The 230,686-nt window shown below is 33.3% G+C and carries 214 protein-coding genes, 2 tRNA genes and 1 rRNA gene (2 of these 217 cut by a window edge); 131 read left to right on the top strand and 86 right to left on the bottom strand.

Annotated elements, in window-relative coordinates:
• The 4 genes from kbl to LNP81_RS03815 all read left to right on the top strand — a co-directional run.
• Nucleotides 1–101: the final stretch of a glycine C-acetyltransferase gene (gene kbl / locus LNP81_RS03830; protein ID WP_230033579.1), read on the top strand. The gene continues 1,093 nt to the left of window position 1, outside the view; only the last 101 of its 1,194 coding nucleotides appear in the window; its start codon lies beyond the left edge, outside the window; its stop codon occupies nt 99–101.
• Between the two features lie 113 nt (nt 102–214).
• Nucleotides 215–1,678, top strand: a complete 1,464-nt coding sequence (locus LNP81_RS03825; RefSeq protein WP_230033578.1) for an OmpA family protein — start codon at nt 215–217, stop codon at nt 1,676–1,678.
• 63 nt (nt 1,679–1,741) lie between these two features.
• Nucleotides 1,742–4,507, top strand: a complete 2,766-nt coding sequence (locus LNP81_RS03820; protein WP_230033577.1) for a PD-(D/E)XK nuclease family protein — start codon at nt 1,742–1,744, stop codon at nt 4,505–4,507.
• Nucleotides 4,508–4,800: 293 nt separating this feature from the next.
• The gene (locus LNP81_RS03815; protein ID WP_230033576.1) at nt 4,801–5,475 is read left to right on the top strand and encodes an ATP-binding cassette domain-containing protein; all 675 of its coding nucleotides are present in this window, start codon (nt 4,801–4,803) and stop codon (nt 5,473–5,475) included.
• Between the two features lie 7 nt (nt 5,476–5,482).
• On the opposite strand, the gene LNP81_RS03810 is transcribed toward LNP81_RS03815, so the two are convergent.
• Nucleotides 5,483–5,632 (bottom strand): hypothetical protein, encoded by a 150-nt coding sequence (locus LNP81_RS03810; RefSeq protein ID WP_173970473.1) that lies wholly within the window; start codon nt 5,630–5,632, stop codon nt 5,483–5,485.
• 281 nt (nt 5,633–5,913) lie between these two features.
• Between LNP81_RS03810 and LNP81_RS03805 the strand changes: the two genes are divergently transcribed.
• Nucleotides 5,914–6,234 (top strand): roadblock/LC7 domain-containing protein, encoded by a 321-nt coding sequence (locus tag LNP81_RS03805; RefSeq protein ID WP_230033575.1) that lies wholly within the window; start codon nt 5,914–5,916, stop codon nt 6,232–6,234.
• A gap of 18 nt (nt 6,235–6,252) precedes the next feature.
• Complete coding sequence (locus LNP81_RS03800) at nt 6,253–6,627, top strand: hypothetical protein (protein ID WP_230033574.1); 375 nt, start codon at nt 6,253–6,255, stop codon at nt 6,625–6,627.
• A 76-nt stretch (nt 6,628–6,703) separates the two neighbouring features.
• Here LNP81_RS03800 and LNP81_RS03795 read toward each other — a convergent pair whose 3' ends face one another.
• Together LNP81_RS03795 and LNP81_RS03790 are read right to left on the bottom strand one after the other, a co-directional pair.
• Complete coding sequence (locus tag LNP81_RS03795) at nt 6,704–7,480, bottom strand: alpha/beta fold hydrolase (protein WP_230033573.1); 777 nt, start codon at nt 7,478–7,480, stop codon at nt 6,704–6,706.
• A gap of 188 nt (nt 7,481–7,668) precedes the next feature.
• The gene (locus tag LNP81_RS03790; protein ID WP_230033572.1) at nt 7,669–8,961 is read right to left on the bottom strand and encodes an aminopeptidase P family protein; all 1,293 of its coding nucleotides are present in this window, start codon (nt 8,959–8,961) and stop codon (nt 7,669–7,671) included.
• Nucleotides 8,962–9,367: 406 nt separating this feature from the next.
• On the opposite strand from LNP81_RS03790, the gene LNP81_RS03785 reads away from it, so the two are divergent.
• The 6 genes from LNP81_RS03785 (at nt 9,368) to LNP81_RS03760 (ending at nt 12,360) form a co-directional block, all read left to right on the top strand.
• Complete coding sequence (locus LNP81_RS03785; protein WP_230033571.1) at nt 9,368–9,844, top strand: hypothetical protein; 477 nt, start codon at nt 9,368–9,370, stop codon at nt 9,842–9,844.
• Between the two features lie 69 nt (nt 9,845–9,913).
• Nucleotides 9,914–10,387, top strand: a complete 474-nt coding sequence (locus LNP81_RS03780) for a bactofilin family protein (RefSeq protein WP_230033570.1) — start codon at nt 9,914–9,916, stop codon at nt 10,385–10,387.
• A gap of 41 nt (nt 10,388–10,428) precedes the next feature.
• The gene (locus LNP81_RS03775; RefSeq protein ID WP_230033568.1) at nt 10,429–11,262 is read left to right on the top strand and encodes a hypothetical protein; all 834 of its coding nucleotides are present in this window, start codon (nt 10,429–10,431) and stop codon (nt 11,260–11,262) included.
• A 4-nt stretch (nt 11,263–11,266) separates the two neighbouring features.
• Complete coding sequence (locus tag LNP81_RS03770) at nt 11,267–11,686, top strand: hypothetical protein (RefSeq protein ID WP_230033559.1); 420 nt, start codon at nt 11,267–11,269, stop codon at nt 11,684–11,686.
• Nucleotides 11,676–11,894: a hypothetical protein gene (locus LNP81_RS03765; protein WP_230033557.1), complete on the top strand. Its 219-nt coding sequence runs from the start codon at nt 11,676–11,678 to the stop codon at nt 11,892–11,894. The genes LNP81_RS03770 and LNP81_RS03765 overlap by 11 nt, the downstream gene beginning before the upstream one ends.
• 28 nt (nt 11,895–11,922) lie before the next feature.
• Nucleotides 11,923–12,360: a GNAT family N-acetyltransferase gene (locus LNP81_RS03760; protein WP_230033555.1), complete on the top strand. Its 438-nt coding sequence runs from the start codon at nt 11,923–11,925 to the stop codon at nt 12,358–12,360.
• Between the two features lie 79 nt (nt 12,361–12,439).
• On the opposite strand, the gene LNP81_RS03755 is transcribed toward LNP81_RS03760, so the two are convergent.
• Complete coding sequence (locus LNP81_RS03755; RefSeq protein ID WP_230033553.1) at nt 12,440–12,637, bottom strand: bacteriocin-like protein; 198 nt, start codon at nt 12,635–12,637, stop codon at nt 12,440–12,442.
• Between the two features lie 277 nt (nt 12,638–12,914).
• On the opposite strand from LNP81_RS03755, the gene LNP81_RS03750 reads away from it, so the two are divergent.
• The 4 genes from LNP81_RS03750 (at nt 12,915) to LNP81_RS03735 (ending at nt 15,019) form a co-directional block, all read left to right on the top strand.
• On the top strand, nt 12,915–13,655 hold the full coding sequence (locus LNP81_RS03750; RefSeq protein WP_230033551.1) for a LytTR family DNA-binding domain-containing protein: 741 nt from the start codon (nt 12,915–12,917) through the stop codon (nt 13,653–13,655).
• 101 nt (nt 13,656–13,756) lie between these two features.
• Nucleotides 13,757–14,338 (top strand): hypothetical protein, encoded by a 582-nt coding sequence (locus LNP81_RS03745; protein WP_230033549.1) that lies wholly within the window; start codon nt 13,757–13,759, stop codon nt 14,336–14,338.
• Nucleotides 14,339–14,390: 52 nt separating this feature from the next.
• Nucleotides 14,391–14,762, top strand: a complete 372-nt coding sequence (locus tag LNP81_RS03740) for a hypothetical protein (RefSeq protein WP_230033547.1) — start codon at nt 14,391–14,393, stop codon at nt 14,760–14,762.
• Nucleotides 14,763–14,839: 77 nt separating this feature from the next.
• Nucleotides 14,840–15,019 (top strand): hypothetical protein, encoded by a 180-nt coding sequence (locus tag LNP81_RS03735; RefSeq protein WP_230033545.1) that lies wholly within the window; start codon nt 14,840–14,842, stop codon nt 15,017–15,019.
• Between the two features lie 221 nt (nt 15,020–15,240).
• Here the strand turns inward: LNP81_RS03735 and LNP81_RS03730 are convergent, their stop codons facing one another.
• Nucleotides 15,241–16,602 carry a hydroxymethylglutaryl-CoA synthase family protein gene (locus LNP81_RS03730; RefSeq protein WP_230033542.1) on the bottom strand — a complete coding sequence of 454 codons (1,362 nt, stop codon included), beginning with the start codon at nt 16,600–16,602 and terminating at the stop codon, nt 15,241–15,243.
• Between the two features lie 357 nt (nt 16,603–16,959).
• Between LNP81_RS03730 and LNP81_RS03725 the strand changes: the two genes are divergently transcribed.
• The 4 genes from LNP81_RS03725 to LNP81_RS03710 all read left to right on the top strand — a co-directional run bounded on the left by LNP81_RS03725 (nt 16,960) and on the right by LNP81_RS03710 (nt 21,224).
• Nucleotides 16,960–17,631: a succinate dehydrogenase cytochrome b subunit gene (locus LNP81_RS03725; RefSeq protein ID WP_230033540.1), complete on the top strand. Its 672-nt coding sequence runs from the start codon at nt 16,960–16,962 to the stop codon at nt 17,629–17,631.
• Nucleotides 17,632–17,642: 11 nt separating this feature from the next.
• Nucleotides 17,643–19,643 (top strand): fumarate reductase/succinate dehydrogenase flavoprotein subunit, encoded by a 2,001-nt coding sequence (locus tag LNP81_RS03720; protein ID WP_230033538.1) that lies wholly within the window; start codon nt 17,643–17,645, stop codon nt 19,641–19,643.
• 45 nt (nt 19,644–19,688) lie between these two features.
• Complete coding sequence (locus LNP81_RS03715) at nt 19,689–20,435, top strand: succinate dehydrogenase/fumarate reductase iron-sulfur subunit (protein WP_230033536.1); 747 nt, start codon at nt 19,689–19,691, stop codon at nt 20,433–20,435.
• 168 nt (nt 20,436–20,603) lie between these two features.
• Entirely contained in the window at nt 20,604–21,224 is a 621-nt protein-coding gene (locus tag LNP81_RS03710) for a DUF6037 family protein (RefSeq protein WP_230033534.1), read from the top strand.
• A gap of 93 nt (nt 21,225–21,317) precedes the next feature.
• On the opposite strand, the gene LNP81_RS03705 is transcribed toward LNP81_RS03710, so the two are convergent.
• Entirely contained in the window at nt 21,318–23,621 is a 2,304-nt protein-coding gene (locus LNP81_RS03705) for a family 20 glycosylhydrolase (protein WP_230033533.1), read from the bottom strand.
• A 190-nt stretch (nt 23,622–23,811) separates the two neighbouring features.
• Between LNP81_RS03705 and LNP81_RS03700 the strand changes: the two genes are divergently transcribed.
• Nucleotides 23,812–24,591 (top strand): DeoR/GlpR family DNA-binding transcription regulator, encoded by a 780-nt coding sequence (locus LNP81_RS03700; protein ID WP_230033532.1) that lies wholly within the window; start codon nt 23,812–23,814, stop codon nt 24,589–24,591.
• A gap of 214 nt (nt 24,592–24,805) precedes the next feature.
• On the opposite strand, the gene LNP81_RS03695 is transcribed toward LNP81_RS03700, so the two are convergent.
• The 8 genes from LNP81_RS03695 to LNP81_RS03660 form a co-directional block, all read right to left on the bottom strand.
• Entirely contained in the window at nt 24,806–25,876 is a 1,071-nt protein-coding gene (locus LNP81_RS03695; protein ID WP_230033531.1) for a dipeptidase, read from the bottom strand.
• A 125-nt stretch (nt 25,877–26,001) separates the two neighbouring features.
• The gene (locus tag LNP81_RS03690; protein ID WP_230033530.1) at nt 26,002–27,117 is read right to left on the bottom strand and encodes a D-TA family PLP-dependent enzyme; all 1,116 of its coding nucleotides are present in this window, start codon (nt 27,115–27,117) and stop codon (nt 26,002–26,004) included.
• 3 nt (nt 27,118–27,120) lie between these two features.
• Nucleotides 27,121–27,768 (bottom strand): bifunctional 4-hydroxy-2-oxoglutarate aldolase/2-dehydro-3-deoxy-phosphogluconate aldolase, encoded by a 648-nt coding sequence (locus tag LNP81_RS03685; RefSeq protein WP_230033529.1) that lies wholly within the window; start codon nt 27,766–27,768, stop codon nt 27,121–27,123.
• Nucleotides 27,769–27,777: 9 nt separating this feature from the next.
• The gene (locus LNP81_RS03680) at nt 27,778–28,809 is read right to left on the bottom strand and encodes a sugar kinase (RefSeq protein WP_230033528.1); all 1,032 of its coding nucleotides are present in this window, start codon (nt 28,807–28,809) and stop codon (nt 27,778–27,780) included.
• A 304-nt stretch (nt 28,810–29,113) separates the two neighbouring features.
• Nucleotides 29,114–29,581, bottom strand: a complete 468-nt coding sequence (locus LNP81_RS03675; RefSeq protein WP_041518541.1) for a RidA family protein — start codon at nt 29,579–29,581, stop codon at nt 29,114–29,116.
• Nucleotides 29,582–29,585: 4 nt separating this feature from the next.
• Nucleotides 29,586–30,905, bottom strand: a complete 1,320-nt coding sequence (locus LNP81_RS03670) for a GntP family permease (protein ID WP_230033527.1) — start codon at nt 30,903–30,905, stop codon at nt 29,586–29,588.
• A 135-nt stretch (nt 30,906–31,040) separates the two neighbouring features.
• Nucleotides 31,041–32,570 carry a SusD/RagB family nutrient-binding outer membrane lipoprotein gene (locus LNP81_RS03665; protein ID WP_230033526.1) on the bottom strand — a complete coding sequence of 510 codons (1,530 nt, stop codon included), beginning with the start codon at nt 32,568–32,570 and terminating at the stop codon, nt 31,041–31,043.
• A 34-nt stretch (nt 32,571–32,604) separates the two neighbouring features.
• Nucleotides 32,605–35,760: a SusC/RagA family TonB-linked outer membrane protein gene (locus LNP81_RS03660; RefSeq protein WP_230033524.1), complete on the bottom strand. Its 3,156-nt coding sequence runs from the start codon at nt 35,758–35,760 to the stop codon at nt 32,605–32,607.
• 233 nt (nt 35,761–35,993) lie between these two features.
• Between LNP81_RS03660 and LNP81_RS03655 the strand changes: the two genes are divergently transcribed.
• Nucleotides 35,994–36,761, top strand: a complete 768-nt coding sequence (locus tag LNP81_RS03655; protein WP_230033515.1) for an amidohydrolase — start codon at nt 35,994–35,996, stop codon at nt 36,759–36,761.
• Here the strand turns inward: LNP81_RS03655 and LNP81_RS03650 are convergent.
• A complete protein-coding gene (locus LNP81_RS03650; RefSeq protein ID WP_230033514.1) occupies nt 36,758–38,446 on the bottom strand; it encodes an Ig-like domain-containing domain in 1,689 nt (562 codons plus the stop codon). The genes LNP81_RS03655 and LNP81_RS03650 overlap by 4 nt on opposite strands.
• Nucleotides 38,447–38,619: 173 nt before the next feature.
• On the opposite strand from LNP81_RS03650, the gene LNP81_RS03645 reads away from it, so the two are divergent.
• From LNP81_RS03645 to LNP81_RS03595, 11 genes are all read left to right on the top strand, one after another.
• The gene (locus LNP81_RS03645) at nt 38,620–39,624 is read left to right on the top strand and encodes a hypothetical protein (protein WP_230033513.1); all 1,005 of its coding nucleotides are present in this window, start codon (nt 38,620–38,622) and stop codon (nt 39,622–39,624) included.
• Complete coding sequence (locus LNP81_RS03640) at nt 39,584–41,956, top strand: hypothetical protein (protein ID WP_230033512.1); 2,373 nt, start codon at nt 39,584–39,586, stop codon at nt 41,954–41,956. Before LNP81_RS03645 ends, LNP81_RS03640 begins: the two co-directional genes overlap by 41 nt.
• A gap of 11 nt (nt 41,957–41,967) precedes the next feature.
• A complete protein-coding gene (gene mce / locus LNP81_RS03635; protein WP_230033511.1) occupies nt 41,968–42,372 on the top strand; it encodes a methylmalonyl-CoA epimerase in 405 nt (134 codons plus the stop codon).
• A gap of 145 nt (nt 42,373–42,517) precedes the next feature.
• Nucleotides 42,518–42,591, top strand: a tRNA-Ile gene (locus LNP81_RS03630).
• A gap of 130 nt (nt 42,592–42,721) precedes the next feature.
• Nucleotides 42,722–43,543 (top strand): hypothetical protein, encoded by an 822-nt coding sequence (locus LNP81_RS03625; protein ID WP_230033509.1) that lies wholly within the window; start codon nt 42,722–42,724, stop codon nt 43,541–43,543.
• Nucleotides 43,544–43,721: 178 nt separating this feature from the next.
• Nucleotides 43,722–44,057 (top strand): helix-turn-helix domain-containing protein, encoded by a 336-nt coding sequence (locus tag LNP81_RS03620; protein ID WP_230033507.1) that lies wholly within the window; start codon nt 43,722–43,724, stop codon nt 44,055–44,057.
• A 92-nt stretch (nt 44,058–44,149) separates the two neighbouring features.
• Nucleotides 44,150–45,382 (top strand): primase-helicase family protein, encoded by a 1,233-nt coding sequence (locus LNP81_RS03615; protein ID WP_230033505.1) that lies wholly within the window; start codon nt 44,150–44,152, stop codon nt 45,380–45,382.
• A gap of 270 nt (nt 45,383–45,652) precedes the next feature.
• A complete protein-coding gene (locus tag LNP81_RS03610) occupies nt 45,653–46,585 on the top strand; it encodes a toprim domain-containing protein (RefSeq protein ID WP_230033504.1) in 933 nt (310 codons plus the stop codon).
• Nucleotides 46,586–46,708: 123 nt separating this feature from the next.
• Nucleotides 46,709–47,086: a plasmid mobilization protein gene (locus LNP81_RS03605; protein WP_230033503.1), complete on the top strand. Its 378-nt coding sequence runs from the start codon at nt 46,709–46,711 to the stop codon at nt 47,084–47,086.
• The gene (locus tag LNP81_RS03600; RefSeq protein WP_230033502.1) at nt 47,083–48,102 is read left to right on the top strand and encodes a relaxase/mobilization nuclease domain-containing protein; all 1,020 of its coding nucleotides are present in this window, start codon (nt 47,083–47,085) and stop codon (nt 48,100–48,102) included. The genes LNP81_RS03605 and LNP81_RS03600 overlap by 4 nt, the downstream gene beginning before the upstream one ends.
• 18 nt (nt 48,103–48,120) lie before the next feature.
• Complete coding sequence (locus tag LNP81_RS03595; protein ID WP_230033501.1) at nt 48,121–48,678, top strand: hypothetical protein; 558 nt, start codon at nt 48,121–48,123, stop codon at nt 48,676–48,678.
• A gap of 246 nt (nt 48,679–48,924) precedes the next feature.
• Here LNP81_RS03595 and LNP81_RS03590 read toward each other — a convergent pair whose 3' ends face one another.
• The gene (locus tag LNP81_RS03590; RefSeq protein ID WP_230033500.1) at nt 48,925–49,353 is read right to left on the bottom strand and encodes a response regulator; all 429 of its coding nucleotides are present in this window, start codon (nt 49,351–49,353) and stop codon (nt 48,925–48,927) included.
• 407 nt (nt 49,354–49,760) lie between these two features.
• Between LNP81_RS03590 and LNP81_RS03585 the strand changes: the two genes are divergently transcribed.
• From LNP81_RS03585 to LNP81_RS03575, 3 genes are all read left to right on the top strand, one after another.
• Nucleotides 49,761–49,964 carry a hypothetical protein gene (locus LNP81_RS03585; protein ID WP_230033499.1) on the top strand — a complete coding sequence of 68 codons (204 nt, stop codon included), beginning with the start codon at nt 49,761–49,763 and terminating at the stop codon, nt 49,962–49,964.
• Nucleotides 49,965–50,021: 57 nt separating this feature from the next.
• Nucleotides 50,022–51,815, top strand: a complete 1,794-nt coding sequence (locus LNP81_RS03580; protein WP_230033498.1) for a T9SS type A sorting domain-containing protein — start codon at nt 50,022–50,024, stop codon at nt 51,813–51,815.
• A 79-nt stretch (nt 51,816–51,894) separates the two neighbouring features.
• Entirely contained in the window at nt 51,895–53,379 is a 1,485-nt protein-coding gene (locus LNP81_RS03575; RefSeq protein ID WP_230033497.1) for a hypothetical protein, read from the top strand.
• A gap of 787 nt (nt 53,380–54,166) precedes the next feature.
• On the opposite strand, the gene LNP81_RS03570 is transcribed toward LNP81_RS03575, so the two are convergent.
• Nucleotides 54,167–55,378, bottom strand: coding sequence for a site-specific integrase (locus LNP81_RS03570; RefSeq protein ID WP_230033495.1), 1,212 nt, complete (start codon nt 55,376–55,378; stop codon nt 54,167–54,169).
• Between the two features lie 508 nt (nt 55,379–55,886).
• On the opposite strand from LNP81_RS03570, the gene LNP81_RS03565 reads away from it, so the two are divergent.
• Nucleotides 55,887–56,120 carry a hypothetical protein gene (locus tag LNP81_RS03565; RefSeq protein ID WP_230033493.1) on the top strand — a complete coding sequence of 78 codons (234 nt, stop codon included), beginning with the start codon at nt 55,887–55,889 and terminating at the stop codon, nt 56,118–56,120.
• 36 nt (nt 56,121–56,156) lie between these two features.
• Here the strand turns inward: LNP81_RS03565 and LNP81_RS03560 are convergent, their stop codons facing one another.
• Entirely contained in the window at nt 56,157–56,747 is a 591-nt protein-coding gene (locus tag LNP81_RS03560; protein ID WP_230033491.1) for a riboflavin synthase, read from the bottom strand.
• A 57-nt stretch (nt 56,748–56,804) separates the two neighbouring features.
• On the opposite strand from LNP81_RS03560, the gene pdxA reads away from it, so the two are divergent.
• The 12 genes from pdxA (at nt 56,805) to LNP81_RS03500 (ending at nt 65,391) form a co-directional block, all read left to right on the top strand.
• The gene (gene pdxA / locus LNP81_RS03555; protein WP_230033490.1) at nt 56,805–57,854 is read left to right on the top strand and encodes a 4-hydroxythreonine-4-phosphate dehydrogenase PdxA; all 1,050 of its coding nucleotides are present in this window, start codon (nt 56,805–56,807) and stop codon (nt 57,852–57,854) included.
• Nucleotides 57,855–57,960: 106 nt separating this feature from the next.
• Nucleotides 57,961–58,503: a YceD family protein gene (locus LNP81_RS03550; RefSeq protein ID WP_230033489.1), complete on the top strand. Its 543-nt coding sequence runs from the start codon at nt 57,961–57,963 to the stop codon at nt 58,501–58,503.
• Nucleotides 58,504–58,512: 9 nt separating this feature from the next.
• The gene (gene rpmF / locus LNP81_RS03545; RefSeq protein ID WP_007137315.1) at nt 58,513–58,707 is read left to right on the top strand and encodes a 50S ribosomal protein L32; all 195 of its coding nucleotides are present in this window, start codon (nt 58,513–58,515) and stop codon (nt 58,705–58,707) included.
• Nucleotides 58,708–58,881: 174 nt separating this feature from the next.
• Nucleotides 58,882–59,880: a beta-ketoacyl-ACP synthase III gene (locus tag LNP81_RS03540; RefSeq protein WP_230033487.1), complete on the top strand. Its 999-nt coding sequence runs from the start codon at nt 58,882–58,884 to the stop codon at nt 59,878–59,880.
• 23 nt (nt 59,881–59,903) lie between these two features.
• On the top strand, nt 59,904–60,389 hold the full coding sequence (gene accB, locus LNP81_RS03535) for an acetyl-CoA carboxylase biotin carboxyl carrier protein (RefSeq protein ID WP_055093857.1): 486 nt from the start codon (nt 59,904–59,906) through the stop codon (nt 60,387–60,389).
• Between the two features lie 110 nt (nt 60,390–60,499).
• Nucleotides 60,500–61,849 carry an acetyl-CoA carboxylase biotin carboxylase subunit gene (gene accC, locus LNP81_RS03530; protein WP_065448666.1) on the top strand — a complete coding sequence of 450 codons (1,350 nt, stop codon included), beginning with the start codon at nt 60,500–60,502 and terminating at the stop codon, nt 61,847–61,849.
• A gap of 437 nt (nt 61,850–62,286) precedes the next feature.
• Entirely contained in the window at nt 62,287–62,583 is a 297-nt protein-coding gene (locus LNP81_RS03525) for a hypothetical protein (protein WP_078006853.1), read from the top strand.
• An 80-nt stretch (nt 62,584–62,663) separates the two neighbouring features.
• Nucleotides 62,664–62,960, top strand: coding sequence for a hypothetical protein (locus LNP81_RS03520; RefSeq protein WP_230033486.1), 297 nt, complete (start codon nt 62,664–62,666; stop codon nt 62,958–62,960).
• Between the two features lie 28 nt (nt 62,961–62,988).
• A complete protein-coding gene (locus tag LNP81_RS03515) occupies nt 62,989–63,279 on the top strand; it encodes a hypothetical protein (protein WP_065448663.1) in 291 nt (96 codons plus the stop codon).
• Nucleotides 63,280–63,305: 26 nt separating this feature from the next.
• Nucleotides 63,306–63,599 (top strand): PepSY-like domain-containing protein, encoded by a 294-nt coding sequence (locus LNP81_RS03510; protein WP_065448662.1) that lies wholly within the window; start codon nt 63,306–63,308, stop codon nt 63,597–63,599.
• Between the two features lie 16 nt (nt 63,600–63,615).
• Nucleotides 63,616–63,912, top strand: coding sequence for a PepSY-like domain-containing protein (locus LNP81_RS03505; RefSeq protein WP_230033485.1), 297 nt, complete (start codon nt 63,616–63,618; stop codon nt 63,910–63,912).
• Between the two features lie 129 nt (nt 63,913–64,041).
• Complete coding sequence (locus LNP81_RS03500) at nt 64,042–65,391, top strand: sigma-54-dependent transcriptional regulator (protein WP_230033484.1); 1,350 nt, start codon at nt 64,042–64,044, stop codon at nt 65,389–65,391.
• Here the strand turns inward: LNP81_RS03500 and LNP81_RS03495 are convergent.
• The gene (locus tag LNP81_RS03495) at nt 65,388–67,829 is read right to left on the bottom strand and encodes an ATP-binding protein (RefSeq protein WP_230033483.1); all 2,442 of its coding nucleotides are present in this window, start codon (nt 67,827–67,829) and stop codon (nt 65,388–65,390) included. The two genes, LNP81_RS03500 and LNP81_RS03495, sit on opposite strands and share 4 nt — an antisense overlap.
• 178 nt (nt 67,830–68,007) lie before the next feature.
• Nucleotides 68,008–69,909 (bottom strand): S9 family peptidase, encoded by a 1,902-nt coding sequence (locus LNP81_RS03490; RefSeq protein ID WP_230033482.1) that lies wholly within the window; start codon nt 69,907–69,909, stop codon nt 68,008–68,010.
• A gap of 362 nt (nt 69,910–70,271) precedes the next feature.
• On the opposite strand from LNP81_RS03490, the gene LNP81_RS03485 reads away from it, so the two are divergent.
• The 5 genes from LNP81_RS03485 to LNP81_RS03465 all read left to right on the top strand — a co-directional run bounded on the left by LNP81_RS03485 (nt 70,272) and on the right by LNP81_RS03465 (nt 75,374).
• Entirely contained in the window at nt 70,272–71,384 is a 1,113-nt protein-coding gene (locus LNP81_RS03485; RefSeq protein ID WP_230033481.1) for an NAD(P)/FAD-dependent oxidoreductase, read from the top strand.
• A complete protein-coding gene (gene mtgA / locus LNP81_RS03480; RefSeq protein ID WP_230033479.1) occupies nt 71,384–72,175 on the top strand; it encodes a monofunctional biosynthetic peptidoglycan transglycosylase in 792 nt (263 codons plus the stop codon). The genes LNP81_RS03485 and mtgA overlap by 1 nt, the downstream gene beginning before the upstream one ends.
• Nucleotides 72,165–73,121 (top strand): lipid A deacylase LpxR family protein, encoded by a 957-nt coding sequence (locus LNP81_RS03475; protein WP_230033477.1) that lies wholly within the window; start codon nt 72,165–72,167, stop codon nt 73,119–73,121. The genes mtgA and LNP81_RS03475 overlap by 11 nt, the downstream gene beginning before the upstream one ends.
• Before the next feature lie 45 nt (nt 73,122–73,166).
• The gene (locus LNP81_RS03470; protein WP_230033475.1) at nt 73,167–74,087 is read left to right on the top strand and encodes a hypothetical protein; all 921 of its coding nucleotides are present in this window, start codon (nt 73,167–73,169) and stop codon (nt 74,085–74,087) included.
• An 81-nt stretch (nt 74,088–74,168) separates the two neighbouring features.
• Complete coding sequence (locus LNP81_RS03465; protein ID WP_230033473.1) at nt 74,169–75,374, top strand: hypothetical protein; 1,206 nt, start codon at nt 74,169–74,171, stop codon at nt 75,372–75,374.
• An 824-nt stretch (nt 75,375–76,198) separates the two neighbouring features.
• Here LNP81_RS03465 and tnpA read toward each other — a convergent pair.
• The 6 genes from tnpA to LNP81_RS03435 all read right to left on the bottom strand — a co-directional run bounded on the left by tnpA (nt 76,199) and on the right by LNP81_RS03435 (nt 80,070).
• Nucleotides 76,199–76,651, bottom strand: a complete 453-nt coding sequence (gene tnpA / locus LNP81_RS03460) for an IS200/IS605 family transposase (RefSeq protein WP_230033471.1) — start codon at nt 76,649–76,651, stop codon at nt 76,199–76,201.
• A 376-nt stretch (nt 76,652–77,027) separates the two neighbouring features.
• On the bottom strand, nt 77,028–77,399 hold the full coding sequence (locus tag LNP81_RS03455; RefSeq protein ID WP_230033469.1) for a VOC family protein: 372 nt from the start codon (nt 77,397–77,399) through the stop codon (nt 77,028–77,030).
• Nucleotides 77,400–77,596: 197 nt separating this feature from the next.
• Nucleotides 77,597–78,622: an oxidoreductase gene (locus LNP81_RS03450; protein WP_230033467.1), complete on the bottom strand. Its 1,026-nt coding sequence runs from the start codon at nt 78,620–78,622 to the stop codon at nt 77,597–77,599.
• 24 nt (nt 78,623–78,646) lie between these two features.
• Nucleotides 78,647–79,000, bottom strand: a complete 354-nt coding sequence (locus LNP81_RS03445; protein WP_230033465.1) for a hypothetical protein — start codon at nt 78,998–79,000, stop codon at nt 78,647–78,649.
• A gap of 22 nt (nt 79,001–79,022) precedes the next feature.
• Nucleotides 79,023–79,619, bottom strand: a complete 597-nt coding sequence (locus LNP81_RS03440; RefSeq protein ID WP_230033463.1) for a hypothetical protein — start codon at nt 79,617–79,619, stop codon at nt 79,023–79,025.
• Nucleotides 79,606–80,070, bottom strand: a complete 465-nt coding sequence (locus LNP81_RS03435) for a hypothetical protein (protein WP_230033461.1) — start codon at nt 80,068–80,070, stop codon at nt 79,606–79,608. The genes LNP81_RS03440 and LNP81_RS03435 overlap by 14 nt, the downstream gene beginning before the upstream one ends.
• A 411-nt stretch (nt 80,071–80,481) precedes the next feature.
• Between LNP81_RS03435 and LNP81_RS03430 the strand changes: the two genes are divergently transcribed.
• Entirely contained in the window at nt 80,482–80,658 is a 177-nt protein-coding gene (locus tag LNP81_RS03430; RefSeq protein ID WP_230033459.1) for a hypothetical protein, read from the top strand.
• Nucleotides 80,659–80,735: 77 nt separating this feature from the next.
• On the opposite strand, the gene LNP81_RS03425 is transcribed toward LNP81_RS03430, so the two are convergent.
• The 6 genes from LNP81_RS03425 to LNP81_RS03405 form a co-directional block, all read right to left on the bottom strand.
• The gene (locus tag LNP81_RS03425; protein ID WP_230033457.1) at nt 80,736–81,140 is read right to left on the bottom strand and encodes a hypothetical protein; all 405 of its coding nucleotides are present in this window, start codon (nt 81,138–81,140) and stop codon (nt 80,736–80,738) included.
• Between the two features lie 118 nt (nt 81,141–81,258).
• Nucleotides 81,259–82,629 (bottom strand): hypothetical protein, encoded by a 1,371-nt coding sequence (locus LNP81_RS03420; protein ID WP_230033455.1) that lies wholly within the window; start codon nt 82,627–82,629, stop codon nt 81,259–81,261.
• 474 nt (nt 82,630–83,103) lie between these two features.
• The gene (locus tag LNP81_RS27505; protein WP_428979515.1) at nt 83,104–83,205 is read right to left on the bottom strand and encodes a GIY-YIG nuclease family protein; all 102 of its coding nucleotides are present in this window, start codon (nt 83,203–83,205) and stop codon (nt 83,104–83,106) included.
• 115 nt (nt 83,206–83,320) lie between these two features.
• Complete coding sequence (locus LNP81_RS03415; protein ID WP_230033453.1) at nt 83,321–83,569, bottom strand: GIY-YIG nuclease family protein; 249 nt, start codon at nt 83,567–83,569, stop codon at nt 83,321–83,323.
• The gene (locus LNP81_RS03410; RefSeq protein ID WP_230033451.1) at nt 83,476–83,868 is read right to left on the bottom strand and encodes a GIY-YIG nuclease family protein; all 393 of its coding nucleotides are present in this window, start codon (nt 83,866–83,868) and stop codon (nt 83,476–83,478) included. Before LNP81_RS03410 ends, LNP81_RS03415 begins: the two co-directional genes overlap by 94 nt.
• A 65-nt stretch (nt 83,869–83,933) precedes the next feature.
• Nucleotides 83,934–84,007, bottom strand: a tRNA-Ala gene (locus LNP81_RS03405).
• Nucleotides 84,008–84,198: 191 nt separating this feature from the next.
• Between LNP81_RS03405 and LNP81_RS03400 the strand changes: the two genes are divergently transcribed.
• The 4 genes from LNP81_RS03400 (at nt 84,199) to LNP81_RS03385 (ending at nt 86,571) form a co-directional block, all read left to right on the top strand.
• A complete protein-coding gene (locus LNP81_RS03400) occupies nt 84,199–84,963 on the top strand; it encodes an enoyl-CoA hydratase/isomerase family protein (RefSeq protein ID WP_230033448.1) in 765 nt (254 codons plus the stop codon).
• Between the two features lie 130 nt (nt 84,964–85,093).
• The gene (locus tag LNP81_RS03395; protein WP_230033447.1) at nt 85,094–85,270 is read left to right on the top strand and encodes a hypothetical protein; all 177 of its coding nucleotides are present in this window, start codon (nt 85,094–85,096) and stop codon (nt 85,268–85,270) included.
• Between the two features lie 31 nt (nt 85,271–85,301).
• Nucleotides 85,302–85,754, top strand: coding sequence for a 6-pyruvoyl trahydropterin synthase family protein (locus LNP81_RS03390; RefSeq protein WP_230033446.1), 453 nt, complete (start codon nt 85,302–85,304; stop codon nt 85,752–85,754).
• A 73-nt stretch (nt 85,755–85,827) separates the two neighbouring features.
• Entirely contained in the window at nt 85,828–86,571 is a 744-nt protein-coding gene (locus LNP81_RS03385) for a UDP-2,3-diacylglucosamine diphosphatase (RefSeq protein ID WP_230033444.1), read from the top strand.
• Between the two features lie 7 nt (nt 86,572–86,578).
• On the opposite strand, the gene LNP81_RS03380 is transcribed toward LNP81_RS03385, so the two are convergent.
• The 9 genes from LNP81_RS03380 to LNP81_RS03340 form a co-directional block, all read right to left on the bottom strand.
• Nucleotides 86,579–87,781, bottom strand: a complete 1,203-nt coding sequence (locus LNP81_RS03380) for a cytochrome c3 family protein (protein ID WP_230033442.1) — start codon at nt 87,779–87,781, stop codon at nt 86,579–86,581.
• A gap of 83 nt (nt 87,782–87,864) precedes the next feature.
• The gene (locus LNP81_RS03375) at nt 87,865–88,221 is read right to left on the bottom strand and encodes a hypothetical protein (RefSeq protein ID WP_230033440.1); all 357 of its coding nucleotides are present in this window, start codon (nt 88,219–88,221) and stop codon (nt 87,865–87,867) included.
• A 248-nt stretch (nt 88,222–88,469) separates the two neighbouring features.
• Nucleotides 88,470–89,750 carry an MFS transporter gene (locus LNP81_RS03370; protein WP_230033438.1) on the bottom strand — a complete coding sequence of 427 codons (1,281 nt, stop codon included), beginning with the start codon at nt 89,748–89,750 and terminating at the stop codon, nt 88,470–88,472.
• Nucleotides 89,740–91,440, bottom strand: a complete 1,701-nt coding sequence (gene recJ, locus LNP81_RS03365; protein ID WP_230033436.1) for a single-stranded-DNA-specific exonuclease RecJ — start codon at nt 91,438–91,440, stop codon at nt 89,740–89,742. The genes LNP81_RS03370 and recJ overlap by 11 nt, the downstream gene beginning before the upstream one ends.
• 16 nt (nt 91,441–91,456) lie before the next feature.
• The gene (locus tag LNP81_RS03360) at nt 91,457–91,951 is read right to left on the bottom strand and encodes a hypothetical protein (protein WP_230033434.1); all 495 of its coding nucleotides are present in this window, start codon (nt 91,949–91,951) and stop codon (nt 91,457–91,459) included.
• A gap of 8 nt (nt 91,952–91,959) precedes the next feature.
• Entirely contained in the window at nt 91,960–92,304 is a 345-nt protein-coding gene (locus LNP81_RS03355; protein WP_230033432.1) for a HopJ type III effector protein, read from the bottom strand.
• A gap of 12 nt (nt 92,305–92,316) precedes the next feature.
• Entirely contained in the window at nt 92,317–92,748 is a 432-nt protein-coding gene (locus tag LNP81_RS03350; protein ID WP_230033430.1) for a hypothetical protein, read from the bottom strand.
• A gap of 7 nt (nt 92,749–92,755) precedes the next feature.
• On the bottom strand, nt 92,756–93,484 hold the full coding sequence (gene rsmI / locus LNP81_RS03345) for a 16S rRNA (cytidine(1402)-2'-O)-methyltransferase (protein ID WP_230033428.1): 729 nt from the start codon (nt 93,482–93,484) through the stop codon (nt 92,756–92,758).
• 124 nt (nt 93,485–93,608) lie between these two features.
• Nucleotides 93,609–94,667, bottom strand: a complete 1,059-nt coding sequence (locus tag LNP81_RS03340; RefSeq protein WP_230033426.1) for a hypothetical protein — start codon at nt 94,665–94,667, stop codon at nt 93,609–93,611.
• A gap of 237 nt (nt 94,668–94,904) precedes the next feature.
• Between LNP81_RS03340 and LNP81_RS03335 the strand changes: the two genes are divergently transcribed.
• Both LNP81_RS03335 and LNP81_RS03330 read left to right on the top strand, forming a co-directional pair.
• A complete protein-coding gene (locus LNP81_RS03335; protein ID WP_230033424.1) occupies nt 94,905–95,495 on the top strand; it encodes a thymidine kinase in 591 nt (196 codons plus the stop codon).
• A 25-nt stretch (nt 95,496–95,520) separates the two neighbouring features.
• A complete protein-coding gene (locus tag LNP81_RS03330; protein ID WP_230033422.1) occupies nt 95,521–95,949 on the top strand; it encodes a hypothetical protein in 429 nt (142 codons plus the stop codon).
• A 940-nt stretch (nt 95,950–96,889) separates the two neighbouring features.
• Here LNP81_RS03330 and rpoN read toward each other — a convergent pair.
• The 3 genes from rpoN to LNP81_RS03315 form a co-directional block, all read right to left on the bottom strand.
• Entirely contained in the window at nt 96,890–98,350 is a 1,461-nt protein-coding gene (gene rpoN / locus LNP81_RS03325) for an RNA polymerase factor sigma-54 (protein WP_194617715.1), read from the bottom strand.
• 138 nt (nt 98,351–98,488) lie between these two features.
• On the bottom strand, nt 98,489–99,937 hold the full coding sequence (gene asnS / locus LNP81_RS03320) for an asparagine--tRNA ligase (RefSeq protein WP_121317513.1): 1,449 nt from the start codon (nt 99,935–99,937) through the stop codon (nt 98,489–98,491).
• 380 nt (nt 99,938–100,317) lie between these two features.
• Nucleotides 100,318–102,684, bottom strand: a complete 2,367-nt coding sequence (locus tag LNP81_RS03315; protein WP_230033420.1) for an efflux RND transporter permease subunit — start codon at nt 102,682–102,684, stop codon at nt 100,318–100,320.
• A gap of 179 nt (nt 102,685–102,863) precedes the next feature.
• Here LNP81_RS03315 and LNP81_RS03310 point away from each other — a divergent pair, with 179 nt between their 5' ends.
• From LNP81_RS03310 to LNP81_RS03290, 5 genes are all read left to right on the top strand, one after another.
• Nucleotides 102,864–103,193 (top strand): DMT family transporter, encoded by a 330-nt coding sequence (locus LNP81_RS03310; RefSeq protein ID WP_230033418.1) that lies wholly within the window; start codon nt 102,864–102,866, stop codon nt 103,191–103,193.
• Nucleotides 103,194–103,304: 111 nt separating this feature from the next.
• Nucleotides 103,305–103,751: a hypothetical protein gene (locus LNP81_RS03305; protein WP_230033416.1), complete on the top strand. Its 447-nt coding sequence runs from the start codon at nt 103,305–103,307 to the stop codon at nt 103,749–103,751.
• Nucleotides 103,752–103,753: 2 nt separating this feature from the next.
• A complete protein-coding gene (locus LNP81_RS03300; protein WP_078006883.1) occupies nt 103,754–104,515 on the top strand; it encodes a sensor histidine kinase in 762 nt (253 codons plus the stop codon).
• Entirely contained in the window at nt 104,478–105,197 is a 720-nt protein-coding gene (locus LNP81_RS03295) for a LytR/AlgR family response regulator transcription factor (protein ID WP_230033415.1), read from the top strand. The genes LNP81_RS03300 and LNP81_RS03295 overlap by 38 nt, the downstream gene beginning before the upstream one ends.
• Nucleotides 105,198–105,513: 316 nt before the next feature.
• Nucleotides 105,514–107,784, top strand: a complete 2,271-nt coding sequence (locus LNP81_RS03290; RefSeq protein WP_230033414.1) for a cation:proton antiporter — start codon at nt 105,514–105,516, stop codon at nt 107,782–107,784.
• Nucleotides 107,785–108,157: 373 nt separating this feature from the next.
• On the opposite strand, the gene LNP81_RS03285 is transcribed toward LNP81_RS03290, so the two are convergent.
• The 3 genes from LNP81_RS03285 to pyrH all read right to left on the bottom strand — a co-directional run bounded on the left by LNP81_RS03285 (nt 108,158) and on the right by pyrH (nt 112,116).
• Nucleotides 108,158–110,650: a DUF5686 family protein gene (locus LNP81_RS03285; protein WP_230033413.1), complete on the bottom strand. Its 2,493-nt coding sequence runs from the start codon at nt 110,648–110,650 to the stop codon at nt 108,158–108,160.
• A gap of 117 nt (nt 110,651–110,767) precedes the next feature.
• The gene (frr, locus tag LNP81_RS03280; protein ID WP_230033412.1) at nt 110,768–111,331 is read right to left on the bottom strand and encodes a ribosome recycling factor; all 564 of its coding nucleotides are present in this window, start codon (nt 111,329–111,331) and stop codon (nt 110,768–110,770) included.
• Between the two features lie 77 nt (nt 111,332–111,408).
• Nucleotides 111,409–112,116, bottom strand: coding sequence for a UMP kinase (gene pyrH, locus LNP81_RS03275; RefSeq protein WP_055094499.1), 708 nt, complete (start codon nt 112,114–112,116; stop codon nt 111,409–111,411).
• Between the two features lie 189 nt (nt 112,117–112,305).
• Here pyrH and LNP81_RS03270 point away from each other — a divergent pair, with 189 nt between their 5' ends.
• Nucleotides 112,306–112,923: a thioredoxin family protein gene (locus LNP81_RS03270; RefSeq protein WP_230033411.1), complete on the top strand. Its 618-nt coding sequence runs from the start codon at nt 112,306–112,308 to the stop codon at nt 112,921–112,923.
• Between the two features lie 367 nt (nt 112,924–113,290).
• Here the strand turns inward: LNP81_RS03270 and truB are convergent, their stop codons facing one another.
• From truB to LNP81_RS03240, 6 genes are all read right to left on the bottom strand, one after another.
• Complete coding sequence (gene truB, locus LNP81_RS03265; RefSeq protein ID WP_230033410.1) at nt 113,291–113,986, bottom strand: tRNA pseudouridine(55) synthase TruB; 696 nt, start codon at nt 113,984–113,986, stop codon at nt 113,291–113,293.
• The gene (locus LNP81_RS03260; RefSeq protein ID WP_230033409.1) at nt 113,986–114,783 is read right to left on the bottom strand and encodes an undecaprenyl-diphosphate phosphatase; all 798 of its coding nucleotides are present in this window, start codon (nt 114,781–114,783) and stop codon (nt 113,986–113,988) included. The genes truB and LNP81_RS03260 overlap by 1 nt, the downstream gene beginning before the upstream one ends.
• A gap of 102 nt (nt 114,784–114,885) precedes the next feature.
• Nucleotides 114,886–115,143 (bottom strand): DUF3098 domain-containing protein, encoded by a 258-nt coding sequence (locus tag LNP81_RS03255; protein ID WP_230033407.1) that lies wholly within the window; start codon nt 115,141–115,143, stop codon nt 114,886–114,888.
• 119 nt (nt 115,144–115,262) lie between these two features.
• A complete protein-coding gene (locus LNP81_RS03250; RefSeq protein WP_194617729.1) occupies nt 115,263–116,138 on the bottom strand; it encodes a cell division protein FtsX in 876 nt (291 codons plus the stop codon).
• Between the two features lie 468 nt (nt 116,139–116,606).
• Nucleotides 116,607–119,162: a TonB-dependent receptor gene (locus LNP81_RS03245; RefSeq protein ID WP_230033405.1), complete on the bottom strand. Its 2,556-nt coding sequence runs from the start codon at nt 119,160–119,162 to the stop codon at nt 116,607–116,609.
• Nucleotides 119,163–119,262: 100 nt separating this feature from the next.
• Nucleotides 119,263–119,610, bottom strand: a complete 348-nt coding sequence (locus tag LNP81_RS03240) for a winged helix-turn-helix domain-containing protein (RefSeq protein ID WP_230033403.1) — start codon at nt 119,608–119,610, stop codon at nt 119,263–119,265.
• Between the two features lie 274 nt (nt 119,611–119,884).
• On the opposite strand from LNP81_RS03240, the gene LNP81_RS03235 reads away from it, so the two are divergent.
• Nucleotides 119,885–122,923 carry a leucine--tRNA ligase gene (locus tag LNP81_RS03235; RefSeq protein WP_230033401.1) on the top strand — a complete coding sequence of 1,013 codons (3,039 nt, stop codon included), beginning with the start codon at nt 119,885–119,887 and terminating at the stop codon, nt 122,921–122,923.
• 212 nt (nt 122,924–123,135) lie between these two features.
• On the opposite strand, the gene LNP81_RS03230 is transcribed toward LNP81_RS03235, so the two are convergent.
• Entirely contained in the window at nt 123,136–123,312 is a 177-nt protein-coding gene (locus tag LNP81_RS03230; protein WP_230033399.1) for a hypothetical protein, read from the bottom strand.
• Between the two features lie 76 nt (nt 123,313–123,388).
• On the opposite strand from LNP81_RS03230, the gene LNP81_RS03225 reads away from it, so the two are divergent.
• The 3 genes from LNP81_RS03225 to LNP81_RS03215 are packed head-to-tail and all read left to right on the top strand — an operon-like array spanning nt 123,389 to nt 125,294.
• The gene (locus LNP81_RS03225) at nt 123,389–124,237 is read left to right on the top strand and encodes an alpha/beta fold hydrolase (protein WP_230033397.1); all 849 of its coding nucleotides are present in this window, start codon (nt 123,389–123,391) and stop codon (nt 124,235–124,237) included.
• A gap of 3 nt (nt 124,238–124,240) precedes the next feature.
• Nucleotides 124,241–124,714, top strand: coding sequence for an RNA polymerase sigma factor (locus LNP81_RS03220; protein ID WP_230033395.1), 474 nt, complete (start codon nt 124,241–124,243; stop codon nt 124,712–124,714).
• Nucleotides 124,701–125,294, top strand: a complete 594-nt coding sequence (locus LNP81_RS03215) for a hypothetical protein (protein ID WP_230033393.1) — start codon at nt 124,701–124,703, stop codon at nt 125,292–125,294. The genes LNP81_RS03220 and LNP81_RS03215 overlap by 14 nt, the downstream gene beginning before the upstream one ends.
• A 67-nt stretch (nt 125,295–125,361) precedes the next feature.
• On the opposite strand, the gene LNP81_RS03210 is transcribed toward LNP81_RS03215, so the two are convergent.
• Nucleotides 125,362–125,760: an MmpS family transport accessory protein gene (locus tag LNP81_RS03210; RefSeq protein WP_230033391.1), complete on the bottom strand. Its 399-nt coding sequence runs from the start codon at nt 125,758–125,760 to the stop codon at nt 125,362–125,364.
• Between the two features lie 165 nt (nt 125,761–125,925).
• Here LNP81_RS03210 and LNP81_RS03205 point away from each other — a divergent pair, with 165 nt between their 5' ends.
• The 3 genes from LNP81_RS03205 to LNP81_RS03195 all read left to right on the top strand — a co-directional run bounded on the left by LNP81_RS03205 (nt 125,926) and on the right by LNP81_RS03195 (nt 129,356).
• A complete protein-coding gene (locus LNP81_RS03205; protein ID WP_230033389.1) occupies nt 125,926–127,938 on the top strand; it encodes a tetratricopeptide repeat-containing sensor histidine kinase in 2,013 nt (670 codons plus the stop codon).
• Nucleotides 127,931–128,566: a response regulator gene (locus LNP81_RS03200; RefSeq protein WP_230033387.1), complete on the top strand. Its 636-nt coding sequence runs from the start codon at nt 127,931–127,933 to the stop codon at nt 128,564–128,566. Before LNP81_RS03205 ends, LNP81_RS03200 begins: the two co-directional genes overlap by 8 nt.
• 103 nt (nt 128,567–128,669) lie before the next feature.
• A complete protein-coding gene (locus LNP81_RS03195) occupies nt 128,670–129,356 on the top strand; it encodes a zinc metallopeptidase (protein ID WP_230033385.1) in 687 nt (228 codons plus the stop codon).
• A gap of 506 nt (nt 129,357–129,862) precedes the next feature.
• Here the strand turns inward: LNP81_RS03195 and LNP81_RS03190 are convergent.
• The 3 genes from LNP81_RS03190 to LNP81_RS03180 form a co-directional block, all read right to left on the bottom strand.
• Nucleotides 129,863–130,333, bottom strand: coding sequence for an Lrp/AsnC family transcriptional regulator (locus LNP81_RS03190; RefSeq protein ID WP_007811264.1), 471 nt, complete (start codon nt 130,331–130,333; stop codon nt 129,863–129,865).
• A 606-nt stretch (nt 130,334–130,939) separates the two neighbouring features.
• A complete protein-coding gene (locus LNP81_RS03185; protein WP_230033383.1) occupies nt 130,940–131,689 on the bottom strand; it encodes a uroporphyrinogen-III synthase in 750 nt (249 codons plus the stop codon).
• Between the two features lie 14 nt (nt 131,690–131,703).
• A complete protein-coding gene (locus LNP81_RS03180; RefSeq protein ID WP_230033380.1) occupies nt 131,704–132,396 on the bottom strand; it encodes a DUF4271 domain-containing protein in 693 nt (230 codons plus the stop codon).
• 105 nt (nt 132,397–132,501) lie between these two features.
• Between LNP81_RS03180 and LNP81_RS03175 the strand changes: the two genes are divergently transcribed.
• Genes LNP81_RS03175 through LNP81_RS03165 form a run of 3 tightly spaced genes read left to right on the top strand, consistent with a single transcriptional unit; the run spans nt 132,502 to nt 135,082 of the window.
• On the top strand, nt 132,502–133,227 hold the full coding sequence (locus LNP81_RS03175) for a polyprenol monophosphomannose synthase (RefSeq protein ID WP_230033378.1): 726 nt from the start codon (nt 132,502–132,504) through the stop codon (nt 133,225–133,227).
• A 13-nt stretch (nt 133,228–133,240) separates the two neighbouring features.
• Nucleotides 133,241–134,581 carry a dihydroorotase gene (locus tag LNP81_RS03170; RefSeq protein ID WP_230033376.1) on the top strand — a complete coding sequence of 447 codons (1,341 nt, stop codon included), beginning with the start codon at nt 133,241–133,243 and terminating at the stop codon, nt 134,579–134,581.
• 9 nt (nt 134,582–134,590) lie between these two features.
• Nucleotides 134,591–135,082, top strand: coding sequence for a DUF4296 domain-containing protein (locus LNP81_RS03165; RefSeq protein ID WP_230033374.1), 492 nt, complete (start codon nt 134,591–134,593; stop codon nt 135,080–135,082).
• Here the strand turns inward: LNP81_RS03165 and LNP81_RS03160 are convergent.
• Nucleotides 135,077–136,078, bottom strand: a complete 1,002-nt coding sequence (locus LNP81_RS03160; protein ID WP_230033372.1) for an NAD-dependent epimerase/dehydratase family protein — start codon at nt 136,076–136,078, stop codon at nt 135,077–135,079. The genes LNP81_RS03165 and LNP81_RS03160 overlap by 6 nt on opposite strands.
• Nucleotides 136,079–136,535: 457 nt before the next feature.
• On the opposite strand from LNP81_RS03160, the gene tyrS reads away from it, so the two are divergent.
• Genes tyrS through LNP81_RS27435 form a run of 4 tightly spaced genes read left to right on the top strand, consistent with a single transcriptional unit; the run spans nt 136,536 to nt 138,290 of the window.
• Entirely contained in the window at nt 136,536–137,831 is a 1,296-nt protein-coding gene (gene tyrS, locus LNP81_RS03155) for a tyrosine--tRNA ligase (RefSeq protein WP_230033370.1), read from the top strand.
• Between the two features lie 19 nt (nt 137,832–137,850).
• Nucleotides 137,851–138,015, top strand: coding sequence for a hypothetical protein (locus LNP81_RS03150; protein ID WP_230033368.1), 165 nt, complete (start codon nt 137,851–137,853; stop codon nt 138,013–138,015).
• Nucleotides 138,016–138,039: 24 nt separating this feature from the next.
• On the top strand, nt 138,040–138,171 hold the full coding sequence (locus LNP81_RS27325; RefSeq protein ID WP_255700730.1) for a type II toxin-antitoxin system RelE family toxin: 132 nt from the start codon (nt 138,040–138,042) through the stop codon (nt 138,169–138,171).
• Between the two features lie 20 nt (nt 138,172–138,191).
• On the top strand, nt 138,192–138,290 hold the full coding sequence (locus LNP81_RS27435; RefSeq protein ID WP_346432753.1) for a type II toxin-antitoxin system RelE family toxin: 99 nt from the start codon (nt 138,192–138,194) through the stop codon (nt 138,288–138,290).
• On the opposite strand, the gene LNP81_RS03145 is transcribed toward LNP81_RS27435, so the two are convergent.
• The 4 genes from LNP81_RS03145 to LNP81_RS03130 all read right to left on the bottom strand — a co-directional run bounded on the left by LNP81_RS03145 (nt 138,291) and on the right by LNP81_RS03130 (nt 144,018).
• The gene (locus tag LNP81_RS03145; protein ID WP_230033366.1) at nt 138,291–139,271 is read right to left on the bottom strand and encodes a LuxE/PaaK family acyltransferase; all 981 of its coding nucleotides are present in this window, start codon (nt 139,269–139,271) and stop codon (nt 138,291–138,293) included.
• A 131-nt stretch (nt 139,272–139,402) separates the two neighbouring features.
• Nucleotides 139,403–139,741, bottom strand: a complete 339-nt coding sequence (locus LNP81_RS03140) for a T9SS type A sorting domain-containing protein (RefSeq protein WP_230033365.1) — start codon at nt 139,739–139,741, stop codon at nt 139,403–139,405.
• Nucleotides 139,742–139,852: 111 nt separating this feature from the next.
• Complete coding sequence (locus tag LNP81_RS03135) at nt 139,853–141,070, bottom strand: hypothetical protein (protein WP_230033363.1); 1,218 nt, start codon at nt 141,068–141,070, stop codon at nt 139,853–139,855.
• 134 nt (nt 141,071–141,204) lie between these two features.
• On the bottom strand, nt 141,205–144,018 hold the full coding sequence (locus LNP81_RS03130; protein WP_230033361.1) for a TonB-dependent receptor: 2,814 nt from the start codon (nt 144,016–144,018) through the stop codon (nt 141,205–141,207).
• Between the two features lie 233 nt (nt 144,019–144,251).
• Between LNP81_RS03130 and LNP81_RS03125 the strand changes: the two genes are divergently transcribed.
• The 3 genes from LNP81_RS03125 (at nt 144,252) to LNP81_RS03115 (ending at nt 147,759) form a co-directional block, all read left to right on the top strand.
• The gene (locus LNP81_RS03125; RefSeq protein ID WP_041518469.1) at nt 144,252–144,935 is read left to right on the top strand and encodes a response regulator transcription factor; all 684 of its coding nucleotides are present in this window, start codon (nt 144,252–144,254) and stop codon (nt 144,933–144,935) included.
• Between the two features lie 278 nt (nt 144,936–145,213).
• Entirely contained in the window at nt 145,214–146,293 is a 1,080-nt protein-coding gene (locus LNP81_RS03120) for a sensor histidine kinase (protein ID WP_230033359.1), read from the top strand.
• Between the two features lie 170 nt (nt 146,294–146,463).
• Entirely contained in the window at nt 146,464–147,759 is a 1,296-nt protein-coding gene (locus LNP81_RS03115; protein WP_230033350.1) for a porin, read from the top strand.
• A 1-nt stretch (nt 147,760) separates the two neighbouring features.
• Here the strand turns inward: LNP81_RS03115 and LNP81_RS03110 are convergent, their stop codons facing one another.
• The 4 genes from LNP81_RS03110 to LNP81_RS03095 all read right to left on the bottom strand — a co-directional run bounded on the left by LNP81_RS03110 (nt 147,761) and on the right by LNP81_RS03095 (nt 153,629).
• On the bottom strand, nt 147,761–148,831 hold the full coding sequence (locus LNP81_RS03110) for a glycosyltransferase (protein ID WP_230033348.1): 1,071 nt from the start codon (nt 148,829–148,831) through the stop codon (nt 147,761–147,763).
• Nucleotides 148,832–149,061: 230 nt separating this feature from the next.
• Nucleotides 149,062–149,595: a hypothetical protein gene (locus tag LNP81_RS03105; protein WP_230033346.1), complete on the bottom strand. Its 534-nt coding sequence runs from the start codon at nt 149,593–149,595 to the stop codon at nt 149,062–149,064.
• Nucleotides 149,596–149,658: 63 nt separating this feature from the next.
• Entirely contained in the window at nt 149,659–153,090 is a 3,432-nt protein-coding gene (locus tag LNP81_RS03100) for a hypothetical protein (protein ID WP_230033344.1), read from the bottom strand.
• Between the two features lie 308 nt (nt 153,091–153,398).
• On the bottom strand, nt 153,399–153,629 hold the full coding sequence (locus LNP81_RS03095; RefSeq protein ID WP_230033342.1) for a DUF5808 domain-containing protein: 231 nt from the start codon (nt 153,627–153,629) through the stop codon (nt 153,399–153,401).
• A gap of 372 nt (nt 153,630–154,001) precedes the next feature.
• Between LNP81_RS03095 and LNP81_RS03090 the strand changes: the two genes are divergently transcribed.
• From LNP81_RS03090 to LNP81_RS03080, 3 genes are all read left to right on the top strand, one after another.
• Nucleotides 154,002–154,343, top strand: a complete 342-nt coding sequence (locus LNP81_RS03090; protein ID WP_255700729.1) for a helix-turn-helix domain-containing protein — start codon at nt 154,002–154,004, stop codon at nt 154,341–154,343.
• A 38-nt stretch (nt 154,344–154,381) separates the two neighbouring features.
• Nucleotides 154,382–155,443 (top strand): helix-turn-helix domain-containing protein, encoded by a 1,062-nt coding sequence (locus LNP81_RS03085; protein ID WP_230033338.1) that lies wholly within the window; start codon nt 154,382–154,384, stop codon nt 155,441–155,443.
• 113 nt (nt 155,444–155,556) lie between these two features.
• Complete coding sequence (locus LNP81_RS03080; RefSeq protein ID WP_230033336.1) at nt 155,557–157,734, top strand: TonB-dependent receptor domain-containing protein; 2,178 nt, start codon at nt 155,557–155,559, stop codon at nt 157,732–157,734.
• Between the two features lie 413 nt (nt 157,735–158,147).
• Here the strand turns inward: LNP81_RS03080 and LNP81_RS03075 are convergent, their stop codons facing one another.
• On the bottom strand, nt 158,148–159,410 hold the full coding sequence (locus LNP81_RS03075; protein ID WP_230033334.1) for an aspartate kinase: 1,263 nt from the start codon (nt 159,408–159,410) through the stop codon (nt 158,148–158,150).
• A 70-nt stretch (nt 159,411–159,480) separates the two neighbouring features.
• Nucleotides 159,481–159,969 (bottom strand): GNAT family N-acetyltransferase, encoded by a 489-nt coding sequence (locus LNP81_RS03070; RefSeq protein WP_230033332.1) that lies wholly within the window; start codon nt 159,967–159,969, stop codon nt 159,481–159,483.
• Between the two features lie 263 nt (nt 159,970–160,232).
• On the opposite strand from LNP81_RS03070, the gene fbp reads away from it, so the two are divergent.
• Entirely contained in the window at nt 160,233–161,240 is a 1,008-nt protein-coding gene (gene fbp / locus LNP81_RS03065) for a class 1 fructose-bisphosphatase (protein ID WP_230033330.1), read from the top strand.
• 156 nt (nt 161,241–161,396) lie between these two features.
• Here fbp and LNP81_RS03060 read toward each other — a convergent pair whose 3' ends face one another.
• Complete coding sequence (locus tag LNP81_RS03060) at nt 161,397–161,828, bottom strand: tellurite resistance TerB family protein (RefSeq protein ID WP_065448584.1); 432 nt, start codon at nt 161,826–161,828, stop codon at nt 161,397–161,399.
• 169 nt (nt 161,829–161,997) lie between these two features.
• Between LNP81_RS03060 and LNP81_RS03055 the strand changes: the two genes are divergently transcribed.
• The 5 genes from LNP81_RS03055 (at nt 161,998) to LNP81_RS03035 (ending at nt 165,378) form a co-directional block, all read left to right on the top strand.
• Nucleotides 161,998–162,591 carry a HupE/UreJ family protein gene (locus LNP81_RS03055; RefSeq protein WP_230033328.1) on the top strand — a complete coding sequence of 198 codons (594 nt, stop codon included), beginning with the start codon at nt 161,998–162,000 and terminating at the stop codon, nt 162,589–162,591.
• Nucleotides 162,592–162,596: 5 nt separating this feature from the next.
• Nucleotides 162,597–163,028: a deoxycytidylate deaminase gene (locus LNP81_RS03050; RefSeq protein ID WP_065448582.1), complete on the top strand. Its 432-nt coding sequence runs from the start codon at nt 162,597–162,599 to the stop codon at nt 163,026–163,028.
• Entirely contained in the window at nt 163,028–164,605 is a 1,578-nt protein-coding gene (locus LNP81_RS03045; RefSeq protein ID WP_230033326.1) for a S41 family peptidase, read from the top strand. Before LNP81_RS03050 ends, LNP81_RS03045 begins: the two co-directional genes overlap by 1 nt.
• Before the next feature lie 19 nt (nt 164,606–164,624).
• Nucleotides 164,625–164,990 (top strand): nuclear transport factor 2 family protein, encoded by a 366-nt coding sequence (locus tag LNP81_RS03040; protein ID WP_230033323.1) that lies wholly within the window; start codon nt 164,625–164,627, stop codon nt 164,988–164,990.
• A 76-nt stretch (nt 164,991–165,066) separates the two neighbouring features.
• A complete protein-coding gene (locus tag LNP81_RS03035) occupies nt 165,067–165,378 on the top strand; it encodes a hypothetical protein (RefSeq protein WP_230033321.1) in 312 nt (103 codons plus the stop codon).
• Between the two features lie 101 nt (nt 165,379–165,479).
• On the opposite strand, the gene LNP81_RS03030 is transcribed toward LNP81_RS03035, so the two are convergent.
• The 3 genes from LNP81_RS03030 to LNP81_RS03020 form a co-directional block, all read right to left on the bottom strand.
• Nucleotides 165,480–166,085 carry an FAD-dependent oxidoreductase gene (locus tag LNP81_RS03030; RefSeq protein WP_230033319.1) on the bottom strand — a complete coding sequence of 202 codons (606 nt, stop codon included), beginning with the start codon at nt 166,083–166,085 and terminating at the stop codon, nt 165,480–165,482.
• A 3-nt stretch (nt 166,086–166,088) separates the two neighbouring features.
• Nucleotides 166,089–166,289: a hypothetical protein gene (locus tag LNP81_RS03025; RefSeq protein WP_017496183.1), complete on the bottom strand. Its 201-nt coding sequence runs from the start codon at nt 166,287–166,289 to the stop codon at nt 166,089–166,091.
• Nucleotides 166,290–166,396: 107 nt separating this feature from the next.
• On the bottom strand, nt 166,397–166,975 hold the full coding sequence (locus tag LNP81_RS03020) for a MarC family protein (RefSeq protein ID WP_230033317.1): 579 nt from the start codon (nt 166,973–166,975) through the stop codon (nt 166,397–166,399).
• 296 nt (nt 166,976–167,271) lie between these two features.
• Between LNP81_RS03020 and LNP81_RS03015 the strand changes: the two genes are divergently transcribed.
• From LNP81_RS03015 to LNP81_RS02905, 23 genes are all read left to right on the top strand, one after another.
• Nucleotides 167,272–167,841, top strand: coding sequence for a DUF3109 family protein (locus LNP81_RS03015; protein ID WP_230033315.1), 570 nt, complete (start codon nt 167,272–167,274; stop codon nt 167,839–167,841).
• 335 nt (nt 167,842–168,176) lie between these two features.
• On the top strand, nt 168,177–169,154 hold the full coding sequence (locus tag LNP81_RS03010; protein WP_083692655.1) for a ribonucleotide-diphosphate reductase subunit beta: 978 nt from the start codon (nt 168,177–168,179) through the stop codon (nt 169,152–169,154).
• A 255-nt stretch (nt 169,155–169,409) separates the two neighbouring features.
• Complete coding sequence (locus LNP81_RS03005) at nt 169,410–171,806, top strand: ribonucleoside-diphosphate reductase subunit alpha (protein WP_230033313.1); 2,397 nt, start codon at nt 169,410–169,412, stop codon at nt 171,804–171,806.
• A gap of 131 nt (nt 171,807–171,937) precedes the next feature.
• Nucleotides 171,938–172,780 (top strand): DNA damage-inducible protein D, encoded by an 843-nt coding sequence (dinD, locus tag LNP81_RS03000; protein WP_230033312.1) that lies wholly within the window; start codon nt 171,938–171,940, stop codon nt 172,778–172,780.
• A 205-nt stretch (nt 172,781–172,985) separates the two neighbouring features.
• Nucleotides 172,986–173,366 (top strand): hypothetical protein, encoded by a 381-nt coding sequence (locus LNP81_RS02995; RefSeq protein ID WP_230033311.1) that lies wholly within the window; start codon nt 172,986–172,988, stop codon nt 173,364–173,366.
• Between the two features lies 1 nt (nt 173,367).
• A complete protein-coding gene (locus tag LNP81_RS02990) occupies nt 173,368–173,637 on the top strand; it encodes a hypothetical protein (RefSeq protein WP_110837684.1) in 270 nt (89 codons plus the stop codon).
• Between the two features lie 244 nt (nt 173,638–173,881).
• Nucleotides 173,882–175,279 (top strand): DUF1800 domain-containing protein, encoded by a 1,398-nt coding sequence (locus LNP81_RS02985; protein WP_230033310.1) that lies wholly within the window; start codon nt 173,882–173,884, stop codon nt 175,277–175,279.
• A 12-nt stretch (nt 175,280–175,291) separates the two neighbouring features.
• On the top strand, nt 175,292–176,461 hold the full coding sequence (locus LNP81_RS02980) for a DUF1501 domain-containing protein (RefSeq protein ID WP_230033309.1): 1,170 nt from the start codon (nt 175,292–175,294) through the stop codon (nt 176,459–176,461).
• Nucleotides 176,462–177,031: 570 nt separating this feature from the next.
• Entirely contained in the window at nt 177,032–177,871 is an 840-nt protein-coding gene (locus tag LNP81_RS02975; protein ID WP_230033308.1) for a prephenate dehydratase, read from the top strand.
• Between the two features lie 182 nt (nt 177,872–178,053).
• Nucleotides 178,054–179,199, top strand: a complete 1,146-nt coding sequence (locus LNP81_RS02970) for a pyridoxal phosphate-dependent aminotransferase (RefSeq protein WP_230033307.1) — start codon at nt 178,054–178,056, stop codon at nt 179,197–179,199.
• A gap of 255 nt (nt 179,200–179,454) precedes the next feature.
• Nucleotides 179,455–180,312, top strand: a complete 858-nt coding sequence (locus LNP81_RS02965; RefSeq protein WP_230033305.1) for a prephenate dehydrogenase — start codon at nt 179,455–179,457, stop codon at nt 180,310–180,312.
• A gap of 13 nt (nt 180,313–180,325) precedes the next feature.
• Nucleotides 180,326–181,408 (top strand): bifunctional 3-deoxy-7-phosphoheptulonate synthase/chorismate mutase type II, encoded by a 1,083-nt coding sequence (locus LNP81_RS02960; RefSeq protein ID WP_072964369.1) that lies wholly within the window; start codon nt 180,326–180,328, stop codon nt 181,406–181,408.
• A 232-nt stretch (nt 181,409–181,640) separates the two neighbouring features.
• Nucleotides 181,641–185,252 (top strand): DUF2135 domain-containing protein, encoded by a 3,612-nt coding sequence (locus tag LNP81_RS02955; RefSeq protein WP_230033303.1) that lies wholly within the window; start codon nt 181,641–181,643, stop codon nt 185,250–185,252.
• 157 nt (nt 185,253–185,409) lie between these two features.
• Complete coding sequence (gene rsgA, locus LNP81_RS02950; protein ID WP_230033301.1) at nt 185,410–186,387, top strand: ribosome small subunit-dependent GTPase A; 978 nt, start codon at nt 185,410–185,412, stop codon at nt 186,385–186,387.
• Between the two features lie 154 nt (nt 186,388–186,541).
• A complete protein-coding gene (dtd, locus tag LNP81_RS02945) occupies nt 186,542–186,994 on the top strand; it encodes a D-aminoacyl-tRNA deacylase (protein ID WP_230033299.1) in 453 nt (150 codons plus the stop codon).
• 64 nt (nt 186,995–187,058) lie between these two features.
• The gene (locus tag LNP81_RS02940) at nt 187,059–188,966 is read left to right on the top strand and encodes a DUF3858 domain-containing protein (protein WP_230033297.1); all 1,908 of its coding nucleotides are present in this window, start codon (nt 187,059–187,061) and stop codon (nt 188,964–188,966) included.
• 5 nt (nt 188,967–188,971) lie between these two features.
• Entirely contained in the window at nt 188,972–190,993 is a 2,022-nt protein-coding gene (locus tag LNP81_RS02935; RefSeq protein WP_230033295.1) for a DUF3858 domain-containing protein, read from the top strand.
• A 1-nt stretch (nt 190,994) separates the two neighbouring features.
• The gene (locus LNP81_RS02930) at nt 190,995–192,986 is read left to right on the top strand and encodes a DUF3858 domain-containing protein (RefSeq protein ID WP_230033293.1); all 1,992 of its coding nucleotides are present in this window, start codon (nt 190,995–190,997) and stop codon (nt 192,984–192,986) included.
• A 2-nt stretch (nt 192,987–192,988) separates the two neighbouring features.
• A complete protein-coding gene (locus LNP81_RS02925) occupies nt 192,989–193,315 on the top strand; it encodes a nucleotide pyrophosphohydrolase (protein WP_012022600.1) in 327 nt (108 codons plus the stop codon).
• A 134-nt stretch (nt 193,316–193,449) separates the two neighbouring features.
• Nucleotides 193,450–194,673, top strand: coding sequence for a 3-phosphoshikimate 1-carboxyvinyltransferase (locus LNP81_RS02920; protein WP_230033291.1), 1,224 nt, complete (start codon nt 193,450–193,452; stop codon nt 194,671–194,673).
• 356 nt (nt 194,674–195,029) lie between these two features.
• Nucleotides 195,030–196,079, top strand: coding sequence for a tRNA preQ1(34) S-adenosylmethionine ribosyltransferase-isomerase QueA (gene queA / locus LNP81_RS02915; protein ID WP_065448560.1), 1,050 nt, complete (start codon nt 195,030–195,032; stop codon nt 196,077–196,079).
• Between the two features lie 303 nt (nt 196,080–196,382).
• On the top strand, nt 196,383–197,657 hold the full coding sequence (gene kynU / locus LNP81_RS02910) for a kynureninase (protein ID WP_230033289.1): 1,275 nt from the start codon (nt 196,383–196,385) through the stop codon (nt 197,655–197,657).
• Between the two features lie 420 nt (nt 197,658–198,077).
• Nucleotides 198,078–198,518, top strand: coding sequence for a YMGG-like glycine zipper-containing protein (locus LNP81_RS02905; protein ID WP_230033287.1), 441 nt, complete (start codon nt 198,078–198,080; stop codon nt 198,516–198,518).
• Between the two features lie 57 nt (nt 198,519–198,575).
• Here LNP81_RS02905 and LNP81_RS02900 read toward each other — a convergent pair whose 3' ends face one another.
• Entirely contained in the window at nt 198,576–200,387 is a 1,812-nt protein-coding gene (locus LNP81_RS02900; RefSeq protein ID WP_230033285.1) for a hypothetical protein, read from the bottom strand.
• 129 nt (nt 200,388–200,516) lie between these two features.
• The gene (locus LNP81_RS02895; RefSeq protein ID WP_230033283.1) at nt 200,517–201,491 is read right to left on the bottom strand and encodes an IS110 family RNA-guided transposase; all 975 of its coding nucleotides are present in this window, start codon (nt 201,489–201,491) and stop codon (nt 200,517–200,519) included.
• Between the two features lie 336 nt (nt 201,492–201,827).
• Here LNP81_RS02895 and LNP81_RS02890 point away from each other — a divergent pair, with 336 nt between their 5' ends.
• Nucleotides 201,828–202,142, top strand: coding sequence for a GIY-YIG nuclease family protein (locus LNP81_RS02890; protein WP_230040848.1), 315 nt, complete (start codon nt 201,828–201,830; stop codon nt 202,140–202,142).
• Between the two features lie 84 nt (nt 202,143–202,226).
• Here LNP81_RS02890 and LNP81_RS02885 read toward each other — a convergent pair whose 3' ends face one another.
• A complete protein-coding gene (locus tag LNP81_RS02885; RefSeq protein WP_230033281.1) occupies nt 202,227–203,783 on the bottom strand; it encodes a hypothetical protein in 1,557 nt (518 codons plus the stop codon).
• 115 nt (nt 203,784–203,898) lie between these two features.
• Here LNP81_RS02885 and LNP81_RS02880 point away from each other — a divergent pair, with 115 nt between their 5' ends.
• Both LNP81_RS02880 and LNP81_RS02875 read left to right on the top strand, forming a co-directional pair.
• Nucleotides 203,899–206,289 (top strand): penicillin acylase family protein, encoded by a 2,391-nt coding sequence (locus tag LNP81_RS02880; RefSeq protein WP_230033280.1) that lies wholly within the window; start codon nt 203,899–203,901, stop codon nt 206,287–206,289.
• 215 nt (nt 206,290–206,504) lie between these two features.
• The gene (locus tag LNP81_RS02875; protein WP_230033279.1) at nt 206,505–208,013 is read left to right on the top strand and encodes an RDD family protein; all 1,509 of its coding nucleotides are present in this window, start codon (nt 206,505–206,507) and stop codon (nt 208,011–208,013) included.
• Nucleotides 208,014–208,364: 351 nt separating this feature from the next.
• On the opposite strand, the gene LNP81_RS02870 is transcribed toward LNP81_RS02875, so the two are convergent.
• The 7 genes from LNP81_RS02870 to LNP81_RS02840 all read right to left on the bottom strand — a co-directional run bounded on the left by LNP81_RS02870 (nt 208,365) and on the right by LNP81_RS02840 (nt 214,717).
• Nucleotides 208,365–208,805: a hypothetical protein gene (locus LNP81_RS02870; RefSeq protein WP_230033278.1), complete on the bottom strand. Its 441-nt coding sequence runs from the start codon at nt 208,803–208,805 to the stop codon at nt 208,365–208,367.
• 227 nt (nt 208,806–209,032) lie between these two features.
• Nucleotides 209,033–210,484 carry a serine hydrolase gene (locus LNP81_RS02865; RefSeq protein WP_230033277.1) on the bottom strand — a complete coding sequence of 484 codons (1,452 nt, stop codon included), beginning with the start codon at nt 210,482–210,484 and terminating at the stop codon, nt 209,033–209,035.
• Nucleotides 210,485–210,662: 178 nt separating this feature from the next.
• Complete coding sequence (locus tag LNP81_RS02860; protein WP_230033276.1) at nt 210,663–211,163, bottom strand: nuclear transport factor 2 family protein; 501 nt, start codon at nt 211,161–211,163, stop codon at nt 210,663–210,665.
• Between the two features lies 1 nt (nt 211,164).
• Nucleotides 211,165–212,673, bottom strand: coding sequence for a serine hydrolase domain-containing protein (locus tag LNP81_RS02855; RefSeq protein WP_230033275.1), 1,509 nt, complete (start codon nt 212,671–212,673; stop codon nt 211,165–211,167).
• 100 nt (nt 212,674–212,773) lie between these two features.
• The gene (locus LNP81_RS02850) at nt 212,774–213,580 is read right to left on the bottom strand and encodes a helix-turn-helix domain-containing protein (RefSeq protein WP_230033274.1); all 807 of its coding nucleotides are present in this window, start codon (nt 213,578–213,580) and stop codon (nt 212,774–212,776) included.
• Between the two features lie 38 nt (nt 213,581–213,618).
• Nucleotides 213,619–214,065 (bottom strand): hypothetical protein, encoded by a 447-nt coding sequence (locus LNP81_RS02845; protein WP_230033272.1) that lies wholly within the window; start codon nt 214,063–214,065, stop codon nt 213,619–213,621.
• A 58-nt stretch (nt 214,066–214,123) separates the two neighbouring features.
• Nucleotides 214,124–214,717 carry a GNAT family N-acetyltransferase gene (locus tag LNP81_RS02840; RefSeq protein WP_230033270.1) on the bottom strand — a complete coding sequence of 198 codons (594 nt, stop codon included), beginning with the start codon at nt 214,715–214,717 and terminating at the stop codon, nt 214,124–214,126.
• 478 nt (nt 214,718–215,195) lie between these two features.
• Here LNP81_RS02840 and LNP81_RS02835 point away from each other — a divergent pair, with 478 nt between their 5' ends.
• Nucleotides 215,196–216,536 carry an FAD-dependent oxidoreductase gene (locus LNP81_RS02835; protein WP_230033268.1) on the top strand — a complete coding sequence of 447 codons (1,341 nt, stop codon included), beginning with the start codon at nt 215,196–215,198 and terminating at the stop codon, nt 216,534–216,536.
• Nucleotides 216,537–216,648: 112 nt separating this feature from the next.
• On the opposite strand, the gene LNP81_RS02830 is transcribed toward LNP81_RS02835, so the two are convergent.
• Nucleotides 216,649–218,166, bottom strand: coding sequence for a helicase HerA-like domain-containing protein (locus tag LNP81_RS02830; RefSeq protein ID WP_230033266.1), 1,518 nt, complete (start codon nt 218,164–218,166; stop codon nt 216,649–216,651).
• A gap of 379 nt (nt 218,167–218,545) precedes the next feature.
• On the opposite strand from LNP81_RS02830, the gene LNP81_RS02825 reads away from it, so the two are divergent.
• From LNP81_RS02825 to LNP81_RS02790, 8 genes are all read left to right on the top strand, one after another.
• Nucleotides 218,546–219,370: a MotA/TolQ/ExbB proton channel family protein gene (locus LNP81_RS02825; RefSeq protein ID WP_065448545.1), complete on the top strand. Its 825-nt coding sequence runs from the start codon at nt 218,546–218,548 to the stop codon at nt 219,368–219,370.
• Nucleotides 219,371–219,426: 56 nt separating this feature from the next.
• Complete coding sequence (locus LNP81_RS02820) at nt 219,427–220,053, top strand: ExbD/TolR family protein (protein ID WP_230033264.1); 627 nt, start codon at nt 219,427–219,429, stop codon at nt 220,051–220,053.
• Nucleotides 220,054–220,072: 19 nt separating this feature from the next.
• Nucleotides 220,073–220,633, top strand: coding sequence for an ExbD/TolR family protein (locus LNP81_RS02815; RefSeq protein WP_194617800.1), 561 nt, complete (start codon nt 220,073–220,075; stop codon nt 220,631–220,633).
• A 36-nt stretch (nt 220,634–220,669) separates the two neighbouring features.
• Complete coding sequence (locus LNP81_RS02810) at nt 220,670–221,470, top strand: energy transducer TonB (protein ID WP_230033262.1); 801 nt, start codon at nt 220,670–220,672, stop codon at nt 221,468–221,470.
• Nucleotides 221,470–221,700, top strand: a complete 231-nt coding sequence (locus LNP81_RS02805; protein WP_194617802.1) for a hypothetical protein — start codon at nt 221,470–221,472, stop codon at nt 221,698–221,700. Before LNP81_RS02810 ends, LNP81_RS02805 begins: the two co-directional genes overlap by 1 nt.
• Before the next feature lie 2 nt (nt 221,701–221,702).
• Nucleotides 221,703–222,626 carry a PstS family phosphate ABC transporter substrate-binding protein gene (locus tag LNP81_RS02800; protein WP_230033260.1) on the top strand — a complete coding sequence of 308 codons (924 nt, stop codon included), beginning with the start codon at nt 221,703–221,705 and terminating at the stop codon, nt 222,624–222,626.
• Nucleotides 222,627–222,643: 17 nt separating this feature from the next.
• Entirely contained in the window at nt 222,644–224,311 is a 1,668-nt protein-coding gene (locus tag LNP81_RS02795) for a tetratricopeptide repeat protein (protein WP_230033258.1), read from the top strand.
• 100 nt (nt 224,312–224,411) lie between these two features.
• Nucleotides 224,412–225,044: a 7-carboxy-7-deazaguanine synthase QueE gene (locus LNP81_RS02790; RefSeq protein WP_230033255.1), complete on the top strand. Its 633-nt coding sequence runs from the start codon at nt 224,412–224,414 to the stop codon at nt 225,042–225,044.
• 85 nt (nt 225,045–225,129) lie between these two features.
• Here LNP81_RS02790 and LNP81_RS02785 read toward each other — a convergent pair whose 3' ends face one another.
• Together LNP81_RS02785 and LNP81_RS02780 are read right to left on the bottom strand one after the other, a co-directional pair.
• Entirely contained in the window at nt 225,130–225,675 is a 546-nt protein-coding gene (locus LNP81_RS02785) for a YfiT family bacillithiol transferase (protein ID WP_230033253.1), read from the bottom strand.
• A 17-nt stretch (nt 225,676–225,692) separates the two neighbouring features.
• On the bottom strand, nt 225,693–226,400 hold the full coding sequence (locus LNP81_RS02780; protein WP_230033252.1) for a class I SAM-dependent methyltransferase: 708 nt from the start codon (nt 226,398–226,400) through the stop codon (nt 225,693–225,695).
• A gap of 74 nt (nt 226,401–226,474) precedes the next feature.
• Here LNP81_RS02780 and LNP81_RS02775 point away from each other — a divergent pair, with 74 nt between their 5' ends.
• The 3 genes from LNP81_RS02775 to LNP81_RS02765 form a co-directional block, all read left to right on the top strand.
• Nucleotides 226,475–226,969 (top strand): YkgJ family cysteine cluster protein, encoded by a 495-nt coding sequence (locus LNP81_RS02775; RefSeq protein ID WP_056248936.1) that lies wholly within the window; start codon nt 226,475–226,477, stop codon nt 226,967–226,969.
• 115 nt (nt 226,970–227,084) lie between these two features.
• Complete coding sequence (locus tag LNP81_RS02770; RefSeq protein ID WP_230033251.1) at nt 227,085–228,320, top strand: ABC transporter permease; 1,236 nt, start codon at nt 227,085–227,087, stop codon at nt 228,318–228,320.
• Between the two features lie 1,041 nt (nt 228,321–229,361).
• A 16S ribosomal RNA gene (locus LNP81_RS02765) occupies nt 229,362–230,686 on the top strand; it runs 189 nt beyond the window's last position.

Below are 230,686 nucleotides of genomic sequence, written 5' to 3'. Positions count from 1 at the left end.
CCAGAATTAGGGTTCAATTATCTGCTGCTCATACCAAAGACCACTTAGATAGAGCTATAGCAGCCTTTATAGTTGTCGGAAAAATGTTAAAAGTTATATAATTTCCACATACGGAAATTTTTGTAGGTTTTTTTTAACATTTCATTTTGTATTTAAAAAATTTGGTGTTACTTTTGCTTGTAATTAACTAAATTGTAATTAAAAAAAATTAAGTATGAAACATCTTAACAAACTTTTAGTTGCTGTGATGATGGTGATGGGTTTAAGTTCTCACGCACAAGACAGTAACAATCCATGGGCTATCTCTTTTGGAGTTAATGCCGTTGACACTAGAACCAGTTCTGGATCTGGAAGTGGTTTCTTTCAACAACACTTTTCTCAGCCATTCGCTGTAAAAGACAACTGGAATATTCTTCCTTCTTTATCTTACATAGGTGTGTCTAGATATGTAGGTAGTGGTTTCTCTGTTGGTTTACAAGGATCTGTAAACAAAATTGATAAATTTGTTGTTTTTAATAATCCAAGCTTGATTAGTGATTCAAGAGGAAATGCTGTAGTAAATCCTGGCGATTTAATGTATTACGGAATTGATGCTACTATTAAGTATAGCTTCCAGGAATTAATTAAATCAAAAGTAATTGATCCTTCGTTATCTGTTGGTGGAGGTTATACTTTCTTTGGTGATAGTAGCTACGGAACAGTTAATCCAGGTGCTGGAATAACTTTCTGGTTTACAGATGCTATTGGTCTTGAGCTTGCTACAAGATACAAATGGGCAGTTAGTGGAGATAGAGTTGATGCTTCTGGAACTCCAGATGCTCCATCTCACTTTCAACACACTGCTGGTTTAGTTTTCAAATTCGGAGGTAAAGATACTGACGGAGACGGAATCTACGATAAAGATGATGCTTGTCCAGATGTTGCTGGTTTAAAACAATTCAACGGATGTCCTGATACTGACGGAGACGGAATCGTTGACGCTAGTGATGCTTGTCCAACTGAATTTGGTTTAGCTGCATTAAACGGATGTCCTGATAGAGACGGAGACGGAATCGCTGATAAAGATGATGCTTGTCCAGATGTTGCTGGTCCAAAACAATTCAACGGATGTCCTGATACTGACGGAGATGGTGTTCCAGACAAAGATGACAAATGTCCTACAGTTGCTGGTCCTAAAGAAAATGGTGGTTGTCCTTTCTTAGACGCTGACAAAGATGGTGTAGCTGATAAAGATGATGATTGTCCTACAGTTTACGGTCCTGCTTCTAACAGAGGTTGTCCTGAAGTAACTAACGAAGCTTTAGAAGATCTTAAAGTTCAAGCAAGAGCTATCTACTTTAACTCAGGAAAAGCTACTTTCAAAACTGGTGACAAAGAAACTCCAGCTAGATTAGATGCTATTAAAGAAATCCTTAAAAACTATCCAAACGCGAAATTCTCTATTGAAGGTCACACAGATAGCGATGGTTCTGACAAATTGAACCAAAAACTTTCTGAAGAAAGAGCTACTGCTGTTATGAACGCTTTGATCGAAAGAGGAGTAAACGTTGATAACTTAGTTTCTAAAGGTTTTGGAGAGTCTCAACCAGTTGCAAGTAACAAAACTGCTGCAGGTAAAGCACAAAACAGAAGAACAGAAATTAGACACATTGGTTCTAAATACCAAGGTAAAATCTAATTTACTTTCTAAATAAATACTAAAAGCCATTCTTAATTGAATGGCTTTTTTTATTTTTATCAAATGATAAATACTTCTTTTCTCGGAAAAATTGCAACCGTTATAATTCAGGATTATTCGGAGAGGCTTACTGAAACTACTATTGTTTTGCCAAACAAAAGAGCGAAAGTTTTTTTGATTGAAGCTTTAAAAAATGAAACTAAAAAGACTATTCTTTCTCCTGAGATCATTAGTATTGAAGACTTTGTGCAAGAAGTTGCTTCGATAAGATCTATAGATTCTATTGAGCTTTTGTTTGAGTTTTATGAAGTTTATCTTTCAGTAACAGAAAAGCAAAACCAGCAATCTTTTGAGCTGTTTGCCAATTGGGCTAAAACACTTTTGCAGGATTTTAATGAAATCGATCGCTACTTATTAGATCCTTCGCATGTTTTGTCTTATCTGAAAGATATAGAAGACATCAAAAAATGGGGAATAGAAGTCGAAAATAAAACTAAACTTTTAGAAAACTATATTGATTTCTGGAAACTTCTGCCTTTATATTATGATTCCCTTTATAATCATTTATTAAATAAATCAATAGGGTATCAGGGATTAATTTACAGAGAGGCTGTAAATAATCTTAATCACTTTTCGAATACCGTTTTAAACAGGACTTTTATTTTTGCCGGTTTTAATGCTTTAAATGCTGCCGAAGAAAAAATTGTGCAGCATCTTTTGGCACTTGATCAGGCTAAAATTTATTGGGATGTAGATCAGACTTTCTTAAATGATCCTTATCATGATGCGGGGCTTTTTGTTCGTCGTTTTAAAGAAAACTGGAAACATTATAAAAGCAATATTTTTGAGTGGATTGTAGATGATTTTTCGCAATCTAAAAATATTCAGGTAATAGGAACTCCTAAAACCATTGGTCAGGCCAAATTAGCCGGAAGTATAATTGAGAATATAATTCGTGAAAATCCTGCAACATCTCTTGATAAAGTTGCCATTGTACTTGGTGAGGAGAATTTATTAATGCCTGTTTTGTATTCATTACCCTCCTCTGTTGGGAGTTTGAATATTACAATGGGATATTCAGGAAAAAATAACCCTTCTCAGATACTGATTGCAAAATTATTTAAAATGCATACTAATGCGCTTTCGCGAAAAGGAGAAAGTTATGTTTTTTATTATAAGGATGTACTTGATATTTTAACGCACCCATTAGTCGAGCCTTATGCAAATGCAGGTAACTTAGTAAGGATTATTAAAGAAAACAATTATACTTTTATTACTCATAACCGAATTATTGAACTTAATTCTTATCCGTCCCAATTGTTTCAGTTGCTGTTTCAAAAATGGGAAAGCGGATCGATTGCGGTTCTTGAAAATGTATCGGCACTTTTACTTTTGATAAAAGAAAATTTTAACAATGATAATGAAGAGGAGAAAATTGCAAAAGCTTTTGTCTTTTCTGTTTTTAAAGTCATCAATAAACTGATTAATTACTACACACAACACAGCCATATTGATAATATTGACACTTTGCATGCGATTTATAAGCAAATTATAGATGTTGCTGAAGTTTCGTTTGAAGGAGAGCCTTTGCATGGACTGCAGATTATGGGGGTTCTTGAAAGCCGTGTTCTTGATTTTGATACCGTAATTGTAACTTCTATGAACGAAGGAAAGTTTCCTGCCGGAAAATCACAGAATTCATTTATTCCTTATGATGTAAAAAGAGAACTGGGTTTGCCAACTTTTAAAGAAAAAGATGCTATTTATACCTATCACTTTTATCATTTATTGCAAAGGGCTAAAAATATTTATCTGATTTATAATACCGAAAACGACGGATTGGATGCAGGAGAACGAAGTCGTTTTATCACGCAGCTTGAGGTCGAGAAGCAATCGAAACACAATCTGACGTTTGATATTTATAATCCTTTTTTGCCAACATCAGCTTATCAGCCAATGGTAGTTGAAAAATCTGATGCTGTGATGGAACGTTTGAAGGAAATTGCAACTGCTGGTTTTTCACCTTCGGCGCTGACAAGTTATATTCGAAATCCGATTGAGTTTTATTTTCAAAAAATACTTCGTATTCGTGAAGTAGAAGAGGTAGAAGAGAATATCGCATTAAACACATTAGGAACTATAATTCATGAAACTTTAAAAGCATTGTATGATCCTTTTGTGGGTAGATTCATTTCTGAAGCTGATATTTTAAATTGCTTCAAATTATTGGATGATGAAGTTCTTCGACAATTTAAGGTGGTTTATAAAGAAGGGGAAATTAAAAAAGGTCGTAATCTTTTGGCTTTTGAAGTTGCAAAAAGAAACGTTTCTAATTTCTTAAAAATGGAATTAGAATCAATCAAAAATGGAGATGCTGTTAAAATAATTGCTCTGGAAAAAACTTATGAACGTGAACTGAAACATCCAAATTTGCCATTTCCGGTTTTAATTAAAGGAAATGTCGATAGAATTGAATTGCGTAACGGGAAAATCAGAATTATCGATTATAAGACCGGTAAAGTCGAAAAAACGAGTGTTGTACTCAAATCGTGGAGTGGATTGACACAAGAGCTTAAAAATGATAAAATTATTCAGGTTTTGGCTTATGCTTTTATGTTTGAGAATGAAGCTGCGGGTTTGCCAATTGAAGTTGGAATTATTTCTTTTAAAAATTTAAAATCAGGTTTTCTTCCTTTTGGATTTAAAGAAGAAAAGGAATTGGATATGGTGGTTTCAAGAGAGATTTTGAATAGTTATCTGGAAGAAATTGTCTTATTGCTCACTGAAATATTTAATGTCAATATTCCTTTTGAGGAAAAAATAAATTAAGCCATCAGAAAGTTAGACAACATTTTCGAATTTTTTAAAACCACTTTAGTTATTAACTTAAGTGTTTGTGCTATTGCAGTTTTATTGGGTGGTTTTGATTATTTTTTTATTATGTTTCTGAGTTTCGGTTTTTTGATGAGTATTGGTTTCAAAGAATTATATAGAAAAAATGATTATGTGTTTTATTCGAATAACGGAATTTCAAAAATCTGGCTTTTGATTCTTAGTTATCTGATGACTTTTGCTGCTACAATTTTAATTGGTCTGATAATTTTTTTATTAAAGAAAATATTTTGAAAAAGCATATTTTAGAAGTTGACGGAATTCAAAAGAAATATAACGAAAGAGTAATTCTTTCAGATGTTTACTTAAAATGTGAAACGTCTCAAATCATTGGTTTATTAGGACGAAATGGTTCTGGAAAATCGACTTTGCTAAAAATCATTTTCGGAATAGTAAGAGCTTCAAATAAATGTATTCGCATTGATTCTGTTTCAAAAAACAATGAAAATAATGTGTCAAATGAAGTTAGTTATTTGTCGCAAGAGCAATTTATTCCGAATCACTTATCGGTAAAAAAGGCTATTGCATTATCGATCGATAAACAAAAAATAAAGTTTTTCTATGAAGATGAATTTATTCAGTCGATTTTAAATAAAAGAATAAGTCATTTATCTGGTGGAGAACTACGCTATCTGGAAATTAAAATTGTATTATTTAATCCTTCGAAGTTTGTTTTGCTGGATGAGCCTTACAACGGATTGTCGCCAATAATGATTGATAAGGTCAATGAGTTAATAAAAGTAAATTCTCAAAATAGGGGAATTGTGATTACAGATCACAATTATAAAAATGTAATCAAAATTTCGACTCAGGTAATTTTGATCAAAGAAGGTAAAACGCATTATATCAGGAATAATGCAGAACTTGTAACGAAAGGTTATTTGGTAGATTTGGAGCTTTTGTAGGGGGCTTTTAGCTAAAAATCTTTTTAAAAAATCCTTTTTTTGCGCGTTCTTGTAAGTCAGGATTATTTATACTTCCGTTCTCAAAACGAAATCTTCTAAATTTCATCAGTTTTACATTTAAGTCAAAACGTAATTCGTCAACAGTCTTTGTTTCCATAATTTTTTTTGCAAATCTATGAAAAACTTGTTGCAAAAGGAATTTCTGGTAAATGTTAAAATAATATTTAAGATATCTCAAACAGATCGAGATATTTTTAGTCAAATCTTCTTTTTTTATTAACGTTTTTTAGAAAGTTTATTTAAAAAATAAAGAAACACTATCGTATAAATAAAAGTGTTTCAAATGGTTACGTGTGTCTTTTTTTTAACAAGTGTTTATCGGACAATTCTATTTATTCAAATATCTTTGATCCTCTTAAAAAATGAAACGATAAGAATATGATTGATTTAAATACACTAGTAGAAGAAACTGGAGCTGAATCGGGATTAACTTTTAACATAGATGGCATTTTGCTGGAATCGGTTAATTTAGAGTACGACGGAAATGTAGCAGCAATGATCGGAATGATATTAAAGATGTGTTTAGAGATGTCTGAAGATGTTAATAACGGAGATCTAAAACAGGTTATGATTAAAAATAAAGAAGGTATTGTGGTGGCCAATAAAGACGAACAAGATAACTGTGTTGCGCTGCTTTCTAAAGATATAAGCAAAATGGGACTTTTGTTACGCAAAATGGATACCGTTTTCAATAATTAATTTAAATACAATTAAAACATGTCAGATTTTTTACAGAATTTCCAAAACGATTTAAAAGAGAATATCAACGGATTTATTGCAGTTTCAGTAACTGAAGTTGAAACAGGAATGTCTTACTCTTCACTTTCTTTAAATCCAAATTTTGACCCGGAATTAGCATCTGCTTATAATTTAGAAGTAGTAAAAGCAAAATTAAGTGCTATTAAAGCTTTGGGATTAGATCAAAAAATCAATGATATCTTAATAACACTTACAGATCAGATACATATTATAGATGTTTCTGAAGATGGTAAGTATTTTATTTATTTAGCGGTTGACTCAACAAAAGCGAATCTTGGATTAACAAGAGCAACTTTGTCTAAATTCAAAAAAGACATTATATCAAAATTATAAGTTTGCCCCAATAATGAGAAAAAGGCTGTTCATATTTTTTGAACAGCCTTTTTTGGTCTTATAAAGTGGATTATAATTATTCGAAAAAATCCAATAAAGTATCTTTTAGTTCTTCTTTGTTTTCGATCTGGCTCATGTGCCCGTCTTCAAAAGAAACTAGTTTTGCGTTTGTATTTTCGATTTGAGTAATATTTTCTTCGTAGTTTAAAACCGGATCTTTTTTTCCTAAAATCAATAAAACCGGAAATAAGTTTTTTTGCAAAAGCGATTCTCTGTCCTTTCGTATTTTCATTCCTTCTAGCGAGGCTACAATTCCTTGTAAAGGGGTTTTTAAAGCTTCAACTTTTGCTTTTTCTATTTCGTCAGCCAGTCGTGTTCGGTTGTTTTCACTGAACAAGTTACCAATCGCAAGACTTACAAAGTTTACATAGTTTTGTTTTACTGCTTTTATGGCGCGATTTCGATTTATTTTTTTCTCGTGACTGTCTGCTTTTGATGTAGAATTGAGCAGAACCAATTTATTGATATTCTTTGGGAATAATTCGGCGAAAGCCAAACCAACATAACCTCCCATAGAGTGTCCCACAATTGTGGCTTTTTCGATCTTCAAATGTTTTAAAATTTCGTGTACAACATTTGCATTCTCCTCCATAGAATGAACATATCCCAACGAATCAGACTCGCCATGACCTAATAAGTCGATAGCGATAACCTGATATTTTTCAGCGAAAAGAGCAACATAATCATCCCACATTTTTTTATTTTCTAAAAAGCCGTGAAGTAAAACAATTGCAGTTCCCTGACCTGAATCAGTATAAGAAATCCTGGTATTTTTATATAAAAGAGTTTTCAAAATAGTGTTTTTATTATAATTGCAAAGATAAGAAAAGCTAAAACCATATAAGTACTATAAGTTCATTTGAGTTAAAATTACTACGTATTGGTTCAATTTTAGATGAACTTATATCAGTTATATGGTAAAAAAAACGGCTAACATTTCTGCCAGCCGTCTTTATTCTATTTTCTATAATCTATATTCTCTTAAGAATTCATCAAACTTTCGATTTCATCAACTTCGATAGGAATATTGCGCATTAAGTTAAAAGGTTCTCCTTTTTCCTGAACGACAACATTATCCTCTAAACGAATTCCGAATTTTTCGTTCGGAATATAAATTCCTGGTTCAACCGTGAAAACCATATTAGCTTTCATTGGTTCGTGCAGCAATCCGTAATCGTGCGTGTCAAGTCCCATGTGGTGAGAAGTTCCGTGCATGAAATATTTTTTGTAAGCTGGCCATTCCGGGTTTTCGTTCTGAACATCGGCTTTGTCTAATAAACCTAAACCAAGTAATTCAGATGTCATGATTTTACCCACTTCAATATGGTATTGTTTCCAAAGCGTTCCTGGAGTCAACATTTTTGTAGCCTCATTTTTTACTTTCAAAACAGCATTATAAACCGCTTTCTGACGATCTGAGAATTTTCCCGAAACCGGAATTGTTCTTGTCATATCGCTGGAATAATTCGCATATTCAGCCGCAACATCCAATAAAATCAAATCTCCGGCTTTACATTGCTGATTGTTTTCGATATAATGCAAAACGTTTGCATTATTTCCCGAAGCAATAATTGGTGTATAAGCAAAACCTTTAGAACGGTTACGAACGAATTCGTGAATCAATTCGGCCTCGATTTCATATTCTGTAACATTTGGTTTTACAAACGACAATAATCTACGGAAACCTTTCTCAGTAATATCACAAGCTTGCTGAATCAAATCGATTTCTTCGCTTTCTTTTACAGAACGAATACGTTGCAAAATTGGGTTGCTTTTCGCTACATTATGTGCAGGATAACGCTCTTTCCACCATTTTATAAAACGAGCTTCGCGAGTTTCAGTCTCAACGCTTGCACGATAATGTTCGTTGGTATTAATATACATTGTATCAGCATACGTCATCATTTCGTTCAAAACTTTATGAAAATCCTGCAGCCAATAAACCGTTCTGATTCCTGAAACCTGAAATGCACGTTCTTTGCTTAACTTTTCACCTTCCCAAACTGCGATATGATCATTGGTTTCTTTCAAAAAAAGAATCTCTTTTTGGTTCTCATAAGGTGCATCTGGAAACAAAAGCAAAATACTTTCTTCCTGATCAACACCGCTTAGGTAAAAAATATCCCTGTGTTGCGCAAATGGCAAAGTACTATCAGCACTAACCGGGTAAATGTCATTTGAATTAAAAACGGCAACACTGTTAGGTTTCATTTCTGCCGTGAATTTTTTGCGATTTTTTACAAAAAGAGCGCTGTTTATTTGATGATATTTCATAATAATGTGAGTTTTGAACTTCGAATTTCAAAATTAGTGATTTTTACAGAAGTGGCATAAGATTGATTTATTAAAGTTTTCTTATTTGTTTTGGTTTGCCACGAAGGCGCTAAGGCACAAAGTTTTTGTCATTGCGAGGAACGAAGCAACCTCACTAACAATTGACACAAAGGTTTAGAAAACTCAGCACAGAATCTTAATAATGGCGTGTCCCTCCGGGTCGGGCTTTCGGCTATATCTTTTACTCCGCTCCGCTTCATAAAAGGATACCGCCTCTATCCCTCACGCGAAATCATTAGTAATCTAATTATTTATTTAGAACATCGGTTTTTTTAAATTGTGGTATTTTGTATATTGGCTTGAAAACAATACCATTTTATTAATTAGACCTCTTACTCAAATTCTTATGAAAACACTTCAAATTGATAGTCAAAAATTTGATTTTGTATATTCCGAAAGTGCAAAATGTTACATGTCAACTCAGTATGTTAATGATATAGATGTTAGTTTTGAAATTTATGAAGATGAATATAATCAAAGTCAAATCAACTGGGATCTTTTTGTTGATTTTGTTAAGAATCTAAAAAATAAAAACAGTTTGCCAGAACTATTAACAAAATCCCAAAAAGTGTTGCTTGCGTTGGCTGAAGCATTTGGCAGTAGTATAGATCAGGATGAAAAAATAGAAGATTATCATATGGTTTTCTCTGGTTTGCAATTTAAAGGTTCAATAGCGAATCATTTTAGTGATGGCTATTATAGTTTTTCTCTTTGGTTTAATATCGAAAAGAAAATTAATGGTTACAGCGTCGATCCGTACGGAGGATTTATTACTGACATTGAAGGAAGTTTTATTGTTGGAGCAAAAAGAATACAATGTTAGTAGGTCGTATTTACAATCGTTTCCGTAAACAAATTCTTGTTCCAACCCGTAAATCAATAAAACAACAAAATGCGCAATTCAAGTTTTAAACTAATAACAATAAAAGAAATCAAATCGCAATTTCCGTTTCTAATCGATCACGAAGGCTTCGATTATTTTGAAGAATGGAGCGACGAAGATTTCTTTTTGGTTGCAAACGAAGATGTAACTTTTGAAGGTAACTTCTATCTGGATCTTTATGAAGAAAGGGAGAAAAAATGGCTTGCCAAGATCTTAAATCTTCCATTAAAAGAAATTGAAAAAATAAGAATTGAAGGAATTTTAATAAACGGAAATTTCTCGACAACCGGAACAATTATAAATGCCGAAGGCGATTACGGGCCTTATGTTTTTATTAATGGAAATGTAATTTGTCAAAGTTTATTATTAGGCGGTTCGTATGTTGAAATAACCGGTAATGTAAAAGCTCAGGAAGTTGTAATGACGTCGTATAATCACGGAAATTTTAAATGTTCAGGCATTATTGAAGCCCCGTTTTTATAGTCGAAGATCATTATACCACATTTGCAGATCGAAAAAACGATTTGTTTTATTACAACGATAAAACAGATGATTTTGATTCGAAAAATAGTTGCGAATATGATGATGAAAGGGAAGAAGAGATTATCTCGATAGAATTACGCAAACATCTTGAAAATCCTTTGATCGAAACTTTCGAAGAGTTAAAACACGAATTAGAAAACGGAGAATTGGTTTTAAAACAAAATAACCCGCCTGCGAAAACTTATGAATATTGGCAAAATCGGGTTTTGGCAAATTATCGTGATTTAAAGTTAGTTCCGTCTCAATACAAAACTCAGAAATTGTGTGAACTTGCATTAAATATTACATTTCATGCATTACCATATGTAGATCAGGAATTTGTTACACGTGAACTTTGCGAAAAATTAGTAATTAAAGATGGTTTTGCAATTCAGAAAATACCGGATGAATTTATTACAAAAGAGCTTTGTTTAAAAGCGGCAGAAAGCGGAACATTAATTTCGCTTATTCCGAATGAATTTTATTCTGAAGAATTGATTTTAACTACATTTAGAAACGGGAAACATGAGCCGAATATTAATGATGTTCCGTCTGAATTTATTACAGAAACCTTACTTGAAGAATATGCAAAATTGGGTAAAGGGTTATGGCTTGATAAAGTCTGCAAAGAAAATGGGAAAGATAAATTATCGGTTCTGAAACGTGTCGTTGATTCCGGAATAGAAAATCTTGACGCTATTTTTGGAAATCATTTTAGTAAAGAAATTGTCGATTATGCTTTTTCTCTTTATAAAAATCAAGCGAATTGGAACAATTACGTTCAGAAATACAAGGTTAAATTTGAACGTCTTGGGTTGAATGAATATTTATTCTGATAAAATGAACGAACTTATAATTGAAAATAAAGGAATCACAACCGATCATTATTTTATACCGCCTTTTGAATTAAGAGAAGGAGAGTTGGTTATTATTTATTTAGAAGGAGGAACTCATTTTGATGATTTGAAAGAGCAATTGGTGACTATTTTTGCAGGAAAAGCAAATCATGAGAATGTAAAAGTAATAAAGCCGTTGACTTTTGCAGCACCAATCGAAGAATCAGCACTAAAAAGAATATTTAATCCGATGAGTGTGGGCGGGTATTTAAAAAGAAATGCAAATCTAAAAAATTCAGTATCGAGAATTTTCGAAGTCGATAATTTTACTAAAAAAGACAAAGTAAAAAAACTTGATACCAGTGAGAGAAAACGACTTTCGTTATGTGCGGTTTTTTCAAAAAACAAAATATGTGTCTTTTGATCTTAGGGGAGAGGCAGCGGCATATTTTAATAAAACATATCAATTTGCTAAAGACGAAATTAAAAAGGATAATGCGGCTATTTTAATTGATTGGTCTAATGAATTAAAAAATGATTGCTCAAGATTTGTAACTATTGAATGGTTAGCAGATTCCGAAGAGTTAAAAAAGGTCTTTAGCAATGGCGGAAAGCTTTCGCCAATGTATTAACAAATGTTATTTGGTAATTTATTAAATCATGGAGTTAAATATTCAAATCAGAAAAATCCAAAAACAAGACCTAGACTTTATCTATAAAGCAATTTGTGAACTCGAAAATGAAGAATTAGATTTGGTAGTATTCAAAGAAATTTTTTATGAAAATATTTTAAATCCAAAGAATTTGTATTTAATAGCTGAAAACGAAAGTGAAGGTGTCGGTTTTATTAGCTTTCACACTCAAAATCTTTTACATCATTGCGGATTAGTGGGCGAGATTCAGGAATTTTTTATTCATAAAGATCATCGTGGAAAAGGAATTGGGCGACAATTGATCGAAAAGATAATGCATTATGCAGATCAGAATAATTTGAAAAGCATTGAAGTCACAACAAATAAAAGGCGAGTAGAAAATGTCTTGATTTATGAGAATCTTGGTTTTGGCTTAACGCATAATAAATTTACGATTTATAAATAATCTTTCCAGTAGAGATTCGACATAAAAAAACTGCTGTTTTTTAGGCAGCAGTTTTAATAAATTATTGATTATGTTTTTGTTATAATGCATATTCCATACAGATGCTATCTGTTGCTGTTTTGAATAAATACCAACCACATATATTTCTTCCAAAATAAGAAACTTCGTTACCAGCACATATTGGATATGGTACGCATTTTACAGCTCCACCGTTGATTGATTTCAATTCTTCTTTTGATAATTTTTGCAATTTTGATAATTTTTGTAAATTTTTCATAGTTAATTTGTTTTTTGGATTTTCCTACTCTATAAGTTTTTCGGATACGACTAGGATAAAAATACAAATAAATACTTACAAAAAGACTTGATGCCTTAATTTGTTTTTTAAATATTGTATAAAATTCTTCTTTTTAAAATTTGATTTGTGGTAATTTACTTCTTTTGTGTTTTGATGCAAATATTGATCTTGAAAAGAAGTAGAAAACTGATGAATCTACTTGAAACAAGTTGAATTAAAGTCTAATATTGTATAGTAATAATCGCTTTAAGAAAAAATGAAACAACTCAATATATCCATAAAACACAATCTGATAATAGGTTTACTTATCGCTTTATGGCTTTTTGTTTTTGCTTTCATTATAAAACCTTTCGATGACGGAACTATCAATTTTAAAGCGTGGTTTTTAATAAGTTTTGGTTTTAGTTTTATGGCATTTTTGTGTTATGGTATTCTTGCTGTGCTTCAAAAAAATGTTTTCGAAAAAATATCAAAATGGAATCTCGGTTTAGAAACCGGATTTCTTATTGTCTTCTATATTATCTATTTAATTGGAATTTATGCGTATTACAAAAGTCCAATTTTAAATGGCGGTTATAGTTTTGCCGAATTTTTCTCTAGAATTTTTATTAAAGTTGCCTTGATTTTAACTCCGGTAATTATTTTGGCAAGAAGATATTTGATTAAGCTGATTCCGCAAAAAGAAGATTTTATAATTATTAGAGGAGAAAATAAACTAGATGTTTTAAAAATCAAAAAAGAAGATTTGGTTTGTGTTTCGAATGCTCAAAATTATGTCGAGATATTTTATCTTGAAAATGGAAAACTGCATTCTAAGATAATCAGGTCTTCGCTCAAAAAAGTTCAGGAGGATTTTTCTTTTTTAGTTCAAATTCATCGTTCTCATTTAATAAATCCTGTGCATTTTAAGTCCTGGAGAAATCAAAATACAATAATTCTAACCCAAATAGAACTTCCTGTTTCCAAAAATTATAAAGAAACTTTATTGGCATTATAATTCTGTACCTAAAACCGATAGTTTTGTACCAAACTCAATAAAACATACTGTTAAGAAAGATCTCGATAGTAGTTTTGTCTCATCAATTTAAAAAATTAATTATGACAACAAAACAGCTTTGCCTTCTTGGATTATTATTTTTCCTGATCAGTTATTTATTCTTTTCAAAAGTTTTACCGGACTTTCAAATACCAATCGATTTTGCGCATTGGTTTAATTTAATTGGTGCTTGTTTTTTATTATCTTTTAATGACGTGTTTCCTAAAAATAAATTAAATGCTGTTGCTTCGATTGTCACGGCTTTAGGTGTTATTGCACATATCGGACTTTGTACAATCGATTTTATAATGTTCAGTTTTGGCAATAATGATCTTGCAAGAGAAGCATTAAGTATTCAAATTAGTAATACGCCTTCTATTTTATACCCATTTATTATTGTTGGGCCGTCATTGCTTTTTATTGGGCTATCATTACATGCTATAAATTTTATCAAAACAAATACAATTAGTGTTTTAATGGTTCTTTTTGGTTCGATAACGATAGGTTTTTCGTTTTTTATTTTAAAAAATGGAGTTTATATGTTGCTGAGTTGTGTGGTTTTCACTTCAGGATTGGGATTGTTGCTTTGTCGAAAGGAAATCGAAATAAAAACCAATAAACAAAAACAGTTTCCGAAATTGTAGGTTTTATTTTAATTTGTACTTTCGTTTAGCTGATAAAATCAAACAGAATAAATTGAAAAAACATCTAAAATATATAATCTCACTCTTTCTCGCTTTTGTCGTGATTGCGAGTGATGGTAATTTAGTTTCTCAATCAAAATCTGCCGATTATTATCAATCTTCTTATGTAATTCTAAAGACAGAATTAGATTTTAAAAATGCTCGTTTATATACATTCAGTCAATTTGTTTCCAGAATAAAAGTCTCATTTTTAATTCCTGTAAAATTTCTTGAATTTGCAGTGGTTTTTAGTCTTAAAATTCAGGTTTTTCAAAAAACACGGGCACTTCTTCATCAAAGAATAAATTCATTTATAAAACAATCTGTTTTTGTAAACGAAATAGTAATTTCAAATAATTACCGTAAAAGTTTATACAACATTTAGAAAATTTCTTTTCTAAATAGTATGCGTTTTAGCGCATACGATGATAAAATAATGTCTAATCATTTATCATTTACAAAATGTATAAACATAAAAATAAAACACGTTTAGAGCGATCTAAGCGACCACTTCATTGGATAAAAAGAAAATTGATTGTGATAATAACGGCTTTTATGCTCGGAATGTCAAACGGAATGAATGTACATGATGAAGCTATTAAAGGAAATCAGAATTATACAGAGCAGCATAAGAAGAATTGAATCTTTTTCTGTGAAAAGATCTTTTAAACATACAGTATGTCCTCCTGAGCGAAGTCGAAGGATACGTACGAAATTAACACAAAGAGATTTACATTGTCGAGCTACTTGCGTGTCCTTCGACTTCGCTCAGGATGACAAGATTGTGCTAATAAAAAAACCGAAGCAATTCTGCTTCGGTTTTTATTGGAATTTGGTCCCGATAGCTATCGGGAGGAATTTAATTACTCGATCCATTTATAATATCTCGCCCCAATCAAATTAGGTATTTCTTTTTCGATTCGATCTAAAACCCATTCATTTTTAGGAGTTCTTACGCTTTGTTTTTGTTCTTTTTTATGAAGACTTTCGTAAGTTTCAAAACCAATTTCTACGCTTTCTTCCAGATTCTCAAAAAGTTTTACTTTGGCTAAAGCCGATTGCCATTCGGGCTGAATTGTTCCTTCAAAAACTTTTGATTTCGATCCGCTTCCGTAAGCCAGGAATCCAAATTTAGTTCCCGTAACTTCTTGCTTTGTGTCATAATAATGAGCCAAAGTCGATAATAATCCCATGAAAATAGATCCTGTATATAGATTTCCTATTAAAGAAGAAGCCAATTCTGCAGGTTGCAATTTCTCGGTTACAAACTTTCTGTACTCATCAGATTTTCCAACTTCTTTAATTTTAGTTTGATAATCTGCTGGTTCTATATTTTTTGCAATAATTTTATCAGCGTGATCTAAAGCATAAATTTCAGACAACATTCTGCGTCCCTGAAAAGAATACGGAAGATGCATGATAATGCTGTTCCAGGTAGTGTATAAAGTTTCGGTAGTGTTTTTTAATTTCTTGAACGAGAAGTACGCATTTCGTGTACGATCCATATAACATTGATTCGAATATTGTCCATCAAAAACCGGTTGGTCTTTGTGAATTTCAATTTCGGCTTCTAAATTATCAAACCACGGATCGTTATTTTCGTTTTGAGTAATTGCTTCTTTTGAGATAGTTCTGTAAGGTTTGAAAAAATCAAAAACACCTTTTGTAGATGTTGCCCAATTGTCATCAAAAGCAATAATTCTTGGGTTCGAAGTTACAAGCATTGCCAAAGCTCCGGCACCTTGTGTATATTCACCTGTAGAATTTAAATCGTATTTAGCAAAATCAGTCGTAACCACAATTGCTTTTTTAGTCGGATTTAATTTTACAAAATCAATGCAGTTTTGCAAAGCGTCAACACCGCCAATACAAGCAAAGGTAAAATCGACAACGTCGCATTCTGCAAGGGAATCTTCTCCAAATTTTTGTTCCATTAAGCTTATTAAGAACGAGCTTATTGGTTTAGAACTGTCGATTCCGCTTTCGGTTCCAACATAAATCCGGCTAACTTCGTTTAGGTTTATTTCGTTCTCGAGAATAAGTTTTGTCAGAGCGTTTGCTCCAAAAACCACCGCGTCCTGATGAACGTCCGGTAAAGTCATTTTTATTAATCCAAGACCTTTTTCTAATTTTTCGGGTTCAATATTTCTGGCAACAGCCAAAGTTTTTATGGGTAAATGTATGTTGGCTACATCAAAAGAGATAGCGTCAATTCCTGTTTTCATTATATTTTTTTTGAAGCCGATAAAGGTAAAATTATGTTGTGGAATGACAATTTTTTAACCTTATAAAATTTCGGTAAGGAGTAACTTTTGAAGAAAACAAATTAAAAGTTTACTTAAAATAATAATATGACAAACTTTAGAAACAAGTTTGCTCGTTCTACCGCAGGAAATCTCGGTAAAAGGTGCTTAAAGAAAATCTTATAATAAAATAATTTGGGATAGAGCGTTTTTTATACGTAAAAGTACGTATTACGTAATGTATTTTAAAATCATTATAAATAACAGCGAAATGGTTGTAGTTCTTTGTTAATTGAGTTATTTTTGTGTAATTTTTTAAAACAAACTACTTAAACAATTATGGCACAATCTGCACTATTGAATGCTTCCATCTTAAAGAAAGTGGCTATGGCCCTTTCGGGAATATTCTTAATCACGTTTTTAGCGCTGCATGTTTCCTTAAATTTTATTTCTATTATTAGTGAAAATGTTTTTAACGAAGCATCTCACTTTATGGGATACAATCCGCTGATTCAATATGTAATGCAACCAGTTTTGGCAATCGGAGTAATCTTCCATTTCGTTATGGGATTCGTATTGACGGCTCAAAATACTGCTGCAAGACCAATTGCATATGCAAAATACAACGGAGCCGCAAATGCTTCATGGAGTTCTAGAAATATGATTATTTCTGGATTGGTTATTTTGGCTTTCTTAGGATTGCATTTTTATGATTTCTGGTTTCCGGAGGTTAACTACAAATATATTGCAGGTGCTGCGCCAGATGCTACAAGGTATTATGGAGAGTTAGTTCATAAATTTAATGATCCAATTCGCACTGGAATATATTGTGTTTCATTTGTGTTATTAGGTTTTCACCTTTGGCACGGATTCGGTTCTTCTCTTCAATCAGTAGGAATGAACAATAAGTATTCAAGATTTTTAAGTAAAATCGGTTATGGCTTTGCGGTTATTGTACCAGCACTTTTTGTCATCATCGCATTATTTCATCATTTCAATCAACATAATTAATATCAATTATAATGGCATTAGATTCAAAAATTCCACATGGCCCAATATCGGACAAATGGACAGATTATAAAGATCATATTAATTTAGTAAACCCTGCAAACAAACGTAATTTAGATATTATAATCGTTGGTACAGGTTTGGCTGGAGGTTCAGCTGCGGCTACTTTGGCTGAGCAGGGATATAACGTAAAAGCATTTTGTTTTCAGGATTCACCTCGTCGTGCGCACTCTATTGCTGCACAAGGAGGTATCAATGCTGCAAAAAATTATAAAGGTGATGGTGACTCAGTTTACAGATTATTTTATGATACTGTAAAAGGGGGTGACTACCGTGCACGTGAGGCAAACGTTCACCGTTTGGCTGAAGTTTCTGCTAATATTATTGACCAGTGTGTGGCTCAAGGAGTACCATTGGCTCGTGAATATGGTGGATTATTAGATAACCGTTCTTTTGGAGGAACTTTGGTTTCTCGTACATTTTACGCACAAGGACAAACTGGACAACAATTATTGTTAGGAGCATATTCTGCAATGAACCGTCAGATTGGTCGTGGAAAAATAAAAATGTACAACCGTCACGAAATGCTTGACATTGTAATCGTGAACGGAAAAGCGAGAGGTATTATCGCTCGTAACTTAATTACCGGAGAAATAGAAAGACATTCTGCTCACGCAGTAGTAGTTGGTTCTGGAGGATACGGAAACGTATTTTTCTTGTCAACAAACGCTATGGGAAGTAACGCAACAGCAGCTTGGAAAATTCATAAAAAAGGAGCGTTTTTCGCAAATCCTTGTTACACGCAAATTCACCCAACATGTATTCCTGTTTCAGGAGATCACCAGTCAAAATTGACTTTGATGTCTGAGTCGTTACGTAATGATGGTCGTATTTGGGTTCCTGCAAAACAAGAAGATGCAAAAGCGATTCGTGAAGGAAAGAAAAAAGCAACTGATTTATCTGAAACTGAGAGAGATTATTTCTTAGAAAGAAGATATCCTGCTTTTGGTAACTTAGTACCTCGTGACGTTGCATCTCGTGCTGCAAAAGAAAGATGTGATGCTGGTTTTGGTGTTAACAAAACCGGAGAAGCTGTTTACCTTGATTTCGCAGCAGCGATCAAACGTTACGGAACTGAAGAAGCTTTCGTAAAAGGTTTAGATGCTAATGATGCTGCTTTGGTAACTAAATTAGGAGCTGAAATCGTCAAAAGTAAATACGGAAACTTATTCCAGATGTATTACAAAATCGTTGACGAAGATCCTTATACAACGCCAATGATGATTTACCCAGCGGTTCACTACACAATGGGTGGAACCTGGGTTGATTATAACTTAATGACTACAATTCCGGGATGTTTCTCAATAGGAGAGTCTAACTTCTCTGATCACGGAGCAAACAGACTTGGAGCTTCTGCTTTGATGCAAGGTTTAGCTGATGGATATTTCGTATTGCCTTATACTATTGGAGATTATTTGGCTCCGGATATTAAAATGGGAGAAATTTCTACAGATTTACCAGAATTCGTAGCAGCAGAAAAAGAAGTAAAAGATCAAATCGACAGATTTATCAATAATAAAGGAACTCATTCTGTAGATTATTTCCACAAGAAATTAGGAAAAATCATGTGGGATAAAGTAGGTATGGCTCGTAATGCTAAAGGTTTAACTGAAGCTATCGAAGAAATTGCTGCTTTACGTGAAGAGTTTTATAAAGATGTAAAAGTTCCTGGAAGCGCTAACGAATTTAATCAGGAATTAGAGAAAGCGACACGTGTTGCCGATTTCTTAGAGTTAGGAGAATTATTCGCGAAAGATGCACTGCACCGTAATGAATCTTGTGGAGGTCACTTCCGTGAAGAATACCAAACAGAAGAAGGAGAAGCACTTCGTGATGACGAAAACTTTGCATATGTTGCAGCTTGGGAATACAAAGGAAAACCAAGTGATGCAGTATTACACAAAGAACCTCTGGTTTACGAAAACATTAAATTAGTTCAAAGAAGCTACAAATAGTATTTAAGAAAGTTCAGACTTCTTGATACTTAAAACTTATACAAAATGAAACTTACATTAAAAATATGGCGTCAGAAAAACGCCCAAGATAAAGGGGGAATTGTTGATTACCCAATCGACGGAATCGAACCAGATATGTCTTTCCTTGAAATGCTTGATGTTCTTAACGAACAATTGATCAATAAAGGAGAAGAGCCAGTAGCATTTGATCACGATTGTCGTGAAGGAATCTGCGGAATGTGTTCATTATTCATCAACGGAGAAGCACACGGACCAGACAGAGGAGTAACTACTTGTCAGTTGCACATGCGTATGTTTAAAGATGGTGATACGATTTTTATCGAGCCATTTAGAGCAAAAGCTTTCCCTGTAATTAAAGATTTAGTTGTTGACAGAAGTTCTTTTGACAGAATTCAACATGCAGGAGGATTTATCTCGGTAAATACTTCAGGAAATACAATCGATGCCAATACAATTCCGATTAACAAACATGATGCAGATAAATCATTTGATGCAGCTGCTTGTATTGGTTGTGGAGCTTGTGTTGCAACTTGTAAAAACTCATCAGCAATGTTATTCGTTTCTGCAAAAGTATCTCAATATGCATTATTACCTCAAGGTAAAGTAGAAGCAGTTGATCGTGTATTAAACATGGTACACCAAATGGATTTAGAAGGTTTTGGTAACTGTACCAACACTGGAGCTTGTGAAGTAGAATGTCCTAAAGGAATTTCTCTTGAAAATATCGCACGTATGAACCGTGAATATTTATCTGCAAGTTTAAAAGGATAATATAAAAACACTTTTAGTTTTTAAATAATAAAAAAACGCATTCATTAGGTTGAATGCGTTTTTTTTATGGCTTATTCTAATATGTTTATGACTTATAAAAAGTTGTTTTGCCTTTTTTTTTGGTTTAGATTTATTCATAATTTTTATATAATAACTAATTGTAATTTTATGGCATTATTCGATAATTTAAGTTTGCTTAAAGAAGATTTGGAAAAGAATGGTTGGATACTTGAGGCTTTTAATTTTAATTATAAAGGAAATAATTATGTTGTTCTTGCAAAACTATATTTAAAAGGAGAAGAAAAACCTAAATATGCTCTTTTAAAAACAGAATTTATTAGAGCAGACGATTTCAATAAAAGCTTGACACTTTCGGTAAATTCAAAAGGATTTATAGACATAGATGTCAAATTGTTAAGGTTGTTTTTCAACATTGAATATTCTAGAAATTTGGGTGAAATAATAAAACAATTTGCTGAATATTTTTCCAGTTTTATACCAAATCAAATCAATTTCAACAAGTCAAAATTGCAGAAGCAATGTGTGATATTTTCTTTATCAAAAAGTGATAATCAAGATCCTAATAAAATATATTGTTTTACAGTTAAAAGAAACCCTGGTAATCAATATAGAACTTCTTTTAACGATAATAAAACCAGAATACTAAGACCAAATTTATATTTAAAATTTAAAGAAGAACCGACAATAAGTTTTTGTTACTCATTAGAAAAAAGTGATGAAAAAAATGACGAAGAAATAATTGAAAAATTTGCTAATAGAAATGATTAAAACAGGAATTAAAAACTGTTAAAAATTACCTGCTACAAAGTCTCACGCTATCATTCCCGTTCTAATTTATTTTTGCTGTTTTATTGTTATATCTTATTCATAATACAATTGCGAAGCACGAATTTCTTGTTTTTCCTTTCCTTCCTGCTGAATAAAACAGCTTAAAGTAGTTCCTCCAATCTGGTCAAAATAACTAATGTTGATTTTGTGAAATCCTTTTTCAAGTTTTACCGCTCCGTAAGCTTCGTTGAGCCAATGAATACCGTCATTATTAACTACTAATTCATTATCGATAAAAAGCTTCGATCCGTCATCTGAAAGCGTCGAAATCGTATAATTTCCCGTTTCCGGAATATAGATGTATCCGTCAAATTTTAAGCCGATATAACGCTCTGTTTTTGTTTTCCATTTTTCACTGCTTATTGCACCTTCAAAAATCCCTGAATTGATAGGTTTTATCAATTCTAAATCTTGTGTTTGCTGAAATAATGTTCCGGTATAATAATTGAATTTTAAACCTTTCTTGGTTAATTTTATGGCTAAAGCCGATTTTAAATCCGGGTTTCGAACCAATATTTTATTTATAGAACTTCTTCTTCCGCTTGGGCTGATCTGGACCGTTTTGATGATTCTGAATTCTCCTTTTGGAATATTTATCGTTACAGTTTTGGTGTAAAGTTCTGCAGTTTCGTCTGGATTGTATCCATCAATAGTATAGAATATTTGTCCGCTTTTGATAGTTGGTTTTAAATCCAAAACATATTTATCCGCGATTAATGCCGTTTCGTTTGTGCCAAAAGGTGTTGGAACTTTATACAATCGTTTCTGTGCTTCCAGTTTTTCTAAATGATACGGAATTTGATTCAGAATAAAATGATTTAAATTTTTGTTTTGAGGTTCTGTCCAGGCAATTTCGGCTAAAGCAAATACACGAGGATAAATCATATAATTCAGTTTGGCGGGACTTGTTAAGTATTCTGACCAAAGATTAGATTGCACGCCTATAATATATTTTTGTTCCTCAACGGTTAAACTATCAACCGGAGTTGGATTGTAGTTGTACATTTTTTCTACAGTCGTTAATCTTCCAATTGTTAAAGGTTCATTCGGTGAATAGCCCTGGTTGTAATCCAGATACAAAACCTGCTCCGGATTCATGATCACATTATGTTTCTGTTTTGCGGCTGCAATTCCGCCAGATTCACCTCGCCATGACATTACAGCGGCGTTTGGCGCGAGTCCGCCTTCGAGCATTTCATCCCAGCCTAAAATTTGTCTTCCATTTGCATTCAGGAATTTTTCTATTCGGGTTGTCAGGTAACTTTGTAGTTCATGTTCGTTTTTTAGACCTAAATCTTTAATTCTCTTTTGACAATTCGGACATTCTTTCCATCTTGTTTTTGGGCATTCGTCTCCACCAATATGAATGTATTTACTTGGGAACAAAGCCATAACTTCTGTCAAAACATCTTCAAGAAAAGTAAACGTTTCTTCTTTACCGGCGCAGAAAATATCATCAAAAACGCCCCAATATTCTACCACTTTATAAGGGCGATCTGGAAAACAAGACAAATTTGGGTAAGCTGTAACAGCTGCAGTTGCATGACCAGGCATTTCGATTTCAGGAATGATATTTACATAATGATCTTCAGCAAATTTTACGACATCTTTGATTTCTTCCTGAGTATAAAAACCTCCGTACGGATTTCCGTCAAAAAAATAAGGTGATCTTTCAAATTTATTTCCCACTAAAGTTTGGGCTCTTTTCGAACCTACTTCTGTCAGTTTTGGATATTTTTTAATCTCAATTCTCCATCCCTGATCATCTGTTAAGTGCCAATGGAAGTTATTTAACTTATAACTGGCCATTTGTGCTATAAAATCTTTTATAACATCGACAGAGAAAAAATGACGGCAAACATCCAGGTGAAGCCCCCGATAGCTGTATCTGGGCTCATCTTCGATAGTAACACAAGGCAATTTTATTTCCTGATTTTTTGGTTTATTGGGCAAAAGCTGCAGCAAACTCTGAACAGCATAAAATAATCCTTCTTCACTTCCGGTAACGGTAATTTTTTTTGGAGTAATAACAATTTTATACGCTTCCTTTTTTAAAGATGTTGATGGATTTTTAGCAACAAACAAAACTTCAATGTTGCTTTTTTTGTTTGAAGTATTCGAATTTATAGCCGACTCGAAAATTTGAGCGGTTTTAAGTTCTCTGGCACTGAATTTATTTTTTTCGAAAGTAAATTTTATCTGTCCGTTTAGGTGAATACTATCTCTGGTTGCCTTGTATGAATTTGGGGCGGGAATAATAGTATTGTTTACGAAAGAAGTTTGGGCATTTCCGAAACAAAAACAAAATAGTAAAAGGAGTAATAAACTTTTATGCATGGTTGTTTTTTTTGGTTTGTTAAACAAATTTAGGATTTGTAAATTAGTTTGCATTTTTTTTGCAAAATGATTTTATGCTTAAATGTCTTTAAAATAGACGAATTAACTTTTTTATTACATTGTGTTATAATTTGTTTCGCAATAATATTGCATTTTATGTTTACATTTGCTTCAATAAAATTGAATTTGCATGAGTAATGATAATGAAGTGGTTAATTACACTAAGGAAGAACGTAAAAATCTTATTTTAAAAGAAATAAATTTGCATACTCGTGTAAGTTTTGAAACACTTTCAGCAAAATTATTTGTTTCAGAAGATACGGTTAGACGTGATATTAATGAACTTGAATCAGAATCTTTATTGATTAAGGTAAAAGGTGGTGCGATGACAAAAGCCTATCACCATTCTTCGGCTAATAATCAAACTTATGCAGGCGAATCAAAACAAATTATTGCGCAAAAAACTTTAGGCTTACTTCATGACGGAATGGTTTTATTAATTGGCGGCGGAACAACCATTCGTGAATTTATCCGATTGATTCCTGATGATTTGAATCTGACCATTTTTACTGTTACCGTTTTATCTGCTGTTGAACTTCTGGATAAACCCAATGTTAAAATTATCATGATTGGCGGCAGCATTTCGTCTTACAGCCAAATGTGTGTGAGCGGGGATGTCTACAATCAATTGGCGAATATTAAAGTCGATTTATTAATATTAGGAACCAATGCTCTTGATATCGAAGGTGGTTTCTCAGATTCTGATTGGGAAACCGTTCAGGTGAAAAAAGCAATGATTCAGGCTTCTGAAAAAACAGCTATTCTAACTATTTCTGAAAAACTCGATACAGTTCTAAAAATGAAAATTGCCAACTTATCTGAGGTTGATTACGTTGTCACGGAAGTTGATCCCGGCGACGAAAAATTACAATCGTATAAGAAGGCAGTTCCCAGTTTAGTTTTTATTTAATATGACTCTGGGACGAATACTAAGCCAAAATAATATAAAAAGGTTGCCACTAATTTCTCGAATTACCGCGAATTATTTTTATTGTACAGATTAAAAAATTTGTGTAAATCTGTGAAATTTGCGGTTAGTTTTTGAGCAGTGTCAAAATAGAAATTCGAGAAAATTCGAGAAATTAGTGGCAAAAACATAAGTTTGGTATTTTTTGTCATACTATTTAATCCCAGTTTTTCATTAAAAAGTTAATCCAGTTCTGGTGAAAGATTTTATCTAAATCTTCATCAGAATAACCGTTGTTTTTAAAAATCAAAACCAATTTTTGCAAATCAGCAATCGTATCTAAATCATGCGGACCTTGTTCTATGCCAAAAGCACCGTCTAAATCAGAACCTATACCAATATGATTTGCATTTCCTGCCAACTGGCAAATGTGATCCATGTGTTTAAAAACAGTTTCCAGATTGCAATTGGTACCTTGTGGAGTCGAAACGCCTCTTTCCCAATTTGGGACTAACATCCAAGCATCTAAAGCTCCGCCAATAACCGCTCCTCTCGAAATTAAAGCCTGAATCATTTCGTCGCTATACTGGCGATTATGATCAACCAAACTTCTGCAATTGTTATGACTTGCCCAAACAGGCCCGTTATAATGATCTAAAGCTTGCCAAAAAGCATCATCGCATAAATGGGTCGCATCCAGAATAATATTCAAGCGTTCCATTTCTTTTAATAAATCAAGACCGTTTTGATTCATTTTTCCTGTTGCGTCTGTTCCGTTTGCGTAACGTCCCGGACCATAATGCGCAGGACCAATCGCGCGTAATCCGTAATGGTGCGCTTTTTCTAAATACGAAACATCAATAATAGAATCAGCACCTTCTAAACTTAAAATATAACCGATAGGTTTTTTGTCGTTTGGCGTTCCGTCATTCCATAAATCAATTTGTTTCTGGAGCGATTTTTTATCCGTAATTGAAGTTATTTCGCCCGCTTCTTCCATCGCTTTGTACCACGCCAATTGTCCTTGAGTTTGCGCCCAGGCTTGTTCAGGAGAATTCCAACCCGGAATAATACTGCCCGGTTTTACAAATCTTGCAATTTGAGTGGCGACTACAATTCCGATATTGCCGCGTCGCAAATCAGGAAAAGATACCGTTGCACGTTCGCGATCCGGTTTGTCTGTCATTCCTTTTTCGAGATGGCGCAAAGTAGGTACATCATTTCTTAAATCTCGATTCCATTCCATCGCATTCATGCTCAGGTCTAAATGGGCGTCTATTATAAACATAGTATTTTTTTTAAGGCACAGAGGTGCAAAGGCTCAGGTTCTCTACAAGTGTAATTATGAGGTCGATTCTCTTTCTTCTTCGCTCTATTTTCTATTCTTTTTTCTTTATTCTCCTTTTTTTGCTGCTAGATATTAATTTTTCTGCTTCGTGCAACAACTTGCCATTGATCGCAAATTTCATGCGCTGCATTGACCACCTGAACCGAATCGTAAAGGGCGCAAGTTGGGCAAACATGATACGGTTGGGCATAAATCGTATCGCCAATAGTATACTCGTTTTTCCCTTGGTTTTCTATAATTAAATGCTCTTCTGAATGTGCGATCGGAATTAGATTTTCGTCATTTAAAATAACTAATCTTTTGTCAATCGGGTTCTCAGAAGCTACGGCTTTGTATCCGATATCAATACAAAAAGTAGAAGTGGTTGGTTTTGAAATTATGGTTCCCACAATAACCAAAGCCGGTTCAAAATTTTGTTCCGGTAAATGAATCTGGTAATTTGAATCCCAAAAAACAAAAGTTCCCGGGCTGCATTCTACATTTTTTTGAGTCGCATAAAACGGAAATGTATTCGATCCTCCGGCAACAATTGTTAGTTCGTAACCCAGTTTTTTCTCAATGTTTTCAACTTCTTCATTAATACTAAAAAATAAGTTGGAAGCTGCAGTTGTTCGTTCTTCGACATCACCTTTCAAATGACCGTCATAAATGTGAATGCCTGCAAAATGAATGTTTTTTAATGGAGTAATTTCATCGATTAAAGCGCTCCAGTTTTTATGAATCGAAATTCCGGTTCTGTTCATTCCCGTATTTAAATCCAAATAAACCGTAAGTTTTAAATTGCTTTTCTCTGCAATTTCATTTAAGGCTTTCGCCGAATCAAGATTGTCAACTATAGTCGAAAAAGCAGTATTTGTATATTTTTGTATTAAAGATACCCATCTTTCTTTTTTAACGCCAACAGGCTGATAGGCGAGAAGCACGTCTGGAATTTCGTGTATGGCAGCCAATTCAGCTTCGGCAATGGTAGCGCATTTAATTTTGTTGATGTTGTAGGTTTTAAATAAATCCAGAATCTCACCAATTTTATGCGTCTTGATGTGTGGTCTCAATTTTTGAGTATCACCATTTACTGATTCAATCAAACGCTCGATATTTGCCTGAATACGATCTTCGTAAACGGCTAAAAAAGGCGTATCAATGCGGATTTCGGAATTAATTTTCCACCAATTGTTTTGCATAACTTACTTTCTTGTTTTTTCTACCACTTCAATTAAATTTTGAAAAGCTTGCAGGGATTCTTCATAACTTAAATTCAAAAGCATTTCTTTCGAAAATAAATTAGAACCAATTCCAACGCAAACCACTCCTGATTTGAACCAGGATTTTAAATTGCTTTCTTCTAAAGTTACACCTCCTGTTGGCATAATTTTCAAATTCGGGAATGGCGCTCTTATGGCTTTTACATATCCCGGACCACCAATTTTATCGGCAGGAAAAAGTTTCACAATTTCGGCACCTAATTTATTAGCATGCAATATTTCATTTAACGTCGCAGCTCCGGGAATCCAGTAAATATTATTTTTAAAACAGTAATTTCCAATTTCCAGATCAGTATGTGGGCAAACAATGCAATCTGCTCCAAGAAGATGAAACGTTTCGGCATCATCTACGCTTAAAATAGATCCAACAGCTATTTTTAAATCTAAATTATTCGCTTTTTTAAAGGCGATCATTTGAGTAAAAACCTCTTTAGCGTTATCTGCACGAGCAGCAAACTCGATAATTTTTATGCCAGCATCAGCCGCCGATTGCAATACAATCTGTGCGGTTTCAATATTAATTTGTGTGACTAATGGTAGTACGCCTTGTGCTTTTAAAATGCTGTACATATTCTTTATTTATCTATTAATTCTATTACTTGAGCCGTTTTTAATAAAATGACTTATTTCGTCGAGATTTGTTATAGCAAAATCTCCGTGAATACTTTGTTTGATTACGCCACAAGCCGTTGCCCATTCGATACATTCTTGTCCCGATAATTTGTTGGATAATCCGTATAATAATCCTGCGTTGAAAGCATCTCCGGAACCAATTTGATCTGTTACAACATGTATTTTGTGTTCTTGTGTTTGGTAGAAATTACCTTCATGAAGCAATAATCCTTTGTATAAATGTGCCGGTCCGTCTGATTTTCTAAAACTCATTGATAGTGTTTTTAGAAAAGGCATTTTTACTTTTAATAATTCGAACGTTTTCTGAAATCGATTTTCATCAGATTCGTTTTGATCTGTTTTTATTCCGAAATAAATTTCAATCGCATCAAGATCAGCAACTGTGATTGTGCTGAATTGAAGCAAATCGGGCATAATTTCAGAAGGATGTTTTCCGTATTGCCATAATTTTGATCGAAAATTAAAATCAGAAGAAATCGGAATTCCTTTTTTATGCGCTGCAAGAATTCCTTCTTTACAAGCTAAACCTGCTTCTTCAGAAACTCCCGGACTAATTCCTGACCAGTGAAAGTGCGTAACATCGGCGAAAGCCAAATCCCAATTTATCTGATCTTTTTTGATAGTTGCAAAAGACGAATTGCTTCGATCATAAATAACTTGTGATTGTCTGATTTGATTTCCAGCTTCGACAAAATACAATCCCAAACGTTCTCCGCCATAAACACATTTTGAAGTATTTACTTTGTATTTCTGAAGTTCGTTTACTGCCAATTGTGCCAAATCGTTTTTTGGTAATCGGGTAATATAATCGGTTTGAATGCCGAGTTGAGAAAGTAAAACACAAACATTTGCTTCGGCACCACCAACGTGTATTTTTATTTCATTGGCCTGCGTAAATCGGTTTCCATCAGCAACATTCATCCGAAGTAATAATTCTCCGAAAGTTGCAATTCTAGTTTGTGGGGTAATTGTATTCATGTTTATTGTTTTTTGCTGCAGATTTATAGATTTATAAACGTAACGCTTAATTTTTTAACACATAGAAACATAGTTTTTGTAGCCGCATAGTAGGCATTTCACTTGCATTAATACACATAGCTATGTGTGAAAGCGAGCTTTTTAAAATGTTCTCTAAATAGGTTACAATAAAATCTATGTTTCTATGTGTTTAAATTTTTTTGCTACAGATTAGTTCCAACCGCAAATTCCACAAATTTCCACAAATTAATTTTTACGTACTGATTTGTGGAAATTTGAGTAATTTGTGGTTAAAAAAATCTTTTTAATATAATTCGAAAACAGCTTCAACTTCAACAGGAATGTTGTCCGGTAAAGATCCCATTCCTACGGCGCTTCTTACGCCAATTCCGTTTTCTTGTCCCCAAACTTCGGCGAATAATTCACTACAGCCGTTGATTACATACGGATGTCTTAGGAAATCGCCATTGCAATTGACCATTCCAAGAACTTTTATAACACGTTTTACTTTGTTCAGGCTTCCAAAATTGGTTACAATTGTAGAAAGCATTGTTAAGCCGACTTGTCTTGCTGCTAATTTTCCTTCTTCGATATCCATGTCATCGCCAATTCGGCCAATAATTAAGGATTTGTCGTCATTAACAGGCCCATGACCTGAAAGGTATAAATATTTACCATCAACTAAATAGGGTTTGTAAATACCAAGCGGCTGAGGCGCCGGCGGAAGAGACAAACCAAGAGTTTCAAATTTTTCTTGTGGTAATAAATTCATGATATTAATGTATTATAGAGTTTAAAATAAAAACGAAAATGATTCCTAAAACAGATACTAGAGATTCCATGACGGTCCATGATTTGAACGTGTCTTTTAGGCTGATATTAAAATATTCTTTGAACATCCAAAAGCTTGGATCGTTGACGTGGGAGCACATTAAGCTTCCGGCTCCTACGGATAACACCAATAAGTTAGGGTCGAGTCCGGTGGTTTGTAGTAAAGGTAATAAAACGCTGGCAGTCATTAATCCGGCTGCTGTAGCAGAACCCACACAAACGCGTATGATTGCCGCCATCATCCAGGCCAATAAATACGGATGAATGTTTATTTGTGTTAAAGTAGCTACGATAGTTTCGTTTACGCCGCTTACGATCATTACTTCTTTTAAACCTCCGGCTCCACCAACAATTAGAACAATCAAAGCGACATCTTTTATCGCAACGGCATAATCATCCATTACGGATGTGATGCTTCTGTTCATTCTGATTCCTAACGTGTAGGTACAAATCAATAAAGAAATCAGCATAATCATACTTGGTTCTCCAACTGTTTTGCAGATATTCACCAGAGTTTCATTTTTAGAAATCATGGGTAATATGGATGTCAGCGTTAATGCGAAAACCGGAAATAGGGCGGAGAATAAACTCAGCGAGAAACTAGGTTTTTTTCCTTCGTTGACAACTTCTTCGACATTTAGAATTTCATGATCTGATTCGGTTTTGATGTTCTTTAATAAATTCGAAAACAATAATCCCGCAATAAAAATGGTTGGAATCGCAATGATGATTCCGTAGACTAAAACGAGTCCGATATCAGCATTTAAAATACTGCTCAAAGCCATAGGAGACGGATGTGGTGGCAAAAAACCGTGTGCTACTGAAAGCGAGGCCAGCATTGGGATTCCCAGATATACTTTTGAAAGCTTGAATTGATGGGCTACTGAGAAGATTAATGGAACTAACAAAACAAATCCAACACTATAAAATAGCGGTATCCCAACAATAAATCCGGTAATCATTAAGCCAAGGCGAACGTATTTTTTGCCTGTCCATCCCATAACTGTTTTGGCAATGACATTGGCGGCACCTGATGAAACGGTAAGTTTACCAATACAGGTCCCGAAAACAATAATCAAAGTAATAGATCCTAACATTTCGCCCAAACCCTTTTGAACTGTTTGAGACAAAGTTTCTATTGGCAAACCTAGAAACAGGCCTGCTAATAAAGCTGTTATGATAAAGGCAATAAAAGGATTGATTTTAAGCCACGCTATCTGAATGATTAAAAATGCAATGCATGCCGTAAGAATTAAAATGCTCATTTATTTTTTTAATTAAAAATTGAGAATTAAAAATTAAAAATATTTCAAACTGTATTTAAACATAGCTATGTGCCTTTATAAAAGTGAAACGCCTTTTTTTAGCGCAAACAAAAGCTATGTTTCTATGTGTTTAAATTATTTATCCCACCAGATTTTTGTTGTAAACGTGTCTTCGCCCTGGCGTTTAACTGCTTCTGCTAAGTTAGCGGAATTCACTGAATATTCGCTGGTGGAGTATTTCAAACGTCTTGGAATTGTGCCGTTTGTAACATTACCCGGAAAGTTTACAGGAACTAAAACAGGATATCCCGTTCTTCTCCAGTTCGCATACACTTCCTGCTCATCTACAAATAAAGCTATGTAAATTTGAGTATGAATTTGGTTCATTTTTGCTTCAAATGATCCTGCCGCATTATATGGATTTAGCGTTAAATAAGCGGTTGCATCTGTGATCGCATAACTTATACCGTAAATTCCCATATTTAAGAAAGATGCTTTAACCCCTTTTTCGTATAAATCTTTATCAGTTTCATTAGTGTACCATCCTCTTGCGGCAGCTTCTGCTAAATAAAGATTCGTTTCGGCATTGCTTAAAAGTACAAGCGGAGCATCATATTTAAGAATAGTACTTTGATTAGGTTCAGAATAAGTGGCTTGTTCAGCAGGTGTTGGCGCAATTTTAGTTCCGTTAGGGAAACCTTTTTGAGCGGCAAGAGTGGTGTTTTGAATAGTTCCCTGCCAAACTCCAGCATAAACACTAATTCTTGGGTCGGCAGTATTTTTTAATAGATCGATAAAGGTTTGGGCCAATTTTCCGCCTTCAACATTTTTTTGACCGTAAGATCCTGCTGTAAAATCTTGTCTTCTGGCATCGAAACCAACCGGATTTCTGTTGAAATCATTTGGTCCGTCTGTGTATTTCATGATCGCATTGTCAGCAGTATTTAAAATTACTCCTCCGGCAATCGCTTTGGTTACCCAGGTTTTTGATAGGGCAGGATCAACTTTGCTTAATCTCAATCCTAAACGAAGCATTAGAGAATAAGAGAATTTTTTCCATTTTGCAACATCTCCATCATAAATAAAATCGGCTTTGCCATAACTTGGTTTAGCGGGATCTAATGCTATCGCAGCTTCATCTAATTCTTTTAGTAAATCTTTATAAATGAATTCCTGAGTATCATATTTTGGAAGGAAAACTTGAGTACTAATTGCTTTTGCAGCATCTGAGTACGGAATATCGCCATACAAATCTGTAGCACGGTGATACAAATACGCCTTCCAGATTCTGGCAATATTTAATCGGTTGCTGTCATTTGGATTTGCTTTTAAAGCATTAATTACAATTTCAGTTTCATTTAGCGCATTTGGATACAATTGATTGTAATAAGCCGAAAAGTAAACTTCATTACTTAAATATTTATCTCCCACACCAGATGCTTCTTTGTAAGTCGCATAGTGTTGGATCATTCCGCCACATTCTAGAATATTAGTAAAAAAATAATTGTTGTTTAAACCGTCAAGTTGTGCTTTACTAAAAACAAAATTCGGGTTTGGTTTATCAACAGAATTCGGGTTGGTATTGATTTCTTCAAAATCATCAGTACAGGATGCCATACTTCCTAAAAGTATTCCTGCGATATATAATATGGTTAACTTTTTCATGTCTTTTAATTTAAAAATTAGCAATAAAGTGAGTTTAAAATTTTACATTTAAACTTAAACCGAAACTTCTGGTTTTTGGCACTCCAAATTGTTCTACACCCTGAGCATTTCCTGCACTAAATACAGATTCCGGATCTACGTTTGGTGTTTTCTTGTAAAGGATGAATAAGTTTCTGGCAATAAATGAAACAGAAGCTCCCTGAAGTTTTGATAATCCTTTTATCTTTTGAATTGGTAAATCATACCCCAAGATTATTTGTCTTAGTTTTACAAAACTTGCATCGTAAACAAATGTTGATGAAATGTTTCTTAAACCGTCGTAATACGTTCTTAGGTTTTCAGGAGCAATAACCATATCAACAGGATTTCCGTTGGTATCAACACCTTTTATTGGTAAGCCATTTTCGCGGCCTTCAAGCGTTAGTTTTGTCAATCCCATACGAGTTCCGTACAAGTCAGTTCCGGAATATAAGCTTCCTCCAAATTTACCATCAATCAAAAAGCTGAAAGAGATATTTTTGTATTTGAATTCATTGCTAATTCCCGCTGCCCAAGGATGAACTCCCTGACCTAATTCTTCAAGCGGACCTTGTGCAATAGTGGCAGAACCCCCGCTTACATTATAAACAGTATTTCCGTTGGCATCTACACGAGGTTTGTATCCTTTTATAATGCTGTAAGGGCGGCCAACATCACTTGTTATGGTTACATATCCGTTTACAGATGTTGCCATCGTGATTGAGTTCAGTTGATCTGTAAGTGCTTCAACTGTATTTTGGTTGTATGATCCGTTGAAACTTGCATCCCAGGAGAAATTTTCAGAATTGATGATTTTTCCACTCAATAAAACTTCAACCCCTTTATTTCTCATTTTTCCAAGATTTAATAAAGCGGTGCTAGATCCTGATGCATTTGATATTGTAGTTTCGACAATGTCATTTGTTGTGGCGCGGTTGTAGTAAGCAAAATCAAGATTTAAGCGATTGTTGAAAAATCCTAAATCCGTTCCAATTTCAAATGTAGTAGAGGTTAATGGGCTTAAAGTTGCATTAGGAACTCTAGAACTTGTTGGCCCTTGCAATTGCTGACCATTGTGTCCGCCCTGAATCATCGAATACGATTGGTTTAATGCGTAAGGATCCGGTGTTGCACCACCAACCTGAGCCCATGAAGTTCTTAGTTTTGCAAATGAAATAAAATCCGGCATTTTTATAATGTCTGAAACTATTATACTTGTTCCAACAGACGGATAAAATACAGTATTGTTTTCTTTTGAAAGTGTAGAAAACCAATCCTGGCGACCTGTAATGTTCAAAAACACGATGTTTTTATAATCAAAATCTGCAGCACCATAAACCGAATTTGTTTTGGTTTTTCCGTAAGGATAGCTATAAGTTAACGTCGATAAATTACTTAAAGCATAAAAATCATCCAGTACAAAACCTGAACCTTCAACTCTGGTTTCGTCTCTTAGGTTGGTACGGGAGTTAACCCCAACTAAAGCATTTAAAGAGAAATTATTATAGATGTTTTTCTTAGTATAATTCAAAATGGCTTCTGAATTCAGGTTTGATATTTTCATTCTTGAGCCCTGAGCGTAACCAATAGGATTGTTTAAAGTTGTTTTTGGGATGTATCCAAAGAATTCATAATCCGTAAAATCCTGACCAATTCGACCTTGAAGGAATAATTCTGGTGTAAAGTTCAATTTTACATTCAACATCCCGATAAAGCGATTTTTGGTATCGTTGTTTTTAATTTTATTTACTACAAAATAAGGATTTGTAGCGACTGCAACAGGATTCCATGCTTCTTCTACGCCATTTGCATCATATCCCGGAGCAAGATTTCTAATGTCAACTGTATTAGCAATCATATACGTTCCCCAGTTTGGATTTGCTTCAGCATCAGAAACGGTAACTCTGTTATTTGATTTCTCTAAATTGTATTGCGCTACAACATCAAACTTCAACCAATTTGTCAGGTTTACGTTACTCGCGATGTTAATGCTTTTTCGATTAAAATCAGAATTTGGTACCACACCCTGATTGTCCATATTTGAAAAAGAAAGACGTCCTGTAGCTTTTTCGTTTCCTCCTGATAAAGCCAGAGAGTTAATGAATGTAGTTCCTGTTTCGTAAAAGTTTTTGATGTTATTTTTTTGCGCTACATAAGGTCTTGCAACTCCGTCAAACTGAATAACATTCGTTCCGTCCATTTTAGCTCCCCAAGACCAGCGCCCGTCTGCAATAGCTTCAGCTTGGGTTGTTGGTTTTTTTCCACCCGCTCCTGAACCGTATTCATATTGCCAATCAGGTATGATTGATGGCGTTTCGAAAGTAAATGAAGTATTATAATCTACTCCAATTCCTTTTTGAGCAGATCCTCTTTTGGTCTGAATTAAAATAACACCATTTGCAGCGTTTGCGCCGTATAATGCAGCGGCCGTTCCACCTTTTAGAACTGTAATAGTTTTAATATCATCAGCATTGATAACAGATGTTCCGTCACCTCGGTCAACATTTATTCTGGTAGATCCAGGCCCGTTTCCAATTCCTGGTAAGTTCAATTGAGTATTGTCAATAGGTAAATCGTTGACCACATACATCGGTTGGTTATTTCCGTTTAATGATCCGTTACCTCTTATTACAACCCTGCTCGAACCGTTAGGGCCAGTTGCGGTGCTGCTCACGTTTACGCCGGCAATTTTCCCGACTAATGCATTTGCGATATTGGTTTCTTTCGCTTTTGTAAATTCGGTTCCTTTTAATTCCGTAACTGCATATGCAACAGATTTGCTGCTTTTTTTAACTCCTAATGCCGTAACCAAAACCTGATCTAAAACATTTTCGGCTGGTTTTAAGCTTATAACTAAATCTTGTTTATTGTCTAATTTATATTCTAAAGAGGCATAACCCATGTAAGTAACGATGATGTGAGTTTCGTTTTCCGGAACATTTAGTTTGAATTTTCCGGTTTCGTCAGTTATGGTTGCTATTTTATTATTGCCTTTTGCATAAATCGTTGCTCCGGCAATTGGCATTCCGTCATCCTGACCAACTACCTGGCCTGAAATTTCTGTCTGATTGCTTTTTTGTTCAAAAAGGTGCTTTTTAATTGCAGCCTCTTTTGCATTTGCTGAGAAGATCATCCCCCCAATAAACACTAATGAAATTAGCTTTGTTTTCATAATTCTTTGGTTTTCATGTTTTTTTTGGTTTTTATTGGCGATCAAATATAAAAATTTATTTTTCACATTTGCATATTTTTTGCATAAAGCGCATATTTTTTGCAATATTTTTTCGTGAAGCATTTTTAATATCCAAAAGATGTGTGATTTTGCGAGGCCTTTTGAGAAAATTTTGCAGATAATGCTTTTTTTGCAGAAATTAATTTTAATCTTAAAATTCGTATTTTTGAAATATGAAAATAGCACTTATACAATCAGATCTTTATTGGGAAGATGCTTCTAAAAACAGAAAAAGCTTTGAATCGAAAATAAATCAGATCGATTCTGATGTTAATTTAGTAGTTCTTCCTGAGATGTTTTCAACAGGATTTACAATGAATGCTCCCGAAGTTGCTGAAATTATGCAGGGTGAAACCGTATTATGGCTTCAATCTTTGGCAAAACAAAAAAACTTCGCCATTACGGGAAGTTTGATTATTGTTGAAAATGAAAAGTATTATAACAGAATGCTGTTTGTTTTTCCGTCAGGAGAAATTCAGTATTATGACAAGCGACATTTGTTTTCGCTTGCCGGAGAAGATAAATTTTACACGAGCGGAAAAGAGAAAGTAATTGTAGAATATCTGGACTGGAAAATTTGTTTACAGGTTTGTTACGACTTAAGGTTTCCGGTTTTTGCCCGAAATGTCGAAAACTATGACTTGCTTTTATATGTTGCCAATTGGCCAAAAGTACGTACCAACGCCTGGGATACTTTGCTAAAAGCACGAGCAATCGAAAATCTAAGTTATGTAGTGGGCGTAAACAGGGTAGGGCTGGATGCCAACAATTACGAACACGTAGGGCATTCGCAAGTTGTTGATTTTCTAGGGAATTTTATTTTAGAACCTCAAGAAACCGAAGCTGTTTTTATTGTTGAATTAGATAAAAGTGGAATGCTGGAAACTCGTAAAAAACTCGATTTCTTAAGTGATAGAGATTTTTTCGAAATTAAAATCTAGAATGCCGTTCTCTTTTTAGCGTCTTCTTTTTTCTTTTTCTCGATTTTCTTCTTTTCTACTTCAGGACTAAAAGGAACGCTTAAATCAATTGGCTGATCAACATCCCAATTGGTTCGTACGTCAACTTCTGTTTGGTAGTAAAAGACTTCCTCTGCATAGGTTTTATCTAAAAAGTTTCCTGAGTCATACCTTTTATTCTTATTGTCGTCGTAGATAATTCGAATGGTGAATTTATCAGGAACCATTAAATTAAATTCAATTTTGGTTTTGCCTTCAGAGTAATCACTTGCATACACAACATCTCCTTTCGCGTTGGTTGCCTCAACTATAATGGGGAAACGTTTTACGTTTTGTAAATTCAAAACAAGATTTCCGTAGTCAGAGTGTTCTTTTGTACTTAATTTATAAGCCAGAGTATCATTAGTTTTTTCGAAGAAATCAGTTAATGCACCTGGAAAAAAGGTGACATTGTATTTTTCGACTGGTTCTTTTTTAAAGTCAACATATAATTTTTGTTCAAATTCATCGTATTCTGTTGTAAAGTCTACAGCAACAGAATCTTTATTGACTAATCTAATCTTTGATTTGTCGAATTTAACCAATGGCGTTGCAGATTCTAAGGTAAAACGATCCCTGAAATTAATAACTCCATTTTGCAATGCTGTAATATTCAAAGTATCTTTCTTTTGATCTTTGACTTTAAAAGAGAACTTTTTATTGTACTTATCTCTACTTACTTCCAATGATAATGAATCGGCTTTTATGGGCTTGTACCAAACTTGCAGGGAATCTTTTTTAGGAAAAGCAGTCACGATCGTTTCTAAAACTTCATTATTGTGTTTTAGTACAATTGTGGGTTTAGAAACTTTAAAATTTTGTTTCCCTTCATAAGGCAGATAAAGTCTGTTTCCGGATGCCTGAATAGGTTTGAAGGTTTTTAGCGGAAGCACTTCCTTGAATAATTCTAATTCAAATATAGTATCATTTGGTACCGTGATATAATGTTTTAGAAATCCAATTTTATCATCTTTAGGATTGTATCTGTTGTTTCCGCCCTTGTCTTTTAATGCTACTAATAGATATTTTCCTGCCTTTAAATTTTCTAATTTAAAAGTTCTCAAACTGTCTAAAGTGTTGGTAATGTATCTCGGGCTTTGTTTGTAAATTACAGAATCTTTAAAAGTATCATTTACTTCATAAAGCATTACAGATACAAAATTGTCTACGTTTTTTTCGTAAGCATCTTTAATTTGTCCACTAATAGAAAGTGAGTCGATATAGGGTCCTGTCGAAAAAATATATTTAAATTGATTGATGGCATTTCCTTCGTTATTATCTGCAATACTTTGCCCAAAGTTAAAGCTATAAGTTGTGTTAGGTTGTAAAGTGTCTTTTATCTTTATCGTAATAACTTTACTTGCATTGGTTGGTAAAATCAACGGCTCATGTTTCATAGGAGGTGAAATAATAAGCTGTTTGTTGAGGTTTTTAAGCTTCACATATTCATCAAATCCTAAAATGATTTCGTTGCCTTCAAAATTAGTAGTCATGTTTTTTGGAGAACTATATTTTAAAACCGGAGCAAGCGTATCTTTTAATCCGCCGGTAATGCTGCCTCTTTTGGCGCAACTCAACATTAAAAATACCAGTAAAAAGGAAATATATCTGAAGTTGTTTTTCAACATAATGTTTTCTGAATTTGATTGCACAAAATAACGATTATATTTGCTTTAATTGAAATTTTTTATCCATTTATTAGGATTTGTAGCTTTCGTACCGGGCTAATTTTTTTTGAATTTGAAATTACCGCCACGATATAATTTCTTACTTTTGATTTCAAATATAATTTTTCCCCGTTTTGACAAAAAGATTTTTCGTTGGTTTAGTATTCCTTTTACTGATTTCTTGTGGTAAAAATGAAAAGCCAGTCGTCGCTTTTTATTATTGGAAAACCATTTTTAAATTATCCGAAACTGAGAAGGAAGTCCTGCGGGATAATGAGGTTAGTAAACTTTACATTCGTTATTTCGACATAGGTTTGTATCCTGAAACCAAAGAACCAATCCCAATAAGTCCAATCCGATTTCAGGAAAACATCAATACTTTTACTGTTGTTCCGGTAGTTTTTATTCAAAACAAAGTCATGTCATTACCTAATCTTGATATTGATGATCTGGCTCAGAAGACCGTTCACTTGGTCGAAGAAATGAATGCTAAGAATAAAATTTCTTGTCAGGAAATTCAAATCGATTGCGATTGGACATTGAAAAGTAAAGACAATTATCTTAAATTTATAGAACAATTTAAAAAACTTTCGAAGAAAAAACTTTCGGCAACAATTCGTTTGCATCAGGTCAAATATTTTAAAAAGACAAAAATTCCAAATGTCGATTCCGGAGTTTTGATGTATTATAATATGGGTACAATTGCACCAGATGCTGAAAATTCTATTTATAGCAAAAAAATCGCCGGGAAATATTTGAAGAGTTTAAAAAAATATCCGCTGCATCTTGATTTTGCTTTGCCAATTTATTCGTGGGCGGTTCATATCAGGAATCAAAAAGTGATCGGATTACGTTCTAAAATCAATGCAAACGAACTTAAAAAAGATGCTAATTTTGAGAAAGTTGATGCTCTTTTTTTTAAAGTAAAAAAATCAAATTATAAAAACGGAATTTTTTATGAAGAAAATGATTTGCTTAAAATAGAGGCAATTTCTTCAGAAGATTTAAAAGAAATGGCAGAAGAATTAGATGATAATGTAGTTCAGCGCCCAAGAGAAATTATATTTTACGATTTAGACGAATTCAATATTAAAAATTATGAAAAGAATATTTTTAAGCAAGTTATTTCTTATTTCTAGTGCTGTTTTACTTTCTGTTTACGGAATAATTCATGCGTGTGGAGGCGGTGATGACTGGGATTTTTTTGGTTATAATTCAAACTTTACGCCTGAAACATTTACTGATAAATCATATTCGCCACTTTTTTTATCAGGGGCTATTTTTTACGGAATTGGTTTTGATACTGAGCATAACTCGCGTTTCAATGAAAATATAAAATCAGATTGGAGTGCGTTTTTAAAAGGAAAAGTTGATACTACAACCGTAAATTATTTTTTAATTGGCGAAGAAACGACAAGATATTCTTCTGAGAAAAAAACGGCTCAGAACAAGACGGATGTTACACAACTTCATGTTTTCTTTAAAAATAAAAAAGAAAATCCAACTTCATTAAAATGGGGTAAAAAGATGGATTTAAAAGATGCAAAAGTGAAGAGTTTTGTCGAGTTTTTGTATTTGGCACAAAAGATAGAAACCGTTTCGATAAATAGTGATTATTGGAGTTACGATCCTGTTGTGGCAAAAACTTTCGATGATCTGAAGATGATTCAGTCCATAGAAAATGTTTATAATACGACTTCAGATTCGTTCTTAAAAAACAGGTATTGGTTTCTTACCATGAAAGCTTATTTTTATAGCAACAATAAGAAAAAAGCAATCGAGTTTTTTAATAAAACCGAAGCTTCTGTCGCTAAAAACACCTTGTATTACCGTGCGCTGTCTTATGTGGCGGGAATAAATTATCAGCAGAAAAAATATTCAACTTCAAATTATTTATATGCTCAGGTATTTGATAAATGCCCTGAGTTGAGAATTGTTACTGCTTATAGTTTTCGTCCGCAAAATGATGCCGATTGGAACAAGTCTTTGGCAATGGCAAAAAGTAATAAAGAAAAAGCAGCACTTTGGGCCATTCACGGATATTATAAAGATGAAACCCAGGCTATCGGAAAAATTTATGAATTAGATCCTAAAAGTGAACACTTGAACTTTTTACTAACCAGATTGGTGAACAATCAGGAGCAAGCAATAAATAATTCATTTGAAGTAAAAACAAATGCAGATGATTATAATTCGCCCACAGTTAAACAAACAGTTGCTGAAAACAGAGAAGCAAATAAAGCTAAAATGAATGCAAAAGCTTTCGATTTAGTGTCTAAAATTGCCGCTGCCGGAAATACTGAAAAACCATATTTATGGGATATTTCATTGGGATATCTGCAAACTTTAAAAGGGGATTATGCTGCCGCAGACAACAATTTGAATAAAGCAGAAAAAACAATGCCGAAAGCCGAATTGGCCAATTACCAATTGCGATTACTTCGTTTTGTAAACAATATGAGTAAAATAGATAAACTCACCGATAAAAACGAAAAAACAATCCTGGCCGATTTGAATTGGCTGTACCAGGAACTTCCAAAAACATATAAAGGTCAGGAATTCCGTTATCAAAATGCGGCGCAATGGAGCAAGAATTATTTGGCTACATTATACAGAGCAAAAGCAAATCCTGTCATGGTAGAATTATTTGGAGGTGATTCTCATTCTAATTTATACTATTGGGGCGGAGGAAATGCCTTTTATGATAACGAGAAGAATTTGTTAGATATGAAAGGATTTTTAGCTAAGCCAAATAAAACCGAAATCGAGAAAATTGGAGTTGGAATTTATTATCTGAAATTAAAAGATATTAATAATTTTCAGGCCGTTCAGGCGACATTCAATAATAAAATTCCTGAAGCAATTGCATTTATTCAGCAAACAGATTCAGTTCAGCATTATACTTTTTTAGGAAATCCGTTTAACGGAAATATTAAAGATTGTCATGATTGTGAGCACGCAGCCTATCAAAAAAAGAAATATTCTCAGCTTGAATTTTTGAATACTATAAAATCAATGCAGGATAAACTGGCTCAGAAAGAAGATGTTTACACCAATAGTTTATTGTTGGGGAATGCATTCTATAATATCACTCATTTTGGGAACGGCAGAACTTTTTATGAGACCAGTATTGTAGGTTATGGTTCAAATCCTTATTCGTTTAGAGATGCGATGAAAAAAATGATTACCAATTGCGATGTTCCTAAAATGTATTATCAAAAAGCATTTGAAGCTGCAACAACAAAAGAACAAAAAGCAAAATGTATCTACATGTTGGCAAAATGCGAACGAAACGAATATTATAATAAGAAGTATAATGATCTGAAAAACTGGTGGGATGCAAATGATGATAAAATTAATTTTATAGCCTGGAGTAGTTTTAAAACTTTGAAAAAAGAGTATTCAGACACAAAATATTATCAGGATGTAATTGCAGAATGCGGTTATTTTAATACTTATGTAAATCAGTAAATATATCTAAGATGGTAAATAAGATTGAACATATCGGAATCGCAGTAAAAAACATGGAGGATGCTAATATTTTGTTCGAAAAATTATTAGGCGTTCCGTCTTATAAAGAAGAGGCAGTCGAAAGTGAAGGAGTCTTGACGTCTTTTTTTAAAACAGGAACTAATAAAATTGAACTTTTGATGGCGACAAATCCAGAAAGTCCGATTGCTAAGTTTTTAGAAAAAAAAGAAGAGGGTATTCATCACATCGCTTTTGATGTCGAAGATATCCATGCTGAGATTGCGCGCTTAAAAAACGAAGGTTTTGTATTGATAAATGAAGCGCCGAAGAAAGGAGCCGATAATAAATTGGTGGTTTTTCTGCATCCAAAAAATACAAATGGGGTTTTAGTCGAGCTTTGTCAGGAAATTAGATGAAAAATATTTTTTAAGAATCTGAAATAATCAATTGAAAATCAATTATGTTTTAAAAAGACTGGCAATTATTTAAAATTAATTACAAATCATATCCCAAAATATTTGGAGTGAATTAAAAATAGTAGTAATATTGCATCCTCAAACCGGTCCTATAGCTCAGCTGGTTAGAGCACCTGACTCATAATCAGGTGGTCCCTGGTTCGAGCCCAGGTGGGACCACTAATAAAATAAAGCCTTTGCAGAAATGTAAAGGCTTTTTTATTTTTTCTGACGAACATTTGACGAGCAAAAATGTTTTTTTATAATCAATTAGTTTTGTTTACTTTTATGGGAATTAACTGATTGTAATATGACCATTTATACCTACATCTTGTCATTTATCCTAATTTTTGCCAAAATTATTGTTCCTGTATATCTTCTTTTTAGATTGTTTTTCATAGTTAAACCTTTATTCGTAAATCTATATTTTGAAGAGAAATTTAATTATTATGCTGGAATAAATAAAAACAGGTTATTGATTTTATTGCTGCTTTGTTTTTTATCATTTTTCATAGGAACTTTTCTCGGAAAAGAAGTTTTGAGTATTTCAGATACTTACAAAATCATATTGAATCTCTTTTTACTAGTTCTTACTCAATTTGTATTGTTCTATATGTTTGAGGTAAAAACTCCAAGGAGTATTTTTAAAATAGTACGAGATTGGTTTGAAAATCCAAAGGAAATATTTAAGCAAAGAGAAGTGATTTTTGAAGAAAATAATATAAGTGAATCAATAAATCAGAATGGTGTCAATTTTAAAGACGCAGTAAATCTAACCTATGGAGATATTATTAAACAGATTCATCAAAGAGAGTTTGATCTAATAATAGAGAAATATATTAATGTTTTTCAAGATAGTTCTTCAATTGAAAATCTTTATAAGTTATGCAATGGAATGGAAATAAAAGAAGGATCAATTTCAATAAGAATAAATAATAAAAGAAATTCAAAACAGAACATAATTGAAATATTGACATCACTTTTCAATATTCAAAAAAATTGGAATTCTCAGAGTAAAGATAAAACAAACACCAAAATTATTGATTTTTTGAATAAGTATGTTACAATAAATGATGGAGATAAAACTTTGCACATTAACGATTTTACACGATTATTTGAAAAATTGCTTTGATCGCTATGTAAAATTTAATTACTCAAATATGTTTTTTAAAGATAAAATAAGCTAAAATGATTTGTTCTGTTTGAGAATTTATTATTATAATTTATTTTAAATATGTAAATTGTTTTTACACGATTTTTTACATTTCCAAACCTCCGTAAACTTGTTTCATAATTTAAAAATTAGAAACATGGATGCAAGTAATTTTACTTCCAAAATTGATCGATTGGAATTGATCGTACTGGAACTAGCAAAGAAACAAGATGCGTTTATTAAAACGGCATTAATGAAGCTATCTTTAAATAGTAAAGATGTTTATTCTTCTGAAGAAGCTGCAGAGTTTTTATCTATAGAAGTTAAATACATTTATCAGCTTACCCACCAACGAAAGATTAGATATTCCAAGAAAAAAGGTCAAAAGAAAATCTATTTTAGAAAAGCGGATCTTCTTGATTATTTAAACGGAGAGATAATTAGTACTACTGAAGATCTTGAGAACATAAATGCTGCTTTGTGGAAAAAATAAATCGTTCAATTTCTGCAAAATGAACGTATAAAAAAACTTTATTTTTAATCAAATTCTTATGACAAGATTGTAAGGATTATAATTTGAATCTTATGGACTTAGATATTCCTTATATCAGAGTAGGAACTTCCTATTTCAAAATTATAGATAAACCTTTAATTTCTGGCGATAAAGTAAAAGTAATGGTGCGGTGGAATCGTGAAACAATCATTTCAGATCACGGAAAATCATTTTTGAATAGCATTCTTAAGTTAGATGGATTTTGCTGTATTCCTAATCATTTTGGTTATGAGCAAATTGTAGATGATTTCTACAATACCTATCATGAACTACCGAGTCAACCAATCAATAAGGATTTTTCAATTCATGAACTCGAAAAATTGATTCCGAATTCATTGCAATTTATTCAACATATTTTTGGAGATCAAAGAGAGTTAGGCTTAGACTACATAAAACTTTTATATGAAAAACCTACGCAGACATTGCCAATTCTTTGTTTGGTAAGCAAAGAGCGATCGACAGGGAAAAGCTCTTTTATAAAGTGGTTGAAAGCAATTTTCGGAATGAATATGACCTATATAAAAGGCGATTCGTTTGGCTCGCAGTTTAATTCTGATTGGGCAAGTATGTTACTTGTGGCCATTGATGAAGTCTTTTTTGATAAAAAAGAAATTACAGAACGTTTAAAATACCTTTCTACGACTGACAAAGATAAAGTAGAAGCAAAAGGAAAGGATCGACAAGAAATTGAATTCTTTGCAAAATTTATTCTCTGTTCTAATAATGAAGATAATTTTATTCAAATAGACGAAGAAGAAATCCGTTTTTGGATTCGTAAAATTCGTACTATAAATACAGAAGATGTATTTTTTCTTAAAAAACTGAACAAAGAAATTCCGTATTTCTTAAAGTACCTGCAATTAAGAAATTATTTTTCCGAGCAAAAAACGAGAATGTGGTTTAAACCCGAACAGATTATGACCGCTTCCTTATTAAAGCTTGTAAATCGAAATAAAGAGGAAATACTTGTGCTTGAATTGATACATGAGTGTTTTGAGAAAATGCAAGAGGATGAGTTGAAATTAGCTCCTAATGATATTTTCATTCTGCTGAGGAAGCAAAATAACAGAATAAATATTTCTGCTAATGAAATAAGAAATATTCTCAAACGATGGGGTTTTACTCCAGAAGATAATACGAAGTCTTATTGTGGAATTGAATTATTGTCGCATGGTGAGTACGTAAAAGTAGATCGAAGAGGACGTTTTTATACCATTAAAAAAAATTTGTTTTATAAAATATTTGATGCTTTGATGCAAAATTAATATAAAGTCTTGTAATTGAGCTAAAGCGATCTGCATCAAACCTTGCATCAAACTAAAAAACAATGTTTTTTGATGCAAAACTGATTCAGGACAAAAATAAAGTGATGCATTGATGCAGTTATTGATGCAGTGTAATCTTTATATAATCAGTGGGTTATGTTGTATCTGCATCAAAACATCAAAAAAAGCAAAAATTATAATTCTTTTTTTTCATTAGCAAAAACAGACTTGTAATAAATCAAATAGAAGATTTATTAAAAAAAAACAATTATGGAAAAGTTCAATTGTAAAGGGGCAAATCAAATTGATTTAGTCAATTATCTTGAAACATTAGGGCATGAGCCATCAAAAATAAAAAACAAGGATTATTGGTATATATCACCACTTAGAAATGAAAACACACCCTCTTTTAAAGTGAATCAAAAATTAAATTTATGGTATGATCATGGAACAGGTAAAGGAGGGAATGTAGTTGATTTTGGGATTGAATATTTTAGATGCACTGTTTCGGAATTTTTACAACTTTTAAATGGCAAAAGTATTTCCTCTGGTATAAGTTTATCACTTAAGAATGAGAAGCGACAGTCTTCAAATCTAAGAATTGCAAATGAAAAGAAAGATAACCCACTTGATAAAATTGTCATTGTTGATGTACGCACATTGGAAAATAAATTGTTGATAGCTTATTTAGACAAACGAAGCATTTCACAAGAGATAGCAAGGCAACATTGTAAAGAGGTTGATTTTTGTTTAAATAATCGCAAGCTTACCGCCATCGGTTTCAAGAATAGCTCAGGAGGATACGAAATCCGAAATGAAAACTTTAAAGGTAGCAGCTCACCAAAAGATATCACTTTCATAAATAACCAAGCAAAATCAGTTGTTGTTTTTGAAGGCTTTTTTGATTATCTCTCTTATAAAATGATGAATCAAAAATCGGTTAACCTACAAACAAATTTCCTGATACTAAATTCTCTATCTTTTTTTAAGAAGTCTATGCAATTAATGGAAAAACACGAGAGAGTAGATCTCTATTTAGACAGAGATACAGGAGGGATAAAATGTACTAATGAAGCCGTGCAGAGTGATTCGATAAAATATATTGACCAAAGTTTTTTATATGAGCAAAAGAAAGATTTAAACGAATTGTTAAACCAGGAACAGCAAGTTAAACGAGGTCATAATTTTAGGCGATCTATATAACGTTCGAGTGGTAGCCAGCTATGTTTTGGTAAAACCAAAACGCTGGCTCCCCTCATGCTGTCGCATTCGATGAGAGGAATTTTTTTCATGCATCCGCATTCAAAAAATAAATGATAAGAGACAATGGAAGAGAAAGAAATAAAAAAGAACAGAGGAGGAAGACCCAAAAAGGCTGTAAAAAGAGATCAGCTTATGGCAATTAAATGTACGCTCTACGAGCGTAAAATAATTGAAGCCAAAGCCAAAAAAGCCAGTATAACCGTTTCCGAATATCTTCGTGAAATCGGATTAACGGCAAAGATTGATTACAGAAACAAAGCCCTTCCGAAAGAAATTCTAAGCTTTGCCGGAGTGCTTAATCACATGGCAGCTAATCTTAATCAGATAGCGAAAAAGCGAAATAACAATGATGAATTAAGTCCGCTTGAACGGGCAGAATTAAAAGTACAGTCAGAGAAGGTTAAAGATCTTGCCGTCCAAATTAAAAACTTTATGTCATGATAGGACGTGTAAGCATTGGTAGCTCGTTCTACCATTGTATTAGCTACTGTTTGGAAGATAAAAAAGAATTGTCACAAGAGAAAAAACTCGCACTTGCAATGCAAGACCGTTTGCAGCATAAAGATCGAGCAGAAGTATTGGAATATAATAAATGCTTCGGTAACAAGTATGAGCTTACACAGCAGTTTAAAGATGTTAGAAGATTAAGTAGGCGTGTTGAAAAACCAATGTTGCATTTGACCTTACGTTTAGCCCCAAATGAGACATTGACTATAGAACAATTGAGATATGTTGGACGAGAATGTGCCAAGGAGTTTGGTATAGCAGACAACCAATACATCTGCGTACTACATAAGGATACTAAAGAGAAGCATATTCATATAGTAGCCAATCGAGTAAGTTTTGATGGTAAGGTTGCAAATGATAGCAATAGCTATAAACGCATGTCTGAACTTTGTCGTCGTCTTGAAAGGAAATATGGTCTTCAAGAAGTATTAAGTCCAAGAGCATTCCAATCTCCTAAAGATAGGTTATTGCCTCGCCATGATAATAGAAAAGAAAAACTAAAAGTAGATATCCGACAGACATTAAAGTATGCCAATTCTTATCTAGAATTTGAAAGACAAATTAAGGAGTTGGGATATAAAGTTCTTAAAGGCAGGGGGATTTCTTTTATAGATGATAAAAAAGTAAAAATAAAGGGGAGCGAAGTTGGTTTTTCATTGATGAAAATTGAAAAGATATTACATCAGAAACAACAGTATGCCATGAAAAATGCTGGTGAAGAAAAAAATTATGATAGAGATAGTCAGTCAATATCTAAATCTTTTAACACTGAAAAACCAAACAAAGAAAAGCAAAGCTATAGTTTAGATAGATCAGGAGAAATAGTTATTAAAGAGGTTTTAGGAGTTATAGGACAATTAATCAATTCTGAATATGAACCGGATTATATCGATCCTGAATTACAGAGAGTGCCTCAAAAGAAAAAGAAGAAATCAGCGTTAAGGAGATGATGTTAAAAAATAAAAAATATGGAAACAAATTCAAATGCAGACAAAGGTCATATAGAAAGAGAGACATTACAATTAGTACTGGAGGAATTTACTCAGGAACAGAAAACAAACAATCAGCATATTGAGGCGCTTATTATTGCAGTTAATATCGTAGGCAATAAAATGGATGCATTAAAAAAAGAGGATAATACAGCAAAAAGTATTTCAGAGACATTGGATATTGGACCAATAGAAGCTATCCTACAAAAAGGTTTCCTGGATATAAAGTTTATGATTGGCAGGCAACCGAAAAGTATCATTAGGAAATTTCAGATTTTGTTATTTCCCGAACAGGATGCGAAACTGTTTTATAAAATTGTTTTTGGAAGGTGGTTTTTATGGCTTGTTATAATGCTGGCTTTAACCAATCTTTACAACTGGGGAATAAATTATAGCGATAATAGCAAAGAAATTGAAATGAGACAAATTCAAAACGATAGGATAAGAAAAGCTTGGGAGTATATGTATATTAATAGTAATAAAGAAACTAAAAAACTTATGAAAAAAGCTTATGTAAAATCACTGGAAAGTAAATGAATAGAAGAAACGTCTCCAAATGCATGTGTTTATTAAACTACAAATCGAGATAGTATTACGCAATGTTAACTTAAATGTTTTAAATGATTCGTAATGTTTTTTTAGGCATTAAAAATTATAAAGAAAAGCAAAAGGTAGTACTATTGTAACTATATTAAAATCAAAACATTATTTATCTCTCTTTTCGACTTATGATTATTGCTAAAAACACTACTGCTTTCTTTAGGTGCAGGACTATTGAATTAATTATAATAGAGAGTTAGTTGGAGTCAAACTTTTACTCCAATATTCCATTATGTTTTGGATTACGGTTTTGAAAATAGAGAAGTCAGATTCTTTTTTGAAGTAGCCTTGTGCCTTACAATGGTATGCTTTAAGAACATTTTCGGGACTTTTGGATGTTGAGAGAAAGATATAAGGTACACATTTTATGCTTACTATCTCATCGGACAGAATCTCCTCTCGCAATTCAAATCCATTTATCTTAGGCATGTTGATGTCAGAAAATATTATGAATGGATTCACCACAGGATCTGCTAAATAAGAGACTGCATCCATCGGATCTTCTATAAAGGTTATTTTATTAGGGTAGTTCAAACTTTCAAAAATATCTTTAAGAAGCATTCTGTCGTCTTCATCGTCCTCAATTATTATTATTTCGCTGTTTGTTCTCATTTTTTAAAGGTAGTATAAATATTAGTTTTATTCCAGAGCTTCAAAAAAATAGTAAGCTAAATAAAACAAAAAATGATATTCTTGTAGATGAAAGCAGTTATCGATTATGTTTTGTTTGTTCAAGATTAAATTAAATTTTTTTTAGATTAATATTTTAAGTTTCTCCTATTTTTATATGTGGGAATTATGTAACATTTAACTAAAAATTATGTAAGATTAAAGTCAAATATTAAAGTCAGCTTTGTAAGAGCCCAGATTTGATATTGTAATACAATAATTACAAACTTTTTTCGATGTTTTTTTACTATCTAGCTTACAGTAAATTAACAATGCTAGATTGAAAATGGCTGTTTAAAAAATAAATCCGAAGGGCGACAGATAAATTTATTTAATTGTGTACCTAAAAAATGAAAAAATCACTTTTTTATACTATTATTTTTCCAGCAATTTTACTTATTCATAACATCGCTTTTGCTGAAAATCCACCACCTCCGGGATTGCCTGATGATCCAGTTGCAGCACCAATAGATTCCTTTGTCTATATATTATTTGCATTTGGAATTATTTTTGGGTTTTATATTATAGGTAAAAGAAATAAAAGTAAGCCATAAGTGTTTCTGTCAGGACGAGTCCTTTAATTTTTAATATTAAAAAATAAAGAAAAAATTATGAAAAAAATATTACTATTATTTTTTGTTTTTATTTCTATTCAAACATTTTCACAAATATATATTGGTGTAAATTCCCCTGTATATGTCAAAAATCAAGTTTTATATGTAAATCAGAATATAGATTTAGCACCAAATTCAAATCTATATTTAAGAAATAACTCTCAGTTGGTTCAGGGTACTAGCGGAGTATCCACCAATAGTGGAACAGGTATTTTATCGGTTTATCAGGAAGGTACTTCCGACAACTTTGAGTATAATTATTGGTGTTCCCCTGTTGGAAACCCTATTGTCTCAACAGGTAATACACCTTTTGGAATTTCACTGCTAAATAGGCCAATTACTTCAACTGCTGTGGTCCCTGCAACAATACTTCCACTTACAAATTATGATGGATCTGCAAGCCCACTTGCAATAGCGTCATATTGGATTTATAAGTTAACAAATGCCAATAACTACTCGCAATGGATTCAGGTTGGAGGCGCTACAACAATAGCGGCTGGAGAAGGGTTTACAATGAAAGGCACAAGCGGTACTGATACAAATGATCCAGAAGGAACCGGCATACCCAATAATCCTGGAACAGGAGCTCAAAGATATGATTTCAGAGGTAAGCCCAATGATGGAAATATAGCAGTAGCAGTAGGAACTGGAAATGCAGCAACACTTACAGGGAACCCGTACCCTTCGGCACTTCATTTAAATGCTTTCCTATTAGATCCCTCAAATACAGCCTGCACAGGGGTTGCTTACTTTTGGGAGCAGGATAAAACGGTAAATTCTCATTATCTATCTGCTTATAGAGGAGGTTATGGTACCTATTCACCAGTAGCAGTAGGATCCACAGGATTATATGTGGCAGCCACATTTAATAGCTATAATAGTAATGGCAGCTTGAACACTACAGGGACATCCTCTGGTTTAATAATAGAGCGAAAATACAGTCCTATTGGACAAGGTTTTTTAATCAATGGTGCAGCTAGCGGTTCGGTTACTTTTAAAAATTCGCACCGTGCATTTTATAAAGAAGGTTCTGGTTTATCTCAATTTGCAAAATCAAATAAAGATAAATCTTTAAATGCATCAGAAGAGAAAAGTACTCCTGTGTCTCACTTTAAAATAAACACAATTATAAATAATCAATTTACCAGGCAACTTGCGCTAGCATTTATACCCGAAGCGACAGATGGGATTGATGTTGGGATTGATGCCCTAAATATGGATCAAAGCCTTCCTAGTGATATTTCATTTTGGTTAGAAAATTCCAACTATGTAATCCAAGGAGTTAATTTTGAACTCTCAAAGAGAATACCTTTAACTGTTAAAGCGACTGCTAATACTACTCTGAAATTTTATATTCCTGAGATTGTTAATTTTGATCCTTCACAAAATATTTACTTATATGATGAATTAGATTCATCTTATCATGATATCAAAAATGGAACTTATCAGATCATTATTGCATCTGGGGTTTATTCTGACCGATTTAAAATAACTTTTACAAATCAGACTCTCGGTATTAATGAAGAAATAAAAAGGCAATTCTTAATAGTTCAAGACAATATTAATGAAGTCTTAAGAGCTTCAAATCCAAATAACATAGCTTTTGAATCATTTGTTTTGTTTGATATTCTTGGAAAGGCTGTATTAAACAAAAGTGAATTGGGAGTTGAACAAAATTATAATTTCTCAACTTCGGGCTTAAGTTCTGGAATTTACATTGCCACTTTTCTAACTTCTGACAATGAAAAAATAACCCAAAAAATTATTATATCAAATTCGGGCAAAAAATAAGTACTATTCTTGAATTCTTAATGCATTATGTTGCTCGTAAAATATCTTAATCTTCAAAAACTAATTAATAATAAAAATTATGGTAAATAAATATACTCAGAGACAGCATAAAATATTGGTACTCTTTTTTTTCTTATTATCATTTTTAGGAAATGCACAAATCGGTATAGGTACCGTAACTCCTGCTGCAAGCTCTATTTTGGATATAACTTCTAATACTCAGGGTTTGTTAACACCCCGTATGACGACTGCGCAAAAAAATGCTATAGTTACTCCTGTGGACGGACTAATGGTTTATGACACAGATTTTAAATTGTTTTATTCTTATATATCGTCTTCATCGTCATGGGTACCTATGAGTGGTGCGCTTCCACGGTTAAATTTTAAGCGTATTAGAGCCGGTGATAATTTAGCAACTGTGCTAGCCACTGAGCTGGCAGCAGGTGGTGGTGCTAAATATGTTTTGACATCCAATACCTTGTATGAAATTAATGGTCAGATTGTATTTAATTTTCCAATAGATTTAAACAGTGCTTATCTTGACGGTTTGGATGCTAACGAAGATATTATTGTGAAAACATCAGGAAATCTTTTTGACGGAACAACAGGTGGAAGCATAAGGAATCTTACCATTACTACACCGGGAGCTACAGTTTTCAATCTAAGCGGTACGGCGGGGCAAACTTTTTTACTTAGAGATTGTATTATCGCCAATTCAAATAGCATAGGAACTATATCTGGTTTTGGATTAGCGTTTCTTAGTATTGTTAATTTTTCAGGAAACACCAATGGAATCACCTATAATAATATCGGTCAATTGCTATTGAGTAACCAGGCATGGTTTAGCAATAATTCAGGTACTTATGAAAAATTTACAGGAACGTTCAATTTGATAGAAAAGCAAGGCGGTTTCTCAAATGTGAATACCGGAGCTTTTGGTTTTGATGTTTCGACGACAGGGCTTACTATCACAAGTGATGCAGTTTTAGAGTCAGTTGTTTATACAGGACCAACTCCTGCAAATTATGTTAAGCCATATACAACTGGTAGTTATACAGGATACAATTTTAATAATAGCTGGAACGTTCGCTCTGCCGGAATTCCAACTGAGACAGATGCAAATGCAACTGGAGATTTTGCAATGGATTATGCAGTAGGAAGTGGTCTGGGAGTCGCTTTTAACAATTCAAATCCGAGCGATATTGTAAAAGTAGGGTCGGGTACACCCTCAACAACTTATTCGAATTTATTCAGATTTTCAACTGATTCCCCAAATAGATTAAGATACACAGGAAAAAAGAAAAGAATTTTTCAAATATCGGGTTCCATCTCTTTTCAGGTTCCAGCAGCAGGTACTTACATTGTTTATATAGCAAAAAATGGTACACTTTTAAGTCAATATAAAATTTATGGTAAGGGCGCATCTACAAATGATATTGTGGTTCTTCCTTTAAATGCAACAACTGAAATGTTAACTAACGATTATATAGAAGTTTATGCGCAGCGTTATACAGGAAGCAATGGAAGTATTGTAGTTCCTAATATGACAATCACAATTAAATAATTTGTAATATATAACTTGTATATTTCATTATAATAAAATAACACTTACATATTTAATTATGTAAAGACCAAACAAATCTTCATGAATTTAATATTTAAGAAACGTATTTTTTATGTTGAAAATTGATAAAAAATGAAACTTAAGTTGAAATATTAATTTATAGAAAAGAAACAAATTATTAATATAATCATCTGTGAAATTTGCTACATGATATCCATAGTGTAAAGTGGATCTTTTCTAGATAAAAATGATTCTGCGATTCAATTGATTTTAGTAATTTATGAATTTTGTAGTTAAACATATACTGGAAGATTATGTTTAATGGACAGCCCGTCAATCACTTAGTGACTGGCGGGTTTATCATTAGTAATTTGTAATTCTTTGTTTGTAATTCCTATAAAAATTTAATCAAAGTGTACACCTTCCATTTGATGCTTTTCGTTTTGGGAACTCTTTTACTAGCAATAGTTGAGATATTTATAAATTTTTTCCTGAATTTCATTAGAAGATTTTCACATTACTTATAATGCTAACATTTTAAATCTAAGATAATTTTTTTGATCGTTCATGCTAAAGAAAATTATCTTAGATTTAAAAACTTTCCGCTTTTTTTTGCAGGATATACATTTTGTAAAACTTATTATCTCTCTAATATCTATTCTACGTCTCTAGGATTATTATTATTATGGAATATGAATAGGATAAGGAAAACAAATAAAATGAATGAGCTTTTGGAATAAAGAGTTGAATGCCAATAAATTGGCATAATAAATCTAATATTCTTAATTTAAAAGATTATATCATCGATCATTTTGTCCAAAGTGTTGCTTGGAAGTGTGTTTAAGTAAGACATTGTTGATTTGATATCTTTATGCCCTAAAGCTTCCTTAATAATATCGGTTGATATATTATTAAATTTTAGAATAGTTGCAAATGAATGTCTGGCACAATAGTATGTAATTTTCTTTTTAATACCTAAATCAGTAATAATTCTTTTAAGAGGTGTGTTTATATGAATTTTTAGATATTTTTCTTTTTTGTTATTTATATAAATTTTTGAGTTTTGATTGTTATTAATGATGTTGAATAAATAGTGTGAATCTCCCGTTGAAATGTATTCCTCAATTTTGCGTTTCCAGAAATCGTTTATTTTGAAGTTTACTATTACTTCAGTTTTACTTCTTTTATATGTGATTGTATCTTTATATAAATCTGTTTTTTTTAATTGCATTAAATCAATGAAATTAATTCCTCTTCCATAAAAACTTAGTAGAAACATATCTCGTGCAATAATGTCACTTTTGTTTATCAATTCTATATTTTTTAATAATTCAAGTTCTTCTTCAGAGAGATATTCCTTTTTTCCACTTTCCTTGATTTTTGATACTTTAAATTTATCAAAAGGATACATAGTAACGGGGATGATTTCACGTTTAATAGCTTTGTTAAAAACGGCTCTTAAGGTTCGAATTCTTATTCCAATTGTACTTTGGCTATTGTGATTTCCGTTTAAAAAAGATTGATATTTATAAATCGCATCTACTGATAAATCTTTAAAAGTGATTTCGGTTCTGTTAAAAAAGCGTTGAATCGATTTTAAGGTATCTTTTTCAATGTTACATGTTGACAATTTTCCTGCACTTTTAATTTCTTCGATTAAACTTTCGTGAAAAGCAGTATAGCTTAGTGCTCGCTGCTTTCCGGAAGCTTTTTTGAATTTGGCTACAATATCTTGTAATGTGAATGGAGTTTCATCTGATTCAAATTCAGTAATAATGTTGTTAACGCGTCTTGAATATTTTTCAATCAGATCATTAATCTGCTTGTATTCTCTGTGCGTTTTTTTAAGACGTTCTGTTTCAAATGACCAATCTTCATGTTTGCATTTTTTCTTTATTGATAGACTAGTGTTTATTCTGTCTTTAATTAGTACAAGATTAATAAAATACTCGCCAAATGTACTTGGTGTTGCTTTTAGTGTAAATTTATATGATACCATTGTTTAAAATATTATGTATTAATTTTGACGAGCATTTGACGAGCAAAAGTACAATTAAAATAATAAATAATGATTTATTGTTTATCTTTAAAAATGTTAAATATCTGATTATCAGTAATAATAATGAAAAAATATATTAAACTAAAATAAAGTAAACATGACTCATAATCAGGTGGTCCCTGGTTCGAGCCCAGGTGGGACCACATATTTAGAATAGAAAGCCTTTACAGAAATGTAAAGGCTTTTTTGTTTTTTATTCTTAATAAATAAAAAAAAACGTAATTTTATAAATAAGTAAGATAGAATAAAATCTAATTATTTGGTTTATTTCTTACAGTAAGATGCCGAAATTGTTTTTCTCATGGTTTTTTTACTTTAAACCTTGTGTTTTTGTAAAAAACGTATACATTTGTCAGGGATTTGCATCTAAGCCCCTGTTTTTGTGCGAATTATATTAAAATAAATAAATTTAACAACCTACCTTGTTGTCTAGCAGCATGTTAAAATTATGAAGATAATAAAGACTGTTTTTTTTACGATTTGTTTGGCTTTGATGAATGTTGCGATTGTTTTTGCTCAGCAATTGCCGCCAGAGCCGGGTGATGAGCCTCTTGATCCGCCTGACACTCCTCCTTATGGACGTGTGCCAATAGATGATCATATTGTTCTTATGTTGATATTGGCTATTGTGTTAGGGGGTATAATGATATATAAGCATAAAATAAAAAAAGCTTCAATGTAAATTGAAGCTTTTTTTTGTGAAATGATATTTGAGAGCCTATTTATTTATCGAATAAAGTCTTGAAATGTATTTTCCAACCACGTCAAATTCCAGGTTTATTTTTGTTCCAACTTTAAAGTTTTTGAAATTGGTGTTTTCGTAAGTATACGGAATAATTGAAACACTAAATTCGTTTGTTTTAGAGTTTACAACTGTAAGGCTTACTCCGTTTACGGTTATTGATCCTTTTTCGATCGTAATATTGCTGAGGTTTTTATCGTATTCAAAAGTATAGTTCCAGCTTCCGTTTGCTTCTTCGATTTTAATGCAGGTTCCTGTTTGATCTACGTGGCCTTGTACAATATGTCCGTCAAGACGGTCGCCAAGTTTCATTCCTCTTTCCAGATTTACAATATCGCCCGCTTTCCAGTCGCCAATATTTGTTTTCGAAATCGTTTCTTCAATAGCGGTGACGGTATAAAAAGAGTCTTTAATAGCGACAACTGTCAGGCATATTCCGTTATGCGAAACGCTTTGGTCTATTTTTAACTCGTTTGTAATTGAAGCTTCTACTGTTACGTGAAGATTGCTTTGGTCTTTTTTTATTTCGTGAATCCTTCCAAGGGTTTCTATAATTCCTGTAAACATTGTTGTTTTATTTTACTAAATTTGCACATCAAAATTAGTAATAAATAACCTGAGCTCATGAATAAAAAAGCAGAAAATATAATTGTTGGGATTTCAATTGGAGATTTAAACGGTATTGGAAGCGAAGTTATATTAAAAACATTCGAAGATTCTCGCATGTTAGAAATGTGTACGCCGGTTATTTTTGCCAATGCCAAAATTCTTTCTTTTGTAAAAAAGAGCTTTACATCTACGGTTCAGTTTCATGGAGTTGATAAACTAGATCAGGTTGTTGTTGGGAAAGTAAATGTATTCAATCTTTGGAAAGAAGGAGTAGATATTAATTTAGGTACAAACGATGAGAAAATTGGCGAGTACGCTATAAAATCATTTGTTGCAGCAACCAAGGCGTTAAAAGATGGTTTAGTTGATGTATTGGTTACAGCTCCTATTAATAAATATAATATTCAGTCAGAAGATTTTAAATTTCCGGGACATACAGATTATTTAGATCAGGAATTAGAAGGAAATGCATTGATGATGATGGTTCAGGATAATTTGAGAGTTGGTTTATTGACAGATCATGTTCCTTTAAGTGAAGTTTCTTCGCATTTAACGGAAGAATTAATTACAAGAAAAATCGAAACCGTAAGAAAATCTTTAATTCAGGATTTTAGTATTGTACGACCAAAAATTGCTGTTTTAGGATTGAATCCACATGCGGGTGATGGTGGTGTAATAGGAAAAGAAGATGATTTGGTTTTAAAACCAGCTTTAAAGAAAATATTCGATGCCGGAACTATGGTTTTTGGTCCTTTTTCTGCCGATGGTTTTTTTGGAAGTGGTCAATATGAAAAATACGATGCCATTGTAGCAACTTATCACGATCAGGGATTGATACCTTTTAAAACATTATCTTTTGGAAAAGGAGTTAATTATACAGCAGGATTAAATAAGATCAGAACATCGCCGGATCACGGTACAGCGTATGATATTGCTGGAAAAGACATGGCAGATTTTAATTCATTCAAAGAGGCAGTTTATCTTGCGATAGATATTTTTCATTCGAGAAATCAGTACGAAGAGATTACTCAAAAACCTCTTAAAATAAAAGAAAAACAGTTATAAACAAAAAAAGGTGAATAAGATTATTAGTTTTATAATAATTTTATATCTTTGCACCCCAATTCAGGTATCTGATTTTTAGATACGAGTTGGTGAAATTGATGTTGAAATGAGCAAAACAAAAGAATTTTTAATTCCTTTCATAGGGTTAAAGCTAGGAAAACACCATTTTGAGTATCAAATAAGTAACACGTTCTTTGCGAACTTTGATTACGATGAATTTCAAAGTTCAGATATCAAAGTAGGTTTAGTTTTAGATAAGAAAAGCAACATGTTAGAGTTGGAATTCAAACACAAAGGAACTGTAAATGTGCCTTGTGATCTAACAGGCGAAGATTTCGATCTTCCTATAAAAGGGAAAATGAAATTAATTGTTCGTTTTGGAGATGAATTCAATAATGATAACGAAGAGCTGTTGATCTTACCGCACGGAGAGCATGAAATAGATGTTGCACAATACATTTATGAAATGATTGCGCTTTCGGTACCGCTAAAACGAGTTCATCCAGGAGTAAAAGACGGAAGTTTGCAAACCGAAGCTTTAACAAAATTGAATGAGCTAACAGTAAAAGAACAAAAAGAAGAGAGTAAACAAGAAGAAGATATTGACCCGCGTTGGGACAAATTAAAGAAACTATTAACGGATAAATAATATAGTAAAATGGCACATCCTAAGAGAAAAATCTCGAAAACAAGAAGAGATAAGAGAAGAACACATTATAAAGCTACTGTAGCTCAAATCGCTACATGTCCTATTACTGGAGAAGCACATTTATACCACAGAGCTTACTGGCATGAAGGTAAAATGTATTACAGAGGGCAAGTTGTTATCGATAAATCTGTAGCGGTTGCTTAATACGTTTTTGTAAATGATACTAGAACTCTCACATAGTGAGAGTTTTTTTTGTTGGTTATAATTTTCTTTTTTTAAGAAAATGCATACAAATTCATTTCGTTTTTTTTTTGTAATTTTCAAGTCTTTTAAAAATTTTTCAGGTACGCAGTATTTGAAACGAAATAATAGAATATAATGAATACAATCACAGCCGCAATTACCGCTGTTGGAGCTTATGTTCCTGACTTCGTTCTTTCGAACAAAGTATTAGAAACAATGGTCGATACCAATGACGAATGGATTACTACTCGTACTGGAATTAAAGAAAGAAGGATTCTTAAAGATGCTGATAAAGGAACGTCGTTTCTTGCCATAAAAGCAGCACAAGATTTAATTGCGAAAGCAAATATTGATCCTTTAGAGATTGATATGATTATAATGGCAACAGCTACAGCAGATATGCCGGTAGCCTCTACAGGAGTTTATGTTGCAACAGAAATTGGAGCTACAAATGCCTTTGCATACGATTTGCAAGCGGCTTGCTCAAGTTTTTTATACGGAATGTCAACTGCTGCAGCTTATGTGCAGTCAGGGCGATACAAAAAAGTACTGTTAATTGGTGCAGATAAAATGTCATCAATTGTAGATTATACAGACAGAGCGACTTGTATTATTTTTGGAGATGGAGCGGGTGCCGTTTTATTCGAACCAAATTATGAAGGCTTAGGCTTGCAAGATGAATACTTACGAAGCGATGGTGTAGGACGCGATTTTCTTAAAATTCCTGCCGGAGGTTCTCTAATACCAACTACAGAAGAGACCGTTAAAAATAGACAACACAATATTATTCAGGACGGAAAAACCGTTTTTAAATATGCTGTAACGAATATGGCTGATGCAAGTGAGTTGATCTTGAAAAGAAACAATCTGACTAACGAAGATGTTAATTGGTTAGTGCCGCATCAGGCAAACAAACGTATTATAGATGCTACTGCAAGCAGAATGAATCTTGAAGAATCAAAAGTATTAATGAATATCGAAAGATATGGTAATACAACTTCAGCTACATTGCCTTTAGTATTAAGCGACTTTGAGCACCAGTTCAAAAAAGGAGATAATATTATTTTTGCCGCTTTTGGTGGTGGATTCACTTGGGGATCTATTTACCTAAAATGGGCTTACGATAAGAAATAAATTAAAACTAAAAACAAATCATTATGGATTTAAAAGAAATTCAAAACCTAATCAAATTTGTAGCAAATTCGGGAGTTGCAGAGGTAAAGTTAGAAATGGATGATGTAAAAATCACTATCAGAACAACTTTAGAAGGAAATGTAACTGAAACTACTTATGTACAACAATTGCCTGCTCAGGCTGCCTTGCCACAAGCAGTTGCTCCTCAACAAGCTCCAGCAGTTGTAAACGTAACTAGCGAAGCATCTGTTCCGGCAGAAGATTCTAAATTCATTACTATTAAATCTCCAATTATTGGAACTTTCTATAGAAAACCATCTCCTGACAAACCAGTATTTACTGAAGTTGGAAGTACTATTTCTAAAGGTGATGTTCTTTGTGTAATTGAAGCAATGAAATTATTTAACGAAATCGAATCAGAAGTTTCAGGTAAAATTGTAAAAATTCTTGTAGACGATATGTCTCCTGTAGAATTTGACCAACCTTTATTCTTAGTTGATCCATCATAAATAAATTTAGATTTTAGATTTTAGATTTTAGAAGGATTCACAATACAAGTTTTGTTAATCATCTAAAATTATCTAATTATCAAATTGTCTAATTATCTAATTAAAGTAAGATGTTTAAAAAAATATTAATTGCGAATAGAGGAGAAATTGCACTTCGTGTAATTCGTACATGTAAAGAAATGGGAATCAAAACTGTAGCAGTTTACTCTACAGCCGATGCAGAAAGTCTACATGTTAAGTTTGCTGACGAAGCGGTTTGTATTGGTCCTCCTCCAAGTAACTTATCGTATTTGAAAATGTCAAATATTATTGCCGCTGCAGAAATTACAAATGCAGATGCAATTCATCCAGGTTATGGATTTCTTTCTGAGAATGCTAAATTCTCAAAAATTTGTCAGGAACACGGAATCAAATTTATTGGTGCTGCTCCTGAAATGATTGATAGAATGGGAGATAAAGCTTCTGCAAAAGCTACAATGAAAGCAGCAGGGGTTCCATGTGTACCAGGTTCTGAAGGATTATTAGAATCTTTCGAACAAACACAAAAATTAGCTAAAGAATTTGGTTATCCTGTAATGCTTAAAGCAACAGCAGGTGGTGGTGGAAAAGGAATGCGTGCTGTTTGGAAAGAAGATGAATTATTGAAAGCATGGGAAAGTGCACGTCAGGAAGCTGCCGCTGCATTTGGAAATGACGGAATGTACATGGAGAAACTTATCGAAGAGCCACGTCATATCGAAATTCAGGTTGTTGGAGATTCTTACGGAAAAGCATGTCACCTTTCTGAAAGAGATTGTTCTGTACAACGTCGTCATCAAAAACTAACTGAAGAAACGCCTTCGCCTTTCATGACAGATGAATTACGTACTGCAATGGGAGAAGCTGCTGTAAAAGCCGCTGAATTCATTAAATACGAAGGAGCCGGAACAGTAGAATTTTTGGTTGACAAACACAGAAATTTCTATTTCATGGAAATGAATACTCGTATTCAGGTAGAGCATCCAATTACAGAACAAGTAATTGATTACGATTTAATTCGTGAGCAAATTATGGTTGCTGCCGGAATTCCAATTTCAGGTAGAAACTATTTACCGGAATTGCACGCTATCGAATGTCGTATTAATGCCGAAGATCCTTATAATGATTTTCGTCCTTCACCAGGAAAAATTACTACACTTCATATGCCGGGAGGTCACGGAGTTCGTTTAGATACTCACGTTTATTCTGGATATACAATTCCACCAAATTACGATTCGATGATTGCTAAGTTAATTACGACTGCTCAATCTCGTGAAGAAGCAATTAGCAAAATGCGAAGAGCTTTGGACGAATTTGTAATTGAAGGTGTAAAAACTACAATTCCTTTCCATAGACAATTAATGGATGATCCTAGATATATTGCAGGAGATTATACAACTGCATTTATGGATACATTTAAAATGAAACCTATAGAAGAATAATATAAAGGCTGTCAAAATTTTGGCAGCCTTTTTTGTTTTATAATATTGCTAAACCTGATACATTTCATGCTATCGGGTTTTGTCGTTTAATTACCTTCATCAAACTGTATGTTGTTTTTGTTATTCTGTTAGGAATATTTCGTTGGTGGAAAATAATTACAAAGGAATCATGATTCAGATGTTTTTTTGGTTTTGCCACATCTAAGTTTATCAGTTTTATTGGTTAAATTCTCTAAGTAAACACTATTTGTGTATACTTTTTACACAATATTTAAGAGAATTACACACTTTATCATAATTTATAATTTTGGCACATATAGCTTAATCCCTTTAAAAATAAGAGATTAAGCAGTTAGGGAGGTAACGTTTGCGTTGCGGCACAATATTTTCATTATCTAAAGCGTAAACAACTATTAAATAATTAAAATATATACATTATGAAAAATCTATTTTTATCAGCCGCAATTGTTTTAGGAAGTTTAACTTCATTCGCTTCAACTACTCCTATTACAAATACAATCGTAAAAACGATTTCTATTGAAGACGAATACACAGAAATCAAATTAGAAGAATTACCAGCTCCAATTGCTGAGTCTTTGAAAAAAGCTTATCCGGATGCTGTAATTACTAAAGCATATAAAAACGAAAAAGCAGAATACAAATTGGACGTTACCGTTGGTGACAAAGTAGGAAATCTTTTTGCTAATGCAGACGGAACCTGGATTAAAAAATAATTTAGCTAAACTTTAGATTCTCATGCAGATTCAAATTAGCAATACTAAAATAAAATTAACAATATTAAAATATAACTATTATGAAAAATCTATTTTTATCAGCCGCAATCGTTTTGGGAGGTTTAACATCATTTGCTTCAACTTCTCCAGTAACAAATACAATCGTAAAAACAATTTCAATTCAGGACGAATACACTGAAATTAAATTAGAAGAAGTACCAGTTGCAATTACTGATGCACTTAAAAAAGCGTATCCGGATGCAGTACTTTCTAAAGCATACAAAAATGCTAAATCAGAGTATAAACTAGACGTTACAGTAGGTGACAAAGTAGGTTCACTTTTTGCTAACGCAGATGGATCTTGGATTAAAAAATAATTAAAAAATAACCGTAAAAACTATCACTATGAAAAAGTTAATATTATCGGCAGCTATCCTGTTAGGAGGGTTGTCAATGCAAGCAGGGAATGTAGCCGTGACAAGTTCAATGGTTCAATCAGTAAACATTCAGGACGAATATAAAGAAGTTGATGCCGTACCGGCAGCTATTAAAACAGCGTTAGACGAAGCTTATCCAGGTGTAAAATTGGACAAAGCTTATGTAAACGAGAAAAAAGAGTATAAAATAGAAATCACCGTTAGAGGTGAAAAGTCTACTGTTTATACAGACGCTACTGGTAAAATTATTAAAAAATAATTAAGTAACCCATAAAAACTATTATTATGAAAAAGTTAATCTTATCAGCAGCAATCATTTTAGGAAGTTTGTCAATTCAGGCAGCTAATCCGGTAACAACTTCAATGACTCAGTCAGTGACAGTTCAGGATGAATTTACTGAAATTGGTACGGATGCTGTTCCGGCAGCTGTAAAATCAACTGTCGAAAAATCTTTTCCGAATACAAAACTTGAAAAAGCGTATAAAAACGAAAAGAATGAGTACAAGTTGGAAATTTCTAGTGGTGACAAAAAGTATACTGTATTTACAGATGCTTCTGGAAACATCATTAAAAAATAATTAAAAAGAGAGCAACATGAAAAAGTTAATCTTATCAGCAGTAATAGTTTTAGGAAGTTTTTCTATTTACGCAAGTAATGAGACAACTCCGGAACAAACTAAGACGGTTGTTTCTGCTCAGACAGAATATATAGAAGTAAGTGCAGATGCTGTACCTGCTGCTATAAAAACCGCACTGCAAACTGCTTATCCGGGAGCAAAACTGGATAAAGCATTTGTAAATGAAAAAAAAGAGTATAAACTCGAAATATCGGTTGGTGACCAAAAGGCTACTGTTTTTTCAGATGTCAATGGCAACTGGTTGAAGATATAAATTAGGTGAATTTAGATTTATGTTTTTGGTGAAAAAGAGATTGCATTACGCAATCTCTTTTTTTTTGCATAATTTTGTGAAAAGACAATTTTAATAGTCTTATTTTAGCAAAAAAGTCCCTAAAAACAAATGCCAAAGATATTACTCATAGAAGATGATATTTCGTTTTGCAAATTATTAGAAAAATTTCTGGTAAAAAAAGCATACGAAGTAACCATTGCTTTCTCTGCAGCAGAAGCAAGATTAGCCATCAAAAAGGAATCCTTCGATTTAATTTTGACAGATCTTCGCTTGCCTGATTCTGACGGTATTGGACTAATGTCTGAATTTAAGACGGCTTACCCGGAAATCCCTGTAATTCTTATGACAGGATATTCAGATGTGAATACTGCAGTAAAAGCGATTAAAAACGGAGCTGCTGATTACATTTCGAAACCTTTCAATCCTGATGAGGTTTTACTGGTTATTACCAATGCTTTAAAATCTTCAGAAACAGAAGAAGAAATTCCTGTAAAGGAAAAAAAATCTGTGAAGAAACAAACTGCCAATACCGAAAATGAGTTTGTAAAAGGAATTTCGGTGGCATCCAAAAAATTATTAGATCACATTCATTTGGTTAGTCCAACAGATATGTCGGTTTTGATTATTGGAGAAAGCGGAACAGGAAAAGAAATCATTGCCAAAAGTATTCATCAGCAAAGTTTAAGAAAGAATAATAATTTCATTGCAGTCGATTGTGGAGCTATTCCGAAAGAATTGGCGGCAAGTGAATTCTTCGGACACTTAAAAGGATCTTTTACAGGAGCCATAAGCGATAAAATGGGTTATTTTGAAGCTGCTAATGGAGGAACTCTTTTTTTAGATGAAATAGGGAATCTTTCATACGAAAATCAAATACAGCTTTTAAGAGCGCTTCAGGAACGTAAAATTAAACCTGTTGGAAGCAATAAGGAAATTAATGTTGATATACGTATCATTACCGCTACAAACGAAGATTTGCGCGAAGCAGTAAAAAATGGCGATTTTAGAGAAGATTTATACCATAGAATCAACGAATTTTCGATTCAGTCTCCATCATTAAAAGACAGAGACGAAGATTTAATGGTTTTCGCCGATTATTTCTTAGAAAAAGCCAATCAGCAATTAAATAAAGATATCATCGGATTTTCACCGGAAGTAGTTACTATTTTTCAAAACTACAACTGGCCGGGAAATTTACGTGAACTTCAAAATTGCGTAAAACGTGCTACGCTTTTAACTCAGGGCGATTTTATAAAAAGTGATGTGTTGCCGGTTGAATTTTTCCAGATTCAAAAACAACAAACCAATAATGGTGATTTTTCACTGTCAGAAAACGAAAAAGAAGCTATTATTCACGCTTTATCAAAAGCACAGAATAATAAATCCGAAGCGGCAAAATTGCTTAAAATTACCAGAAAAACACTTTATAATAAATTAAAGCATTACAATATAGATTAAGCTATTTCTTTATGTAAAGCTTTAAAAAGCACATCTGTTTTTGCTTTCAAAACTTTGAAAATATCGTTTAAATCAGAAGTTTCAAGATCCTTATTTTCTAAGACTTTTAAAATTTCACCAATTTCACGTGCCTGAATTTGCTTGAACATTGGCGCAATTCGGTGTGCAACTGAATTAATTTCGGCTGTGTTTTTATCGATCATTGCATTCTCTAGTAAATTCAGATTTTCAGAGCTGCTTTCGATAAATGATTTTAAAACTTCTTTTAATGCTGTAGTATCGTTGCCTAGAAATTCTTGCAGTGTTTCCAGCGAATACAATTTAGTACTGGTTTTTTCTTCATGCTCATTAATGTCAACATTGGGTAAGGTGTCATTTTCTAAAATAAGATGTATGGTCTCCAGTAATATTTTAGGCGAATACGGTTTTTGTATTACAGTTGTAAAACCAGCTTCGTTATAAACAGCAGCATCAAGATCAGTTCTTCCTGTAAGTGCAATTACAGGCTGGTTTTTATAAGTGGAATATCCTGAATTTTTTAATTTTTTCAAAAACGCAAAACCATCCATTTCCGGCATTTGTATATCTGTAATGATAAAATCAAAATTGGTATTCTGAATCGCTTCTAAAGCTTTTATACCGCTATTAAAAGACAGCACCTGATGTTGTTCCTGTCTTAAAACTCCGCTTGTCAAATTCAAAAGATTGATATCATCGTCCAGAACAATAAAAGTTTGTTTTTTGGTGTTGCGAACTATAGGCTTTTGGATTTCAGGAACTGAAGTCTGACTATTATCGAACTGTAACGGAAGTTGTACTTCAAAAGTACTTCCTTTACCAAATGTACTTTCCAGTTTTAAATCACCGCCCAAAATCGAAATTATTTTTTGGCAAATAGACAATCCCAAACCAGTTCCGCCATATTCTTTTTCAATATTTTCATTCGCCTGCGCAAACTCTTCAAAAACTAATTTCTGATTTCCTTTTTCGATTCCTATTCCCGTGTCTTCAATTCTAATGGTGTAAAACTTATCATTGTCCGCAATATATCCGCTAATTTTGATGAAACCTTCTTCGGTAAATTTATATGCGTTTCCGATAATATTACTCAGAATTTGTTTTAACCTAAAAGGATCTCCAACAATTCTCGAATTCAGTTTCTCATCGACATTAATAATAAGATCAATGTTTTTATGTTTGTAAACGGTCTGGATACTTTTGGCGACTTCATCAATAATGTCGGGTAATAAAAACGGAACTTTTTCGATAGTAATTTTTCCGGCTTCAATCTTCGAAAAGTCCAGTAAATCCTGAACCAATTGCGTAATATATTCTGATGAGTTTTTTATGTTTTTAATGAAATACGATTGCTTTGTAGTAACATCAGAATTGCCCAGAAGCTCAGAATAACCCACAATAGTACTCAAAGGTGTTTTTAAATCGTGACTTACCGTCGAAATTAACTGTTCGCGGCTTTTAAGCAAATTCTTGGTTTTGAAATTCGCAATTTCGAGTTGTTTTTTATAAACCTGCGATTTCGAATAATCGCTTACAATCAGGATCGAGAAAAACAACGTTAAGACCAAACCAACAATAGCCGAAATGGTTACGATTTCGTTGACTTTTTTAAGTGATTTTTCTTTTAATGAATTGTTTTTTATCGAGTTGATGATAATTTCTCTTTCGATAATTCGAAGTACTTTACGAAGCTGATCCGAAATAGCGATTTCGTTTTTCAGTAATTTATTTTCTTCAAAATTCAGTGATTCTTTTTTCTTTTCGGCCTTGATTTTTACATTACTCAACAATTTTTTCGAATTGGCCAAAATAGAATCCGATGCTTGTTTGCTCAATGTATTTGTGCTGTCATCCGGAATATTCTGATTGAGATAATCAACATATTTTTGAAGCACATTGCGCTGATAACTGCCCAGCTGATTCGGGTTTTTGTTGAAATCCTGAAGTTCTAATTTTCGAAGTTTAAACTCCATTTTGGTAATTTCATCAATAGCAGTATTGACAGATACTTCATCTTCGGCTTTATTTTTTATTGTTTTTAATTGTCGAATGTTTTTCGTTTTTTCAGACAGTAAATACGTAACACTATCCAGTAACGTTTTTTGATATTGAGTGGTAACAATTTGTTTTAAAGTATCGATTCTTGATTTTAAAGAATCGGTTTCGATAAGATAGTTTTTAAAATCTTCTTCAGAATTGTTTTGGATTGTTTTCCGGGCTAAACTCTCTGTTTTATACACATTCGAAAACAATTTACTTACCCTAAGAATCTTGGTTTTTTCGAAAGCAATTTTATCCTCTAATTTTTTATAAACTACATTTTCAGAATATAAAAACCATCCAACAGTAACTACTAGTCCCAAAAGAGCAATGTAACTAAAAAGGACTTTGAGTGCTGTATAACTTTTTTTACTCTCCATAGATTGCTATTGTGGGGATTGAGAAGATTTATATTGGGAAATTGCTGCAATTTATTCAAAAAATCTGTTTTAGAAATACAAATAAATGCTAATCTTTTACATAATTAAAAGGTCTAAAAAACAAAATAGCCGTAGATTATATAAAATCTACGGCTATTTTTATGTTTAAATTATTTGATTAAAGTGTCTCGTCTAACCATTTAAAGAATTCTCCTTGCCAAACTTGAGCATTTTGCGGATGTAAAACCCAGTGATTTTCATCAGGGAAATACACAAATCTCGATTTGATTCCTCTTAACTGCGCAGCCTGAAAAGCTTCTTGTCCTTGCCCAATTGGTACACGGTAATCTTTTCCTCCCTGAAAAATCAAAATAGGTTTGTTCCAGTTTTGTACTAAAGTTGCAGGGTTAAAAGTCGTATATGCTTTTTGCGCTACAGCATTATCTTTTTCCCAATAAGCACCACCAAAATCCCAATTGTTAAAGAAAACCTCTTCGGTAGTTCCTAACATACTTACTGTATTGAAAACGCCATCATGCGCGATAAAAGTTTTGAAACGGTTTTTATGAATTCCGGCCAAATAAAATACTGAATATCCACCGTAACTAGCACCAACGCAACCTAAACGTGATTTATCTACATAATTTTCTTTAGATACATCATCAATTGCCGATAGGTAATCGTCCATAACTTGTCCGCCCCAATCTTTACTAATTTGCTCATTCCATTCAACACCATGTCCTGGCATTCCACGACGGTTTGGTGCTACCACTACATAACCTTTAGCAGCCATTAACTGGAAATTCCAACGGAAAGAATACGATTGTGTCAACGGAGATTGAGGTCCTCCCTGACAAAATAATAAAGTTGGATATTTTTTAGAAGCATCAAAATTTGGAGGTAAAATTACCCAAACCAACATTTTTTTACCGTCGGTAGTTGTAACGTAACGTTTTTCTGTTTTGCTTAACGCTAATGTTTTGTACGTTTCAGTATTTACATTCGTCAATTGTTTCCAGCTATTTTTCTTTAAGTTAAAAGCATAAATTTCCGGAGCGTGATTCATGTCATTTCTGGTTACGATAATATCATCGCCGGCAAATCCTACTAAATCATTTACGTCAAAATCTCCTTTTGTTAATTGGCGAACCTGAATCGCAATTCTGGTTAATCCCGGAAAGTTTACCGTAAACAATTGTTTTGTACCATCAACAGCAGCTACAAAAAATATGTTTTTACCATCTTTACTCCAGATAAAATTATCTGCAGTTCCGTCCCAGTTTGCTGTTAAGTTGGTTTTTATTCCTTTAAATTCTACAATAATATCGTTTTTATCAGCTTCATAACCGTCACGTTTCATTTGCAGCCAGGTTAGGTTTCCTGTTGGAGAAAATTGCGGTGCCGTATCGTAACCTAAGTTTTCTTCGGTTCTGTTTGTCGTTTTTTGAGTTTCTAAATTGTACTCATAAATATCTGTATTGGTAGAAATCGCATATTGCGTTCCAGCTTTTTTCTTGCATACATACAAAATACTTTTACTGTCAGGAGACCAGATGTAATCTTCGTCGCCGCCAAAAGGTTTTTGCGGAGAATCAAAATTTTCCCCTTTCAAAATGTCAATTCCTTTTGCGCCGTCTTTGTTTTCTTTATAAAAAACGTGGTTAAATTTACCTTCATTCCAGGTATCCCAATGACGATAATCTAAACCATCATAGATTTGAGCATCAGATTTATCCATTTTTGGATAAAAATCTTTACCTAAAACCTTGTCAATTTTTACTTCTTCATTGTACACTAAAAATTTTCCGTCAGGCGAAACATTTTTGTCGGCCAAAACATCTTTTGTGTCTTTAATTTCAGTTGCATTTCCGCCATTTACAGGGATAATGTAAAATTTAGAAGACGATTTGTTTTCTTCGATCGAAGGAGTCGAAACCTTAAAAACAACATTTTTCGAATCTTTCGAAAGTCCAAGAGCACTTACTCTTCCTAATTTCCATAACAATTCCGGAGACATCACATTCTGTCCGATAGCGTTTAAACTCATCATTATTAAGGTTGTAAATAATACTTTTTTCATAATAAAATTCTAATATTCGTGAGGCTAAAAATACGAATATAATTTAGCAAGTAAATGTTAAAAAGTACTAAACCATATAAGTAATGTAAGTTGATTTAAATTTAGTTTTGAAACATTTAATTTTTAATCTCACCATTAAGATATTAAGAAAAATTAAGTGCTACTTCTTAATCTAACTTAATTGCTTAATAGTTAAAAAAAATAAATATTTAATGTTTGTTATTAGACATTATATTTTGAGATAATTATTATTTAAAGTTTAGTTTTTCTTAATATCTTAATGGTAAAAAAGAAAACATTTAAATGAACTTACATTACTTATATGGTTCAAAAAAATCATTATTTTTATAAAAAATTGACAAATGGATTTGAGTTATTGGGAGCTTAAAAATTGGTTCACAAATGTTGATTATACAATCGTGGGTAGCGGTATTGTAGGATTACATGCAGCATTACGCTTACGCGAAAGATTTCCTGCAGCAAAAATTCTGGTGTTAGAAAAAGGAATGCTGCCGCAAGGCGCGAGTACCAAGAATGCCGGTTTTGCCTGTTTTGGAAGCCTTTCTGAAATTTTGGACGATCTCAAAACACATTCTGAAGAAGAGGTAATAAATCTCATCGAGAAACGTTGGAAAGGTTTGCAATTGCTCCGAAAAAGATTAGGAGATGCGGCAATAGATTTTAAGCCTCACGGCGGATATGAATTGTTTCTGAAAGAGGATGAAAGCGGATTTAGCGAATGTATTTCGAGATTGCCTTTTGTAAATGAAATTTTGAAACCACTATTTAAAGCGGATGTTTTCTCTAAAGAACTTGATCGATTTGGGTTTAATAATATTCAGGAATATTTAATTTTTAATCCGTTTGAAGCTCAAATTGATACGGGAAATATGATGCAGGAATTGCTAAAGCAGGCGGTTTCTGAAAACATTTTAATCCTGAATCAACAAACCGTGACTTCTTATGCTGATTTAGGAAATCAGGTCGAAATTGTACTAAATGATTTTAGTTTTAAATCAAATAAAATACTTTTTGCGACAAATGGTTTTGCAAATATTATTACAAAAGGCGCTGTACAACCGGCAAGAGCACAGGTTTTAATTACAGAACCTATTGCGAATTTAGATATAAAAGGTACTTTTCATCTCGATCGCGGTTATTATTATTTCAGAAATATAGACAATAGAATTTTGCTTGGCGGTGGTCGAAATCTTGATTTTGAGACAGAAACAACAACAGAATTTGGCCAGACGAAAATTGTACAAAATAAATTGGAGGATTTACTTAAAAATGTAATTTTACCAAATCAGGATTTCCAGATTGCCCATCGTTGGAGTGGGATTATGGGAATAGGAAATAGTAAAAATTCTGTTGTTGCTCAACTGTCTGAAAACGTGTTTTGTGGAGTGCGTTTAGGCGGAATGGGAGTAGCAATTGGGAGTTTAATAGGAACAGAATTAGCAGATTTAATATAATGGGAGTAACCAAAAGACCGATACCAAAAACAACAACCGCAAACAAATCAACCGGAAACAAACCAAAACCTAAAGCAGCAGCAAAAAAAGGCAACCGCTCTTTTGGTGAAAAAGTAAAATGGTTTTTTATTAAATTATGTTTATGGTTCTTCGGGATCTCGATCGCGTCAGTCGTATTCTTTAAATATATTCCCGTACCGTTCACACCTTTGATGCTGATTAGGGCAATCGAAAATAAATTAGATGGTAAAGAAGTTTTCTTTGATCACGATTGGGAACCTATCGAGAAAATTTCGATGAATTTACAAAAAGCCGTGATCGCCAGTGAAGACGGAACTTTTTTAAAGCACAATGGTTTTGATTTTAAAGCACTTCAAAAAGCATATAAAAGTAACGAACGCGGACGTAGAATTCGTGGAGGAAGTACGATCTCACAACAAACCGCCAAAAATGTCTTTTTATGGCAGGGTAAAAGTTATTTACGTAAAGGTCTCGAAGCTTATTTCACAGTTTTAATCGAAGTAATTTGGGGCAAAGAACGTATTATGGAAGTTTATCTTAATAGTATCGAAATGGGCGATGGAGTTTACGGAGCTTATGCAGCAACAGAACATTGGTATCGTCGTGATGCATCAAGCTTAACGCCAATGCAGGCGGCCGGAATTGCTGCGATATTACCCAACCCAAGAAAATTTAAAGCAACAGGATCTTCAAGTTATATAAACAGAAGAAAAGAGAGAATTGTTCGTGAAATGCGCGCCGTTGGGAAAATAAATTATCATGCGAAATAAAAAATCATTTATTGCGCTCTTAGTATTGACATCGGCTTTGGCTTTTGGTCAGGCAAAAACAACAGAGATTGGTTTTATTACCGACAACGATTTATACACATCATCAAAAAATGATATGTATTATACAAATGGTTTAGAGCTTTTTTATCGCTTTTTATCGAAAAATGAGAACCCGAAAATCAACAAGAAGATTACCGAATTTCGTGTTGGACAATATATCTATAATCCGAGGTTTATTAATGCAGAAGCTGTAACGATAAATGATCGCCCTTTTACCGGATATCTTTTTGCCGAAGCCGGAAGAAGTTTTTTTTACCAAAGCGAATCTGTCTTAAAAACCGATTTTCAATTGGGCTTCATGGGACCAAATGCTTTAGGAAAAGAAACTCAGGAAAGTTTTCATCATATTATTGGTTATAAAGAAGTTTTTGGCTGGGAAAATCAGTTGCATAATGCTTTTGCTGTTCAGGCGCATGTAATGTATTCGAAAAAAATGTTTCCATCAAAACACAATGATTTTATAGATCTTCATTTTCAGTCAGAAGCAAATGTGGGAACTATTTTTGATGGCGTTTCTACAGGATTCTTAACCCGAATTGGGTTTAAAAAATTACTGCCAATTTATGATTCGAATTTGCATGATGCTTCGGTAAGTTCTGTACCGCAATACAATATCAGGGAATTTTATTTTTATGCGATGCCAAGCGTCAATTATCAGTTTTATGATGCGACGATCGAGGGAAGCATGTTTAGTAATACAAGTCCGTTAACTTTTGAGCTTGAGCCGCTTCGTTTTAATGCAGAGTTTGGTTTAAAATACAGACACAATAACTTCAATATGTCGTATTCTTTTATTTATAGAGGACGAGAATTGAGAGATCCGGAAACGAATACCAATTCAGGCTATTTTTACGGATCGATCAGGTTTGGGTATTTGTTGAAGTAGGATTTGCAATGAAAGTTAATGCATAAAAAACTAAAATTCTTAAAAATGATTGATAAAATAACCGGAAGAATTGCGATAACATTATTGGTTTGTGTATTATTTATAGCCTGTACGCCTAAAGCCAAAAGCAATTTCGAAATTGCTCCTGTTGACTTTTTAGATAAGAAATATCAGGAGAATGGTTTTGTTTTACCTGATACTTCAAAAACGGTTCGAACTTATCCATCTTATCTTTCCTCTGATGATCTTGGTGTTTTTACGGTTAATTATATTGGAAAGACAGGGAATGAACAGTTTTTTTGGGAAGCAGATTATATGTTTGGTTTCTTCTCTGATGAAAATAAAGCTGCAATTGGAAAACCTGAAATAATAGATCAAAAAATAAAAGAGGTCCTAAAAAAGAATTCGAATGAATATTACAAAATTTCAGAGTTCTTTCCTAAGGAAGAAATGGCTGAATACAACAGCCCTGAAGACTTTAAACTGAAAGATGGTGCTTTGGTTTATTTTTATTTGTATGAGAATAATAAGTGGGTTTTTATTAAAAAAATAGCATCTAACAAAATAGATAAAAAAGGAATTACGCTCTACAATGATCTGATTTTAGAATATAAATTAAAAGATGCAAAACCAATTCCAAAAGAATTTCAAGGCGAATTTTCTGTAAGTGTTGAAACAGAAGAAACTTCATCTGGAATGGCAAATATCACCTATTATTTTTCAATTTTAAAAGACAAAGTTTTGTTGAATAAGGATTCTTATCATGAGCCGATATCATGTATGGGAGCATACAAAGTATTGCAGCATGAAAATATTTTGGACTTGTTTTATGTCGAGAATGATGATGTTAGATGCAAGGAGATTAATAATACTTTCTCGATAAAAAAAGAAAACGATAAATATTACATAAAAGGAGTTGGAGGAGAAGGAACGATTAATGAATGGATCGAATTGACTAAAAGGTAAGCACATTATCTGGCTCGAAATTTGATTTTTCCCATGCAGGTTTTTTTTACATACCTGTTAATTCATAATGTCAAATCAAATATGATAAAAAATTTAAATAGATTAGCGCATCCTGTTTTTCTTGTTTCGTTATTGATTCTTCTTTTAAATGACTTCATATTAAAAACTGTCTTTCATAATTATCTCACCGGAAAATTATCTGATTTTGCGGGACTTCTTGCTTTCCCGTTTTTTTGGAGTGTACTTTTTCCAAAAAGAACCAAAGAAATTCATATTGCTGTTGCGTTATTTTTTGTTTTTTGGAAGAGTTCCTTTTCGGAAGCTTTTATTGACTTTTTTGGTTTTTATCGCGTTGTAGATTTTTCAGATAATATTGCCTTGGTAAGTATTCTGGTTTCGTTTTGGTTATTAAAGCAAGAATCTGTCGTATATAAAGTGCGGCCCGTTTTTCTAAAATTGATTTTTCTTCTTTCTTGTTTCTTTTTTGTTGCGACTACGCAGAAACCCCGACCTGAAACATTTGAGGATGGTTTTAGATATTTGAATCTGAAAAATGAAAGTGATAAAAAAGTTGTGATTGTAGTAGATTTTAAATTTTCTGAAAATGAAATTGAATTTTATAAAAAGCAGGAAATCAAAATTACCATAGCAAAACTTAAACAATTTATTAGTGAATACGGAGAGGAATATAAATTGGTTTATAAAGAATCAGATTCGATAGATATTGTAAAGGAAGTAAATGATGAATGGTTGTTGCGACAAAATAACAATGTTACAGATCCGCTTGTATTAGATAAAGGAGCTGAACAGTATATTGTATTGCCGTTACATAATAAAGATACATTAGTAGGTTTTCCTAAAGATTTTAAAATTTCAATTTTAGATAGTAATTGGAAACCACTAAAAATCTATGACAAAAAAGCATTTTTTAGTAAAATAGAAAACAAAGGATTAAACGAATTCTCCAGAGGAGAAGCTTTTAATTTGACTTTTGGAAAGAAAAAAGAACCTTTAAATATTTCTGACGCATACGGTAAGTGGGAATCTAGAGGAAAAGGCAATTTCAGTAAAATAGAAATCAATGCCGATTATTTTGTAAACGATAGTGATGGTAAAGTTTACGATTGCAATTACAAGAACGATTCTCTTTGGGTGCATTATTCTCGTAGTAAATGGTATTTGGGAATCATTAAAAAAGTAACGAAAGATCGTCTCGTAATTTCCTGGGATAATGAACCGGATTTGATTTATGTTAAATCTAAAAAGCCTACGGTTTTGGGGCGTTGAGTATTCTCTTTGCTGGCACGGATTGCAAATCATAAGAAATTATAAGTGTTCGAAATGTTGCTCTGAAAGAGCCTTGGCAATAGCATAGTGCGAAGCACTATGAATAGAATGATGATTAGTATTTCAGCCCTGTAAGGGCAGAAGCTTAATTTCAAAAAGTATGTTTAACATGATGTTCTTCTATTAAATACCTTTTTCTTTAATTCTTTATTCTCAATTTTCTTTTGCCCTTTCAGGGCAATTTTTACTTTTGATTTAATTCGTAGTGCGTTGCACTACGCTATTTCTTTTAGGGCTTTCAGCCCATTTTTAAAAATGTCGAATACTTACGATTGCAAATTCGCGCTAACGAATCTCTTTTTGTGCACAAATCACAAAATTAAAATGCTGGAAAATTGCTCTGAAAGAGCCTTAGCAATAGCGTAGTGCGAAGCGCTATGAATAAATGAAGGATTATTATTTCAGCCCTGTAAGGGCAGAAGCCTAATTTCAAAAAGTATGTTTAACATGATGTTCTTCTATTAAATACCTTTTTCTTTAATTCTTTATTCTCAATTTTCTTTTGCCCTTTCAGGGCAATTTTTACTTTTGATTTAATTCGTAGTGCGTTGCACTACGCTATTTCTTTTAGGGCTTTCAGCCCATTTTTTAAAGTGTCGAGCTCTGATGATTGCAAATTTGCGCTAATGAATCTCTTTTTGTACACAACTTACAAAATTAAAGTATTCGAATCCTGTTGCTCTGAAAGAGCCTTAGCAATAGCATGGTGCGGAGCACTATGAATAAATGAAGGATTATTATTTCAGCCCTGTAAGGGCGAAAGCCTAATCCCAAAGAAAACGTTCATCATATTTTACTTGGTATTTATTTAAAAAAGCAAGTAGTTCTTCTTTAAATGTATGTTTTTTATGATGTTCTTCTTGATTTTTAATGTACTGTGTTACTATTTCTAGTTGTGATGGGTTGACAGAAAAGATACCATAGCCATCTTGCCAATAAAAATTTACGTAATTTTTATCTATCGTTTTTATCCATTTTGAAGATTGCTTTTTTACTTCTTCTACCAATTTCATTTGAGTAATTTTTTTAGACAACAAGCATAAGATATGTACGTGATCTTTATATCCTCCTATTTGAATTGGGTTGCATTCTAATCCTTTGCAAATTCCGCCAAGGTATTGCCATAATCTCTCTTGTATAGTATGGTCAATAAATGGGTGACGTCCTTTGGTGCTAAATGTTAAATGAACATATACTTTTGATAGTGATTGCGACATATTGATTTTTGCGTTGGCCCTTTCAGGGCAATATTCACGATTGGTTTTAATTCGTAGTGCGTTGCACTACGCTATTGCTTTTGGGCTTTCAGCCCACTTGCGATGGTTGTTTCTAATTTATGATCGATAATTTTGTTTTATTGGAAGGTTCGGTTATTCTGATATTATTTGTGTTTAAATAATTAAATATAAATCGATCTTAGTAAAAATAGATTAATTCCGTTTTCTGCTCTTCCTCTAAAAGTCATTTTTTAGTCAAAATAAGTTATGTTTTTAAACTACTATTTTATCCATCAAAAAAGCCACTCTCTTTAGAATGGCTTTTTTAATTTTATATCAAATGACTATTTCTCTTTCAATAAACGGGATTATTAAATCACCACTCCATAAAAACAATAAAATGATTGTCCGGATCTTTTAGGAAGAGCGCTTTTCCGCCGGGATAATCCCAAGGGCCTGAAAATGTACTTGTCGGCATTTTTTCTACATCAGATTCATTGCTTTGCGGAAGCTGGTTTTTTATCAGACGATTGTATACATCATTTATAGGCGCTTCGTTTATTTCGATATTTCCTTCGTTAAGGGGGGTCTGTAAAGTGCTTATTTTTAATTCGGCATGATTATCAATTGGTACAAAGAAAGTTTTTGTTTTGTTGGTAAAGGTTTCATTTTTGAGATTAAAAACTTTTTGATAAAAATCAAATGAGACTTCGAGGTTTGAACAATAAAGCCAGAAAGAAATTTTCATATAAATTTTTTTAATTAAATTATTGAGTAATGAAACTAAAAAAAAGTTCTTATAAAAACTAAAATTTCTAGTTTAGCCCCGATCGAGGCGGTATCCTTTTTACTGCTTCTTTAGCAGGAAAAAGATATAGCCGAGAGCGGGACAATTGGTCTTTTTGAAAATGAATTTTTCTGCTCCTGATTTTCTAAATTATGAATTTAATGTCGGTTATCGCATTGAATATAAATGTCTTCGTTTGATTTGTCGATAAGCGAAATGGCACGACATCCGAATGATTCATATGCAAAACCAAATACAACTGGCGGTTTGTTTTTAAAGAGTTTGCCTGTGTATTGTACCGCAACATCATTGTTTTTATCGTTTAATGGTGCTGCGGATAAACTTTCGCCATCGATAAACATTTTTTCGATAATGATGTCTTTTGTTTTTGAATCGACAACCAATAAGCGCCTTCCGGTAACTTCTCTTGATTCCAGATATTCCTGTAGAAAATAGTGATAATCTTCTGTTTTATAAGAATAGGTGTTGCCACTGACTTTGTTTTTTAGTTGATCAAGATCTTCTTTTTTTATTGGTTTTGACGGGAATTCTTTCGAGGGAATTTTCGTCCAGACAATTGCAGTTAAAGGTTTATTTGTAAATGGATTTTCTTTACCTACATAGACTAAAACATCAGAATAATAATCACTTAATGCGGTTAAGGATTTTTTGCTGATTTCGAATCCAATCATGTAATAATATTTGGGATAAGGCCAGTCTTCTTCGGATGAATAACCGTTTAGCCATGCAGCGGCTTTAAGATTTTTTATGGCAAATGAAGCCAGTTTGTTTTTGGCATAATCATAGACAAACAAAGAATCGGTTTCGGAAATATTGGTTTTGGATAAAAAACGATTTCTGTATTTTTTTTCTAAGGTGAAATATTTTGCAGACTTTTTTTCCATTTTTTCGATATTGGGCAAAGCAAGAGTGTCTGAAGCCGTATCGTCGAGCGGGTAAATGTCTGAAAGGGAAACAAAAGCTACATCGGTACTGTCTCTGTAAGTGAGGGTAAATAAATTGATGCTTTCTTTTCTGGGAAGTTCCTCGTTTTGTACAGAGTCGTTTTGGGTTGTTGCTGTTTTGTTGGCCTGAGGTTTATTGCTTTTAGTTTCCTGTTTGTTGTTGCAGGAAAGCAGGAAAATAAATGAGGCAACTGTAATTGCTTGTATTTTTAGATTCATAAATTTGGTAAGTTAATTTTTTATCTATTTTGAAATAATTATAAAGAAATATACGATTGATAATACTAATATAATTGCACCAATGGTAAGAAGTATATCATCCTGAGCGGTTTCGATGCTTTTTTTTGCCAAATAAAAGCGATTAAATAACATTCCGACTTCATAGCAAACCAGGAATGCTATTATGGTTAATATGCCGTAAAGTTTTTCTAATCCGCCGCTTCCGCTAAAGGCTCCTTCGTGCGCAAACCAGCTTACAATAACAACCAACGGAACAATCAATAATGCTGATTTTATAAGAAGCGGACTGCCTTTCCAGAACAATAATGCGATCAGTGCTATTATAGGTACTAGTAACCAACGGAGTAATAATGTCATATTGTTTTGTTTTTAGTTCAATTCAATTTGTTTTTATATTCAGGACTTCCCCGGTATTTTTGTTGAAGGTGATAGTTTTGTTTGGACCGCCATAAAATAGCGTAAGTGTAAGTGTGCTATCAGTTTCTTGATTAAAAATAATATCTTTTGCTGTTCTGATTTTTACATTTAGATTATCGTTCATAAGTTGATAATCGGTACTTTTTAATATTCTTTTTTCTAAAAGACCGTGTTTTTCTATTACTTCAAGCCACGGTGGTGCCATTGCGCTATAGCTTACAATTTGCGCCCTGTATTTTTCATTTAGATTTCTATCTATCATTAATCCTAGTGGTGTAGTCGAAAGTATCCATGCATAAAAAGGCATCATTAGCGGTAAAATACTGAGTATTATGGCTAATATAATTCCTCCCAAAAGTAATTTTGCCATAATTTTTTTCCAAAATAGTACAATCACCACAAAGTTGGTTAAAAACCAAAGCCAATAGAGAACCACATCGCTGTAATAGCCTCGTAAACTAATGAGTTTATAATAATATAATAAGCAATCTATTGCCAGAAGCAAACTAAGAATAAGATAAACTCTTAAAACTATTGTAGATTTTTTATTTTGGTTCATGACTTTTTAAGATATGATTTAAACCAAATAGTGTGGGAATTGATAAAACCAAAACAGGCAAAATTGAAGTTGATAATGTATAAAGAAGTTCTTCGTTGAAAGTGTAGGTGCTCCACGACGATTCGCGATCGACAAAAACGGTATAATTCCAGAAAAACCAAACTGAAATTAAGAACATAAATTGAATGGTGATTTTTAAATATTTGTTTTTAATGAGGGAAAGAAAAAGAAATACAATTGTCAAAAAGATAGTTGTAAACAATGAAATTAAATAAGCATCATCAAAAAACGAAGCATCTGGATTGCCACTTGACATTCTTCCGGAAAATTCGCCAACTGCCCAGTAAATTTCTAAAATGGTGCTTACAAAAAATAGTAAGCCAATTGATAAAGGCTTTTTTAGATTTTTAAACATTTTGGTCAGGAGGAAATTATAAGGTATTGTATTCACGGTATTTAGGGGGATTATTTTGCTTAGATTTTAAGTAAATTAAAAACCATATGACTTTTTACAGATATAAATATATAAAAAAAGATGTCTAATAAATTAAAAACCTCTAATCTAGCGCTGATTAAAACCTACCATCTGGACACAAATATTAAACACTACTTTCACAAATTTGCACAAATTTTAATGGTCAGCTTAGTTTGTGAAATTAATTTCACAAACTAATTAGTGGCAATTAGTGAAATTCGTGTTTATTTTTATACTTATGGCCCGACGATAGGATACAGTGTACAGTGGGACAATTGGTGTTTTGAAAACAAAACTTTCTGCTCCTGATTTTTATAACGCTAAGGCTTAACCTTTTGATAATATTCTGTAAGTTTAAAATCTTAACTTTAATAAAAAATTAAAGTTATGGAAATCAATTGGGTAATAATAGGAGTTGTAGTTGCGGTAGTGATTATTTTAATTGTGTTTACTACAAAAAAGAATCAGAAAGAGAAAAAGAAACTAACAGATTTGCTGAATAATGATTTTAAGAAACCGGAAGAAGACGAACCGAATTTTGATGATGCGGCAAATGAAAAGTAAAAACAGTGGTCTGGATAAAACTAAAAACCCTTGCAGGATTGTTCTACAAGGGTTTTTATGTTTTAATTATAGGAATATTAAAGTTTTGTAAATGTTCCTGTAAAGAAACCTTCTACATCTATTTTTCTGTCGGATATTTGAATGATGGTAAATTTCATTCGATAATCGATATTGTAATTGTACTTTAAACTGTAGTAATTAGCGTAAGCTGTTTCCTGAATATTTGGGTTTCCAAAATTCTTCTCATAATAGGCAATTTCTTCGTTGGCAGAACTAGCAGGATTTCCGTATTCATTAAAAATTACATTATTTGCTGTGAACGTTATTTTGTCACCTTGAGTGTTAGTCCACGTTCCAAATAACCAACTTGGAGGATCAAAATACATGTAAGTATCATCAGTAAATATATTCTCATGATTTGTATCGTCTTTAGAACAAGAAGTAATAAAAATCAAAGCAAATAATAAAATTAGTTTTTTCATGTCTTATTTATTTTAAACAAATAAATGAAGAGAAAATCTATAAAAAAGACTGTATAGGTTTTGATTGTAATAGTTTACGACAATTTATAAAAACAATAATGGTTGGGCTTAATAATCTTTATTTTATGGATTTAAAAAGCGTTTCAATTGTCGATGTTTTTTGGTTGATTACAATCAATTGACTTTTATCAGTTAATAAGATCATGTTTGCAAATTCCTTGTTAGCATTAGCCTTCCAGTTTTTTAATTCCGGGAATTCATTTTTTAATAATTTGATTTTTTCGGCACTGTTTTTTGAAATAATGATCACTTTTGTAAGTGATGTTTTTTTCATCTTTTCGATGCTGGCTTCGGTAATTTGATATTCTCCTTCGGTTCTGGAACGGTAACGATACATTTTTCTTATGGCATTAATATCGTCTTCGTTTTCGGTGAGAACATATCGGTAACTCATTATATTATTGAGTTCGTTTATCCAGTCCGGGAAATTTACTTCATAGAGATTGATGTAACTGTCGATAAAGTTTTTATCCATAGGTTTCTTTTGGTCGATATATTCTGTTACTAAGGGATAAATTTGCTTTGCCATAAGACTGATGTATTTTTTATTATACAAATCTCCGGGATCAATTTGTCCGTCCAGTTTTCCATAAACATAGCCATTTCCTAATGCTGTTGCCAAAGCTTCATTCATAAGCTGATAAGCGTAATTGCTGTATTTTGATTTACTTTCTTTAAAATATTGATCAATTTGGGTTTTTACTTCGAGTGATTGCTCGTCATAAATAATATGATACGTTTCGTGCAGCATCACACTAAATAAATCTTTGTGCGATTTTAAGTCGGTTTGTACAGCGCTAATAAAATTGTTGCAAAATGCTTGTGCTGTAAATCCCTCAGAATTGGGTAGGGGATAAAAAGCTATTTCGAAAGGAATTGAATTATCCCAACTGGAATTGTAAAATGTTAGACCTGTTTGAAAGTAGTTTTCGATATTATGCTCGTTAGAGTATTTTTTAATTTCTTCGACTTGTTTTTCGAATTTTTCTTTGTTCGGATTATAAATTAATTCGTTGTAAATTGGGGTAAATGCTAAAATACTTTCTGCAAAATCACTCAACGTTTTGCTGGAAATAAAGCCAATAGTTCGAAGTTTGAAATCTGTTAGGTTTTCAGTTTCAATCAGATTTTTTTTCACGATGTCTTCCGTTTGCATTGTCTTTTTTGAACCGAAAGGATATTCATCAAACCGATAACTGTAATAGATATTTAATTTATCAAAGTTTGAAATGATAGTTTTATATTTTTCGGTATTGTATTTTGATTTTTCGAATTCGGTTTTGAAAACATTTTCATGGTAATTCTCGGATAGACTTTGTAAAAAAATAAAAACTGCCAATTGCTCAGAATATTTAATCTTAAAGGTTGGTTTTTGCGCAAATCCTAAGGTTGTTAAAAATAAAAATAGAAGTAAGATTTTATTTTTCATACGGTTGGTTCTGGTTTATGTTACTGGTTGTCTGTTTTGTAAATGAAGCAAAATGTTCTTTTATGCTGAAATTTGTCCTGTTTAATGTTATATATAGACGAAATGTTTGAAGAATTGTTACAGAGGTTAAATTAAGATAATTTGATGACAACTTAAGAAGTTAAATATGATCTTGTGTAAAACAGCTCTAATCTAAACAAGTTTTGTATTGAATAAGGATGTAGTAGAAATAAAAAAAGTCTATAAATAATAAATTTATAGACTTAAAATATGTTTGTGGAGAATACCGGATTCGAACCGGTCACCTTCCCGATGCATCGGGATACTCTAGCCTTTTGTTTGTATTAATGTTTCGATGTATTTCCTGCTTTTCATTTTTTTAATTTGCAATTCTCTTTTGCAGGCTTCACTGCGGGTGAGAAAAGTTTCAAAATATTTTAATTCCCAATCTTTGGCGATTTTGGTAAACTTACTTCAGCTGTTTAAGTGATCTTGTAAGCGTTGTTCAATATTTTGACAAGACCCAATATAATTTTTGTTAAGTGAGATTGAAAATAAGATGTAAGTGTAAAACATAGTTTGTGTAAATGAAAATACCCAAACATATATCTATGTTTGGGTATTTTTTTGTGAAATATTTGTGGAGAATATCGGATTCGAACCGATCACCTTCCCGATGCATCGGGATACTCTAGCCTTTTGTTTGTATTAATGTTTCGATGTATTTCCTGCTTTTCATTTTTTTAATTTGCAATTCTCTTTTGCGGGCTTCACTGCGGGTGAGAAAAGTTTCAAAATATTTTAATTCCCAATCTTTGGCGATTTTGGTAAACTTACTTCTGCTGTTTAAGTGATCTTGTAAGCGTTGTTCAATGTTTTGACAAGACCCAATATAATATTTGTTAAGTGAGGTTGAAAATAAGATATAAGTGTAAAACATAGTTTGTGTAAATGAAAATACCCAAACATATATCTATGTTTGGGTATTTTTTTGTGAAATGTTTGTATTAATGTTTCGATGTATTTCCTGCTTTTCATTTTTTTAATTTGCAATTCTCTTTTGCAGGCTTCACTGCGGGTGAGAAAAGTTTCAAAATATTTTAATTCCCAATCTTTGGCGATTTTGGTAAACTTACTTCTGCTGTTTAAGTGATCTTGTAAGCGTTGTTCAATATTTTGACACGACCCAATATAATATTTGTTAAGTGAGGTTGAAAATAAGATATAAGTGTAAAACATAGTTTGTGTAAATGAAAATACCCAAACATATATCTATGTTTGGGTATTTTTTTGTGAAATATTTGTGGAGAATATCGGATTCGAACCGATCACCTCTTGCCTGCCAGGCAAGCGCTCTAGCCAAATGAGCTAATCCCCCTTTTTTGTAAACTTTAGAATTTGTATTCGAATCGGTCACCTTCCCGATCAGATCGGGATACTCTAGCCAAATGAGCTAATCCCCCAAAGCGATAGCAAATAAAGTCAATTAATTTTCAAAAAACAAATTTCAAATCGGGTTCAGGCGAAATTATTTTTCAAAACCGTAACTTTACGATCAAATCTATTTTTATGAGTTCAGAAAATCAAAACGGTTCTTTACAAACTGTCTTTAATAATGCTGTTGCAAAAGTGCAATTTGGTCATCCGGCGAGTAATTCTTTTCCAAGAGAATTGTTGGATAGATTAACAGCCGAAATCAATTCTTTAAGTCTTAAGGAAACTGTTTCGGTAATTATTTTACAAAGCGAAGGATCCAGAGTGTTTTGTTCAGGTGCTTCGTTTGATGAGCTTCTGCAGGTAGAAAATGAGGAGCAGGGAACTGAGTTTTTCTCTGGTTTTGCTCATTTGCTAAATGCCATGCGCAATTGCTCTAAACTTATTATTGGCCGTGTTCAGGGAAAAGCTGTTGGCGGCGGTGTAGGAATTATATCGGCTTGCGATTATGTTTTGGCAACTCCTGAAAGTGCTGTAAAATTATCTGAACTGGCAATTGGTATTGGTCCGTTTGTGATTGAGCCTGCCGTTTCCCGCAAAATAGGAAAAGCTGCAATGGCCGAAATGACACTGGCTGCACACGAATGGAAATCGGCAGAGTGGGCTTTAGCAAATAAATTATTTTCGGAAATTCATAATGCGGAAGATCTTGATAATGCAGTTGCGAATTTTGCTGAAAAATTAAGTTTGTACAATCCCGAAGCTTTGCAGGAAATGAAGAAAATTATTTGGGAAGGAACAGAACATTGGGAATCGTTACTTATAGAACGTGCTGCTATTACCGGAAAATTGGTTTTGTCTGATTTTTCAAAAAAGGCTTTGACACAGTTTAAGAAGTAAAGTGTAGTCTCAGTTTTCAGTCTCAGTCTCGGTTTTCAGTGCGATAACTTTGTCAAAGTTTTAAACTTTGACAAAGTTCTGGGTTTGGTAAGGGCTTATTTTTCTTCATGTTAATTTAAATTTTAATAAAATGACTGTCATTTCATTATTTCAAAAAGTCGATGTTGCAGAGAAAATAAAAACCGCTCCTGATGCGGGTTATCAAATCGGAGTTATCATCGGATCGTTCATTCCTTTTGTAGTTTTGATTCTAATTGCGTATTGGATGTATAACAGAGCTAAAAAAAGAGATGAAAACGGTTATTAATTTGTAAATTTGCAACCTAAAATTCAAATCGATGAGTAATATCAGAATTACAAAGCAATTTAGTTTCGAAACCGGGCATGCTTTGTACGGTTACGACGGAAAATGCAAAAACGTTCACGGGCATAGTTATAAATTATCGGTAACGGTTATTGGTTCACCAATCACAGATCGATCGAATGTGAAATTCGGAATGGTAATTGATTTTTCGGACTTAAAGAAAATTGTAAAAGAAGAAATCGTCGATCAGTTTGATCATGCAACGGTTTTTAATGAAACTACGCCGCATATCGAATTGGCAAATGAATTGAAAAATCGTGGTCATCACGTAATTTTAGTAGATTATCAGCCAACAAGCGAAAACATGGTAGTTGATTTTGCAGATAGAATCATTGCGCGTTTGCCAAAGGATATCTCTCTTTTTTCTCTTAAACTTCAGGAAACAGAATCTTCGTTTGCAGAATGGTACGCGAGCGATAATGTTTAAAATTTCAATAAAAAAATCCAAATTCCAATTCAGTGTTTAACTCATAACTCTTAATTCCTAACTCATAACTTCAATGAAGAAAGTATATTTTGCTTCTGATCAGCATTTTGGTGCGCCAACGCCTGAGTTGAGTTTGCCGCGCGAACAAAAATTTGTGGCCTGGCTGGATGAGGTGAAACAGGATGCGGAAGCTATTTTTTTATTAGGTGATTTATTCGATTTTTGGTTCGAATATAAAACAGTTGTTCCAAAGGGTTTTGTACGCGTTTTAGGTAAACTGGCTGAAATTCGTGATAGCGGAATCCCGATTTATTTTTTCGTGGGAAATCACGATTTATGGATGAACGACTACTTTCAGACCGAATTGAATATTCCGGTGTATCATGATAATAAGGAATTTACTTTTAACGGAAAAACATTCCTGATTGGTCACGGCGACGGAAAAGGTCCCGGAGATAAAGGATATAAGCGCATGAAAAAGGTATTTACAAATCCGTTTTCCAAGTGGCTTTTTCGTTGGTTACATCCTGATGTTGGCGTAAGTTTAGCCCAATATTTATCAGTTAAAAACAAATTGATTTCTGGTGCCGAAGATGTAAAATTTTTAGGCGAGGAAAACGAATGGCTGGTTTTATACGCCAAACGCAAACTCGAAACCCAGCATTACAATTACTTTATTTTTGGTCATCGTCATTTACCTATGATTATAGACGTTGGTCAAGATGCCAAATATGTAAATCTGGGCGACTGGATTGGTTATTTTACTTATGGCGTTTTTGACGGAGAAACTTTTGAACTTAAAAAATTCGGCGAATAATCATTTTTTATTTTGCTGGATAAATCCCGATTTTGTGTGTCCTTAAAATATAATTCGACATTTCTTTGGTGTTGGAAATTTGAAATTTAATAGCATTTGACATCTTATTAGGCATGTGGCACTCTACACAATTATTAGCCAATAAACTTCCTGACATCGTTTTTAGCGTTGTTTCATTGTGTTTTAAACCCTGATGGCAGCTCATACAAATTTTAGAATAGGAAGCCAGATTTTTAGAGGTATTTTCATGTGGATTATGACAAGTAATACAATCCATTTTTTCGCTTTTGATAAAACATTTACTTTGCGACATTAAATGAAATTGATTTCCATGTACGTCAAATGTTGTGTCATTAGGATCTCTTGTACTTCTGTAAAATTCAGTTAAATTATCTCCGGGCTTAAAATCAAAACGCGACTTCATTTTCATTCCGTCATTTCCGGAATGACAAAGCGCACAGGCATCTAATTTTTGTTGTCGATTTAATGTTTTATAGCTTACAATGCTATTCGCGACTTTTACATTTGGGTTTTTGAGATGAAATTCAGCATGTTTTTTAGCAGGTCCGTGACAACGTTCACAATCAATTCCGTAAACAATCGTTTTTTTATCAATTACATCTTCAACTTCTGCAGATAGAAAATTTACTTCTTCAGGTTTCTGATTCACACTTCTGCTGCTTATGTTCGAACTGTGACAAGCATAACAATCTTTCACCACTTTTCGGTCAAAATAAGGTTTGTCTGCGGGAAATCCCGGACTGGTTGCCCAACTATTTATTGCGTTATAATAAGAAAGCGGCAGTTCGTAAGTATTGTTATCTCGCCAGTAAACTGATGTTTGTGCATGTTTAGTGCCAAAAACAATTTCAAATCGATGCGCCTGAACTTCTTTTCCGTTTTTATATAAAACCTGATAAAGACTGTCGTTACGTTTTTCCATAACAAGTTTAGTGTCTTTGTCATAAATAAAAGTATGATTGCCTTTGTCAAAATCACCTAAAACATTTTCTGAAATTGCCGGAGCAGTAGCTTTAAAATGAGAGCTTTGCAAAGCCATATTGTATTGTACCTGATGGCACTGAATACAGCTTTCAGAACCGGCATAATCGGCTCCTCGAGGATCAATGTAGTTGTCAGATTCGTTTTTGCAGCTTGCGAAAAAAGCGATCAGGGTAACAACAGCAAAAAGAATGCTTGTTTTTTTCATTGTTGTAAATATACTTTTTTTTGTAGAAAATCAAAATATATTTCAATAATGAAAAAATGTTGTTAAAATATTTAGAATGTGTCTTAGTTTAAGCCAACTCCGTAAACATATTCGTCAAGCTCAATTCTGAATAAAGATCCTTCAACCAAATCTTTGATCGATTTTAATTCTTTTATCGACACAGCCAAATCTATGGCAGAGCATGGGGTTTTAAGTAAAAATTTGTGACATGAATTTTTTAATTCACAAGCTTCACAACAAGCATTTTCGATCATGCTGTCTTCAATCAAATCACAAAAATAATTCAGTTCCTGGATCGTAAAATAAAATCCGGTTTCCTTAAAGACCAATTGTACTTTATCAGTTATAGTTTCGTTTTCCTTTTTCCAGTAAAAGGCAATTCCGAAGTTGTTGTGGTATAGTTGTTCTATTTCTCTCATTATAGATCCTTTATTTCAACAAATATAAATATTATTTATATTAATTCTAAATAAAAAAGTCTTAAAGTTTAGAAAAATTATTCATCATATAAGTAATGTAAGTTCATCTAAAATACGTGAGCTGATTATTTTAAATGTAATTTTTTTATATCATTTAAAGCATTGTGTAAAGATTGGTGAAATGATGATAAAAAAAATAAAACGTCATATAACCTTGGAATTTGGGATTTAAAAAATTGAAATTTCAATTATTCCATATTCTGATGATCTTCCATGTCTTTTCGAAGATCTAAATTTCTAAATGTTGGTGATTTTAAACCAAAGCCTAAAACAGTTAGTAAGGTCATACTTCCGCCAAAAACTACCGAAATAACAGGTGTCATCAATTTGGCTGTTAAACCGCTTTCAAAAGCACCTAATTCGTTAGATGAACCTACAAACATCGAGTTTACAGCAGCAACACGGCCGCGCATATGATCTGGAGTTTTAAGCTGTAAAATAGTTTGGCGAATCACAACCGAAATTCCATCTGCAAGACCACTTAAAAATAAAGCTACTACAGAAACCCAGAAAATAGTGGAAACTCCAAATAGAATAATCGATAATCCGAAAACAAAAATGGCTCCTAAAAGTTTCATTCCGGCTTTTTTGTATAGAGGAACATAGGCTGAGACCATCATGGTAATAAAAGCACCTACCGCCGGAGCAGCTCTTAGAACTCCAAAACCTTCAGGCCCTACTTTTAAAATATCCTGAGCAAATACAGGTAATAAAGCAACGGCTCCACCAAAAAGAACGGCAACCATATCAAGGGAAAGTACTCCTAAAATAGTTTTATTATTGAAAACAAACTTTAATCCTTCTTTAAGACTTTCCATTATTGGTTCGCCTATTTTGGGATTCATGATGGGTTTTTTACTAATTTGAGATAAAGAAATTAAAGCAAAAAGTGAACATGCAAAAACAGAACACATCGACCAGTGCACCCCAATATAATTGATAGAAAATCCTGCAATTGCCGGACCTAAAACTGAGCCAATTTGCCAAACCGAACTACTCCAGGTTGCAGCATTTGGATATACTTTTTTAGGAACAATCAATGACAAAAGCGAGAATATAGTTGGACCAAGAAAGGCACGAACCAAACCACCAAGAAAAACTAAAAAGTAAATAGAATATAAAATAGCATCAGTAGACCAACCGCCAACGATTTTTGGCCAGGTTAATAAAAATAATCCAAAACTAATTACTGAAAAACCCAGAATACATTTTACCAATAAACCTTTTTTCTCACGCTGATCGACCATGTGTCCGGCAAATAATGCCATACCAACAGCAGGAATTACTTCCATTAATCCAATAAGCCCTAACGAAAGCGGATTTTTGGTTAAACTATAAACTTCCCATTCAATAACAATAAATTGCATCGACCAGGCAAAAACCATAGCAAAACGCAATATTAAAAATACATTAAATTCTCTGTAGCGTAACGCCTGATAAGGATCTTGCTTGTTTGTTTTAGTTGTCATTTGTTCTAATGTCTTTAAGCATAAGTTGAGTACATACAGTTCCGTTCCACTCGTTTTCGGCCAGTGAATAAGCTAGCTGAAAAGAATTTTGATTTTTTACGATGTTTATTTTTTTTCCAAGGCCAAAACCTATAGCGGCAATTCCGTCTGAGTTATGCTGTTTTACAAAAAGTCTCAAATGTTCGTCTTCTGAGCCTAAAGTTTTCGCATAACCGGTGTCTTTGGCGTCTTTAGTCATAAAAACAGGTGTCATATTCAAAGGGCCAAAAGGTTCGAATTGTTTTAAAATCCGAACAAGTTTCGGAGTAATGTCGGCGAAGTCAATTTCGGCATCGACTTCTATTTCCGGAGTTCGCATTTCGGGTAAAATGGTTTCCTCTACTTGTTTTTCAAAAGCGTCTTTAAAGGTTTTATAGTTTTCTGCTTTCAAAGTCATTCCTGCAGCGTACATATGTCCTCCAAATTGTTCTAAATGCTGCGAACAAGCATCAAGAGCGTTATACACATCAAATCCTTTTACAGACCTTGCAGAAGCGGCATATTTATCGCCGCTTTTGGTAAAAACCAAAGTAGGACGATAATAGGTTTCTATTAGTCTCGAAGCTACAATCCCGATAACGCCTTTGTGCCAGTCTTCCTGAAATACTACGGTCGAATATCGGTCTTCCTCCTGATTTTGTATAATTTGCTGAAAAGCTTCTTTAGTAATTTGTTTGTCCAGATCTTTTCGGTCTGAGTTGTATTGTTCTATTTCGGATGCGAATTGTTGTGCTTGTTCAAAATTAAATTCTGTCAATAATTCAACCGCATGATTTCCGTGTTTGATTCTTCCGGCAGCATTTATTCTTGGTGAAATAATAAAGACAACATCGGTAATGTCAAGTGTTTTCTTTTTTACCTGATGTACCAAAGCTTTAATTCCAGGTCTGGGATCTGCATTAATTACTTGCAATCCAAAATAAGCCAAAACTCTGTTTTCGCCAGTGATTGGTACAATATCGGCCGCAATTGCTGTGGCAACTAAATCCAGATACGGAACTAAATCTTCTATTGTCTCGTTTCTGTTTGTTCCTAAAGCCTGAATCAGTTTAAAGCCAACGCCGCAACCGCACAGTTCATCATATGGATAAAAACAATCTTCTCTTTTTGGATCTAAAATCGCAACCGCATCCGGAAGAAATTCTCCTGGACGGTGGTGATCACAAATAATAAAATCGATGTTTTTTTCTTTCGCGTAGGCGATATGATCAATAGATTTTATTCCACAATCTAGTGCTATGATTAGCGAAAAACCATTATCATCGGCAAAGTCAATTCCTTTAAAAGAAATTCCGTAACCCTCTGCATAGCGATCCGGGATATAAGTGGCAATATTAGGATAGTGTGATTTTAAATAAGCCGAAACCAAAGAAACAGCTGTTGTTCCATCAACATCATAATCGCCAAAAACCAAAATGTTTTCCTGATTTTCGATCGCCAATTCGATTCTCGCAACCGCTTTATCCATGTCTTTCATCAAGAACGGATCATGAAGATGTTCTAACGAAGGACGAAAGAAATTCTTAGCATCTTCAAAAGTTTCAATGCCACGCTGAATCAAAAGGGTTGCTACAAAATCTTCTACATTCAGGGCTTGCGCCAAATGTTTGACTTTATCTTCAGAAGGTTTTGTTTTTAATGTCCAACGCATTTTTTTATTGTAGATTTTAGAGTGTTGATTTTAGATTATCGAAACTGCTATTTATTAAAATTAGTAAATCTTCAGGGTTTTTATTTTGACTTTTGAAATTGTAAAATTCATTATTCATCGATTTGTCTATTGCTTTTCCTTTGCTGATTTTAATTAAGTATGGATAACCTTTTCGGTCAGAAACAGCAACTACCATATGAGAAATGTATTCTTGAATGTATTTGGATCTTAAAATTTTACCTTCCAAAAAAATAGGTTCAATATCACCTGTAAGATTTGGTATTATATTTTTTTCAATATAGTGATGGTTATTTTTTCGATTGGTGTAACAAAAGAATTTTTTTCCTTCAATGGATAATAAATAATTATGATATCTTTTTTTGAACCGTTTTCTGTGAAAAAAATCAAAGACTAAATAAACTAAAATTATAGGAAGAAATAATACAGGTAAAAGAATGCCAATTATAAGCAGAAATAGTATAGTTGGGATTTCTTTTAATGTTTCCTTCATTTATAACTTTATTTCAGTTCCAAAGCATTTCCTTCAAACTTAATTCCGTCCCAGCCCAAGTTGATGAAATTTCTAATGTTTTGGTGATTCGTTCCGTGTGGGTCTTCTAAAACTTCTTCGAAATAAAAAGCGCCAAAACAAGCCAAAGTTTCGTCTTTGCTTAGATTTTGCAATTTTGCAAAAGAAAATAATTTGCAAGAACCAGAATTTTCTCCGGCTGCATTATGCTGCGTTCCGTTTTGGAAAGCTGTTGGAGTAAAATTGTAATTTTCCTCGATTACTGCAATAGTTTCAGGGAATGTTATTTCGTTTGGAGTTTGTTTTACTTTTTCTAAAAAGGCTTGTATGCTCATGTTATTTACGCTTTAATTTTTTTGAGATTGATTTAAATGTCTTTTGTTTTTGATCTCTATCAACTCTTTATCAGAATACTGAAAAGATTGCTTCCCATCATTTTTTTGATATATTCTAACAATAATATCATTATAGATAACATTATTTTTTATTAAATGATTTTTTAATAAAAGTGCAATTTTATCAGAATGAGGTTTCAAGTTTTCTTTATCTCTCAATAATAGGTCACTATTAAAAATATCTATTTCATAATTCTTTTCTTCGTCATTATTATAGAGTTTAATAGGTCTTGTAGTTATATTTTCTGGATTATATAATTGTCCAATTTCTTGAATTCCTTGATCATTATAATTTTTACTGTCAGGTTTTATTTCGCTGTTCGCCTTTCTTTCATTACAAGAAAAAATTATAATCAATATTAAGAAACAAGTTATTCTTTGCATAAATAATTTAATCTTCTTCTTTTTCATCATCCTTAGAAAACTTACTTTTCTTAGGTTCTTTCGTTATTGTTTTTCCGGCAACCACTACTACAATTTCGCCGCGTGGAGCTGTTTTTTCAAAATGGGTTAAAACTTCTTTTGCGGTTCCGCGAACATTTTCTTCGTGAAGTTTTGATAATTCTCGTGAAACACAAACTTGTCTGTCTTCTCCAAAATACTGAATAAATTCAGCTAATGTCTTAACGAGTTTATGTGGAGAAACGTATAAAATCATCGTTCTGGTTTCTTCGGCTAAAGCCAAAAAACGAGTCTGACGTCCTTTTTTATCAGGCAAGAAACCTTCAAAAATAAATTTATCATTTGGTAATCCACTGTTTACTAAAGCTGGAACAAAAGCTGTTGCACCAGGTAAACATTCGACTTCGATTTTATTTTCGACACAAGCGCGCGTCAATAAAAAACCGGGATCTGAAATTGCCGGAGTTCCTGCATCTGAAATTAAAGCGATGGTTTCGCCGGCTTTTAAACGAGCAATCAAATTCTCGGTTGTTTTGTGTTCGTTGTGCATGTGATGGCTGTGCATGTGCGTGCCAATTTCAAAATGCTTTAACAATTTACCACTGGTTCTGGTGTCTTCGGCCAAGATCAAATCGACTTCTTTCAGGATCCTGATGGCACGAAAAGTCATGTCTTCAAGATTGCCAATTGGCGTTGGAACGATATATAATTTAGACATAATTTTTCGCTATTCTATTTTAATTAGAACACGAATTTCACTAATTGACACAAATTTCAGGTGTCTTAAAAAAATTTCACAAAGAAAAAATTCGTGCTAATTCGTGTAATTTGTGTTTTACTTTTTATGAGAATTTCTTCTCTACAATTCCAAGGAAACGTTCTGCGTAATCGTCTTTTCCGTCCCAATTGTTATAATCCGGTTTTACCATGTTTTCTATAAACTCATGCGCTTCAACGTAAGAGTCAAAAGTCAATAACTGATTTAGGACACGGCTGTAATCTTCAGAACTGTTTCCGAAGAGGTTTTTGGTGAAAGCAATTCGGTCGTTCAGATCGATATGAAAACCTTTTGCCAGTTTTTCATTCAAAGTAACAGCTTTTGCTTCTGTTGGTTTTTCTATAACAACAGTTTCGATAGGTTCTCTTTTCTCTTTAAATTCGTTAATTACCGGAGCAGGAGTAGAGGCAACGTTTTCAAAACTATCTACTTTTACAAATTGCGCATCGGCATAATTCACTCCAAAATCTTCAAACGTGATTGTCATAGGATTTGGTATTGAAATTTCTGCTTTCGGTTCTTCTTTTTCCGGTTCTTTTTCTTCTGGTTTGTCTAATTCAAAAAGAGGTACAAAATCCGGAATTGGTTTTAAATCGCTAACGGTTGTAAAAGAAAGTTCTTCGTTTGTTTCTTCTTTAGTTTCAACGATTGCTTCTTCAGTTTTTTCAGCAACAGGTTCTTCAATAACTTCAGCAATTGGCTCAGCAACATTTTCGATAATAGGTTCCGGCGTTACTTCTTCAGGAACTTCGGCTACAATTTCTTCTTCAACAGCTTCTTCTGCTTCTTCTGCTTTGATTTCTTCTGCTTTGATTTCTTCTGTAACTTCTGGTTCAGCTATAGTTTCAATTGGAGTTTCTGCAACTGCAACTGGCTCTTCGATTTTAACTTCTGCCGGAATTATTTCTTCCTTATCAAAAATAGATTCAATTTCAGAAGTAATTTCGCTGTGACCAATTGTAGGCTTCAAAGTGTCGAAATTTTCGTCTACAAACTTTAAAACCGCTAATTTCTCATATAATTTCTGCGTTTCAAGATACAATTGATTGATATCGGATTTGTTTTTAAGCTTTAAAATTCGATGTGCAATGCTGATTAAATCGGCTTCCAATTTTTTTTTCATAACTGTTGAAATTATAGTGAATAGGGTATTTTAGTATATTTTGTATTTGAATGTCTTTATTACCGGTAGAAATCTAAAAGATATTTTTTTATTTCTGTTAATAAGCGTTTGCGAATCTCCGATTTGATAAAAATTTTCTACTTTTGAAAAAGTGAAAAAACAGCTGTTTTTCACGTCGATTTATTACCAGTACAAAGTAATAAAAACTATTCATTTTTAAAGGTAGAAAAATACAAAATGTTTCTCGAAAATACAGTAAATCATAAAGAACAATTTGGTTGGATTGAAGTTGTTTGTGGATCAATGTTTTCGGGTAAAACCGAGGAGTTAATCCGCAGATTAAAACGCGCCCAATTTGCCAAACAAAGAGTCGAAATTTTTAAACCCGCTATCGATACCCGCTATCATGACGAAATGGTAGTATCTCATGATGCTAACGAAATTCGTTCTACTCCGGTTCCGGCCGCTGCCAATATTGCTATTTTAGCTCAAGGTTGCGACGTTATAGGAATTGATGAAGCACAGTTTTTTGATGATGAGATAGTTACAGTTTGTAATGATCTTGCCAATCAGGGGATTCGTGTGATAGTTGCAGGACTTGATATGGATTTTAAAGGAAATCCTTTTGGTCCAATGCCGGCACTTATGGCAACGGCCGAATATGTAACTAAGGTTCATGCCGTTTGTACCAGAACAGGAAATCTGGCGAATTATAGTTTCCGTAAAACAGATAATGATAAGTTGGTTATGCTTGGTGAAACCGAAGAATACGAACCACTTAGTCGCGCCGCTTATTACAATGCAATGAAAAAAAATCAGGAGAAATAAGATTCTTACAACAAAAAACTAGAAAATGCAGCAACCAACTAAAGGGAAAAAATCAACTGTTTTAATAATAAGTGCAATTGTAGCATTTTCATTGGCTTTAATCTTATATTATTCTTTTAAGGAACCCGTTGCAGATAAGGAAATGGTTGAGCTGGTTGCCAAATATAATGCAAGTTGCCCTTTAACAATTCAGGCAGGGATTCGTTTGGATAACGTTACTTTGCCTAAAGATAAAGTGGTTCAATATAATTTGACGTTGTTAAATGTTGAAAAAGAAACTGCAGAAATTGAGTTAATAAAAGAAAATATTAAAGAAAGTCTGCTAAGCACAGTAAAAGCAAATCCCGGACTTAAAGCTTTTAGAGACCAGGGTTTTACTTTGATTTATAATTACGATGATAAAAAAGAAGATTATTTATTTGAAATTACGATAACACCCGAGCAGTATAAATAATTAGAAATTGTTACATAAAAGAAAACCCAACAGATTTTGAATTTGTTGGGTTTTTGTTTTGAATTAATCATATTTCTGTTTTAAACTGGACTGAAGTCCAGCTCTACAACATAATATGTTCCTCCGGAACTATAAAAGAGCCTTCGGCTCGATCAATATTGTAGGGCCGGATTTTAATCCGGTTTAATATGTGGGAATGTAAAAAATAAGGCCTACGGGTTTTGAATTTGTTGGGTTTTTGTTTTGAATTAATCATATTTCTGTTTTAAACTGGACTGAAGTCCAGCTCTACAACATAATATGTTCCTCCGGAACTATAAAAGAGCCTTCGGCTCGATCAATATTGTAGGGCCGGATTTTAATCAGGTTTAATATGTGAGAATGTAAAAAAATAAGGCCTACGGGTTTTGAATTTGTCGGGTTTTTTGTTTTTGATTTGAATTAATCGTATTTCTGTTTTAAACGGGACTGAAGTCCAGCTCTACAACATAATATGTTCCTCCGGAACTTAAAAAGAGCCTTTGGCTTGGTTTATATTGTAGGGCCGGATTTTAATCCGGTTTAATATGTGAGAATGTAAAAAAATAGGGCCTACGGGTTTTTAAATCTGTTGTTTTATTTCATTCATTCCGCAGGAATGTTTGGTCGGTAGCTATTTTAAATTGGTTTATGAATATACGTTCCGTAGGAACGTTTGAATAATCGAACGGATATGTTGTGGTTAATTGCATGAAACAAGTGTCCCTATAGGACACAATTGGAAAATCGTAATATTTTTTTTCTACCGATGAAATATTCCTACGGAATAATGAATAATCTATATTTCTACAGATTAATAAAACAGCAAACCCGATAGGTTAAAAAAACCTGTCGGGTTTGCTATGTATTATAAACTCAAAGTAAGCTTAATTTTTCTTAATCTCTTAATGGTGAAAAAAACTTATATCTTCTTTCTCATTCTCGCTACAGGAATATCCAATTGTTCACGGTATTTTGCGATAGTTCTTCTGGCAATAGGATAACCTTTTTCTTTTAGAATTTCTGCCAGTTGATCGTCTGGTAAAGGCTTCTTTTTATCTTCTTCTTCAATTGTATTTTTAAGAATCTTTTTGATTTCTAAAGTCGAAACATCTTCACCCTGATCGTTTTTCATCGCTTCAGAGAAAAATTCCTTGATAAGTTTCGTTCCGTATGGCGTTTCTACATATTTACTGTTGGCAACACGCGAAATTGTCGAAATATCCAAACCAACCATATCTGCAATGTCTTTTAAGATCATTGGTTTTAGCTTAGTTTCGTCGCCATCTAAGAAATATTCCTCCTGATAATGCATAATCGCATTCATCGTTACAAACAGCGTTTCCTGACGTTGTCTTATCGCATCGATAAACCATTTAGCCGAATCCAGTTTTTGTTTGATAAACTGAACCGCATCTTTTTGAGCCGATGATTTATCACGAGAATCTTTATACGTCTGCATCATTTCCTGATAATCCTTCGAAACGTGCAGGGAAGGAGCATTTCTTCCGTTTAAAGTCAGTTCCAGTTCGCCATCCACAATTCTGATCGCGAAATCAGGAACCACATTTTCGGTTACTTTATTATTTCCGGTATAAGATCCGCCCGGTTTCGGGTTTAATCTTTCGATCTCGTGAATCGCTTTTTTAAGCTGTTCGTTCGAAACACCATATTTTTGAAGCAGTTTGTCGTAATGTTTTTTGGTAAAAGCATCAAACTGATTTTCGATAATATCAATTGCAAGATCAACATATTCCGTTGGCGTTTTGTGTTTCAATTGCAACAATAAACATTCCTGCAAATCACGCGCTCCAACCCCTGAAGGTTCCAGTTCATGAATTACCTGAAGCATTTTCTCGACCATTTTCTCATCGGTATAAATACCCTGAGTAAAAGCCATATCGTCTACAATATCCGGAACGCTTCTGCGGATATAACCCATATCATCAATACTTCCAACAAGGAATTCCGCTATTTCGCGCTCTTCATCATTCAAAATAAAAGTATTCAGCTGATTGATTAAATCCTGATGAAAACTAATTGGCGAAGCAAAAGGAGTTTCTCTTTCTTCGTCTTCACTATAATTATTCACCTGAGTTTTATAATCCGGAGTATCGTCGTCGCTTAAGTATTCGTCTATGTTAATGTCGTCTGCTTCGATTCTGTCAGATTCTGCATCATCATAATCGTCGTATTCTTCATTTGCGAATTCATCCGCTTCGTATTCATCTTCTTTACCAGCTTCAAGAGCCGGATTTTCGTTCATTTCTTCTAATAAACGTTGTTCAAAAGCTTGCGTAGGCAATTGAATTAACTTCATCAGCTGAATTTGCTGTGGAGATAATTTTTGGGATAATTTTAAATTTAAAAATTGCTTTAGCATAAAAAAAGTTGCTAAGATACTGAGCTACTAAGGTACTGAGTATCTTATATTGGCGAATTAAATTCGCGGTTGAATTATTTTTTATTTATATTTTAAAAACTTAGAACCTCAGTGTCTTAGCACCTTAGAATCTTTTTTCTAAAATTCTGCATTTCCAGGAGTTCTCGGGAAAGGAATTACGTCTCTAATGTTTGTCATACCTGTTACAAACAATACCAAACGCTCGAATCCTAAACCAAAACCTGCGTGAGTTGCAGAACCAAATCTTCTGGTATCTAAATACCATGATAATTCTTCTTCGTCAATTTCCAGGGCTTTCATTTTTTCGATTAGAACATCGTAACGCTCTTCTCTTTCAGAACCACCAACGATTTCTCCAATTCCAGGGAAAAGAATATCCATTGCACGAACCGTTTCTCTTCCTGGTTCAGTGTTGTCGTTCAAACGCATGTAAAACGCTTTAATATTTGCCGGGTAATCAAACAAGATTACCGGACATTTAAAGTGTTTTTCCACCAAATAACGCTCGTGTTCTGATTGTAAATCAGCTCCCCATTCGTTGATGATATATTGAAATTTTTTCTTCTTGTTTGGAGTTGAATCTCTCAAAATGTCAATTGCTTCGGTATAAGAAACACGTTTGAAGTTGTTCTCCAAAACGAAGTTCAATTTCTCCAGCAAAGCCATTTCGCTTCTTTCTGCCTGAGGTTTTGATTTTTCTTCATCTAAAAGTCTTCCTTCCAAAAACTTCAAATCATCCTGACAATTATCTAAAGCATATTTAATTACGTACTGAATAAAATCTTCAGCTAAATCCATGTTGTCATCAAGGTTGTTGAAAGCAACTTCTGGCTCAATCATCCAAAATTCTGCAAGGTGACGAGAAGTATTAGAGTTTTCAGCTCTAAAAGTTGGTCCAAAAGTATAAATCTGACCCAAAGCCATTGCGTAAGTTTCACCTTCTAATTGTCCCGAAACTGTTAAGTTCGTTTCTTTTTCGAAGAAATCTTCTTTATAATTTACTTTTCCGTCTTCAGTTCTTGGCGTGTTGTCAAAAGGTAAAGCTGTAACTTTAAACATTTCTCCAGCACCTTCAGCGTCAGATCCGGTAATGATTGGCGTATTTACGTACACAAATCCTTTTTGTTGAAAATAATTGTGAACCGCAAACGATAATACCGAACGTACACGCATAATCGCGCCAAACATATTTGTACGAACACGTAAATGTGCATTTTCGCGCAAGAAATCTAAACTAGGTTTGTTTTTTGGCTGTATTGGGAATTTCTCTGCATCAGAATCTCCTAAGATCTCCAATTTATTTACCTGAATTTCATATTTCTGACCAGCACCTTTACTTTCGATCAAAGTACCAATTACAGAAATAGCAGCTCCGGTAGTAATTCTTTTTAAAGTTTCATCAGGTGTATTTTCAAAATCAACAACACATTGTATATTATTAATGGTAGAACCGTCATTAAGAGCGATGAACTGATTATTTCTAAAAGTTCTCACCCATCCTTTTGCATTAACCTCCTGAAGCGTCGTCGTACTGTTTAATAAGTCTTTAACTTTTGTGTGTCTCATTTTAATTTTAGATTTTAGATTTCTGATTTTAGATTAAAATAAAAATCAGTGTTTTTATATCGAGTTGCAAATATAAACGATAATTATTAAAATTAGAAGCTGTTTCCCGCTATCCGCTATATCTTTTTATTGCTAAAGAAGCAATAAAAAGGATACCGCTGCTATCGGGGCTAGGGCAATCGTTTTCAAAAGAGCTACTCTTATTTTTGTCATTGCGAGGAACGAAGCAACCTCACAACTAAAAGCAGTAATTAATTTAGCAAGTGTGATGGCTTCATTTCTCGCAAAGACCAAGTTTGTCTGTAGCCTTTGTCAAAGTTTTAAACCTTTGACAAAGGTTTTATAATATTTAATTCGTGCTAATTAGTGAAATTCGTGTTTTACCCCTCCAAATTCTCCAAATCCTCTTTCTTAGCTTTCTTCTTTTCAAAAGTCAAAACCAAAGCCGGTAAAACCAATAAATTCGCGAACATTGCAAAGGCCAAAGTACAAGAAATTAATCCGCCAAGGGCGATTGTTCCGCTAAAGCTTGAAAGCGTGAAAGTAGCAAAACCTAAAATCAAAACTACCGAAGTATAAAAAGTACTGATTCCTGTTTCTCTCAAAGCACTGAAAACAGATTTTTTGACTTTTCCGTTGCTCTGAATTAAATCATGTTTGTACTTCGCCATAAACTGAATCGCATTATCTACCGAAATACCAAACGCAATACTGAATACTAAAATCGTAGAAGGTTTTAGCGGAATCCCGAAATAACCCATTAATCCGGACGTAATACAAAGCGGTAAAATATTCGTAATCACAGACGCCATAACCATTTTGAACGATCTGAACAAGTACAACATTAATCCTGCAATTACTAAAATCGCAAAAATCAACGATTCGATTAAGTTGTCGACCAAATACGATGTTCCTTTCTGGAAAACCAAAGCTTTTCCGGTCAGAGTCACTTCGTAACGATCTTCAGGGAAAATTTCGGCAATTTTTGAGCGTAATTTTTTCTCTACTCTTGCCATTTCCTGAGTTCCAATATCTTTCATGAAAGTCGTGATTCGGGCATATTGTCCAGTCGAATCTACGTACGATTTCATTAAATTGTCTTTGCTGTTTTTTGTCGCATTTTTTGCATACGATAAAATAAATGTTTGTTCCTGCGAAGTTGGCAATTGGTAATATTCCGGATTTCCGTTATAGAAAGCCTGTTTCGAATATTTAACCAAATTTACTACAGAAACCGGTTTTGATAATTCAGGAAGTTCTGCAATCGTGTTTTGCAATTCATCCATTTTTTTCATCGTCGATAATTTCATAACACCTTTTTTATGTTTGGTGTTAATCATTATTTCGAGTGGCATTACACCGTTGAATTCTTTTTCGTAAAATAAAATGTCTTTATAAAATGAAGCGCTTTTTGGCATCTCACCAATCAAACTTCCGGAAACTTTCATTTGCGAAACCCCAATTACACTAAAAATCAAAAGCAAACCGTAAATGGTATAAATTACTTTTCGTTTGTTTTTTACCACATTTTCAACAAAATTTAATAAAGTCGAAATGTAAGTTTTGTTTAAGTGATACAAATGTCTTTCGCCCGGAATCGACATAAAACTGTATACAATTGGCACAATTAAAAGCGTTAGTAAATAAACCGAAATTACGTTGATCGAAGTCACTAATCCAAATTCAAAAAGCAAATCATTACCCGTAATCATAAACGTAGCAAAACCTATCGCGGTGGTTAAATTCGTCATTAAAGTCGAAACTCCAATTTTCGAAATAATACGCTGTAAAGCCTTTGCTTGATTGTTATGCAGTTTTATTTCCTGCTGATATTTATTAATCAGGAAAATACAATTCGTAATCCCAATTACGATAATTAATGGCGGAATAATAGCCGTTAGAATCGTGATTTTATAATGAAATAATCCAAGTGTCCCAAAAGACCAGATTACACCAATTATTAAAATACAAATAGAAATAAAAGTCGCTCTGAACGAACGGAAAAAGAAAAAGAAAATCAACGAAACGGTGAATAAAGCCGCGCCAATAAATAGCCCGATTTCACCTTTCATATTATCCGCATTAATCGTTCTGATGTACGGCATTCCGGAAACTTTCAAGTCAACTCCTGTTGTTTTTTCGAATTTATCAATTTTCGGAACCAGGTTTTCAAGAATAAAAGTCTTTCTTTCCGGTGTATTTACAAGTGCTTTATTGATGTAAATGGCCGAACGAATACTACCGCTTTGTTTATTAAACAATAATCCTTCGTAAAAAGGTAAATTGTGAAACAAATCATATTGTATCTTTTTTAAATACTCAGGATCAAGCGCTTTCTTTTGATCAATAAAAGGAGTAAGGACAAATTTTTCGTTAACGGTATCTTTTTCGAGTTTCTTTAAATCATTCAAAGAAACGACCAAATCTACCTCTTTAGAATTTTTTAAACCTGTCATTAATTCATTCCAGGCCGCGTAGTTTTTAGGTGTAAAAAATTTTGGATCCTGAAACCCAATTACTACTAAATTTCCCTCTTCACCAAATTTATCCAGAAACTGTTGGTATTGTTTATTTACGATATGATCTTTAGGAAGCAAGTTGGCTTCGGTATAAGTCATAGAAAGGTTTTTCCATTGATAACCAAGGAAAATTGTTAAAGCAGATAGGATTACTAGTATTATAATTCGGTTCTTAAGTATGATTCGGGCTAGTTTTTCCCAAAATCCAACTTGTACAGCGTTTTTCATAAATTCTTTAAAATGGATGCAAATGTAGTGAAAAGTGCTCTAAATCATAAATAATCGATTGTATTTTACTTAATGTTAACACAAAATGAGCACTTGATGTTTGTGATATATTTCTCTCTTTTTGTGTTTTAATGATCAGCTTTTCTCATATTTGTACGTAATTTAAAAATGAGACGAAAATGAATTGGATTTTATTAATTATAGCAGGACTTTTTGAAGTAGGGTTTGCTTCTTGTTTAGGCAAAGCCAAAGAAACAACAGGAATGATCTCCACATATTGGATGGTTGGTTTTTTTGTTTGTCTTTCTATAAGTATGGTATTATTGTATAAAGCCACGCAAGTTTTGCCCATAGGAACCGCTTATGCCGTTTGGACAGGAGTTGGCGCAGTTGGAACTGTTTTAGTCGGGATTTTAATTTTTAAAGAACCGGCAACTTTCTGGAGGATATTTTTTCTTTCGACTTTAATCGCTTCGATCATTGGGTTAAAGTTTGTTTCTAGTCATTAAGAATTGGCCCGCGGGTTTTACGGACTCCACTGGTTTACACTGATTGGTTGATTTAAATTCGTGAATTCGTGGTAAAAAAAATGCAGGCAAGAAATAACATTTATATAAATTATGGAATCAAGAGAAATTAAATTTACAACTATTGGATTGAGCTTATTAGTTTTTGCTATTTCGCTTACTCAAAATGCTTTGGTTGTGAATTATAATAATGAAATAAAAACAGCATCATCATTAGAATATCTTTTTATAGGATCAATAGCTTTTATGGGCGGAGGATTGTTAGAAGAGATTGTTTGGCTGGCGAATCCGTTATGTTTGCTTGCCATAATACTTTTGATTAAAAATAATGAAAAAGCAGTTCTGTGGAGTTTGATAGCATCTGGTCTGGCTATTTCATTTTCATTTTGGAACGAAATATTGGGTGCGGAAAGCGGTACGATGGCTAAGATTGTTTCTCTTGAATTGGGTTACTATCTTTGGTTAGCGAGTATCCTGATATTGACAATCGGGATTTTGATTAATTATAAAGTGTCACTAAAAACAACTTTACAAGCATAACAATGCAAGAAAACAACACTATTACTTTTATATTTCTGGCGATTCTTTTATTGCTTATCGTTATCATTTGTTTTTTGATGTATCAATTGATGCAGTTTAAAAAAGCAAAAGATGATGCTGAGAAAAGTTTCTATGCACTCGAAATGAAAGTGAATGATTTGCAGTTAGAAACTTTAGAATCAAAACTGAATCCGCATTTGTTCAAGAATATTTTGAATTCCATTCAGTCGCATGCCTATCAAACTTATTTTGCTTTAGATAAACTGGCCAATGTTTTGGATTATATTTTATACGAAAGCAAAAAGAAATTTGTTACCGCAAAAGAAGAAATTGATTTTGCCTTGAATTTAATTGAAATCAATAAAATAAAGATCAGCCCGCTTTTTGAATTGAAGATCAAAACCAACATCAATAAAGAAGATAAATTATACGATCAGCCGTTATTAGCGCCGCTGATTTCTATTGATTTAATCGAAAATGCCTTTAAACACGCTGATTTGCAAAGTGCCGACGCTTTTATTTCGGTAGTTTTTGAGTTTAGGGATAATGCTTTTTTTATGACGGTTTCGAATAAAATCTCTGATAAAAAAGTGCTAAAAAAAGAACGAAGCGGTTTTGGTCATGCGACTTTAGAACACCGACTTCGTATTATTTATAAAAACAACTTCAAACTCGATAAGTTTGTAGAAAATGATGTTTATATAGCTCATCTTAAAATAGATTTACTTGAATACAAAACTGAAATGCTTGCTGCTGGACGATGAGTTACCGGGATTAACGTACTTAAAAATGCTTTGCGAACAAATTCATGAAGTCGAAATTGTAAAAACGTATAATAATCCGGAGAAACTCCTTGCCGATATTCCGAATCTCGATTTTGATCTTTTAATATCAGATATCGAAATGCCCGGAATCGACGGTTTGCATCTGGCAGAAATGCTCGACAATAAATTAGTAATTTTTTGTACTGCTTATAAAGATTATGCTGCCGATGCTTTTAATATTGATGCAGTAGATTATATCACAAAACCAGTAAAACTGGAACGTTTACAAAAAGCGATCTCAAAAGCTTATGAGCGTTTTCATAAACCGGACGCGGCTAAAAAGTTCATTCAGTTGAATACAGACAAAGGAAAAACTTTATTGTATTTTAATCAGATTGTGTACATAAAAACGGCCGCCAGTGATAGTCGCGATAAAACAGTTTTACTTGTTGATGGAAGTTTTCTGAATCTAAAAAATGTAAAGTTTGATACGTTATTAAACGAATTATCTGATGCCGATTTTTGTCGCGTAAACAAGAAGGAAATTGTGGCGGTAAAAGCCATTAAATTTTTTAATCATAACGAAATTGTGCTGCATCATTTAGAAAAAAATGATAAAAATAGCACTTTAATCTTAAGCGAAACCTATCGTTCTGATTTTCTAAAAAAGGTAAAAATCTAGAGGATTACCAATGTCAGGCTGAGCGAACCCGAAGTCTGTTTTGTATGACCGAGCCTTCGACTTAGTTCCGGATGATAGTAGTTTGTTATAATGTTTTTTTTAAGTTTTACCAATGTCAGGCTGAGCGAAGTCGAAGCTCTTTTTACGATAAATACCTTTGGTTTTATTCCGATTGACAGTGTAATACTGCCAATTATTATAACTTATTACAAAGTTTTTCCGACTTGTTACATACATTGAAAATTAGGTTTAAAATTGCTTTATCACTTAATTCTCAGTTCTGATATTTGCACCATTAAAATCAAAAAAACGAGTTATGAATAACATAAAAAACTCCTTATTTTACGTTACTGTAATTGGCGGATTCACTGCCTTGATATATTGGGTAATTTCAAAAGGTGCTGCACTCGAAGTGGGGCGCGGAATCGTACACAAACAAATCGAAAGCAATCATTGGAATGATTTTCTCGATTCGATGATAGACAATTTAAAACATCCGTTGGCTATTTTATTGGCACAAATCGTTACGATTATTTTAGTAGCACGTTTATTTGGATGGGTTTTTAGAAAAATAGGGCAGCCATCTGTAATTGGCGAAATGATTGCAGGTATTGTTTTAGGACCGTCTTTAGTAGGGATGTATTTTCCTGAATTCTCTGCTGCATTGTTTCCAAAAGAATCTTTAGGGAACCTGCAGTTTTTAAGTCAGATTGGTTTGATCCTTTTCATGTTCGTTATCGGGATGGAATTAGATCTGAAAGTATTAAAAAACAAAGCACATGATGCGGTGGTAATAAGTCACGCAAGTATTGTTATCCCGTTTGCCCTGGGTTTGTCATTAGCTTATTTTATCTACCATACTTTTGCTCCGGTTGGCGTTGAGTTTGCATCGTTTGGTTTGTTTATGGGAATCGCAATGAGTATCACGGCGTTTCCCGTATTGGCGAGAATCGTGCAGGAACGAGGCATGCAAAAAACAAAACTGGGTACTATTGCCATAACTTGTGCTGCGGCCGATGATATTACTGCCTGGTGTATCTTGGCTGTTGTAATTGCGATCGTAAAAGCAGGTTCGTTTACAAGTGCTTTATATGTAATTGGGTTGGCTATTTTGTATGTAATTGTGATGCTAAAAATAGTTCGTCCGTTTTTGAAACGTGTTGGAGATTTAAATTCAACCCGAGAAAGTTTGAACAAACCTGTTGTTGCTATTTTCTTTATTACCCTTTTATTCTCAGCTTATGCTTCTGAATTAATTGGGATTCACGCTTTATTTGGTGCTTTCTTAGCGGGAGCAATTATGCCTGAAAATAATAAATTCAGAAATATTTTTATCGAAAAAGTCGAAGACGTTGCCATTATTGTTCTATTGCCATTGTTCTTTGTGTTTACAGGTTTACGTACGCAAATAGGATTATTAAACGATCCGTATTTATGGAAAGTTACAGCTGTAATTATTGCAGTTGCTGTAGCGGGTAAATTTTTAGGAAGCGCTTTTGCCGCAAAATTCGTAGGACAAAGCTGGAAAGATAGTTTAGCTATTGGAGCATTAATGAATACTCGTGGTTTAATGGAGCTTGTAGTTTTAAATATTGGGTACGATCTGGGCGTTTTGTCTACAGAGATTTTTACCATGATGGTTATTATGGCTTTGGTAACAACTTTTATGACAGGTCCGGCACTGGATTTTATAGGTTTTATATTTAAAGATAAAGTCACCGCAGTTCCTCAGGAAATTGGAAATAAAAGCAAGTACAAGATTCTGCTTTCGTTTGCAACTCCTGAAAGAGGAAAGAAATTATTGAAAATCGCAAATAGCTTAGTTAAAAAACAAGGCGATAATTCGATTGTAACGGCGATGCATTTATCATTAAGTACCGAGATACATTCGTTTGACATCAAAGATCATGAGCGTAAAATGTTAGTTCCGGTTATTGAAGAATCAGAACGTTTGAATCAGAATATGGTGAGCGTTTTTAAAGTAACGAATGATATTGATACTGATATTATAGATACTGCAAACCAAGGCGAATATGATTTATTGTTAGTAGGTTTAGGACAATCTATTTTTGATGGAACTTTGCTTGGGAAGATTCTTGGTTTTACTACCCGAATTGTAAATCCGGATCGTTTGATCGATAAGTTTACAGGAAAAGAAGGTTTGTTCGAGAATTCTCCTTTTGATGAAAGAACACGTCATATTATTGCAAAAAGTAAAATGCCGGTTGGTATTTTTATCGATAAAGAACTGGAAGAAGTAAATCAGATTTTTATGCCAATTTTCAGTAAAGAAGATTCTTTCCTTATTGAATATGCGAAGAAACTAATCAATAATAACGGATCTCAGATCACGGTTCTTGATGCGAGTGGAGAGGTGAAAAATACAAGGGATATTCAGGAAACAATTCGTTCTATTGAACAAATTGCACCCAATCATATCATGATTATGCATGACAGAACGATCAAAAAAGAGTTTTTAGAAAACCAGAACCTGATGATTATTAGTTTAGACAGTTGGAAAAAACTAATCGAATCTCAAAGTACGTGGCTGAATAATACGCCTTCGGTTTTGATCTTGAAACCATAAGAGTTTTTTAAATCTCAATATTTTAAAATTCCAAATTCCAATTTTACTATTGGGGTTTGGATTTTTTTTTGTTTTCTTTTTTTAGGATTGAGAGATGGCACGCGGATGACACGGATTCGCTTGCGCGAAAACACGGATTTGCGCGGATTTTTCCATTGATTTACTCGCATTTTTTGTCATTTCGACCGAAGGGAGAAATCGCACTCGTATATGGACAAAGATTAACACAATCTTGTCAATCCTGAAGGATGAAGGATCTCCGTAAGTAGCTCAGTAAATATTGGTGATTTCTTGTTTGATTTTTCTTCGTATTGAAATGACAAGATTAAGGATAATTGGAATTTGGAATTTAAAAAGATTGGAATTTCAAAAACTAAAGCCCCAAATCCAGAACATACGAAATCTTAACGGCAATATTGTCCTCGAATTTCAGCAACTGATTTGGTCCGTAGCGATAGAAACCACCAAGTCCAAAACCTTTGTAAATCTTGTTTAGTTCGATTCCGGATTCGAAGAAACCTTTGTCTAAAGTTTTGTAGGTTGGACCAACGTGCTGTTGTGGATTTTCCATATTTCCCCAGGCCATTCTGGTAACTAAAACTAAAGAAGGACGTACTTTTTTAAGGATTCTGATTCGGTCAAAACCATGTTTGATTTGGAAAAAGATATATTGGCTCGAGAAAAACTCATTAAAATACATGGTTTCAAAACTGTTTCGGCCTGCAAAAGTAATACGCTGGATAACGGTTTCTTTTGTTAAGTTGTTGGGCATTGTGTTGTACAAATGTGTAAGCGGGACATCGCCTATTGCGTAACCTCCTTGCAAAAGCAAGCTTGTTTTTTGACCGTTTAGGTAATTTTTTTCATACTCGGTTTTGAAATCTATTTTACCAAAAGTAAAGTCGTTTCCTAAAACGTCGGGTAATGTTTGTGTGTACTGAAAAGTAAATCTAGGGAATCTTTTCTCTGATTCGTTTCGCCCGGTTGGTGTTTGCATAAAGTTGCTAAATGGCGCCCAAACAATAGAAACCATTGCGGTGGTCATAACGTAACTCGAATATAATTTCCCGTCGTAATTGAACATGTAATCAAATTGTGGCGCGACATAAGTACGTGCTAATTCGAAAACGGCCTCGGTTTTTGGAATAATTTTAGATTGAACGTTGGCTTTCCATGCGGTATATTGATAGAAAGTACTAATGTTTATTGGGCGAGGATCATAAATTTTAAAAACACGCTTATCAACGGCAAAAACGGTACTTGCAATTTCGCGAACATCATCTGTATAATATCCGTTTACCCAGGTGTTCGTGCTTTTGTCGAGCAAAACTCCGGCTCCTAAACTGTATTTAACTTCGCCATCTTTGGTTCCGTAAGCAGAGTATCCTTCGATTCTGAAATTTTTAGAAAAACGATCGTTTGTGATGCCGCCAAGACCAAGTCGGAAACCTTCATAATTGTTGTAACTAATGATCTTTTTCAGATCAAGATCAATTGGTCCGATAGGGATGTAGCCATTGATGATTTTTCGGCCAAAGCCTAAGCGATTTTCGATTCTTTTTTTGATCGAAAGGCTATCTATCAATTGATATGTTTTTTGCCCTTTCAGGTCTAAACTTTCTTTTCGGTATTCATTCCAGAATGCTTCCGGTTTTTTGTTGGCATCTTCTTTAATTTCGATATAAAGTGACGGATCTTTTATTGGTGTTTTTGTATTGTAATGAATGTCGAAATTATTACTTTCAGATAGCAAATAAGTAAAGTCTGAAGCTGATTTTTTTCTTGGTTCGAAATTGTCTTCTACATCTCCGTCAAACTGAATGGTTCCCCCCAGAATTTTAATATCGTCATCATTTTTTCCTTTTACGATTTTAAAAGTCGTATTGCTCTGAAACCATACTTTTTCACTTGGTACATATTCGAATTCGTGAATGCCGCTAATATCGAGAACGCCTTTTATACGCATTACAGCTTTGGCTACGGCAAAATTTTCCTGATCGATATACAAGACACCTTCTAATCCTGATGATTTTCTGTTTTGTTTGTTTTTAAAGTAAATCATATAAGTTTCGCGACCTTTTATGTTTACGGTATCGAGTAATTTGTAGTTGTAACTTGTAGTTGCAGTATTCGAAATTGGGTTTTCGTATTTGGTTTCGAATAACTCGTATTTATTATCGTAAATCGAAATAGATTGCAAATTGAAAGCAATAACTTCATAGATCGGGTTTTTGAATCCTGCCATTTTGGTTCCCAGAATGGTTTCTTTTAGCTTGTTATTTCCAAACTGATATTGTGAGACTTTTTCGGTTTGAAACAAATGCTGCTTGGTGATTATTTCTTTGAATTTATAATCTGATGAATCGACATTGATGCGTTTTTTATCGAAATCCTTATAAGCTGCAGTAGAATCGATCCTGCCATCGATAGAATCCGGATTGGCAGTTACGATAAGTTTGTTGTAGCTTTTATACTCAAAACTGTTCAGCTTTTTTTGAGGATTGTTTTTGTTCTTATTCGCAATTACTTTTCTTATGATGGTTAAAGCAGGATTTTCATTCGAAATTATCACTTCTTTTAGATCATCAGTTTTTTGAGAAAGTGAAACAGAATAATATCTTTTTTCTGTAATGGCAACAATTTTGGTTTGAAAACCAATATAGGAAACCGAAAAACTAGTTGCTTTTTGAGAAGGTGTAAAAATGAACTTTCCATCAACATCTGTAATCGTATTGATGTTGTCCGGAGTTGTTATGGTTGCAAAAGGAAGCGGTTTATTATTAGAGTCCGTTACAATTCCGTTTATTTGAAATTGCGCCTGAATAGTAAGCGTAAAAAACAAAGTCAATAAACAAAATAGCTTCATAGAGAATATTATAGTTTCAAAACGGACAAAATGCAATTTTGGTATGCAAAAATAGCAATAAAAAAAATCCGTCTAGTACAATTTAACTAAACGGATTTTTATTTTGTGATAATATCGTTATACTTTCATGATTTCGGCTTCTTTTGCAGCCAATAATTCATCGATTTTTTTGATATAAGTGTTGGTTAGATTCTGAACTTGCTCTTCGGCAGATTTGCAAACGTCTTCAGAAGTTCCTTCTTTTTCTAATTTTTTAATGTCGGTATTGGCATCTTTACGCACATTACGCACACCAATTTTGGCATCTTCAGCTTCAGATTTTGCTTGTTTTGCCAAATCTCTACGACGCTCTTCTGTCAATGGCGGAACACTGATAATGATTACATCACCGTTGTTCATTGGGTTGAAACCGATATTGGCAATCATAATTGCTTTTTCGATAACTTGTAACATGTTTTTTTCGAAAGGCTGTAATGTAATTGTTCTTGCATCAGGAACACTAATTTTAGACACTTGCGAAAGTGGTGTTGCTGATCCGTAATAATCTACAAAAACGCTTCCAAGCATTGCCGGAGAAGCTTTTCCTGCACGAATGTTAAGAAATTCTTTCTCTAAATGCGCAATCGAACCATTCATTGATTCTTCAGTACTATCTAATATAAATTCTATTTCTTCAGTCATTTTTTTTTAAGTTTTCAGTTTTCATTCTCAGTTTTCAGTTAAAGCCTGCATTTGCGACTGTAAACTGTTGCTGATGACTATATATTTACTACTGTTCCTATGTTTTCGCCTTCACAGATTTTTAATAAATTTCCAATTTTGTTCATATCAAAAACAACGATTGGTAATTTGTTTTCCTGACTTAATGTAAAAGCTGTTGTATCCATCACGTTTAATCCTTTTTTAAGGACATCATCAAACGAAATCATATCAAATTTCACCGCTGATGCATTTTTTTCAGGATCAGAATCGTAAACACCATCAACACGAGTTCCTTTTAAGATCACATCTGCGTTAATTTCAATTCCTCTTAAAACGGCTGCAGTATCAGTTGTAAAATAAGGATTTCCGGTTCCGGCTCCAAAAATTACAATTCTTCCTTTTTCAAGGTGACGATCTGCTCTTCTTTTAATATATGGTTCTGCAATAGATTCCATTTTTAAAGCAGTTTGCAAACGCGTTTTCATTCCTTTGTCTTCAAGAGCGCCTTGTAATGCCATTCCGTTGATCACGGTAGCCAGCATTCCCATATAATCGCCTTGTACTCTATCCATACCAGCACTTGCACCTGCAACGCCTCTAAAAATATTTCCTCCTCCAATAACAATAGCAATTTCTACTCCTTTACTGTGAATTTGCTTAATTTCTTCAGCATATTCGGCTAATCTTTTAGGGTCAATACCGTATTGTAAATCACCCATCAAGGCTTCGCCGCTCAGTTTTAGAAGAATTCTTTTATATTTCATGTGTTGTTGCGTTAATTTGTGCAAATATAGACATATTCTTATTTTTAAAAATAATGTTTTAAAAAAATTAATAGTTCTTTTATTTTTAAATTTATAAGGAATTTTCAGGATTTTTTTGAATGTGATAAAAGTCATTCTTTGGGTCTTCCTGAAATTTGTAATTTTATCCAATTCAAAAAGTAAATAAATATGAAAAATATTATCGCTAAAGCATTATTTAAAAGTCATACCTATCCTGAATATCGCAAATTGGTTGCTGATTTATTAGTCGACGGCCAATCAACTGGTAGCGAACAATCTGAAAGTTTAACTAATTATAGTAAACTGAACGATGCCAGAATGAATCGATTAGATAAAACGATAAAATTAACAGATGAAATTGTTTTAAAATTAGAAAACCTGGATCATAGATATATTTGGCTTGTAATTTCTGAAGGCTGGTGCGGTGATGCTGCTCAAATACTTCCTATTATTAATAAAATGGCTTTGGCATCGAATAAAAAAATCGATCTTAGAATTGTACTGCGCGACGAAAATGAGGAATTAATGAGCCAATATCTTACGAATGGCGGAAAAGCAATTCCGAAAGTGATTGTAATTTGTAAAGAAGCAGGAATTGTTCGTGCCGATTGGGGACCGCGACCAAAAGTAGCATCTGAATTAATAACGAATTATAAAAAGGAATTTGGTGTATTGGATGAAAAAATAAAAACAGATTTGCAATTATGGTATCTTGCAGATAAAGGGGTTTCGGTTCAGGAAGAACTCATGCAAATTATAGAAGATATCAAATATAATCGTTTGTAATTTTGTTTTGTTAAGATATTAAAAAGGGATTATGTTTTTTAATGTATTGATGTTTAGTTTAATAGATCTTAAAAAGTTATTAAAATATTTTTTTTGATTTAAAAAAAATGTAACTTAGTAACATCATCCCACTTCTATTATTTACTTTCTGATTTACTCTTTTTATTGGTGTTTATTTAATGTTTAACAATTAAAAAATGGACTATTATGAAAAAGTTATTCGAAAGATTTTATGATTTTATTTCAGGTGTATTGTTTGGAGGAAAAAATGTTTGCAATTATTAACTCCAAAAAAACACTTTATGAAATAGAATTACTTTAGGAGTTGGCACATTGCAATTTTTTAATTTGTAATGTGCTTTGTGTTTTATTCTAAGTTAAGGCTTTCCTCAAATAAAGTAACATCGATTGCATTTTTTACGTCATAGTCACCAATTTTGGTTCTGCGTAAAACGGTTAAATGTGATCCTGAATTCATAGCTTTTCCAAAATCATAAGCTATAGATCGAATGTAGGTTCCTTTGCTGCAAACGATTCTAAAATCGATTTCAGGCAAAGCAATTCTGGTAATCTCAAATTCGTGAATAGTAGTTTTTCTGCTGGCAATTTCTATAGTTTCTCCGGCACGTGCATGTTCGTATAAACGAACACCATCCTTTTTAATAGCCGAAAAAATAGGCGGTTTTTGATCGATTTCTCCTAAAAACTGTTTTACGGTTTCATGAATCAAAGCTTCATCGATATGCGATGTTGGAAATGTTTCGTCGATTTCGGTTTCAAGATCATACGATGGAGTAGTGGCTCCGATATAAAAAGTTCCCGTGTATTCTTTTGCCTGGCCCTGCAATTCGGTAATTCTTTTTGTGAATTTTCCGGTGCAAATTAATAATAAGCCTGTTGCCAAAGGATCTAACGTTCCGGCATGGCCAATTTTGAACTTTTTAGGAAGTCCAACTTTATTGATCAAAAGGTATTTTAATTTATTGACAGCTTGAAACGAACTCCATTTTAAAGGTTTGTCTATCAATAAAACTTGTCCGTTTAAATAATCTTCAGGTGTCATTATATAATGGTAAGAGGATGAATGAAAAAGTGAATCAGTAATAAAACGATTCCGGCGATTATTCTATAATAACCAAAAACTTTAAAACCGTTTTTAGTCAAAAATCCAATAAAGGTTTTAATGGCCAAAAGTGCTACAATAAAAGCCACAACATTCCCTATAATTAATAAATTGATTTGATCGTGAGATAAATCGAATCCGTCTTTATAATAATCGTAGCATTTTTTTGCCGTTGCACCCAACATGGTTGGTACAGCCAAAAAGAATGAGAACTCAGCAGCTGTTGTTCTTGATAATTTTTGAGACATACCTCCAACAATACTCGCTCCGCTTCGCGAAACTCCGGGAATCATAGCCAAACATTGAAACATTCCGATTTTGAAAGCCTGTAGATAGGTAATTTCTTGTGAAGTCTCAGCAGTATTCGGATTGTTGAACCATTCATCAACTTTTAATAAAATTAGTCCTCCTATTAAAAGTGAAACAGCAACAGTAACCGGATTTTCTAGTAAACCATCAATAAAATCACTTAATAATAAACCTAAAACTACAGCCGGAATAAATGCAACCAAAAGTTTAAAATAAAAATCAAGTGTTTGAAAAAAACGTTTGAAATATAAAACAACCACAGAAAGTATAGCACCAAGCTGAATAACAATGGTAAAAAGTTTAGTAAAATCTTCGTGGGCAATTCCGAAAAAAGAAGAGGCAATAATCATGTGGCCAGTTGAAGAAACAGGTAAAAATTCTGTTATTCCTTCAATTATAGCTAGAACAATAGCTTGTAATGTATCCATTGAGAACTTTAGATTTTAGATTTTAGATTTCAGATTTGTCACCCTGAGCGATCCCGAAACTTCGGGAGAAGGGCGTTCCAATTAGAAACCTAGTAAATCTATTTATTTTGATTTTTTAAAAATAGAATAAACAGCAATTCCAAAACCAATTAAAACAGTTGTTGGAGCTAAACGAATACGTCTAAAATTAAAAACATCTTCATTAAAGATATTAGGATCTTTACTTCCTCCGCCAGACATTAAGATAAAGCCTAATGCAATAACTCCAATTCCAATTAATAGAATTTTATAGTTAATACCTTCGAAAAGGAATTCTTGTTTTTGTGGCTGTTGTGGTTCTGTATTGTTATTGTTTTTCATCTTGTCATTGCGAGGAACGAAGCAATCTCACCCTCTTTTTATATGATTTTTTTTGTCAGCCTGAGCGAAGTCGAAGGCTATTTTTTAATGTACACTAAAAACTGTGACTGAATACTTTCTTAATAAAGATCGTCTGTTCTTAAATTAAGGAAACGTTGAGTTGCAAAATGTGTGCTTACCCATGTTATTAAAACTCCTAGTCCGAAAACGCCTAATAACACCAATCCTATTAATACTTTATCTTCTAAAATTCCTAAACCAGGAAAATTGGTTTCTACATAAAATAAAACTCCGATAAGGGCAATTATAGCCAATCCTGCGCCTAACATTCCTAATTTTACACTACGCGTTACAAAAGGTTTACGAATAAACGATTTTGTAGCACCTACCATTTGCATGGTTTTAATAATAAATCTATTAGAATGTATCGATAAACGTAACGAACTGTTGATTAATAAAACGGCGATAACAGCAAGGAAACCGCTGATAATCAAAATCCACATACTTACTTTTTTGATGTTGTCGTTTACCAGATTGACCAATTGTTTATCGTAAACAATATCTTCGATCATAGTATTTTTACGCAACTTGCTTTCTATTTGTACGATGCTGTCTCTCTCAACATAATCAGCTTTTAAGTGAATGTCGTAGGAGTTTAATAAAGGATTTTCTCCTAAAAAAGTAAGGAAATCTTCTCCAATAATATCAGTATGTTCTTTTGCTGCTTTGTCTTTGGTAACATAAACATAAGATCTTGCGAAAGGAGCTCTTTTCAATTCAGTATCGAATGCTTTTATCACACTATCATTAGCTTCATTTTTAAAGAAAACCGTCATCGCGATTTTTTCTTTAAAATCATTGGCTAGTTTTTTAGAATTGATAATGAATAATCCCAGTACTCCTAAAAGGAATAAAACCAGAAATACACTTAGTACAACCGAAAAATAAGAGGAAATTAACCTGCGCTTTTGAAATTTATCAAAGTTAGAACTCATAGTTTGCTTAAATTATGTGGTAAAAATAATAAAGAATTTCTTTATTTGAAGTTAATAACGATCAAAGTTTTGACTTTAGTACCATAAATGTACAATTAGATGTTGAATAAAAAGTTTATTTAACTGCAAAGCTTTGTTTTTTTAATCTCGCAAAGACGCAAAGTCGCAAAGGAATAAAAACCTTTAGTTCTCAAGCTTTGCAACTGTTGGTCTTAAAATTTTATTTAACCGCAAAGCGCGCAAAGTTTTTATAACAGATTGTGTTTAGATTAAGTTGACAAAAGCAAAGTTCGCAAAGCTTTGAGAAAAATAGAAACTTAGAAAAATTTACGACAGAGTATACAAAGATTCACACAAAGTTAATTAACATCCAGCTTTGCGAACTTTGTGTTTTTACAAAACCTTCAAAATTTAAAAAACTTTGCGCACTTTGCGGTTAATGTCAATAGTTAAATTTCGCATTGCAAATTACTTCGTTTCCCAAACCAATGATAAATAATACAATCCGCCAATGGATGGTCCGCCTAAAATAGAATTGTAAGGTTTGTTTAGAATATTGGTTCCTCCAAGTTTGGTGGTAATACCTGCTTTTTTGAAATTATAATTGATTTGCGCATCCATCGACCAGTAAGCAGGAACGGTTCCGCTGACTAAAAACGAAACATAATCAAAATTGTTTTGATATCGTGCCGTTGCGCTTGCGCCAAGATTTTTCCAGATATTCGCTGCGATTAATGTTCCGTTTATGTTGAATTCCGGAGTGTTGAATCCGTCTTCGAGACCGTCTTTGTCATCTGTTCGGTCGAGTTTCGTATACGTAACATTCGTCAAAGCCGTGAAAGTTTTATCAATGCGATATTTTAAACCTAAACTTCCTCCGTAATTGTAAATTTTACTTTTAGAATTCGTCCACAAACGGTATCTGTTTTGCGTGTTTTTTGAATACAATGCGGTTGGAATCTGTTTAGGATCTGTAGTATTGGGAATACTGGCTTCGACTTGTGCAATGAAATTTTTATACGAGTTGTAATAAAAATCGGCATCGATAAAAAGATTTTGTTTTAATGCAATTCCTCTAAATCCAAATTCGAAAGAATTAACAAACTCCGGTTGTAAATAGGTATATGGATTTTTCTGAATTGTATTTTTATTCTTTTCAATGGCTTGCGCCTGAGTGATTCCAAGTGTGTTGACATCATTGTTTACCTGCGATTGAAATTTATCTATCGAAGCTTTGGTGTACGAATTCTCAAAAATACCATCCGACATAATGCGCAATCCGCCCACACGTTTTACGCCGCCGCTATTTACGTTAGAAAAACCTTCGAAAATACTCGGGAAACGATAGCCATTTTGATAAGAAGCTCTAAAGCTAATTTCGTTTTTGGGAGCATAAACGGCAGTAAACTGAGGCGTAAATTTTGTATTGAAATAATCGGCTTTGTCCATTCTTATGGTGGCGCCCAAGCTTATTTTTCGATCTAAAAAATCTTTTTTTAATTGTGTAAAAGCACCTGTTTTTTGATAAGTCAAATTTTCAGAAGGATTTACCGGATTAATAAAGTAGTTTCCGTCAGGTACAATGATATAAGTTCTGTAGTCGAAACCGCTCAATAATTGGGCATCTATTTTTTCGAAGAAAGTGAGGAAAGCTTTGTCCCAATTTAATAAACCTTCGGCATGAACCAAAGTCGATTTTACGCGCAAAGCTGCGCCGTAATCCCAATTGTTGATGTTGATTAATTCTTCTTTTTCCTGATTGTAAGCGTCAGTTCCGGGTTCAAAACGGCCTTGGTCTGATGATGTTCTGGCTATTTTATGCGCATCGGCTACAGCAGATCCGTTTGTTATGGCATTTTTATAAGCGACAGAATAATCAGCAAACCATTGATCATCTGATTTATACGCGCGATCCATATTTTCTGCAAGAGAACGAAGGTTGTATGAGTTTCCGGTATTCTCGAAAGTGGCATATCCTTTTACCTGAAAAATTGGAGTATGATAATCAACGGCAATTTGGTTTAAAGTATAATTGTCTAATCTAAATCGGTTTGAACGTTGATAGATTGTATTGATTAATGCGGTTTTGTAAGTCACAGCCAATTCATTTCCTTTTTTAGGACGAAAGTAAAAACCAACATCGGCTTTATAATTTTTTATTCCATAATCAGAAATATCTGTTTCGCGATAACCTGTCCTGGCAACCACATAATTTTTACCATTTAGGTTTAAAGTTTTCCTGTTGGCCGATTCGTTTCCGTAGCCATTTACTTCGTCATAAGCCGGATTATCTGTGCCGTATAAATTGGTTGAAGCATTAGCATTTGGAGCCAAATCTGTCCGGTCATCAGCAACCCAATCTGTTCCGCCTGTTGTCGAAGCATTAATTTTAAAGGCAAATTTTTCATTGAATGCTTTTGCAAAACGTAAATTAAACTGCGAATAAATCTTCGGTGAAAACCGGTCAATATTTCCAACATGATTTACGCCGGTCAATTGCTGAATGCTGACGCCCTGATATTCGAAAGGGTTTTTAGTCTGAATATTGGCAAGACCATTTATGGCGTTCATTCCGTATAAAGCTGCGGCCGTTCCCGGAATAATTTCTATTTTGTCAATATCGAGATCATTCGCGCCTAATGCATTTGCAATTGGAGCGCCCAAATGTGGTGCCTGATTATCTATTCCGTCAACCAATTGTGCAAAACGTACGTTGGTCGAATTCGCAAAACCTCTTGTATTGATGACTTTAAAACCTAAACTCGGCGTGATGATCTGAACGCCTTTTATATTTTCGAGTGCTTCATAAATACTTGGAGATCCCATTGTTTTGGCTTCCGCCGATTTTAACTGCTCGATACTTATAGGAGAACGCATTATTTTTTCGGAACGACGGGAAGCTGTAATCACAATTTCGTTCAACTCTTCTTTTTTGATGCTATCCTGGCTTCTTTTTGAATTTTCTACTTGAGAAAAACAATTAAAGCTGATTAAAAATAGAAAAAGATAAAGTTGAATTTTCATGATTTGGATTATTATTCAGTATGTTTATAAATGAATACCGAAGTGTTTAAAAGAATGTTTTTTTTTCGCTGTAATTTTTATAAATAAATAATTTAGGATTTTAGGATTTTAGGTTTTGAGTTTCTTTTTGGGCAAAATCTTTAATCCGTTTTTCGATTTCATAAAATACGGTTATTGCTTTTTCTCCGGCAGGAGTTAGTCTTGCGCCGCCGCCGCCTTTTCCGCCAAGAAGTTTTTCTACCAACGGATTTTCTGCCCGCTGATTCATTTCTTCGACCAATTGCCATGCCTGACGATACGCCATTTTCATTTCTTTAGCCGCATTGGTAATAGATCCGGTTTTTCGAATATTTTCTAATAACCAGATTTTTCCAATTCCTAAAAAAGGACCTTCGGCTTCTTCAATCCAAAGTCGTACTTCAATAGTGTATTTTTTATTATTTTCCATTTTTGCACTTTAAAAAACATCTTTAAAAATAGACTATTTTTAGTAAAATGATTCTTCTAATTCGAAAAGTGTTTAAAAAAGACCATTTTCTGCTCTAAATATCAGAGTGCAAATTTGAGTATTTATGGGTTTTTAAAGAATGATTTTTATCACATTTTTTAATCTAAAAAAATTACTTTGGTACAATCCACAATAAACGTAAATTTGCAAACTTATTATTCAATATACTAAAACTTAGCAACTCAGTTACTCAGTAACTCAGCAACTCAAAGAAATGAAATACAATCCAAACGAAATCGAAGAAAAATGGCAGAAATATTGGGCTGAAAACCAAACTTTTGCTGCATCAAACAATTCTGAAAAACCAAAGCATTATGTACTGGACATGTTTCCTTACCCGTCTGGGGCAGGATTACACGTAGGACATCCGCTGGGTTATATTGCTTCAGATGTTTATTCTCGTTTCAAAAGACATCAGGGTTTCAATGTTTTGCACCCAATGGGTTATGACAGTTTTGGTTTGCCGGCAGAACAATATGCGATACAAACAGGGCAACGTCCGGAAGATACAACGCGCGTAAATATCGACGGTGGAGTAGATAAAGAAGGAAAACAAATTGCAGGATATAGAAAACAATTGGATAAAATTGGTTTTTCGTTTGACTGGAGCCGTGAAGTGCGTACGTCAAATCCTGATTATTATAAACATACACAATGGATTTTTATCCAGTTATTTAATTCGTGGTATTGCAGAAAACAAGGAAAAGCATTTGATATTTCAGAGCTTGTAAAAGTTTTTGAAGAAGAAGGAAATGTTTTGGTCGAAGCAGTTTGCGATGATAATGTTGCGATTTTTACAAGAGAAGATTGGAATTCGTATTCTGACGATCAGAAAGAAAAAATCCTTTTGCAATACAGAATGACTTATTTGGCTGAAACCGAAGTAAACTGGTGTCCCGGTTTAGGAACTGTTTTGGCGAATGACGAAATTGTAAACGGAGTTTCAGAACGTGGTGGATATCCGGTTATTCGTAAAAAAATGACCCAATGGAGCATGCGAATTTCGGCTTATGCAGAACGTTTGTTGCAAGGTTTAAATGATATCGACTGGAGTGAATCGATAAAAGAATCACAAAGAAACTGGATCGGAAAATCGGTTGGTGCTTTAGTTACTTTTAATGTAAAAGATCATAACGAAGTTATCGAAGTATTTACTACTCGTCCTGATACTATTTTTGGAGTTACTTTTATGACTTTGGCACCGGAACATGATTTGGTAGCTAAAATTACAACTCCGGAACAAAAAGCAGTAGTTGAGGCTTATATCGAAAAAACAGCAAAACGTTCAGAGCGTGAGCGTATGGCCGATGTAAAAACCATTTCTGGAGTATTTACCGGAGCTTATGCAGAACATCCTTTTACAAAAGAACCAATTCCGGTTTGGATTGGGGATTACGTTTTAGCAGGTTACGGAACTGGTGCTGTAATGGCGGTTCCTTGCGGAGACGAAAGAGATTATGCTTTTGCGAATTTCTTTAAAGGTGAAAACGGAATGCAGGAAATCAAGAATATCTTCGCCAATGTTGATATTTCTGAAGCGGCTTACGGTTCTAAAGACAATGTTGAAATCGCCAATTCTGATTTCTTAAACGGATTAAATTACAAAGCGGCAACTCAAAAAGCAATTGCTGAATTAGAAAAATTAGGGCAAGGAAAAGGAAAAACAAATTACCGTTTGCGTGATGCTGTTTTCTCTCGTCAGCGTTATTGGGGAGAACCTTTCCCGGTGTATTATGTAAATGGTTTGCCAAAGATGATCGATGCGCAGCATTTGCCAATTATTTTACCTGAAGTAGAGAAATATTTACCAACTGAAGATGGTTTGCCTCCGTTAGGAAACGCAGCTGTTTGGGCTTGGGATACTCAAAACAATATAGTTGTCAATACAGATTTGGTAGATCATGCAACGATTTTTCCATTAGAATTGAATACTATGCCAGGTTGGGCAGGAAGTTCTTGGTATTGGATGCGTTATATGGATGCGCATAACGAAACTGAATTTGCAAGCAAGGAAGCTTTGAAATATTGGGAAAGCGTAGATTTATATATTGGAGGAAGCGAACACGCAACCGGACACTTATTGTATTCTCGTTTCTGGAACAAATTCTTAAAAGACAAAGGTTTTGCTCCAACCGAAGAACCATTCAAAAAACTGATCAATCAGGGAATGATTTTGGGAACGACTGCTTATGTTTATAGATTGGAAGTTTTGTTTAAACAATTTGTTAAATCTAATATAAATCGATCAGAAACTAACGGACAAGTTTATAAAGAGGTATTTGTTTCTAAAGATTTGGTAGATAAATATAAAAAAGATAAAGATCTTTCTTTTATAAAAGGAAAACTTAAAGAGCATATTGAAGGAGCTGTTAATGACTTCAATGGAAAGAATGAAGAATGGGAAATGAATTATTCTTTAGATTTTCAGCCTCTTAGAGTAGACGTAAATTTTGTCAATTCTTCAGATGAATTAGACGAAGAGAAATTTAAAAATTGGAGGGAAGATTATGCTAAAGCAGAATTTATTAATCAAGATGGTAAGAAATACATTGTAGGCCGTGAAGTCGAAAAAATGTCGAAATCATATTACAACGTGGTAACTCCAGATGATATTTGTAATGAATACGGTGCTGATACATTACGTTTGTACGAAATGTTTTTAGGACCATTAGAGCAAGCAAAACCTTGGAATACTGCCGGAATTTCAGGCGTATTTGGTTTCCTTAAAAAATTATGGAGATTGTATTTTGATGAAAATAACGGTTTAATCGTAAACAACGACGAACCAACAAAAGACAACTTAAAATCATTACACAAAACCATCAAAAAAGTAGCAGAAGATATCGAGAGTTTCTCTTTTAATACTTCGGTTTCTCAGTTTATGATTTGTGTGAATGAATTGTCTGCTCAAAATTGTCATTCGAGAGCCATCTTAGAGCCATTAGCGATTTTGGTTTCGCCTTACGCGCCGCATATTGCTGAAGAATTATGGTCGCAATTAGGGCACACAACTTCTATTGCAACAGTTGATTTTCCTGTTTTTGAAGCCAAACATTTAGTAGAGACGAATAAAGAATATCCGGTTTCTTTCAATGGTAAAATGCGTTTCACAATCGAATTGCCTTTGGATTTGACCAAAGAACAAATCGAAGAAATCATCATGAAAGACGAAAGAACATTACGTCAGTTAGATGGTAAAACTCCAAATAAGGTGATTATTGTTCCTGGAAAGATTATCAATTTGGTTGGATAACCGAATAAATTCCAAATATTTAAAATTCCAAATTCCAATTTTACGATTGGGGTTTGGGATTTTTTTTGCACTTATTTTTTTGCCACGAATTCACGAATTGCTTTTTTACGTTTTAATTTGTCATTTCAATTTCTGTAATATTTTTTGTGAGGAGCTAATCCCGCTATCCGTTCCAATCTTTTATTTTTTTAAAGGAAAAAAAATAAAAGGATTTACACTTCTATCGGGGCTAGGGCAATCATTTTCATGATAATATTTTCGTATAGTTTGCGGAAAAAACTTTGCGCCCTTGCGCCTTTGCGAGCAAAAAAAATCGCGCCCTTTGCGTAAACCTTTGCGCTCTTTGCGGTTAAATAACGACCATAAATATTAAAATTTATTTTTTTCAAAAAAATCTGTAACATTTTAAAACTTCTCGTATCCAAAAGGCGAATTAAATCATTTAACAACTTAAATCTATTAAAAATGAAAAAGTATATCATCCTGGTTATCGCCTTATTATTTTCAGCATTATGTTTAAATGTATTTGCACAAACAAAACAATATCCGTTTGAGGTTCTTAAAACCGGAAAAGGAAAACAATCCATTTTATTTATTCCCGGATTTGCCTCATCAGGAGATGTCTGGAATGAAACCAAAGCAACTTTCGAAAAAGATTTTACCTGTTACACTTTTACAATGGCTGGTTTTGCAGGAGTAAAACCCCAGCCAAATCCTTCTTTTAAAAATTGGGAAGATGAAATCGTTAATTATATAAAAGCAAATAAAATAGAGAAACCAATTGTTGTTGGTCATAGTATGGGCGGCGGATTAGCATTGGCAATTGCTGCAGATTATCCTGAATTAATCAGTAAAATTATTGTGGTCGACGCATTACCATGTTTAGGCGCGTTGATGGATCCTTCATTCAAATCAAAAGAAAATAATGACTGTTCAACTATGGTAAGTCAAATGACGGCATTATCAGATACTCAGTTTGCAGATATGCAGAAAAAAACAATGCCAAGACTTCTTGAAGATACTTCGAAACTAGATATGGTAGTAGATTGGAGCCTAAAATCAGATCGAAAAACCTTTGCCGAAATGTATTGCGATTTCTCTAATACCGATTTAAGAGATAAAATTGCAGCTATAAAATGTCCGTCATTAATTTTACTGGAATCTTATTTTGTAAATTTAAAACCAGCAATTGATGCTCAGTATAAAAATTTAAAAACAGGCAATTTTCAATATGCCAATAAAGGTTTGCACTTTATAATGTATGATGATAAAGCGTGGTATTTAACTCAGATTGGCAATTTTATAAAATCGTAATAAATGGAATTTGAAACTATTTATAAAACATATTGGGACAGGATCTTCAGGCTTTGTATGGGTTTCGTAAACGATCATGATGTTGCACAGGATTTGGCACAGGAAACTTTTATTATTGTTTGGCAAAAGCTGGAAACTTTTAGAAATGAATCCGGTATAGGAACTTGGATTTTTAGAATCGCATCTAATAATTGTTTAAGGCAGATTGAAAAAGAAAAACGCTTCCCAAAATCGGATTTGCCCAATCATCTTACCGAGGAAAAACAGACTTCGATAGAACCTCAAATTCAGTTTTTATACAAATGTATTGCCGAATTGCCGGAAACAGACCGTATCATTATTTCGCTGGAATTAGAAGAAGTGAAGCAAGCCGAAATTGCTACAATTATTGGGCTTTCTGAAGCGAATGTTAGAGTGAAAATTCACAGAATTAAAGAAAAACTGACTCAAAAATTTAAAGAAAATGGACAACAATAATATAGATTTTAAAGATTTATGGAAGAAACAAACCGTAAATCAGCCCAATATTGAAGATTTGTTACTGAGATTAAAACAGTTTAAAAAATCAAGTTTAAGATCTTTGTGGAGAACTAATATCTTACTTGCAGCAACAACTGCTTTTATAATTTTTTTATGGTACCATTATCAGCCTGAATTTATTTCGACCAAAATTGGAATCGTTTTGGCGATTTTGGCAATGGTAATGTATGTAGGTATTTATAACAAATTGTTGGGGCCTTATAAAAATACAGATACTACACAAACCAATCAGGAATATTTGCAACAGTTAATTTCGATTAGAAAAAAACAGCAATACATGCAGTCTAAAGTATTGAGCTGGTATTTTGTTTTGCTTATGGCAGGAATTTGTCTGTATATGTATGAATACGCATCAAGAATGACTGTTTTCTACGCTTTGGTTACTTACGGAATCACTTTGTTGTGGATTGCATTTAATTGGTTTTATATTCGACCAAAGCAAATCAAAAAACAGGAAACTAAAATTAATCATCTGATTGAGAAATTTGAGGAAATCAACAATCAATTAGAGTCATAAAAAAAAGCCTCGTAATATACGAAGCTTCTTTTTTCCAAAATTGAAATAAAAATTCTACTCCTAAAATTTATAGAGGGAAAGCATAAGGTACAAGAGTTACCACAATGATTCCGTCATTGTTTGCTTTTGCAGTCGATTCTTTTACTACTTTACCGCCAACATAAATTTTGGCAGTTAGGGTTTGATCTTTAACTCCGCCATGACCACTTGCGCTGGCTGTCACAGCATTAACACCTGCATCAACGGTGATTTCTTTTGTCCAAGGCAAGGCGGTAACGTCCTCATTTAATGGATTTCCACCCTTATCAAAATAAATTGTACTAAGTTCTCCTGAAAAATTTCCGGTTAGCTCATATTTTACATCTCTTGAAACAGGTGCTGAGTCATTATTGTCGTCGCTGCTGCAAGATCCTGCTGTAAAAGCAAGGGTGAATACAATCGCTAAAGTTTTTAAAATAGATTTCATAATATAGTTTATTAGTTAACATTCATTTAAAACAAAATTAGACGCTTATAAATGAGATGACAATACCTGATAAAATGCATTTTGAATTACCTGATATCAGGTAAAAGTGGTGTAATTGCTTTTTAAACATTTTTTTATTTGATATTTTTGAATAAATACCACTTTATGAAGAAAATCTACTTATTAATATTATTTCTTTTTTTATCTGCCGTTTCGCATTCGCAGGTAATTCTTTCTCTTGATGATGATTCGGTTTATATAGACAGTATTGCTAAAATTGCCAAAAACACTAAGTCAGATAGTATTAAATGCTTGTATAGCTTTAAGTTGTCTAAAATGTATTTGATGGTTCAGGATGTCAAAAAATCAAAAGAATATTTAGAACAGGCTAATAAACTAAAAAGAAGATTTCCGTTCTTAAATGATGCAGGAATCTTTTATAATGCTTATAGTTTTTTAGAAAAAGGTGATGCTGATGGCTTCGAAAAAGCGCTATTTGAAGGGAACAATAAGCTAAAAAAGTATTATAATACCGAAGCATTTCGACTCCGTGCCATTATTCTGCAGAATTACGGTATCATGCAGCAACGAAAGAACAACGAAAAGGGTTATATGAAACTGCTTATTAATGAAGCTATTCCTGCTGCTAAAAAAAGCCGTGATTATGAATTGATAAGCGGATTGTATAAAGCGGTTGCTATTATTTTTATGAATAACAACGAACGCGAAAAAGCGAGTGAATATTTAAGTGAAGCTCAGAAATATATCGAAAGAGCTATTAAAAAATCACCAACGCTGGCTGAGTCAAAAATGGAAACGTATATTATTAATGCTGAAAATTTAGTAGAGTTACAGCATTTTTATGATGCCCAAAAAGTACTTGATAAAGCATTTTCGACCTTGAAGAATTTCCCTGAATCGAATTTAAACGATTCTTATTTTTATTCTGAAGGATTGTATTATGCCAGGTTAAATAAAAATGCAGATGCTTTGGCGAGTTACGGGAAAGGTATTAAATCGGCAGAAAAGCATCAAAACCAAATCGCATTAAACAGGTTGAAATATGCAGAGTACGAAGTAAATTTTAAATTAAAAAACTATGATAAAGCAAAAGCCAATCTGGAGTATCTTTTAGAAAAAACACCTTTTATTGTTGATCAAAAGAATTACTATAATAAGTTGTCTGAAGTTTATAATGCAACCAAAAATTATGATAAGGCTTATTTCTATTCAAATAAATCGAATAGAATAAATGACAGCCTGAATGGTACTAAGTTTAAAAGCGAAATTGTAGAGCTTGAAGCAAAATATAAAAAAGCCGAAAGTGAGAAAAAAATAACGATGCTGCAATCGCTAAACGACAAAGCCGCTTTAATGGTATACAGCAACCGTTTGAATTCATTGCTTTTTGCAGGTTTGTCTTTTCTGTTGCTTGTGATTGTTTTGTTTTTGTGGATTTTCAATAAAAACCAAAAGAAATTAAGTATTCAAAAAGAAATCAACCTTAAGCAAGAATTGTCTGCTTTTGAAAATCGTCATAAACTTTCAGTTTCCAAGGCTTTGATTCAGGGTGAAGAAATGGAGCGAAAACGAATTGCCAGAGAGCTGCACGATGGTCTGGGAAGTATGCTTTCGAGTGTAAAAATTCATTTGAACCTCGCGAAAAAAGAAAATGCTGAAACTGTAAACGGAGTAGATGCTATGCTCGATAATTCGATAAAAGAACTTCGAAACATATCGCAGAATTTAATGCCCGAAAGTTTGCTGGAATTGAGTTTAGAACATGCTTTAAGAGATTTATGCGCTGCAAATTCTAATGCTGTTACCAAAGTTGAATTTCAGTATTTGATAAAAAAATCAAGACTTCCTAAAAATTCCGAAATCATGATTTATAGAATTATTCAGGAGCTATTAAACAATGCTTTAAAGTATGCAAAAGCTTCTCAGGTTTTGGTTTCATGCTCTCAAAACAAAGACGTATTTTTTATTACGGTTGAAGATAATGGAGTTGGTTTTGATGTTTTGGATCCGAAAAATAAAAACGGAATGGGATTGAAAAATATTAAAAATCGCGTGGAATTCCTGAACGGGAAATTAGAGATTGATAGTAAACGTAATCAGGGAACGTCTGCTTATATAGAATTAAATGTAATCAACGAAAATCAGGAAAATGAGTAAAAAATATAAAATGGTTGTGGTTGATGATCATCCTATCGTGATTTCGGGTATTTCAGGGCTTTTATCTGATTTAGAAAATATTGAAATTATCGAGAAAATGCAGTCCGGCGTTATGCTTTTGGATTATGTAGAGAATAACGAAGTAGATTTGGTTTTAATGGATATTTTTCTTCCGGTAATAACCGGTATCGATTTATGTAAAGCAATTAAACAGAAATTTCCGCAGGTAATTGTTATCGGAATGAGCAGTCAGTCTGAACGAAGTTTAGTAATGAAGTTTATTCAGAATGGAGGAAATGGTTATATCCTGAAAAGTGCTTCGTTTGATGAATTTAAAAACTGTATCAATAAAGCAATTGAAGGCGAAATTGTGTTTAGTGATGAGGTTAAAATAATCGTAAGTCAGCCTTTATCTGAAGATCTGGATACTATTCCGAGTTTGAGCCGAAGAGAAAAAGATATTGCCATTTTACTTTCAAAAGGAAAACAAACCCAGGAAATTGCCGATGAACTTTTTTTAAGCTTTTTAACGGTGCAGACTCACAGGCGAAATATTCTTCAAAAATACAAAACCAAAAATGTCGCAGAATTAATAACATTGCTGCTGAAAAACAATCTTTTAGATTGAAAAAGTGTCCTGTAAAATGCCAAAATGACATTTTTTTAAATTGGTTCAGAAATTGCAGTTTCTTTTGTAACTTTAGTAATCAATCAAATAAAAGTAAGAAAATATGGGAAGTGGATATTTAATTATTGCAGGAGCAATTATGTTGTTCAGCTGGTTAGTGAGTTCAAAGCTCAAAAGTAAGTTTGAATTATATTCGAAAATACAGTTAAGAAACGGAATGAGTGGTGCAGAAATTGCCGAAAAAATGTTGGCTGATAATGGAATTACTGATGTTAGAGTAATCTCAACTCCGGGACAATTAACAGATCATTATAATCCTTCAGATAAAACAGTAAATTTAAGCGAGGCAGTTTACAATCATCGTAATGCAGCTGCGGCGGCTGTTGCGGCGCACGAATGTGGTCACGCTGTGCAACATTCTATAGGTTACGAATGGCTGGCTTTACGTTCTAAACTGGTGCCAATTGTGAGTATTGCCTCAAATTATGTACAATGGATTTTGCTGGCCGGAATTTTAATGATCAGGACTTTTCCGCAATTACTATTGGTAGGAATCGTGATTTTTGCCGCAACTACATTGTTTACCATTATAACGTTGCCTGTAGAGTACGATGCGAGCAACAGAGCGCTTGCCTGGTTAGAAAATAAACACATGCTGACACAGGAAGAACAGGCTGGAGCAAAAGACGCTTTAAAATGGGCTGCAAGAACGTATGTTGTAGCGGCTATAGGATCAATTGCAACGTTGCTGTACTATATCTCGATTTATTCCGGAAGCAGAAGGAATTAAAAAAAATAGATTATTTGTCAATTAGATCATGATATAAACCCGATTAGTTTTAAAGCTAATCGGGTTTTTTATGAATTGCTGAAGCTTAAAAAGATAAATACTAAAACCCAAATTCCGGATATGATAAAAACGGAGTTTAAGTATTGTTTGTTCTCTGATTTATGATATTTGAAAAAAAGAATTAATGAATAAATTATACTTACCGGTATTGAAAGTAAAAACAGTAAAAAGCCAAATCCTGGCGTACAAACACCACTTGGGCTTGTTTTTTCTGCGATAAATGCTATTACAAAGTAAAATATAAAAAACAGAATAGTTTTAATCTCGGGTCTAATGTTTGTCATAAAGGTTTCGTAAATTATCTTATTATCAAATTGACACATTGCCTAATTTAATTGCAGTTTAAACGCGACTGGTTTTAAAACCTGCCGCGTTTACTAGATGTAGAATTCCAGCTTCTCATTTCGAATTTGAATTTGGAATTTTTTATATTGGAATTTCTTTCCTTAAAGTTGAATTTGTCTGTCAATTTGTTGATCCAGCGAAATAAATGTTTCGGTTCTTGAAACACCTTCTATAGCCTGAATTTTAGTGTTTAAAAGCTGCATTAAATGTTCGTTGTCGCGACAAATGATTTTTATTAATACAGACCAGTTTCCGGTTGTATAGTGACATTCGAGAACTTCGGGGATTTTTTTCAGATCTTTTACGGCTTCGGAGTTTCGGGAAGCTTTGTCCAGATAAACACCAATGAAAGCCATAGTATTGTATCCTAAAACTTTTGGGTTTACGGTAAATTTAGAACCTGATATAACGCCCGATTGTTCCAGTTTCTTTAAACGCTGATGAATCGCAGCTCCTGAAATGCCTATTTTATTGGCGATTTGCAAAATGGGTTTTCTGGCATCATCCATTAAGTAACGCAGGATTTCTTTATCGATACCGTCAATTTCAATTAAAAGGGAGTTGATTTTCATAGTTGTGGTTTGAAACTTATTTAGATGATTTGGTTTAAAATAGAAATCAAATTTAGGAATAAAACTTTAAAATATTTAAAAAATCAAGATTTGAATTATTTTTCTCAGCGTTGAGTTTTTTTTCACCATTAAGAGATTAAGAAAATAAAGAGAAGTTCTTAAAATGTGAAATTTAAATAAAGAACAAAGGGGACTTTGACAAATGTTTATGTTCAAAGTTATTATGCGCATTTTTGTCATGCCGATTTCTATGATAAAACCAAACTTTTTTTCAGGAGCTAATCCCGCTATCCGTTCCAATCTTTTGTGGCTCCCGATAGCTATCGGGACCGCTACAAAAGGATTTTCTCTTCTATCGGGGCTAGGACATCTGTTTTCATAACAGTATTATCGTATAGTTTGTCATCCCGAGGAACGAGGGATCTCCGCGAGTAGCTCGAGAAAGACAGGTAGTTTACTTTACGGATTTTCTTACGGAGATCCCTAGTTCGGGATGACAATGATTGTGTTTAGATACTTAAAATCGAAAGTGATTTAAAATAAAAAATTCCAAATCCCAACAGTAAAGTTGAAATTTGGAATTTTTGATATTGTATTTAAAAAGGATTATTTTCCTTTGTTTGCTTCGCTAATGTATTTTTCTAAAGCCATTGTCATAGAAGGTGTTTCCGGAGTTGGAGCAAGAATATCAATTCTTAAACCATGATCTAGAGCTTCTTTTTGAGTTGTGCTTCCAAAAACAGCGATTCTGGTCTCGTTTTGCTTAAAGTCCGGGAAGTTTTTAAATAATGATTTAATTCCGGTTGGACTAAAGAATGCTAAAACATCATAATAAACATCTGCAAGATCAGATAAGTCACTCATTACTGTTTTGTAAAAAACAGCTTGTGCCCAATCTACTTTTAGATTGTTTAACGTTATAGGAGCATCAGCATTTAGTTGATCAGATGCAGGAAGCAAAAACTTTTCGTCTTTGTACTTTTTGATAAGAGGTGATAAGTCTGCAAAATCTTTTGCTCCAACGTAAATTTTACGTTTTCTATACACAACATACTTTTGCAGGTAAAATGCAACAGCTTCAGATTGGCAGAAATATTTCAATCCTTCAGGAACTTTATAACGCATTTCATCCGCTACTCTAAAAAAATGATCTACCGCATTACGGCTTGTCAAGATTATAGCAGTATAATGATTAAGGTCGATTTTTTGTAATCGAATCTCTTTTGCATTAACCCCTTCCACATGAATAAATGGTCTGAAATCAATTTTTATTTTGTGTTTTTGTTGGAGCTCAAAGTAAGGAGAATTTTCCACTTTAGGTTCAGGCTGTGACACCAAAATTGTTTTCACTTTCATATTGTAAACTTTTTCTAAGCACTTACTTTTGTAATCCAATAATAGAGAAAATAATAAGGTGCTATTTCAAGAGCGCAAAGATATAAAATAAAATAAAATAACTTGCTGATTATTGCGTTTTGATATGTTTTTATTGAAATAAAATATGAGTAAAGACTGATACATAGCGAAATACCTATGATTATGAGCGGTATAATTTTAGGAATATTGTCATAATAAAACAAAATGGCATTAATAGGAAGCACTAAAACGCCAATATAAGTTCTGTATGTAACTTTTTGTAAGTTAAAAAGGTCGGCAAACTCATCAATATTGAATGAAGTTGCTACAATTTTTTCGATTAAAAACTTCGCTAAAATAAAGTAAAGTAAAAATGTGGCGATTTGAATAAACAGAATCCAGTCGGTTTTTGAAACATCATAAATTCCAGTTTTAGCATTCTCTGAAAAAATATGCATTGTCAACTGAATGAAAAAAGCATACGAAATAACTTGTACAAAAAACAAACCAACTGTAAAACTACTTTTTAGATGGTTGTTATCACGATAAATTTTTGCGTATTTGTCTGAGAAAATAAGCTTGCTAAATTCACTAAATCTGGTTTCATAAGCTGATTTAGTCATAGCAACAACAGCAAAAGTCAACACAAATAAAAGTGTTGCCCAGTCTTTGTTTTCGATAATTCGAGGGTGAAGTTGTTCAATCATAACGATACAAAATTAGTAATTTTTTGTTTCAATACTTTTATTATAAATTTATTATGAATCAAATGCCATAAAAAGTTTACTTTTGCGGTGAAATTACTCCGAAAAATGAATGATTGTATTGTCATAATCCCCACTTATAACGAAATTGAAAATATAGAAAGTATAGTTAGAGCTGTACTCTCTCAGCACAAACCTTTTCATCTTTTAATTATCGATGATAATTCGCCGGATTTTACGGCAAATAAGGTAATTGCTTTGCAGGAAGAATTTCCTGATAGGTTGTTTTTAGAAAAAAGAGCCAAAAAATCAGGTTTAGGTACTGCTTATGTTCATGGTTTTAAATGGGCCCTTGAACGCAAATACGATTACATTTTTGAAATGGATGCCGATTTTTCGCATAACCCCAATGATCTTGAGAAATTATTTGATGCTTGCCATTTTGGTGGGGCAGATCTGGCTATTGGCTCTCGTTATGTAACAGGTGTAAATGTGGTAAACTGGCCATTGAGTCGTGTTTTAATGTCTTATTTTGCCTCTGTTTATGTGAAGTTTATTACCGGAATGAAAATTCATGATGCCACGGCAGGTTTTGTTTGCTATAAAAGAGAGGTGTTGGAAAAGATCAATCTTAATAAAATAAAATTTGTAGGTTATGCTTTTCAGATCGAAATGAAATACAGGACTTATTGTGCTAAATTTCAAATTACCGAAGTTCCAATTATCTTTACAGACAGAACCAAGGGAGTTTCGAAAATGAGCAATGCTATTATCAAAGAAGCTATTCTGGGTGTAATTTCCCTTAGATTAAAAAAATTAGTTAATACCTTATAATACCACAATGGCGATGAACAGGATTTTAATAAAGAATGCTAAAATTGTAAACGAAGGATCTATTTTTGAAGGTGATGTCCTGATCGAAAACGATTTGATCGTTGAAGTTGCAGACAGCATTAGCTTAAAAACATCTGATTGTAAAGTGATTGATGCCGAAGGAAGTTATTTAATGCCGGGCGCAATCGATGATCAGGTGCATTTTAGAGAACCGGGATTAACACATAAAGGAGATATCGAATCAGAATCGAGAGCTGCGGTTGCGGGAGGAATTACTTCTTTTATCGAACAGCCTAATACGGTTCCTAATGCGGTTACTCAGGAAATTTTAGAAGATAAATACCAAATTGCTGCCGTGAAATCATTTGCGAATTATTCGTTTATGATGGGGGCAACCAATGATAATCTGGAGGAAGTTCTAAAAACTAACCCGAAAAATGTTGCCGGAATCAAGATTTTCTTAGGATCGTCTACCGGAAATATGTTGGTAGATAACGAAGCGACTTTAGAAAAAATATTCTCAAGCACGCCCATGTTAATTGCTGTGCATTGCGAAGATGAAACTACGATTCAGAATAACCTTGCCGCTTTTAAAGAGCAATATGGTGATGATGTTCCGGTAACAGCGCATCATTTGATTCGTAGTGCCGAGGCTTGTTATATTTCATCATCAAAAGCTGTGGCATTAGCAAAGAAAACGGGAGCCCGTTTGCATATCTTTCACCTTTCAACTGCGAAAGAAATGGAATTGTTTACGAATAAAATTCCTTTAGAAGATAAAAAAATTACTGCTGAGGTTTGTGTACATCATCTTTGGTTTACCGATGAAGATTATAAAATAAAAGGAAATTTCATCAAATGGAACCCTGCTGTAAAAACTGCCCAGGACAGAGCTGAGCTTTGGAAAGCTTTAAACGATGGTCGTATTGATGTAATAGCTACAGATCACGCGCCTCATACAAAAGAGGAAAAAATGCAATCGTATTTGAATGCTCCTTCTGGAGGGCCACTTGTACAACATGCAGTTGTGGCAATGTTCGAAGCGCATCACCAGGGAAAAATTACTGTAGAAAAAATCGTAGAGAAAATGTGCCACAATCCGGCTAAGATTTTCAAAATCGAAAAAAGAGGTTTTATAAGAGAAGGTTATTTTGCTGATTTGGTAATTGTAAATCCAAGTTTGCCTTGGAGCGTAAAACCAGAAAATATCCTTGCAAAATGCGGATGGTCACCTTTTGAAAATTTTACTTTTAAATCAAGAATTACACATACTTTTGTAAATGGTGAATTGGTTTATAATAATTTTAAAGTAAAAGACCTGCGCAACGGAAAAAGATTATTGTTTGATAGATAAAAAGCTGAAATGAAGAATTGTATAGTAATAATATTGGTTTTGTTTCTTTCTGTAAGTTGTAAAAAAGAGTTGGTCAAACAACCTGCAAAACTTATAGAGAGAGGAAAGATGATCGATATTATGTATGATTTATCTCTTTTGGATGCGATGAAATATCAAAATCCGCTTTCGTTAGATTCAATTGATACTGATCCAACAAAGTTTATTTTGAAAAAGTATAAAGTCGACAGTTTACAGTTTGCCCAAAGCAATATGTATTACGCAACCGATTATGAAGCATACAAGGAAATGTTTGATGAAATTGGTAAGCGATTGGCTGTAAATCAAAGAGCTACAGATTCGATTGTAAAAATCGAAGATAAAAAAGCAGCTAAAGAAAAGAAAAAGAAAGAAAAAGATTATTCTATTAAAGAAGCGATTAAGAAACCTGTAAAACAGCAAATAAATATCGATCCGATAAAACAATTAATACAATCAAGAAAAAAAAAGATAGTTTTATAACCTCGAAATATCTTTTATGTATTGATGTACATCTAAAAAAACCGTTCCCAGAGCGGTTTTTATTTTTTCATTCGAGTACAAGTTCTTAGAATAAGAAGCTTTTGCAGTTGCTTTTGTGAGACGCCTCTTTTGAAAAAACAAAGTAGAGAATGTCAAATCTGCCATCCAAAGAAAATTCATTAATAACGGTTTAGCATGAGTTTTGGGTCTTTTTACTTTTAAAGTATCAGCAATTGTGTTTAGAATATCCTGAAAAACAATATTGTCAGCAATTAAAGGAAAACGCTCGTTTTTGATGCCGCTTTTCATTAATTCATGTGCAATTCGAACCACATCGTCTACGGCAATAAAACCGGTACTTCCAAGAGTATAGAACGAAAGTCCGTTGGCTACTTTTCGGTACAATTCGACACTTCCTTCATCGAAAATTTTTGTTGCTGCAATTGGTCCTAAAATTACACCCGGATTTATAATAATAATATCTAAACCTTCCTGAAGTGCACGCCAAACTTCCATTTCGGCACCATATTTAGAAATCGCATAATCGCTGTGGGGTTTCTCAGGATTCCAGTCGGTTTCTTCGGTAATATAAGTTTCGTGTGGTGCTATATCTCCTAAAGCGGCTATAGAGCTTACGTAGCAAAATTTCTTTATTCCTTTGGCAATAGAAAAATTAACCATATTGGCTGTTCCTTCTATATTAGTTTTTCTTAAAGCATCTTCATCTTTAGGATCAAAAGAAATTAGAGCCGCACAATGATAAACGTAGTCAATATCGATAAAAGCAGTTTCTAGTGAAGGAACATCAAGAATATCGGCTTCAAGCCAATTGATCTTTTCGAATAAACCTCCTTTTTTATATAGTTTAAAAACTGATTTTGTTTTTTGAATGTTGTTTTGGTTTCGATAAATGGCCCTGACATTTTCTCCATTTTCAATTAAATGAAGTAATAAATGTGCACCTACTAAACCTGTTCCTCCAGTTACTAATACCATTTTGTAAAGATATTGAATGATTTAGTATTTCGAAATTATTTCTTTTAATTGATTTATAAAGTTGTATAAAATATAATTAAAAAAGAAAGAAAAGTATTACTTTTGTATTTGTTTTTAATTTGTTTGATATTAAAGTGATTGTGTTTAATTAATAAGAATTATGCAAAATGACAAAATTTGATGTAAAAAGGAGAAAGGTGGTATTGTGGTTTTTGGGAGCAGCATCTTTCATGTTGTTCTTACTTATTCAGTTATCAGATTCAGATAATGATCTGGCTAAGGTTTATTTCTTATGTTTTAGTATTCTATGCTTTTTTATTGCAATACTTTTTAATATCTCATCTTATTTTCGAAAAAAGGATTTTACTGTATAATTTGACACGATTTTAAACTGTCTCTCAATTCATTTTTGAGCTTTCAATTCACAATCGTTATATTTGCACAAATTATTTTAAAAATGAAGAATCTAGTTGAAGAATTAAAGTGGCGCGGGTTATATCATGATAGCATGCCAGGAACGGAAGAACAATTGCTTAAAGAGGTAACAACGGCATATATAGGTTTTGATCCAACGGCAGATTCGCTACATATTGGTAGCATGGTTCAGATTATTTTATTGGTTCACTTAAATAGAACCGGTCATAAAGCTATCGCCCTTGTAGGTGGCGCAACCGGAATGATTGGTGATCCATCTGGGAAATCTGACGAAAGAAATTTGCTGAACGAAGAAACTTTGGCTAAAAACGTTGCGGGAATAAAAAGTGTTTTGTCTCGTTTCTTAGACTTTAATTCAAAAGAAGAAAATGCTCCTGTTATGGTAAATAACTATGACTGGATGAAAGAATTCTCGTTTATTGATTTTGCACGTGAAGTTGGAAAACGTATCACTGTAAATTATATGATGGCGAAGGATTCAGTAAAAAAGAGATTTGCCGGAGAAGGCGAAGGAATGTCTTTTACAGAGTTTACTTATCAATTAATTCAGGGTTACGATTTTTATCATTTATATAAAAACAACAATTGCGTTCTGCAAATGGGAGGTTCTGACCAATGGGGAAATATCACTACAGGTACAGAATTAGTGCGCAGAATGGGTGGAGAAAATGCAAAAGCTTTTGCTCTTACAACTCCATTAATAACAAAAGCAGACGGATCTAAATTTGGAAAATCTGAAGGTGGAAACGTTTGGCTGGATGCTGATAAAACTTCGGTATATAAATTTTACCAATTTTGGGTAAATTCAACCGATGTTGATGCTGAAAAATATATTAAGATTTTTACTTTTTTAGATAAAGAAACGATTGATGCTTTGATCGAAGAGCATAAAACGGCTCCGCATTTAAGAGTTTTGCAAAAGAAACTAGCTGAAGAAATCACAATTTTTGTTCACTCAGAAGAAGAATTAGAAAAAGCAATTCAGGCTTCGAATATTTTGTTCGGAAATTCTACTGCAGATGATTTGAAGAAATTAGATGAAACTACTTTTTTAGAAGTTTTTGATGGAGTTCCTCAAGCTGAAATCGCAAAAGCTGATTTAGAAAACGGATTGGATATTGTTACTGTTTTAAATGAAAAAACAGGTTTCTTTAAATCAAACGGAGAAGCGAGACGTGCATTAACAGCAAACTCAATCTCAGTAAACAGAGAAAAAATAAAAGAAGATTTTGTATTGACTTCAAATGATTTAATTAATAATCAGTTTGTGTTATTGCAAAGTGGTAAGAAGAATTATTTTGTGATTAGAGTGGTTTAATTGATTAACTTTACTTGAAATGCAATTTTTAACAGACGAAAAAGGAAACAAAATAGCTGTTTTATTGCCAATTGAAAAATATAATAAAATGATTGAGCAATTCGAAGATTTGCACGATGTTAAATTATATGATGAGGCAAAAAAAGTGATGATGGATTCAGAATTTCTTTTGAAGATTATATAAAAACGAGAGAATCAAAAAGATCAAATGTATAGTATTGATTTTTCGAGAAAAGCACAAAAGAAAATTGATGAATTATCTGATACAATTGCAAATCCTATATTGTCAGCAATTGGAAGTTTATCTGAAAATCCAAGACAAAAGGTTATAAAAAATTAAAAGGAAGACCAGGTTATAGAATTAGAGTTGGTGATTATAGGGTTATCTATGAAATATTCGATGAAGTACTTTTGATAGATGTTATTGATTTAGGACATCGAAAAGATATTTACGAATAACTACAACACCATCAAATTACAACCACGAATATCCGAATTATCAAAACGTCCCAATACCTCGAAAGAGTTGTTGGGATTTTTTTTGCCCAAATCCTGCGTAGCTATAAAAGAGCAAGAGTTAATATTGGCCAAATCAATAACGTTTATTCCGCCGGTTTTTCCATCTTTCACGTAAGTGAGAGCATCTTCGGGATCACGAACTAAAATGTGCATCCATGACGGACATTCGAATACGCCTTCGCCTAGAGAATACGCTTGTCCTAAAAGTTCGGTCATGCCATATTCTGAGTGAATTGCCGTAACGCCAAAACCTTTGCAAAGAATCTCGTGCAATTCTTCGCGAATCATTTCTTTACGTTTACCTTTCATTCCTCCGGTTTCCATAATTATGGTGTTTTGAAGGTTGAATTGATGTTTTTCAATCAAATCCAATAAGGCATAAGTAACACCAATTAAAATAACATTTTGACCGGATTCGTCAAGAGCGGTGAGTTTTTTAATTAAGTCATCGTGGTTGTGTAAATAAAACCCGCTTTCAGGCTGATTGGATAACTTTATAAGATCTTCGATCATGTAAATTAACGAAGAGCCGTCGCGTTCGAGATAAGACGGTAAAAGGGCTAAAACAACATAGTCTTCGATATTGCCGTAAAACTGCGAAAATCCATTGCGGTAACTTTCCTCATATAGGGAAACATCGGTCACTATATGTCGGCTTGTAATCATTCCGGTTGTTCCGCTACTGGTAAAAGTAACCTGAGCCGGATCGGTAGTAGAAACTACATTATGACTTTTGAAAAACTGAATAGGTAAAAATGGAATTTGTTCCAAAGATTTTACCTGTTGTGGATTGACTTTTAGGAAATCGCAGAAATCACGATATACGACGTTATTCTCATGTTGAAAACGAAACACTTTTAAAGCTATCTTTTCAAATTGTTTCTGACTCGAAATCGTAAATATATCGTTGGCTGTAATCAAAACTTTTTTTGTGCAAAGATATTGTTTTTAGTTTTTAGTCGCGGTTTTCAGTTGCAGTTTTTGGTGTGTTGTGAAACTGTGACTGTGACTGAAAACTAAAAAAGCTCCTGAAAAGGAGCTTTTTTTATAACTTATCGAATAATGAGCTTTCTTGTTGCAGAAGCATTTTCTTCGCTTATTTTAATGATGTAAACACCGGGAACCAGCTCTGATACATTTAATTCTTTTGAACTTAAATGTGTCTGAAGTACTTTTTTGCCCAAAACATCAAAAATTATAATTTCTTTTTCTAAATCGTTTTTAGACGAGATATATACTTTTCCGTTACTAACGGGATTAGGGTACAAGCTTAAACCCTCAATGGTGCTTGCGCTTTGAGGTTTTGGTAATTGCTTACTATCTTGTGCCGAGACACTTATAGTAAAGAAAAAAGCCAATAAGAATGTAATATAAAAGTAGTTTTTTGCCATCGCATTTTTTTGATTACCGTAAATATACAAAAAAAATTACAAAAAGCACGCCAAAAAAAAACATCCTAAAAATTTAGGATGTTTTTAACAATTTATATGATTACTAATAACTTATAGTTTTGCTAATAAGTTTACACCATCAACTGTAGCCCATGCACCACCAGTTAAAACAGCTCCGGTAGCAGTAGTACTAACTGTCCAGTTTGTTGCAGGAACAAAACTAGCTGCAGTTACTGTGAATGAAGCAGGTACTCCTGAGATGAAAGTAAGAGGAGAGTTAGTGATTTTCACGTTAGTTAATTTGATTTTTCCTCCAGCAACTTGGTGATCATAAGTAGCTTTATCTTGTATTTGAATCACACCACCATTGTAAGCAATTGGAGTAGTTTGGCTAATATAACCATCAATTACGATGTTGCTGTAGTCACCATTTCCTTCTTTTTTAAATTGAATAGCATCCAATTGAATTTCTTTTTGATCTTCTGTAGTTGTACCAGCAGCTCTTCTAAGAGTGATACCAGTAACTTTTGGCCAGAATGCATTGTCAACACTTTTAGATTCTACTTCTATACCGTAGTTAGCAACACCTGTTTGGTATGCATACCAGTTTGAGTTTTCTTGACCTCTCCATCCGTCTTGCCAGTCAAAAGAGTCATCAGTATTACCGTAAGAGATTGAGTTTGTTAAGCTTGCTGTTCCTCCGTAAAATTCAAAACCGTCATCATTACCTTTGTAAGCAACCAAGTGATCTAATACAGTTCCTGATCCAACAGAGTAGAATGAGAATCCGTTATTTTCTTTACTGTTAGTTGTAATTACTTGTCCAGCATATTCAACTCTTACATATTTCAATGAACCACCATTGTGTGCTGCATTTGAACCTCCGTATATTAAGTTTAAACCATCTTCTGAAACTGCTGTTTGTGGAGCAGGAGCAGTTGCTGAGTTTACAATTGGAGCATCTCCGTACATAATGATACCAGCCCAAGAACCACCTACTTTTGATTTTTCAGTGAAAACGATTGGAGCATCAGCCGTACCGTTAGCGATTAGTTTTCCTCCTTTTAATATAATAAGACCATTTTCTCCTGTAGATTTGTCAGCAGTAATTGTAGAGCCAGCTTCGAAAGTAAGAGTTACACCTTCGCTAACTTTAATCATCCCTTTTAATGTATAGTTACCGTATGCGTAAGTTTTATTTGCTGTAATGTTTGCAGAGATTTCTCCTGTTACTGGTTGTTTTACCGGTGTATCGTTATTGTCGTCACTTGATGAGCATCCTGTAAAGATACTTCCTAAAACTGCTAAGCAGAATACTAATTTTTTCATAAGTTTTGTGTTTGTTTTATTTATTTCAATCTTCAACAAATTTAATCCGAGTCTCTTCTAATCTATTTAAGAGAATGTTATGAAATCAACACCTGCTCTTTAAGTTTGTGTTTGGTAATTGTTAAGTGTTTTTTTTAGAATGTGTAAGATATGTTCATAGAGAAACCAACTCCTTTTTTATATTCTCTTACTGTTAGATCGGTTTCAGTTATTTCGATTCTGCTCTTGTCGCCCATTTGTATTTTATAAGCCGGGTTTAATATGTTGTCTATAGAAAGTTTAACATCAAATTTGTCTGAAATTTTGTTTTGCCAGATAAAATCAAGTTTACCAAACGGCATTTCATAATAATTATCTAATCCATTTGTACCTACCGCATAGATTCTTTTACTGTAAAGATTATATACCATAGTCATAGAGCTTTTCCATTTTTCACTAAATTCAGAATCATATCTAAGATCAGCATTCATTATCCAAGGAGATGCACCTTGTAGTTTTCGGGATGGGTTATTATCAACTGCAATAGTTTCAGGATTGTTAACTCCATTTTCAAAAGTTTTTTCGATAGTTACTTTCGTATCCATTAATGAGGCATTTGCACCTACAGAGAAATTAGATAATGATTTTGAAATTCTTTCTAATTGAAATAAGAATTCGAATTCAGCACCATATAATAAAGCTTTATTAGAATTACCATATGTTATAATTTGTCCACCACTTCCTGCTGAGTTTGTAAATAATCTTTCGATAGGATTATCTATCATTTTGGTGAAAATTGTAGCAGAAATTAATTCCTTACTTGTCGGGAACAATTCGTATTTCAAATCAAAATTATAATTAGCGCTATTAGTCAAAAATTCATTACCTCTTTCTATAGTACCATCCGGATTTACAAACTCCAGAGGATAAGACTCCATAATTACAGGTCTTGTAATTGTTTTTGAAGCTGCAAATCTTAAATTTGATTTCTCATTTATAATATATTTTGTGTTTAAAGACGGCAAAATATCTGTTTTATCAGTAGTTATAATCTGATATGGATCTTCAAAACTTCCTGTTGATTTGTATTTAGTCTCTCTATGAGTCTGTTCAACTCTTGCACCTACATTCAATTCAAATTTTTCAGAAAATTTTAAGGCTAAATCTAAGTATCCAGCATTAATAAACTCTTCCAGCATTGCTTTGTAAGTTGAGTTTGTTCCTTCTCTATAAGTGAAATTGTCGTTTAAAATTTCGTTTTTTAAAGTAGCATCAGGAGTATTAGTTGGGAAAGTAGCACTATTTGAGTTTAAATTTTGTGATACCAAAAATCTAAATTCAGATCCCATTTTGTTCATATAACCGCTATATCCCGCTGTAAGTTTGTGCGATTTGCTTAAATCTTCATTTCCAAATTTCCAATTGTATTCTAATAAACCAGAGATATGTTGGTCACCTTTAAAATCAAGATATTGTCTCGTTAAACTATTACCTGTATAAGATATTGCAGTTGTATTGTCATCAATTCTAATACCCTTGAAAGATTTTCTGTCTGGAAGTTTGTACTGTGTTGTAGAGTATGAAATACCGGATTTTACAGTGTGTCTTTCATCTTCGGTTATTTTATAATTACCAAACAATTGTGTATTAAAAAAAGTAGATTCTTGCAATTGGTTCATTCTGATAAAACCATTTGTTTGGGCTGCATTAGAATTTGTGTAACCTAACTGATCTTGTATTAAATTCTCTGTCGATTTTAGATAGATCGTGTTTGATGTAAGAGAAAGTCTTTTTGTTTTATAAGTTAATCCCAATAATGCAGATGAATTTGTGATGAATTTATACTGTGTTGTAGTTAAATCGTTGTCATAGTTTCCTTGTGCAGTATTAAAAATTCTATCAGCTCCACTTCTAATTTGATATTTATTCTCATAGTTAAGTGATATCAAATATTGAAATACGTTTTGTTTTTTGCCTACATTGAATTTTTCTGAATGAGTAACTCCAAAACTTGTATTTAAAGGAGCTACATCACTTTTAACGTCAAAACCTGAACCAAATCCGTTTGCAGCCTGGTCTGAAGTTAATGTTTGGTTGCTTGGAGTTTTAGTCAATGCAGATGGTAAATCTCTTTCGTTGCCAGAAAATCCGAAGAAATCAGATGTTGAAGTTGCATCTCGGGAAATAAGGAACTTTTTAAGGTTATTATTGACAGTATAACCAGCTCCAAAATTAATTTTCGTTTGACTTTTTCCAGTAGCAGTTGTTACGATATTAAAAGTAGCTCCTGCAAAATCACCGTATAAATTAGGATTGAAAGTTTTGTATGTTTCTAAAACACTTACAATATCCGTTGGAAAAATATCTAAAGGAATGATTTTTTTAAAAGGATTGTTTGATGGAACAGCCAAATCATTAAGTAAAAGACTATTGTAACGATCTTCCAGACCTCTTACAAATAAACCTCTTCCGTCTACTTTGGTGATTCCGGTTATTTTAGTCAAACCTTCCTCGACGTCGCTAACTCCTTTTCGGGACATTTCCTGTGCACCAATACTTTGTTTAATGACAACAGCATTTTTTTGTTCCAGTAATAAGGCTGTTTCTTTTTCTTTGCTTGCAGTAGATTTTACAACAACATCTTTTAGAGTATAACCTCCAGATGATAGCACCTGATTTACAGTAATAGTTTCATTTGCTTTAACAATTACGGGTTGTTCTACAGATTCATATCCAACGAAACTAAAAATAAGAATATAATTTCCCGGATTTACACTTAACGAATATTTTCCGTCAATGTCAGTGTTCGCGCTTGTGTTAGTCCCTTTTACTAAAACATTTGCGAAAGGTAAAGGTTGATTGTTGGTTTCTTTGTCGGTTAATACACCAGAAATCGTACCTTTGTTTTGAGCGACCGAAATCGTACAAATAAATAATGTGATTAATAGAAATTTTAAATTGAATTTCATTTTTGTGTTGTGTTTGATTTATTTTTGTGCAAAGAAAGAAACGCTGTGTAAAGTTCATGTTAGGCACTTGTTATGTTTTTGTGTCTTGTAGATTATCAAATTGTTACCAGATTAAATTACCGTTAACCGCAATTTTTAACGGTTATTTTGTTAGTATATTTACGCTGTGAAATAAAAAACATCGAATGTATAATGAAGAAAATTTGATGTAAAAATCTCAATTTTTGCTATTTATGAAAAAAACACAAACCAAGATTTTATTAGTTGACGATGAACCAGATATCTTAGAAATCGTTGGCTATAACCTTGCTCAGGAAGGCTACCAGATTGTTACCGCTTCAAATGGAAAAGAAGCGATAGCAAAGGCTCAGAAAGAATTGCCGGACCTAATTATTATGGATGTAATGATGGCCGAAATGGATGGAATGGAAGCTTGCGAACACATCAGAAAAATCCCGGAATTAAATAATGTTATCATAACATTCTTGACTGCCAGAAGCGAAGATTACTCACAAGTTGCTGGTTTTGATGCAGGTGCAGATGACTATATCACCAAACCAATAAAACCAAAATTATTGGTAAGCAAAGTAAAGGCTTTGTTAAGAAGGTTAAAAGAACAAGAAGTTGTTAGCGATACCTTAAATGTTGGCGGAATCGAGATAAACCGTGAGGAATATAAGATCATAAAAGGCAATGTAGAAATTGCTTTACCAAGAAAAGAGTTCGAATTATTTTATTTATTGGCTTCAAAACCAGGGAAAGTTTTTAAAAGAGACGAAATCCTGGATAAAGTTTGGGGTAATGAAGTTGTAGTGGGAGGAAGAACAATCGATGTTCACATCAGAAAACTGCGCGAAAAAATAGGAGAAGACCTTTTTAAAACCATAAAAGGTGTTGGTTATAAATTTGAAGTTTAATTTTTTAAGATGCTAAGTTACTAAGGAACTAAGGTTCTAAGTGATTTTGCTGAAGATTTAAACTGATTAGAATTGCATAAAATGAACCAAATATAAGTTCATTTAAAATATAGTATACATACTTTTAGAATCGAAGTTTATCTTTGTCAAAGTTTTGAACTTTGACAAAGATTTCTTTTTTTAAGTTCTTAATGTAATAATACAATTGCGCTTTACTTTAAATGAACTTATATAACTTATATGGTAAAAATATAATCTCTTAACGATTAATAATATCAATGAAAATTAATTTTAAAAAAACATACAAATTTGCTGTAAAATCAGCGTTATATATCAGTCTTTTCGGGACAGGATTTGTGCTGATTCTGATGAATTTATTTTATAAAAATCAGCTGAAACATCAGGTTGCATTTGGGATAATCTTTATTATTTCGATTTATATTTTCTCCTTTCTGGTATTACAATATCGTGTAGAACGTTTTATTTACAGGCGAGTAAAGAAAATCTACGATGAGGTTTCTTTATTAGAATCTACAACACTTATCAATCAGCCTATTACTACAGATATGGAAACGCTTTCGCGTGAAGTGAAAAAGTTTGCTACCGATAAAAAGCTGGAAATCGAAATGCTCGAAATTCGAGAACAATACCGAAGAGAGTTTTTAGGAAACGTTTCGCACGAACTTAAAACACCTTTGTTTACTGTTCAGGGTTATGTTTCAACCTTGTTGGATGGTGCGATGGATGATAAAACCATTAGGAAAAAATATTTAAAACGTGCCGAAAAAGGAGTGGAGCGCCTTATATATATAGTAGAAGATTTGGACATGATTACCAAATTGGAATCAGGAGATCTTGATTTGAATATGACTGATTTTAATATCGTCGAACTGATTCAGAATGTTTTTGATTTGTTGGAAATGAAAGCCGACAAAAAGAAAATTAAACTTGCTTTTGAAAGTAAAAATGTGCAGTCGGTTATTATTCGCGGAGATCAGGACAGAATTCAGCAAGTTTTAGAGAACCTGATCGTCAATTCTATTAAGTATGGTAAAGATGGCGGTTTAACCGAAGTTGGTGTTGTAAACCTAACCAAGAAAAAAGTTTTAATCAGAATTAGTGATAACGGAGAAGGAGTTGAAAAACAAAATATCCCAAGACTTTTTGAACGTTTTTACAGAGTTGATAAAAGCGGAACCCGTTCAGAAGGTGGTTCTGGTCTGGGATTAGCGATTGTAAAACATATAATCGAAGCGCATAAAGAGAAAGTATATGTAGAAAGCGAATTCGGAATTGGATCTGAATTCTCTTTTACACTAGAAAAAGCGCATAAAACCATAAAAGCAGAAGTTAAATAATTGTAAGCTGATTGAAGCGAACTGCTGTAAAACATGGCGTTTTAACAATTAATCAAACTACGGAAAAACTTCGTAACATTAAATTTTTATTATAGTAACATCCTGTTAATGATTTCTTAACATTGATGCCACATCTTTGTACCCTGAAACTAAGGGATATTAGAGAAAGAATGATAAAAAGAAAATTGGTTGCCGTTTTATTGCTGTTAAATTTTGCAGCAAATGCTCAGGATTTAAATAAACAGGATGTAAAAAACGAAGTAATGCGTATTTTAGATTCTATCAACAAAGCAAAACTTCCAGATACTAAATCTGGCGGAGGAGTCGAAGAACACTGGTATGACAGAATCTCCTTAAGAGGTTATGCACAAATACGCTACAATGGTCTTTTCTCTACAAATGATAAAGTTTCCTGCGATCAGTGCGATAAATCCTGGGGAACAACCTCTACAGATCCGGATGCAAAAGCAAACAACGGATTGTTTATTCGTCGCGCACGCTTAGTCTTTTCAGGACAAGTACATCCTAATGTGTTTTTCTATTTTCAGCCTGATTTTGCCAGTTCGCCAAGTACAGGAATCCAGAATTTTGTCCAGATTCGTGATTTGTATTTCGATCTTTCTTTTGATAAGAAAAAGGAATATAGAGTTCGTGTGGGACAAAGTAAGATTCCGTATGGCTTCGAAAACATGCAGTCAAGTTCTGTACGCTTAGCGTTAGACCGTAATGATGCGATGAATAGCGCGATATTAAACGAACGTGATTTAGGAATATTCTTTTATTGGGCTCCGGCCGAAATCAGAGAGCGTTTTGCCATGTTGGTAAAAGACGGTTTTAAAGGTTCAGGCGATTATGGTGTTTTTGCCTTTGGAGTCTACAACGGACAAATTGCGAATAAACTTGATGGTAACAGAGATCTTAATGTTGTCGCAAGAGCAACATATCCTTTTGTAATAGGTAGCCAGATTATCGAACCCGGAATTCAGGCTTATACAGGAAAATGGGCTTTTACCGGCGAAATTTCACCGGGAGTAAAAGTAAATGATCCGCAATATGTAAAGGATCAAAGGGTAGGAGCGACTTTCGTTTTATATCCTAGACCTTTCGGAATCCAGACAGAATATAATATTGGTACAGGACCGCGATACAATACGGTAACCAATACTGTTGACGAAACAGACTTAAACGGAGGTTATGTTTTACTGAATTATAAATTAGATATCAAAAAGCAACACATATATCCTTTTGCCAAATTTCAATATTATGACGGAGGAAAGAAATACGAAAAAGACGCCAGAAGTTATGTGGTTAGAGATTATGAAATTGGTATAGAATGGCAGCCAATTAAAGCTTTTGAGTTTACAGCAGAATATGTCATTGCCGACAGAACTTTTGAAGACAGCGTGCTTCCTATCAACCGTCAGCAAGGAAATTTATTACGCTTGCAAGCGCAGTTTAATTTCTAAACTAATCTTCGAAAACGGTAAACAAAGAATCCCAGTCGATATCTTCGTTGAACTGAGTTAAACCTTTAAACGACTTTACTTTTGAAAGATCTTCAATGGTAAAGTCGTTTTGCAATGCATACGGTACCAGATTTTCTTCCTGAAGTTTTATCGCCAAATATTCCTGCTCATATTGCCCCGGAGTGGGAATAAAAAAAGCTTTCTTGCCCAATTTTGCCAAATCCATTACGGTAGTGTAACCCGAACGGCATAAAACAAAATCACTTTCGTTAAAAGTTTGTTCCAGTTGTTTTGAGTTCATGAAATTGTAATACGTTACATTTCCCGCCTGCCATTTGGTTTGGGTTTTATCAATGATACCTTGTACAAAAACAACTTTACCCTGGTAATTCGCTACTTCTTTTTGTAATTTTTCGTCCAGATAAGTGCGCTGAGGTTCAGGTCCGGACAAAATCACCATCAAATCATACAATTTTGGCGTTTCCTTTTTACGCATTCGGCTCAAAGGACCAATGTATTTTAAATTAAGATGATTGGTTTTAAGATGACCTAAATCACCCGTTAAGTTCACCTTTTCATTAGTATCGGGAACCCAGCATTCGTTGTATTTTTTTATAATGTATTGATGGCATTTACTGGTAAACCAAGTAGTGTTTCCCGTCATGACATTCAATTGATGTGTCATAAACACAGATGGAATTTTTTTACTGAAAACTCCCAATCTATTATCCGAAATAATACCGTCAATCCCGTGTTTTTTAATCCAGCGATTGACCATTTTTTTCTCGTCTAAAATTGCAACGATCATTTTAGGCAGGCTTTTAATCAGTTTCCATTTAAAGTTTTTACCATTTTTAGCATATTCAATATGGTAAGAAGGCAACTCAAGTGTTTGAATGTACGGGAATTCTTTGCGTAATAACGCCAATGCAATCCCATCAGAAGCAATAATTGGGATGAAATTTTTTTCCTGAAGCGCTTTTATAATAGGGATACATCTTGTGGCATGGCCTAATCCCCAGTTTAATGGAGCAACTAAAATTGTTTTGTTCGCAGAATAGTCAATGCTCATAGTTTAACGCTTTTTAAAAACGAAGATAAAGAAATAAGCTTTTTATGATATTTCGTACATATTACTAAATTATTAACTCTGATTTAAGCTTCTAAGTTTCTAAGGCGCTAAGATGCTAAGTTTTTTGCCTGTTAAATAATAAAAAACCGAACTATAGTTCGGTTTTTTATTAATCTTAGCGCCTTAGAAACTTAGTACCTTAGTGTCTTAGCACCTTAGAACCTTTTTTCCTAATCCTGAATATACGTTTTGTTTCCGTTTTTATTAATGTAGTATTTACCGCCTTTTGGTCCCGTATATACTTTTTTTCCGTTGTATTCTCCGGTAACTTTATCCGCTACCTTAGGAGCTTTTTCGGTAGTTTCTTTTAATGTTTTAGTAGCTGTTTTTTTAGTAGCCGTGGCGTCTTTTTTAGCTACAGTTGCTTTAGCATCAGCTTTTTTGGCATCAGCTTTAGCACCATCTGCTGCTGCAGTTGCTTTTTTAGAAGCTTTAGTGGCATCGCTTTTTGCTTTAGCAGCTTCTTTATCTGCCGCTTTTTTAGTTGCTGCTGTGCTTGCTGCAGAAGCATCGGTTGCATCTTTGGCTGCTTTTTTAGATTTTGCAGCTTCTTTTTTTGCATCGGCTTTTGCTTTGTCAGCATCAGATTTAGCTTTTTTAGTAGTAGCTTCAGTTTTACTTTTAGCAGCTTTTGTGGCAGTTTCCTGGGCGTAGAAATTGGTAGATAAAACCACCATTAAGCAAAGTAATAATAATTTTTTCATAGGGTTACGGTTTTAAATTTCAATTAAAATTAATCAATTTATGAATACGTTTTTCGTAAAGTGTTAAAAATAAGCGCGAAGCTGTATGTTGCCTGTATGAACAACAGATCCCGTCTCACTTTTTCGACCCTGATAATTTAAATTTACATCCAGAAATTGTGTTATATTCTTTTGTAATAGCAATTTCCAGACTAAATTTTGACCTTCCTGAAGTCCTTCCAGCATTTGAAATCCTACAGATGAAAATTCGTTTCCGTTGAATTTATTTTGGTAAAAAGAAAATTCTCCGTTTAAGGTTACTTTTTTCTCTCCGGCAAACGAAAACGAAGTCCCGATTCTGTTTTGAACTAAAGTTTCAAAATCTCCAATTTGATTTTCTTTGTTCTGAAACTCATAAAAGAAATCTAAACTGGTATTTTTAGAAAACAAATAACTGATTTTTGGCGCTACCTGATAGCCTTTTAAATCATAGTTTTTTTCGACAAAATCTTTTGAAACTAAGTTGGTGCTAATTGTTTTGGTAAAGAAATTAAACAACCAGCTTTTTTGGTACAAATGTGTGTATTGTAATTGGTTCGAACTGTTTCTAACATTTTGAGATCCTATCGAAAGTAAATTTTTACCTTTATTAATAAGATAAGTGTAGGTAACAGAATGTTTTTGTTTTCCGCGATTATAATATAAACTGTTTCTAAAACTTGAATTTAATCCCAGAATATTTTCTTCTGATGAATCAAACGGATTGAGTTCTAAACGTTCGCCCTGGCTTTTTACCTTTCGATCCATAATAAACGAAGTCTGATTGTAAAAATAAGAAGCAACTTTCTTGAAACCTGTTTCGTTTTGCCATTGCAACGGATTCAAAGCAACAGATTGAGAAAATTTGTTTTGATTGGTTTTAATGTAAACCTGATTGGGCAAAAAGATTCGGACAAATCTGGCCTGATCGGGGAATGCGGCAATTTCAAACTCTTCCAATTCCTGAATTCCATTACCATTATAATCATTCCAGGTATAAACACCTTGTCCTGTAGGAACTTCTACATAAGTAAATTCTTGTTGTGCAATCGTTCCGGAACTGGTTTCGTAAGTCGACCCTATTTGCATGAATTGGTTAAAGAATCGATCATTATATAGTATTCTCGAATTTAGGGAAGGTTCGTTTTTTTGGGATGAATTAATGAAATCTAAGTTACGATAACTTGCATAAACCGCTAAATCGGTTGTTTTATTCTGGATCAATTTTGACTTTAAATAATAGGTTTGCGAATTGTTTACGTGCTGTAAGAATCCGTTTTGCAAACTATCATTTCGGCGTTGCAAATAACCCAGTTCTACAAAAACTTTGGTACTGTCACCGCGACCAACAAAAGCTCCGTATTCTGTGAATCTTTGGCTTAAAGCCGAAAACTGATTGCTAACTTTATCCCGTTGCTGATTATTTTCGAGCTGCATACTGGCACCAATCCAGTTTTTGCCAAAATGATATTTGGTTCTGGTTTGATTTCGAATAAATTTTGAAGTAGAATTTGTCGCATCACTATTCATAAAACTCCCCTGATTTTCGATTGTCCAATTTTTTAATTTGAACAAAGCAGTCGTGGTATGTCTTGCTCCGGAATAACTTTCGGTGTAATCTAATTTTTCAAACTGATAAGTAAGCAAACCAATATTTGAGGTTTGTTTTTTAGCAAATAAATCAAAATTCAAACCCGTAACCAATAAACTCTGATTGCCTAAAAGCGCTTCATTCAAGTTCCAGTCCCTATTAAATTCGATATTATACAATCGCTCCACAGATCTAAAATCTTCCTGAACAAACTGATAATTGGCAAAACCGTCTAAAGTCCATTCTTTCGTAAAAAGACGTTTTTTAATATTGGTTTTAAGGGCAATTCCGCTATTGTCGCCATCATCAATTTTCGAAAATAGGTTTTTATCGTTATTACTTATGGCAATTTCAAAGTCAACCAGCGTTTTTTCGTCAGGATTGTATTTTCCTAAAAAAGTGGCAACCTGCAATTTTATCGGTGCAACCAATTGTACAATAGGCTCATAATTTCCCTGCAAAACGCCACTTACGGGAGCAACATATTGGTAAATACGCTCTACCGAATTGTTGTTCTGAATAATATAATTTCCGGTATTATTGCCCACAAGACTAAATTTTACATTATACAAAACATTGCTGGCATCATTCGAGTATTCGTAAGCTTCTACCGAATTGATAAGTATTTTTTTGTACAGGATTTTATTATCTGCATAAGAATCTTCGTAAGCAGATGGCGCTTTCATTAAATTAGGATCATCACCGGCCTGGCTTAAAATCTCGACTTGCTCAGTAGAAAGATTTTGTTGCAAAGGCTGATTTTTCATATCATTTTCAGAATAAATATAACCGCCAAAACTCCAGTTTTTGTTTTCGTGTGTTGCCCCTGCGTAAGTTACGAGTCGGTTATAATTTCTTTCAGAATATTGATATTCTACATTAATACGCATTTCTGATGTAATCGTAAAAAGCGACGTAAAAGTAATTTCACCAGCATTATAATCAATAACATAATCGTTGTTTTCGCCACGTTTTAGCAAAATTCCATTTACATAAACCCGCTCAGATCCTGAAATTACGAGAACATACAACTCACCATTTTGACCCTTTAATTTATAAGGCCCCTGATTGCCTTCCTGTCCTGTAAAAGTACTTTTGGCATATTGCCCTTTTACAAAAGCGACCGACGCAAAAATATTGGTTTTGCTTTCTTCATCTCCAAAATTAAAACTGGTCGAAAGTCCCTGTACTTTTTTATTAAAATTTAGAAATTGGGTTTTTCTGTTTTCTAAAAAAACATCTCCTGCGCGAATGTTCCAGTCGTCGCTAAAAAGTTCGATAAAAATATTGTCGAATTGATCCAGCTTTTGCGAATAACCGCCATCCTGAAGCGGAATGTTATTGTCCTGCAGCGACGCCCGAAGACTAATTTTATCGGATATTTTTCCCGTAATCTGAAGATCTAAATTAGAGTTTAAAACCGTATTCTGATTGTTTCCAACTGTAACGCCGCGTGTAATACTTCCCGAAGTTTGTAAGCCATCAAACGGAGTGACTTTTTTGGTGCTGGTATTATCAATTCGGTACAATCTCTCAGAACCAACATCATTGGTAACCACCTGATCTGATTTGTAAAGACTATATTCTTTGGTTAAGAAATCGGGATATTTTAAATAATTTACAATTAAAGTATCCAAAACTGAACCTGCATTTTCCTTCAAAATTAATGTTCCTTTTTGGAAATCAATTTTATAGAAAGTAGAATCTATGGGTTGATTTTTAGTATTTAAAATTTCGAAAAAACCAGAATTGATACTAAATTCTTCGAGATGAATTGTATCCCTGCTTACAATTACTTTTTTGGTTTTATACGATGATTCCGTTTCCTGTGCCTGAAGCCCGGAATACCAAATCAAAACCGTTAAAAACAGTAATTTTTTCAACATAAATACTTTAACTCTAAAAAATCAAAAGTAGTATTTATAATTGGGAAATGCCGGGTCTGTAATTTGGAGATTTTAGGTGTGTTTTTCGAGTTATTTTCTGGTTTTTATCTCACTGTACATCGAGACAGAAATTAATAGTGCTAATACAATTGATGTCCCGGCTTTTATCATATTGCCGGTATGACCCAGGCTATAAAAAAAGTAGGCTAAATATAGACAGCTTATAATAGCGATGCTATATTTGAATATAAAGAATTTCATGTTGTAATGAATATTAATCAGGAGACGTTACCCGGTTTTTTTTGAATTTAATTAGTGTAATGTTCCCCCAGAATAAGAAGTATGGCAATTATAATCAAGGCTATAAAAACAGAATTGGGATTGGCAAAATTAATCGTCCAGCCAAATTCTTTGATTCTTTTGGGAGGAAATAATCTGTTGTCTTTTGGGTTATAATAAAATATTCCCCAAATCCAGTTATCGGGATCATTGTTCCATTCGTTATGGTTTTCCTGATCAGGTTTATTGTTATTGCCCATGATTGTTTAGCACCTTAAATTTAATATCACTAATTAATTTTGAAAGAAATTTTTAACGATGCTTTTTTGAAAATCGGTACCCAAGCGCAATAACTATTATTAGAAGACATAAAAACAATGTTGGATTACTCATATTTTTTAAGATTTTAGTGGTTATGTTATGATTAGATTTTATCTCTGATTTTCAGATACTATCTATTTGTTTTTTTGCAGGTCTAAATTACTGCTTTGTAAGGCTTTTTATTATGTGATTATCGGGTATTTTAATACTTAATTTATAGTTGTTTTTTTATTTGAAAATAATCAAGATTTTGTGAGTATATTTTTATAAAACCGTCCTCTATTGGTTTGTAAGGAAAAATACCATAAAATATGAATATTGTTGTAGGTAAAAAACTTAAAATACTTCGAAAAAATAAAAACATGTCACAAGAAGAAGTGGCAGACAGTCTTCATATATCTCAATCAGCATATGCCAGAATGGAAAGTGGCGAAAGCAGTTCGTGGGCAAATCATATTTTAACCATTTGTAAAATTTTTGTTATAGCTCCTGAAGAATTGCTGAAAGTAGATCTCAACAATAAAGAAGTATCCTCGATTAGCAATGCAGATCAGGTATCAGATCAAATAATTGTGCAATACGAAGAGCGTATCAAAGAATTGAAAAAAATAATTAAAGATTTGAAGCAGAATAAAAAAGCATTAAAGTCCTAATTTTTTTTAGCTTTGTCAGAATATAACAAACTTAATTTATGAATACCAGTAAAGAACTCTTATTCTTTTTTAGTGCTTTGGGAGTTTTCAACGGAATTATTCTGGGAGTTTATTTCTTCTTTTTTACAAAGAAAAAATACCTGACCAATTATTTCCTGGGAGCACTTTTGTTTGCACTAAGCATACGAATTGGGAAATCTGTATTTGTATATTTTGATGATGCTTTGCCAAAAATGTATTTGCAATTTGGGCTTACAGCTTGTTTTTTTATTGGTCCCTGTTTGTATTATTTTCTTAAATCGGCAACAGAGGAAATCAATATTATGCCAAAATCCTGGAAACTCACACTTTTATTCTGGGCGATACTTATTATTACTGTTGGAATTATATTTCCATATGAATATTACCCAAAACTCTGGCGCGGTTATTTTATAAAAATCATTTATTTTCAATGGTTTGTTTATATTGTTTTTTCATGTTATACGATCAAAGGTATATGGGCGAAAATCATAAAAAGAAAACACAAAACAACTCCGGCAGAAACGTGGTTTGGAATGATTTTTCTAGGCAATTTTCTTTTGTTTCTTTTTTATTTTCTTGCTTTAATGGGGGCTCCGGCTACTACTTATATCAGCGGTGCAGTAGTTTTTTCTTTTATTTTGTACCTAATTATTTCGATTCTTTTATACCGAAAAAAAACAGACGATTTATTTCTGCTAAATAATCAAAAGTATTCAGGCAAGAAAATAGAGTTAGCCGAAGCAGCAATTTTATCCGAAAAGCTGGAAAATATAATGAACGTAAAAAGCTTGTATAAAAATCCAAATTTAAGTTTACAGGATGTATCACAAGAGATGAATATTTCGACTCATCAATTATCACAGTTTTTAAACAACAACCTGAATAAGAATTTTACCAGTTTTGTGAATGAGTTCAGGATAAATGAAGCTTGCAAAATCATCACTTCAAATGATAAACTGACGTTAGAATCTATTGGTTATGATGTAGGTTTTAATTCTAAATCGACTTTTTTTGCAGCCTTTAAAAAACATACCGGAACTACACCGTTAAACTACCAACTTCAGGCTTTACAGGCTTAAAGCTTAGTATGAATTTATAAATTCGTACTCCTGATTTCTGTTTCGATTACCTCATCCTGCAATTTAGAATAGACTTTTGTCTCAACAAAGTCAAATTTTAAATTGCCACACCTATGAGATTCCCAGTTTCTGTTTTCATTTACACCTATTGCCTTCTTTTTTATGCTTTAGCAATAAAAGCACAATCTAAGCCAACAATTCCCGAGAAAATTACAAATCAAAATAATGAGTTAACTGAAGTTGTCATCAAAAGACAAAATTCATTAGTAAAATATTCAGCCAACGGAACAATCGATGTAAATGTCGCTAATACGTTGCTATCGACAAGCAGTTCTGTAAATGAATTATTAGGCAGAGTGCCGAATGTTATTGTTGCAGAAGGGCAAATAAGCGTTCTCGGGAAAGGTGAAGCCCTTATTTACCTTAACGGAATTTTGATTAATTACGAACGTTTTGCTGCAATTCCGGTTTCACAAATTTTAAAGATTGAAGTAATCTCAAATCCTTCTTCAAAATATGATGCCGAAGGAAAAGCAGTCATTAATATTATTACCAAAAAAAATATCGAAAGCGGAATAATGGGAACTGCGAGTCAGCAAGTAACCGTTTCAGAATTTGCAGGAACGAGTACGAATACGCTTTTGGATTTTAATTATACAAAAGGAAAATTTTCCTTTATTACTAATTACGGATTGCAATTGGGCAAAGGCCGTGAATTATTGTACACAACCAGAACACGACCTAATCCGGAGGATTATATGCGATCTGAATTAACTACAGATTGGAGAAGACAGTTTAATAATTACTCTAATTTTGGGTTTGGATTGCAATACACGTTCTCTGAAAAAAATTATATCTCCTTGGCCTATAGCGGGAATATTGAAGATTTAGGCGGAATTGTAGAAAGCCGAAATTCCATCAGTAATAATGTTGGAAATAGCTTTTATGCCACGGATATTGCTAAAAATGATGTGTTGCTGAATCAGTTCATTAATCTAAATTATAATGCCATAACAGATAGTAAAGGTTCGTCGTTATTTATAGGAACGCAATACTCTAATTATAACGGAATTGTAAAAGATTTTATTGATGAAAATAGTTTGGTTGACGAACGAAATACTGAAAAGTATTTGAAGAATAATGTTGATAATACAATTGATATTATAAGTATTCAGGCAGATTATTCTAAAAAGATAAATGAAAATACAAAGCTCGAAACCGGAGCAAAATTTAGCAATGCGAAAGTACAATCAGGAACAGATTTCCTGATTTCTGATATAGAAAATGGGGAATTTGAACCTGATGATCAACTTTCGAGTGATTTTAAATACGTTGAAAAAATCAGTGCGGTTTATTTTAATTATGGAAGTTCATTAGGAAAGAAGTTTAATTTTTCTTTTGGCGCCCGAGGCGAATGGACAAGTTATAATTTGCATACTACTGCAAACGGGATTCAGGAATTCAAAAAAAGTTATGCCAACTTTTTCCCGAATGTGTTACTAAATATGGATGTTTCAGATGATTTGAAAGCGCATGTATCGTATGTTTCCAGAATAACAAGACCACGATATCAGGGTTTGAATCCGTTTGTTATTTATCAGGATCCGTTTACCACTATAGAAGGAAATCCTAATTTATTGCCCGAAAAAGTTCATGCTTTTGAAATTGGTGTGATGTACAAAAAGTTCGATTTTAGAATAGGATATTCCTATAAAATCGATCCAATTTCTGGAGCTGCTTTGCGTGGCGATACGCCTAACAGTTATATTTTGAGATCACTAAATATAGAAAAAGAACATACTTTTTTTACTTCGCTTTCAAGATCATTTACAAACAAATGGTGGAATTCAACAAATACAATTAGTATGAATTTAAGTAAATCGATCGATAATTTTTATGAATATGCTTTGGGTCCGGTCAAACCTCAAATCTATCTGTATTCGAATAATACATTTACCATTCCGAATCTTTTTAAAATACAATTATTAGCGTGGTATTTGGGCGATAAGAGTTACGGATTAAGAAGTGAAAATAGCAGGTCGACAGTTACTGTAGGAATCGAAAGAAACTTTTTTAAAGAGGCGCTAAAGCTCAATTTTACCGCAAATGATATCTTTCATGACTTTATGGTTTCCGGTAATTATGACGTAGGACAAACTGAAATCTATTATCACAGAACGTATACTACCAATTATTTTAAATTGATAGCCACTTATAGTTTTGGAAATTCAAAAAAGGCAACGTATAAAAAATCAGAAATTGAACAGAGTGAGAATAATAGGGCGAGATAGTTAAAGACTATACATTCATTAAATAGTTTTTTTTGTTAAAAAGTTTTCGGAAATTTCATTCCCCAACGCAATAAAAACAAGCTAATAAAACAAAGTAAAAGCGCCAGATACATTTTTGGATCGGCTTTGTGAAGCGCTATTTTTTCTGTAAAAGATTCATGATCCTCAAAAAACATAATCCTAAACAATATTAATATATAAAGAGGGCTTATGATATAAATGATAATAAAACGCGTAGTTCTGGTTTTCATAATAGCAAAATGCTTTTAATTCACTTTTTCAAAACTACATACTATTTATAAAATTCCTTATGCGATAAATGCATAAAATGGGTTATAAAAAAGGCTTCACAATTATGCGAAGCCTTTCTTAAATATATTTGAATTGAAATAATTAACGTAAATAAAAAAGATTTAGTTATTAATCTCTTTCGTAACAATTTGCATCGTCTCGCGGCTTACTTGTTTTAGTAAAACAGTTTTGTTTGCTTCAACAGTTTCGGCTGCATTTTCTGTAAAGTGACGAATCGTATATAAAGTCACATTCTCATTATAATCAACTTTGAATTTTTTCGAAAGAATCGCATTCAATTCATTGAAATTTTCGAATTTATCTTCTACACAAACAGAAAAACTAATCGCAGAATTCTGAATCAGATTCACTTTTATTTTGAATTCATGAAACAAAGCAAAAATCTCACTGATGTTTTCTTCCATAATAAAAGAGAAATCAATTGATGAAAGCGAGATCAAAAGCTGATTTCTTTTTACAATAAAACAAGGATATTGCGGCTCTAAATCAACACCTTTGGAAACGCAGGTTCCTTTTAATAACGGGTTGATAAACGATTTTACATACAACGGAATTTCTTTTTTCTGTAATGGCTGCAAAGTTTTTGGGTGAATAACCGTAGCACCGTAAAAAGCCAACTCGATCGCTTCACGATACGAGATTTGATTTAACAAACTTGCATTTTCAAAATAACGCGGATCCGCATTCATAACTCCCGGAACATCTTTCCAGATTGTTACACTTTCGGCGTTTAAGCAATAAGCAAAAATTCCGGCCGTATAATCAGAACCTTCACGGCCAAGAGTGGTAGTAAAGTTATTCTCATCGGCACCTAAAAATCCTTGTGTGATGTTTAATATTTTGCGTTTTACATTTTTGCTGATCAATTGTTGAGTCGTTTCCCAATCAACTTCGGCATCTCTGTAATTAGCATTCGTTTTAATAAAATTACGAACATCCAGCCATTGCGTCTGAATACCTCTGTAATTCATATAATGACTTAAGATAGTAGTCGAAATCAATTCTCCAAAACTTACCACCTGATCGTAAACAAAGTTGTAATTTGGCGATTTATTATGTGCCAGGAAATATTCTAATTCAGAAAACTGCGCTTTTACAGCCGTAAAAACTTCATGTTTTTCATCCTCAAATAAATCCAATAATATTTGATTGTGATATTTTTTTATTTCCTGTACAGATGAATTCAACTCTGTTGATTTCTCAAAATAATTTTTGATGACAACCTCAAGAGCATTTGTAGTTTTTCCCATCGCCGAAACGACCAAAATCACATCTTCATAACCTACTTTTTGTAAAACGTCATATACGTTTTTAATTCCATCGGCATCTTTAACTGATGCTCCACCAAATTTAAATACTCTCATTTTTAATTTTAGATTTCAGGTTTTAGATTTCAGATTCGGGGTTTGAGTGAAATCTGGTTTTATTTTATTTTTATAATTTTTCTAAGAACGAATTAATTCCGTTTTCATCCATTTGAACAACTCTCCATTCTTCAAGGATTTTTGCACCTGAGCTTTCGTAAAATTTTACTGCAGGAGTATTCCAGTCCAGAACATTCCATTCTACTCTTCGAACATTATCTTTTTTGCCTTGTTTCATGATTTCAGCATAAAGAGCAGATCCTAAACCTGTGCCGCGCATTTTTTCTTTTACGATTAAATCTTCAAGATGTATGGTTTTTCCTTTCCAGGTAGAGTAACGATAATAATAAAGAGCGATACCAACTATTTCTTTGTTGCTTGATTCATCTTCAATTTCTGCCACAAAAACATTAAATAGCGGTTTTTCACCAAAACCGTCACGTACTAAATCCTCTACAGTAATTACAACGGCTTCCGGTTCTTTTTCGAATATTGCCAACTCCTGTATTAATCCCAAAACCGATTCCATGTCTTCAGGATTTCCTTTTCTAATATTCATATTCTGTAATTTTATTTTAATCCTAAATATACTATTCCCTCTTTAAATTTAAAAAATTTGTTTGTACGAATTTCTTGTAAGGGCAATTCATATATTCTTATTATTAAGCGTTTATTAGCTAAAAATGTATTTTTTTATCTGATACTTCCCGCTTTTAATTAGCAAATATACAATAGTGGCAAACTAACAAAATAATTTTTGAAGCATTCTCACAAAAAAAGCGATATTTGTGACTTATAATCAAAAACTATAACGATATAGCAATGGAAGAACGCAATAAAACACTAGGAGAGTTTATTATTGAGAACCAAAAAGCATTTCAGTATTCGTCGGGGGAGCTTTCCCGAATTATCAACTCTATACGTTTGGCGGCCAAGGTCGTAAACTATAAAGTAAACAAAGCCGGATTGGTGGATATTATTGGCGCTGCAGGCGAACAAAATATTCAGGGCGAAGACCAACAAAAATTAGATGTGTATGCAAACGAAGTATTTATCCAGACGTTAATAAACCGTGAGATTGTCTGTGGTATTGCTTCAGAAGAAAACGACGATTTTATTACTGTTCAGGGGAGCGACAACAGTCATAATAATAAGTACGTGATCTTAATGGATCCGCTTGACGGATCTTCAAACATTGATGTAAATGTTTCTGTAGGGACTATTTTTTCTGTTTTTAGAAGAATTACACCTATCGGAACCCCGGTAACAAGCGAGGATTTTTTACAACCGGGAATCAATCAAGTTGCAGCAGGTTATGTAATTTATGGAACTTCGACCATGTTGGTGTACACAACTGGTCATGGCGTAAATGGTTTTACACTGAATCCGGCAATTGGTACATTTTACCTTTCACATCCTAATATGAAATTTCCACAAAACGGAAATATCTATTCAGTAAACGAAGGAAATTATGTTCATTTTCCGCAAGGAGTAAAAAACTATATTAAATATTGTCAGAGAGAAGAAGAAGACAGGCCTTATACTTCCCGATATATTGGAAGTTTAGTTTCTGATTTTCATCGAAATATGATCAAAGGCGGAATTTATCTGTATCCCACAAGTTCAAAAGCACCAAAAGGGAAGTTGCGTTTATTATACGAATGCAACCCGATGGCGTTTATTGCAGAACAAGCTGGAGGAAAAGCAACAGATGGTTTTGGTAGAATTATGGAAATCCAGCCAACAGAATTGCACCAAAGAGTTCCTTTTTTCTGCGGAAGTTATAATATGGTCGAAAAAGCGGAGCAGTTTATGGCAGAAGCTTTATAGTATTCAGTCTCAGTTTTTAGTCGCAGTCACAGTTTTCAGTCTCAGACTTGGCTACAAAAAGCAAACCCGACACGTTTATAAAAACGGTCGGGTTTATTTATTTTGGTTAAACTGTTTACGGTGACTGAAAACTGCCACTGAAAACTGAATACTTTCTTATTTGTTCATGTTTTCCATTTCGAAAAGGAAAGTATCAAGATCTACTTTTTTATCTACTAAAGACAATGCTTTTCTAACAATATAATTTACGTTTCCTGGAGTAAATCCTAAAGCTAATCCCATACGGGTTAACATTACTTCTTGCTGATCTCCTAAATGGTGGTCTACGTGAACCATTCTTGCCAAATCATACAAACGCTCTAAGCGTTGTGTGTATAAGTAAGGAGGGTTTATTGGATGTTTCCACGGATCTTTAAGGATTTCCTTATATTCTTCTTCTGAAATTTGTAATGTTGAAGCAATTTTATCTAAAAATGTTTGTTCTTCGTCATTAATTTTTCCGTCAGCGAAAGCTACACGAACAATTGCAGAGAAATGGCCTCTGTTTCTTTCTTTGAATTCGTTATCAAATAATTCTGAAAATGGCATAATTTGTTGATTTTTATAAGGCAAAGATAAATTTTATTTTAAATTATTAATTTTAATTTTCTCATAAATTTTAACTTGTCAATATTCATTGATTTAATATGAGACGTCTTTAAATTTTCAAAATAAATCGTAAGTTTACAACCCCTAATCATTTAATAGTATTACCCGTATGTCAGAATTTTGGATTTATTTTCAAATAGGATTAAAGCACGTTTTGGATATTCACGCTTATGATCACGTTCTTTTTTTAATTGCATTAACAACCCCTTATTTGTTCAAAGACTGGAAACGCATATTGCTTTTGGTTTCTGTTTTTACAATTGGTCACACATTGGCTTTATTGCTTTCGGTTTATGGAATCATTGCTATCAAAGTCAATACGGTCGAATTTTTAATTCCGATCACCATTTTAATAACGGCGATTTTTAATCTTTTTACAGCAGGGAAAACATCCAAAAGTGACGGGTTGAATTTAGTGTTTTTTGTAACCCTGTTTTTTGGGATTATACACGGACTTGGATTCTCTAATTATTTCAAGACCATTTTAGGAGGATCACCTAGTTCAAAATTACTACCTTTAGGCGAGTTTGCGTTAGGAATCGAAGCGGCTCAGTTAGTTGTAGTGTTTGTGGTACTAATTATATCCTATATTGTGCAAACCGTATTTCGTTTTTCAAAACGCGATTGGGCGCTTGTAATGTCGGCTTTTATCATTGGAGTTGTAGTTCCAATGATTATCGAAAGCCCAATTTGGAACAGATAAAATAAATGGAAGAAAAAAAATTAAATAAATACGATAAAGCTTATTTGCGAATTGCGACAGAATGGGGAGCACTTTCCTATTGCAAACGAAAACAAGTAGGCGCCATTATCGTAAAAGACCGAATGATTATTTCTGATGGATACAACGGAACACCATCCGGTTTTGAAAATTGCTGCGAAGACGAAGACGGATTAACCCGTTGGGATGTTTTGCATGCCGAGGCAAATGCCATACTTAAGGTAGCAAGATCAACACAATCGTGTGAAGGGGCAACCTTATATATAACGCTTTCGCCTTGCAAAGAATGCAGCAAATTGATACATCAATCCGGAATAAAAAGAGTGGTATATCATAACGGATATCGTGATGATTCCGGAATTCAGTTTTTAATAAAAGCAGGTGTCGAAGTCGAACATATTCCTGTTTTAGAAGAGTAATGAAATTGAACTTAAAATATTTGCCAATCATTATCGGAGCTACTTTTGCTCTTGGTATAGTCATCGGAAGCTTGATGAATGCTCCCGTTGATGATCAGCTTTTGGCTAAAAATTACTCGAAAACCAAGCTGAATAAACTCATTGATTTTATCAATAACGAATATGTTGACAGCATCAATACAGATTCTATTGTCAATCTTACAGTAGATAATATCTTGTCGAAACTAGATCCGCATTCCGTTTATATTCCGCCAACAGAACAAGCTGAAGTAGCTGAAAGTATGAAAGGTGATTTCGTGGGAATTGGAATCAATTTTTATATGTATAAAGATTCTGTTGCGATTATAAAACCAATTGAAAACGGACCTTCGGCGAAAGCCGGATTAAAATCAGGCGACCGAATTTTATTTGCAGGAAAAACAAAGTTGTTTGGCAGAAGATTGCCTTCGGATAGTTTGTTTTCGAAATTAAAAGGAATAAAAGGTTCTGAAATTGAATTAACTGTTTTTAGAAAATCAGAACAAAAGAAGCTCAAGTTTAAGGTAAAAAGGGATATTATCCCTATAAAAAGTGTCGATGCTTCTTTGTTGCTCGATAATAAAACAGGTTATATCAAAATCAATCGTTTTGCCGAAACTACTTTTAATGAATTCAAAACCGGTTTAACCAGATTAAAACAAAACGGAATTGAATCGCTTATTATTGATCTTCGTGATAATGGCGGTGGTTATATGGAAGAAGCTATCGCAATTGCTGATGAATTCCTGAAAGATAAACAACTGATCGTTTTTACCAAAAATAAAAACGGCACAACCGAAAAAACATTCGCTACAAAAGCGGGAAGTTTTGAAACCGGAAAAGTGTATGTTTTAATTAATGAAAATAGCGCCTCGGCAAGTGAAATCCTGGCTGGAGCAATTCAGGACAGTGATCGCGGAACTATTGTAGGCCGACGTTCTTTTGGTAAAGGATTAGTACAACGAGAAATGGATTTCAACGACGGATCTGCCGTAAGATTAACCGTGGCGAGATATTATACACCAACCGGAAGATCGATTCAGAAACCGTATAAAAAAGGAAACGAAGAATATTATAAAGAATCAGAATCACGCATAAAATCAGGCGAACTTTATGCAAAAGACAGTATAAAAGTTGCAGATTCTTTAAAGTTTAAAACTCCAAAAGGTAAAATAGTTTACGGTGGCGGCGGAATTGTTCCTGACGTTTTTGTACCGATAGAAGCCGAACACGGAAATGAAAATGTAGCTTATTTGATGCAAACCGGAATCGTAGGACATTTTGTTTTTGAAGAATTAGATAAAAACAGAGATGCCTTTAAAGGTCTTCATTTTAATGAGTTTTTGGCTAAGATGAAAAACTCTGACGCATATTTCAAAAAGTTCAGAACGTATATTTTAATGACAGGTTTAGACCTGAAGTTAGATAAAACCAAAGCTTTGGTAAACCGCTATATTACTGCGGAATTTGCTCGTCAGCTTTATGGAGAGCTATATTATTATGATGTTATTTTGAAAGACGATGCCATGATCAAAGCCGTTTTGAATCCGAAAAAGTAATCCTTAAATTTTGTATCAGATGAAAATAGAATCTATTGTAAATGCTGAAATCGAACTTTTAACAGCAATTAAAACTGCCGATGTTGCAACACTGGATAAAATGTTGCACGATGATTTGCTTTTTAATTTACCAGACGGACAAACCATCACAAAAGAATTTGATTTAGAGTCGTACCGTTCAGGCAAAATTAAAATCGAAACACTAGAAGCAGCGGATCAAATCATTAATGTAATTGAGGATACAGCAGTAGTTAGCGTGATCATTTTATTAAAGGGGACATACGATAATAATCCCATCGCTAATTCGTTTCGTTATATAAGAGTCTGGAAACAATTCGGCGAAAGCCTAAAAGTAATTGCCGGAAGTTGCGTTGCTCTACAATAAAATAATAATAATTTTTTAAAATATAATGTAATAAGTCTCACTTAAAAAGAGCGAGATTTACATTTAAAATATAAACATGAAAAATCTAAAAAGAATAAGTTTTCTGGTTTTACTAATGACTTTTGTAATTTCTTGCGCGTGTATGAAAGATAAAAATACCATTTCAGGAAAAGTGGAATCTATAGAAAACGGAAAAGACGGTTACACAGCCAAAATCAATACCGATAAAAATGAGGTTTATTTCGCGACTGTAAGCATTGTAAATGTTGGAGGGCCACAAAACTACAAAAGGTTTAAAGAAGGTGATGAGGTTTCAGTAAAAGGAGAAATCTGGAAAACAGATACTGAAAAACATATCACAGTAAAAGAAATTGTTTCGGTTAAGTAAAAATTAAACCATATAAGTTATATAAGTTCGTGTAAATGCTTCGCGCATAAATTAAATGAACTTATATAACTTATATGGTTTGATAATTTTATAGTGAGTTTTTATCGAATACTATCGTGCGAATGAGTTTGTACGCCGTTATTCCATAAAGTAAGAATATCTGTTGCAACAGCAGCGCCGCTTCCGGCAGCAATTGCCAGTTGGCTTCTCCAGCCCGCTAAAGTTCCAATAACATAAATACCGTCGGTTACTTTATGATCGTCGTTTTTAAGCTGAATACGTTGTTTTTCGGGTAATGCTTTTTTATGTGGTTCGATGTATTGTATCAAACCGTCGATGTCAAAAGTATTGGCAGAACCAATCCCGACAACGATATTTTTTGTTTGGTAGGAATTTTTGTTTGTAGTAACAGTAAATTCAGGATAAGTGCCTTCTACTTTTATTACCTTTTCATTTGCGATCTGTGTAATGTGCGGATAAGTCATAGATAAATCCTGCGTACTTTCTGTAAGCAAATCAGATCCTAATTTGCCTGGCGTTATGCCATAAGCATTGTAGAAAATTGCTTCTTGTAAAGAAGAATTTTTTTGATGTGTAAAAATTCCGATTTTTTTATCGGTAACAAAAGCTTTGTTTTTGGCAGATCCTAAAACGAGGGCACAAGACATACCTGAAACACCTCCGCCAATAATTAAAACGTCAAACATATATTATCGTCCGTTTGTTTTTTCTTCGATTCTTTTAGAAATTCTAAAGATTAAAAGAATCAATACGGCACAAAATGAAGCTGCGATTCCAATAAAAGCAACTACACTGTCTCCCTGAAAAGGATTTTTGAAGTCTAGCAACGTAATATTAAAAACAATTAAAGCTAATGCCAGAAGCACTAAGATTGAAGTAAAAATTTTCATAATGGTTGTTTATTTGCCTAAAATAATAAAGTAAAACTCTATGACTTAAAAAATGTCCTAAAGTTATATTTTAGAAATTTTATGGGGTAAATTTATAAAAATAAATGTTAGACGAACAAACCTTTAACATTAGCAGCAAATAATTTAACAGCAATCGCTAAAAGTATCACTCCAAATGTCTTGCGAACCACGCCAAGTCCGTTTTCTCCTAATAAAGTTTCGATTTTTTTAGAAGATTTTAAAACAATATAAACCAATATTATATTTAAGATAATGGCGATAATAATGTTAATAGTATGAAATTGAGATCGTAACGATAATAAAGTAGTCATTGTTCCCGCTCCGGCAATTAACGGAAACGCTAACGGAACGATAGAAGCTGATCCCGGTTCTTCGTCACGATAAATCCTGATTCCTAAAATCATTTCTAAAGCCAGGAAGAATAATACAAACGAACCTGCGACGGCAAATGAATGTACATCGATACCAATAAGACTCAGGAAGCCTTCTCCAACAAAAAGAAAGACAATCATAATAAGTCCGGCAACAATCGAAGCTTTCTCAGATTCGATGTGTCCAACTTTAGATCTTAAATTCACAATAATAGGAATAGAACCTACAATATCAATTACAGCAAAAAGCACCATTCCAACAGTAATTATTTCTTTAAAGTCGATTTCTAACATATTACTTTGATTTTAAGCGTTTAAAATTTTTGCAAAGGTAGATAATAAAGGTAGGTGTTTTTTTAATAGGATGTATTTTTGTTATAAAAACATGTTTTGAGTATTGAAAAAGTGATATTTGTAACAAAAGATAATTTAACCGCAAAGATTCGCAAAGATTTACGCAAAGTACGCAAAGGATAAAAAAGTGATAAAGCTTTGCGAATCTTTGCGTGCCTTGCGGTTAAATATTAAGAGTGTTTTATCTGTTTTCTTTGTCTATCTTTGCACTTTATAAATTTCAGTATTTTATTATCATGTTTCAATTAGGAAAAACCATTATTTCAGAAGATATTCTTGAAAAAGAATTTGTGTGCAACTTGTCAGCTTGTAAAGGAGCTTGCTGCGTTGACGGAGATGCGGGTGCGCCATTAAGCGAAGAAGAAACTAAAATCCTTGAAGAAATTTATCCTAAAGTAAAACCATTTTTACGCAAAGAAGGAATTGCCGCTATCGAAGCACAAGGAACCTGGGTAAAAGGAACTGATGGTGATCTTGAAACACCACTGATCGACGAAAAAGATTGCGCTTACGTTATTTTTGATGGGAAAACCGCGCTTTGCGGAATCGAGCAAGCTTATAATCAAGGAATCGTAGACTGGAAAAAACCAGTTTCCTGTCATTTATACCCAATTCGTGTAAAAGATTTTACAGAATTTGCTGCAGTCAATTATGATAAATGGGATATTTGCGATGATGCCTGTTCTTTAGGTAAAGAACTGGAAGTTCCGGTTTATAAATTTGTCAAAGAAGCATTGATTCGCCGCTTTGGTCAGGATTGGTATTTGGAGCTTGAAAAAGTGGCCGAAGAACTTAAAAAATCTTAAAAATCCAGGCGCTCTAGTTAACGCTTTTGGGTGATATATTTTAACTCAAAAAATATAGTTTTAACTCAAAAAAAAGTTTTAAAAACAATTGAAAATTTCTTGCTTTTTATGATAAAAAGTCTATATTTTACGGGCTTTTAGGTCGTTTATTCGTTTTTAAAACATTCATTTACAGTAAATTAATTATTGTCTGAAAAATATCTCATTTTTTCTCCTTTGTTAAAAACTACGTCGAATTGTGAATAAGTTTGGCTTTCTTTTTTAGCGATAATTGACAATCTTTGTAGTCTATTGAATTAGTAAATATTCAATACAAAAATTAAATAAAAATTACCATGTCACAAGTCGAGCCAATATTACAAGAAAATAAAAATCGTTTCGTTATTTTTCCTATCAAACATCATGATATTTGGGAATGGTATAAGAAAATGGAGGCTAGTTTCTGGACTGCTGAAGAAATCGATTTACACCAGGACTTGACAGATTGGAACAATAAACTTAGTGACGACGAAAGATATTTCATTAAACACATATTAGCATTCTTTGCTGCTTCTGACGGAATCGTAAACGAAAATCTTGCTGAGAACTTTGTAAACGAAGTACAATATGCAGAGGCGAAGTTTTTCTATGGTTTTCAGATCATGATGGAAAACATTCACAGCGAAACTTACTCTTTATTAATTGACACTTACGTGAAAGATGAAGCAGAGAAAGCAGAATTGTTTAATGCATTAGAAGTTTTTCCTGCAATTAAGAAAAAAGCAGACTGGGCTTTAAAGTGGATTGAATCTGATTCATTCGCCGAAAGACTAATTGCTTTTGCCGCAGTTGAAGGAATTTTCTTTTCAGGTGCTTTCTGTTCTATTTATTGGTTGAAAAAACGTGGTTTAATGCCAGGTTTAACTTTTTCTAACGAGTTGATTTCCCGTGACGAAGGTGTACACTGTGACTTTGCAGTACACTTACACAATCACCATTTGATCAACAAAGTACCAAAAGACAGAATTAAAGAAATTATTGTTGATGCCTTAGATATCGAAAGAGAATTTGTTACAGAATCACTTCCGGTAAGTTTAATAGGTATGAATGCTACTTTAATGACGCAATACTTAGAATTTGTTGCGGATAGATTATTAGTAGAATTAGGTTGCGAGCGTGTATATGGATCAGCGAATCCGTTTGACTTCATGGACATGATCTCACTTCAGGGAAAAACCAATTTCTTTGAAAAACGTGTTGCCGAGTATCAAAAATCAGGTGTGATGAACACAGATAGCGATGCTCAGAAAATTTCATTCGATGCAGATTTTTAGAGCAAGAATAATGTAGCGTTACCTCGAAACGCAACAAAAGATTAAAATCATTTTTTTAAGATTGAATCTCTTTCCCAAATCGTAGATTCAATAACAATTTTTAATGCCTTTTCGATCTGATTTCAGATCGGGAACACACAACTATTGAGAATTTCATAATTCTCAAAAAATAATTTAAAAACACGCAATGTTTAAGATCTGGAATTCGTTATTCCAGTGTCTTTCATTTTTTCAATAACTAAAATTAGTAAGCTTATGTATGTAGTAAAAAGAGATGGCCACAGAGAGCCCGTAATGTTTGATAAGATTACAGAAAGAATCAAAAAATTGTGTTACGGTTTAAATGAACTTGTAGATCCTGTTAAGGTAGCGATGAGAGTTATCGAAGGATTGTATGATGGGGTTTCAACTTCTGAACTAGATAATCTTGCGGCAGAAACGGCGGCTTCTATGACAATTGCGCATCCTGATTATGCACAATTAGCAGCGCGTGTGGCAATTTCGAACCTACATTCAAATACAAAAAAATCGTTTTCAGAAACGATGAAAGATATGTACTTATACGTAAATCCAAGAAATGGACAAGATGCACCATTACTTTCGGATGAAGTATTCAAGGTAATTCAGGAAAACTCTGCTTTTCTTGATTCTCATATCATTTATACAAGAGATTTTAATTACGATTACTTTGGTTTCAAAACCTTAGAGCGTTCGTATTTGCTAAAAATCAACGGAAAAATCGTCGAAAGACCACAACATATGTTGATGCGTGTTTCGGTTGGTATTCACCTTGATGATTTAAAATCAGTAATTGAAACTTACGATTTAATGTCTAAAAAGTTCTTTACGCATGCAACGCCAACGTTGTTTAATGCCGGAACTCCAAAACCACAAATGTCTTCTTGTTTCCTTTTGGCAATGCAGGATGATAGTATTGATGGTATTTATGATACTTTAAAACAAACGGCTAAAATCTCGCAATCAGCGGGAGGAATTGGTCTTTCTATCCATAACGTTCGTGCAACGGGATCTTATATTCGTGGTACAAACGGAACTTCAAACGGAATCGTACCAATGTTGAGAGTTTTCAACGATACGGCTCGTTACGTAGATCAGGGTGGAGGAAAACGTAAAGGTAGTTTTGCGATTTACATCGAAACATGGCATGCTGATATCTTTGATTTCCTAGATTTAAAGAAAAATACAGGAAAAGAAGAAATGCGTGCAAGAGATTTATTCTTCGCGATGTGGACATCTGATTTATTCATGAAACGTGTACAGGAAGATGCGTCATGGACTTTAATGTGTCCTAACGAATGCCCGGGATTATACGACGTTTACGGAGAAGAATTCGAAACCATGTATTTGGATTATGAATTTAGAGGAAAAGGTAGAAAAACCATTCGTGCACGTGAATTATGGGAGAAAATCCTTGAATCACAAATCGAAACAGGAACGCCTTATATGTTGTACAAAGATGCAGCAAACCGTAAATCGAACCACAAGAATTTAGGAACAATTCGTTCATCTAACTTGTGTACAGAGATTATGGAGTTTACCTCTAAAGATGAAATCGCGGTTTGTAACTTAGCTTCTATTTCGTTACCAATGTTTATTGAAAACGGAAAATTCGATCACGAAGCACTTTACAATGTTACAAAACGTGTAACTCGTAACCTGAACAAAGTAATCGACAGAAATTACTATCCGGTAAAAGAAGCTGAAAATTCTAACTTACGTCACCGTCCGGTAGGATTAGGTGTTCAAGGTTTAGCAGATGCTTTTATCATGTTGCGTATGCCGTTTACTAGTGATGAGGCAAAAGTATTAAATCAGGAGATTTTCGAAACATTATACTTCGCAGCCGTAACCGCTTCTATGGAAATGGCAAAAGAAGAAGGCCCATATTCTACATTTGCAGGTTCTCCAATGTCACAAGGAGAATTTCAATACAATATGTGGGGAATGAAAGATGAAGAATTATCAGGACGTTGGGACTGGGCTTCATTAAGAAAAGAAGTAATGGAACATGGAGTTCGTAACTCATTATTGGTTGCGCCAATGCCAACTGCTTCGACTTCACAAATTCTTGGAAACAACGAAGCTTTCGAACCATACACATCAAACATTTACACACGTCGTGTATTGTCTGGAGAATTTATCGTAGTAAACAAACACTTACTTCACGATTTAGTAGACAGAGGTTTATGGAACGAAACATTGAAACAAGAAATCATGCGTCATAACGGATCAGTTCAAAATATTGATGTGATTCCGCAAGACCTGAAAGAACTATACAAAACAGTTTGGGAAATGTCGATGAAAGACATTATCGATATGTCACGTCAGAGAGGTTATTTCATTGATCAATCACAGTCATTGAACTTGTTCATGCAAGATGCAAACTATTCTAAACTAACGTCAATGCACTTTTACGCTTGGCAATCAGGTTTAAAAACAGGAATGTATTACCTAAGAACAAAATCTGCAGTTGATGCTATTAAATTCACCCTAAACAACGATAAAAAAGAAGAAGATGCTCCGGTAACTTTAGTTCCGGAAACAGAAGCAATCAGCGTTGAGGATTATAAAGCGATGCTTTTAAAAGCACAAGCAGCAGAGCCTGATGATTGTGAAATGTGTGGGTCTTAATATTAGAGATCCTGATATTTAATTATAAGAATTATCTTAATTTTTGTATTTATAAATAATAAAATATGTAATTTTGAATTAGGGAGTTAAAGTAATTTAACTCCCTTTTCTTTTAGTAAAAAAGCAATTACATGAAAAATGAATTAATAAAAAGTTTGACTACCGAATTTGAAGATTATTCTCAAAAGACAGAAGCAGGTATAGAATTTTGGTTTGCAAGAGATATTCAGCATCTATTAGGATATTCTGAATGGCGAAATTTTAATAAGGTGATTTTAAAGGCTAAAACTTCTTGTGAAATTACAGGTCATTTAGTTTTAGACCATTTTGTTGATGTCAACAAAAAGGTTGTAATTGGTTCTGGTACAGAAAGGGAGATTGATGACATAATGCTTACAAGATATGCTTGTTATCTTATAGCCCAAAACGGAGATCCTAGAAAAGAGCAAATTGCTTTTGCGCAAAATTATTTTGCTATACAAACAAGAAAGTTTGAAGAGATTGCTAAACGAATTGATGATTGGGAAAGATTAAATGCAAGGCAGAAATTAACTTCATCTGAAAAAGAATTGTCAGAACTTATTTTTGAAAAAACGGGTAATGACAAGGATTTTGGAATTATTAGAAGTAAAGGAGATCAGGCACTTTTTGGAGGCAAAAATACATTGCAGATGAAAAAGAAGTTAGGAGTTCCGGAAAGCAGACCTCTTGCAGATTTTTTACCTACTATTGTTATTAAGGCTAAAGATTTTGCTGCTGAAATTACAGTTTTTAATACAAAAGATAAAGGTTTGTCCAATGAATCAAGTATTTCTTCTGAACATGTTAAGAATAATAAAGGAGTTCGTAAATTACTATTAGATAGAGAAATTATCCCTGAGAATTTACCAGCAGAAGAAGATATAAAAAAGTTAGAGAGAAGAGTTAATTCAGAAACTAAAAGTATTGAAAAGAATCCTGATAAATTGTCTTAATCTGCATGGAATTAATTTAGATCTAAATTTGGATGATTTCTTGTAAATAATCAATTTAAAAATTAGAAAGTAGTTATTATAATGATAGCTGCTTTTGTTTTTTTTAGGAGCTATTTCCCGCTTTTCGTTACAATCTTTTGTGCCGAACGCCGGCACAAAAGGATTTCCACTTCAATCGGGGCTAGTCATTATTCAATAGAAAATTATGAAAAAAATAATGATATTTATGTTTCTTTCAATTAGTACTTGCTACGCTCAAAAAAGAGATATTGTTTATAGAATAAGTTACGATTCTTATCCTACAATTGGTTATTTTTATGGAGTCAGTGTTTTGTATTTACGAGATGATTATAGTTATAGACTCTTAGAACAACAATACAATTCGAGAAAAATGGCTCGGAAAAATGTTTTAAGGAAATCTAATGATGAATACGGAAAGTGGAAAATGTCAGGAGATACCTTATTGCTTCATGATAATGAAAATAGACAACCAATGAAATTTATCAAAGTCAATAATAAAAGAATAGCTTTTCTAATTGACGATATTGAGAAATCCCATCATTATTGGAAAAAAATAAAGAATTGACATGCAAAAACATTTAAATATTATTCAAGATAAAGATTTATATTATAATCTAGCTAATAACTATTTGAAGAAAATAGATTCTATTGAGTTAGATATTGATTTTGATAAAATCATTTCAAAATCCATTTCGATTTTAGTAGATCATGATTTTATTCCAACACCCTGTATAGAGATTAAATTAGAGCTTTTTAAAGATCAAAAAAAGACAGGTAACTATTTTCTTTATGTTGATGAAAAGAAAGAATTCATAGATGAATTTCTTATAACATAGCCCGTGGTTTCAACCACGGGAACACAATGCATTTCTCTAATATGTTTCCCGTGGTTGAAACCACAGGCTATGTTTAATTATGATTGTTGAATATAAAATAAACAATATCCCCAAAAAATCCACGTTCTAATTAATACCAAAGATTTTAAAACTTAGCACCTTAGTATCTAAGAACCTCAGACCCTTTCTCAAATTAAACCTTTAAGAAAAAGTCGAGTCTTATTGCTAAACAAATTCCTGTGTTATGAAAAAAAGCAATCTTTGGTCGTTACGGTTGGGTTTTTCCGGAAAAGAATCCGATAAAATAGAGAAACTAGGATTAGAAAAATTTCTAAAGCATTCCTATGATTCCAAATTTGATACACAACTTCCTGCTTTTTTAAATGACGATCCTAAAACGCTTCTTGAGCTTAAAGAATTGCGGGAATCTATCAAAACCGCCGATTCTGAATTCAAGAAAAAAGCGCTCAAAAAAGAAATCTATTCTGCCGTTGAACTAAAAAAATGGTGGATTTCTAAAATGCGGAATGATGAATTTCCGTTACGCGAAAATATGGTTTGTTTCTGGCACAATCATTTCGTTTCTACAACCCAAAAAGTAAAAGTCAATTACTGGATTTATCAGCACAATATGATTTTGCGCGAACATGCTTTTGGCAATTTCAAAGAACTTACCAAGCAAATCGTAAGATCGAATGCAATGGTAAAATATCTGGATAATGTCGATAATAAAAAAGGGAAATACAACGAAAACCTAAGCCGTGAATTATTGGAATTATTCACAATTGGCATTGGAAATTATTCTGAAAACGATATCAAAGAAGGTGCAAGAGCTCTGGCCGGATTAAATTACGGAGATGATGGCGCAGTTTACAGAAAAAATATAGAAGATAATAGCGATAAAACCTATTTCGGAAAAACGGGAAACTGGAAAGTGGATGATTTGGTTGATATTATTTTCGAACAAAAAAATATTCCGTATCTCATTACCAGAAAAATTCTAAAATGGTTTATTTATGATAATCCTTCAGAAGAATTGGTGTGGTATTACGGCGATTATTTCAGAAAAGTAAAGTTTGAAATAGAACCGTTATTGACTAAAATTTTTACGGAAGAATATAAAAAAGAAACTTCAGGAACGAAAATCAAAGATCCGTTGGTTTATATTTTACAGCTTTTGGATGAATTGCATGTTGATGATCTTGATGATGGAATGGTTATGTTTTTCCTGAAGCAACAAGGAATGGATTTGTACAATCAGGTAAATGTGAAAGGTTGGGATGGCGGAAATTCCTGGCTAACTTCACAAATCTATTTGCAGCGCAACAATACCTCAGATTTGCTTTGCAGCGGAAGAAGCATTACCAGAAAAGTGCTGAATACAGTGACTTCGGATACGGACAAACCAAAGACAGAATTGGAGAAAATCGATGTAAAAATAGATTTTGATCCTAACGGAAATAACAAAACCATTATTACCGAATTATCGAACCGATTATTATTCAAAGTAAATGATTCGATGCAAAAAGACATGGAGAATTTACTGAAATATGATTTTGATCCAAAAGAGGAGCACGCCAATTTTGCCGTAATACGACTCTTTGATTACATCACGAAACTACCCGAATATCAATTAATTTAGAAAGCTACAGCTATGAACAGAAGAAATTTTCTAACGCTTACAGGAACTTTTACTGGCGGATTGCTGGTGCTTCCTGATTTTTTACATGCTTTTGGTACACAAAATAATTTGGTAATCGGAGAGCAGTGTATCGTCTTTGTGCAGTTGAATGGAGGAAACGACGGATTGAATACTTTTATTCCATACGATAATCCTTTGTATTATGATTTAAGGACTAAAATTGCTTTGAATAAAGATGCAGTCATCGGAAAAAATAACGGAATGGCATTTCATCCCTCGTTAAAAGATTTTGCTCAAATGCAGCAAAACGGAGATTTAACCGTGATTCAGAATGTTGGATATCCGGAACCTATTCGATCTCATTTTCGTAGTCAGGAAATTTGGCAAACTGCAGCTGATTCGAATAAGTATATCAACGAAGGCTGGTTGGGGCGTTACCTTGATTTGCAATGCAACGGACATCAGGCAACGGCTGGAATCAATCTGGATTCGATCGATAATCTCGCATTAAAAGGATTAGAACCTAATTCAATAACGGTAAAAGATCCAAACCGATTCAAAGTAAAATCAGATAAAGAAGAAAATGTAACCTTATCAGATAATCCGCAATTAGATTTTGTTCGAAAAATAGCCAATTCAGTTACCGAAGGTTCAGATGAAATTCAGAAAGCTTTAGCGAAATCCAAATCAGAAATCAGTTATCCCAAAACCGATTTGTCTAAAAATCTGGAATGGATTGGAAGATTAATCAAAGGAAACCTGAACTCAAAAGTATATTACACTTCACTCGGAGGGTTTGATACGCATGATAATCAACTCGCCCTTCATGAGAAAAAATTAACAGATCTGAATGATGCATTGTATAGTTTTTATCAAGATTTAAAACAAGCGCAATTGCTTCAAAACGTTACAATTGTGGTATTTTCAGAATTTGGAAGACGTGTAAAAGACAATGGCAACGGAACTGATCACGGAACTGCCGCGCCAATGTTTATTATTGGAGGAAATAATAAAGGAATAATTTTAGGTAATAATCCTGATTTAGCGAATTTAGATAATGGCGATTTAAAATACGAAATTGATTTTAGAAGTGTTTATGCTTCTTTATTAAAAGAGAAAATGAATTTTGATTACTCTAAAATTGGAATTAGGAATACTCCGGTTTCTGGGTTGTTTTCTTAAGTTTTATTTTCTGTCCACAATATTGTCATTTCGAGGAACGAGAAATCTCCATAAGTAACTCCATTCGCAGAATCGCCAATCTTTGTTGAGCTTCTTGCGGAGATTTCTCGTTCCTCGAAATGACAAGATGGAGTAAAAACATTCCTTTTAGTTTGAGAAATTGACATTCAAAGCCAGAATGATTTGTGCTAATTCGTGAATTCGTGGCAAAAAATCTTAGAACCTTAGCAACTCAGAATCTTAGCATCTTAGAAAAACCCATTGTAAATATCTCATTTTAAGCTCGTATTTTTATATTATCATACAAAACCTGCTAAATTTGTTAAGAAATCCTTTTTTGTTTCATAAAATGCAATATTTTTTTTGGTGCACTGAAATTAATTTATACATTCGCAGAGAATTTATTGAAAAACACAAACAAAATGTCTAATAACCGTTTTTATTTTAGCAACTCTTTTTATTTCTTCTTTAGTAGAAGTGAGGATTGTGCTATGGTTATTTGAGAAAATTTAAAAGACAAATAAAACTAATATACAATCCTGATGAAAATCAGGATTTTTTTTTGAATATATGACAACTAAAATTGCAATACAAGGTATTAAAGGTTCTTTTCATCATCAGGTTGTAAAAGAGTATTTCTCTGAAAATGTGGCTATTGATGAATGTTTGTCTTTTGAAGAATTGGTTGACAGCCTGCTTTCAGGAAAATCAGATCAGGCAGTAATGGCGATAGAAAATTCGATCGCCGGGCCAATTATTCCGAATTATGCTTTGATTGATAAGAATAATTTACACATAATTGGAGAGCATTATTTAAGCATTCACCAAAATTTAATGACTTTAAAAGGTCAAAAAATTGAAGATATAAAAGAAGTTCATTCGCACCCAATGGCATTATTACAATGCATGGATTTTTTGAAACAATATCCAAACATCAAATTGGTTGAAGATAAAGATACAGCAGAAACGGCAAGAAGAATTCAGGAAAAACAATTAACCGGAATTGCTGCAATAGCAAGTAAGGTAGCTTCGGAAATGTATGATTTGGAAATCATTGCGCCGGAAATTCAAACGATCAAAAACAACATGACTCGTTTTGTGATTATCAAAAAGCAAAATTCATTTTTGCCGGAAAACGAAATCAACAGAGCATCCATCAAATTTGAATTGGATCACAAAAGAGGAAGTTTGGCAGCGGTTTTGAATGTAATGAGTGATTGCAAATTGAATTTAACGAAAATTCAATCGCTTCCAAAAATTGAAACGCCTTGGAAATATTCATTTTTCGTAGATGTGACATTTGAGAAATACGAAGATTTTGCAAAAGCTAAATCGCTACTAAATATAATGGCAGAATATTTAAAGGTTTTGGGAGAATATAAAAATACGAAACCTTTGAGTCAGTCTTAAAGTTGCAAAGTGATTTTAGATTGAAGATTAACGAATTAAGATTTTAGATTGTCAGGCTGAGCGAAGTCGAAGCCCACGTTCCAATTGGAAAGCCCTTCGACTTCGCTCAGGGTGACAAGTCAAAAAGAGAAAAAGCATAAAGCTTACAGCGTAAAGCGTAAAGCAAAATATAAATATAAATCATGATTACAACAGCAAAACGATTAGACATAGTTAAGGAATACTACTTCTCATCAAAATTGAGAGAAGTGAGACAGCTAATGTCTGAGGGAAAACCGATTATCAGTATGGCAATAGGAAGCCCTGATTTGAGTCCGTCTAAAGCAGTAATTGAAGCGGTTGCCGCAGCAATTCAAGATGAAAACGGGCATGGTTATCAAAGCTATCAGGGATTACCGGAATTGAGAAAAGGGATGGCAGATTTCTATCAAGATCAGTTTGGTGTTGCGTTAAATCCAGAAAATGAGATTTTGCCTTTAATGGGGTCAAAAGAAGGGATTATGCATATTTCGTTAGCCTTTTTAAATGAAGGCGATCACGTTTTAATTCCGAACCCGGGTTATCCAACGTATACTTCGGTAACTAATTTAGTTGGAGCGGTTCCGGTTTATTATGATCTGAAAGAAGCTAATGCCTGGGAACCGGATTTTGAAGCTTTAGAAAAACTGGATCTTTCAAAAGTTAAAATTATGTGGCTGGGTTATCCGCACATGCCAACAGGAGCGAGAGGAAGTTTAGCGTTATTTGAAAAATTGGTTGCTTTTGCTAAAAAACACAACATATTATTGGTAAATGATAATCCGTATAGTTTTGTTTTGAATGATAATCCGATGAGTTTATTGCAGATTGAAGGTGCAAAAGATGTGGCTTTAGAATTAAATTCTCTTAGTAAAACGTTCAATATGGCAGGCTGGAGAGTTGGAATGGTTTTAGGAAATCCTGAAATTATCGATGCAATCCTAAAAGTAAAAAGCAACATGGACAGCGGAATGTTTTACGGAATTCAGAAAGGTGCAGTTGCAGCTTTAAACTGTGATAAATCCTGGTTTGAAGATCAAAACAAAATTTACAGACGCCGCAGAGAATTAACAGAAAAACTAGCAGAAAAATTAGGCTGTAAAGTTTATAAAGAAGGAGTTGGGCTTTTTGTTTGGGCAAAACTTCCGGAAGGAATCGAATCATCAGAGAAGTTCATTGACGAAATATTATACGAGAAACACATTTTTATCACACCGGGAACAATCTTCGGAAGTAATGGTGAAGGATACATTAGATTCTCGTTGTGTGTGAAAGAAGAAAAAGTACAAGAAGCGATTGATAGATTTTAGAAGCAAGAGCAAAGAGTAAAGAATCAAGATTTTAGATTTTTTGGCATAGTTTGTCAGGCTGAGCGAAGTCGAAGCCCACGTTCCAATTGGAGCGCCCTTCGACTTCGCTCAGGGTGACAGAAAGGTTAAATTAGAACTATAGGTCTTGAAAAAACGTGAAGCCTAGCCCTGATAGAAGTGGAAATCCTTTTTTGAGGTTTTACCGAAAAAAAGATTGAAACGGATAGCAGGAAATTGCTTCAAATAAAAAGAATTATGAAAGTATACGTAATAGGAATAGGGTTAATAGGAGGTTCGATGGTGCTGGACATCAAAGACCAACATCCTGATGCCACTATTTTTGGAATAGATAATAACGAAAAACACTTGCAGGAAGCAATTGATTTAGGCGTTATTGATCAGGCAGGAAGCTTTGAAGAATTGGCCGATGCTGATTTTGTGATTGTTTCGGTTCCTGTAGATGTGGCACTGGTGGTTTTGCCTAAAGTGTTGGACTTGGTAGGAGATAAAACGATTGTTTTTGAAGTGGGTTCGACTAAAAAACCAATTTGTGATGCGGTTGCCAGTCATCCAAAAAGAAGAAATTTTATCGCAACGCATCCGATAGCGGGAACGGAGTTTTCGGGACCTTCAGCAGCGATAAGAGGTTTGTTTAAAGGAAAAACGAACATTATTTGTGAGGTGGAAAAAACCACTTTTAAATTGCAGGAAAAGGCATTAACGCTTTTTAGCGAAATAGGAATGAGGATTCGATATATGGACCCAACTTCGCACGACAAACACATCGCTTACGTTTCGCATTTGTCACACATTAGTTCGTTTATGCTTGGTAAAACGGTAATGAATAAAGAAAAAGACGAACAGGATATTTTTGATATGGCGGGAAGTGGATTCGAAAGCACCGTTCGTTTAGCTAAAAGTTCTCCCGCAATGTGGACACCGATTTTTAAACAAAACAAGGAACACGTTATTGAAACATTAGAAGAATACATTTCAAATCTCAGTCGGTTTAGGGATTTGTTGAAAGATGAAAATTACAACGCCATTTTTGAAGAAATGGAAAGCACGAATAAAATCAAAGAAATATTAAACGGATTAACAATTAAAAAGTAAAAATAGAATTAAGATGGAAAATAAGAAAGAAATGAGAAAGTGGTTAGAAGATTTCAATTTAAATCACCCACTTGTGATAGCAGGACCATGTAGTGCAGAAACAGAAGATCAGGTATTAAAAATTGCTCATGAATTGAAAGATTCAAAAGTTAGTGTATTCAGAGCTGGAATCTGGAAACCAAGAACGCGTCCGGGAGGATTTGAAGGTGTTGGAGAAATTGGTTTAAAATGGTTACAAAAAGCAAAAGCTGAAACTGGTTTATTAATGGGTACTGAAGTGGCAACTGCAGCGCATTGTAAACTGGCTTTAGAACATGATATCGACGTTTTATGGGTTGGTGCCCGTACAACTGCAAACCCTTTCGCAGTTCAGGAAATTGCTGATACATTGAAAGGAACTGACAAAATCGTTTTGGTTAAAAACCCTGTAAACCCGGATTTAGCTTTATGGTTAGGTGGTGTTGAGCGTTTACACATGGCTGGAATAGAGAAATTAGGTGTTATTCACAGAGGTTTCTCTACTTACGAAAAAACAAAATACAGAAATATTCCTGAATGGCAAATTGCTATCGAATTGCAAAATAAATTCCCTGATTTACCTTTAATCATTGATCCATCTCACATTACTGGAGATCGTAAAATGATTTTTGAAGTAACTCAAGAGGCTTTAGATTTGAATTACGATGGTATGATTATCGAAACGCATTACGATCCGGACAACGCTTGGTCTGATGCTGCTCAACAAGTTACTCCAGATGCTTTGAAACAAATCATTAAAGATTTGACGATCAGAAAAACGGATGATACTACAGATCAGTACACTCAAAAAATGACAAAATTAAGAGCTAACATCGACGTTCTTGATGCTAACTTATTAGAGTTATTAGGAAAACGTATGAAAGTAGCTGACGAAATTGGTCAGGTGAAAAAAGATGCAAACGTAGCAATCCTTCAAAACAACCGTTGGAACGAAATCTTAGGAAAAATGATTCTTGAAGGTGAGAAAAAAGGTCTTACTGAAGAGTTTGTTTTAAGAATGTTCAAAGCTATTCACCAGGAAAGTATTGGTCACCAGGAGAAAATTTTCAATGCATAATTGAAATTTTCAACCATATAAGTTATATAAGTGGTATAAGTTTTATTTAATTTTGGCAAACGCTGAACTTGAATTTTTTTATACCACGGTATTAAAAATAGATTGTTTTTTTATATTAAATCTCCATTGCTTTCGGGCTTTGGAGATTTTTTTTTGAAATAATTTGAAGTGGTTTCCAACCTTTTTAGATTTTATGTTCTCTATACAATTATAGAACCTTAACTCTCGTGTTATGAAATCAAAATTATGTTTATCTCAGCCAGGAATTTTTCAAGTAAGCTTGAAAATGTTATTTTATTTGATATTGTTTTTAGGAACAAAATCTTTCGCTCAAAGTCCCGAATTAACAGTAAAAGGGGATGAAGCTGAAAAGGTTCGAATGAATAAACTAATTGTGAATGTAAAAGTGGTGGGGAATATCGCTTACACCACTGCCGAAATGCATTTCTTTAATTCGGGAACCCGCCAGATGGAAGCGGAACTTATTTTTCCTTTACCGGAAAATGTTTCGGTTTCCCGATATGCCATTGACATCAATGGAAAAATGCGTGAAGCCGTTCCGGTCAATAAAAACAAAGGGAAACAGGTTTTTGAAGCTATTGAACATCGACGTGTTGATCCCGGATTATTGGAGAAAGTAGACGGGAATAATTTCAGAACCAGAATTTATCCGTTGATGCCAAACGGCGAACGCACTGTGATTATTGGTTACGAAGAAGAACTTTCGGCATTTGATAAAGACAATCTGGCGTATCAATTGGTGAGTCGTTATCCTAAAAAGCTGGATAATTTCGAGATGAATGTTTCGGTTTTAGGAACTTCGGCTTCGCCAACTGTTTCGGAGAATTCGGGAGACGCAATTGTTTTTTCGAAATGGAATCAATCTTTTCAAACTTCTATCAAAAAAGAAAATTATCAGCCATCTGAAAAACTACTTTTTAAGATTCCGATTCAGGAAAATACTCCGAGTGTAATCATGCAAAATGTTGGTGGACAGCATTATTTTTACGGAAATACTTTTATCGAAGGAAATAAAATAGCTAAAAAAACTCCGGCTTCAATTGGTTTAATTTGGGATAATTCACTGAGTTGTAAAACAAGAGATGTAAAAAAAGAAATGAGTTTGTTGAATGCTTATTTTCAAAAAATAAAAAATACAAAAGTCACTTTATACTTTTTGAATTATACTTTCGAAAAACAAAAAGAATACGTCATTACAAACGGAAACTGGACTGAATTAAAAGCAGTTTTAGAGAATACAAAATATGACGGAGGAACTCGTTTTTCGCAACTTAATTTCATGAACAACGACGAATATTTGTTTTTCTCTGACGGACTTTCATCTTTGAGCGAAAATGTTTTGCCAAAGACTAAAAAAACAATTTATACCATTACATCTTCAGTTTCGGCAGATTTTTCTTTTCTGAATTATTCGGCGATGCAAACGGGTGGAAATTTTATCAATTTAAATCAGGTGAATCAGGACAATGCATTAGATAAACTGACTAATAGTAATTTGAAGTTTTTAGGTATAAAAGAGAATTATACGGTAACAGATTTATTTCCGATGGAAGGAACTTCGGTTTCAGGAAGCTTTAGTTTTTCGGGAATTTCTCTGAATCAAAAAAATCAAATTACCTTATTATTTGGTTATAATAATGAAGCAGTTTTAGAACGAAAAATAACTCTGGATGCTATTGTTCAAAATACAAATGATGTGAATGTTGAAAAACTTTGGGCACAGAAAAAAATAGCCAATCTTGATTTTCAATATGCTAAAAATGCGGATGAAATCGAACTTTTAGGAAAGAAATATGGAATTATAACCAAAAATACTTCGTTGATTGTTCTGGAAGCTATTCGTGATTATATTTCTTATGATATTATTCCGCCGGCCGAATTACGTGCTGAATTTGACCGAATTAAAAAACAGGAAAATGCTAATGCTTTGGCGCAGCAAAAAAATAATTGGGAAAGTATCGAAACTTATTTTGAAGGTTTAGATAATTGGTGGCAAAAAGACATTAAATATTCAACTCCAAAACCTTTGCCGAAAACAAAAGTTCAAAAAAACAGAAGAGTAGTTAATAATACAAATACAGTAAGCAGAAATTCAGGCAGAAGTGCAACGGCAGTTTCAACTAGAAGCACAAATGTTGCGGCAGGTAAAGTTGAAGGGACTGTTTTAGATCAGCAGGGAACGCCTTTACCGGGTGTAACGGTAACAATAAGAGGAGAAAGAGAAGGAGTTGCTACTGATTTTGATGGTAAATTTGTAATTAGAGCCGCCGAGAATAGCACTCTTAACTTTAGTTATATTGGCTTTGACTCTTATCAGTTGAATACAGACATGAATAATAAGTTTACAGTAGTATTACGAGAGAATTCAGTACAATTAGAATCAGTTGTTGTAACGTCAGCCAGAAGTATTAAAGGCGATGCTGATGCCGTGATGACAGTTGATGAGCCAGTTGGTTCGGGGCCTGTAATGAATGTAGTTGAAGAAGCTCCGGCAGCTGTAGAGTCTTCTGATAAAGCAGGATCTGAGTTGAAAGAAGTTACTGTTGTAGGTTATGGAACGGTTAAAAAAGCTGACGTTTCCTATTCTGTACAAACAATTTCGTCTGAAAGTATTTCAAAAAATACCAATGTATCTCAGGCACTTGCTGGTAAAGTTTCAGGAGTTCAAATTACTGCTTTACCCTCTGTGAGTAGTGATAAAGTTATATTTGATGAGAAGGTTTCAATGCCGATCTCAAAAAAACCTTTAATAATTGTGGATGGAAAACCTTTTGAAGGTGAATTGTCAGATTTGGATCAGGATGACATCGCTTCGGTAGATGTTCTTAAAGATGCTTTGACAATTGCACTCTATGGAAGCAGGGCATCAAACGGAGTTGTAAATGTTGTTACAAAAAAGGGAGAATCTAATGTGATTAATAACGAATCTAAAACCTGGAATCCGGATAGATTATATCTTAAAGCTTTAGCCGCCGCACCAAAAGATAAACAATACGAATTGTATTTTGAATTAAGAAAAGCGCAGGAAAGAAACCCGAGTTTTTATTTTGATGTGGCTCATTTTTTCTACAATCAGGGCGATGTCAAAAAAGCTTTGCAAGTAATCAGTAATATTGCTGATTTAGGTTTAGAGAATCATCAGCTTTATAAAACCCTTACATATACATTACGTCAGTGGAAAGATTTTGATGATGCCTTATTTACTGCAAGACAAATTGCAAAATGGAGAGCGCATGAACCACAAAGTTTGAGAGATTATGCTTTGGCTCTTGAAGGTGCAGGAAAATATCAGGAAGCTTTTGATGAATTGATTAAAGCATTAGAAGTAAATTATTACGGAGAAATGAGCGGTCAATATGAAGGTGTGGAAGATATTATTTTAATGGATATTAATCGTTTGACAATCGAACATAAAGGTTTGAAAACGGGTAAACTTGATAAAAAATATTTGAAGAAAATGCCGGTTGATATCAGAATAATTATGAACTGGAACCAAATCGATGTCGATCTTGATTTGCATGTTATTGAACCAAATGGAGAGGAATGTTACTACAGTCACACCAAAACAGAAGCCGGAGCAAGATTCTCTAAAGACTTTACAGAAGGTTACGGGCCAGAACAATATTTAATTAGAAATGCTATAAAAGGGAAATATCAAATAAAAACCAATTATTTTGGCGAAAGAGAATTAACAGAAAGTGGTCCGGCAACGGTTATGGTTGAAATATATACGACCAAAGCCGGAAAAACGACAAAAACGTTAAAAACAATTCAGCTAGGAAAAATCAAAGAGAATGAGATTTTAGCCGAAATTGTTTGGTAAACGCACCAAATTCTGAGTAAGTCATTAATTTTAAAAGGCGAAATTGCGTTGTTCAATTCTAAAAACGTAATTTTGCCTTTTATTTTTTATTCTTCTAAAGAATGAGAAATCTAATCCCGAAACTTCGGGACTAAAATCAGTAATCTAAAATTAAAGAATGACAGGACTCGTATATAAATCTACAGGAAGTTGGTACACAGTAAAATCGGAGCAAGGCGATTTTATAGAGTGCCGTATGAAAGGGAAGTTTAGGATGAAAGGTATCAAGAGTACCAATCCTATTGCTGTAGGCGATATTGTCGATTATGAACTCGAAGAAACCTCTGATGCCTTAACCGGAACGATTTTTAATATTCACGAAAGAAAGAATTATATCGTTCGTAAATCAGTTAATTTATCGCATCAAATGCATATTATCGCGTCGAATATTGATCGTGTATTTTTATTGATCACGATTAATAATCCGCCAACAACTTTCAACTTTATAGACCGTTTTTTGGTTACTGCCGAAGCCTATAATATCGAAACAATTCTGGTTTTTAATAAAATAGATACTTTTGATGAGCCAACGCTCGAGGATCAATTGTATATGCAATACGTTTATCAGCAAATTGGTTATAAATGCCTTCGTGTTTCATCTACAGAAATGAAAGGTGTTGATGAATTGAAAGAAATGATGATTGGTAAAGTAAGTATGTTCTCCGGACATTCAGGAGTTGGAAAATCGACTTTGGTTAATGCAATGGAACCGTCTTTACATCTTAAAACCAAAACCATTTCTGAAGCCAGTAAACAAGGTCAGCACACAACTACTTTTGCCGAAATGTATGATTTATCTTTTGATGCAAAAATCATCGATACGCCAGGAATCAAAGGTTTTGGAATCGTTGATATGGAAAAAGAAGAAATCAGCGGTTATTTTCCTGAATTCTTCAAACTAAAAGATCAATGTAAGTTTAACAATTGTCTGCATAAAGAAGAACCTCATTGCGCTATTAAAGCGGCTTTAGAAAGAGACGAGATCGCCTGGTCACGTTACAATAGTTATCTAAAAATCTTAGAAGGTGACGACGAAAATTATCGTACAGATTCGTATGATGAAGATCGAAAAGCGAGTGATGAGTTAAGGAAGTAAACTTTTTAAATTCCAAAACGAAAATTCCAAATTCCAAAAAAAAATTATCGACAAATTTTGAATGTAGAGATGCACAGCAGTGCATCTAACGCTAGAAATTTAATCTTTTTAATCCGTGTAATCTTTGGCAAAAAAACACATTATTAGATAAAATATGAGAATTGTTCTTCAAAGAGTTTCAGAAGCATCCGTTACCGTTGATGGAAATAAAACAGCTGATATAAAAAAAGGTCTACTTGTTCTAGTAGGAATTGAAGATCTGGACACTCAGGAAGATATCGATTGGCTAGTTGGGAAAATCATAAAAATGAGAATTTTTGGCGACGAAAATGATGTTATGAACTGTTCTGTTCAGGATATCGGCGGAGATATTATTGTCGTAAGTCAGTTTACACTTCATGCTTCTACAAAAAAAGGAAATCGCCCATCTTATATAAAAGCTTCAAAACCCGAATTCGCAATTCCAATGTATGAGAATTTTGTAAAATCTTTAGAAAAAGAATTCAATAAAAAAGTACAAACCGGAATTTTTGGTGCAGATATGAAGGTTAGTCTCTTAAATGACGGCCCTGTAACGATTTTAATTGACAGCAAAAATCGAGAGTAAAATTTTATTAAACATATGTTAAGGATTTCTAAAAATAATATATATTTGGCGAAATTACTTACTAATGAAATTTACTTTTTCGGGATTATTTTTTTTCTTATTTACCCTTATTCTTTCGGCTCAAAAAACCGAATATGCTGTAACAGCGATTTCTGATAGTCTTAAAGAAAATACCAATGCTGTTGTTCGATTAGATCAAATGGATATTAATATTGCTTCGCAGAGAAGCATGAATATCAAAACACAGCGGGTTGTAACAGTTTTAAATGAAAAAGGATTAGGGAACATTGATGCTTATCAACATTATGATAAATCACTTAGTGTAAAAAATATCGAAGCAGTTGTTTATGATATATCCGGTAAGGAAATCAAAAAAATTAAACGAAAAGATTTTAAGGATAATAGTGCGGTAAGCGGAAGCACTCTTTTTTCTGATAGCCGTGTAGTGTACTTAGATTATACACCAATTTCGTATCCTTTTACAATTGTTTATACCAGTGAAATTGAAACTTCAAGTACTGCTTTTATACCGCGATGGTATTTTTTAGGAGATTACAATTTAAGTGTAGAGAAATGTATTTTAAATGTTTCATTTCCAAATGACCTGGGATTTAAAAAGAAAGAATTTTGTTTTTCAGGTTTTAATATAAAAAAGACGGTTGATTCCGATACAAAACTAAGTTATATCGCTCTTAATATTTTAGCCAGAAAAATAGAAGACTATAGTCCATCTTCTTCTGATCTTTTTCCAAAAGTGATGATGGGATTAGAGAAATTTCATTTAGAAGGAGTTGACGGTACTGCTACAACTTGGGAAGCATTTGGTAAATGGTATGGCGATAAAATCTTAACCGGAACAACTATTTTGCCGGAAGAAACTAAAGTTAAAATAAAAGCATTAGTTGGAGATGAAAAAGACCCAATTAAAAAAGCAAAAATTATTTACGATTATGTACAGCAAAAATCCAGATATGTAAACATTGCTATAGGTATTGGTGGCTGGAAACCCATGCTTGCCAGTGATGTAGATCGTTTAGGTTATGGTGATTGTAAAGCATTATCAAATTATACAAAAGCACTTTTAGAGGTTGTAGATGTTCCTTCTTACAATACTATTTTATATGGAGATAGTTACAAATCAAATATTCAATCTGATTTTGTTTCGATGCAGGGAAATCATATGATTTTAGCTATTCCTAATGGTAATCATTACACTTGGTTAGAATGTACAAGTCAGGTCGCTCCTTTTGGATATCAGGGAACTTTTACTGATGATCGCGATGTCTTGATTATTAAGCCCGAAGGCGGAGAAATCGTGAGAACAAAAGTGTATGAAGATTTGGGAAATACTCAAAAAGATAAAGGACTATATAGCATAGACGAAAATGGTAATTTTTCGGGCTCCATATCAATTGTTTCAGAAGGTTCTCAATACAATACAAAGTCGAGATTAGAAACTTTTCAGCCAACAGAAAAAGAAGCACATTATAAAGATTATTGGAGCAATATCAATAATTTAAAATTAGCTAAAATTGCTTTTACCAATAATAAAGAAAATATTCAATTTACTGAGGATGTACAAACAAGTGCTTTGAACTATGCGGCAATTTCGGCAAACAAAATGATTTTTACCGTAAATGCTTTCAATCAATCTTCTGCGAATGTCAAGAGAATCCGCAATAGAAAAACTCCGCTTCAGATTCAGCGTGGTTATTTGGATACGGATGAAATCGAAATTAATTTACCAACAGGTTTTACGATAGAATTTTTGCCTTCAAACTTTGAATTGAAAGGTAAGTTTGGTGAATATAAAACCGAAATCATTAAAAAAGAAAATAATAAACTGACTTACAAACGCTCTATACTTATAAATAAAGGACAATATTCAAATAAAGAATACGATGAATACCGTCTTTTTATGGAGCAAGTGTCAAGAAACGATAACGCCAAAATTATACTAACCAAGAACTAACCAAAATGAAAATTACCAAACTTTTTAGTCTGTCAATTCTATTGTTGTTTATTACGAATGTAACAGCACAGGAATTTAAATTAGGAAAAGTATCTATTGCTGAATTGGAACAAAAAGTACATCCTAAAGATTCATCGGCAGTGGCTGCCATTTTATATAAAAAAGGAAAAACAAGAATAGAATATGATGTGAATAATGGTTTTGTGACCATTGCAGAAGTAGAGACCCGAATTAAGATATATAAAAAAGAGGGTTACGATTGGGCGAATCAAAATGTTTGGTATTACAACGAGTCTGATTTTAAAGAAAAAGTAAATTTTAGTGATGCAGTTACTTATAATTTAGTAAATGGTAAAATCGAAAAGACAAAACTAAAAAGTGACGGGGTTTTTGATGAGGTCTTAAATAAATTCAGAGCTCAGAAAAAAATAACAATGCCTAATGTTAAAGAAGGTTCTGTTATTGAGTTCAGTTATATTATAAGAACTCCTAGTGATAGAATGATTAGAGAATGGGATTTTCAAACCAGTATTCCTGTCAATTATTCTGAATTCAAGACATATATTCCGGAATATTATGTTTTCAATTCGAGACAAAAAGGATATGTTTTTCCTAAAATGAGTACTGCAAAAGATTCAAAAACTGTTGTATTTCAAAATAAAGAAAGATCTGGAGGAGTTGGCTTTTCAGCTGTTAAAACAGATTATTCGGTACAAAATGTAAACTATACAGAAACGCAGACTAGTTATGTGGCAGTAGACTTTCCGGCGATGAAAGACGAGGCTTATGTAAACAATATTGATAATTATACATCAAGTATCCAACATGAATTATCGATGACAAAATTTCCACAAGCAGAGACAAAGTTGTATTCTGTTGATTGGGATGCAGTAGTAAAGACAATTTATAAATACGATGATTTTGGTTCTGAATTAAATAAAACAGGTTATTTTGAAGAAGATTTAAAAAAGAAATTGGAAGGAAAAAATACTGCCGATGAAAAGATATTGGCTGTTTTAAATCATGTAAAAGAGAATGTAAAATGGAACGACTATTTTGGATATAGCTGTGATAGCGGCGTGAAAAAAGCATACAAAGAAAAGACAGGAAATATTGGCGATATTAATTTAATGCTAACGGCTATGTTGCGTTATGCAGGTTTAACTGCTAACCCGGTTTTGGTAAGTACACGTTCTAACGGAATCTCAATTTTTCCAAACAGAACTGCTTTTAATTATGTGATTGCTGCAGTCGAAACTCCAAACGGAAATGTTTTGTTAGATGCCTCAGATAAATTTTCAACGCCAAATGTTTTGCCTTTTAGAGCTTTAAACTGGTACGGTAGATTGATTAGAAAAGACGGAAGCTCTGAAGAAGTAGATTTAATGCCTAAAAAATCTTCAAATGATGTTGTTTTTATGAATTATAGTATTGATGCCGAAGGTAAAGTGACAGGAAAAACCAGAAGACAATGTACAGATTATAATGCCATGATTACAAGAGATAATATCAGTGGACTTAAAGAGGAAGAGTATTTAGAAAAACTGGAGAATAGAAATAACAAAATAGAGATAAGTGATTATTCAAGAACAAACGAAAAAGATTTGTTATTGCCTATTGTAGAAAGTTATTCGTTTACCGGAAATAATTTATGCGAAGTAATAGGTGGGAAAATCTATATAAGTCCAATGTTGTTTTTTACAAATGAAAAAAATCCTTTCAAGCAGGATGAAAGAGAATATCCGGTTGATTTTGGATTTCCTTTTACAGATAAATACAACATAACACTTCAAATTCCTGAAGGTTTTACAACCGAGGTATTGCCTGCTCCTGTGGTTCTGAATATGGAGGATAATTTAGGAAGTTTTAAGTTTAATATTGCTCATGCAGGCAATGGATTACAAATAAATATTCAGCATCAAATCAACGAGGCAATTGTATCTACTGAAAAGTATGAAATGCTTAAGCAATATTATAAAAGCATGATTGCAAAGGAAACGGAAAAAATTGTTCTAAAAAGAATCTAATATGAAGTTTCAAGACTTATTGATAATTGTTTTTTTACTTCTGGGAATTTCAAAAAGCAGCGCTCAAAATTATGAGTTGGGAAAAGTTACTGTTGCTGAATTAAAGGAAAAAGCAAACCCAAAAGATACAACTGCGCCTGCTGCAATTTTGTTTAAAAAAGGAAAAACATTTTTTACGTTTACTAAAGACAAAGGTTTTTCTGCCAATCATGTTTATGAATTTAAAATTAAAATTTATAAAAAAGAAGGATTAAGTTGGGCAAATCAAAAAGTGAACTTTTATATTGGTTACGAAAGTTTAAATAATGACAGAGTAGATTTTTCTGATGCTGTAACCTATAATTTAGAAAATGGAAAAGTTGTAAAGACAAAACTTGAAAGTGAAGGAACTTTTAAAAAGAACATTAATAAATATTGGAACGAGAAAGCCATAACATTGCCAAATGTAAAAGTGGGTTCGATCATAGAATATAAATATACTTTAAGATCAGAAAATATTACAAAACTACCCGATTTTCAAATTCAGTATGATATCCCTGTTAATTATTTTGAATACAAGACGGAAATTCCGGAGATGTATATCTATAAAACAATTTTAGTTGGAAGCCAGCCTGTAATAACAGATTCTAAATTGATTAATGGCGGTGTAAGTTTTGAAAATGAACATAATCAAACCAATAGGCTTTCATATAGGCAAATTAATACCATTTGTTCCGGAAAAGATGTTCCGGCGCTAACAGAAGAGCCTTACGTAAATAATCCTATTAACTACAGAGGATCTATCCAGCATGAATTAGAAAGAATTAGATATGTTGATCAGCCGGATAAAGATTATACTGTTACATGGGAAGGTGTAGCAACAACAATTTTTAAAGATCCAAGTTTCGGGAAAGAACTTAGTCAAAACAGCTTTTTAGTAGAGGATGTTAAAAGATTACTGACTAACGTTGAGTCACCAGACGAGAGATTAAATATCATTTTTAAATTCGTTCAGAATAAAATGAACTGGGATGAAACTAGAGGTTGTTACACTGATAAAGGCATCGTAAAAGCATATAAGGATCAGACAGGAAATGTAGCTGAGATTAATTTTATTTTGATCAATATGCTAAAAATGGCTGGTATTGCTGCAAATCCTGTTTTGGTAAGCACGATTGAAAACGGAGTTCCGATTTATCCAACAAGAACTGGTTTTAATTATGTTATTGCAGCAGCCGAGATTGACGGGAAACAAATACTTCTGGATGCTAGTCATAAATTCACAACGCCTAATATCTTGCCATTAAATGTGTTGAATTGGAAAGGAAGACTGATTAAAAAAGACGGGACTTCGCTGGAAATTAATTTAGAACCAGTTACACTCTCGCGGGAAATGTCTAATTTATTAGTAAAAGTAGATGCTAATGGAAAGATAGAAGGGAAAGGAAGAATTCAGAGAACAGATTATGATGCTTATAATTTCAGAGTGCACAACGCTAATAAGAACAATGAGACTTATCTGGAAAATTTTGAACAACAATTAGGAGACGTAAAAATTTCAAATTACGCTGTTGAGAATAAAAAGACAAATCTATCAGGTTCTGTTTTAGAAAGTTTTGATTTTGTATCCGATAATCAATCTGAAATAATTGGAAGCAAAATATTTATCAATCCGTTATTGTTTTTTACAAGAAGTAAAAATCCTTTTAATCAGGAAAACAGACAAATGGCGATTTATTTTGGATATCCAACTTTCGAAAGATATGTTATAAGCTTAGAAATCCCTGAAGGATATATGGTAGAATCATTGCCAGCTGCTGTTCGCATTTCATCAGAAGATAAAGAGATAGTTTTTACCTTAATCATTTCAAAAGATGGAAATAAAATTCAAATTTTGAGTTCAAAAGAAATTAACAATAGTATTTTTGCAGCAGATCAGTATAATGGATTAAAAGATCTTTTCCAGAAGATGATTGCCAGTCAAAATGAAAAAATTGTTCTTAAAAAAATATAACTATGGACTTAAAAAATGCACAACTAGATGTCGATACCTGGATAAAAGAACACGGTGTTCGCTATTTTAATGAGCTTACAAATATGGCACAACTTACTGAAGAAGTAGGTGAAGTTGCCAGAATAATTGCGCGCAGATATGGAGAACAATCAGAAAAGGAAAGTGATAAAAACAAAGATTTAGGCGAAGAATTGGCCGATGTTGTTTTTGTAGTTTTATGTCTTGCCAACCAAACCGGAATAGATTTACAAGCCGCTTTTGATAAAAAAATGGATTTAAAATCAGTTCGAGACAAGGATCGTCACAAAAACAATGATAAATTGAAATAATTGTGAAATATCACTCATAGGTTTTGAATTATGAGTTTTGAATTTTGAATTATGAGTTGGGAGTGGTAAATTGCGTGGCTGAATTACGTTTCTAATCATTCATAATTCATAATCTACAATTTACAATTAAAAAAATGAATTTACTACTTCAAACAACTCAACATAATTTACAAGGACAAATTGCAGTAACAGGGTCAAAAAGCGAGACGAATCGTTTATTGTTGTTAAAAGCATTGTTCCCAAATATTACGCTAGCCAACACATCGAACTCTGATGATAGCGAAGTGATGCAAAAGGCATTAATAGGGAATGACGAAATTGTAGACATTCACCATGCAGGAACTGCAATGCGTTTTTTAACCGCTTATTTTGCTGTAAACGAAGGTCGCGAAGTAGTGATGACAGGTTCAGGCAGAATGCAGGAACGTCCGATTAAAATTTTAGTAGAAGCTTTAGGACAATTGGGAGTTGAAATCTCTTATGAAAAAGAAGAAGGTTATCCGCCAATTAGAATTAAAGGAAAAAAAGTTACGGCTTCAAAAGTTACTTTGGCAGCAAATGTAAGCAGCCAATATATCTCGGCACTTTTATTAGTCGCTTCAAAATTAGAAAACGGTTTAGAGTTAACTTTAGAAGGAGAAATTACTTCGATTCCGTATATCAAAATGACTTTGGCTTTGCTTAACGATTTAGATATTCAAACCAGTTTTGAAGGAAATGTGATCAAAGTTTATCCAAAAGCTGAGGTTGAAACCAAAGAAATGGTTGTAGAATCAGATTGGAGTTCAGCATCGTACTTTTTTAGTTTGGTAGCTTTAGCTGATACTGCTTCAATCACATTGAGCAGTTATAAAGAAAATAGTTTACAAGGAGATTCTGAATTGGTTTCGCTTTACGAGAAATTAGGAGTTCAGACTACGTTTCAGGATAACAAAATGACTTTGGTAAAACAAGAGAATTTTAAATATGGAACTGTAAATTTCGAATTAAACAATACGCCGGACATTGCGCAGACTATTGTTGTAACCTGTTTAGGTTTAGGAATTGGTTGTCATTTAACGGGTCTTCATACTTTAAAAATCAAAGAAACTGACAGACTTGAAGCGCTTAGAATTGAATTAACAAAATTAGGAGCCAATATCTCGGTAACTAATGATAGTTTGACTCTTGTAGCTTCAGAAAATATCAATCATAATGTAAAGATCGGGACATATAATGATCATCGTATGGCAATGGCATTTGCTCCGTTGGCTTTAAAAGTGCCTATCATTATCGAAGATGCTGAGGTTGTCTCTAAATCATATCCTGATTTCTGGAACGATTTGAAAGCATTAGACTTCCAAATTTCAGAATTATAATCAGCTTTTTACCATATAAGTTATATAAGTTCATTTAAATAAAATGAGCATAATTTGAATAGCCTCTAGTTTTAACTAGGGGTTTTTTACGTTTAGATTTTCGGCTTTAGCCAAATAAAAACGCTAACAATTTTTTTAAGAATCCAGATTAATTTGACTCATATTTCTTATATAGTTAAAAAAAACATAAAAACTACATTTTTAACCAACGTCAAACAGCAGCAAATCAACGACTTTTGAAAATAAACATCAAAACACTTGACAACGCCTATCTCACAATCGTATATTTGCACACGATTAAAAATCAGGTCTTCAAATAATCCTGATTGAAAATCTATAACTCATAACTTTCTCAAATGAAATTATCACATTTTCAATTTAATTTACCGAAAGAACTTTTAGCAGAATTCCCGGCAGAAAACAGAGACGAATCTCGTTTAATGGTAATCGATCGTCAAAAACAAACTATAGAGCACAAAATGTTTAAAGATGTTATCAATTATTTTGATGACGGAGACGTTTTGATTCTTAACAATACAAAAGTTTTCCCTGCACGTTTGTACGGAAACAAAGAAAAAACAGGAGCAAGAATTGAAGTTTTCTTATTAAGAGAATTAAATTCAGAGCAACGTCTTTGGGACGTTTTAGTTGATCCGGCTAGAAAAATCCGTATTGGTAACAAACTTTATTTTGGTGATGACGATTCGTTAGTTGCTGAGGTAATCGACAATACAACTTCTCGTGGTAGAACTTTACGTTTCTTATACGATGGTTCATATGAAGAATTCAGAAACAAATTGACAGAACTTGGAGAAACTCCAATTCCTAAATACATCAGTAGAGAAGTAACAGCTGAAGATGCTGAAAGATATCAAACAATTTATGCAAAAGAAGAAGGAGCTGTAGCTGCACCAACTGCAGGTTTACACTTCTCAAAACACCTTTTGAAAAAATTAGAAATTAAAGGAATCAATTTTGCTGAAGTTACACTTCACGTTGGTTTAGGAACTTTTAACCCGGTTGAGGTTGAAGATTTGTCTAAACACAAAATGGATTCTGAAGAATTGATCATCAAACAAGAAGCTTGTGATATTGTAAACGAGGCAAAAGCGAAGAAAAAACGTATTTGTGCTGTTGGAACAACTTCAATGCGTGCTATTGAAAGTTCAGTTTCATCACAAAATACTTTAAATCCTTACGAAGGATGGACAAATAAATTTATTTTCCCTCCTCACGATTTTAGTATTGCAAACTGTATGATTACCAATTTCCACACACCAAAATCAACATTATTAATGATGATTTCTGCTTTCTGTGGACATGATTTAATGAAACGTGCATACGATGAAGCAATCAAAGAAGAATACAAATTCTATTCTTACGGAGATGCAATGTTGATTATCTAATTAGATATTCAGATAAAATATAAAACCTGTCAGTGATGACGGGTTTTTTTATTTAAAATGGTTTCAAGTTTGTCATTATTTGCGAAATTTAAACGCAAAGTTCGCAAATATTTTTTGCGCAGTTTGTGTTTGCCAAATGCAAAAGCACGCAAAGCTTTGCGAACTTAGCGTTTATAAACGTTAACCTAGATAAAAATCCTTGCGGACTTTGTGGTTAAATCTTCAAAGCATATCAACGCAAAACTTAAAACATGAAACAAAACAAACAAAATTTGTTATTTTAGCAGACAAAACAAAAACACAATGACTTTTCAAAATACACGCGAGTTTGCACGAGAGCTTGATTCGCAAGACACATTAAATCAATATCAGGATCAATTTATTTTTCCTAAGGTAAATGACAAAAGAGTAATTTATTTTACAGGAAACTCCCTGGGTTTACAGCCAAAACGCACCAGAGCATATATCGATGAAGTAATGAACGACTGGGCAAATCTTGCCGTAGAGGGGCATTTTTATGCTGAGAAACCTTGGTGGGATTATCAGGAAAGATTTGCTGAACCGTTAAGTAAAATTGTTGGAGCATTGCCTTCAGAAGTTACTGTAATGAATACGCTAACAGTGAATCTTCATTTATTGATGGTTTCTTTTTATCAGCCAAAAGGCAAACGTTATAAAATTATCTGCGAAGAAAAAGCATTTCCGTCAGATCAATATATGTTTCAGAGTCAGGTACATTTTCATGGATATAAAACAGAAGATGCTATTGTAGAAATCAAACGTCGCGAAGGCGAACACAATATTCGTCTGGAAGATGTTCTCGCAAAAATTGAAGAAGTGGGTGATGAACTGGCTTTGGTTTTAATTGGTGGAGTAAATTATTATACGGGACAAGTTTTCGATATTAAAACGATTACTGAAGCCGGACAAAAAGCAGGAGCAAAGGTAGGTTGGGATTTAGCACACGCTGCAGGTAACATCAAATTGGAACTTCATGACTGGAACGTAGATTTTGCTGCCTGGTGCAGTTATAAATATATGAACTCAGGACCGGGAAATGCTTCTGGTTGTTTCGTCCATGAAAAACACCATAATAATCCGGATTTGCCTCGTTTCGCAGGTTGGTGGGGACACAATAAAGAACGCCGTTTTAAAATGGAACCAACTTTCGATCCTGTTCACGGAGCTGATGGATGGCAAATTAGTAATTTACCAGTACTTTCTTTAGCGCCTTATTTGGCATCTGTAGAAATGTTTGCTGATGTTGGAATGGATGCTTTGATTAAAAAGAGAGATCATATTACCTCATATTTGGAATTTATTTTACATGAAATTGATAAAGAAGTAAAAGGAAATTTCGAAATCATTACCCCTTCAAATCCTGAAGAAAGAGCATCGCAATTATCAGTCTTTTTACACGGAGAAGGAAGAAGTTTGTTCGATTATTTAATGAAAAACGGAGTCATTACAGATTGGCGCGAACCCAATGTAATTCGTCTGGCGCCAGTTCCTTTATATTGTTCTTATGAAGATATGTATGACTTTGGACAAGTCCTGAAAAAAGGAATTTTAGGATAAAGTTTATAATCTCGCAAAGTTTTTTAAGTTTTTTTGAATAGCTTCCAGCTTTAGCTGGATGGAGAAATATGTAAAAGCAAGAAGGGCTTTAGCTAAACTAGTAATAGTATGGCTAAAGCCCTTTTTATTCAAATCATATTCTATGCAAAAAACATTGCGACTTGGCGCCTTTGCGAGATTGTTTTTTAAGTCAGTAACTTAAAAAACAATCTGCTTAAATCTTTTTAAATCTGCGTGAAACAAACATGCACTCAATAAAAAATCCGTTTAAATCCGCGTTTTGCTTTAGCAATCCGTTTCATCCGTGTTCCAAATAATACAACGCAATCTTGAAATTCTATAACCATTAACCTAAATCATGTAACTTCAACAAAAGAAATCTTCTTTAATTTGTAGTGTAATAATTTAAAAACTACAACCATGAAAGCCTTATATATTTTATTCGCCGCTTTATCAATCGTTTCTTGTCAGAATCAAGGAAAAGAAGATATCAATAAAGCCAAACAAGCTAGCATTGATTCGATGAAAGTTGAAATTAATAAACAAAGAGTTATTGATTCAATGAAGACAGAAATGGCAAGCCTTAAAGAACAGCAAAAGGTGGAACAACAAAGAGTAGAATCTCAAAAAGTTGTAGTAGTACATCAGCAACAAGCAAATGGAACTACAACTACAACGACCAAAAAGAAAGGGTGGAGCGCTACTGCTAAAGGTGCCGTAATTGGTGCCGGAGTTGGAGCTGCAACCGGAGCAATCGTGAGTAAGAAAAAAGGCGAAGGTGCCATTATTGGTGGTTTAGCCGGTGCTGCTTTAGGAACCGGAACTGGTGCTGTTATCGATAGCAAAAAGAAAAAAGAGTAGAACAATTTCTATATAAATAAAAACCCCGATTTAAATCTAAATCGGGGTTTTTGAGTGTTAAGCTAATTCTAAGGTTGGTATTTTTATGTTAGATAATTCGGATTTATAAAAATCAAAATCTTTTTTAATTTTACTTAAATCCTGTTTGAAATATAAAGCAGGAGAAAGTAAAGTATTATAATATTCTATTCCTTCAAAAATGTTGGCTTTAAAAGTATTCCACTTTTTTAATTGTGCATTCGTGATATCTCCTGAAATATTTTCGATTTCATTTCTAAAATAATCCACATACATTTTCAATTCCTTTACAAATAAGTTTGGCCTGTTGTCGGTTCTTAGAATCGATTTATTTCCATAAATATGACCCAACATATCAGACAAAGAAACTTCTTGGTCAAAATAAGCCATATTTGGCCCTGGACAGATGACAACTCCTTGCGCCTGCCCTTTTATTTTAATATCGTTCTCTAAATATGATGCATTTGCCAAACCAACACATAAACATGATTTTTCGGTAATCGCAAATTTTGCTTTTTCAAAAGCCTGAGATGACATGGTATCTTTTACGTTTTCTAGTTCTTCCAGCTTGTGATCCTGAAATTTTTTCGAAGCAGTACAAATTCCGTGTGGATCGTATTCTTTACTTAAAGCAAGGAATTTTTTCGGACAGGAACTTCCTGCTTTATTTTGGTCGATTCTTTTTTGTTTTAAAATCTCGTTTGTAGTTCCTCTTAAAGTATTAAACGGAACTCCTAAAGGCGAAATATGACTTAAATATAAATCGTCTTCTTTTGCCTCTATTAATAATTCACGAGTTGCTTTATCTACAGAAGTAGCTTCGGGAACTAATAAAAATGGAGATCCCCATCCCACAGAATCAACTTTGTAATTTTCTAATAAAAATTCATGTTCTTCAGCAGTTCCTACACCGCCCTGAACCGTAATTTTTAGCGGTAAAGGATTTTCTGGTGCATAAATTTGTTTTTGCTGTAATACTTTCGTCATCAACTCGTGTGCAGATTGAACAAGCTGATCCTTTTTTTGTTTAAATTCTTCTAATATTGGTCCTAATAAAAGGCCATCTGTAGCAAAAGCGTGTCCGCCGCAATTCAATCCTGATTCGATTCTGTACTCAGAAACCCAAAGTCCTTTTTTGGCTAGAAAGTTACCCTGAATCATTGCTGATCTAAAGTCACTTACTTTTAAGGTAATTTTCTTTTTTAGTTCATTATTTAGATTCGGAAAAAAATCTGAAAAATTCTCAAAATAGCTGAATAATCTCGGATTCATTCCGGCAGAAAGCACTACCGAAGATTCAAGATTGCTTTTGGCAAAACCTCTCAAAGCAGCGTGAGCATCATTAAATTCAATAGGAAGCTGTTCGTTTTTTTCGAAATTATCTTTATCCAGTTTGGTCATGATATTCACATCAATTTCTCCGGGATAAAGATGCGATTCGATATAATTCTGAATATTTTCTTTAAAAGAAATTCCATCGTATAATAAATTCTGAAATCCTTTTTTTATATCGGATGTATTGGGTAACATCGCCATATAATTTTCTAAAGCAGTTTTGCTTTCGATTAATTCAGTTTTAAAACTCTCGAATTTGTCTTTTACGATTTTGTCGACCAAATTAAGATAAGATGTAATTCTTTCAGCTCTGTAATCGTGAAACTTCTGAGTTATTTCCTCATAAGGAAAATTGAATTTGGTGCTATAAAAGTTACGCATCTTTTCAATTAATTCATCATCGGCTATAGAAACTACAGATGAAATTCCATATTGCGCTACTCGAATTGGGCTGTCGATTGTATAGGCGAGTCCCATTACAGGAATATGAAAAGTGTGTAAAGGTGGCTTTGTCATTTGTTTTTAAATTAAAAATAAAAGCAAATGTTGGAAAATTTATCCTTAAAAAAACTGATAATTGTCAGGTTTTAAATCTTATATGGTATGATTTGTCGCGAGTTACAGTGATTTTTGTCATTCCGATTTCTATGATAAAACCAAATCTTTTTGATAAGGGATTTGGTTTTTTATTACCGCAAAAACTCGATGGATTATTTTATTTCTCACAGCGTTTAAAACGCTCATTTTATTCTTTCCTTCATCAACTTTTCTAATGTAGTATGTTTTTAAATCATTATCTGATCGGACCGCACTCATCGCTGCCAGATGCAGAATAGTTTTTAGATTTTTATCAGCAAGCATTGATACTCCAGGCCTTCTTTTTAATGATGTTCCAGATTGAAAATCAAAAGGAACTACTCCGCTGTAACATGCCATTTTCCTAGGATCAGTTATAGTTGTAAATCCTTCTGTTTTTGACAACAATGTCCATGATAAAACCTGACCTACTCCAGGAACAGATTTAATCAATTTCTGTTTCTGATTAAGGCTCTCTTGGTTTTGGATTATATTTTCAATATCATTTTCTATTATCTTAATTTGGACGTCAATATCTCTAAGAAGCTTAATATTTAAGTCTTTTAGGTGTTTATCTAAGCCAATACTTTTCATGAGTTTGTAATCATGCTGCTGTACTATTAGCTGCTTTTTAATCTTTATTCTTGAAGCTCTTTCGGTTAATAGTATTTTTATCTTTTTAATCGAACAAGAACATGGCTTCCATTCTCTGCTTTCCTGATGATTTTTTTCGATGAAATTACAAATGCGAAGAGCATCAATTTTATCATTTTTACCTCTAACAAGTCCTATACTTTTTTTGATATGTAAAGCTGATATTACATAAACTTTAAAATCAAATTTTTCAAGCACTTCAAACAGATTCCAATTATATCTGCCTGTATTTTCCATAGCTATAATTACCTTTTCTTCCGAGTAGCTTTTGAAGAAACGTTTAATAACAGGTACTTTATTTTCAATGGAAAAGTAGCTTACTGTCTCATTTTTAATACAGATATCCAAAGTCTTACTGCTGATATCAATGCCGATAATAATGTTTTTCATAACTTTGCTTTTACGATTCAACAAATGATTTGAGAAATTCATCATAAGCTCAACTCCTTGATAACGGGTCTCTAGCCCAAATTTCTATCTGAGTCTTTGATGAAAGGGAAGCGAAAGTCTTAATCAAGATATGAGTCACAAACTCAGAGGAACGAATAGTTTACTTTTGCTTCCTTTCTCAATCATAAATTTAATTAAATTTCAAAAAGCAAATCTAAAGGAGGAACGAGGAATCTTCGCAAGTAGCTCTGCATGAATTGATGAAATATAAAATGAAACTCATTTAATTGAGAATATTCTTATTTTTGTTTTTTGAAAAATCATTATATTCAGCAAATGCTATCATTAGAAGGTTATCATACTTATTACATCTACATAATAACAAACAAATCTAAAACAGTATTTTATACTGGAGTTACTAATAACTTAAAAATTCGCTTGGTCCAGCATAAAGAAAATATTTCCGGAGAAAAAAAAAGTTTTGCTTCAAAGTATAATGTTGAGTTCTTATTATACTATGAAAAATTTACTTGGATTCAAGAAGCAATCACCCGTGAAAAAGAAATAAAAGGTTGGTGTAGAACTAAAAAAACAGAGTTAATCAAAACAATTAATCCCGATTTAGATTTTTTAAATTATTTATTTGAATAATTGAAATACTTTGAGGAGTTTCTTACGAAGATTCCTCGTTCCTCGGAATGACAAGATTGCGAGAGATATCTTGAAACTTGTAAATTAAATCAAAATCTTCTTTAAAGATTCCGCTATGCTTCTCCAGAGAAAATTATAAAATGACTTTTCCTGAATTCTTTCTAGCTCGACATCGGCGGTTTTTGGTTTTTCTTTTGAGTCATCTTTAACCAATAAATTAACAATTGCTGATTTTAATTTGGCTTCTTTTTCAGGATTTTTCTTTTTGTATAATTTTACTTTTAGATCATCATAATCTAATGAGGCATTTCCTTTAGATATATTATCGTTTCCGTAAAAATTAAAACGATATTTGTTGAATACTCCGGTAAATGAAGCATTCATGTAAGGTTTGCTAAATCTTCCCATAGCGGCAACATCAAAGTTTGAGATCATTCCCTGAATATGAAAACTATCTTTAAGATCCAGAACATTAAAACTCCAATTGACATCGAGCGGAGAAGTTTTCATGAACAAACAATTGACTTTAATTTTTACATCGGCCATTTTTTTATAGCCAAATCCGCTTTTTAAATTCGTAACCTGCATATTAAAACGATCAAAATTCAAAATCCCGGGACCTTTCGAGAAATCTATTTCTTCCTCATAAACCAGTTTCGATTTTAGAATTTGTATGGTGTCAATTTGAAGCGGAAATTTAATTTTTCGTAATAAATGATTGTACAGATATTTTTTACTCAAATCATCTTTCGGGATTTTATTGCGGTAAATATTGGCATCAACATGATTCGCAATAAGTGAATTTGCTTTAAAGAAAAAACGATCATCTTTAAAACCCCAATCCATTTTTTCAATGTGAGCCGAATCTAATTTTATACCATAAATATCTTTTTCTTTATCTAATCTTTTTACAAACTCTTTTCGGCTAAATTCCGGTAAATAAGAGAATTTTTTAATTTTTAAAAAGTTTCTCTCAGTGCTGATTTGGCCAATATTCATGGCATAAAAAGCACTTGGTTTGTAATATAAACTATCACAGACTAAAACGTATTTTTCAAAACGCATCGGGATTTTTTCTTTCAGAGTAGTATCTGTAAGTAAAATGCCTTCGAGTTTTAATATGATTTTTTTAACGCTAAGAATGGGTTTGTCAGTGTCTAATGAAACCACATCAACTGATCCGTCATTAAGATAAATATTAGAGACGGCAACTATTTTGCGAAACGGTTCAATGATTTCGTTTTTGATACTCTTACTATTATTCAAAAGTTTTTCGCCTTTTTTGTATAAAATCACGCGAGGTTTGTTGATAATAATACTTTCGGCCTGAATAATATCATTAAAGGCTAAATCCCAAATATTAAAATGCTTGATCGTTATGGATTCTATTTTAGAGAAAAGCCCGTTTTTGCTGTCTTTTGGTTGATTTTTAGGGCTTACTAATAATGTCGTGGCATGAATGTTTCGGGAGAAAAGCGATACTTCAATTTTTTCGTAATGAATATTGTAGTTGGTTTTGTTTTTCTCGTTTACAATTATGGGTAATTGTTTTTTTATCCAATAGTTAAGACCAATATTGGCTAAAACCACAAAAAGAAACAAAGAAATTACACCTATCGCTATTTTTTTATAGATTGACATTTATAGTATTGATTTTAAATACATAAATTTAGACTTTTATAAACGATGTTTTTTACACGATTATATCTTAAAGTTACATCATTACCAAATCATTTTATCCTATACTTTTTTGAATATGAGAAAAATTAAAAAAATTCTGTTGGTTTTATTAGTTATAATTGTGGTTTTAGGAATAGGTTTGTGTGCCTATATCTTTCATTTGAAACCCAAATACGAAGGTGAAGTAGAATTGAAAAACCTTGAGAAAGAAACCACTGTTTATTTTGATGATTTTGGAGTGCCTCATATTTATGCCAATTCAGAAAAAGATGCCATGACGGCTTTAGGATATGTTCATGCGCAGGAAAGATTATGGCAAATGGAATTGCTTCGAAGAATTGCTCCTGGGAGATTATCAGAAATCTTTGGATCTGTTGCACTCAAAAATGACAAGTTTTTCTCCGGAATTGGTATCGAAGAAGCTTCGGCAAAAGCCATTGCCAAATTAGATAAAAACAGTCAGAGTTATAAAATGACATTGGCTTACTTAGACGGGATTAATCAGTATTTAGAGGAAGGTACAACGCCAATTGAGTTTACTTTGGTAGGCGTTAAAAAAGAAAAATTTACGATAAAAGACGTTTATAATATTTTTGGATATATGTCTTTTAGTTTTGCTATGGCTCAAAAAACAGATCCTTTGTTAACTGATATTCGTAATAAATACGGAGCAGCATATTTGAAAGATTTAGGTATTGAAGGAGAATTTAATACCACACAAATTAAAAGTTCTAAAGAGAATATTGAAGAATATAGTACGATTGCAAAATCTGTAGCCGCTTTGTTGGATAATTCTCCTATTCCACCTTTTGTGGGAAGTAATAGCTGGGTGGCAGGACCAACGAAAACCAAAAGCGGAAAGGTGATTTTTGCCAATGATCCGCATATTGGTTTTTCGCAGCCGGCAACCTGGTACGAAGCGCATTTAATTACGCCTGAATTTGAATTATACGGTTGTTATCTGGCAGGAACTCCTTATCCTTTATTAGCGCACAATCGTGATTACGCTTACGGACTAACAATGTTCGAAAATGATGATATCGATTTTTATCAGGAAAAAAATAAAACAGGAGATGACAGCCAATATCACACTCCAACTGGTTTTGCAACTTATGAAATCCTAAAAAAAACGATAAAAGTAAAAGATACATCGGATGTGGTTCTTATGGTAAAATCAAGCCGACACGGGCCAATTATGAATGATTTGTTAGATCGTCTGGATAGAAAAAATCCTATTGCCATGTCATGGATTTACACGCAGCAACCTATACAAATTCTGGATGCGGTTTACGGACTTTCGCATGCAAAAAGTAAAGAAGATTTTAGAAAAGCAGTTCAATTGGTTGCAGCGCCGGGACTAAATGTAATGTACGGAGATGCCAAAGGAAATGTGGCCTGGTGGGCAACGGGAATATTATATAAACACGATAAAGGAGTGAATTCATTTTTGATTTTAGATGGAGCAAGTGGAAAAGATGATATCAAAGAATATCTTGATTTTTCGAAAAATCCATCAGCCGAAAATCCAAAATGGGGTTATGTATATTCGGCCAATAATCAGCCGGAAGCGATTGATGGTTATTTGTATCCGGGCTATTATTTGCCGGAAGATCGAGCTAAAAGAATATCATCTTTAATGGATGCAAAATCAGATTGGGATAAAGAAGCAATCAGTAAAATGATTTTTGATAATACTTCTCCAATTGCTCCGGGTGTAGTACAGACTTTAATTTCCAATGTGAATATTGCTTCGCTTTCGCCAAAAGAAAAAGAAGTTATTAAGTCTTTACAATCATGGAAAGGAACAAATAATCTGGAAGATATTGGAGCAACGATTTATAATAAATGGATTTATTTATATCTAAAAAATACTTTTGAAGATGAAATGGGAGAGGACAACTTTAAATTATTTCTGGATACATCTTTAGGAAAACAAATTATTGCGAGACAAATTGAGAATGAAAATTCGGTTTGGTGGGATAATATCAAAACCAAAAATGTAAAAGAGACCAGAGCAGAAATTGTTTCGAAAGCATTTCATCAATCGGTAAAAGAACTTCAGGAACAGTTAGGCGATCAGGTTGCCAACTGGAACTGGGGAAAAGTACATACGGTAGAACACGAACATCCGCTGGGAAAAATAGCTGCTTTGCGTAAACTTTTTGATGTAGGACCTTTTGCAGCTCCGGGATCGAATGAAGTGATAAACAATCAATTCTTCGGATTTAACAAAGAAGGAAAATACTATGTAAAAGGCGGACCATCAACCCGAAGAGTAGTCGATTTTTCAGATATAGAAAATAGCTGGAGTATCTTGCCAACCGGACAATCCGGAAATCCGTTCAGCAAACATTACGGGGATCAGGCCGAAATGTACAATGCGGGGAAATTCAGAAAAATGAAATTAAATAAAGAGGAGATTGTAAAAACGTCGACCAAATTGGTTTTTAAACCAACTATGAAATAAGTTTTTCTATTTTTATGATCTAAATATTTTTTATGTATAAAAAGATTACTTTTTTCGCCTTATTGATTTCAATTTCTGGAATTTTACATCAATTTTTTGCAGGTTATAATAGAACATTTTCTTTTATATTAGATCAGCTTAAATGTGATATATTACTTATTCAGGAAAATGTCTTTTGGATAAGCGGTAATTCCTGGAAATTACTTTTTAATATTTTGCTTTTTATTGGTGCTATTGTTTTCTATATCTCGAAAGAAAAAGAAACACGAATTTTACGTTTCGTTTTTTCCGTTTTATTAGCAGGTAACTGTTATTTTATTTTACTACATTTTTATTTTCTTTTTCAGCCAGAACAAGAGCTTGCTTTGATACAATATTTCTATAGCATCGTTTTGATAGGATTGCGAATTTTTATGTTTTATTGTTTCTACAAAAGCATTATTTATCTGAATAAATTAAAGGTAATTGATGATAAAACTCTTGTTCGAACATGGACTACAGAAGTATCTTATTTTAAACCTGATAATTGGCAGCGTTTATTTCATTTTATTTTTGATTCTTTAATTTTTGGAATAATCGGTTTTCAATTCTTATTTATTTTTGCACATATAAAAGGATTTGATTCAATTTTTAGAAGTATCGAAATGTTATTTAGTCAACAAATTCTTCTAACAATTGTCGTTATTTTTTTTGGAACCCTTTTTTATTTTGTATTTGAAAGCCTTTTTCAGGCAACACCTTCGAAGTTTTTAACGGAAAGTAGAGTAGTAAACAAACAAGGTTTGAAAGGATCTACTTTAACTATTTTTAAAAGATCGTTGAGCAGGAATATTCCGTTTGATCCGCTTTCTTTTTTAGCAAAAGCAAATTGGCATGATTCCGTTTCTAATACAGTAGTTTATAAAGAAAAACAAACAGGTGTTAAGGGAAAGTATTATTTGTTATTAATTCCATTATCTGTGATTGTTGTAGCTTCTATGAGTTATTTGGAGGCTAAAATAAAAAAAGACGCAGATTTAGAATATTCGAATAAAGTTCTTAAAGAAAAAAATGCAGAAATATTAGAATCCTTAAAAACTATTGATACCAATACCATATTGCAATTACCAACTAATGTTTATAGTTTTAAAACATTTTTAAAAATCGAGAATGTTTCTAATGCAAGTATTGAGTATTCAATCTTGTATCTTCAAGATGAAGGTGAAGTTGCATATGTTGACAAAGCTTATGCAAAATCTAAGGATAGATTGAGAAGAGGTAAAATAAAAAGAACAGATTTGCAAAGAATGATTTTAACAGATTTTAAGCATTCTCCTGATTATTACGAAAACGATAAAAAAACTTTTTTAGGAATATCTGAAATTCCTGCATTAAAAGGGAAATACATTGAAGATGTTTTAGAGTTGAATTCTCCTAATTTAAAGGTTTTACGACAACCAAACTTTACTCGTAATGAAAACATGTTAATATTGAGGTTATTTAACTATGGTATTCCTGCTGAGCTTGTTTCAATAAAATCAGAAGACAAAAAAGTGAGTTGGAATATGGATGGTCTTCCTGTGGAATTTGATGATTATGCTCCAATTTATCTCCGGGGAGAAGGAAAGGATTTTACACATTATAAAATACAAGTTTTAATTAATGATAGCCTAAACAAGCAGTTTATTTACGAGATATCTGGTACAAAAGATCAAAACGAAGCTAAAGTTATTTTGATGAAATAGTGAGATTTAATTTTTAATCTAATAGTTTACCGCAAAGAGCTCGATTCCAATCGCTATCGGGATTCGCAAAAAATCGCAAAGTTTTTGCTGAAAAGGACAAAAGTGTAGATTGTAAGGAACTTTAGCAAAAAGTTTATTACAGTGTATTTAAGCATTTTTCGCATCCATCGTTTCGGGATGATAATGATTGGAGATGTTTTATATGAAAAGAATTAAAAAAAAACGTTTGTCCCTTTGAGCCTTTGCAACTTTGAACTTTCTTTAAAAAAAACCTTAGAATCTCAGCAACTTAGCGCCTCAGAACCTAAAAAAACTTAGAACCTTAGCATCTTAGCCCCTCAGAACCTTCCTTTACTTATACTTCCCCCTAACAATATCATTAGCAAATATCTCCAGGTTATAACCAAGAGCATCATTGGCAATCATGACGTTTGAAGCTTGATAAGCAGTATCTTGTTTGTATGTTTTTAAAAGTGTTTCTAATTCTATTTCGTTGTAAAACGCAAACATATTATAAACAGCGTCCCTGAAATTTTTGTAATTAATGGTTTCAGTTATTTCGACCGTTTTTTGGTCGTTCCACTTTTCTTTAAGGGCAGCTTCGTTTATGGTTTCGAGACAAAAATCAATTACATAGTTTTTGTAATGAGCCGCTTCAACAATTTTGTCAATGATAATTTTGTTTTGTTGAGTAGGCATTGGAACTGTTTTGTCAGCTGTTTGAGAATTACCAATGATTGGAATAAACAGGCATAGTAATGATACTAAAAGTTGCATCTTTAATTTTTTCATAGGTTTAAATAAATAGTGTCTACAGCTTTAAAAGTTGTAAATCAGGTTGATTTGGGTTTGGAATTATTTTTTTTTGGGCAGCGCTAAAATAGTTTTTTTATACCAAATATGGAATCAGAAAAACACTTTTAAAACAAAAAAACTCCAATAATTTTGGCTTAAAACCAGAATTATCGGAGTTGGTAAGATAAAGATTACCGCTGTTGGGCTTGGTCTTTTTTTTGTTGTTATTTTTTCAGAAGTTCTTCTAATGCTTTTTTACCTTCATCATTTGAAGGATCAAGTTCTACAGATTTTTTATAGTTTGTAATGGCTAAATTCTTGTTACCGTCTTTTAAATAAGCTTCGCCCAAACTGTCATAAGCATTTCCTGATTTTGGATACGTTTCTGCATTTATTCTGAAAACTTCTATGGCTTCTTTCGTTTTTCCGTTTTGAAGCAATTCATATCCAACTCTATTCATTTCTCCTTCAGAAATGTTATAAACAGGATCATTTTTAAGCTTTTTGTACGTATTTAAACCACCTGTAACTCCTTGTTCTGAAAAGGTATCCAGTAATTCAAATGCTAACGACATTTTAGGCGCTTTAAAAGACTGATTGTACAAAATAGCACGAATAGACTGGCTGATTTCATTTAAAACCGTTCCGCCTGTATTATTCAATAAAACGATTAGATTTTTATCTTCAGGGATTCTGTAAATTATAGTATTAAATCCGTTAATGCCGCCGCCGTGTTCTGTAACTTTTACTTTTCCTGATGCTCCATCGGCTTCTTCGATAAACCATCCATATCCATAAGATGATTGTCCGGTTTTGATATAAGAATTAAATAAAGATTCCATTGATTTTGATGAAAGTAACTTATTCGTATAAAGCGCCTGATCCCAAAGATAAAGATCTTCGACAGTAGAATACAATGAACCTGCAGCATACGGAATACTCATGTCGAGGTAAGGAGCATTTCTAATTTTTTTACCTCTTTTTTCATAACCGGCAGCTCTGTTTTTCAAAATAACATCGGCATGGTCATAACCGGAATTAACCATTTTTAGCGGAGTCAGAATACTTTCCTGCAAATATTGCTCGTATGATTTTCCGGAAACTTTTTCTATAATATATCCCAATAAAAAATATCCTGAATTACTGTAATTGAATTTGTCGCCAGGCGTAAACTCCAATGGAAGATCCCAAAAAGTTTTTACAAATTCTTCCGGAGTATAAGGGTTTCGGCTTTTATCTTTAAAGAAATTAGGAAGAGAAGTATAATTTGGAATCCCTGAAGTATGCGTAAGCAAATGATGAATCGTTATTTTGTCACCCGTTGCTTTTGGATAATCCGGTAAATAAGTGGTGATAGGAACATCTAGTTTTATCTTGCCATCTTCGGCTAATTTTACAATTAAGAAAGCTGTAAATTGTTTGGTGATAGAACCAAGTCTAAATTTGGTATCCGGCTGATTAGGAATATCCCATTCTATATTAGCAGAACCAAATCCTTTTTTTAGAATTACTTTTCCGTTTTCTGCCACAAGTGCAGAGCCGTTAAACTGGCCGTATTGATTGTATTTACTTATAAGTTCATCTATTTGTTTTGCTTTGTCTTGTGCAAAAGAAACATTGAAAGCAAAAATTACAGCAAAAAGAGAGAGAACAACTACTTTGATTGATTTTTTCATAATGATTGATTAGTTAATTATGGTTAATGATCGATTTTGATTGATGATTGAAACTTTATAATCACTCTTGATTAAGATGGCGTCTTTTAGTTAGACGACCAATTTTTAATTAGGTTTCAGGATAAATCAAATTTTTTCATTTTTCTTCTACAGAGAAGATTAGAGCACAAACCAAAAATTACTTTTTGATAGGTCTATGCTCATAACTAACAATTCTTTTCAATTTCCAATCTTTATCTTTCCTTTCCCATATATGAATAAATTTCCCGGTCCCTTCCGGTTTTCCATCAATATAAAAAGTATGTTCGCCGACTTGCACCGCACCAAAATCGCCCAACTTGTCAATAGTACAGGAATTTAGTTTTCGGGTTAGCTTTTCTGGTCTGCTGCATTTTGCGTTCAATGATTTTATTTCATTTTCTTTCGAAACGTTTAAGCCAAAGCGGTCGTCGTAAAACTCAACATCATCGGCTATTATTTTTTTGAATTGTGCTGCATCACATTGGTTAAATGCAACATCAAAAAGCAAACTATCCATCTTAATGATTTCAGTTCTTAGAAGATCTTCGTTTAGTATTTCGCTATTGGTTTGTGCGGCTACTTGTCTGCTTAGGAAAAAAATAAAAAGAACTATTACATTTACCATGGGTATTGTTGTTATGGTTTTATTATTTTCCATTTTATTTTGTTTCAATTTCAATTATCTTCTTTCCGTTTTCGCCCAAATAGTGGTTCACTATTTTTTCATAAACTTTGTATCCGTCATCTACATTGGTAAAAATAACTAAGCCTTGTTTGGTTTTTGGTAATAATAAAACAATGGTTTGCACACCTTTGTCTGCACCGCCGTGAGATAAAGCATAATTATCATTTCCGAGATCATAGATTTCGAAACCCAGCCCGAAATATTTGTTTTTCTTAGTTTCAACCTGATGCGATGTCATATCGTCAAACACTTTTTTGCTTAATCCGTCGCTGTTCATTACACTGCATAAAAATGTGCTGTAATCTTCAATTGTTGTCAATAAATCATCAGCAGCATTTGCAGTTTTATTTTTAGCAGGTTCGTAAGCGTTTCCTTTATTGTCGTAACCAATAGCATATCTCGAAACATCGGTAATATCATTCCAGACAAATTTAGTATCCGTCATTTTTAGCGGTTTGATAATTAATTTATCTGCTAATTGCGGTAATGTTTTGTTGAATTTCTTTTCAAGTACTTTCCTTAAGTATTCAAATCCTTCTCCGGAATATTGATACTTTGTTCCGGGTTTAAATTTGAAGTCTAATTTTCCGGATTCGTTCATAAATCTCCAATTCGGAAAACCGGTTTGATGACTTAAAATGATTCTTGCAGTTAGAAGTTTTGTATTTGGATCACTTGCGATATCCGGATCTGTCCAGTATTTATAAAGTGGTTCGTCTAAATCTAGTTTTCCTGAGCTTGCCAATTTCAGAGCGACGATTGCTGTTACAGGTTTGGTTAAAGATGCTACATTCCAAATAGTGTTAAACGGTGCTGTAACCCCTTTTTTAAGTTCACCAAATACTTTTATTTGTTGAAGTTTTCCGTTGTTGATAACACCAATTCCAAGAGTTGGAACATTATTTTGTTTCAGCCATTTTTCAATTTCCTGATCATTATCAAAAATGCTTGATTTTGTACCTACAGTATTAACATTCTGGTGATCGTAGCTTAAAGATCTTCTCAGTTTCCAAACCCCATTTTCCAATATCCAGAGATGAGTGAATCTTGCGGTACTTCCAAATTTGTCTTTTTTATCTGGGGTAGGTTCAAAAAACTGATGAATTCCTATTTGCAAAGCACCGTACAGAACGCCACCTTTTGCTAACGGATAAATTTCAGTGCTTCCTTCAACCAGATCTCTTCTGGCTTGATAGGTTTTGGTAGCGCTACATAAGCCTTTTCTAATGTTTTTTAAAAATAAAGTTCTGTCCTGAATACTGTCTCTATCATGATAAAATTCAAAATTATTGCTTAGTAAGTTTTCGAATTGTGATACATTGCAAGTATTAAAACCAACATTAAAGAGAAGGCTGTCCCTTGACATAATGGTTTTGTACAGTTTTGAATTTTTTTCTTCCTGAGAAAATCCAATATGGAATTGGAGAAGTAGTATCCCAACTAAAATTACTTTTAGCTGGAAAAATGATTTGTTGATTTTCATTTTTGATTGATTTGATTGATTTGATTGATTGATTTGATTGATTGATGATTTTGCAATATTAATGCAATCAAATGTAACAAAATTGTACAAATACGAAATACTATCTTTTCTTAGAAAGAAAATAAGAATCTGAGTTGAACATTTTTGGAGTTGTTTTAGTCACATCTTTGAATTTTTTGATGAAATGCGACTGATCAAAATATTTGTTGTAAAGCGCAACATCGGTCAGTTTTAGTTTCTCTAAATCAGAGTTTACCATTTGGTCGACCGATTTTCTGAATTTTAGAATCTGAATATAATTTTTGATCGTTAGTCCGGTTGCTGTTTTAAATTTAATTTGAAGCGACCTTTGCGAAGAATTTAGATTTTTTCCTATTTCCGAAACCGAAATTTCTTCATTTTGAAGTTTGATCATTTCGCAAATTTTTTCGATTGTGTTTTTTTTAGAATGCGAAATACTTAATTCTTCAAAATAAGAATTAATTGTATTTAATAATACTAGAATATCGCTGCTTAGATCCGTTTCGATTTTGTTTTTGAAAGGCAATTCGGCAGCATCAATTTTAAGAATAGCATCTGTAAAATTGCTCAAGTCATAATCTGGAAACATCGAAAGTGTCCAGGCATGTAGTTGAATTATCGTAACCTTTGTTTTGGGTTGAATATTAACCAAAACTTTATTGGTCATTTGCGAACAAAAGTAAAATCCTTCGTTCATTTCATATTTACTTTTACTAGTATGAACTTCTATGGCATTTCCGCTTACAATTGCGACATTAAAACAACCGTTGGGTAAAACGAGTTTGTTTTCGATTAGGCTTTCGCCGATGCTGTTATCAAGACACCAAATTTTATTGACGAACCTTTCAGTTTTTTGATTTACGTAATGTTCTGAATATAGGTTCATATTTTGGTATTATGTTGTTTGGTAGATTGATTAGTTATTTATTGAAAGTAATTTTCTATTCTTAAATCTAATATGGTGTACTTTAATGCAAAACATAAAATTAGTGGTAAAATTATTAATATAAAATTAAAACATTCTTCGAGTGTGGTAACTTTATCAGATTCTTCATCTTTCCAAACAGAATTGTATCTTACTTTAAAATATAGATTTCGACCATTTTTTTTAAGGATGTAATTATCAAAATATTTGTAAAGTATTAAAAATATCAAAAGACATAAAGACAGGAAAGAAGTTTCTTTTCTATTTTCTAACATTTGGCTATTATAAGCAGTTATGGCAAGAAAAGGAGATAAGATTGAAAAATAGAAAAGCATATTATATTTTTTTTTATCTCGTAAAATTTTATGTGCAGGAGGATAGATAAGCGTAACATACCAAATAAATGCAAATCCTATTAGGGAAGCAGTTAAACTTATTGTTTCCATTTTTTAAGATTTGGTTTTAAGTAATTATTGATTTGATTTCTAGCTAAAATATAAATTTCTAATTAAACTCATAAAAATATGTTCGTTTAGTAACATCCCATTCCTCCAAAATCACGCTATAATAAACATCATCTTTACTCTTTCCTTCAGAATCAACATAATTATTTCTAAAGATACCTTCTTTCACAGCACCTAGCTTCTCAATCGCTCTTTGAGATTTTTTGTTCTCCAAATCAGCACTAAACTGTATTCTCCTGAATTGAATTTTTTCGAAACCAAAATTCAGTAATTCGTATTTGCACGCTTTGTTTAAACCTGTTCCCTGAAAATTTTTTCCGTACCAGGTCCAGCCAATTTCGCATTTCTGGCTTGCGTGGTTTAGGTAACCGTAACGCGTGCTTCCGGCAACTTTATCAGTCGCTTTGTCTATAATTAAAAAGGGATAACAAATTCCGTCTGCTTTTTGTTTTAAGGTGCTTTTGATATAATTTTCGAAATCAGCATCGTTTCTAACATACATTCCCATGAATTTCCAAATTTCATCATCGAAGATGATTTCTTTGAGTTCTATGTTTCTTTCGTTTTCGAATGGAAGTAATAGTACTTTTTCGTTTTCTAAAATAATATCAGATTGTAATAGCTCGCTTTTCATATAGTTTGAATTTTGCCACAAAGTCGCAAGGGCACAAAGTTTTTATCGCAATCTTGTCATCCTGACGAAGGAAGGATCACACTAGAAACTCCGTACAGAAATTCGCCAATCTTTGTCGAGTTACGTGTGTGATCCTTCCTTCGTCAGGATTGACAAAAAACAAAACTTTGCGATTTTGCGAAATTATATCTTCAGCGAAAGTAATCTTTTTCGGATTTCTAATAAATCATTAAAAACAGGATTTTGTTATGAAAACTAGTGCTGCATGAGGGATAGAAGCGATATCTCCCGATTTAGAAAAACAAGGCTTTTTAGCCGTAGTTTTTGTTAATCGGGAATATAGCGGATAGCCCGACCCGCTTTTTTCGGCGGGTCATGCCCAAATAATTATAACGAATAAGTCTAAATATTTGGTTTATTTTAAAGCTTTTGTGTATTTATTACTTATTTTTACGATCTTATATTTAGATTTTTCTTGATGCAAACTCCACTAAAAATTGCTGTTGTAGGTTCTGGATTGGTAGGATCACTATTGGCAATTTATCTCAAAAAAGCAGGTCACACCGTTCATGTTTATGATCGTAGTCCTGATATTCGTAAAATTAATTTTTCGGGTCGTTCTATCAATCTGGCAATGTCTAACCGTGGCTGGAAAGCGCTCGATGGCGTTGGTGTTGGCGATTCGGTGCGTGAAATCGCGATTCCGATGGACAAACGTGCGATTCATTTGGTTGATAAACTCAATTTTCAGAATTACGGGCAGGAAGGTGAGTCGATTTATTCGATTTCCAGAGGTGCTTTAAACAGAAAAATGATTGATCTTGCTGAAGCCGCCGGAGCTGAATTTTTGTTTGAACAAAAAATCTGGGATGTAACGCTAAGCGATGCGACTTTGCATATTGGTGAAACAGAAAGAGGCGAGTGGGAGGAGAAAAAATACGATATGGTTTTTGGTGCCGATGGTGCTTTTTCCAGAATTCGTCACAGAATGCAACGCCAGAGCATGTTTAATTATTCGCAGGAATTTTTGAATATGGGATATAAAGAATTGAATATTCCGGCAAATGCCGATGCGACACATAAGTTGGATAAAAACTCTTTTCATATTTGGCCGCGAGGCGAATATATGTTGATTGCGCTTCCTAATCTTGACGGAAGTTTTACGTGTACTTTATTCATGCCTTTTGAAGGTGAAAATTCTTTTGCATCGCTTACAGATCGTAAAATGGTAGAAGATTTCTTTGAGAAGAACTTCCCGGATTCGATTGAAGTGATTCCGAAATTGGCAGAAGATTTCTTTAAAAATCCAACCAGTACTTTGGTGACAATGAAGTGTTTTCCTTGGACTTATGAAGATAAAATTGCTTTGATTGGAGATGCTTGTCACGCTATTGTTCCGTTTTACGGACAAGGTATGAATGCTGGTTTTGAAGATATTACGGTTTTGAACGAAATGATCGAAAAGTACGGAAACGACTGGAAGAAAATTTTCTCTGAATATCAAATTTCACGTAAACCAAATGCTGATGCCATTGCCGAACTTTCGTACCGAAATTTTATGGAAATGAGCACGAAAACAGCAGATGAAAAATTCTTATTGCAAAAGAAAATAGAAAAAGCATTTTCTGATAAACATCCTGATAAATGGATTCCGCTTTACAGCCGTGTAACTTTTAGTGATCGCCCTTATGCCGAAGCTTTGGCGATAGGCGATTTTCAAAACGGAATTATGGAAGAAATTCTAAAAATAGATAATATCGAAAATATCTGGAACAGTACTGAAATCGACAATAAGATTCTGGAGTTGTTGCAAAAATAATTACAATATCAAAAATCAATATCAATGTCAAAAATCAATAGTATTTGCAATTTAAAATTGTAATTGATTTTGACATTGATATTGTAATTGAGTTTTGATATTGTTATTGAATTTATTTTTTGAATATTTTCGATAAAACTCCAAAAACACCTCTGATAAAAGTAGCACTTGTTACTACCTTTAAAACTGATTTTGTTACTACACTTGTAGTACTCGGTTCAGCTTTTGATGATTTTGTTGGTGCTTTTTGTTCTTGCTCCGCGCTGGCCTGAGCAGCATCGGCAATTTTTTTGTTTAGAATTTCATAAGCGCTTTCGCGATCCATTTCTTCGGCGTATTTTTTTACCAGTTTGGATTTGCTGTTTATGACTTCGATTTCATCAGAAGTAAGAACGTCCATTCGGCTCATTGGTGCACGCATCATTGTAGCAACAAGCGGAGTCGGAATTCCTTTTTCGTTAAGTGCCGTAACCAGCGCTTCTCCAATTCCTAAGTTCGTTAGCAATTCGTCTGTTTTATAATATTGTGAAGAAGGATAATTGTCTGCTGTTTTTTTAATCGCCTGACGATCATTTGCTGTAAAAGCTCTTAAAGCATGTTGAATTTTTAAACCCAATTGTGCTAAAACACCACTAGGAACGTCCATAGGGTTTTGAGTAACAAAATAAATACCAACACCTTTAGAACGTATCAGTTTTACAATCGTTTCAATTTGTTCAAGTAAGACTTTGCTGGCTTCATTAAAGATCAAATGGGCTTCGTCGATAAAAATGACCAGTTCTGGCTGAGAAACATCTCCTTTTTCAGGCATTTGCTGATAAATTTCGGCCAATAAACTCAACATAAAAGTCGAGAATAATTTTGGTTTATCCTGAATATCAGTCAAACGAATGATATTAACATATCCTTTTCCGTTTTCATCAATTCGCATTAAATCATCAATTTCAAAGGATAATTCTCCAAAAAAGATATCTCCTCCCTGTTGTTCTAATTCTATTATTTTTCGTAAAATAGTTCCCGTTGTGGCAGTAGAAATTTTGCCATAATTGGCTGATATTTCTTCTTTACCTTCTTCAGTAATATAGTTGATTACTTTTTTAATATCCTTTAAATCCAGCAAAGGCATATTGTTGTCATTGCAATATTTAAAAATAACAGCAACAACCCCCGCCTGAGTGTCATTAAGATCTAAAATTCGGGAAAATAAAACAGGACCAAACTCTGAAACCGTGGCTCTTAAGCGAACTCCGTTTTGTTTGGATAAAGACATCAATTCAACCGGAAATGAAGCAACATTGTATGGGATGTTTATTTTTGCATGTCGTTCTGTAATAAAGCCTTCTTCCTTTCCTTCTTCTGCAATTCCGCTAAAATCTCCTTTTATATCCATCATTAAAACAGGAATTCCGGCATTTGACAACTGCTCAGAAAAAACCTGTATTGTTTTTGTTTTTCCTGTTCCGGTTGCGCCGGCTATTAAACCGTGTCGATTTAGGGTTTTTAGTGGAATTTTAACATGAGCTTCAGCAATTGGTTCTCCGTCAAGTATCGCTCCGCCCAGAATTATATTATCTCCTTTAGAAGCGTAACCATTGTTTATATCTTGAATGAAATTGTCTTTTTTATTCATGTTTTATTTGTAATTTAGATGATTATAAGAGTATTGCTTGGTTTTTTAACATTTTGCCTTCGTTTTTTTTAGTAAGAAAAAGCTTTTGTGGGTTGAAAATTATATAAAAAATAATTTCGCATCTTTTTAAGAAGATATCAACGGAATGTTTGAATATTTACTAAAACGTTGTAATTTTCCCATTAATCGCCCTGTTTTTTGTTTTATCTAAAAAATGACGCCGGCAATTTAATGAGATATTTTTTAAATTGACGTTAAATTTCATTCAATTAAATTAAAAAAAGTTTTTTTATTTAAACTAAACGTATAAATTTGCTCCTCTACAAGTTAAATATAACTAAAAAATAAAAATTATTTAAAACTATTAAAATTAAAAAAAATGGCAAACGTTAAAGTTAAAAAAGAAAGCACTTCAAATGGAGGAGGAATGATTACAGGAATCATTATTGTTGCGTGTATTTTAGTTGGGGTGTTTATTTGGAAAGTAATCATGGGAGATGCTGCTAACTTCGAAGGAGGTAACCCAGAAACAGGTCACCCGATCAATACATTAGGTCAAGTTTATAAAGGAGGTTTTATTGTACCGGTATTATTAGGTATGTTTTTAATGGTTGTTGTTTTTTCTATTGAAAGATTTATCGTTATTGGTAAAGCTGCTGGTAAAGCAAACTTAGATACATTTATGAAAAATGTACAAGGAAACATTAAAGAAGGAAACATCGAGGCTGCTATCGCTTCATGTGACAAACAACAAGGTTCAGTTGCAAATGCAATTAAATCTGCTTTGGTAAAATACCAAGATGTTAAAAAAGAAGGTTTCAACAGTGAAGAAGCTGCAGAAGTAATCCACAAAGAAATCGAAGAGGCAACTTCATTAGAAATGCCAATGTTAGAAAAAAATATGACTATTATCTCTACTTTAGTATCTTTAGGTACATTAGGAGGATTATTAGGAACTGTATCAGGTATGATTAAAGCGTTTGGTGCGTTAGCTTCTGCTGGAACTCCAGATCAAGCTGCTCTTGCAACAGGTATCTCTGAAGCACTTATCAACACTGCAACAGGTATCTCTACTTCAATCTTAGCGATCGTTTCTTATAACTTCTTTACTGCTAAAATTGATGATTTAACTTACTCTATCGATGAGGCTGGTACTACAATTGTAAATACTTACAGAAGATTCAGAGGAAGTTTGAAACAATAATTAATTTTTGATTAGTATTAATTACAATTAATTATATCAAAATAAAATAAAAGATAATGGCTAAAATAAAAATGAAAAAAAAGTCAACATCGACAGATATGACTGCCATGTGTGATGTTGCGTTCCTTTTGCTTACGTTCTTTATTTTGACCGCTACTGCTAAAGTGCCAGAAGCACTTCCTGTAGATATGCCTTCTTCTGTTGCTCAAACTAAATTACCTGATTCGGATTTAGCAATTATTACAATAGGAAAAGGTGCAGATGGAAAAAGCAAAGTGTTTTTTGATCTAAAAGGTAGAGAGATTCGTAAAAGAACTCTTGAAGGTATGGGTGCAAAATACGGTGTTACTTTTACAGAAGACGATAAAACTAAATTTGCTTTAATGGATGACTTTGGTGTGCCATTGACAAATTTGAAACAAATTATCGATCTGAAAGCGGCTGACAGAACAAAAGCAAATCAACCTGGAATTCCAATAGATTCATTAGATAATCAATTAAAAGACTGGCTTTTGGTTTCAAGAAGAGCTTCGATTGATCTTGATGATAAAGAATTGAAAATTGCAATAAAAGGTGATGCTAAAGAACAATATCCACAAATCAAAAAGATAATGGATATTCTACAAGATCAGAAAATCAATTCCTTTAACTTAGTTACAGGTACGAGAGGAAGAGACTTTTAATTAAAAAATATACACTAAAATGGCTGAATTAAATACCGGCGACGGTGGTGGCGGAAAAGGTGGTAAAGTAAGAAGTAAAAAGCAGAATTCTAAAGTCGATTTAACGGCAATGGTGGATTTGGCATTCTTATTGATCACGTTCTTTATGTTAACCACATCGTTGTCAAAACCTCAAGCGATGGATTTGTCTCTGCCAGATAAAGATCCAGATCCTACTAAGAAAACGGAGGATACAAAAGTAGATGAAAATCGTACGATGACTGTAATGCTTGGTGCCGATAATAAAATGGTTTATTATATGGGATTGCTTGCAACTCCTAAAGTAGGTCCAAAGGATATTGCCTATGGTAAAGACGGAATTCGTAAAGAATTATTAACTCAGAAAAAAGCAGTTTTAGCTTATTCTACAGCTTTAGGGAAACCTAAAAATGGAATTATAGTTATTATCAAGCCAACTAAGAAATCAAATTACCGTAATTTGGTTGATATTTTGGATGAAATGGCAATTTCAGGTGTAGAGACTTATGCGATTGTTCCTGAGTTTAGTCCAGAAGAAACGAAATTGATAGATAAAAAATAAGAGCAATCTTGTTTTAATCCTTAATAATCAAGAAATATGAAACTAGATATAATTAAAAATCAGTGGCTTGATATCGTATTCGAAGGGCGTAATAAGATATATGGTGCATATGAGTTAAGAAAAGCTAACGGTAAGACGACTGTAAAGGCGCTTATTATTGGTTCACTTATCTTTAGCGCTGCTGTTGCAGCTCCTCTTATTGCAAGCTTCTTACCAGATTCTGAAGAAGAAGTGGTAAACAACGATATTAAAATCGCAACAGTAAAATTGCCTCCTAAAAAAGAGGAAATTAAGCCAAATCAACCGCCACCACCACCACCACCACCAAAAGTGGATCAGGTGAAGTTTGTGAAACCGGTAGTTGCTAAAGCAAACGAAATTACTGAAGACCCACCAAAAATTGTGGATCTTAAGGATAAAAAAGTAGGTAACGAAACTATCAAAGGAGATCCGGATGCAGTTTTAACTGTTGATGAGCCAGTTGGTAAAGGACCTGTTCAGGAGATCATCCAAGAAGATAACAACGTTTACAACACGGCTGGTATCGAAGTAAAACCAGATTTCCCTGGAGGAATTGAAAAGTTCTACAAATTCGTAGGAAACAATTACAAGACTCCGGAAGAAGAAGGTTTAAAAGGTAAAGTTTATGTTACTTTTGTAGTTGAAAAAGACGGTTCATTAACCGACATTAAAGTTTTAAGGGATATCGGTTACGGTACAGGAGCAGAAGCAATTCGTGTTCTTAAAAAATGTCCAAAATGGACTCCCGGCGAACAAAATGGTAAAAAAGTTAGGGTACTTTACTCGCTTCCTATTACTATTCAATCTGCAGAATAATGTTAAAAGATAAGCTTAATAATATTCAGAAGAAATCGCTCAAAGAGCGATTTCTTCTTGTTTTAGGAATAATGTTTTTTTTAATATATCTTGTACTGGGTTTAATGATTATGTTCTGGAAGAAACTTCCTTTAGACATGGAACCTAAATACAGATATGCTTTTGGCGGATTATTGATCGTATATTCAGGAATTCGTTTTTTAAGATTAATCAATTCAAACGCAGAATAATTATGTTCAAATATGGTAAAATTGTAGGTTTGGTAGTTTTTGTTTTTTTGTTTGCCATGTGTAACCAAAAAAGTAAAAATGAAGCTGATAATGAAACAATTTTAAAAGGATCTATAGATATTACTGTAGATGAAACAATAAAACCTATTGTAGAAGATATGGTGGCTGTTTTTGAAGGTACTTACTATGATGCTAAGATTTCATTAAAGCCTAAATCTGAAGCTGAGCTTATAAATGATTTGTTAAATCAAAAAGCAAAAGTGGTTGTTACTACCAGAGATTTGACTCAGGAAGAGAAAACAAGATTCGAAAAAAGCAAGATTAATCCTAGAGTAACGCCGTTTGCATCAGATGCAATTGCTTTTGTTACTAATAAAAGCAATAATGATACATTAATTGCGTTGAAAACCGTGATTGATTTTTTACAAGGCAAATCAGATTCTGAAATCAAGGGACTTGTTTTTGATAATCCAAATTCAAGTACGGTACGATACATGAAAGAATTGGCTAAGGTGAAAGATATTCCATCAAAAAATGTTTTTTCTTTTAAAACTAACTACGAAGTTATTAAATTCGTGTCTGAGAATGATGGTATGATTGGAGTAGTTGGAGTAAATTGGTTGTATCAGCCATCTCCAAATATGCTCGACATTGTTAAAAAGATAAACGTTATGAGTGTAAAAGGTCTAAATGGTGGGGGATACTATAGTCCTACTCAAAATGATCTTGGTGAGAAAAAATATCCTTTGGCACGTGATTTGTTTATTATAAATTGTCAGGGTTATACTGGTTTAGGAATGGGGTTCGCTTCATTCATTTCAGGAGACATCGGACAACGTATTGTTTTAAAATCGGGATTATTGCCTGTTAGAACTCCAGGAAGAAATCTTAAAATTAGAAGTCAAATTATTAAAGATAAAGAATAAATTAATTACAATTAAAGATGAATAAATTTAAAATTTTTAGTCTTGCCTTAGTTGCTTCAGCTACTGTTGCAAAAGCGCAAGACATCAAAGAAGCTAAAAAAGCAATCGATGCTGAACAATTTCAAAAAGCAAAGTCTTTGCTTAAAACAATCATCAAAGCAAAACCTTCTGACGGAGAAGCTAATTTTGTTTTAGGTAATATATATTTAAATCAATCTATTATTGATTCAGCCAAAATTTATTACGCAAATGGATTACAAGCATCTGATAAGAAAAATTTAAATTATATCGGATTAGGTCAGATAGATCTTGATGCTAAAAATGCTGCTGCAGCTCAGGCTAACTTTGGTTTAGCTACAAAAGATATGAAACGTAAAGATGTAGATGAATTTATTTACATTGGTAGAGCATATATTAATTCAACTTCACCAGATTATCCTGGTGCTATTGCGATCTTGAAACGTGCTTTGGTACTTGAGCCTCAAAATGCAACTGCTCTTTTAACAATTGGAGATGCTTACTATGGTTCAAACAATCAAAATGATGCGTACAAAGCTTACCGTGATGCATTTACTGCAGATCCAACACTTTTAAGAGCAAAAATGCAATTAGGAGTTTTATTAAAAGGTGCTAAATCATACGAAGAAGCAATTAAATCTTTTAATGAAGTTATCGCGATCAACCCTAATTATGGTCCGGTTTACAGAGAATTAGCTGAAACATATTACAAATGGGGAAGAAACAAAACTTCTACCGCTAAAGTAAATATGCAAAATGCAATCACTAACTACGAAAAATATTTAAGTCTTACAGATTACTCTTTAGATTCGAAAATGCGTCATGCAGATTTCTTAATCTTGGTAAAAGATTATAAAACTCTTGAGACTGTAGCAAACAAAATGATTGCTGAAGATAAAGTAAATCCAAGAATTTACAGGTATTTAGGTTATGCTGCTTACGAAAACGGAAATGTTGATGTAGCAATTAAATCTATCGAAGATTTTATTAAAGTACCTTCAAACAAAGTAATTAGTAGAGATTATTTGTATTTAGGATTGTCAAAAATTAAAAAAGGAACAAATGCTGAAGGAGTTGTAGATCAGGCAGCTTTTGATGCTGGTATTGCTGATGTTAAAAAAGCAATTGAATTAGAGCCTTTAGTAGTTGAAGAACTTGCTGATCTAGGAAAAGCATTGTTTGGTAAAAAGCAATTTGCACAAGCTGCAACTGTTTTTGAACTTGCAGTTAATAACAAAGAATCTAAAAATTATTTAGATGACAATGTATATTATGGTATTTCACTTTATTATGCTAATGCAAATAAAAAAGATGGTGCTCCGGATGCTGCTGCTTTAGCTAAAGCTGAAGGTGCTTTTGACAGAGTTTTAGAAGCTTCTCCAACTTATGATGAAGCATACTTATACAAAGGAAGAATTAATAACTTACTTGAGAAAGATGATTTAATTATCAAAAATTACGAAGAGTATGTAACTAAAACAACTGCAAAAGGTCCTGAAGAATTAGCAAAACCTGCTACAGTTAAAAAAGTAATCGAAGCTTACAATAGTATCGGTGCTAGTTATGCAAATACAGATAAAGCTAAAGCAATTGAATATTTCAATAAAACTTTAGTTTTAGATCCTGCAAACGCTTACGCTGCACAATCTGTAAAAGCTTTAAAATAATATAAGGTCTTTTATTAAATATAAAACCGATAGTTCTTTGGACTATCGGTTTTTTTTGTTCCGTATTTAATTGACTATCTTTGCACTTTAAAATATAATAATGTTATCAAAAGAAATACAATTAGAAGTAAATAAAGGAGCTATGTTACCTTTGATGGAAGAGTTTTATACCATTCAGGGAGAAGGTTTTCATACAGGAACGGCCGCTTACTTTATACGAATTGGAGGTTGTGATGTTGGTTGTCACTGGTGTGATGTGAAGGAGAGCTGGAATGCAGAGTTACATCCGCCAACAAGTGTTGATTTAATTGTAAATAATGCAGCAACTTATGCTGACACTGTTGTGATAACTGGAGGAGAACCTTTGACCTGGGATATGAGTTTGTTAACTCAGGAATTAAAAAATAGAAATTTAAAAGTTCATATCGAAACCTCAGGAGCCTATCCATTAACGGGTACATGGGATTGGATTTGTCTTTCGCCTAAAAAAAATAAATTACCAACACAAACGGTGTATGATAGTGCGCACGAGTTAAAGGTAATTATTTATAACAAACACGATTTTATTTTTGCAGAAGAACAAGCAGAGCTCGTAAATGACAAAGCAATATTGTTTCTTCAACCGGAGTGGAGCAAAAAAGAAGAAATGACACCTCTGATTGTAGATTATGTAATGAATAATCCCAAGTGGAGAGTTTCACTTCAAACGCATAAATATTTGAATATTCCTTAAAGGGCAAAAAAAATCTCTTCAGCCGAAGAGATTTTTTTTTATTAAGGATAAATTGTATACAGTGTATAAAAAAGAAACATTGCTTTTATTTCCAGTTTTTATATTTTTTTAAAGTAGTAATATGCGCTAAATGATGATTACCGTGCCAGGCGTATGTGGCCATTAATAGTTTTATTTTATATTCTGAATTGTTTTCCGGATGAATAAAAGATTTTTCAAGATCTTCATCAGGTAAATTCTTCATAATAAAAGCCAGTCTAAAATGTAATCCATCAAGCAGTGTCAATGTTGGTTTAATGGGCATCTTCAAATTATCAGGCAAGTCCGACCATAAATTTTCATCATATGGTTTTATTACAGGATTATTTTCTGTCAAAGCCCATTTTATTCTGATATAACAATTCATATGGCTTTCGGCACAATGATGAATCACTTGTCGAACCGTCCATCCGCCGGGACGATAAGGTGTATCCAATTGTTCATCTGTTAAATGAATCGTTTCTTTTTTCAATCTCTCAGGAAAAGATTCGATTTCATGAATTTTATCAGAAATATATTCGAGGCTAAATTCCGTTGGGAACTCAAATTTTCCTATCGGATATTTTAATTTTTCTAAATCTAATGCTTCCATGATCGTTAATTTTTATTTTAAATCGAAAGTTTAGCCAAATAATCATAATGTTCACCTTCTAAAATGAGTTCGCATTTTAATCCGTTTGCAACAGCTGCATTTTGAAGTGTATTGTAATCTAAATACAACCAGTCAAAAGGTTCTTCTTTTTCTCCTTTATAAGAGATATTAAAAACAAGTTCGCCGTAATAATCATTATTAGAGGGAATCCATTTTCCGCCATCTTCATCTTCGTCAAACATATAAATGATATCGGAGCTATCCAGTAAAATTTGTCCGCCCGGATTTAAAAGAGATTTTAGTTTGGATAGAAATTTATTGCAATTTTCAAGTTTGCCAAAAATACCAACACCATTCATTAATAAAATTATGGTATCAAATTTTTCTCCTTCAAAATCTAATATATTTTCAACTTTTGCATTTTTAACACCGCGAAGTTTACAAGTTTCAATAGCTTTTGCTGAAATATCTATCGATGTAACATCTAAATTGCGATCATTTTGCAAAGACAAACTGTGGCTTCCGGCGCCGCACCCAACGTCTAATGTTTTTCCAGTGGCCAATTGCAATGCTTTTTGCTCAAGTTTAGGCATTTCGTTATAAGAACGGAATAAATAATCAACACTCATTTCGTCCTCTTCAGAAATTGTCGTTTCTGTAATGATATCTTCAGGTGAATTATTGGTTTGAAAGTCGAACATCGCCTTCCCAAATAGATCTTTCATCGTATTTTAGTTCAAAGTTTAGGGTTTCAAGTTTAAAGTTGTTTAATTTTGCACATCAACTTTAAAAAGTAAACTTGAAACAAATTTTAAATAACTTAAATAAGTTAGCCAAAGATAAGCATATCGAAAACAAAAAGTATTTTGATAAGCTGAAAAAGAAACAACCTAAGAATTTAGATTATGTTATGCAGGATCTGCATGATGCCGAATTTAAAAAGACAGATTGTTTACAGTGCGCCAATTGTTGTAAAACAACCGGGCCATTATTTACTTTGGCAGATATCGAACGAATTTCAAAATCATTCAGACAAAAACCACAGCAATTCATCGAACAGTATCTTCGAATAGATGAAGATAAAGACTATGTACTAAAAAGCGTTCCGTGTACTTTTCTGGATAGCGAGAATTATTGCATGATTTATGATGTTCGTCCAAAGGCATGCCGAGAATTTCCGCATACAGATCGTAAAAAGTTTAATCAAATTACAGATCTTACCTTAAAAAATGTTGCCATTTGTCCGGCAGCATATAATATAGTAGAAGAGATGAAAAAGAAACTTCCATTATGAGAGTTTTAAAACTTTTGTAATTGTTTTTAGAAGCCATTCGATTTTACTTTTTAAAATGTATTTTTGATTCGGATAGATGAAGTCCAATGATAATTAATAAAAAGACAACCCAAATTTGAGTTTAGAATATTTCATAGCAAGAAGACTTATAACTGCCAAAGATTATAAAAGCAGTATATCAGCGCCAATTATCAAAATTGCCATTTCGGCCATTGCCATTGGTATTATTATGATGATAGTTTCAGTTGCTACCGGAATAGGATTGCAGCAAAAAATACGTGATAAAGTTTCAGCTTTCAATGGCCAGATTATAATATCAAATTTTGATAATAACAATTCTGAAGTCACTTTAACCCCAATTTCCAAAAAACAGGATTTTTACCCCAATTTCAAATCAGTTCCAGAGGTAAGTCATATTCAGGCAATAGCAACTAAAGCCGGAATTATTAGAACCGAAAATGCTTTCGAAGGAATTGTTTTCAAAGGAGTAGGAGGAGATTACGACTGGAATAATATAAAGGAATATATTGTAGAGGGTAAAGTGCCTGATTTTTCTAAAACCCTAAACGAAGAAGTTTTAATTTCCAGACTTCTTGCAGATCGCCTTAATTTGAAAGTAGGAGATAATTTCAATACTTTCTTTATAAAAGAAGAACAAGGAAAAATGCCAAACAGTCGCCGATTCAAAATTAAAGGTATTTTCAATTCGGGATTTCAACAATTCGATGCGACCTATATAATAGGAGATATTCGTCACATTCAGCGAATCAATAAATGGAGCCCCGATCAGGTTGGAGCTTTTGAAGTATTTGTAAAAGACTTCGATAATATTAAATCAACAGGAATTCAGGTATACGATCAAACATCATCGAATTTAGATACAAAAACTATAATCGAAAAATACAGCTATATTTTTGATTGGCTACAACTTTTCGATTTCAATATCGTCGTTATCCTCGGAGTTATGATCCTGGTAGCTACCATAAATATGGTGGTCGCATTATTGGTGCTTATATTAGAGCGCACCCAAATGATCGGAATTCTAAAAGCAATGGGAGCAAATAACTGGACAGTCCGCAAAATATTTTTATACAACGCATTCTATCTTATTATACGAGGATTGTTTTGGGGTAATCTAATAGGGATTGCCATCTTGTTAATCCAGCAGCAATTCGGAGTCGTTCAGTTAAATCCTGAAAACTACTACGTCAACCAGGCACCGGTTTATCTAAACTGGGGATATATCGCCTTGCTAAATTTACTCACTATTACAGTTTGTTTTATTGTGCTGTTAATTCCGTCCTATATAATAACGAAGATCTCACCAGTCAAAGCGATTCGTTTTGATTAGTAATTCATAAATTCATAACCCGTTAGTCTAACTAACGGGTTTTGTATTTTATACTATATATAAGAACGAGTAATTTTGAAATTTGAAGTTTCAGATTTGGAATTTAATTAGGAGCTATTTCCCGCTATTCGTTCCAATCTTTTACTTTTTAAAGAAAAAAGTAAAAGGATTTCCACTACTATCGGGGCTAGGGCAGTGGTCTTCAGAAGAACATTGGGGATAAAAGAGAAATAAAACGCTTCAAATAGCAAAACACATAGCGCCTTTGTTCCTATAGCTATCGGGATTGCATAGTTAAAATCGGTAAATCAAGCTTAGAAGCAGGAGCACAAGCTTAGCGTCTTAGTGTCTTCGTGGTAATCCACTTCAAAACAGTCTTATTCAAAACAAGTCATTAAACATCCGTTAAAGCAGCGAAGTCTTTAAAAATGGGCTTTTATTAAATAGTATTATTGCGAAAAACACATGCCTAATCAGAAAAATCTTAGAAACGATAAAAAAGGTGAATTTCTAAGTTTAGTGTTATCAGAGTGTTAAGAAAAAGTTTCTAAAAACATTGAAATTATATAATAAAAAAGCTTGTAAATGTAAATAAAGGGTCTACTTTTGCACCCGCAACAGCGATAGACGTTCACTGAAATACTGACAAGCAAACGAGATCAATGAGAAAATTTATTTTCAAAAAAAAGATTGCGAAAAGCTTGTGAGATTTGAAAACGGATGTTACATTTGCACCCCGCAAAACACGGAAAGTTCATTGATGGATTGGTAGGTTTTAGAAGTAAAAAGAAAAGAAATTTTCTTTAGAAAAAACTTCAAAAAACATTTGCCGGTTAAAAATAAGTTTTCTACTTTTGCACCCGCTTTGCAACACAAGCGCAACAAAATTGAAACACACGTTCGTAGACATATTGAATTGACAGCCGCTTTAACAGAGATGTTAGAGCAAGAGAATAAAGAGTAAAATAATCGAGAGATTAAAGAATAACCGATAGAGACTGATTCGAATAACAATAGCTTGAGCAATCAAGCAAACAATATACGATGAAGAGTTTGATCCTGGCTCAGGATGAACGCTAGCGGCAGGCTTAACACATGCAAGTCGAGGGGTATACTTCTTCGGAAGTAGAGACCGGCGCACGGGTGCGTAACGCGTATGCAATCTACCTTTTACAGAGGGATAGCCCAGAGAAATTTGGATTAATACCTCATAGTATAGCAGTTTCGCATGAAACCACTATTAAAGTCACAACGGTAAAAGATGAGCATGCGTCCCATTAGCTAGTTGGTAAGGTAACGGCTTACCAAGGCTACGATGGGTAGGGGTCCTGAGAGGGAGATCCCCCACACTGGTACTGAGACACGGACCAGACTCCTACGGGAGGCAGCAGTGAGGAATATTGGACAATGGGCGCAAGCCTGATCCAGCCATGCCGCGTGCAGGATGACGGTCCTATGGATTGTAAACTGCTTTTATACGAGAAGAAACATCCCGACGTGTCGGAACTTGACGGTATCGTAAGAATAAGGATCGGCTAACTCCGTGCCAGCAGCCGCGGTAATACGGAGGATCCAAGCGTTATCCGGAATCATTGGGTTTAAAGGGTCCGTAGGCGGTTTAATAAGTCAGTGGTGAAAGCCCATCGCTCAACGGTGGAACGGCCATTGATACTGTTAGACTTGAATTATTAGGAAGTAACTAGAATATGTAGTGTAGCGGTGAAATGCTTAGAGATTACATGGAATACCAATTGCGAAGGCAGGTTACTACTAATTGATTGACGCTGATGGACGAAAGCGTGGGTAGCGAACAGGATTAGATACCCTGGTAGTCCACGCCGTAAACGATGGATACTAGCTGTTGGGAGCAATTTCAGTGGCTAAGCGAAAGTGATAAGTATCCCACCTGGGGAGTACGTTCGCAAGAATGAAACTCAAAGGAATTGACGGGGGCCCGCACAAGCGGTGGAGCATGTGGTTTAATTCGATGATACGCGAGGAACCTTACCAAGGCTTAAATGTAGATTGACCGGTTTGGAAACAGATCTTTCGCAAGACAATTTACAAGGTGCTGCATGGTTGTCGTCAGCTCGTGCCGTGAGGTGTCAGGTTAAGTCCTATAACGAGCGCAACCCCTGTTGTTAGTTGCCAGCGAGTCAAGTCGGGAACTCTAACAAGACTGCCAGTGCAAACTGTGAGGAAGGTGGGGATGACGTCAAATCATCACGGCCCTTACGCCTTGGGCTACACACGTGCTACAATGGCCGGTACAGAGAGCAGCCACTGGGCGACCAGGAGCGAATCTATAAAACCGGTCACAGTTCGGATCGGAGTCTGCAACTCGACTCCGTGAAGCTGGAATCGCT

The organism is Flavobacterium piscisymbiosum, assembly GCF_020905295.1.
In the GTDB taxonomy this organism is placed as follows: domain Bacteria; phylum Bacteroidota; class Bacteroidia; order Flavobacteriales; family Flavobacteriaceae; genus Flavobacterium; species Flavobacterium piscisymbiosum.
The sequence above is the reverse complement of the archived record's forward strand: the minus strand, read 5'-3'. Positions and strand labels throughout refer to the sequence as shown.

Coding starts and splice junctions, on each gene's coding strand:
- LNP81_RS02815 (WP_194617800.1), top strand. CDS start 220,073: ATGGCTGAATTAAATACCGGCGACGGTGGTGGCGGAAAAGGTGGTAAA.
- LNP81_RS03395 (WP_230033447.1), top strand. CDS start 85,094: ATGACTGTCATTTCATTATTTCAAAAAGTCGATGTTGCAGAGAAAATA.
- accC (WP_065448666.1), top strand. CDS start 60,500: ATGTTTAAAAAAATATTAATTGCGAATAGAGGAGAAATTGCACTTCGT.
- LNP81_RS03660 (WP_230033524.1), bottom strand. CDS start 35,760: ATGAAAACAAAGCTAATTTCATTAGTGTTTATTGGGGGGATGATCTTC.
- LNP81_RS03710 (WP_230033534.1), top strand. CDS start 20,604: ATGGCATTATTCGATAATTTAAGTTTGCTTAAAGAAGATTTGGAAAAG.
- rsgA (WP_230033301.1), top strand. CDS start 185,410: ATGACAGGACTCGTATATAAATCTACAGGAAGTTGGTACACAGTAAAA.
- LNP81_RS03260 (WP_230033409.1), bottom strand. CDS start 114,783: ATGGATACATTACAAGCTATTGTTCTAGCTATAATTGAAGGAATAACA.
- LNP81_RS03610 (WP_230033504.1), top strand. CDS start 45,653: ATGGAAAAGTTCAATTGTAAAGGGGCAAATCAAATTGATTTAGTCAAT.
- LNP81_RS03210 (WP_230033391.1), bottom strand. CDS start 125,760: ATGAAATCTATTTTAAAAACTTTAGCGATTGTATTCACCCTTGCTTTT.
- LNP81_RS03245 (WP_230033405.1), bottom strand. CDS start 119,162: ATGAAAATTCAACTTTATCTTTTTCTATTTTTAATCAGCTTTAATTGT.
- LNP81_RS03015 (WP_230033315.1), top strand. CDS start 167,272: ATGTTTCAATTAGGAAAAACCATTATTTCAGAAGATATTCTTGAAAAA.
- LNP81_RS03340 (WP_230033426.1), bottom strand. CDS start 94,667: ATGAAAAAAAAATTGGAAGCCGATTTAATCAGCATTGCACATCGAATT.
- asnS (WP_121317513.1), bottom strand. CDS start 99,937: ATGAGACACACAAAAGTTAAAGACTTATTAAACAGTACGACGACGCTT.
- dtd (WP_230033299.1), top strand. CDS start 186,542: ATGAGAATTGTTCTTCAAAGAGTTTCAGAAGCATCCGTTACCGTTGAT.
- LNP81_RS03070 (WP_230033332.1), bottom strand. CDS start 159,969: ATGAATATTAGAAAAGGAAATCCTGAAGACATGGAATCGGTTTTGGGA.
- LNP81_RS02835 (WP_230033268.1), top strand. CDS start 215,196: ATGCAAACTCCACTAAAAATTGCTGTTGTAGGTTCTGGATTGGTAGGA.
- LNP81_RS02825 (WP_065448545.1), top strand. CDS start 218,546: ATGGCAAACGTTAAAGTTAAAAAAGAAAGCACTTCAAATGGAGGAGGA.
- LNP81_RS02905 (WP_230033287.1), top strand. CDS start 198,078: ATGAAAGCCTTATATATTTTATTCGCCGCTTTATCAATCGTTTCTTGT.
- LNP81_RS03600 (WP_230033502.1), top strand. CDS start 47,083: ATGATAGGACGTGTAAGCATTGGTAGCTCGTTCTACCATTGTATTAGC.
- LNP81_RS03685 (WP_230033529.1), bottom strand. CDS start 27,768: ATGTACAGCATTTTAAAAGCACAAGGCGTACTACCATTAGTCACACAA.
- LNP81_RS03680 (WP_230033528.1), bottom strand. CDS start 28,809: ATGAATACAATTACCCCACAAACTAGAATTGCAACTTTCGGAGAATTA.
- LNP81_RS02990 (WP_110837684.1), top strand. CDS start 173,368: ATGCAAAAACATTTAAATATTATTCAAGATAAAGATTTATATTATAAT.
- LNP81_RS03770 (WP_230033559.1), top strand. CDS start 11,267: ATGAACGAACTTATAATTGAAAATAAAGGAATCACAACCGATCATTAT.
- LNP81_RS03735 (WP_230033545.1), top strand. CDS start 14,840: ATGTATAAACATAAAAATAAAACACGTTTAGAGCGATCTAAGCGACCA.
- LNP81_RS02820 (WP_230033264.1), top strand. CDS start 219,427: ATGGCTAAAATAAAAATGAAAAAAAAGTCAACATCGACAGATATGACT.
- LNP81_RS02925 (WP_012022600.1), top strand. CDS start 192,989: ATGGACTTAAAAAATGCACAACTAGATGTCGATACCTGGATAAAAGAA.
- LNP81_RS03410 (WP_230033451.1), bottom strand. CDS start 83,868: ATGTTTTACACTTATATCTTATTTTCAACCTCACTTAACAAATATTAT.
- LNP81_RS03485 (WP_230033481.1), top strand. CDS start 70,272: ATGGATTTGAGTTATTGGGAGCTTAAAAATTGGTTCACAAATGTTGAT.
- LNP81_RS03400 (WP_230033448.1), top strand. CDS start 84,199: ATGAGTTCAGAAAATCAAAACGGTTCTTTACAAACTGTCTTTAATAAT.
- LNP81_RS03095 (WP_230033342.1), bottom strand. CDS start 153,629: ATGGGCAATAACAATAAACCTGATCAGGAAAACCATAACGAATGGAAC.
- LNP81_RS03330 (WP_230033422.1), top strand. CDS start 95,521: ATGCAGCAACCAACTAAAGGGAAAAAATCAACTGTTTTAATAATAAGT.
- queA (WP_065448560.1), top strand. CDS start 195,030: ATGAAATTATCACATTTTCAATTTAATTTACCGAAAGAACTTTTAGCA.
- LNP81_RS03755 (WP_230033553.1), bottom strand. CDS start 12,637: ATGAAAAATTTACAAAAATTATCAAAATTGCAAAAATTATCAAAAGAA.
- LNP81_RS03200 (WP_230033387.1), top strand. CDS start 127,931: ATGAGTAAAAAATATAAAATGGTTGTGGTTGATGATCATCCTATCGTG.
- LNP81_RS02985 (WP_230033310.1), top strand. CDS start 173,882: ATGAAAAAAAGCAATCTTTGGTCGTTACGGTTGGGTTTTTCCGGAAAA.
- LNP81_RS03800 (WP_230033574.1), top strand. CDS start 6,253: ATGTCAGATTTTTTACAGAATTTCCAAAACGATTTAAAAGAGAATATC.
- LNP81_RS03720 (WP_230033538.1), top strand. CDS start 17,643: ATGGCATTAGATTCAAAAATTCCACATGGCCCAATATCGGACAAATGG.
- LNP81_RS03495 (WP_230033483.1), bottom strand. CDS start 67,829: ATGGAGAGTAAAAAAAGTTATACAGCACTCAAAGTCCTTTTTAGTTAC.
- LNP81_RS27505 (WP_428979515.1), bottom strand. CDS start 83,205: ATGTTTTACACTTACATCTTATTTTCAATCTCACTTAACAAAAATTAT.
- LNP81_RS03440 (WP_230033463.1), bottom strand. CDS start 79,619: ATGAACCAAAATAAAAAATCTACAATAGTTTTAAGAGTTTATCTTATT.
- LNP81_RS03605 (WP_230033503.1), top strand. CDS start 46,709: ATGGAAGAGAAAGAAATAAAAAAGAACAGAGGAGGAAGACCCAAAAAG.
- tyrS (WP_230033370.1), top strand. CDS start 136,536: ATGAAGAATCTAGTTGAAGAATTAAAGTGGCGCGGGTTATATCATGAT.
- LNP81_RS03140 (WP_230033365.1), bottom strand. CDS start 139,741: ATGGCAAAAAACTACTTTTATATTACATTCTTATTGGCTTTTTTCTTT.
- LNP81_RS03550 (WP_230033489.1), top strand. CDS start 57,961: ATGAGCAAAACAAAAGAATTTTTAATTCCTTTCATAGGGTTAAAGCTA.
- LNP81_RS02810 (WP_230033262.1), top strand. CDS start 220,670: ATGAAACTAGATATAATTAAAAATCAGTGGCTTGATATCGTATTCGAA.
- LNP81_RS02930 (WP_230033293.1), top strand. CDS start 190,995: ATGAAGTTTCAAGACTTATTGATAATTGTTTTTTTACTTCTGGGAATT.
- LNP81_RS03505 (WP_230033485.1), top strand. CDS start 63,616: ATGAAAAAGTTAATCTTATCAGCAGTAATAGTTTTAGGAAGTTTTTCT.
- LNP81_RS03475 (WP_230033477.1), top strand. CDS start 72,165: ATGCGAAATAAAAAATCATTTATTGCGCTCTTAGTATTGACATCGGCT.
- LNP81_RS03110 (WP_230033348.1), bottom strand. CDS start 148,831: ATGAGCATTGACTATTCTGCGAACAAAACAATTTTAGTTGCTCCATTA.
- LNP81_RS03715 (WP_230033536.1), top strand. CDS start 19,689: ATGAAACTTACATTAAAAATATGGCGTCAGAAAAACGCCCAAGATAAA.
- LNP81_RS02790 (WP_230033255.1), top strand. CDS start 224,412: ATGTTATCAAAAGAAATACAATTAGAAGTAAATAAAGGAGCTATGTTA.
- LNP81_RS03725 (WP_230033540.1), top strand. CDS start 16,960: ATGGCACAATCTGCACTATTGAATGCTTCCATCTTAAAGAAAGTGGCT.
- LNP81_RS02900 (WP_230033285.1), bottom strand. CDS start 200,387: ATGACAAAGCCACCTTTACACACTTTTCATATTCCTGTAATGGGACTC.
- dinD (WP_230033312.1), top strand. CDS start 171,938: ATGAAAAATGAATTAATAAAAAGTTTGACTACCGAATTTGAAGATTAT.
- LNP81_RS03310 (WP_230033418.1), top strand. CDS start 102,864: ATGAATTGGATTTTATTAATTATAGCAGGACTTTTTGAAGTAGGGTTT.
- rpoN (WP_194617715.1), bottom strand. CDS start 98,350: ATGCTAAAGCAATTTTTAAATTTAAAATTATCCCAAAAATTATCTCCA.
- LNP81_RS02845 (WP_230033272.1), bottom strand. CDS start 214,065: ATGGAAACAATAAGTTTAACTGCTTCCCTAATAGGATTTGCATTTATT.
- LNP81_RS03585 (WP_230033499.1), top strand. CDS start 49,761: ATGAAAAAATCACTTTTTTATACTATTATTTTTCCAGCAATTTTACTT.
- LNP81_RS02885 (WP_230033281.1), bottom strand. CDS start 203,783: ATGTCAATCTATAAAAAAATAGCGATAGGTGTAATTTCTTTGTTTCTT.
- LNP81_RS02890 (WP_230040848.1), top strand. CDS start 201,828: ATGCTATCATTAGAAGGTTATCATACTTATTACATCTACATAATAACA.
- LNP81_RS03355 (WP_230033432.1), bottom strand. CDS start 92,304: ATGAGCATACAAGCCTTTTTAGAAAAAGTAAAACAAACTCCAAACGAA.
- LNP81_RS03430 (WP_230033459.1), top strand. CDS start 80,482: ATGGAAATCAATTGGGTAATAATAGGAGTTGTAGTTGCGGTAGTGATT.
- LNP81_RS03195 (WP_230033385.1), top strand. CDS start 128,670: ATGGGAAGTGGATATTTAATTATTGCAGGAGCAATTATGTTGTTCAGC.
- LNP81_RS03655 (WP_230033515.1), top strand. CDS start 35,994: ATGAAAATAGCACTTATACAATCAGATCTTTATTGGGAAGATGCTTCT.
- rsmI (WP_230033428.1), bottom strand. CDS start 93,484: ATGTCTAAATTATATATCGTTCCAACGCCAATTGGCAATCTTGAAGAC.
- LNP81_RS03520 (WP_230033486.1), top strand. CDS start 62,664: ATGAAAAATCTATTTTTATCAGCCGCAATCGTTTTGGGAGGTTTAACA.
- LNP81_RS02855 (WP_230033275.1), bottom strand. CDS start 212,673: ATGAAAATCAACAAATCATTTTTCCAGCTAAAAGTAATTTTAGTTGGG.
- LNP81_RS03080 (WP_230033336.1), top strand. CDS start 155,557: ATGAGATTCCCAGTTTCTGTTTTCATTTACACCTATTGCCTTCTTTTT.
- LNP81_RS03370 (WP_230033438.1), bottom strand. CDS start 89,750: ATGACAACTAAAACAAACAAGCAAGATCCTTATCAGGCGTTACGCTAC.
- LNP81_RS03225 (WP_230033397.1), top strand. CDS start 123,389: ATGAAAAAGTATATCATCCTGGTTATCGCCTTATTATTTTCAGCATTA.
- LNP81_RS03640 (WP_230033512.1), top strand. CDS start 39,584: ATGAAAAGAATATTTTTAAGCAAGTTATTTCTTATTTCTAGTGCTGTT.
- truB (WP_230033410.1), bottom strand. CDS start 113,986: ATGACACCTGAAGATTATTTAAACGGACAAGTTTTATTGATAGACAAA.
- LNP81_RS03300 (WP_078006883.1), top strand. CDS start 103,754: ATGCAAGAAAACAACACTATTACTTTTATATTTCTGGCGATTCTTTTA.
- LNP81_RS03500 (WP_230033484.1), top strand. CDS start 64,042: ATGCCAAAGATATTACTCATAGAAGATGATATTTCGTTTTGCAAATTA.
- LNP81_RS03465 (WP_230033473.1), top strand. CDS start 74,169: ATGATAAAAAATTTAAATAGATTAGCGCATCCTGTTTTTCTTGTTTCG.
- LNP81_RS02795 (WP_230033258.1), top strand. CDS start 222,644: ATGAATAAATTTAAAATTTTTAGTCTTGCCTTAGTTGCTTCAGCTACT.
- LNP81_RS02805 (WP_194617802.1), top strand. CDS start 221,470: ATGTTAAAAGATAAGCTTAATAATATTCAGAAGAAATCGCTCAAAGAG.
- LNP81_RS03695 (WP_230033531.1), bottom strand. CDS start 25,876: ATGTTTATAATAGACGCCCATTTAGACCTGAGCATGAATGCGATGGAA.
- pdxA (WP_230033490.1), top strand. CDS start 56,805: ATGAATAAAAAAGCAGAAAATATAATTGTTGGGATTTCAATTGGAGAT.
- LNP81_RS03380 (WP_230033442.1), bottom strand. CDS start 87,781: ATGAAAAAAACAAGCATTCTTTTTGCTGTTGTTACCCTGATCGCTTTT.
- LNP81_RS02840 (WP_230033270.1), bottom strand. CDS start 214,717: ATGAAAAGCGAGCTATTACAATCTGATATTATTTTAGAAAACGAAAAA.
- LNP81_RS03090 (WP_255700729.1), top strand. CDS start 154,002: ATGAATATTGTTGTAGGTAAAAAACTTAAAATACTTCGAAAAAATAAA.
- LNP81_RS03060 (WP_065448584.1), bottom strand. CDS start 161,828: ATGCCATTTTCAGAATTATTTGATAACGAATTCAAAGAAAGAAACAGA.
- LNP81_RS03625 (WP_230033509.1), top strand. CDS start 42,722: ATGACCATTTATACCTACATCTTGTCATTTATCCTAATTTTTGCCAAA.
- LNP81_RS03730 (WP_230033542.1), bottom strand. CDS start 16,602: ATGAAAACAGGAATTGACGCTATCTCTTTTGATGTAGCCAACATACAT.
- LNP81_RS02870 (WP_230033278.1), bottom strand. CDS start 208,805: ATGAAAAAATTAAAGATGCAACTTTTAGTATCATTACTATGCCTGTTT.
- LNP81_RS03780 (WP_230033570.1), top strand. CDS start 9,914: ATGCGCAATTCAAGTTTTAAACTAATAACAATAAAAGAAATCAAATCG.
- LNP81_RS03650 (WP_230033514.1), bottom strand. CDS start 38,446: ATGTTGAAAAACAACTTCAGATATATTTCCTTTTTACTGGTATTTTTA.
- LNP81_RS03590 (WP_230033500.1), bottom strand. CDS start 49,353: ATGAGAACAAACAGCGAAATAATAATAATTGAGGACGATGAAGACGAC.
- LNP81_RS03215 (WP_230033393.1), top strand. CDS start 124,701: ATGGACAACAATAATATAGATTTTAAAGATTTATGGAAGAAACAAACC.
- tnpA (WP_230033471.1), bottom strand. CDS start 76,651: ATGTCGCAATCACTATCAAAAGTATATGTTCATTTAACATTTAGCACC.
- LNP81_RS03170 (WP_230033376.1), top strand. CDS start 133,241: ATGAACAGGATTTTAATAAAGAATGCTAAAATTGTAAACGAAGGATCT.
- LNP81_RS03120 (WP_230033359.1), top strand. CDS start 145,214: ATGAAAATTAATTTTAAAAAAACATACAAATTTGCTGTAAAATCAGCG.
- LNP81_RS02860 (WP_230033276.1), bottom strand. CDS start 211,163: ATGGAAAATAATAAAACCATAACAACAATACCCATGGTAAATGTAATA.
- LNP81_RS03350 (WP_230033430.1), bottom strand. CDS start 92,748: ATGCAAAGAATAACTTGTTTCTTAATATTGATTATAATTTTTTCTTGT.
- accB (WP_055093857.1), top strand. CDS start 59,904: ATGGATTTAAAAGAAATTCAAAACCTAATCAAATTTGTAGCAAATTCG.
- LNP81_RS03490 (WP_230033482.1), bottom strand. CDS start 69,909: ATGAAAAAAGTATTATTTACAACCTTAATAATGATGAGTTTAAACGCT.
- LNP81_RS02965 (WP_230033305.1), top strand. CDS start 179,455: ATGAAAGTATACGTAATAGGAATAGGGTTAATAGGAGGTTCGATGGTG.
- LNP81_RS03175 (WP_230033378.1), top strand. CDS start 132,502: ATGAATGATTGTATTGTCATAATCCCCACTTATAACGAAATTGAAAAT.
- LNP81_RS03205 (WP_230033389.1), top strand. CDS start 125,926: ATGAAGAAAATCTACTTATTAATATTATTTCTTTTTTTATCTGCCGTT.
- LNP81_RS03790 (WP_230033572.1), bottom strand. CDS start 8,961: ATGAAATATCATCAAATAAACAGCGCTCTTTTTGTAAAAAATCGCAAA.
- mce (WP_230033511.1), top strand. CDS start 41,968: ATGGTAAATAAGATTGAACATATCGGAATCGCAGTAAAAAACATGGAG.
- LNP81_RS03750 (WP_230033551.1), top strand. CDS start 12,915: ATGAAACAACTCAATATATCCATAAAACACAATCTGATAATAGGTTTA.
- LNP81_RS03575 (WP_230033497.1), top strand. CDS start 51,895: ATGGTAAATAAATATACTCAGAGACAGCATAAAATATTGGTACTCTTT.
- LNP81_RS03690 (WP_230033530.1), bottom strand. CDS start 27,117: ATGCAAAACAATTGGTGGAAAATTAATTCCGAAATCCGCATTGATACG.
- LNP81_RS03745 (WP_230033549.1), top strand. CDS start 13,757: ATGACAACAAAACAGCTTTGCCTTCTTGGATTATTATTTTTCCTGATC.
- LNP81_RS03620 (WP_230033507.1), top strand. CDS start 43,722: ATGGATGCAAGTAATTTTACTTCCAAAATTGATCGATTGGAATTGATC.
- LNP81_RS03040 (WP_230033323.1), top strand. CDS start 164,625: ATGAAAATAGAATCTATTGTAAATGCTGAAATCGAACTTTTAACAGCA.
- LNP81_RS03525 (WP_078006853.1), top strand. CDS start 62,287: ATGAAAAATCTATTTTTATCAGCCGCAATTGTTTTAGGAAGTTTAACT.
- LNP81_RS03180 (WP_230033380.1), bottom strand. CDS start 132,396: ATGATTGAACAACTTCACCCTCGAATTATCGAAAACAAAGACTGGGCA.
- LNP81_RS03025 (WP_017496183.1), bottom strand. CDS start 166,289: ATGAAAATTTTTACTTCAATCTTAGTGCTTCTGGCATTAGCTTTAATT.
- LNP81_RS03045 (WP_230033326.1), top strand. CDS start 163,028: ATGAAATTGAACTTAAAATATTTGCCAATCATTATCGGAGCTACTTTT.
- LNP81_RS03285 (WP_230033413.1), bottom strand. CDS start 110,650: ATGAAGCTATTTTGTTTATTGACTTTGTTTTTTACGCTTACTATTCAG.
- LNP81_RS03030 (WP_230033319.1), bottom strand. CDS start 166,085: ATGTTTGACGTTTTAATTATTGGCGGAGGTGTTTCAGGTATGTCTTGT.
- LNP81_RS02975 (WP_230033308.1), top strand. CDS start 177,032: ATGACAACTAAAATTGCAATACAAGGTATTAAAGGTTCTTTTCATCAT.
- mtgA (WP_230033479.1), top strand. CDS start 71,384: ATGGGAGTAACCAAAAGACCGATACCAAAAACAACAACCGCAAACAAA.
- LNP81_RS02940 (WP_230033297.1), top strand. CDS start 187,059: ATGAAATTTACTTTTTCGGGATTATTTTTTTTCTTATTTACCCTTATT.
- LNP81_RS03425 (WP_230033457.1), bottom strand. CDS start 81,140: ATGAAAAAACTAATTTTATTATTTGCTTTGATTTTTATTACTTCTTGT.
- LNP81_RS03075 (WP_230033334.1), bottom strand. CDS start 159,410: ATGAGAGTATTTAAATTTGGTGGAGCATCAGTTAAAGATGCCGATGGA.
- LNP81_RS03055 (WP_230033328.1), top strand. CDS start 161,998: ATGTCAGAATTTTGGATTTATTTTCAAATAGGATTAAAGCACGTTTTG.
- LNP81_RS02970 (WP_230033307.1), top strand. CDS start 178,054: ATGATTACAACAGCAAAACGATTAGACATAGTTAAGGAATACTACTTC.
- LNP81_RS03540 (WP_230033487.1), top strand. CDS start 58,882: ATGAATACAATCACAGCCGCAATTACCGCTGTTGGAGCTTATGTTCCT.
- LNP81_RS03270 (WP_230033411.1), top strand. CDS start 112,306: ATGAAAAATATTATCGCTAAAGCATTATTTAAAAGTCATACCTATCCT.
- LNP81_RS02830 (WP_230033266.1), bottom strand. CDS start 218,166: ATGAATAAAAAAGACAATTTCATTCAAGATATAAACAATGGTTACGCT.
- LNP81_RS02935 (WP_230033295.1), top strand. CDS start 188,972: ATGAAAATTACCAAACTTTTTAGTCTGTCAATTCTATTGTTGTTTATT.
- LNP81_RS02995 (WP_230033311.1), top strand. CDS start 172,986: ATGAAAAAAATAATGATATTTATGTTTCTTTCAATTAGTACTTGCTAC.
- LNP81_RS03165 (WP_230033374.1), top strand. CDS start 134,591: ATGAAGAATTGTATAGTAATAATATTGGTTTTGTTTCTTTCTGTAAGT.
- LNP81_RS03760 (WP_230033555.1), top strand. CDS start 11,923: ATGGAGTTAAATATTCAAATCAGAAAAATCCAAAAACAAGACCTAGAC.
- LNP81_RS02960 (WP_072964369.1), top strand. CDS start 180,326: ATGGAAAATAAGAAAGAAATGAGAAAGTGGTTAGAAGATTTCAATTTA.
- LNP81_RS03385 (WP_230033444.1), top strand. CDS start 85,828: ATGAAGAAAGTATATTTTGCTTCTGATCAGCATTTTGGTGCGCCAACG.
- LNP81_RS03595 (WP_230033501.1), top strand. CDS start 48,121: ATGGAAACAAATTCAAATGCAGACAAAGGTCATATAGAAAGAGAGACA.
- LNP81_RS03255 (WP_230033407.1), bottom strand. CDS start 115,143: ATGAAAAACAATAACAATACAGAACCACAACAGCCACAAAAACAAGAA.
- LNP81_RS03615 (WP_230033505.1), top strand. CDS start 44,150: ATGGACTTAGATATTCCTTATATCAGAGTAGGAACTTCCTATTTCAAA.
- LNP81_RS03705 (WP_230033533.1), bottom strand. CDS start 23,621: ATGCATAAAAGTTTATTACTCCTTTTACTATTTTGTTTTTGTTTCGGA.
- LNP81_RS03565 (WP_230033493.1), top strand. CDS start 55,887: ATGAAGATAATAAAGACTGTTTTTTTTACGATTTGTTTGGCTTTGATG.
- LNP81_RS03115 (WP_230033350.1), top strand. CDS start 146,464: ATGATAAAAAGAAAATTGGTTGCCGTTTTATTGCTGTTAAATTTTGCA.
- LNP81_RS03560 (WP_230033491.1), bottom strand. CDS start 56,747: ATGTTTACAGGAATTATAGAAACCCTTGGAAGGATTCACGAAATAAAA.
- LNP81_RS03375 (WP_230033440.1), bottom strand. CDS start 88,221: ATGAGAGAAATAGAACAACTATACCACAACAACTTCGGAATTGCCTTT.
- LNP81_RS03125 (WP_041518469.1), top strand. CDS start 144,252: ATGAAAAAAACACAAACCAAGATTTTATTAGTTGACGATGAACCAGAT.
- LNP81_RS03240 (WP_230033403.1), bottom strand. CDS start 119,610: ATGGAAAATAATAAAAAATACACTATTGAAGTACGACTTTGGATTGAA.
- LNP81_RS03700 (WP_230033532.1), top strand. CDS start 23,812: ATGAGTAATGATAATGAAGTGGTTAATTACACTAAGGAAGAACGTAAA.
- LNP81_RS02780 (WP_230033252.1), bottom strand. CDS start 226,400: ATGAAAGATCTATTTGGGAAGGCGATGTTCGACTTTCAAACCAATAAT.
- LNP81_RS03335 (WP_230033424.1), top strand. CDS start 94,905: ATGTTTCTCGAAAATACAGTAAATCATAAAGAACAATTTGGTTGGATT.
- LNP81_RS02895 (WP_230033283.1), bottom strand. CDS start 201,491: ATGAAAAACATTATTATCGGCATTGATATCAGCAGTAAGACTTTGGAT.
- LNP81_RS03190 (WP_007811264.1), bottom strand. CDS start 130,333: ATGAAAATCAACTCCCTTTTAATTGAAATTGACGGTATCGATAAAGAA.
- kynU (WP_230033289.1), top strand. CDS start 196,383: ATGACTTTTCAAAATACACGCGAGTTTGCACGAGAGCTTGATTCGCAA.
- LNP81_RS03415 (WP_230033453.1), bottom strand. CDS start 83,569: ATGTTTTACACTTATATCTTATTTTCAACCTCACTTAACAAATATTAT.
- frr (WP_230033412.1), bottom strand. CDS start 111,331: ATGACTGAAGAAATAGAATTTATATTAGATAGTACTGAAGAATCAATG.
- LNP81_RS02850 (WP_230033274.1), bottom strand. CDS start 213,580: ATGAACCTATATTCAGAACATTACGTAAATCAAAAAACTGAAAGGTTC.
- recJ (WP_230033436.1), bottom strand. CDS start 91,440: ATGCGTTGGACATTAAAAACAAAACCTTCTGAAGATAAAGTCAAACAT.
- LNP81_RS02955 (WP_230033303.1), top strand. CDS start 181,641: ATGAAATCAAAATTATGTTTATCTCAGCCAGGAATTTTTCAAGTAAGC.
- LNP81_RS03305 (WP_230033416.1), top strand. CDS start 103,305: ATGGAATCAAGAGAAATTAAATTTACAACTATTGGATTGAGCTTATTA.
- LNP81_RS03825 (WP_230033578.1), top strand. CDS start 215: ATGAAACATCTTAACAAACTTTTAGTTGCTGTGATGATGGTGATGGGT.
- LNP81_RS02800 (WP_230033260.1), top strand. CDS start 221,703: ATGTTCAAATATGGTAAAATTGTAGGTTTGGTAGTTTTTGTTTTTTTG.
- LNP81_RS03005 (WP_230033313.1), top strand. CDS start 169,410: ATGTATGTAGTAAAAAGAGATGGCCACAGAGAGCCCGTAATGTTTGAT.
- LNP81_RS03010 (WP_083692655.1), top strand. CDS start 168,177: ATGTCACAAGTCGAGCCAATATTACAAGAAAATAAAAATCGTTTCGTT.
- LNP81_RS03100 (WP_230033344.1), bottom strand. CDS start 153,090: ATGTTGAAAAAATTACTGTTTTTAACGGTTTTGATTTGGTATTCCGGG.
- LNP81_RS03670 (WP_230033527.1), bottom strand. CDS start 30,905: ATGAGCATTTTAATTCTTACGGCATGCATTGCATTTTTAATCATTCAG.
- LNP81_RS03470 (WP_230033475.1), top strand. CDS start 73,167: ATGATTGATAAAATAACCGGAAGAATTGCGATAACATTATTGGTTTGT.
- LNP81_RS03420 (WP_230033455.1), bottom strand. CDS start 82,629: ATGAAAAATAAAATCTTACTTCTATTTTTATTTTTAACAACCTTAGGA.
- LNP81_RS03450 (WP_230033467.1), bottom strand. CDS start 78,622: ATGAATCTAAAAATACAAGCAATTACAGTTGCCTCATTTATTTTCCTG.
- LNP81_RS03160 (WP_230033372.1), bottom strand. CDS start 136,078: ATGGTATTAGTAACTGGAGGAACAGGTTTAGTAGGTGCACATTTATTA.
- LNP81_RS02785 (WP_230033253.1), bottom strand. CDS start 225,675: ATGGAAGCATTAGATTTAGAAAAATTAAAATATCCGATAGGAAAATTT.
- LNP81_RS03315 (WP_230033420.1), bottom strand. CDS start 102,684: ATGAAAAACGCTGTACAAGTTGGATTTTGGGAAAAACTAGCCCGAATC.
- LNP81_RS03290 (WP_230033414.1), top strand. CDS start 105,514: ATGAATAACATAAAAAACTCCTTATTTTACGTTACTGTAATTGGCGGA.
- LNP81_RS03515 (WP_065448663.1), top strand. CDS start 62,989: ATGAAAAAGTTAATATTATCGGCAGCTATCCTGTTAGGAGGGTTGTCA.
- rpmF (WP_007137315.1), top strand. CDS start 58,513: ATGGCACATCCTAAGAGAAAAATCTCGAAAACAAGAAGAGATAAGAGA.
- LNP81_RS03085 (WP_230033338.1), top strand. CDS start 154,382: ATGAATACCAGTAAAGAACTCTTATTCTTTTTTAGTGCTTTGGGAGTT.
- LNP81_RS03570 (WP_230033495.1), bottom strand. CDS start 55,378: ATGGTATCATATAAATTTACACTAAAAGCAACACCAAGTACATTTGGC.
- LNP81_RS03020 (WP_230033317.1), bottom strand. CDS start 166,975: ATGTTAGAAATCGACTTTAAAGAAATAATTACTGTTGGAATGGTGCTT.
- LNP81_RS03810 (WP_173970473.1), bottom strand. CDS start 5,632: ATGGAAACAAAGACTGTTGACGAATTACGTTTTGACTTAAATGTAAAA.
- LNP81_RS03805 (WP_230033575.1), top strand. CDS start 5,914: ATGATTGATTTAAATACACTAGTAGAAGAAACTGGAGCTGAATCGGGA.
- LNP81_RS03185 (WP_230033383.1), bottom strand. CDS start 131,689: ATGAAAGTGAAAACAATTTTGGTGTCACAGCCTGAACCTAAAGTGGAA.
- LNP81_RS02980 (WP_230033309.1), top strand. CDS start 175,292: ATGAACAGAAGAAATTTTCTAACGCTTACAGGAACTTTTACTGGCGGA.
- LNP81_RS03455 (WP_230033469.1), bottom strand. CDS start 77,399: ATGAAAATTTCTTTCTGGCTTTATTGTTCAAACCTCGAAGTCTCATTT.
- LNP81_RS03510 (WP_065448662.1), top strand. CDS start 63,306: ATGAAAAAGTTAATCTTATCAGCAGCAATCATTTTAGGAAGTTTGTCA.
- LNP81_RS03235 (WP_230033401.1), top strand. CDS start 119,885: ATGAAATACAATCCAAACGAAATCGAAGAAAAATGGCAGAAATATTGG.
- LNP81_RS03820 (WP_230033577.1), top strand. CDS start 1,742: ATGATAAATACTTCTTTTCTCGGAAAAATTGCAACCGTTATAATTCAG.
- LNP81_RS03130 (WP_230033361.1), bottom strand. CDS start 144,018: ATGAAATTCAATTTAAAATTTCTATTAATCACATTATTTATTTGTACG.
- fbp (WP_230033330.1), top strand. CDS start 160,233: ATGGAAGAACGCAATAAAACACTAGGAGAGTTTATTATTGAGAACCAA.
- LNP81_RS03050 (WP_065448582.1), top strand. CDS start 162,597: ATGGAAGAAAAAAAATTAAATAAATACGATAAAGCTTATTTGCGAATT.
- LNP81_RS03360 (WP_230033434.1), bottom strand. CDS start 91,951: ATGAAGGAAACATTAAAAGAAATCCCAACTATACTATTTCTGCTTATA.
- LNP81_RS03675 (WP_041518541.1), bottom strand. CDS start 29,581: ATGAATTTATTACCACAAGAAAAATTTGAAACTCTTGGTTTGTCTCTT.
- LNP81_RS03785 (WP_230033571.1), top strand. CDS start 9,368: ATGAAAACACTTCAAATTGATAGTCAAAAATTTGATTTTGTATATTCC.
- LNP81_RS03105 (WP_230033346.1), bottom strand. CDS start 149,595: ATGAAAAAATTATTATTACTTTGCTTAATGGTGGTTTTATCTACCAAT.
- LNP81_RS02880 (WP_230033280.1), top strand. CDS start 203,899: ATGAGAAAAATTAAAAAAATTCTGTTGGTTTTATTAGTTATAATTGTG.
- LNP81_RS03580 (WP_230033498.1), top strand. CDS start 50,022: ATGAAAAAAATATTACTATTATTTTTTGTTTTTATTTCTATTCAAACA.
- LNP81_RS03150 (WP_230033368.1), top strand. CDS start 137,851: ATGCAATTTTTAACAGACGAAAAAGGAAACAAAATAGCTGTTTTATTG.
- LNP81_RS02865 (WP_230033277.1), bottom strand. CDS start 210,484: ATGAAAAAATCAATCAAAGTAGTTGTTCTCTCTCTTTTTGCTGTAATT.
- LNP81_RS03665 (WP_230033526.1), bottom strand. CDS start 32,570: ATGAAAAAGTTAACCATATTATATATCGCAGGAATACTTTTAGGAAGT.
- LNP81_RS03250 (WP_194617729.1), bottom strand. CDS start 116,138: ATGAGTTCTAACTTTGATAAATTTCAAAAGCGCAGGTTAATTTCCTCT.
- LNP81_RS03220 (WP_230033395.1), top strand. CDS start 124,241: ATGGAATTTGAAACTATTTATAAAACATATTGGGACAGGATCTTCAGG.
- LNP81_RS03445 (WP_230033465.1), bottom strand. CDS start 79,000: ATGACATTATTACTCCGTTGGTTACTAGTACCTATAATAGCACTGATC.
- LNP81_RS02920 (WP_230033291.1), top strand. CDS start 193,450: ATGAATTTACTACTTCAAACAACTCAACATAATTTACAAGGACAAATT.
- LNP81_RS27325 (WP_255700730.1), top strand. CDS start 138,040: ATGTATAGTATTGATTTTTCGAGAAAAGCACAAAAGAAAATTGATGAA.
- LNP81_RS03135 (WP_230033363.1), bottom strand. CDS start 141,070: ATGAAAAAATTAGTATTCTGCTTAGCAGTTTTAGGAAGTATCTTTACA.
- LNP81_RS03390 (WP_230033446.1), top strand. CDS start 85,302: ATGAGTAATATCAGAATTACAAAGCAATTTAGTTTCGAAACCGGGCAT.
- pyrH (WP_055094499.1), bottom strand. CDS start 112,116: ATGAAATATAAAAGAATTCTTCTAAAACTGAGCGGCGAAGCCTTGATG.
- LNP81_RS03035 (WP_230033321.1), top strand. CDS start 165,067: ATGAAAAATCTAAAAAGAATAAGTTTTCTGGTTTTACTAATGACTTTT.